Origin of the sequence: Streptomyces sp. P9-2, assembly GCF_051903975.1 — a bacterium.
Lineage (GTDB): Bacteria > Actinomycetota > Actinomycetes > Streptomycetales > Streptomycetaceae > Streptomyces > Streptomyces cellulosae.
In genome coordinates this window covers 742,879-966,277 of the sequence record NZ_CP192633.1, presented here as the reverse complement: position 1 = coordinate 966,277, position 223,399 = coordinate 742,879, and the positions used below count along the sequence as shown (strand labels likewise).

Below are 223,399 nucleotides of genomic sequence, written 5' to 3'. Positions count from 1 at the left end.
CGCGTGTCCGTCATCGTCCACCCCCACCGCCGGGCCGTTGTGAGGGAGAACGCCCGGAGACCCTGGCCCGGTTCCCGTCCTGCGACTTTGGATAGGCTCGGTCCCGTGAACCCAGCCAAGCCAGGAGAGACGCGGCGATCGCCTTGGATCGTAGGGGTCTCGGGCGCCTCCGGCACCCCCTACGCCGCGGCCGTGCTGCGCGCGCTGCTCGCGGCCGGGGAGAGCGTGGACCTCGTCGTCAGCCGGGCCTCGCGGCTCACCCTGCTGGACGAGACCAAGATCGCCTTCCGGGACGCCCATTGGCGCGACGACCTGCGCGCATGGCTGTCCCGGGGGGCGGACGGCAAGCCGGACACCTTCTCCGTCGACCTCGACGACGTGCGGTACTGGGCCGCCGGCGACCTCGCGGCCGGGCCGTCCTCGGGGTCGTACCCGAGCAAGGGCATGCTGATCGTGCCCGCCTCCACGGCGAGCGTCGCCGGGGTGGCGCTCGGGCTGTCCAAGGACCTGCTGCAGCGGGCGGCGAGCGTGACCCTGAAGGAGGGCCGCCGCCTGGTCGTGGCCGTACGGGAGACCCCGCTGAACGGCCAGACGCTGCGGCACCTGGTGACGCTGGACGACGCGGGCGCCACCGTACTGCCCGCCTCACCGGCCTTCTACGCGGGCGCGACGCACATCCAGGACCTGGTGGACTTCGTCGCCGGACGCGTACTCGACGCGGCGGGCGTCCCCCACACGCTGTACCGCCGCTGGGAGGGCGAACTCGGCGGAGGATCCCGCGCGGACGACTGACCCACCCGCCCCGGGGCCCGGCGCCCCGCCGGACCGGGGCGCACCTCACGGCACCACCTCTCGGCACCACCTCTCGGAAACTTCGTACCTCTTCAGTGGAAGGCATCGATTCGATGGACGCGGTGGACAGGCAGCTCATCCAGGCCCTGCGGGAGAACGGCCGGGCCTCCTACGCGGAGCTGGGGCGCCTCGTCGGTCTGTCGGGACCCAGCGTCACCGACCGCATCAACCGGCTGGAGGCGGCCGGTGTCATCACCGGCTACCGCGCCACGGTGGACGCCGCCTCGCTCGGCCTCGGCGTCACCGCCCTCATCGGCATCTCCCTGTCCGACGCCGCCGACCACGAGGACGTGGCACAGCGGCTGAAGGACCTCCAGGAGATCGAGGACTGCTGGTTCATCGCCGGCGACGACTCGTTCATGCTCAAGGTGCGCGCCACGGATGTGGACGGGCTGGAGAGGATCATCCGCCGGCTGTCCGGCACCAAGGGCGTGTCCCGTACCCGTACCACGATCGTGCTCTCCACCAAGTGGGAGAACCGCGTCGGTGAGCTGCCCGAAGAGGTCGGCTGACCGGGGCGTACGGTGGGACGGGTCTGTCTTCTGGGAAAGAGGTAACGGCATGGACGTCGGGCTCAAGCGCGAGCTGGAGGAGAAGGTCCGCTCCGGTGAGCGGCTGACCCGCGAGGACGGCATCGCGCTCTACGAGTCGGACGACCTGGCGTGGCTGGGCGGCCTCGCCCACGAGGTGCGGACGCGGAAGAACGGCGACGTCGTGCACTTCAACGTCAACCGCCACCTCAACATGACCAACGTGTGCACGGCCTCGTGCGCGTACTGCTCCTTCCAGCGCAAGCCGGGGGAGAAGGATGCGTACACGATGCGCATCGAGGAGGCGGTGAAGCTCGCCGAGGAGATGCGCTCGGAGAACCTCACCGAGCTGCACATCGTCAACGGCCTGCACCCGAACCTGCCGTGGCGCTACTACCCGCGGTCGCTGCGCGAGCTGAAGGCCGCGCTGCCGGAGGTGTCGCTGAAGGCGTTCACCGCCACGGAGATCCACCACTTCGAGACGATCTCGGGGCTGAGCGCGAGCGAGATCCTCGACGAACTCATCGACGCGGGGCTCGAGTCCCTCACGGGCGGCGGCGCGGAGATCTTCGACTGGGAGGTCCGGCAGCACATCGTGGACCACCGCACCCACTGGGAGGACTGGTCGCGAATCCACCGCCTGGCACACGAGAAGGGCCTCAAGACGCCCTGCACGATGCTCTACGGCCACATCGAGGAGCCGCGCCACCGGGTGGACCACGTCCTGCGGCTGCGTGAACTCCAGGACGAGACCGGCGGTTTCCAGGTCTTCATCCCGCTGCGGTACCAGCACGACTTCGTCGACCTGAAGGACGGCAAGGTCCGCAACCGGCTCCAGGCGCGCACGCAGATGGCGACGGGCGCGGAGGCGCTGAAGACGTTCGCGGTGTCGCGGCTGCTGTTCGACAACGTGCCGCACGTGAAGGTGTTCTGGGTGATGCACGGCGTGCAGACGGCGCAACTGGCGCTGCAGCACGGGGCGGACGACATGGACGGGTCGGTGGTCGAGTACAAGATCACGCACGACGCGGACAATTTCGGCACGCCGAACAAGCTGACGCGGGAGGATCTGCTGGATCTGATCCGCGACGCGGGGTTCCGGCCGGTGGAGAGGAATACGCGGTACGAGATCATCCGCGAGTACGACGGCCCCGACCCGGCGCGCCGGGAGTCCCCGCAGCCGATGCGGGTCTGACTCCCGTCGGGGGGCTCCTGGTCGTCGCCGCCCGCGGCAGGGTGGGCGGCCGGTCGCGCAGTTCCCCGCGCCCCTTCAGGGTCACCTGCGGCACGGTGGGGGCTTGTCGCGCAGTTCCCCGCGCCCCTGAAGGGCGGACGGTGAGGGCTTGTCACGCAGTGCCGCGCGCCCCCCTTGGAGGGGCGGTGGTAAACGCGCCCCGAAGGGGCGCGGGGAACGGCGCGAGCAACCCGCGACCATCCGCAGGGGATTTCAGGGGCGCGGGGAACGGCGCGAAGAACCGGCGACTGCCCGCACCCGGAATCCAGGGGCGCGGGGAACTGCGCGAGCAACCCGCGACCACCCGCAGGGCATTTCAGGGGCGCGGGGAACTGCGCGACCGGCCCACCACCCGGCCGCACCCGGAACGGTGCCGCGGGCGGCCGGAATTCGACTGCGCGCCCGTCAGGGTAAGGGCTACGCTCACCACATGCCCCTTACCTTCACCGCCGACCCCGACATCACCCCCACCCTCCGCGACGGCATCCTCGACCTCTGGACCGATGTCACCAACGCCGGCGGAGCCGTCGGCTTCGTCGCGCCCGTGACGCGGGAGGAGATCCGCCCCGCCCTGCTGCGGCAGTTCACGGACATGGCGGAGGGCAGGTCGCGCCTGGTCGTGGGGCACGACGAGGAGAACCGCGTCGCGGCCACCGCGTTCCTGACGCGGAACACCCACCCCCTGATGACCCACTGGATCTGGCTCTACATGTGCTGACCGGGCAGGTTGGTGACGCGGCTGGCTGGTGGGTGGCCGCCGATGCCGGTGTGGGGGCGGTGGTAGTTGTACCAGTGCAGCCAGTCGGTGAACGCTTCCCTGCGCTCGTGGTCTGAGGTGTAGGGCCGCTGGTAGGCCCATTCGTCGAGCAGGGTGCGGTGGAAGCGTTCGACCTTGCCGTTGGTCTGGGGCCGCCAAGGCCTGGTCCAGCGGGGGCTGATGCCCAGGTCGCGGCAGGTGTCACGCCAGGTGTTCTTGCTGTAGGCCCAGGCGTTGTCGGTCAGGACCCGCTCGATGCGGATGCCCAGCGATGCGAAGTAGGCCGTGGCCCGGACGAGGAAAGCTGCGCAGGTCGGGGCGGTCTCGTCGGGCAGGTCCTCGGTGTAGGCGATCCGGCTGTGGTCGTCGAGGGCGGTATGCAGGTAGGCCCAGCCGGCGCCGTTGGTCCGGCTGCGGTGGCCGTCGGCCCGGCCGAGGGTCTTGTGGCCGCCGCCGTCGGGGATCCTGCCGAGCTTCTTGACGTCGATGTGGACCAGTTCGCCGGGTCGGGCGCGTTCGTAGCGGCGGACGGGTTCGCCGGTGGCCCGGTCCAGGGCCCTCAGAGGCGGCTGGCCGTGCCGCTGGAGGATGCGGTGGGCGGTGGAGGCCGCGATGTGGCACCGGACGGCCAGCCGCAGCGGGCCGATGCGGTGTTCGCGCCGGAGCCGGAGGACTTCCATCTCGATCTCGGCCGGCGTCCTGCGGGGCTGGTGGTGGGGCCGGCTGGAGCGGTCGTTCATTCCGGCGACGCCGAGCTGCCGGTAGCGGGTGGCCCAGCGGGCGGCGGTGGTGTGGCTGACCTGGAAACGCTCGGCAGCCCGGCGCAGCGGCCAGCCGTCGTCGACGACACAGCGGGCCAGGCGAAGACGCCCGGTCTCGGTCAGCGGGGCATTACGGTGGGGCACGAGGGCCTCCTCGGATCGGTGCAGATGTCGCAATCCACACCGAACCCGGAGGCCCTCACCCGTTCAAGAACCCAGCACGCGTGTCACCAACGTCCCCGGACAACACATCTACACGGTGATGGTCCACCCCCGCCACCAGGGCAAGGGCCACGGCCGAGACCTCCTCGCCGAGGCCGGGCGCACCGCACGCACCATGGAGGGCGTCGAGGCCGTCCGCCTCGGCTGCCGCGGCGGTCTCGGCCTGGAACGCTTCTACGCGTCCTGCGGCTACAAGGAGGTCGGCCGCGTCCCGGACGCGATCCGCGTGGCGCCGGGCGACGACCGCGACGACGTGATCATGCACCTCACCCTCAGGTGAACCCGTACAGCCCCGTACGGCCCCGTACCCCGTTGAAAGATCGCCCGCCACTCGTGCTTCACTGGACGTCGTCCCGTAAGGGACCGTTTCTGACCGTACGCACGGAAGAGTGGATGAGATGCTCCGCTACACGCTGATGCGCCTCGGGATCTTCGCGGGCTGCCTCGTTGTCGTCTGGGCCCTCGTCTACTCCGGTCTCGCGCCGCGCGGTCTCGGCGACTCCAACGGCCTGTGGATCGTGCTGCTCGCGCTGCTGATCTCCGCGCCGATCAGCTTCGTCGTCCTCCGCAACGAACGCGACCGGGCCTCCGAGCGCATCGTGCGCCGGGTGGAGCGCGCCAAGGCCAACCTGGAGGCCAACCGCTCCCAGGAGGACGCGGCCGACGACACCGCCCGTGCGCAGGGCCAGGCCTCGGGTCAGGCGCAGACGTCGTAACGTCCGCCACTCCCGCCCACCGCACCCAGGCGCCCCGGACTCCTCCCGACCAGGGAAGACCGGGGCGCTTTGCGTTCTATGAGTGCGTCTGCCCTCCCGCCTTCCAAAGTAAGGCTTTGAGCTTCTCAAAGTTCAGGTGTTACGGTCTTCGGGTGAAGTCAGCAGCCGTGTTCCCCACGCCCCGGAGTGTTCCGCTCGTGGCGCGCCTGCACGTGGATCTCTGCCGGGTCACCGCCGCGAACTGTCAGGCCTGACACCGCGCCCCACCCCGAGCCCTTCCCGTCACATCCCTCACGCGTCCCCCCTCACCGGAGCATGTCCGTGTCCTCGAACACGCAGTTGAAGCGGTCTGTCCGCGTGCCCTTCTGGGCCCAGATACTCATCGGCCTCGCCCTCGGCGTCCTGCTCGGCTGGATCGCCCGCAGCCAGGACGTGTCCTGGCTGGTCACCACCCTGGAGAAGGTCGGCGGCACCTTCGTCGGCCTGCTGAAGCTGGCCGTCGCCCCGCTGGTCTTCTTCGCGATCCTCGTCTCCATCACCAACCTCAGGAAGGTCAACAACGCGGCCCGGCTGGCCTCGCGGACCCTCCTCTGGTTCATGATCACGTCGCTGATCGCGGTGGCGATCGGCCTCGCGATCGGCCTGATCACCAACCCGGGTGCCGGCACGGGCCTCAGCCCCGCCGACGGCAGCCTGCCGGAGAAGACCGGCTCCTGGATCGACTTCCTCACCGGCATCGTGCCGACCGACGTGATCACGCCGTTCACCGAGCTGAACGTGCTGCAGATCGTCTTCATGGCCGCCGTCGCCGGCATCGCCGCCCTCCAGCTCGGTGAGAAGGCCCAGCCGATCCTCACCCTCAGCGAATCCGTCCTGGAGCTGCTGCAGAAAGCCCTGTGGTGGGTCATCCGCCTGGCCCCGCTCGGCACCGCCGGCCTCATCGGCAACGCCATCGCCACCTACGGCTGGGACCTGATCGGCAAGTACGCCACGTTCACCGCCGACATCTACGTCGGCTGCCTGATCGTCCTCTTCGGCGTCTACCCGGCGCTGCTCGCGACCGTCGCCAAGGTCGGCCCGGTGCAGTTCTTCAAGGGCGCCTGGCCCGCGATCCAGCTGGCGTTCGTCTCCCGCTCCTCCGTCGGCACCATGCCGCTGACCCAGAAGGTCACCGAGCGCCTGGGCGTCCCCAAGGAGTACGCGAGCTTCGCCGTGCCGTTCGGCGCGACCACGAAGATGGACGGCTGCGCCGCGATCTACCCGGCCATCGCCGCGATCTTCGTCGCGCAGATCTTCGACGTCCCGCTCGGCGTCGGCGACTACCTGCTGATCGCGTTCGTGTCGGTGGTGGGCTCCGCCGCCACGGCCGGCCTCACCGGCGCGACGGTCATGCTGACCCTCACCCTCTCCACCCTCGGCCTGCCGATGGAGGGCGTGGGCCTGCTCCTCGCCGTCGACCCGATCCTGGACATGATCCGCACCGCGACGAACGTCGCCGGCCAGGTCCTGGTCCCGGTCATCGTCTCCGCCCGCGAGAACCTGCTGGACCGCGACAAGTACAACGCGGTCCACGCCTCCCCGGTCGACGAGACCCCCGAGGTGGAGGACGCCCGCCCGGTGGCCGCGACGGCGTGACGCCTTCGCGACCGCGCCCAGGGGCGCATCCCGGCAACGAGACACGGGTGACCGTTGCTGGGGTGCGCCCCTTATGCATGGGCGGCCTCGTGGTGTGTGATCACCGGACCACACGATTCCCCGCGACCCAGTGCGGGGAGGGCACCACAGGCGAAGGGGGACCCCGTGGCACGAACGCGGGCGCAGAGCCTACGCAACGTCGCACAGTCGGTCGCCGGGGGCGCGGATCCGCGGGCCGCGGCGCGGGACGAGCTGCTCCGGCGCACCGGAGCCGGCGGCGGGCAGCCGTCGGGCGACTCGGGCGAGGGCGAGCGGTTCGAGACGGGCGAGGGCATGGATCCGGCCGACTTCCCGGCCGCGCGGGAGCAGGACGGCAGTTCCGTCGACACCGTGATGCGGCAGAAGTCCGTGTCGCTGGACGAGGCCGGCGAGGCGCTGAGCCGCAGCGAGCAGCTGCGGGAGGGCGGCGAGACCGTGCACGCCATCTACCCGATGGTGATGCCCAGGGGCCGCTCGCTGTTGTCCATGCTGCCGGTGCTGTCGCTGCTGGTCATCGGGCTGGTCGGCACGTCGGTCGTGTCCGCGGCCGGGGGCTGGAGCGTGACCTCGCCGCTGTTCGGGCTGCACTACTGGCTGATCGCGGTGGCCGCGGTCGCGTTCGTGTGGTGGCGGCAGGGCCTGGTCATGGTGCCGGACGGCTGCCAGGCGATGATCACCCGGTTCGGCAAGCTGGAGAAGGTCGTGGGACCGGGGCGGGTCACCCTGCTGAGTCCCTGGAAGCGGGTGTCGTACATCGTCAACACGACCCGCGAGTACCCGTTCAACGCGCCGGTGCGGGAGGCCCCCACCAAGGGTGGGGTGAAGGCGTCCATCGACCTGTTCATCCAGTTCCGGATCAGCGACCCGGTGGAGTTCGTCTACACCCTCGGCGCGGTGCGCGGCTTCGAGGAGAAGCTGGGCAACGCGGTCAGCGAGACCATCCGCAGCCTGATCTACGAGCAGGAGGCGGCCGGCATCTACGACATGGTCGGCGAGGACAGCGGTCGGCTGCTCGAGCAGCTGAACCAGCAGTTCCGCCCCGCCGTGGAGCTGACCAACGCCAACATCACGCACGCCGAGCCCGCGGACCGCCGTTACCGGATGGACCTGGCCGCGCCCGAGATGGTGCGCATGGCGAAGGAGGCGTACACCCACGAGTACGCGCTCCAGCTGCGCAAGGAGCAGGACGAGGGCGACCTCAACCGCGAGCTCGCCTCCAGTCACGAGACGCTGTCCGCGATCCAGGCCGACATCGCCCAGTACCAGGCGCAGATGGACACCGCCGTGGAGCGCGAGACCAACCGTGCCGAGGCGTTGGCCCGCCAGCGCTACGTGCAGGCCGAGTCCGAGGCGAAGGCCAACGCGGCCCTGCTGGAGGCGCAGGCCCTGGACATCCGCGCGGTGACCGCCGCGGAGGCGCCGGAGATCCTGGAGTACCGCTACCAGCAGCAGGTGCTCGACACCCTGGAAGAGGTTGCCGACCATCTGCCGCGCCTGGTGCGCATCGGCGGCGGGGGCGACGCGGCGGCCGGGATCGACTTCCTGGAGCTGGCCCGCGAACTCGTGGGCGAGCGCGGCGCCGAGCTGTTCGACGACGCCGAGATGGCCGCCGTACGGGAGCGGCTGGCGGAGGTGTCCGCGCGGATCGCCTCCCGTCAGGAGGAGATCACCGAGCTGCTGGAGGCCGAGCGGCCGACCGTCGTGCCGCAGATGCCGGGCGAGCCCGCCGAGGGCGACACCAACGAGGCGCCCGCAGGCGCCGCAGCCGAGGAGGTCCAGGCGTGAGTTCTGTCCGCAGTCACCGTCGTTCGGTCATCTCCGAGGCCGTCGCGCCCTGGGGCGACATCGCCCGCCTGCTGCGCGGCGGCGAGGCCGGCACCCTGCTGCCGGTCATCATCCCCAAGCACCGCCGCCGCCTGTGGTGGATGCTCCCGCTGTGGGTCGGCGCGTACGCGCTGCTGACCGGCGTGATGCTGTCCCTGAAGGAGTCCGGTTCCGACGGGCTCGGCGGCATGGCCGCCGGCGCCCTCGCCACCCTGTCCTACACCTTCGGCATGCTGCTGCTGGTGATCGGCGGGCTGTGGTGGTGGCGCTCCTCGATCGTCGAGATCGAGCAGGGCACCCACGGCGTGCTCACCCGGTACGGGGCCGTCGTCCGCACCCTGGACGCGGGCCGGCACTACCTGTGGCACCCGTGGTCGCGGGTCGACTTCGTCGTCGACACGGCCACCGAGATCCCGTACTCGGCGCCCGTCATGGCCTGCCCCACGCAGGAGAACGTGCCGCTGCGCTCCATCGAGTTCTTCCTGAAGTTCCGCATCACCGACGCGGTGCTGTTCGTCCGCACCATCGGCGCCGGCAACTTCGACCTGGTGCTGTCCAGCGCCGTGCAGGACGCGATCCGGCAGCGGGCCCGCAAGGTGCGCACCGAGCGCGCCTACGACCTGCGCGGCTCGGACGTCGCCGACATGCAGGACCTGCTCAACCGCCAGCTGGACCGCTACGGCGTGCGCGTCACCGGCTGCAACATCCCGGACGTGCAGCTCCCGGCGCAGTACCAGCAGCACCTCGCCACCCGTGAGCAGGTCGCCAAGGAGCGCACCGCCTACGAGCAGGAGTGGGGCCTGATCCGCAAGCGCCGTATCGACAGCCTCGGCATGGACATCGAGCGGGCGAAGAAGATCCGCGACGCCCGGATCGTCGAGGTGCGGGCCGCGCTGAACCGGGCCCGTGAGGAGGTCGCCCAGCTGCTGGAGCGGCAGGAGACCGAGGCCCAGCGGGTGCGTTTCGAGATCGAGACGCGCGGCCGCAGCGGTCTGATCGCCGCGGAGAACGAGGCCCGCGCCCAGCAGGCCCTCGCCAAGGCGTACCGGGACAACCGGGCGGTGCTCCGGTACGAGCTGGCCCGCAGGCGGCTCGAGGTCGGCTCACGACTGGCGGAGAAGGCGCCGCGTCCTGTGGTGGTGCGCACCGACGGCGGCACCGACACCTCGGCGCTGTCCACGCTGTTCACCGCGCAGCTGCTGCCCCGGCTCACGTCGGGCGACCGGGTGCTGAACGCCGGTGCGCTGCTGTCGGCGGAGGACGGCGGCCACGACCAGCGGTAGCGGCTGACCGTACGCTGTGTCCCATGGGTGCCGTGAAGACGAAGCGGATGCCGCGTGCGGTCCGTGAACAGCAGATGCTGGACGCAGCCGTACGGACCTTCGGGAACCGGGGGTACATGGCCGCGTCGATGGACGAGATCGCCGAACTGGCGGGCGTGTCCAAGCCGTTGGTGTATCTGTACCTCAACTCCAAGGAGGACCTGTTCACCGCGTGCATCCGCCGTGAGGCCAGGGCGCTCACCGAGGCGGTACGCGCGGGGGCCCGGCCCGGACTGCCGGCGGACCGGCAGCTCTGGTCGGGCCTGACCGCGTTCTTCGAGCACACCGCCCGCCGTCCCGACGGCTGGGCGGTGCTGCACCTCCAGGCGCGCACCCACGGCGAGGTGTTCGCCGCCGAGGTGGCGGCGATGCGCACGGAGATCGTCGCGTTCGTGACGCAGCTCATCCTGGCCGCCGCGCGGGAGGCCCACCGCGACCCCGACCTGCGGGAGGCGGAGGTGTCCGGGCTGGCGGAGGCGCTGGTCGGGGCGGCCGAGTCGCTCGCCGACTGGGCCAATGCCACCCCGGGTGTCTCCGCCCGGCAGGCGGCGACCACGCTGATGAACTTCGCGTGGGCGGGGCTCGGCGACCTGATGGCGGGGCGGCACTGGACCCCGCCCGACGACGGCGCGGACGCCCCGGCGCCTCAGAGCGAGGTCACCTCGCCGGTGAGGTGAACCCGGCCGCGGCCCCCGCGCAGGGCGAACCGCCCGCCGTCCGCCGCGTACGTCACCGTCCCGGGCAGCAGCACCGGCGCCCGGAACTCCGCCTTGACCTCGGCCGCGTCCGGGACGCCGTGGGCGGCGAGGCAGCGGGCGACGGTCCACATGCCGTGCGCGATGGCGCGGGGGAAGCCGAAGAGGCGCGCGGTGAGCGGGTGCAGGTGGATCGGGTTGCGGTCGCCGGAGGCGGCGCCGTAGCGGCGGCCCAGGTCACCGGGGAGCCGCCACTCCTCGACGGCGGGCAGCTCGGGACCCTCCTCGGTCCGCGTCTGCTCCTTCGCACCCGTCGTCCTGTGCCGGGCCAGGTATGTGCTGCGCGACTCCCACACCAGCTCGTCGCCGGAGCGCAGTTCCGTGACCACGGCCGCCTCGGTGCCGCGCCGGTGCGGGGCCAGTCCGTCGACGTACACGGTGAGGTCGTAGAAGGCGGCGGACGGGGTGGCGCGGTGCCGGGTGACGCCGATCGACGTGTGCACGAGCCCGAGCAGCGGCAGCGGGAAGCCGCGGGCGCTCATCAGCCGCATCGCCAGGGGGAAGCCCAGCACGTGCGGATAGGTCACCGGCAGGGTGTCCGTGGCGGCGGGGAAGCCGCACACCTTGGCGTACGCGGCCAGCTTCGCCGGGTCGGGGCGCAGGCCCGGCAGCACCAGCCGGGTGCGGGGGTGCGCGGCGGACGGGTCCGGGCGGCGGAACGGCGAGAGGACCGCGCCGCGGGCGAGCAGCGGGGCGAGGGACGGGGAGCGGGTGAGGACGGCCTCGGCCCGCTCCGGCGGGGTGGTCGTCATGTCACGCCCCCAGCAGGCTCTGGCCGCAGACGCGCACGACCTGGCCGTTGACCGCGCCCGAGCCGGGGTGGGCGAACCAGGCGGTGGTCTCGGCCACGTCGACGGGCAGACCGCCCTGCGCGAGGGAGTTCATCCGGCGTCCGGCCTCCCGGATGAACAGGGGCACGGCGGCCGTCATCTTCGTCTCGATGAAGCCGGGCGCGACCGCGTTCACCGTCACACCGTGCTCGGCGAGCGCGCGGGGCGCGAGGGCGCGGACGAAGCCGGTGACACCGGCCTTGCTCGCGCCGTAGTTGGTCTGTCCTGCGTTCCCGGCGATGCCCGCGATGGAGGCGGTGGCGACGATCCGGCCGTCGCGGCGCAGCGCCCCGGCCTCCAGGAGCGCGTCCGTGGTGCGCAGCACGCTGCCGAGGTTGACGTCCAGCACCGAACTCCAGCGGTCCTTCGGCATGTTGACCAGGCGGCGGTCGCGGGTGATGCCCGCGTTGTGGACGAGGACGTCCAGGCCGCCGGGGAGGGCCTCGGCGATGCGGGTGCCCGCGTCGGCGGCGGTCATGTCGAGCAGCAGCACGCTCCCGCCGATCCGTTCGGCCACCCGGCGGGCGTCCTCCTCGGCCTGCGGCACGTCGAGCACGACCACCTCGGCGCCGTCCCGGGCCAGGGTCGCGGCGACGGCCTCGCCGATGCCCCGCGCGGCACCGGTGACCAGGGCGGTGCGGCCGGACAGGGGGCGGTCGGCGTCCTCGGGGGCGGGGCTCTCCTGGTCGCCGACGGTGATGACCTGGCCGCTGACGTAGGCGGACTTGGGGGAGAGCAGGAAGCGCAGGGTGGACTCGGCGGCGGAGGCGTCGGTGAGGCGGACCAGGTTGACGGTCCTGCCTCCGCCGGTCTCCTTGCCGAGGGAGCGGGTGAAGCCCTCCAGCGCCTGCTGCACGGCGGCCTGGTGGTGGTCGGCGGCGTCGAGCGGCGCGCCGAGCACGACGATCCGGCCGCTCTCGGCGACCGACCGGACGACGGGGTGCAGGGCGGCGTGCACCTCGTCGAGGTCCGCGACGGTGCGCACCCCCGTGGCGTCCAGGACGACCGCGGCGGGCTTTCCGGCGGCCTCGTCGGTGGGAAGCCCGGTGCGGGCGAGGACGGGGGCGAGGTCGAGGCGGGAGGCGCCCGCGGTGAGGTGGAGCAGCCCGCCGTCCAGCGCCGGACGCTCGGCCGACCAGCGGCGCAGCGGTGCGGGCCGGGGCAGCCCCAGGCGGCGCGTGAGGAAGCGGCCCGGCGCGGTGCCGGTGAAGCTCAGATAGCGGTCGGCCATCGGGGACTCCCAGGTGTGCGGGCGAGGGGCTCGCTCAGTGCTGACTCTGGAGTAAGGTTACCGGAGGTAAGCCTATGTCACGGTTGAGGAGCAGGTCGAGATGAGCACCCTGAAGCCGGCCACCGTGCGGCGCGTCGCGGTCATCGGCGGCAGCCGCGTCCCGTTCGCCCGCTCCGACGGGCCCTACGCCACCGCCTCCAACCAGGAGATGCTCACCGCCGCCCTGGACGGCCTCGTCGAGCGCTACGGCCTCGAACGGCCGGGCGCGGTGGACGAGTTCGTGGCCGGCGCGGTCCTCAAGCACAGCCGCGACTTCAACCTCGCCCGCGAGACCGTCCTCGGCTCCCGCCTCGACGCCCGCACTCCCGCCTACGACGTCCAGCAGGCCTGCGGCACCGGACTCCAGGCCGTGATCGCCGCCGCCAACAAGATCGCCCTCGGCCAGACCGAGGCCGCGGTCGCCGGCGGCTCCGACACCGCGAGCGACGCGCCCCTGGGCGTCAACGACGACCTGCGCAAGGTGCTGCTGGAGGCGCGCCGTGCCACGTCCCTCGGCGCCCGCCTCAAGGCGCTCGCCAAGGTGCGGCCCGGTCACCTCGTGCCCGACATCCCGCGCAACGCCGAGCCGCGCACCGGTCTGTCCATGGGCGAGCACGCCGCCGTCACCGCCCGCGCCTGGGGCATCACCCGCGAGGCCCAGGACGAACTCGCCGCGACCAGCCACCAGCGGCTCGCCGCCGCCTACGAACGCGGCTTCTTCCAGGACCTGGTGGTGCCCTTCCGCGGTCTGGCCCGCGACCAGAACCTGCGCCCCGGCTCCACGGTGGAGAAACTCGCCACGCTGAAGCCGGTGTTCGGCGTCGACGGACCCGAACCCACCATGACGGCGGGCAACTCGACCCCGCTCACCGACGGCGCCGCCGTCGTCCTGCTGGCGAGCGAGGAGTGGGCCGAGGAGCGCGGCCTTCAGCCGCTGGCGTACCTCACCGCGTACGAGACGGCCGCCGTCGACTTCGTGCACGGCGACGTCGCCGACGGCGAGGACGGCCTGCTGATGGCACCCGCCTACGCCGTCCCGCGCATGCTGGAGCGGGCGGGTCTCGGCCTGGACGACTTCGACCTGGTCGAGGTGCACGAGGCGTTCGCCTCGCAGGTGCTCGCCACCCTGGCCGCCTGGGAGAAGCGCGGCCTGCCGCCCGTCGACCGGGCCCGGCTGAACGTGGCCGGCTCCTCGCTCGCCACCGGCCACCCCTTCGCCGCCACCGGCGCCCGCATCGTGGCGACCCTCGCCAAGCTGCTCGCCGAACGGGACGCCCCCGGCCGCGGTCTGATCTCGATCTGCGCCGCCGGCGGACAGGGCGTCACGGCCGTCCTGGAACGGCCCTGAACAGCGCCGATCCCGCCCCGGACGGGGGCATACCTGAGTGACCCTCACGTAACCCCCGACACTGCACACGCTTGATCCCGCTCCACCTCCGAACCGGCACGAACCCCTCACGCCAGAGCCGTACGATCTCCGCACGACCGGTGGCGTCCCGAGCCGCGGACGCCTCCGGTGAGCGCCTCGGCGTGCGAGGCACGTACGTCGTGGCACCCCGCAGTTCGCCTGCACGCCCCAGGAGCCGCCCGTGTCCACCCCGCACCACGCCACCGCTCTCGACGCCGACGTCCACGGAGCGCCCGTCCTCGTGCCGCCGGCCACCCGCCGGCTGGACGGGGCCGTCCGCGAGGCGTCCGTACCGCCGTTCGCGCAGCCGGTGCGGCACGGATCCCTCGCCGACCTGCCGTTCGAGAACGCGGACGTCGCGCCCGGCGACGTCGTCCTCAGCCGCAGGACCGGGGACGGCTCCTGGCGGGACGTCACGGCGGAGCAGTTCGCCGCCGAGGTCCTGGCCGCCGCGAAGGGACTCGTCGCCGAGGGTCTGACACCGGGCGACCGCATCGCGATCATGGCCCGCACGGTCTACGAGTGGACCGTCCTGGACTTCGCCGCCTGGGCCGCCGGCCTGGTCACCGTCCCCGTCTACCCGACCTCGTCCGCCTACCAGGCCCGCTGGATCCTCCAGGACTCCGGCGCCGTCGCCCTGTTCACCGAGACCGCCGGCCAGGCCGCCGCGATCGGCCCTGAACTGCCGCACCTGCCCGACCTGCGGCACGTGTGGGTCATGGAGAAGGGGCACGTCGACGCCCTCACCGACGCCGGCGCGCACATACCCGACCACGAGATCGAGGTGCGCCGGGGCATGCTCGGCCCCGACACCCTCGCCACCCTCGTCCACACCTCCGGCACCACCGGCCGCCCCAAGGGCTGCGCCCTCACCCACGGCAACTTCTTCGCCGAGGTGGACAACGCCATCGAGCTGCTCTACCCGGTCTTCCGGGACCGTACGAACGACGAGGCGTCGGTCCTGCTCTTCCTCCCCATGTCCCACGTCTTCGGCCGTATGGTCGCCATCGCCTGCGTACGCGCCCGGGTGCGGCTCGGGCACGCGCCCAGCCTGGCCGCCGAGGACCTGCTGCCCGACCTGGCGAGCTTCCGGCCCACCTGCCTGCTCACCATCCCGTACATGCTGGAGAAGGTGTTCAACTCCGCCCGCGCCAAGGCCGAGTCGGGCGGCCGCCGGTCCACCTTCGACCGCGCGGCCACGGTGGCCCGCCGCTACGGCGAGGCCCTGGAGGCCCGGCAGACCGGCACCGGCAGCGGCCCCTCCCGCTCCCTGAAGACGGCCCGCGCCTTCTACGACCCGCTGGTCTACCGAAGAATCCGCAACGCCATGGGCGGCCGAGTCCGCTACGCCATCTGCGGCGGCTCCCCGCTGGGCCGCGACCTCGCCGCCTTCTACGCCGGGGCCGGCATCGAGATCTTCGAGGGCTACGGCCTCACCGAGACCACCGGCGCCTCCACCGTGACACCCCCGCTGAAGCCCCGCCTGGGCACCGTCGGCTGGCCCCTGCCCGGCACGAAGATCCGCATCGCGGCGGACGGCGAGGTCCTGGTCTCCGGCGAGCACGTGCTGCGCGGCTACTGGGACCCGCAGGCGGGCGGCGTCGTGCCCGCCACCCGTGACGGCTGGTTCGCCACCGGCGACATCGGCGAGCTGGACGACGAGGGCTATCTGACCATCACCGGCCGCAAGAAGGAACTGATCATCACCGCGGGCGGCAAGAGCGTCGCCCCGGCCCCGCTGGAGAACTGGCTCCGCTCCCACCCCCTGATCTCCCAGGTGATGGTCCTCGGTGACCACCGCCCCTACGTGACCGCCCTGATCACCCTCGACCTCGACGGCATCACCCACTGGCGCCGGATGAACGGCAAGCACCCCGTCCCCGCGAAGCTCCTCGTCGACGACGAGGAACTGCGGGCGATCCTGCAGCGCGCCGTCGACGAGGCCAACAAGATGCTGTCCCGCCCGGAGTCCATCCGGCGCTTCGCCGTCCTCCCCGTGGACTTCACCGAGGAGGCCGGCCATCTCACGCCGTCGATGAAGCTGCGCCGCGAGGCGATCCTGAAGGACTTCGCGGACGACGTGGAGGCGCTGTACACGAGGTGACCCGGCCGTCAGGCGGGGTCCGGGCCACCTGGGGCGCGGGCCATCAGGAACGCCTGCGGGGTGGGCTCGCCCTGCCGCGCGTCCGGCTCCCGCACGGTGCGCTGCACCAGGGCGAAACCCGCAGCCTCCAGCAGCTCCGTGACCCGCTCGGGCCGCATCCGCCGGAAGTCCAGGGTGACCGGGTGACCCCAGGGACGCACGTGCCGCCGGGGCTCGTCGCCCATCTGGAAGGCCAGCAGGAGCAGCCCTCCGGGCGCCAGCACCCGCCGGAACTCCGCGTACACGGCGGGCAGGTCCTCCGGCGGCATGTGGATCGTCGAGTACCAGGAGACGAGGCCGGCGAGGGAACCGTCGGCGTGGTCCAGGGCGAGCATCGAACCCTGCTCGAACCGCAGCTCCGGGTTCTCCCGGCGGGCGATCGCCAGCATCGACGCGGACAGGTCGACACCGTGCACGTCCAGACCGAGCGAGGCGAGATACCCGGTCACCCGGCCGGGACCACAGCCCACGTCGGCCACGAGCGCGCCTCTGCCGACCAGTTCGGCGAACCCGGCCAGCAGGGACCGGTCCAGCGGGGTCGCGGCGGGCAGGTCCCGGAACATCGCGGCGTAGTCCTCGGCGATCGCGTCGTAGAAGGCGCGGGTGGCGAGGACGTGCTCCGGCTGGTCGGCGTGCGCGGGTCGGCTCGTGGTCATGGGCAGGACGCTACCGGCGCCCACTGACAGCCCCTCAGGACGCGTGCTGCCTACTGCACTCCGGCGGCCCGCAGCACCGCAGTGGCCGCCGCCGCGCCCAGCACCACCACGACGAACGGCGCCCGGCGCCAGGCCAGCACCGCGCCCACGGCGACCCCGGCGGGCCGCGCCCATCCGGCGAACTCCCCGCCCTCGGTCAGCGCACCCGTGGCCAGCAGCGCCACCAGCAGCACCACGGCCCCGGCCGACAGCAGCACCCGCACCCGGTCAGGCAGCTCCACCCGCCCGTGCAGCGCGGGCCCCACCAGCCGGAAGGCGTACGTCCCCACCGCGAGCACGAGCACCATCAGGGCGGTGCCGTTCATGGCTGTGGCTCCTTGTCCCTCGCGGGCGTACGTCCGTGCAGCAGGAGGCCCGTGAGCGCGGCCGGCACGGTGACGCCCGCCGGTACGGCCGGGGTGAGGGCCAGCGCGAGTACGGCGCCGGCCAGGGCGGCGCGGCGGACACCGGCGTCCTCACGCAGGGCGGGCAGCACCAGGGCGACCAGGACGGCGGGGAAGGCCGCGTCCAGGCCGTAGCGGGCGGTGTCCCCCAGCGTGCTGCCGGCCAGCGCGCCCGCGGCCACGCACGCGTTCCACACGGTGAAGAGCCCGATGCCCGAGACCCAGAAGGCGGCGCGGCGCCGGGCCGGGTCCCGCTGGGCGAGGGTGAAGGCCACGGTCTCGTCGGTCACCAGATGCGCGCCGAGCAGGCGGGCTAGCCGGGTCCGCCCGATGTGCTCGGCGACCGCGAGGCTGAACGCGGCCGTACGGGTGTTGAGCAGCAGCCCCGTGGCGGCCGCCGCGACCGGACCGCCGCCCGCGAGGAGCACGCCGACCGCGCTGAACTGGGCGGAGCCCGCGTACACCACCAGCGACATCACCACCGGCACCCACACGGGCAGACCCCCGGCGACCGCGATCGCCCCGAACGACACGCCGACGACGCCCCCGGCGAGGCAGACGAGGGAGACGTCGCGGAGCAGTGCGGCGTCGACGGCCGACGGTGTTCGCTGTACCGAACGCATGTTTTCTACAATGAACAGACGCCCTCGCGTTCGTCAAGCCGAACGAAACGACTTCTGGAGCGAACGACATGACCGACGGCACGCCGTCCCGCCTGCCCCTCGACTGGATCGCCGCGTCCCTGCGCCGCGAGCGCACCCGCGCGGGTCTCTCCCTCTCCGAGCTGGCCAAACGCGCCGGGATCGCCAAGTCCACGCTGTCCCAGCTGGAGGCGGCCGGCGGCAATCCGGGCATGGAGACGCTGTGGGCGCTGGCGGTGGCGCTCGGGGTGCCGTTCAGCGCGCTGGTGGAGCCGCCGGCGCCGACGGTCCAGGTGATCAGGGCGGGGGAGGGGCCGACGGTGCGCTCGGAGCGGTCCAGCTATGTCGCCACCCTGCTGTCGGCGAGCCCGCCCGGCGCGCGGCGCGACATCTACACCGTGAATCTGGAGCCGGGGACGGTACGCGCCTCGGACCCGCACATTCCGGGGACGGTGGAGCACATCGTGGTGAGCGCGGGGCGGGTCACGGCGGGCCCCGAGGGCGAGGAGGCGGAACTCGGCGTCGGGGACTACATGGCGTATCGCGGGGATGTGCCGCACCGCTATGAGGCGCTGGAGCCCGGCACGAAATTCGTGCTGATCATGCAGCACGTCTGAGCACGTCCGAGAACGGAAGTGCGGGCGAGGCGCGCCGTTCGGCGGGAATTCACCGGAGATTCTCCGGGGTCTTCCGGTGAGCCGGCCCCGGGAGGTCCCGGAGAAAAAGGCAGGAGCCCCGTTCGCCTTGCGGCGTGGGGCTCCTTGGGTACTGCTAGTCGTTCCCGGATCGGAGGATCAGGGTCAGGCCGGGGTGACGTTCTCCGCCTGCGGGCCCTTCGGGCCCTGCGTGACGTCGAAGGTGACCTGCTGGTTCTCCTCGAGGGACCGGAAGCCGGTCGCGTTGATCGCGGAGTAGTGGACGAAGACGTCGGGGCCGCCGCCCTCCTGGGCGATGAATCCGAAGCCCTTTTCGGCGTTGAACCACTTCACGGTTCCGGTAGCCATAAGCCCTCCTTGGGCTCAAAGGGTTGCCCTGCTCCAGAACCAGCAAGTGTGAAGACAATTCCGCACAACTGCATCCGTCTGAGAACGACGAGAGCCCGCGGTCACATGCTCCGCAGGCTCTGTACTGCAAGGGAAACCAAACTGCAACTTGCGACGAGCCTAGCACGGGGAGGCCGGTTCGCAATAGAGGTCAAGATCACGTCACCCGAATGTTTGAACGCCCCGTTCGTCACGCGCGTGCGTTCGAACCGGAGGGGGTGACCGCTGTGCCGCCCGGCGCAAGGTCTAGCCTCACGATGTGGACAATCCTCGCACCCGGCCGCGCGTCGGCCACATCCAGTTCCTGAACTGCCTGCCCCTCTACTGGGGCCTCGCGAGAACGGGCACGCTCCTCGACTTCGAGCTGACGAAGGACACCCCCGAGAAGCTCAGCGAGCAATTGGTGCAGGGCGACCTCGACATCGGGCCCATCACCCTGGTCGAGTACCTCAAGCACGCGGACCAGCTCGTCGCCTTCCCCGACATCGCCGTCGGCTGCGACGGCCCGGTGATGTCCTGCGTGATCGTCTCCCAGGTCCCGCTGGACCGCCTGGACGGGGCGCGGGTCGCCCTCGGCTCGACCTCCCGCACCTCCGTACGGCTCGCCCAGCTCCTCCTCGCCGAGCGGTACGGGGTGCGGCCGGACTACTACAGGTGCCCGCCCGACCTGAGCCTGATGATGCAGGAGGCGGAGGCGGCCGTCCTGATCGGCGACGCGGCCCTGCGCGCGAACATGGTCGACGGCCCGCGCTTCGGCCTCGAGGTGCACGACCTGGGCGCCCTGTGGAAGCAGTGGACCGGCCTGCCGTTCGTCTTCGCCGTCTGGGCGGCCCGCAAGGAGTACGCGGAGCGCGAGCCCGTGCTCACCCGCAAGGTGCACGAGGCCTTCCTCGCCTCCCGCAACCTCTCCCTGGAGGAGGTCGACAAGGTGGCCGAGCAGGCGGCCCGCTGGGAGGCCTTCGACGAGAAGACCCTCGCCCAGTACTTCACCACCCTCGACTTCCGCTTCGGCGGCCCGCAGCTGGAGGCGGTCGCGGAGTTCGCCCGCAGGGTGGGGCCGACCACGGGGTTCCCGGCGGACGTGAAGGTCGAGCTGCTGCAGCCCTAGGAGCGCACGGGGGCGAGCCGGGCGCCGGGTGGCCGTGACGCCGTGACCCGGTGGTGGGCGCCCGCGTGGCCGGTCCGGGTCCCCCGCCCGGTCCGGCCACTACGCTGCTGGATGGCAACGGCGTACCGGTGCGACGGGGGAGGGGTGGCGCCATGCGGCCGCTCGACACGGACGAACCCACGGTCGTGGGACCGTACCGGCTGCTCGGCCGGCTCGGCTCGGGCGGCATGGGCCGGGTCTACCTGGGCCGCAGCGCGGGGGGGCCGGACGGTCGCGGTGAAGATCGTGCACCCCCACTTCGCGCTCGACGAGGAGTTCCGCGCCCGGTTCCGGCGCGAGGTGGACGCGGCCCGGCGGGTCGGCGGCGCCTGGACCGCGCCCGTGCTGGACGCCGACCCCGACGCGCGCGTCCCCTGGGTCGCCACCGCCTACGCGGCCGGCCCCTCCCTCACGGCCGCCGTCACCGAACTGGGCCCCCTGCCCGGACACACCGTGCGCGCGCTGGGCGCGGGGCTTGCCGAGGCGCTGGCGGCGGTGCACGGGCTCGGCCTGGTGCACCGGGACGTGAAGCCGTCCAACGTGCTCCTCACCCTCGACGGTCCCCTGCTGATCGACTTCGGCATAGCGCGGGCGACGGACGGGACGGCGTCCCTCACCTCGACCGGCGTCTCGATCGGCTCGCCCGGCTACATGTCCCCCGAGCAGATCCTCGGCAAGGGCGTGACCGGCGCGGCGGACGTCTTCTCCCTCGGCGCCGTCCTCGCGTACGCCGCGACCGGCGCGCCGCCCTTCCCTGGCGACTCCTCGGCGGCGCTGCTCTACCGGGTGGTGCACGAGCCGCCCGAGCTGGACGGGCTGACCGGCGAGCTGCGCGAGGTGACCGAAGCATGCCTCGACAAGGACCCCTCCGCCCGCCCGTCCCCGGCCGACATCACCCGCCGCCTCGCCGGCGAGGGCGGCGCGGCCCGCCTGGTGGCGGGGGGCTGGCTGCCGGGCGCCCTGGTGGAACAGGTGAGCCGTGCCGCGGTGAACCTGCTGAACCTGGAGACGACGGCGGGCGGGTCGGCTGCCGGGGCGGCGGGTGGTACGGCCTCGGGGCCGGTGGGGTTCAGCAGCCCGTCGATCGGCGAGCACACCGCCGGGGGCGGCCCGCGGGAGGCGTCGCCGCCGGGAAGGCCGTCGGCGGGCAGCGTGTCCGGCGAAGGGCCGTCGGCGGGTGCGCCCGTCCCGGCCGCCTGGAGGCCGGAGGGAGCGCCCTCGTCGTCCGGTCCCGTCGCGGGCGCGTTCGGGCCGCCGCCCGTCATGCCGCCGGACGGCGCGGGCACGCACGCCGGGGTGCCGGAGCCCCGCCACGCGCCGGAGCGGGGCCCCGCCGGGACCGGAACCCCGCATCCGCCGACCCAGCCGGGGGACCGGGGCGGGTCCGACCCGGGCCGGTTGTCCGTCTCCGTGTCGGCGTCCTCCACGCCCGGCGCCGGCGGGCGGGGCCGCCGGGTCAGCTGCACGGTGGCGTTGGCGGTGGCGGGCGCGCTGGCCGCGGTGACCGTCGGCTCGGCGTTCGTGTCCGACCTGCTGCCCGGCACCTCCGGGGGCGCGGACGCCGACCAGGGCCCGAGCGGCGCCCGGCCCTCACCGTCCGCCTCCGCGACCTCCGGCACCGTGCCCGCCGCCTACGTCGGCACGTGGGAGGGACAGGCCACCTCCCGCGAAAGCATCACCATCCCGCTCGGCACGTTCCGCGTCACCCTCGAGGAGGCGCGGGTCGGCGAGCAGGTCGGCACGCTGCGGCACACGGACATCTTCGGCGGCGTCTGCGACGACGTGCTGACCCTCGAGGAGGTCACCGCCCAGCGCATCGTCACGACGTCCGTGGGCGCGCCGGGCAACCGGGACGTCTGCAACCAGGCCCGCCACACCGTCCTCCTCACCCCGGTCGGCGACGACCTGGTCTACGAGTCGGACAGCAAGGACTCCGGACGGCCGAAGGCCCGGCTCTCGAAGATCGAGTAGCCGGGCCTGCGAAGGAAGCGGGGGCCGGGGTCAGCCCGGGACGACGACCGTCCGCAGCTCGCCGTCGCCGAGGTGCAGCATGCCCTTGCCCGGGGCGATCTGGCCGCCGACCATCCCCCGGGACAGCCGGACGCCGATGAGGTCCCCGCTGGAGGACTCCTGCGGGGAGAGCAGGATGCCCCGGCGGGCCTTCTTCGCGTCGACCTGCCAGCCGGAGAAGCCGCTGCACACGTCCTCCTCGTCACCGGCGATGACGAGGGCGAGGCCGCGCTCCGTGCCGCGCGACACCAGCTTCTTCAACTGGCTCTCCGCGTCGCAGTCCTCCAGGATCTCCCCGTCGTCGACCAGCACGGCGATCGGCTCATCGGGGGACGCCTCGTCGACCAGCTCCTCGAACTCGTCCTCGTCGATGTCGTCGCCGGTGAAGACCTTCAGCACGCCCTCCGTGCCGTCCAGTTGGCGCAGCGGCGACTGACGGGGGGCGGCGATCACCAGCCGTGTGCCCTGTGCGAGGAACGACTGGGCGAAGTTCATCAGCACCGTCGAGCGGCCCGACTTGGCCGGACCCGCGATCACGAACGCCGGTACGCCGTCGGCGAGATCGGGGCCGAAGCCGACGATCTCGTCGCCGCCGATGCCGGCCAGACCGAACAGCTTCGACCGCGAGACGTCCGGGTCGCGCATCTCCCACGCCTCGGGGAACGAGATCCGGCTCGGCAGGCTGTCCACCCGGAACGGCCGCCGCGCACGCGGCACTTCGGCGTCCCGGGCGGCCGCCGCCTCGCCGATCGCGGTGAGCGCGGCCGCCTGCCCCTGACCCGTGGTGTCCTCGGCGAGCAGCGCGAACTGCGTCTCCGTGCCGGACTCGTTGCGGAAGGCGCGTCCCGGCGGGATCTCCTCCGGCACCTTGCGGGTGGGGATGCCGAGGGAGGAGAAGTCGCTGCGGTCGGCGAGCCGCAGACCGTACTTGTCCTCCGTGAGGCTCGCGATACGGCCCACCAGCAGCGTCCGGTCGCCGGTCAGCACCAGGTGGATGCCGACGCTCGCGCCCTCCCGCATCATGGTCTGCAGCTCGTCGGTCAGCGAACCGTGGTCGATCTCGCCGAGCGTGGGCACCCAGCCCTCCCAGCGGTCCAGCAGCACCACGATGTGCGGCAGCCGCTCGTCCTCGGCGGACGCGGCCCGCTGCTCCCCGATGTCCGCGAAGCCGGCATCCGCCAACAGGTCCTGGCGGCGCGACAGTTCGCCCTTGAGCCGGTTGATCAGCCGGACCACCCGCTCGGTCTGGTTACGGCCGACGACCGCGCCGCAGTGCGGCAGCCGGGTCAGCGCGTTGAGCGCGCCGTTGCCGCAGTCGATGCCGTACAGATGCACGTCCGCCACGGAGTGGGTGCGGGCCAGGGAGCCCGCGATGGTGCGCAGCACCTGCGAGCGGCCGCTGCGCGGGGCGCCGCCGATCATCAGATGGCCGAACGAGGAGAAGTCGACGACGACCGGGCGGCGGGCCTGGTCGGCGGGCAGGTCCTCGACACCGAACGGCGCCGGCGGCAGCGTGCCCGGCGCGGGCGCGTACGACGGCACCTCGATGTCGTCCAGCAGCAGCGTCTCGTCCAGGGCGGGCAGCCACGGGCTGTGCTGGGCGGGGATGCCGAGCGCGGCGTTGGCGTCGCGCACCGCGTCCACCAGCACCTTCAGGTCGGTGATCTCCTCGTCCTCACGCGCCTCGGACTTCGGCTTGGTGAGCGCCGCGCGGCCCAGGTCCTCCCAGGTCAGCGGACCCACCCAGGGCGCGAGGGCGGCCGGGTCCGCGGCGCCGGGCCGCCGCCCGCCGACGCGTCCCGACTGGAACGGCACGAGTGAGGCGTGCCCCAGCCGGGCGTAGGCGCGGCCGGGGGTGCTCTTGGAGATGTGACCCGCCTCGGGCGAGTCGATGACGTCCGTCGACTCACCGGCGTCCGTCACACGCAGCGCGATACGGAGGTTGGTGTTGGCGCGGATCTCGGGGGAGACCACACCGCTCGGCCGCTGCGTGGCGAGCAGCAGGTGGATGCCGAGGGAACGGCCTCGCTGGGCGATGTTCACCAGACCGGTGACGAAGTCCGGCAGGTCGCGCACCATCGAGGCGAACTCGTCGATCACGATGAGCAGCCGCGGCACCGGCGGGTGCGAGGGGTCGCGGCGCACCAGGTCCTGGTAGTCCTCGATGTCCTTGGCGTCGGCGGCGGCCAGGATGTGCTCGCGCCGCTTCAGCTCCGCGCCCAGCGACTCCAGCGCGCGCTCCACGAGATGGGCGTCGAGGTCGGTCACCATGCCGACGGTGTGCGGGAGTTTGACGCAGTCCTTGAACGCGGAGCCGCCCTTGTAGTCGACGAGGACGAACGTCATGTTCTCGGGGGTGTTGGCGACGGCCAGCGCCGCGACGATCGTCTGCAGCAGCTCCGACTTGCCCGAACCGGTCGTACCGGCGATGAGGCCGTGCGGGCCGTCCTTGCGCATGTCGATGCCGAACGGCCCGTCGTACGACTCGCCGATGACCGCGAGCGTCGACTGCCCGCCCATCCGCCAGCGCGCCACGATCGCGTCGCTCGTCGGCGGCTCCAGCTGCAGTACGTCCAGGAGACGGCTGGAGCCGGGCAGCGCCGAGTCCTCGGTCTCCCCGCTGATGTCCCGCAGCGGCGACAGGGAACGGGCCAGCCGCAGACACCAGGCGGGCGACACGAAGTCCGGCCGTACGTCCTTGATGCGCTCGGCGCCGGCCTCCTCCACGCGCAGCCGCAGCTTGTCGGGCGCCTGCCGTCCGCCGCGGCCGGGCTCGGGGGTGTCGCTGTGCCACGCCTGGAAGGAGGGGAAGCCGCCGGCGACGGCCGGCTGGGCGGCCGCACGGTCGCCGTGCTGCCGCTCCTGCTCCTCGGCGTGCGGCTCCGCCACGACGAACGCCTGGCACTCGCCGGGCAGGAACCGCTCCTCGGCGTCCAGGCAGATCGCGTACATCGACACCGAGGGGCCCTCGCGGAGCAGCCGCACCACACCGGGCAGCGACCGCAGCCGCCGCGAACCATCCCACACGACCACGATGTCCGGGTCGCTGAACGTCGTGCCCTGCGAGCGGTTCTGCTCGGCGGCCTTCTTACGGGCGTCGAGGATCTGCGTCAGTTCGCCGATCCGGGCGCCGACCGTCTCCGCGTCGGTGCCTATGAGGGCGTTCACGTCCTGGCCGCCGGAGGGGCGGGCGTGCGGCAGCCAGCGCACCCAGTCCCAGGACTCCTGCGCGGAGTTCTCGCTCAGCACGTAGAACTGCACGTCCATCGGGCTGTGCAGCGCGGCGGTCTGCCCGACGGCCCACCGCCCCAGCGCGCGCGCCGAGTCGCCGGGACCGGCCACGCCGATGACGCCGAGCCCGCGCAGGTTCAGCGCGACCGGGGCGTCCTCGATCTTCCAGGTGACCTGACGCCGGTGGTCGTCCTGCTCCGGGTCGTCGAGGACCACCTCGGACGGCATCTGTCCGGTGCCGAACCGCAGCAGCAGATGGTCGCGGTCGGTACGGCGCCGCTCCCACAGCCGGGTGCGGGGCCCGGTGCCCATGGACAGCACGGTCGCCGGGTCGGGGATGGCGTGCCGCCGGTCGTCGCGCTCCTGGACCAGCGCGTCCTGGGCGTCCTTCTCGATCCGGGCCTTCTGCTCCTCGTACTCCTCGACCTGCTTCGCGTGCGACTTGCGGCCGTGCTTCTTGTCGTTGAAGTAGTTGGCGAAGAGGAGGATCGGGCTGAGCGCCGCCATGATCAGGTAGTACCAGCGCTGGAAGATCGCCACCATGACGACCGAACCGACCAGCGGCGTCAGCGCCATGATCCAGGGCAGCGGCCGGGCCTCGTAGTCGCGCGGTTTGGAGGGCAGCCGGAAGCTGGTCTGCCGCTCGGGCCGGCGGAGCCGGGGCGGCCGGTTGTAGTCGAGGCCGACGCCGTCGTCGGACCACTTGAGGGCGGCGTTGGGAGGGGAGTAGCGGGCGAGTTCGAGAAGGCTGTTGCCGACGGCGATCTGCCCGCCGAGAGGCCAGTCGAAGCGCCCGCCGCGCTTGGGCCCCTGACTGCTGCCGTCGTCCTTCTTCTTCTTTTTCTTCTTCTTCTTCTGCTTCTTTTTCTTCCTGGAGGAGCTGTCGGAGTCGTCCCCGCTGGTCTCGGCGCGGCGCTTGTCCTCGTCACGGCGCTTCTGGGCGTCGGCGACGGGCTCGCCGTCGAGGGTGACGGTGTCGTGCTCGCCGTGCACGACGACCTGGCAGGTGCCGTCGGTGGCGACGGAGAGGGTCAGCGCGCGGGCCTCGACCTCGGGGTCGTCGACGCGGACGTACGAGGCGTTGCCGCTGCCGATGTCGTAGCGCCCGACGCCGAGCCGGTGGACGAAGCCGGCGGCGGGTCCGCCGACGACGCGCAGTTCGACGAGGCCGGTGGGCTCGCCGGGCAGACAGCCGGAGGGGTCCTGGAGGGAGACGACGGCGCCGTCGCGCAGGGGGGAGCCGACGACGGTCGCGGAGGGGTCGACGGCGTACCCGTCGACGTACACCATCGGCGTGTTCCCGGCGGGCGTCCGCCCCTGGTGCCCGATGGGGATGACCTGGGCGCCGGCGTGCCCGACCTGCGCGGCCAGCTCACGCGCGACGTCCCCCACGGTCGACTCGGGATCGGCATCGAGTACGACATCGGCGGAGTCCCCGCCGTACGGATCGACGACGGTCAGAGTCAGGCGCACGCTTGTCCTCCCCAGGCCCTGCGGCCGCTTCCACCCCGCGGCGCACAGTCCCGCCGACGATATCGGCTGGACCCGCCAGGAAGGCAGTCGGGGAGCGGGCCCGGTGTTCCCGGCAGCAACGGCGTCCACGGCTTGTGACCGTTGCCTTCACAAGGTGGGGATGTGGCGGCGCAGTTCACCCCCGTAAGCTTCTGCCGCAAGAGCGGACGATCACACCGGCGGGCCCGAGAGGCCCCTGAGCCGCAGGGGCCGCGACGGCAGGCCGGCAGTTCCGCGAACAAGGGAGCCACGGGGGTTGGCCCTGCGGCGTTGCGAGAGGGAGCGGCTTCATGGCCAAAGACCTTGACATCACATATCAGGACATGCGGGAAGCTGCCAAGCATGTCGTGAAGGAGAAGGAAAAGCTTCAGGAGAAGCTGGACGGCCTCCGCAAGTACATCAACAACCTCGTCAACTCGGGCTACGTCACGAAGAGCTCCTCGAAGGCCTTCGACGAGAACTTCGACGACTTCACCAACGGCGCGAAGACCACGCTGGACGGCCTCGACGGCATGGGCGACTACCTCACCATGGCGGCCGACAAGTTCGAGCAGATCGACGACGAGCTGGCGAAGGCGGCGCGGAAGTAACTTCCGGCCGCCGGGTGCGGTTACACCGGCCGGTGGGGCGGGCGAGCTGGAGCTTCCCGTCCCACCGGTCGGTGGTGGCGCACCTATGGATGCGAGGCGGGGGCGGGCGGCTGTTGAGGCGTCGGGTCGGGTGGGCCGTCGGCATCGGCGGTTATGCGCTTGCCGCCATCGCCGGGATGTACGTCCTGGCGGACGACGTCGGCCTCGCGGTGCAGGTTCCCTTGTGGGTGGTGCACGGCGCCCTGTTGTTCCTGGGGATGAGGAAGTTCGGGGCACGTGAGTCGAGCTCGTACGCGGCCCTTCGCATCGTGGTTGTGTCGAGCAGGACCAATGGAGGGCGACGGGCCGGGCGGAGCGGTGGGTTGCCCGCGGCCTACAGAACATCAGCCGGAGGCTGCGGGATTTCCCCGATCCAGCACCATTCGCCGGCGTCGGCTTGGGCATCGAGTCGGCTCGCTGTGCCGCTGTGCCGTGCCCTTCGAGGCACAGGTTCTTCTCCTCACGCAGGTGCCCTGATGGGCGGCATACGGGGCGTCGACTTCTGCGAAGATCGCCATCCAAGGCGCCCTCCACATGGGGATCAGTCGGTGACGTTCACCCAGAGACTTCTCACGAAGTCATCCACTGTGTCCGTGAAGACCGCCATCTTTCCCGGGTCGTCCCAGACCATGTAGAAGCACAAGTCGGTGTTGATCTGCTCCAACCTCCAGCCGTACCGCACAGTAGCCATGAGCTGGCCCTCCGGCGTGGACCAGTATCTCGTCGACCGCAGTCCCTCCCCCAGCCGCTCGGTGGCGAATGGGTCCACCTCGACGGGACGGACGAGGCTCTCTGCATCTGCCTGAACCATCGAACGCAGGGTGGTTTGCCGGTCTCCCTCGCACTCGGCCATGAGAATGAAGGCCGGCACGGGCGTTTGGTCGGGCGTCGGGATGAACAGGAAGGCCTGGTCCGCAGGGGTGAGTTTCGACAGAACTTGCGCAAAGGCATCCAGTTGCTGGCGAACGGCCTTTATGCGTCGTCTCTTCGGCCTCTTCTCATGGGCGCTCAACAGGGCTGCCGCGCACAACTCCGCCCACTCCTCGCGCTCGCCGTCGCTGTTCCAGCGCATATGGGTGGGAAACCACTGCAAGGTCTCTGAGTCTGTTTCCACCAGTCTCATTCGTAACTCCATCGGAACGTCGTCATGACGGCATCGAAAAGCTCTACCAGAATGTCTGCAAGTTCACTGTCCGGGCGTCCATCGGCAATGGTACTGAACGACACCGTCAGCCACTTCGGAGTGGCGTGGTTGGGTATCTTCAAGATGTATTCAACTCGTCTTGAGCAGTGCTCCACTTCACGGCTTGGGTCCGGCTGGGCCACACCGTCGACCCGGAATCCCGTCGCGCCGTCGATGGTCACTTCCTCGCTTTGTGAGGCATTCGGACGCAAGGAGCTGAGTACCATCGCGGAATCCATGCCCACTGATGACGCGGTCAGCGGCTCGGAGATGATGAAAGAAGCAGGAAGAGTCATGCCGTCAACGCGTTCCACCGGCAGGTGCAGATCCAGCGCGCGCGCTTCGCGCGCCTGTCGTGCCACCTTCCTGAGGCGCTTGATCAGCTCAAGGCGCGCCTTGGTGAGGTCATCGCGTGGAATGTCGGCGGGCAGCTCCTGCACGGATCCGTCCACGATGCGTTTGATCGCCTCGTTGGTGCCGGCGCGCAGGGGAATCATGTCCCAGCCTGGGGGAGGGACAAGCGTGTAGCCGGTAGGAGTTCCAGCGCTGGTGTCTTCGAAGGACGACTCAGTGGTTCCCGACACGTCGAGTCCTTTCCCATATCGCGGAACAGGCCACGAGGATCGGTGTGACCAGTGCTCCGACAACGCCCACCCAATAGCTGGTGATGATGGCGGGAAGGACAAGAAGGAAGGAGATACCCATGGCATGCGTAAGGCCTGCTGGGCGTCGGCTCCCTCGCGAGTGGCGTAGAAACAGCACGAACAGGCACACGAGAGCGGCCGACACCACGCCGCGCTGAAGCCACACCCAGGCCAAGCCCAGCGATTCAGGAATCAGGAAGGCGCCGCCGACATAGATGATGATGTAGGCGAACGGAATGATGAGGCACAGGCGGGCGAGCGACACAACTCCTCCGCCCAATCGTTCCCACAGTGATTTGGTCTCACTTCTGCGTGACGTCACGTTATTCATTTCCCTTTGCTGCTGTCACCATGAAGATCCGACGGGGGCTTTCCAAGTGTTCTCTTTCCATTCGTTGTAGCCGTCGCTCGACCACTTGTCGGGGAGTACTCCGTCTGTCGCCTTGGATGCAGCGCTCCAGGCGTCGCTCTGCCCGAAGGTCTTGTCCACGGCGTCCGCCCCGGCACCAGCGTAGATGGCGGCCAGGGAAATGCCGTACCCCGCCCTGGCCTTCGCAGTGTTGCCAACGGCTGCTTCAGGGAAGGCAGCCTTGTTCTTGGCGAACTGAGAGTAGATGCCATGGAGCTCGTCGTCACCGAGGTGTGCCCACTTGGCTCCCGCGCTCGACTCGGTCGCCTCCTTGGCCACCCGTCCGGCATCGTCAGAGATCTTCTTGCGGGTGAAGGTCAACAGGTCCTTGTAGAACTTCTTCGCGCCCTCGTCGGCGGTGTTCGAGATGGCTCTTTGCAGCGAGTTCATCATCGATTTGTGAGCACGCAAACCCGCCTTGAGTCCGGCTTGCCGTCCGGTGACGGCACCCGCCTTGGTTGCAGCATTGGCGCCCTTGAGCATCGTGAGGCCGGCTCGGCCGGCACCCATGGTCAGCAAGCCGACCGAGTCCATGGCTACTTCCATCCAACTGGCCTCTCCGGCCGCGGCAAGGATCGCTCTCGCGCCTAGGATGATTCCGCCGAGTGCCAGGGCAAGGACATTCAAGCCCGGGATGAACAGTGCGATGACGCCGATGATCGTCGCGGCCCATCCCAAAGCGTCCAACACCACCTTGATGGTGTCGATGTTGTCATGGATCCAGCCTTTGAAGTTGTCCCACCAACTGTCCTCGATCGCGTCGTCAAGCTGGTCGCGAATCTTGTCGGCGTGATGGCGAGCTCGTTCGTCCCTGCGCTCCTTGATGCGTTCGAGCTGCACCCGATACGTGTGCAACGGGTCGCTCTGGGCGCCGCTGGGTGACGCTGTGGGAGCCGGGGCCGTGCCCTCGCCGGACTCGGCCTTGGCCTTCTCAGCCTCGAGGTGCTCCTGCTCCTTCTTGGCGTTGGCCAGAACCTTGTCGGCCTCACCTTGGAACTCTTCGAGGTCGTTCGCCCAGTTGGTGAGGTGGCCGTGGACCCTCTCGTAACGGCTCGCCACCTGGTCGAGTCGTTTCTCCAGGCCCTCAGCCTCTTCCTGCAGCCTTGATGCGTACTTTCCCTTGAGTTCGTTGTCGCGACCGATACCGCGCAGAAGTGTGGCCTGCTCGCGAAGCGTGCTGGCCACCGACTTCATGTGCTTGACCTCGCTGTGTATTTCTTGCGGGTCCCCCGGCACAGGGTCGGAGTCGGCGAGGGGATGCCAGTCGCGTGGGCGAGGTTTGGAGGATGGGGTCACTTCTTCTTCCTCGCCTTACGAAGCTCTTCGGCCAGCTTGGCGTCGGCTCCAGAGAAGCCGTCGATGGTGGCTTTCACCAACTCCCCGACGGTTTTCACGCTTTCGAGTAGCTTGCCGCGGTGATCATCCCAGTTGTCCACGAACTTGCCCATGGCATCGGATATCTCACTGTTGCCCCAATAAGGATGCATGTCATCCTTTCGGTTGTTGAGATCCTTGAGTTCTCTCTGGATCTCCTTCAGTCGGGATTCCGACTTCACCAACAGGTCAACGTTAACGATGAGGTCCGAGTCGCCAGCCATGATGTCCTTGATGTTCTCGAGTTGGGGTATCGCGAGCGCTCACGCCGTCGTCCGTGGTATTGGGGCGCTTCAGCGGTTGACTGCCTGGATTTCCTGGACGGTGACGGCCTGGTCGTTGCCGAAGGTGCCGTCCGGGAGGTCGTCTCCGGCACCGCCGGTGCCGATCCAGGAGATGTCCCAGGTGATCGTGGCCTGGAGGTTGTACGTCCCGTTGCCCGACGAGCGGAGGTACTTGATGCCGCACGGCGGGGTGCGGTTCGCCTTGCCCTTCGCGTAGGGCTCGCCGATCGAGCTGTCGTCGTTGATCACGCATTCGCCGGATGTCGGGTAGGTGACGGCGTCGTCGGTGCCTGGCTCGAGGGTCAGGGATACCGGCTTTGCCGTCGTTGTGGCTTGGAGGTTGAAGCCCGGCACGTTGAGGGCTGCCGTCGCCTGCACCTCGTCGAACACGGTCTTGTCGAGCCATGCCCAGGTTGGGAGGTTGACCTTGGTGGTCTGCTCCGGGGCGAGGGTCACCTCGGTGTCGGGCAGTTGCATGTGCTGGTAGGCCAGGGCCGCGAGGATCTCCGGGGTGATGGCTTCCTCGTACTGCGGAGGCGGGGCCTCGCCGTTGTCGACCCAGAAGGGGAGGTCGTTGCAGGAATTGCGCTTGAGGACATCGGGCTCGTTCGGGTTCTCGACGGCGGCCCAGAACATGCCCTCGCCGTCCTTGTCGACGTTGTAGTCCTTGTAGCCGGGGGTGTCGGTCCAGCCGTACTCGTTCTCGTAATGCCGCTTCAGCTCGCTCAGGGCCGCGCCGGCGTGACCGCCCATGCCGGGGGCGCTCATCTGCCTCTTGATGTCCTGGGACATCTTCTTCTTGAAGTCCTTGGCACCGAGGTAGGGGGCGTACCAGCAGGGCGGCGGGGTCCAGTTGACGTCGGTCGACGTCACATTGCCGGATCTGCCGGCAGGGGCGACCGAACCGGAGTACGTCACCCGCGCAGTGGCGTAGATGCCGGTGCTGTCACTGCCGCCGCTTTGCTCGGGCGCTGAGCCTCCATCGTTTTTGACCGGCTCGGCCGCGTGTGCCGAGTGAGTGAGGCAGGGGAGGGTGAGCAGGGCCAGGGTGAGGAGGCTTGCGCCAACGGCCCTGTGGCGCCTTCGGCTCACCGACACTGAGTGGCCTCCGCTTCGACGTAGACTTCCGACGCCTGCCACAGATCCTTACCTGTCGGATGCTTCACCATGATGATCTTGAAGTGGTCGAAGTCCTCGATGCTGGGTTCGGTCTTCAGGACCTTGCCCGTCTTGATCTCTTTGCCGAAGAACTTGCTCGAGTCCACGCAGAAGGCGACCTCCACCGATGTGCCCTTCGGGCCGAGTCGGGTGGTGGCCTGGTAGTGACGTCGCGTACCGGTTGCCGTCCAGCCGCCGTCGACACGGCTCTCGATCTGTGTCTTCGCGTAGTGAAGTCCACCGGCCGTGGAGTACGTCACCACTGCGGCGTCGTCGGCTGTGCCCTTGTCGACGCCGCGATAGATGGCGCGGATGAAGTTCGCGGCGTCGTCCATCGCTGCCGCCTCGTTCTTGTCCTCCGGCTTGTCCCAGTCGAAGACGAGGTTCATGTCCGCGGGCAGCGACAGGTCCACGCCGTCGGGCTTGTCCTCCTGGGGCGCGGCCGGTTCCGCCGACTTGCTCGGCTGCTCGGACTCCTGGCCTGCGCCGGCGATCTCGTCGCTGCCGGTGGAGCTTTCGTCCCCACCGCCGCAGGCCGTGAGCAGCAGGGCCGCCGCGGTGGCGAACGCGGCGGCGGTGGGCAAGGTGCGGCGCTTCACAGTGACTCCCCGTGAGACAGAAGTGCAGTTGAGATCAGAGACGGTATCGGTGTGGTTTCCGGTTTCGCCAGGGCGAAGAGAAGCGCCAAGGCCGCGATTAAGGCACACGACGTTGAATGGGAACTATCGGGCATGTATTCGAAACATGCAGGTCACCTCTGTCACGTCGCTTCTCGAGAACCACACTGTGTGCCATGCCACCCAAGCGCCCGCGCTCTGGCAGTTACTGACGTCACCCGCGCGGATGATCTCGGTGCGCTGCGTGCGGGACACGCCTTCGTGTGACGTTGTCGCGGTGGAGCGGACTGTTTCCCGCCGCAGTGACGGCGTCAGCGGCGCGTAGGTGTGGCTACTTGTTGGCATTGGAGCTCGCGTTGAGAGCCGCACGAGGTTCGTCTCCGGTTCGCCCATGAGCAATTGGCTCCCCTTGGGCCTCTTCACGGCCGCGCACAGGCGAACCTGTCGGTGTCCAGCTGACAAGGGCCCGTCAGTCGTCGAGCAGTGCGCGCAGTTGAGGTGAGAGATCCGGGATCTCCGCCCCCACCGACCGGGATTCCACGACGGCTCGGGCGTACGCCTCCGCCTCCGGCCGAAGACCCGCCTTCCGCCTTCCCTGGCGGTGGCCCGCGACCCAGACCACGACGGCGAGGGGTATGAGCGCCAGCGCGGTGAGACCGAAGGGCTCGCCCGAACTGACCGCCACCGCGAGGCCGATGCCGGCGGCGAACAGCAGCAGGCAGCCCACCTCGTCGTGCCAGCCGCCCTGGTCGGCGACGCGTTCGTACTCGGACACCGCGGCCGGTTTCGGTGGAGCTGTTGCTGCCGAGGGCGTGCGGGTGTCTTCGTCGGACCGTTCCGCCGGTGCGTACCTCGGGATAGGTGTGACGCCCTTGCCGCCGCCGTCCTCTCCGCGACCCTCCAGCCACGCCGGCACATAAGCCGGCTCGATGCCGTAGGCCCTGGCGAGGCCCAGCACCTCGCGGTAGCCCGCCAGTTCCTTGTGCATCAGGGCACGCTTCCAGCGGAGGCGGACCAGCGTCAGGCACGCCACCGCCACGACAAGCAGCGGGCCCGCGGGGGCGTAAGCGAGCAGCGGCTTGCCGGTCGTCGCGGGGACGACGTGGCCGACGAACGGCCAGATCACCCCCGCCGCCAGGGCGAGACCGCCGATCCATCCGGCGAGCCCCCGAGGTGCCTGGGCCACAGCACGCCGGTGCCGGGCGAGCAGGTCGCTCACCGCTGCGTCGTCGGTGAAGTCGACGCCGGTACGGGCCCCGACGGCACGCACCCGCTCCAGAAGGCGTGAGTCTGCCGCCAGCGCCTCACCGCCGAGCGGCGGTGTGACCGTTCGTGCTTCCGTCACTGTGGATCCCCCCGTGATGCTTGCCTGTCGCTTGCTGCGTGCTCGATTGTGTTCCTAGGTGCCGGGATCGGCGTGGCTTCCGTCGCATTGGGCCACCGGACGGTCACCGAGTCGAGGCACGATGATGGCACGCGTCTCCGGCACCTGCGAGAGATGGGCTCCGCCCGACGCGCGGGCGGAGCCGTGAACGGATCGCTGTCAGCGGTTGACTGCCTGGATTTCCTGGACGGTGACGGCCTGGTCGTTGCCGAAGGTGCCGTCCGGGAGGTCGTCTCCGGCACCGCCGGTGCCGGTCCAGGAGATGTCCCAGGTGATCGTGGCCTGGAGGTTGTACGTCCCGTTGCCCGACGAGCGGAGGTACTTGATGCCGCACGGCGGGGTGCGGTTCGCCTTGCCCTTCGCGTAGGGCTCGCCGATGAAGCTGTCGGCGTTGATCACGCATTCGCCGGATGCCGGGTAGGTGACGGCGTCGTCGGTGCCTGGCTCGAGGGTCAGGGACACCGGCTTTGCTGTCGTTGTGGCTTGGAGGTTGAAGCCCGGCACGTTGAGGGCTGCCGTCGCCTGCACCTCGTCGAACACGGCCTTGTCGAGCCATGCCCAGGTTGGGAGGTTGACCTTGGTGGTCTGCTCCGGGGCGAGGGTCACCTCGGTGTCGGGCAGTTGCATGTGCTGGTAGGCCAGGGCCGCGAGGATCTCCGGGGTGATGGCTTCCTCGTACTGGGGCGGCGGGGCCTCGCCGTTGTCGACCCAGAAGGGGAGGTCGTTGCAGGAACTGCGCTTCAACAGGTCTGGTTCGTTGGGATTCTCGACGGCGGCCCAGAACATGCCCTCGCCGTCCTTGTCGACGTTGTAGTCCTTGTAGCCGGGGGTGTCGGTCCAGCCGTACTCGTTCTCGTAATGCCGCTTCAGCTCGCTCAGGGCCGCGCCGGCGTGACCGCCCATGCCGGGGGCGCTCATCTGCCTCTCGATGTCCTGGGACATCTTCTTCTTGAAGTCCTTGGCACCGAGGTAGGGGGCGTACCAGCAGGGCGGCGGGGTCCAGTTGACGTCGGTCGACGTCACATTGCCCCTGCTTCCGTTCGTGGCGACGGAACCGGAGTATGTGATGCGGGCAGTGGCGTAGATGCCCTTGTCGTTGCTTCCACCGGACTGCTCGGAGGCCCCTTTGTCGGAGCCCACCGGTTTTGCGGCGTATGCGACGTCGGTGAGTGCGATGGCGCTGAGCATGAGAGCGAGTGCCGCGGCACCGGTCAGCGAGCGACAATGTCTCATCACTGGCACTTTGCCGCCTTCGTCTCGACGAAGACCTTCGATGCCTGCCACAGGGTGTCCGACGTGGGGAACTTGACCATGATGATCTTGTAGTAGTCGAAATCCTCAATGCTGGGTTCTGTCGTCAATACCTTTCCGGTCTTCACCTCCTTACCGAAGAACTTGCCGGCGTCGGCGCAGAAGGCAACCTCCACTGACGTGCCGCTATCGGCCGATCGCGTGGTCGCGTTGTAATGGCGGAGGGTGCCGGTGGCGGTCCAACCGCCGTCGATCCAGGCGTTGACCTGAGTCTTTGCGTAATGCAATCCCTCGCCGGTGGAATAGGTCGCGATGGCCGCTTCGTTGGCGGTGCGCTTGTCGACGCCGCGATAGATGGCGCGGAAGAAGTTGGCGGCGTCGTCCATCGCCGCCGCCTCGTTCTTGTCCTCCGGCTTGTCCCAGTCGAAGACGAGGTTCATGTCCGCGGGCAGCGACAGGTCCACGCCGTCGGGCTTGTCCTCCTGGGGCGCGGCCGGTTCCGCCGACTTGCTCGGCTGCTCGGACTCCTGGCCTGCGCCGGCGATCTCGTCGCTGCCGGTGGAGCTTTCGTCCCCACCGCCGCAGGCCGTGAGCAGCAGGGCCGCCGCGGTGGCGAACGCGGCGGCGGTGGGCAAGGTGCGGCGCTTCACAGTGACTCCCCGTGAGACAGAAGTGCAGTTGAGATGAGAGACGGTATCGGTGTGGTTTTCGGTTTCGCCAGTGCGATGAGGGCCATGGCCTTATGTCTCGCCGGTCAGGCCGGTTCGTCGGGAAGGGCTTCGAGGGGATCGGTGAAGGAGACGGTCTGCAGCAGCGCCGACATCAGGCGGTAGACCGAGGCCCAGTGCTCCATGGATGCCGTGTGGAGCGTGAACACGGCCGTGTACGAGCCCGTGGGGAACGGGACGTGCGCCTGGATCTGGCCGGTGAGGAGCTTCGCTTCCTCGCCGGTCGCCGTCACGTCCGGGTTGAGCCGGTACTCGCGCACGCTGATGCACGACACCGCCGGTCCGCAGGGCAGGTCGAGCCAGATCGCGTCGTTGTAGGGGTCGGCGGAGAGCGTGGCGAGGATTCCTTGGGCCACGACGTCCGTGTCCTCGCCGGAGTGGTCGGTCTGCATGACGCCGACGGTGAAGGCGCACTGGACGACGCCTTCCCCAGGCTCGTGCCTTACGGGCTCGTCCGTCAGGGTTTCTTCGGCATCGTCCGCCGCGGAGAACAGTCCCATGGCGGCGTAGGAGAGGCCAGCGTCACCCATCATCTCGGCGATGGCCTCGTAATAGGGAGCGGCGGGCTCCCAGATGTTCGCGTCACCGCGTGAGTAGAGCTCGCGTACGAAAATGCGGGCGCGTTCCGTGCGTTCCTCCGGGGTCGCGGCGATCGGGAGGGCGAAGAAGCCCTCGGGGGCGACGAACCACAGAGGGGGGAGGGCGTCGGGGGACGCGTTGAGGGGCGGTGCGGTGGGCATGGTGCGGGAGCCGTTCGGTGGGGGTCGGTCAGGTGAGGAAGTCCTGCGGATGGTGCTCCGTCGGCGTCAGTTCTCTGCCGTTGGCGTCCATCGTGGTGTTCAGGCCCAAATGACCGAAGGTGGCGACTGTCGTGCTCGGGGCCACGACCTCAATCCGGAAACATCCGCACGGGTTGCGCTTCACGAGCGGCGTCTGAGCGTCCGCTGCCTGTGCGGCGGCGAAGGTCTCAGCTGTCTTGCGCTGCGCTGGTGTGAGTTCTTCCAGGGGGATGAAGTCGAGCGGCTCGATCAGATAGCGGGTCAGTCTCTCCCGGCCGGCGCTGGTCGGGCTGCTCAGTCGGCACCATGAACCATCACTGAAGATGATCCTGGTGTCTTTTCCGCGCTTGAAGTTGCGTAGTTCGACCGTCTGAAGACCGGTGCGAGGGATCTCCCAAAGAAAATCGTCGTAGATGAAGTCTTCGGCGCCCTTGACGTAGTCGAATCCCACGATCACCAGCCGTCGGTCGGTGATCACCGCATGTGTGCGATAGCGCTGGGCGGGGGAGCGGTCCGGATCGAGCTGCCACGGGAGGGTACGAGCGATGGTGCCTGGTGCTGCCCACATGACGGGAAAGTCGTGCACTTCGTCCGCCGGGTTGTCCGGGACGTCTGTGCCGGCATTCGAGGTCGACGTCCCGGCGATGTTCCCACCGTGCATGGACAGGAACGCACCGATCGCCAAACCGATGCCCACCACCGCTCCCTTGACCAGGGTCCGGGCCGTCGAGGTGCCTGCGGAACGGGCCGTGTAAGTGGGACCCTCGGGCCAGCCTTCCAAATCGTTCTGGATGTCGGCACGGTGAGTGTCGCGGAACCAGCGCATTCCACTGACAGGTGCGGCGGCGCCCGTGGCGAATGTGATGGGGGTCCGGGCAAGGAGAGTCTCGCCCGTGTCGGGTTGCCAGAGTTCCATAGGTGGGCCTTCCTCGGATTTCCGGTGCGGTGGAGAACAGGGGGCGTGCTTCGTGGTGTGCCAGCCTGCCGAGTTCTTGCCCGGAGTCAGTCGTCTGTCAGGTGGCCATAGATCTTGGGAGCCACCTTGAGGCCGGCGTCGAGCGCTATCCCACCCGCTCCGAACGGGTTCAGGCCGGCTCCGAAGATGTTGGCTCCCTTTGTGCCGATCAGCTGCCCACTGTGATACCCCGCGTAGGCCAGGCCGCCGAGGCGGGATTTCACGCCGCTGGCGGCGTGCGCGACCTCGTACACGTCGTCCGACCGTCCGCCGATCTTGATCAAACCTGCCTTGCCCAGCCCGCCCATGATGTCGTCGGACTGTTTGCCGAAAGCGAGCAGAACTCGGGTACTGCCGAGTTTCGTCGTCTGGAAGCCTTTGCCGAGCCGACTCGCCGTGGTCAAGGCATCTGCCTTGCCCACCACCTTGATCCCCTTCCCGAACAACCCGATGCCCGGCAGCAGCCCCACAGCGTCCAGTCCCACCTGCAGCCAGCTCACGTCCGCCCCCGCCGCCTTGGCGACCCCGTGTGCCGCCAGGGACAGGCCGGAGCCGATGAGGGCGGCCGCTCCGAAGATGGCCGCGAGGGGCGGGAAGGGGAGGGTGACGATCGCGAGCATGCCGAGTACGGCCGTGACGTCACTGAGCACGTCACCGATCACCTTGATCAGGTCGGCGTGCTCCTTGAGCCAGTCACCGGTCGCGTCCCACGCGTCGGCGATGCTCTGGCCGAGCTTGTCCCAGAACCCGGGCTCGTTGGGCGCGATGTCGGCGGCCTTGTCCAGCTCCTTGCCGATGCGCGCGGCGGCCTGCTTGTAGCGCTCCTCCAGGCCGTGGACCTTCTGGATGACCTCGTCGACGTCGCTCGCCGCCGTGGCGAGGTCGTCGCTGCCCTTGCCCTGTGCCTTCTTCTCCGCCGTGTCCTTGGCGTCGAGGGCCTTTCCGGCGGCCTTGTCCAGCCGGGCCGCCTCGTCCTGGAAGTCGGCGAGCTCGTCGGCCCAGCGGTGGAGGGCGCGGGATGCCTTGCCGAAGGACTCGTAACTCTTCCTGACGAGGGGGGTGACGTCGTGGCCCACGTACTCGGTGAAGGCGAGCGCTGTCTTGCCCTTCCAGGCCCCGCACTCGATCCGTTCGAGCTGGCGCACCGCGGTGCCCAGTTCGCTCGCCAGCGAGCCGAGACGTTTGGCGAGCTCCCGTGTGTCCTCCACGCTCCCCGGCGTCGGGTTGCGCCCGATGTTCGGGTAGGGGGCCTGCGGGCCGGTCACGTCACTTGCCCTTCTTCTTCACCTTGAGGGACTGCGCGAGCTCCAGGTCCAGGTCGCCGAACGTCTTTCCGATCGTATTGATCATCTTGACGGCGCCGTGCGTGTGTTTGCCGAGTTGCTTGATGCCGTAGCCCCACTCGTCGGCGAAGTCCTGTACGTCCTCGACGAGTTTGCTCTCGCCGACGGCGGAGGCGTCCGTGCCGCGGAGACTGCGGCGGGCGTCCTCCATGCGGTCGCTGATGGACGAAAAGGTCTTCTTCAGGCTGTGGAAGACGGTGTCGTCGAGGGTCAGGTCGCTCATGATGTGGGGCCTTACGTGGGGGAACAGTCGTACGTGGGGGTCAGCGGTTGACCGACTGGATCTCCTGAACGGTGACCGCCTGGTCGTTGCCGAAGGTCCCGTCGGGGAGGTCGCCTCCCGCACCGCCGGTGCCGGTCCAGGAGATGTCCCAGGTGATCGTGGCCCGCAACGTGAACGTGCCGTCGCCGGAGGAGCGCAGGTACTTCAGCCCGCAGGGCGGAGTCCGGTCGGCCTTGCCGCGGGTGTACGGCTCCCCGATCGACCCGTCGGCGTTGATCACGCACTCGCCCGAGGCGGGGTACGTCTCGGCGTCCGGCGTGCCGGGCTCCAGCCTCAGGGAGACGGGCCTGGCCGTGGTGGTCGCCTGGATGTTCAGCCCGCCCACGGCGATCGAGGCGGTCACCGACGTCTCCTTGAACCTGGCCCTGTCCAGCCAGGCCCAGGTCGGCAGGTTCACCTTCGTCGCGGCCTCCGGCCTGAGGGTCACCTCGGCCGCCGGCAGACGGACACGGTTGTAGGCGAGCTCGGCGAGTACCTCGGGAGTGACCGCGTTCTCGACCGGGACGGGGTCGCCGTTCTCCACCCAGAACGGCAGCTTGTCGCAGGCCTGCGCCTTGGGCTCCATCCAGCGGTCCTCGTCACGGACGGCGACCCAGAAGGAGCCCTCGTCCTTCTTGCCGAGGTTGTAGTTCTTGTACGTGCCGTCCTTGTAGTCGTCGCGGAACATGCCGACCGACTGCTTGGCGTAGCTGTGCTGGCCGGGGGTGTTGACCGTCTCCTCGTACCTGGACTCGACGTAGTCGCGGAACTGCTCCGCCGAGCGGGGTTCGTACCAGCAGGCGGGAGGGGTCCAGTCACCCACGGGCCGCAGGGCGCCGTCGCCGTCGCCGCCGCCTCGGGAGCCGGAGGTGGAGCCGCTGTAGACCACCTTCGACACGAGGCTGGCGCCTTCGCGGCTGCCGCTCGTCTCCGTCTTCTGACCGTTCGATGCCCCCGGAGTGCCCCACGCGAACGCCGTTCCGGGCAGAAGGGCGAGTACCCCGGCAACCGACGCCGTGGTGAGTCGGCGGTGCCGTTCCCTCACTGCACGCACTTCTTGTTCCCCCGCTCCGACTCGAGCTTGGTGGTCTGCCAGACCCCCTCGTCGTTCTTCTCCAGACGCGTGCTGTACAGCACGTAGGAGTCGTCGGTCGCGGGGGTCTTGTCCACCTTGTTCGTCTTGCGGTCCTTGTTGTACGCCTCGCTCTCATCGGCACAGTACGAGACGCCTGCGGACTCCTTGTCGAACACGCTGATCTCGGGCGCGAAGTAGCGCACGGACCCGGAGTAGGTGAGCCCGGCGTCCACGATCCCCTTGACCCAGTCCTGACTGCCCGCGAGGGCGGTGCCGGACTGGTAGAAGCTGAGCGCCGGGGACTCGGGGTCGCCCTTCGTGACGGCGTACGTCACCGCCGTCTGCGCCCGGCCGGCGTCCGCCAGGGCCGCGTCCTTCGTGGCATCGCCGGTCTTCCAGCCTTCGAACCGCTCCTCCACGTCCCCGGGCAGGGTCATGTCCGGACGCTCGGCCGACGCCTCGGGCGCGCTGGAGGAGGGCGACGCCGTGCTCTTCCCGGTGTCCGTCCCCGCGATCTCGTCCCCGGCCTTCGACCCGCCCTCTTCACCACCACACCCCATCAGCAACAGAGCCGATGTCGCGGCGAACGCTAGAGCGATGGGCAATGAGCGGCGCTTCACAGTGACTCCCCGTGAGACAGAAGTGCAGTCAGGCCAATGACGGTATCCATGTAGCCTCCGGTTTCGCCACGTAGGTCCATCGGGTGACCCCGCCCCCGTGTACACCCCGTCACCGAACCGGGCGAATCCGCCCATCCACCCCCGGCGTTCGTGGTCGAGTCGTGAGAAGTTCATGCGTGACGCGTGAGGAGTGGGGTGTCGTAGGTGATCCTTCCCGCATCGGCCGCCCGGGGTGCACGGTGTCTGGCCGTGAATGACCCCCTCCGACAGGGTCGTTCAACCATGAAGTTGCTGGTGAGCACGCCTCCGGCCCCCGAGGTGAGCGGGGTCACTTCCGTCTTGAGGGCCGTATGCCCGGCTGATACGGTGCCATGGCTTGACACTCACGTACGCGTTGGTTATCCGCCCCGATCAGGGCGGGTACGTCCGACGCGTCCCGCATGTCCGCGCGCGAGCGGACGCGGGTGAAGTGTCCGGGATTTCAGGGAACTTGGCAGACATCATCTTGGGTGTACGGGGAGCGGCTGCGTGAAGATCCAGGAGCGTACGGGGGCGGGCGCGGGTCGTTCCGCGGCTCCGGCTCAACCGTCGGTCGGTGACCGGCTTCCCACTCCGCCCCGCGAGCGCAAGCCCGCCCTCGCCGCGCTCGCCGTGCTGCTGATCCTGGTGGGCGCCCTCGGCGCCACCATGCTCGTGCTGCAGGCCGGCGACCGCATCGAGGTCGTCAAGATCACCCAGGAGATCCCCGCCGGGCAGGCCGTCAACGACAGCAACACCACCTCGGTGATGGTCGCCGAGGACCCGGGCATCCACTACGTCCAGTGGTCCCAGCTCGCCGCCCTGAAGAAGCTGAAGGCCGTCACCACCATCCCCGCCGGCGTGGTCGCCGTCGGGGAGATGTTCGGCGAGGAGGCCAAGGTGCCCGAGGGCAAGGCCCTCGTCGGTGTGTCCCTGAAGGAGGGGCAGTACCCGGCCGGCCTCAAGAACGGTGCCACCGTGGCCGCCTACCGCGTCGGCGGGACCTCCCGCTCCGGGTCCGGTGACGACGCCGACGGCGGTTCGGGCGGCTCGGCCGGCGGTGACTCCGTCATCGTCGACAAGGCCGTCGTCAACTACGTCCAGGACGAAAAGGACGACGACGTCGTCGGCAGCACCAACCTGCCCGTGACGCTCCTCGTCGACGAAGCGCAGGCCACGGTGCTCACCCAGGCCGCCTCCAACGGCGAGGTGGCGCTCGTCCTCGTCCCTGGCAACTAGAAGGCGGCACCCGACCCATGGCCCTCATCGCCCTCGCCGCCGACAAGGGTTCCCCCGGCGTCACCACCGCGGCCGTCGCCCTCGCGGCGGTCTGGCCGCGCCGCGTGCTGCTCGCCGAGACCGACCCGGCGGGCGGTGACCTCGTGTACCGCAGCGCCGCCGCGCACGGCGGCCCGCTCAACCCCAACACCGGCATGCTGTCCATCGCCGCCACCGCGCGGCGCGGTCTCGTGCCCGACCAACTCTGGGACCACGTCCAGCCGTTGAGCGGCGGACTGGAAGTGCTCGTCGGTCTCGGCATCGCCGAGCAGGCCGCCGGTCTGGCCGGGCTGTGGCCCACCCTCGGGCATGCCTTCGCCTCCCTCGCCGACTCGCCCAACGCGCCCGCCGACGTCATCGCCGACTGCGGCCGCATCAGCGGCGACACCCCGGCCGTCGAGCTGTTCCCGCATGCCTCCCTCGTGCTGCTGATCTCCCGCACCGAGCCCGAGGCGCTGGCCCGCGTCCGGGACCGGGCGGCCGCGCTGGCGGGCAAGCTGCACGGCGGGTCGCGCGGCGCCGCCACCCTGAACAGCCCCGTCATCGGCGTCGTCCTCGTCGCCGACCCGGGCAACGCGGCCAAGCTGGCGGGCCAGGTCAACGACATGCTCGTGCACGCCCAGACCGGCGCCCGCGTGGTCGGCACCCTCGCCGACGACCCGGCCGGCGCCGAGATGCTCGCCGGGCGCCGCCGCGGCCGGCTGGACAAGTCGCTGCTGATCCGCTCGGCCCGCAAGGTCACCGCCGACGTGTACCAGCAGTACGGCGCCGCGTGGGTCGCTCAGGCCCAGGCCGCCCAGCAGGCCCACGCCGCCGCGCCGCCGCAGGGTCACGGAGCCGGGCGATGACCGCTGTCGACCACTCGTTGGTCAAGCGGTTCCGCCAGGAGGCCGGTGACCGGATCGCGGAGCAGCGCCGCCTCGACCAGGTCAACGGCGTCACGCCGATGTCCACCGAGGACGAGCGGCAGTACGCCCGCGCCGTCATAGCCCAGATACTCGAGGAGTACGCCCGCTCCGAGATCAACGCGGGCCGTACGCCGCTGGACGCGGAGACCGAGGAGCAGTACGCGGCCGCCGTGCACGCGGCCCTGTTCGGGGTGGGCCGGCTCCAGCCGCTGCTCGACGATCCCGAGGTCGAGAACATCGACATCAACGGCTGCGACCAGGTGTTCGTCGGCTACTCCGACGGGCGCGAGGAGCGCGGCGAGCCGGTCGCGGAGACCGACGAGGAGCTCATCGAGCTGATCCAGGTGCTGGGCGCCTACTCCGGTCTGTCGTCCCGGCCCTTCGACTCCGCCAACCCGCAGCTCGACCTGCGGCTGCCGGACGGTTCGCGTCTGTCGGCCGTCATGGACGTGGCCCGCAGGCCCGCGCTGTCCATCCGCCGGGCCCGCATGGGCAAGGTGTTCATCTCCGACCTCGTCGGCAACGGCACCCTCACCCCCGAGCTGGGGCACTTCCTGGCCTGCGCGGTCCGCGCCCGCAAGAACATCATGATCGCGGGCGCCACCAACGCCGGTAAGACGACCCTGCTGCGCGCCCTCGCCAACGAGATCCCGCCGCACGAGCGCCTCATCACCGTCGAGCGCGCGCTGGAGCTCGGTCTCGACACCTTCCCCGATCTGCACCCCAACGTGGTGGCGTTCGAGGAGCGGCTGCCCAACTCCGAGGGCCAGGGCGCCATTTCGATGGCGGAGCTGGTGCGCCGGTCGCTGCGTATGAACCCCTCCCGGGTCATCGTCGGCGAGGTGCTCGGCGACGAGATCGTCACCATGCTGAACGCGATGTCGCAGGGCAACGACGGCTCGCTGTCCACGATCCACGCCAACAGCTCCAGCGAGGTGTTCAACCGCATCTCCACCTACGCCCTCCAGGCCACCGAGCGGCTGCCGATCGAGGCGAGCCAGATGCTCATCGCCGGCGCGGTGAACTTCGTCGTCTTCATCCAGCGGCGCAACGGCTTCCAGAGCGGCGGACGCCTCCAGCGCATGGTGACCTCCGTGCGCGAGGTCAACGGCGTGGACGGGCGGGTGCTGTCCAGCGAGGTGTTCGCCGAGACGTCCGACGGCCGGGTGATCCCGCACGCCCCCATAGCCTGCCTGGAGGACTTGATGGCCCACGGCTACCGGCCCAGCGGAACGTGGGGGTGAGCCGATGACCACCGATCCGACGACCACCGGTGCCATGGCCGCCGATCCACTGATGACCTCGGTACCGCCCACCACCGACCTCGCCGCCCTCGGCTCCGTCGGCACGATGGGCGGACTGTTCTCCACCACCGTGCTGTACGCGCTCGCCTGCGGTGTCGCCGTCGGCGGCGGTCTCGCCCTGTTCCTCGTCGCCGTACGCGGACTGCCCGCGAAGCCCGACCACGAGAAGCAGAAGGCGAGCGAGCGGGCAGGCGAGCTGATCCGGTTCGCGGGGCGGCGTGGTTCGCTCGCGGCGCTCGTCGGGCTCGCCGTGCTGCTGATGACGCGCTGGGTCGTCGCCGGCGTTGCCTCCGCCGTCCTCGTGTTCTTCTGGGACCGCCTCTTCGGCGGCGCCTCCGAGGAGCGGGCCGCGATGCGCCGCGTGGAGGCCCTCGCCTCGTGGACGGAGTCGCTGCGCGACACCATCGCCGGCGCGGTCGGTCTGGAGCAGGCCATCCCGGCGTCCGCGCGGGCCGCCGCGCCCGTGCTGCGTCCGCACCTCGACGCGCTCGTCGACCGGCTGCGCGCCCGCACCCCGCTGCCCGAGGCGCTCCAGCAGCTCGCCGACGAGATCGACGACGCCTCCGCCGACATCATCGTCGCCGCACTCATCCTCAACGCCCGTCTGCGCGGCCCCGGTCTGCGGCAGGTGCTCGGCGCGCTCGCCAAGTCGGCGCGCGAGGAGGTCGACATGCGGCAGCGCGTCATGGCGCAGCGCGCGTCCACGCGCCGCTCGGTGCAGATCGTGGTCGCCGTGTCGATCGCGTTCGTGCTCGGCCTGTCCATCTTCAACCGCGACTTCGTCGAGCCGTACGGCACGGCCGTCGGCCAGGTGGTCCTCGCCTGCGTGTGCGGGCTGTTCGCGCTGGGCTTCTGGTGGCTGCGCAAGCTGTCCACCATCGAGACGCCCGAACGCTTCCTGGTGCGCGACGACTCCTCGGTGCGTCTGGTGCGTCCCCGCACCCCGGGCGCCGGGCCCGCGCAGGCGTCGCCGTTCCAGCCGGAAGAGGGGGTACGCCGGTGAACGACGGACTGACGATGCCGGTGGTCGTCGGCGCGGTCGTCGGACTGGGCGTCTACGTCCTGGTCCGCGCGCTGATGCCCACCAAGCGCAGCGCCCTCTCCCAGGTCGCCCGGATCGACGCGATGCGCGCCCGCGGCACGGCGTACGAGTCGGCGCGGCCCACGGACCAGGGATCGTCCGGCCGCTTCGCCTCCCTGCGCGCCCAAGTGGGCGACAAGGTCGCCGAGTTCTACCGGCAGCAGGGCTGGGAGCAGCGGTCCCTGCGCGCCGACCTGGCCGTCCTGGAGCGCAGCTGGGAGAAGTTCCTGGCGACGAAGGTGCTGTTGGCGGTCGCGGGTCTGTTCTTCGGGCCGTTCCTGTTCGCCATCGTCTGGCAGCTCGGCTTCGGCAGCAGCCCGGTCATCCCGGTGTGGCTGGCGCTGCTGTGCGCGGTGCTGTTCTTCGTGCTGCCCGACCTGGAGGTGCGCCGGGACGCCGCCGAGAAGCGGCGCGATCTGCGCCGGGTGATCGGCGCGTACCTGGACCTGGTGTCGATGAGCCTGGCCGGCGGCCGGGGTCTGCCCGAGGCGCTGATGGCGGCGGCCGAGGTGTCCGACGGCTGGGCCACGCAGCGGATCCGCAACGCGCTCGCCGACGCCCGGATCACCGGTGTCAGCCAGTGGCAGGCGCTCGGCCAGCTCGGGGAGGAGCTGGGGGTGGAGGAGCTGAAGGACCTGTCCGCCTCGCTGGCCCTCGTCGCGGACGACGGCGCGAAGGTACGGGAGTCCCTCGCCTCGCGCGCCGAGACCATGCGCCACCGCGAACTCGCCGAGATCGAGGGCAGCGCGGGCGAGAAGTCCCAGTCGATGCTCGTGGCGCAGCTGCTGCTGTGCGCGGGGTTCCTGGTGTTCCTGATCTTCCCGGCGGCGATGCGGGTGTTCCAGGTGTGAGATACCGGACCGGTGAGCCGCGAACCGCGGACCGCGCGCCGTACGTCAGAACTTCCGTGAACCGAATTCGAGAGGACAACGCGTCATGAACGGACGTACCTTCCAGACCGGCATCCCCGCCGTCGACTTCCTGGTCACCTTCATGCGGGCCCGTGTCGAGCGGGCGCGCTCCGGCGAACTGGACCGTGGCGCCTCCGCGGTCGAGTGGGTCATCATCTCGGCCGTCGTCGTGGCGATCGTCGGCGTCGTGGCCGCGATCATCAACGCCGCGCTCAGCGAGGGCGCCAACAAGGTCGGCGACTGCATCAAGGGCGCGGACGCGGGCAAGACCTGCTGACCGCACGTACCTTCTCGACGTCGACGTCAACGGGGATGCCGGTGCGCGTACGCAGCTGGGTACGCCGACGGGTGGAGGCCGCCTCCGCCCGCGGCGATTCCGGCATGACCGCGATCGAGTTCGTCTTCCTCACGCCCGTCCTGTTCTTCATGATCTTCGCGACGGTGCAGTTCGCGCTGTACTTCTTCGCCGATCATGTCGCCCAGGCGGCGGCGCAGGCGGGCGCGCGCAAGGCGCGGGCCACGGCGGACGCCGAGCCGGGCGGCTGGCGGGGCGAGGCGCGGGACGTGGTGGACAGCTACATCCGGCAGCTGGGCCCGCAGCTGGTCATCGCTCCGGACGTGAAGATGCTCCAGCCGGAGCAGAACACGGTCGGCGTGGAGATCACCGCGCGTATCCCGACGGTGTTCCCGGGCCTGGACCTGACGGTGCACGCGCAGTCGATGGGGCCGGTGGAGCGGTTCGTGGAGGAGGGGGAGAACTGATGGGCCGTTCTCTTCCGCGTTTGCTGCGGCAGGACGCGGGCGACCGTGGTCTGTCCACCGTCGAGGTCGTGATCCTCGCGCCGGTGATGATCCTGTTCATCCTCGTCCTGGTGGCCTTCGGGCAACTGGTCGACGGGCGGGGCGCGTTGGACGGCGCGGCGCGGGACGCGGCCCGCGCGGGCTCGATCCAGAAGGACCACGCGACGGCGATGGCCGAGGCGCGCGCGGCGGCGGAGGCCAACCTCGAGGACGTCTGCTCGGGCCCGGTGACCGTCGTCCAGACCAGCCAGGGCTTCGAGCCCGACACCCTGTTCAGCGTCCAGGTGAGCTGCGAGGTGCGGGGCCTCGCGATGCTGGGCCTGGACATCCCGACGACGCTCACCGCGAGCTTCAGCTCGCCGCTCGACCCGTTCAGGAGGACGGCGTGAGGGGACGGGCATCAGCGGCCGGCACGCGCGCACGCGTCCGGACGTGGGCGGCGGACCGTGCCGCCCGGCTGGACGACCGCGGCTCGGGCGCCGGCGCGGTCATCATCTTCGCGCTGGTCTTCCTGTCCCTGGCGGCCTTCGTCATCGACGGCGGCATGTCGATCTCCAAGCGGGAGCGCGCGGCGGACATCGCGGAACAGGCGGCCCGCTTCGCCGCCCAGGACATCGACCGCGAGGCCCTCTACGACAACGAGGGCGGACCCGCCCCCATCAACTTCCAGAACTGCGACGCCCGCGTGAAGGCCTTCGCCCGTGAGATGGACATGTCCGGCGCGGACATCGCCGCGACCCACTGCGTGACGGCGACGGTCGACGCGGTCGAGGTCGAGGTCCAGCTCACGTACTCGCCCGTGTTCACGGGGATGTTCTACGGCGGTGACGTGGTGGTGCGGGGGCAGGCGGTCGCGGAGAACGAGGTCGGCTGAGGCCGTGCCGGACGACGAGCGCGCTCTCCGGCCTGCCGCGGGGCGCGGTCCCGGGCTCGAACGGTGTCACGGCTCACGGCTGTCCGTGGAGGACGGCGCGCTCGTGCTGCGCGCCAGTGGCCGTACCCGCCGGGTGCCGGTCGGGGACGGCGGTGTCGCCCGCGCGGTGTTCGTCGACGCGGCGGTCGCCGACGCCGGACGCGACGAACCCGGCCGTCCGGGCGCCTGGGGCGAGGTGCGGCTTCAGGACCGGGACGGCAGGCAGGTCGCCCGCATCCCCCTCGGCGACTGGCTGCCGGAGGCGCCCGCGCTGCCGGAGTGTGCCGTGCAGGGGGAGCAACTGCTCGAGCGTACGGGCGTGGCCGGGCTGCTGAAGGCCGCGGGCGTGCCGTTGCACGTCGCGCGGGACCGGAACGACCCTCGAGCGGGTTCCGGTAAGGGAGGCGTCTCCCTCGGCCCTGGCCCGGCCTTCCCGCTCTGGTACTGGTGCGTGCGGGGCGTCGCAGGGACGCTGTGGTTCTCCGCCTTCACGGTGGTCGTCTTCTCCGGCAGAGTGCCCGGGTGGCTCGTCCTGCTGCTCGCCCTGACCGCCCTGTGCGGGCCGGTGGCGCGGCTGGCGTTGCGCGCGTGGACCCGGCTGCGGGCGGGGCGTCGGCGGGTGACGGTCCTGGGGCGCGTCACGCCGAGTCCGGCGCCCGGGAGCGGGGCGACGGTGCGGTTCCTGCGGGAGACCGAACTGCGCGTGCAGGACCGGGACCTGGTGCTGCGGGATCTGGGAGGCCAGGAGTACTGGTTCCCCCGCTCGGGTCCGCACGCGGTGACGCGGCTGGTGAAGGTGGTCGACGGGATGGGACGGCCGGTCGGGGCGGAGCTGCGGGGGCCCGGCGAGCAGGTGCGGGCGGTGTTCCCGTGGGAGCGGTGGTTCGGCGGGGCGGACGGCTGGTCGAGGCTGAGTGCCGCCTCCGGGCTTGCGGTGTCCGAACGCCGGCTCAGCGGCAGGAGGACATGGCCCAAGGGCCCGGTGCTGGGTACGGGGCTGCTGCCCGGCACGAGCCGGGACGCCCGCCGGACGGCACGCTTCCCCGGCACGGCGGCGGGGGTGTCGTCCACCGCCGTCATGGCGTTCGGGTCCCTGTTCTCGGTGATGCAGGGTGTACGGATCGCCGACACGGCGCCGGGCGTCGCGGCCGTGGCGACGGCGGCAGGGGCACTGGGCCTGGCTCTTCAGGCAGTGCCGTACGTCGTGCACGAAATGCGTGGCCGGCTGGTGCTGGACCGTCCGGCCCGATCGTGACCATGAAGAATCCAGGAAATCGGCACAGGGTTCACGGGTACTTCTCGACGCGATCACGAGGGGCGGCCGATAGCTTCGGCGTGACGTCGGCCAGGTGAATTACCACTGTCCGTCCGTGAAGACCCTGCGACGTTTTCCTGGTGTTCCGGTCACACCTGTGACGTGCGGGGCGTGCGGGGGTGGCCGCAGTTCGGACGCCGCTGGTCGGATGTATCTCCGCGTGATTTGATCAGTGCGTGCTGTTAGTTCGTCGTGGACCGGCGATTTCGACGGTCCGACTTCCGTGACGGAAATCGACGGACATTCCGCGACGCATTGTCCGATACGAAGGGAACGCGCCCTCATGAACCTCGCCCCCCAGGTGGAAACCGCCGAAATATCCGACGCCGACCTGGACCTCGTGTCCGGCGGTCAGGCGGGCGGCGGCGCCGCCCTCGGCCTCGGTGCCCACGCGGAGGCGGGCGCCGTCGGCGTGCACGTCGAGGGCGGGAACCTCGCCCTCACCGCCGGTGTGTGCGCCTCGGTGTCCGCGCAGGGCATCGCGGCGGACGGCCACCTGCACGCGTCGCTGTACTGAGCCCGTGACGCGGGTCCGGGGCCGGGGAGTTCACTCCTTGGCCCCGTTCCCCTTTTTCGGGCGCTTGTCCTCGACCCGCATCTTCTCGTTGACCTGTTTGGTGAGTTCGTTCTCGAGCTTGTTGAATTCACGGACCACCGCGTCGGACATGTCGGCGAGCGCGTCGAGCTGCTGCGTGATGTCCTCGCGGCCGTCCTCCCAGTTCGACTCGAAGTCGGAGAGGGCGTCGTTGACGGAGCCGTCGCCGATGTCGTCCTTGTGCGAGTCGAAAAGCTTCTTCGTGTGATTCATCCGCTTCTTGAGGGACCGCAGGCGGCGCCCGTAGTCCTCCAGATCGGACAAAGGAAGCGCGAGATCGCTCTTTCCCTCACCCACGTGAATCCCCCCTCGGTAGCCGGCGGCCGAGCCTCACCTTCAGCAGGGTACGTCGCTCGAGGGTCGGCGGGCTGCGAGCCCGCTGAACATGCAGAGAAAGTTACAGTTGATCTTTCCAATCGCAGAGATTGTTACGTCAAGGATGTAAGAAAGTCTGCGAGATTGGGTAATCTTCCCTGCATGGACCGAGCTGAGCAGCTGGCCGTCTTGTCGGGCGTCGCTGCCGATCAATGGGGCCTGGTGACGACAGCGCAGGCCAAGAACCTGGGCTTGGGCGGCGTGCAGCTGAAGAGGTTGGTTGAGGCCGGCCTGCTGGAGAACGTCGGCAGGGGCGTCTACGCCCTGTCGGCGGCGGGCATGCCCCGGCATCTGGAGATTAAAGTGGCATGGCTGCGTTTGCAGGCCGGGATTCCGGCCTGGGAGCGTCGCCCGGGCGACCGGGACTCGGGTGTCGTCTCCCACGCCTCTGCCTGCCAGCTCCACGGTCTTGGGGACATTCCTGCTCCGGACGTGGAGATCAGCGTCCCCCGTCGCCGGACGACCACGGATCCCTTCGTGCGGCTGCGAACGGCTCGTCTCGACGCCACAGACATCACCGTCGTCGACGGACTGCCGGTGACCACCGTCTTGCGCACGATTGTCGACCTGCTGCGGGTCAAGGCCGACGGTGGACACGTCGGCGGCGTGATCGCCGATGCGGAGCGCCGCGATCTCGTGGACGTGGGCGTACTCGCCGACGCCGTTCAGCCGCACGCTCGCAAGTACGGTCTTTCCGCAGCGGCCACAGGACAGCAGCTTCTTGACCATCTGGTTGGTCAGGCCGGACGAACGCTGCACTCCCAAGAGGTGGCCCGCGCCGGCGCGGAGGGTGTGGCCGCAGGCAAGAAACTCGCCGCTCTCGAGGATCCGGCGGCCCTTGCCCGCCTCTTCGAGGCCGGAACCCTGGGCGTCGTACTGACGCAGTATGCCGATGCCCTGCAGCCCCTGCGTGACGCCATGAGGGGCGAGGCGTACGCCTCTGTGTTCCAGGAGATCGCCGCTCAACAGGCCGGAATCAGGACGGCGCTGACCAGCACCATGGCCCACCTTGTGCCTGTGTTGCAGGCAGTTCCGAAGGTGACACCGTCACCCACGGCAGGCCGGTTCGACGCATCCGGACTGCGGGACGCATTGCAGCAGGCCTTGGCCCACGACGGGGTCGCGCCCGCATGGAAAGCGGCTTCCCTGGCGCCTCGGCCGCAGCGCATGCTGTGGAAGGCCACGGTGCCCAGTGTCATGACCAATCACTCCGTGGACGCGCCGGGTCCCACACGCAGGCGATCACCTGATCATGTGACAGCCGCTGACGAAGACAGCATGGATACCGAAAAAGGGTCAACGGATGCGGGGGAAGGCCCGCCTTCGGGCTAGGGTCGGTGGTTCAGGGGATCGGGTGGGGGAGCAGACGTCACGTGGCCAAGAGGTACGCGAATCCGTCAGCATTCAGGGCCGCGTTGACGCAGGCCGCGAGGAACATGTCGAAGAAGACAGGCATGAGCGTTCCGGACCTCATGAAGATCTTCTGGTTCAACCGTCTGGCAGCCCGCGTTTTCACCACCGATCCGGACGGCTGGCTCATCAAGGGGGGTCAGGCTTTGCTCGTTCGATACCGTGGACGAGCCCGGCTCAGCCAGGACATCGACCTCCAGTGCACCCATCCGGAACGTAGCGCCGCTGAAGCCAGGGACCTCGTCGTCAAGGCGGCTGCCCTCGATCTGGGGGACTACCTCCGTTATGTGCCGGGGAAGTTCGAGGAGCACAGCGATGAAGGCCGTGGTGGCGCGCAGCACTTCGAGGTTTTCCTGGGTGCGGGGCTGGTCTCCACCATCAAGGTCGATCTCGTCGTCGGCCGTGAGCTGATCGGTGTGCCTGAAGTCCGCACGCTGCGGTCCGCAGTCGACCTCGAATGGCCCGTCGACTGGCCCGACGTGCGGCTCTATCCGGTCATCGACCACATCGCCGACAAAGTGTGCGCCATGTACGAGAGACATGGCCAAAACGGCGAGCATGGGTCCAACCGCTACCGTGACCTCGCCGACCTCCTCCTGATCAGTCAGAGGGAGGCTGTGGACGGACCGGCCGTCTGTCGGGCTCTTCAGCAGGAAGCAGCCCGTCGGAGCAGCCTCGGCCTGCGGATCGTGCTTCCCGGCGCTTTCGAGGTCCCTGGCCCCGACTGGCACGACGGCTACCCTCGGCAAGCCGCCCTGGTGCACGGCCTTCAGGGCTGCAGCAGCTTCAGTGAAGCGGTTCCGGCAGCCGAGGCGTTCCTGAGCCCCATACTCGGCGACGCGGCACGTGGCACGTGGACCCCGCATCAGCAGGCGTGGGCTTGAGCTGTCCGCATCGACCGTGAGCTCCGTCGGTCGCGCACCGGGTCAGCGGTTGATCGACTGGATCTCCTGGACGGTCATGTCCTGGGTCGTCTCGAGCGTGCCGTCGGGCAGGTCGCCCCGGGCGCCGCCCGTACCCTCCCAGGAGATCTCCCAGGTGATCGACGCGGTCAGGCGGTACGGTTCTCCGCCCGAGGCGCGCAGGTAACGGATCCCGCACGGCGGGGTCTTCTCCGCGCTGCCGCGGGTGTACGGCGTGCCGATGGAGCCGTCCGCGTTGATCTCGCAGTCGCCGGAGGCGGGATAGGTCTCCGCGTCCTTCGTGCCCGGGTCGAGGTGCAGCGCGACGGGCTTGGCGGTGGTCTCGGCCCACAGGCCGGTGTCGGGAAGCTCCGCGCGGACGGTGACGTCCTTGAAGGTGGCCTTGTCGAGCCACACCCAGGTGGGGAGGTTCACGGTGGAGCGGGCGGCGGGCTTGAGCTCGATCTCGGTCTCCGGGACCTCGACCTCCTGGTAGGCGTACTCGGCGAGCATCTTCGGCGTCGGGGCGTGCGGGTCGTTCGGGACCCGGCCGGCGTCGACCCAGAACATGATGCGGCCGCAGTCCCAGGAGTCACGGTCGCCCGGGTCCGGTGCGACGCCACGCCAGAAGTGTCCGTCCTTGGCGAGGTTGTAGTTCTTGTAGCCCTCGGCGACGCTGTTGGTCGGCGACTCCAGGTCGAAATTCTCCGCGGGCTTGCCGTCCCGGTAGTGGTCCGTCCACAAATCCTTGCCGAACCACGACTCGTGGATGCCGACGTCGCCGCCGCCGTCCGTGTCCACGAAGTGCTTGAGCTGCTGGGGAGTGAAGGCCGGTTCGTACCAGCACGCCGGGGGCTCCCAGTCGGGGTCGATCGCGCTGAGGCTGCCGGCCTTGTGCCCGGCGGGCTTGCCGCTCGGGTACGAGAGGCGGATGCTCGACGCCGCCGCCGACAGGGTTCCCTTGCCGTCGGTGCCGCCCTTGCTGTCGTTCTTGGTCCCGCCCCCGCCGAACGCCTGCGCGTGCGAAGCGGTGAGAACGACCGTGAGGGCCGACACGACGACGGCGGATGAGAGCCGGAGGGCGCGTGTCACGAGCAACCACCCCGCTCGGACGTGGTCGAGACGGTCTGCCACACCCCTTGCGCGTTCTTGGTCATGGTGACCGTGTACGCGACGTTCGGTTCGGTGCCCGGCGGGTTACCGGTCTCCTTGCCGGTCTTGCGGTGCTTGGTCCGGGCTCCGCTCTCGTCCGTGCAGTAGCGGAGCTGCGCCTTGGTGTTCTCGGCGAAGAGCTCGGCCTCCGGGTCGTAGACCGGAAGTTCGCCCACCACGGTGAGGTTCTTGTCCGTGTAGGAGCGGATCCACTCCTGATCCTGGGAGAGGCCGGCCTTCGTGTCGTAGAAGGCGAGAGCCTCGCTGTCGAGGTCGTTCTCGATGATGGCGGCGTAGCCCGCGCGGAGCTGCTCCCTGCCGTCGTCGAGGACGGCCTGCTTCTCCGGGTCGTCACTCTTCCAGTCCGCGAAGGTGAGCTTGAAGCTGCTCGGGATCGTGATCTCCGGGCGTTCCACCCCGGCCGGGGTGGAGGCCGCCGCCGAAGTCGACGGGCTCGAGGAGCCGGCGTCCGCCCCCTCGATGTCGTCCGAGGAGTCGTCGCCCCCACAACCCGTCAGCAGCAAGGCCGTCGTCGCGGTGAGTGCGGCAGCGGTAATGGTGAAGGCGCGGCGTGCCACGGACGATTCCCCCTGATGTCGGCTGTGTGTAGCTGTCACCGAAGCTATCAAGGGCGTTTGTGAGGCACCGGGGGGTTGTGTGGGGAACGTGCGGAGTGTGCCGTCACTGTGGCGAACGGCACGGACCGGGCAAGCTCAGGCACCGCACTCCGTCGCCTTCCCCTCCACCGTGATCTGCTGCGCCCGCCAGACCTGCGTGTCCGTGGCCGGCGCCATGAGGATGCTGAACTTCTGGAAGCTCGCCGGGGCCTTCCCGGTGCGGTGGACCTTGCCGGTGCGTATGTCCTTGCCGTAGACCTCGGACCGGTCCTCGCGGAAGGTGACCAGCACCGCGCCCGAGCCCGACGCGGGCGTCCTCGCGTCGTCGTAGCGGTCCGTGCCCGTGAAGGTCCAGCCGCCGTCGACGTACTCCTTGATCTGGGATCGCGCGTAACGGGCCGCCGGCACCCGAGTAGAACCGGTCAGCCGGGAGGCCGAGGTCGGGGCGGTCGGCCTCGGGGGCCGCGGATGACGGGGCCTGCGGGTCGAGGTGTCCCTCGCCGGGCCGTCCTCGCCACCACCACATCCCGTGCCCCCGCCGGCAACACGAACACAAGGGCGGCAAAGGCGGGGCGCGATACGAGGGTCGAGGTTATCGAGGGGTTCCAGGGGCCGTGCGCCGTGCGGGAGCGGAGTCGGGCGGTACCCCTTCGACTGCGGCCATTCGAGTCAATAAGATCCCCGTAGTCCCGATGCCCCCTTCCTCCCACACCCCAGGACACCCGCCATGCCGCGACGCCGCAGTCCCAGCCCGTCCAGCTCGACGGCTCCGAGGAACCGCACGCCGCAGCCGGTGCGGGTGCGGCAGCGGACGTTCGGGGACTTCGTGAAGGCGTTCCTCGCGTTCGTCGCGCTCGCGGTGCTCCTCGTCGGGGTGCCGGCGGCGCTGGCGATGACGGCGGGCTGGCCGTTCCCGGAGACGTTCGAGCCGATGGAGTGGCTCAAGCAGGACATCTCCGTCTCGACGTTCCTCGGCATCCTCACGTTCGTCGTGTGGCTCGCCTGGGCGCAGTTCACCGCCTGCGTGCTGGTGGAGATGAAGGCCGCGCTGTCGGGCGTCGGCGTGCCCGGGCGGGTGCCCGGCGCCGGGCCGAGCCAGCTGCTCGCCCGGCAGCTCGTCGCCGCGCTGCTGCTCGTCGGCGCGACCGCCGCCAGCTTCACGCCCTCCCTCGCGCAGCTCGGCCAGACCTACGACGACAACCAGCGGCCCACCGTGGCCGCCGCCCAGCAGACGCCGGGCCTCTTCGCCCAGCAGCAGGAGCAGGCGGCCTCCACCGCCGCCGCGGTCGCCGAGCAGGCCTCGCACACCGAGGCGACCCCCGCCGCCGCCACGAAGCAGGGCGACACGAAGTTCTACCGGATCCAGCCGCCGGAGGGGCGTCACCACGACTCCCTGTGGGAGATCGCCGAGCGCCACCTCGGCGACGGCCGCCGCTACAAGGAGATCTTCGAGCTCAACAAGGACCGTGTGCAGCCGGACGGTTCGCGGCTGTCCGAGGCCAGTCTGATCCGGCCCGGCTGGATCATGGAGATGCCCGGCGACGCCCGCGGCGGCGACCTCGTCGAGATGCCGGACGACGCCCCGAAGGTGTCGCCCGAGGTGCAGCAGCAGATCAGCGACTACGCCAGGACCGGCGACGGCGACCAGGCACAAGGCAGCGACCAGGCACAAGGCAGCGGCGGCGCCGCCCACGTCGACCTGCCCCAGCAGCGCCCCGCCCCATCCCCCGAGACCGGCCACGCCGACCTCCGGCGCCCCGCGCCCGACCAGGTCGCCACGCCCGCCCAGGACCCCTCGTCCTTCGGGCTCCCCGAGGCCCTGCTGACCGCACCCCTCCTCGCCGCCGGCCTGCTCGGCGCCCTCGGCCACCGCCGCCGCCAGGCACTCTGGCAGTCGGCGTTCGCCGGCATCGGCGGCCGGCGCGGCATGGAGCCGCCCACGCCCGCCGGCGACGCCCTCGACGTGCAGGACGCGCTGCTGGTCGGGGCCGACCCCGAGGGCGTACGGCTGCTGGACCGGTCGCTGCGCGGGCTGGCCGCGTCGCTGGCCGCCGAGTCCCGCCCGCTGCCCACGGTCTACGCGGCCTGGATGAGCAACGGCGACCTGCACCTCCAGCTCGCCCAGCCGTCCGGCAAGCCGCCGTCCCCGTGGCAGCTCGGGCAGGACCAGACGTTCTGGATGCTGGCCCGCGCCGACGCCGAGTCGTACGAGGACGTCGACACGGCCGCGCCCTACCCGGGCCTGGTCAGCCTCGGCACGATGGACGACTCGCGGCTGCTGCTCAACCTGGAGTCGGTGCCCGGCATCGTGTCGCTGAGCGGCCGTGAGGAGGACCGGGCGGCCGTGTTCGCGTCGGTCGCCGCCGAACTGGCCACCAACGGCTGGTCGGACCGCATGACCATCACCCTCGTCGGGTTCGGCGAGGACCTCACCGCCCTCGCGCCCAGCCGGCTGCGCCACCTCGACGGCATCGAGGCGCTGATCGAGACGATGGAGGCGGAGACCCGGCAGCGGCGCGGCGCGCTCGGCGCGGCCGGCCACGACTCCGTGCTGACCGGCCGCACCGGCCCGGCGCAGCACACCCGTTGGGCCCCGCACCTGGTGCTGCTGGCCGCCGAGCCGTCCCCCGAGGACGCGACGACGCTCGCCGAACTCGCCGCGGACGCGAGCCGTCTCGGCATCGGCTATCTCGTCGGCACCGGCAGCGGCGATCTGCCGGGCGCCGCCTGGGAGATGGAGATCACCGGCGAGGGCCGGCTGCTCGCCCCGCTGCTCGGCCTGGAACTCGACGCGCAGCTCCTGCCCGCCGCCCAACGGCGCGCGGTCGTCGAGCTGTTCACCGACGCCGACCCGGAGCGCAGCCCCGACGGTCCCGGCACCACCCCGCCGTTCCTCGTCGACATCAGCGAGCAGGGCCGGCCCGCGGTGTACGCGCGGTTGGTCGGGCCGTACGAGATCATCGGCCTGGAGACGCCGGACGGGGAGCGGAGCGCGCTGCTGCACGAGGCGCTGGCGCTGCTGCTCCTGCACCGCGAGGGCGTGCACCCGCGGGTGCTGTCCTCCGCGCTGTGGCCGCGCGGCGTCACCGACGACGTGCGCCAGGCGCTCCTGGACCGGCTGCGGGACTGGCTGGGCACCGACCCCGACGGCACCCCGCGGCTGCGCACCGACGACGCCGGCCGGCTCACGCTCGCCAAGTCCGTCGTGTCCGACCTGGACGTGCTGCGTTCGCTGTACCACGAGGCGACGCAGGGCAAGGGCGTCGACAGCCGGGCGGTGCGCGGGCGGCTGCTCACCGACGCGCTGGTGCTGGTGCGCGGCCCGTTGCTCGCCGACCGGCCCGAGGGCCGCTACCGCTGGCTCACCCACGAGATCGTCGACGCGCAGCTCCCGCTGCTCGTCGCGGACACCGGGCTGGCGCTCGCCGAGTTCCACATGGAGAAGAACCGCGCGGAGAAGGCCATCGAGGCGCTGAACGCCGCGCTGCGCACCGCGCCCGCCGACGAGCGGCTGTGGAACGAACTGCTGCGCGCCACCCACGCCCTGGACGACCCGCAGCGGCTCACCGCCCTCGCGTCCGACCTGGTGACCCGCAGCGGTGCGCGCGGGCTGCCGCCGCGGACCGAGGCGCTGCTCGACGAACTGCTGCCGACGTGGCGCGACGCGGTCGCGGCGGCCGGCTGAGCGGCCGTACGGGATGACCGACGGGCTCGGGTACGCGCTGGTCGCCGTCGCCGCGCTGTGGGGCGCGACGGCCGGCGCGCTGCTGCCCCGCGCCGCCCACCGGTTCGCCGTCCCGGCGGGGGAGGAGTGGCGTACGGCGTGTCCGCAGGGGCACCCGCTCACCGGCTGGCTGGGCCCGGCCCGCTGCCGGGCGTGCGGAGGGACCCCGTACGGCACGGGCGCCGCCGTTCCCGTGACGGTCACCGCGCTGGTGTGCGCGCTCCTCGCCGCCGCCACCGGGACCCGCCCCGAGCTGGCGGTGTGGCTGCTGCTGGCGCCCGTGGGCGTGCTGCTCGCCACGGTCGACTTCCGGGTGCAGCGGCTGCCCGACCCGCTCACCCTGCCGTTCGCCGCGTCGGCCCTGGTGCTGCTGGGGCTGACCGCGCTGGTCCCCGAGCACGCGGGGGAGTGGACCACCGCCCTGCTGGGCGCGCCGGCGCTCGGCGCGGGCTACTTCGTGCTGTTCCTGGTCAACCCGGCCGGGATGGGTTTCGGCGACGTGAAGCTGGCGCTCGGCGCGGGCGCGGTCCTCGGCTGGTACGGCTGGCCGACCGTGCTGCTGGGCACGCTGGCCGGGTTCCTGTGCGGGGCGCTGTACGGGGGCGCGCTCGTCGTCGCCCGGAAGGCGGGCCGCAAGACGTCGATCCCGTTCGGCCCGTTCCTGATCGGCGGGGCCTTCGCGGGGCTGCTGATCGGCGCGTACACGGCCTGACGTCGGCGCGCGGAACCGGCTGACGTACGCTGATTCCGTCCGTCCACACCCCTGCGAAAGGGACACCGGTGACCGAGAAGGCCGACCTTCAGCCCGTCCTCGACCGTGCCGCCGCGGGTGGGCGGATCACCCCCGAAGAGGCCCTGGTCCTCTACCGCGACGCCCCGCTGCACGCGCTGGGCGCCGCCGCCGACGCGGCCCGCCGCCTCCGGTACGCGGGCACCGAGCACATCGCCACGTACATCATCGAGCGGAACATCAACTACACGAACGTGTGTGTCACGGCGTGCAGGTTCTGCGCCTTCTACGCGGCCCCCAAGGACACGGGGAAGGGCTGGACCCGCGACCTCGACGACATCCTGCGCCGCTGCGCGGAGACGGTCGAGCTGGGCGGCACGCAGATCATGTTCCAGGGCGGTCACCACCCGGACTACGGCGTCGAGTACTACGAGAAGCACTTCGCGGCCATCAAGAAGGAGTTCCCGCAGCTCGTCATCCACAGCCTGGGGGCGAGCGAGGTCGAGCACATGGCGCGGATCTCGAAGGTGAGCGTGGAGGAGGCGATCACCCGGATCCACGCGGCCGGGCTCGACTCCTTCGCCGGCGCCGGCGCCGAACTGCTCCCGGAGCGCCCCCGCAAGGCGATCGCCCCGCTGAAGGAGTCCGGCGAGCGCTGGCTGGAGATCATGGAGATCGCCCACAACCTGGGCGTGGAGTCCACCTCCACCATGCTGATGGGCACCGGCGAGACCAACGCCGAGCGGATCGAGCACCTGCGGATGATCCGCGACGTGCAGGACCGCACGGGCGGCTTCCGCGCGTTCATCCCGTACACGTACCAGCCGGAGAACAACCACCTGAAGGGTCGCACCCAGGCCACGATCTTCGAGTACCTGCGGATGATCGCCATCGCCCGCCTGTTCCTCGACAACGTCGCCCACATCCAGGGCTCGTGGCTGACCACCGGCAAGGAGGTCGGCCAGCTCTCCCTGCACTACGGCGCGGACGACCTCGGCTCGATCATGCTCGAGGAGAACGTCGTCTCCTCCGCCGGCGCCAAGCACCGCTCCAACCGGCTGGAGATCATCGACCTGATCCGCAAGGCGGGCCGCGTCCCGGCGCAGCGCTCCACCACGTACGAGCACCTGGTGGTGCACGACGATCCGGCGAACGACCCGGTCGACGACCGCGTGGTCTCGCACATCTCGTCCACCGCCATCGAGGGGGGCACGGCCCACCCGGAGCTGAAGCTCCTGCCCGCCAACTGACCGGCCTGTGCTGACCCTTCACGCCGCCGAGGCGTCGCCGGAGGCCGCCGTCCTGGTCGACGGCGCGCGGATCGCGGCCGTCGGCCCGTACGAGGAGCTGGCCGCCGCGCACCCGGACGCCCGGGTGCGCCGGTGGCCCGGCATCCTGACACCCGGACTGCTCAACCCGTACGGTCCGGAACTGCTGGAGCAGGCCTACCACCCCGACCCGCGCGAGGCCGACCGGCTCGGCACCGAGCCGCTGTTCGGGCTGCGGGCGCGGGCCCTCCTCGCCTCGTCGCCCACCGCACGGGGCGCCAGCGCGCGCCGCGGGGTCCAGCGGCTGCTGGCGCACGGGACGGTCGCCGTGGGCGGTGAGATCCGTGGCCGTGAGGCCCTGGACGCCGTCCGCAGGGCCGGGCTCGTGTTCGGGGGCCGTCCGCCCGGGCTGCCCGGACCGCCGTCGCTCTCCCCGGCGCCGCTGGTCCTGCTGCCCGCCCTCACCGCCGGGGGCCCCGCCCGTTTCGCGGTGTTCGACGTGCCCGACCGCGCCGCCCTGGTCCGTCAGGGCGCGTCCACCTGCGTGGCCACCGTGGTCGGCGGCCGCCTGGTGCACCGCCGCCGCTGACCGCACGGCCGGAGGTCCTCACCCCGCGAGCGTCTTCCCGAACTCGCCGGTCTCCTGCTCCACCCCGCTGCAGTCGCTCAGCGGGTCGTCCGCCGCGTCCTCGGCACAGGGCCGGTCCCGGAACGCCGACCAGACCGACACCCACGCGACGCCCTTGGCCTCGGCGAAGGCCCGCACCTGTGCCGCGTCCTCGAGCGTGAACGTCTCGTTCTCCACGTCGTTGACGCCGAGCATCGGGGTGAGCGCCATGCCCTGCCAGGCGGCGGCCTCGGACTGCCCGAAGACGTCCCGCAGCTGGGCGTGCGCCGACCGGGCGGCGGCGAGGGCGTAGTCGCCCATGTCGCCGTCGTAGGACTCGGCGTAGTTCATCGTCATCAGGTTGACGGTGGCGACCTCGACGCCGTGGTCGTTCGCCGACTCCAGCAGGGCCACGCCCTCCTCGTCCAGCCCGGACGGCATGACGGGGAGGGTGAACGTCACCTCCAGGCCGTCGCGTTCCTCCTGGAGCAGGGCGATCGCCTCCGAACGCCGGTCCACGGAGGCGGAGTCGGCGAGTTCGTCGCCCTCGATGTCGAAGTCGGCACGGGTGGCCCCGGCCGCGTCCAGCGCCGCACCGTACGCCTCGGCCAGGTCCTCGGCCGTGTCGCAGACGGCCGCCAGTTCGTCGCCGTGGGCGCCGCCGAAGGAGACCCGCACGTCGGCGCCGGTCCGGGTGAGCGCCGCGATCCGGGACGTCACGCGCGTGTCGCCGACGTTTTGGACACCGTCCCAGGCCGGGGCGCAGTCGCCGCCGGAGGAGATGACGAACGCCAGGTTGTACGCCGTGGGGGAGCCCGCCGTGTCGGTGCCGGAGGCGGTGGAGGCGTTGACGTAGGGCGCGTACGCGACGGGCGCGGAGGATCCCGGGTTCGGTTCCGCCGCGTCGTCCCCGGCGGAGCAGCCCACGCCGGCCAGGGCCAGGGCGGCGAGGAGGGCGAACCCGCCGCCGGAGGACAGCGGACCGCGTATCGGGTTCGTTCCGTTCCGGGGACGGCGTCGGAGAGGGGTGATCATGGCACAGGATTCTGTGTGCTTTCCGAGGATGTGCACCCGGATTTCTCGGATTCCCGGCGGACGGACGGGTTCGTGTGGTCCCGGGCGGAACTCACAGGGTACGCAGAACCGGGCGCCGGCCGGCGAAGGCCGTACCGCCCGGGACGAGCCGACGCCTCCGCCGGCCGGGCGGGCTGCAAGAATGACTCCGTGACCCGCGCATCCCTGGACAAGCAGCCGCATGAAGTCGCCTCGATGTTCGACGACGTCGCGGAACGGTACGACCTGACCAACGACGTGCTGTCCCTCGGACAGGACCGGCGCTGGCGCAAGGAGGTCGCGAAGGCGGTCGACGCGCGGCCCGCGCAGAAGATCCTGGACCTGGCGGCCGGCACCGGCACCTCCTCCCTGCCGTTCGCCCGCACCGGCGCCTACGTCGTGCCCTGCGACTTCTCCCAGGGCATGCTCCGGGTCGGCAAGCGGACCCACACCTGGCTGCCGTACACGGCCGGCGACGCGACCAGGCTGCCGTTCAAGGACGACGTGTTCGACGCCGTCACCATCTCCTTCGGCCTGCGGAACGTGCAGGACACCGACGCGGCCCTGCGCGAGATGCACCGGGTGACCCGGCCCGGCGGACGCATCGTCATCTGCGAGTTCTCGCACCCGACGTGGACGCCGTTCCGCACGGTCTACACCGAGTACCTGATGCGCGCTCTGCCGCCGGTCGCCCGCGCGGTGTCGTCCAACCCGGACGCGTACGTCTACCTCGCCGAGTCCATCCGCGCCTGGCCCGACCAGCCCGCGCTGGCCGAGCGGCTGAAGGGCGCCGGCTGGTCCAAGGTCGCCTGGCGCAACCTCACCGGCGGCGTGGTGGCCCTGCACCGGGGCTTCAAGGAGAGCTGAGCAGCCGACACGCTTCAGGGGGAGCCGAGCACCACCAGGGGCGCCACCGCGCCTCCGCCGCCGCGCGGCTCCTCCAGTTCGCGGCGCAGCCCGCCCGGCGGCGGCAGCGGGCCGCGCGGCTCGCGCACCCCTCCGCCGCCCTCGCCCTCGCCGAAGTCCAGCCACACGTGCACCACGGAGTGGCGGGGCACGGGCGTGCCGGGCTGCGGGTACTGGCGGACCACGTAGTCCACGACGGCGTGCGGGAAGTCCGGGCGGCCGGGCGCGTCGACGACCAGGCCCCGCGCGCGGGCGGACTCGCGCGCGTCGACGGCCATCAGCCCGACCAGGCGCGGCACGCGCACGGCGCCGGTCCCGTATCCCTCGGGTGTCAAACGCATGGACGTCACCCCCAGCGGTACCGGAAGGGTAGGCCGGGGGCCCGTCCGACGGAAGCACTGCGTGATGATCCGTGACATATCACTACGCAGAGTAGCCGTCAACAGGGTGCGTCAGAGGTCGAGGCGGTAGCAGTGGCCCTCCTCGCCCGAGGCCGGGATGGTGAACGTCTCCGCGAGCCGCATCCCCAGCCGCTGGGTCACCGCTGTTGAGCGGGTGTTGCGGGCCTTCACCAGCGCCACCACGCCCGTCAGGCCCGCCGCCCGCACCCGGTCCAGCGTCTGCAGGGCCGCCGCCGTGACGTACCCCTTGCCCCAGTGCTCGCGGGCGAGCCGCCAGCCGATCTCGATCTCGCCCGTGGGACCCCACTCGCGCTCCCAGGGCTGGGCGCCGGTGAAGCCGATGACCTGCCCGTCCTCGTCGAGCACGGACCACAGGCAGAAGCCCAGCTCGGCGTCGTGCCGGCGCTGGCGGGCGGTGAGTTCCTCGTAGACCGACAGCTCCGCGGGCCGGCCGCCGTGGAACTCCATCACGTCGGGGTGGGCGAAGATGCGGTGCCAGGTGACGGCGTCCTCGTCGGTGGGAACCCGCAGCCGTACAGCGGGGAGTGCTCGGTTCACGGGGCAGCCCTTCAGCCGGGTGATCACGTCCGCTGAATAGACTGCCTGTGTCCAGTGCCGGTCGGCACGAAGATTTCGAACTCTGGGGAGATCCCGCCGTGACCGAGCCCCTCTCCGACAACACCGCAGATGTGATCGTCGTGGGCGCGGGGCCAGCCGGCTCCACCACCGCCTACCACCTGGCCCGGTCCGGCCTCGACGTGCTCCTGCTGGAGAAGACCGAGTTCCCGCGCGAGAAGGTGTGCGGCGACGGCCTCACCCCGCGCGCCGTGAAGCAGTTGGTGGCGATGGGGATCGACATCTCCGAGGAGGCCGGCTGGCTGCGCAACAAGGGCCTGCGCATCATCGGCGGCGGCGTCCGCCTCCAGCTGGACTGGCCGGATCTCGCCTCCTTCCCCGACTACGGACTCGTCCGCAAGCGCGACGACTTCGACGAGCAGCTCGCCCGGCAGGCGCAGAAGGCGGGCGCCCGGCTGTACGAGCGGTGCAACGTGGGCGCGCCGATCGTCGACGACCGCACCGGCCGCATCACCGGTGTGAAGGCCAAGCTCGGCGAGGACAAGCGGGAGGTCACCTTCCACGCCCCGCTGGTGGTGGCCGCCGACGGCAACTCCACCCGGCTGTCCCTCGCGATGGGCCTGCACCGGCGCGAGGACCGCCCGATGGGCGTCGCCGTGCGCACGTACTTCACCTCGCCCCGCCACGACGACGACTACCTGGAGTCCTGGCTGGAGCTGTGGGACCGGCGCGGCCCGCAGGACCGGCTGCTGCCCGGCTACGGCTGGATCTTCGGCATGGGCGACGGCACGTCCAACGTCGGCCTCGGCGTGCTCAACACCTCCGACTCCTTCAAGGAGCTGGACTGGCGCGAGGTCCTCAAGGCCTGGTGCGCGTCCATGCCGGAGGACTGGGGTTACACCCCGGACAACATGACGGGGCCGATCCGCGGCGCCGCGCTCCCCATGGCCTTCAACCGCCAGCCGCACTACACGCGCGGTCTGCTGCTCGTCGGCGACGCGGGCGGTCTGGTGAACCCGTTCAACGGCGAGGGCATCGCCTACGCCATGGAGTCCGGGCAGCTCGCCGCCGACGTGATCGTCCAGGCGCACGCCCGGTCCACGCCGGCCCAGCGGGAGATCGCCCTCCAGCGCTACCCGCGCGTCCTGAAGGACACCTACGGCGGCTACTACACGCTGGGCCGCGCCTTCGTGAAGCTCATCGGCAATCCGAAGGTCATGCAGATCGCCGCCCAGCGCGGCCTGACGCACCCGATGCTGATGAGGTTCACGCTGAAACTCCTCGCCAACCTGACCGACCCCACGGGCGGCGACGCGATGGACCGCATCATCAACGGCCTGAGCAAGGTGGCCCCGAAAGCGTGAACGGCCGGACGCGTGACCGGAGTCGGCGGGCATGTCCGGCATCTCCGGGCGCGCTGCCCGATCGTGATCGTCGCGTGACGCGGCCGTGAACAACTGATCGACTCCGGGCGGTGTCGAACGGGACGTGACCCAGCCGGGCACGTCCCGTTCGACGAAAGAGCCTTTTCATGACACAGCAGGCGAGACGGCTGCGCGCGCGGCTCGCGGCGCTGGGAGCGGTGGGCGCCACGGCGCTGGCCGCCGCCGGGGTCCAGGGCGCGGCCCACGCGGCCGAGGCACCCCTCCCGGTGGTGATCACGGGTGAGGACCGGGTGGACCTGTCCCTCCACTCGGACAACGGCGACCCCACCGAGCCGCAGGTCGACCTCCGGCTCGACGTCCCGGGCGAGGAGTTCGAGGGCGACGGCGAGGTCCCGACGGTGCACCGCGGCGACTACACGATCCGCATCGACGCCAGCGGGCTGAAGGGCGTCGCGGAGGCCGACCTGCCCTGTGACGCCGACGGGCTGGTCGCGGTCTGCACGGGCTACGAGCTGTACGCGGGCACGACGTTCAACCGCGTCGGCGGCATCCGTCTCGACCTCTCCGACGACAGCGAGGCCGGCGACACCGGGAAGATCGTCGTCACCGGCGAGGGCGAGGGCCTGGAGTTCACGCCGCTCACCGTGGACGTGCGCGTGGGCGGGCCGGAGCTGCTGAACCGTGAACTGTCCGCGCCGGAGGGCGTCATGCCCGGCGACGACTTCGAGCTGCCGCTCGGCGTGATGAACGTCGGCGGGCTGCCGGCCCAGGGCACGGTGCTGCGGCTGCTCGGCTCGCGCGGACTGTCCTTCCCCGACACGTACGGCAACTGCTCGTCGTCCGACATCAACACCGGCGACCTGCTGCGGCAGCGCACCGAAGTGCTCTGCACCTTCCCGGACACCCTCGGGGCGGGAACGGCGTACGCGCTGTCCCGGCAGGTGCTGGTGCGGACCGCGGACTTCGCGCTGAACGACATCTTCTCCTACTCGTTCGACCCTCTGGAGCCGGGCGAGGAGAAGACGCTGCACCAGGGCCGCCGGCAGGGCGGCGGACCCGACCTGACGTTGGAGCGAGTGGCGGACGCCGACCCCGCGCAGTACACCAAGTACGCCGAGCTGGACCTGCCGAGGACCAACACCTACGACCTGGAGCTGACCGGCGCCTCGGCGTCCGGAGCGGCCGGGGAGAAGGTCGACGTGGAGATCGGCTTCCGCAACAACGGGCCGGCCTGGATCGGCGCCCTGCGGTCCGGCGGCGAGCCGTTCTCCTTCACGGTCACCCCGCCGACGGGGGCGACGTTCACCAAGGCGCCGGAGAAGTGCATGCCCGCCGGCGTCAACGGGAGCGACCCCGCCTACCTCTGCTTCGCTCCCACTCCGATGCTGGAGGACGCCCGGTTCACCTTCCCGTTCGAACTGCGCGTCGACCGGGTCGTGGAGGGCGCCAAGGGCCGGGTCGCGCTGCCCGACTGGAACAACCCCTACGAATCCGACGAATCCAACGACGTCGCGTGGATCGTCCTGAACGCCCCCGGCGAGCCGGGTGACGACGGCACGGGCGGCTCCGGCGGCGGCCCCTCGGACGACCCGTCGGCCCCCGCCTCCGGTGACGGCGACGGCTCCGGTGACGACGCCGCCGACGTCGGCACCGGCTCCGCGTCCGGCGGCGGTCCGGGCGACGACGCCGACGGTGGTCTGGCGCTCACCGGCGCCCAGGGCGTGGGCCTGCTCGGCGGCGCCGCGGTGCTCGCGCTGGGGCTCGGCGCGGCCGTCGTGCTGTACCAGCGCCGTCGCGCCGGCCGTGACGGAGAGGCCGCCGCCTGACGCGCGCGTCGCTGTGAAGCCCCTGTGGGGGCCGGAGCCCGCCCGGCGGACCTCCGGCCCCCGTCGTGGTTCCGGGGCCGCGTGAGGGCCTGTCGCGGGGCGCGGCGGGCGACGCGGAGGCTCCCGGCACGCCGTCAACGCACGCGAGGCGGGGTGCAATTCGGACAATACGGCGATCTTGACCCGCTGTGCGGGCCGGAAACGGCGGAGGGCCGCCGCCTCGGTGAGGCAGCGGCCCTTCGGTCCGTGAAGCGTGGGTCAGAGCACGCGGACGGCGCCCGACGCCGGGTAGCCGGAGAGGTCCTGGATGACGACGCCCTTCTCGGGGTTGGCGGCGTCCAGGTACTGGCCGTCACCGATGTAGACGCCCACGTGGTACGCGGACCCCTTGCCGCCCCAGTACAGGATGTCGCCGGCCTGGATCTGCGACAGCGGGATGTCGGTGCCCACCATCGACTGGTCCTGGGAGACGCGCGGGAGGTCCACACCGACCTGCTTGAACGCGGCCTGCACCAGGCTGGAGCAGTCCCAGGCGTTGGGCCCGGTGGCGCCCATGACGTAGGCGTCGCCCACCTGAGCCTGGAGGAAGGCGAGGACGGTCGCGACGCTGCCGCTGGACGGCGCGGAGACGGAGGCGGAGGCGGTCGTGGTGAGCGAGGGGCGCTCGGCGTCGCGCGCCGCGCGCTCGGCGGCCGCCTGACGGGCTTCCTCGGCCGCCTTCTTCCTCGCCTCGGCCTTCTTCTTGGCCTCCGCCAGGTCCGCCTTGGCCTGCTTCGCGGCCTCGGCGGCCGCCGCGTCACGCTCGGCCCGCAGCTGGTAGTTCGCGGCCGCCTGCTGCGTGGCGTCCGCGGACTGGGCGACCTGGGCGGCCAGGTCGGCCGTCAGGGTGGGCAGTTCGAGGGTCTGCGTCACCGGCTCGGCCGCGTTGGCCGCGCTGGACGCCCCGGCCACTGCCAGGGTGCTGAGGACGCCACCGGCAACTCCGGCCCGCACCGCGATCGTGGACGTCGCGGTGCGGCGGGGCTTCCGGTGGCTGCGTATGTGAGCGGTGTGGGACATGGGAACAACCGGTACCAGGGGCTGCTTCATATCTTCAAGAAACGTGGGCTGCGCCACAGTTGTTCAATCGGGCCCGCAAATTCCCCCCAAGTCCCCGTCCATTGACGCCACAACGGACATTGCGGGCGGCCGTGACCGGGCCGTGATCACGGACTTTCATCGTTACGCCCGAATTGCTCCGCGCTTACCACCGCTTTAGGTGGTTGGCCAAGCCCCGTTCCTGAGGGGCCCTCAGAAGTGTGACGGACGTCACGGAACGACGGGGGCCGTCACGGCGTCCGTCGCGACCCCGGACTTCGTGAACGCGTGCACACGTCCACATCGCGCCGCGCGACCCCCCTCATGTGTGAACGCGGCCTCTATCAAGACGATGCGTCCAGCGCCAATTTGCATGCAGAGGAATTGTCTTGATATGGAGACGCCTCCCTCGCGACCCCTCTGAGCTGCGCCGACCGGTCAAGATGTCACGTTTGGTGATCGCGTGGATGCTTGACGTGTGAAGATCACCGCTCATCCGACTTCATGATCGTTCGTCAGGTGGTGGAGATCACAAAGCTTGTGTAATACCCCGTGTCGCAGATCACAGACCCACAGGCATAAGATGCGGAGCGGTTGGGCTTGTGACCTGCTTCACATGTTCTCGATCTTCGCCGGGGCGGGCGTGGTTCGAGGGGCGTGCGGGGCGCGTGAGTCCAACGCAAACCGCCAGCAGTCAGTGCCGACTGAGAGGAGCGAGGAGCGGTGAACGCGTATGCGCCCATCCTCGTACTGGGAGCCCTCGGGGCAGGCTTTGCGATCTTCTCCGTGGTCATGGCCACGCTGATCGGTCCGAAGCGGTACAACCGGGCGAAGCTCGAGGCCTACGAGTGCGGCATCGAGCCGACCCCCACGCCGGCCGGCGGCGGGCGCTTCCCCATCAAGTACTACCTGACGGCGATGCTCTTCATCATCTTCGATATCGAGATCGTCTTCCTCTACCCCTGGGCCGTCACCTTCGACGCCCTGGGGATTTTCGGGCTCGTGGAGATGCTGCTCTTCGTGCTCACCGTCTTCGTCGCGTACGCGTACGTATGGCGGCGCGGCGGCCTGGAATGGGACTGAGGGGCCACAAGTCATGGGACTCGAAGAAAAGCTGCCGAGCGGCTTCCTGCTGACCACCGTCGAGCAGGCCGCGGGCTGGGTGCGCAAGTCGTCCGTCTTCCCCGCCACGTTCGGACTCGCCTGCTGTGCCATCGAGATGATGACCACGGGCGCGGGCCGTTACGACCTGGCGCGCTTCGGTATGGAGGTCTTCCGCGGCTCGCCGCGGCAGGCGGACCTCATGATCGTCGCCGGGCGGGTCAGTCAGAAGATGGCGCCGGTGCTCCGGCAGGTCTACGACCAGATGCCGAACCCCAAGTGGGTGATCTCCATGGGGGTCTGCGCCTCCTCGGGCGGCATGTTCAACAACTACGCGATCGTCCAGGGCGTCGACCACGTCGTCCCGGTCGACATCTATCTCCCCGGCTGTCCGCCCCGCCCCGAGATGCTGATGGACGCGATTCTCAAGCTCCACCAGAAGATCCAGAGCTCCAAGCTCGGCGTGAACGCCGAGGAGGCGGCCCGCGAGGCGGAGGAGGCGGCGCTCAAGGCCCTGCCCACGATCGAGATGAAGGGGCTGCTGCGATGAGCGACGCGAACAACACCGCGGGTGACGGCGTGAACCCCGAGAAGGAACTCTCCGCCGAGAACCTCCCCGGCCAGCGCGGTCAGGGCGGTGAGGAGATCCGCGTCCAGCGCGGCATGTTCGGCGCCGACAACGGCGGCGACACCTCCGGTTACGGCGGCCTGGTCCGCTCGGTCCGGCTCCCGGGACCGGCGGCCCGCCCCTACGGCGGCTGGTTCGACGAGGTCGCCGACGAACTGGAGGGCGCGCTGGAGGAGCAGGACCTCCTCCCGGAGAACGCCATCGAGAAGACGGTCGTCGACCGCGACGAGATCACCTTCCACATCGAGCGCGAGCACCTCGTGCGGGTGGCGAAGACCCTGCGCGACGACCCCGCGCTGCGGTTCGAACTGTGCACCGGCGTCAGCGGGGTGCACTACCCGAACGACAAGGGGCGTGAGCTGCACGCCGTCTACCACCTGCGCTCGATCACCCACAACCGGGTGATCCGCCTGGAGGTCAGCGCCCCCGACAGCGACCCGCACATCCCGTCGCTGTTCTCCGTCTACCCGACGAACGACTGGCACGAGCGCGAGACGTACGACTTCTTCGGCATCGTCTTCGACGGTCATCCGGCCCTGACGCGGATCATGATGCCGGACGACTGGCAGGGCCATCCGCAGCGCAAGGACTATCCCCTCGGCGGCATCCCCGTCGAGTACAAGGGCGCCCAGATTCCCGCTCCGGACCAGCGGAGGTCGTACTCGTGAGCACGCACGCAACCCCTCGCGAGACCACCGAGGGCACCGTCTACACCGTCACCGGCGGCGACTGGGACGAGGTCGTCGAGACCGCGGCCCGCACCGACGACGAGCGCATCGTCGTCAACATGGGCCCGCAGCACCCGTCCACCCACGGAGTGCTCCGGCTGATCCTGGAGATCGACGGCGAGACCGTCACCGAGGCCCGCTGCGGCATCGGCTACCTCCACACCGGCATCGAGAAGAACCTCGAGTACCGGACGTGGACCCAGGGCACCACGTTCGTGACGCGCATGGACTACCTGACGCCGTTCTTCAACGAGACGGCGTACTGCCTCGCGGTCGAGAAGCTGCTCGGCATCGAGGACCAGGTCCCGGACCGCGCCTCGGTCATCCGGGTGCTCCTGATGGAGCTGAACCGGCTCTCCTCCCACCTGGTGTGCATCGCCACCGGCGGCATGGAGCTCGGCGCCACCACGATCATGATCTACGGATTCCGTGACCGTGAGCTGATCCTCGACATCTACGAGCTGATCACCGGCCTGCGGATGAACCACGCGTACATCCGCCCCGGCGGACTCGCCCAGGACCTGCCGCCCGGCGCGGTCGACCAGATCCGCGAGTTCGTCAAGAAGATGCGGAAGAACCTCCCGGAGTACGACAAGCTCGCCACCGGGAACCCGATCTTCAAGGCACGTATGCAGGACGTCGGTTACCTCGACCTGGCCGGCTGCATGGCCCTCGGCGCCACCGGACCGATCCTGCGCTCCACCGGCCTCCCGCACGACCTGCGCAAGGCGCAGCCGTACTGCGGCTACGAGACGTACGACTTCGACGTCCCGACCGCCGACACCTGCGACTCCTACGGCCGGTTCCTGATCCGGCTCGAGGAGATGCGCCAGTCGCTGCGGATCGTCGAGCAGTGCCTGGACCGGCTGGAGCCCGGCCCGGTCATGGTCGCCGACAAGAAGATCGCCTGGCCCGCCCAGCTCGCCCTGGGCCCCGACGGACTGGGCAACTCCCTCGACCACATCAAGCAGATCATGGGCACCTCCATGGAGGCCCTGATCCACCACTTCAAGCTGGTCACCGAGGGCTTCCGCGTCCCGCCGGGCCAGGCCTACGCGGCCGTCGAGTCGCCCAAGGGCGAACTCGGGGTGCACGTCGTCTCCGACGGCGGCACCCGCCCCTACCGGGTCCACTTCCGCGACCCGTCCTTCACCAACCTTCAGGCCATGGCGGCGATGTGCGAGGGCGGCCAGGTCGCCGACGTCATCGTCGCCGTCGCGTCCATCGACCCCGTGATGGGAGGCGTCGACCGGTGACCACCTCTTCTTCCGAGCGGGGCGTCAGCCTGGGCATGCCGGAACTGCCCGCGCCGGCCTACCCGGACGACGTCCGGGCCCGGCTGGAGACCGACGCGCGCGAGATCGTCGCCCGCTACCCGGACTCCCGTTCCGCCCTCCTGCCGATGCTGCACCTGGTGCAGTCGGAGGAGGGGCACGTCACGCGCACCGGCATGCGGTTCTGCGCGGACATGCTCGGCCTGACCACGGCCGAGGTGACCGCGGTCGCCACCTTCTACACCATGTACCGGCGCCGCCCGAGCGGCGACTACCAGGTCGGGGTGTGCACCAACACCCTGTGCGCGGTGATGGGCGGCGACGCGATCTTCGAAGAGCTCCAGGAGCACCTGGGCGTCGGCAACGGCGAGACCACCGCCGACGGCAAGGTCACCCTGGAGCACATCGAGTGCAACGCGGCCTGCGACTACGCGCCCGTGGTGATGGTGAACTGGGAGTTCTTCGACAACCAGACGCCCGAGAGCGCCAAGCGCATGGTCGACGACCTGCGCGCGGGCCGTCCGGTCGCGCCCACCCGCGGCGCGCCGCTGTGCACGTTCAAGGAGACCGCCCGCATCCTGGCCGGCTTCCCCGACGAGCGTGAGGGCGCCGTCGAGGCCACCGGCAGCGCGGGCCCCGCCTCCCTGATCGGCCTGAAGCTGGCCAAGGGCGAGGCCGCCCCCGCGCGCGTGGTGCACCCGCGCGGCGAGGCGCCGCAGGACGCCCCGCCCCACGAGCCGTCGCCCACCGAGCACCTCAGCTCGCACGACGCGCCGCAGGACACGTCGGCCTCCGACCCGGCCCACCCGTCGGGACCCGTTGCCGAGGAGGGGGAGTGATGACCTTGGCACCCGAACTGAAGGACACCAGCCCGGAGAAGCTGCTCGCGCCGGTGCTGTCGGCCTTCTGGGACGAGGACAAGTCCTGGACGCTCGACGTGTACAAGCGGCACGACGGGTACGAGGGGCTCCGCAAGGCGCTCGCCATGTCGCCGGACGACGTCATCGCGTACGTCAAGGACTCCGGACTGCGCGGACGCGGCGGCGCCGGCTTCCCGACGGGCATGAAGTGGCAGTTCATCCCGCAGGGCGACGGCAAGCCGCACTACCTCGTCGTCAACGCCGACGAGTCGGAGCCGGGGACCTGCAAGGACATCCCGCTGCTCTTCGCCAACCCGCACAGCCTGATCGAGGGCATCGTCATCGCCTGCTACGCCATCAGGTCGTCGCACGCGTTCATCTACCTGCGCGGCGAGGTCGTCCCCGTGCTGCGCAGGCTGCACGCGGCCGTGCGCGAGGCGTACGAGGCGGGGCTGCTCGGCACGAACATCCTCGGCAGCGGACTCGACCTCGAACTCACCGTGCACGCGGGCGCGGGCGCGTACATCTGCGGTGAGGAGACCGCGCTGCTCGACTCCCTCGAGGGGCGCCGCGGCCAGCCCAGGCTGCGTCCTCCCTTCCCCGCCGTCGCGGGCCTCTACGCCTGCCCCACGGTGGTGAACAACGTCGAGTCCATCGCCTCGGTTCCCGCCATCATGAACCGCGGCAAGGAGTGGTTCCGCTCGATGGGCAGCGAGAAGTCCCCGGGCTTCACGCTCTACTCCCTCAGCGGCCATGTCGCGAGCCCCGGCCAGTACGAGGCGCCGCTCGGCATCACCCTGCGCCAGCTGCTCGACATGAGCGGCGGCATGCGGCCCGGCCACCGGCTGAAGTTCTGGACGCCGGGCGGCTCCTCCACGCCGATGTTCACCGACGAGCACCTCGACGTCCCCCTCGACTACGAAGGGGTCGGCGCCGCGGGCTCCATGCTCGGCACCAAGGCGCTGCAGTGCTTCGACGAGACCACCTGCGTGGTCCGCGCCGTCACCCGCTGGACCGAGTTCTACGCCCACGAGTCCTGCGGCAAGTGCACCCCCTGCCGCGAGGGCACGTACTGGCTCGTCCAGCTGCTGCGCGACATCGAGGCCGGCAAGGGCCGGATGTCCGACCTCGACAAGCTGAACGACATCGCGGACAACATCAACGGCAAGTCCTTCTGTGCCCTCGGAGACGGCGCCGCCTCGCCGATCTTCTCGTCGCTCAAGTACTTCCGCGAGGAGTACGAGCAGCACATCACGGACCGTCGCTGCCCCTTCGACCCGGCCGCGTCGACGGCCTGGGCCGACCGTACGGAGGTGCACGCATGACTGTGACCACCAACGCTCCCTCCGGAGGGGGAGAGGCGGCGGTCCCGCCCGAGGACCTCGTGACGCTGACGATCGACGGCGCCGAGATCAGCGTGCCCAAGGGCACCCTGGTCATCCGGGCCGCCGAGCAGCTCGGCATCGAGATCCCCCGGTTCTGCGACCACCCGCTGCTCGCGCCGGCCGGCGCCTGCCGCCAGTGCATCGTGGAGGTCGAGGGCCAGCGCAAGCCCATGGCGTCCTGCACCATCACCTGCACCGACGGAATGGTGGTGAAGACGCAGCTCTCCTCGCCGGTCGCGGAGAAGGCCCAGAAGGGCGTGATGGAGCTGCTGCTCATCAACCACCCGCTGGACTGCCCCGTCTGCGACAAGGGCGGCGAGTGCCCGCTGCAGAACCAGGCGATGTCGCACGGCAGCGCCGAGTCCCGCTTCGAGGGCAAGAAGCGCACCTACGAGAAGCCCGTCGCGATCTCCACGCAGGTGCTGCTGGACCGCGAGCGGTGCGTGCTGTGCGCCCGCTGCACCCGGTTCTCCAACCAGATCGCCGGCGACCCGATGATCGAGCTGATCGAGCGGGGCGCGCTCCAGCAGGTCGGCACCGGCGAGGGCGACCCGTTCGAGTCGTACTTCTCCGGCAACACCATCCAGATCTGCCCGGTCGGCGCGCTCACCTCGGCCGCCTACCGGTTCCGCTCCCGCCCGTTCGACCTGATCTCCTCGCCGTCGGTGTGCGAGCACTGCTCGGGCGGCTGCGCCACCCGCACCGACCACCGGCGCGGCAAGGTCATGCGCAAGCTGGCCGCGGAGGACCCCGAGGTCAACGAGGAGTGGATCTGCGACAAGGGCCGCTTCGCGTTCCGGTACGCACAGCAGCGGGACCGGCTCGACACCCCGCTGGTGCGCAACGCGGAGGGTGAGCTGGAGCCGGCGTCCTGGCCGGACGCGCTGCAGATCGCGGCACAGGGCCTGCTCGCCTCCCGGGGCCGCACCGGTGTGCTCACCGGCGGCCGGCTCACTGTCGAGGACGCCTACGCGTACAGCAAGTTCGCGCGGGTCGCCCTCGCCACCAACGACATCGACTTCCGCGCGCGCGTGCACAGCACGGAGGAGTCCGACTTCCTCGCCGCGCGCGTCGCGGGACGCGGTGTCGACCTGGACGGCACCGGCGTCACCTACCGGGCACTGGAGAAGGCCCCGGCGGTGCTGCTGGTCGGCTTCGAGTCCGAGGAGGAGGCGCCCGGCGTCTTCCTGCGGCTGCGCAAGGCCTGGCGCGCCCACGGCCAGCGCACTTTCGCGCTGGCCACGCACGCCACCCGCGGACTGACCAAGGCCGGCGGCACGCTGCTGCCGGCGGCGCCCGGCACCGAGACCGAGTGGCTGGACGCGCTGGCCGGCGGGGTCGGCCTGGAAGACGACGGGGCCGCGGCCGCCGAGGCGCTGCGCACCGAGGGCGCGGTGGTCGTCGTCGGCGAGCGGCTGGCCGCCGTACGCGGCGGGCTCACCGCCGCCGTGCGGTTCGCCACCGCGACCGGCTCCCGGCTGGTGTGGATCCCGCGCCGGGCCGGGGAGCGGGGCGCGATCGAGGCGGGCGCGCTGCCGTCACTGCTGCCGGGCGGCCGCCCGGCGACCGACCCGCGCGCCCGGGAGGAGGTGGCCGCCCTCTGGGGCGTCGCCGAACTCCCGCACCGCTACGGCCGGGACACCGCGCAGATCGTCGAGGCGGCCGCCCGCGGCGAGCTGCAGGCGCTGCTGGTGGCGGGCGTGGAGGTCGCCGACCTGCCCGACCCGGCCCGCGCCCGGGCGGCGCTCGCCGAGGCCGGGTTCGTCGTCTCCCTGGAGCTGCGGCCCGGCGAGGTCACCGAGCTCGCCGACGTGGTCCTGCCGGTCGCGGCGGTCGCCGAGAAGGCCGGCACCTTCCTCAACTGGGAAGGCAGGGTGCGGCTCTTCGAGGCGGCGCTCAAGCCGGACCAGATGACCCGGAGGGTCGCGCCGACCGACGCGCGCGTGCTGCAGATGCTCGCCGACGCCATGGACGTGCACCTGGGCCTGCCGGACCTGCGCACGATCCGCTCGGAGATCGACCGGCTCGGCCTGTGGGACGGGCCGCGCGCCGCCGACCCAGAGGAAACCGCGGGCGCCCTGCCCCGGCCCGCCGCCGGCGAGGCGGTCCTCGCCGGGCACCGGCTGCTGCTCGACCTGGGCCTGCTCCAGCAGGGCGACGAGGCGCTGGCCGGCACCCGGCACGCCGCGCTCGCCCGGCTCTCGGCCGCCACGGCCGCAGAGGTCGGCGTCAAGGACGGCGACACGCTCGCGGTGACCGGCCCCGCCGGGACGCTCGAACTGCCGCTGTCCGTCACCGAGATGCCCGACCGGGTGGTCTGGCTCCCGCTGAACTCCACGGACGGCGGGGTGGCCTCCGGCACCGGGGCGCTCCCCGGCTCCCTCGTCCGCATCGGCCCGGCGACCCTCGCCGGCGAGGCTCCCCAGGAGGTGGAGGCATGAGCCCGTACCTCGCCGCTGAAGACCTCTCGATGTTCGGCCGCGACCCCTGGTGGCTGATCCTCGTCAAGGCGGTGTTCTGCTTCGCCTTCCTGATGGTGACCGTGCTCATCTGCATCGTCATGGAGCGCAAGGTCGTCGCCTGGATGCAGCTGCGCATCGGCCCCAACCGGCACGGCCCCTGGGGCATGCTCCAGTCGCTCGCCGACGGCGTGAAGCTGATGCTCAAGGAGGACGTCGTCGTCAAGCGCGCGGACAAGGTCGTCTACGTCCTCGCGCCGATCGTCGCCGCCATCCCGGCGTTCATGGCGTTCGCCGTGATCCCCTTCGGACCGGCCGGCAACGAGATCTCCATCTTCGGCCAGCGCACCACGATGCAGCTCACCGACCTGCCGATCGCGATGCTCTACATCCTCGCGGTCGCCTCGGTCGGCATCTACGGCATCGTCCTGGCGGGCTGGAGCTCCGGCTCCACCTACCCCCTGCTGGGCGGCCTGCGCTCCTGCGCCCAGATGATCTCGTACGAGATCGCCATGGGCGCCGCGTTCGCCTCGGTGTTCCTCTACTCCGGGTCGATGTCCACGTCGACGATCGTCGAGGCGCAGACCGACCGCTGGTACGTGCTGCTGCTGCCGGTGTCGTTCCTCATCTACATCGTGACGATGGTCGGCGAGACCAACCGCGCCCCGTTCGACATGCCGGAGTCCGAGGGCGACCTGGTGGGCGGCTTCAACACCGAGTACTCGTCGATCAAGTTCGCGATGTTCATGCTCGCCGAGTACATCAACATGGTGACCGTCTCGGCGGTCGCGGTGACCCTCTTCCTGGGCGGCTGGCGGGCCCCGTGGCCGATCAGCACCTTCTGGGAGGGCGCCAACCACGGCTGGTGGCCGATGCTCTGGTTCACCGGCAAGATGCTCACCCTGCTGTTCGGCTTCGTCTGGCTGCGCGGCACGCTCCCGCGTGTCCGCTACGACCAGCTGATGAAGCTCGGCTGGAAGGTCCTCATCCCGGTGTCCCTGGTGTGGCTGATGGCGGTCGCCACGGTCCGGGCGCTGCGCAACGAGAACTACGAGTTCGCCGACATCGCGCTCTACATCGCCGGCGGCGTCCTCGTCCTGCTCCTCCTCTCCTTCGTCGCCGACATGTTCCGCGGCCGGGGCGAGGAGGGCGGACAGCCCGCGGAGCAGCCTCCGTTCGACCCGATGGCGGGCGGGTTCCCCGTGCCGCCGCTGCCCGGGCAGGAGCTGCCCCCGGTGCCGCGGCGCCGCCCGCGCCACGAGCGGGAGCTCGTTGTCAGTGGCGGACCCGATACTCACAGTGACGAATCCCAGGGCGGTTCCACCGACGGAAAGGAGGGGTCCGATGGCTGAGGAACCGAAGGACACCAAGCCCGGTTTCCTGAACCCGGTGGCCGGCTTCGGCGTGACCTTCACGGCCATGTTCAAGAAGCGGCTCACCGAGCAGTACCCGGAGCAGCAGAAGACCACGGCCCCGCGCTTCCACGGACGGCACCAGCTCAACCGCCATCCGGACGGCCTGGAGAAGTGCGTCGGCTGCGAGCTGTGCGCCTGGGCCTGTCCCGCCGACGCGATCTACGTGGAGGGCGCGGACAACACGGACGAGGAGCGCTACTCGCCCGGCGAGCGGTACGGCCGCGTCTACCAGATCAACTACGCCCGCTGCATCCTGTGCGGGCTGTGCATCGAGGCGTGCCCGACGCGCGCGCTGACTATGACCAACGAGTTCGAACTGGCCGACTCCAGCCGGGCGAACCTCATCTACACCAAGGAGCAGCTGCTCGCCGGCCTGGAGGAGGGCATGGTCGAGGCCCCGCACGCCATGTACCCGGGCACGGACGAACAGGACTACTACCGCGGTCTGGTGACCGAGGCGGCGCCCGGCACGGAGCGTCAGGCCGCCCACTCCAAGGGCGAGGTGGTCCAGGAGGCCGAGTCCACCTTCGGTCCGGAGGAGCCGGCCTCGGAGAAGGTGATCGGGCGATGACCGAGCAGCTCGCCGCGTATTCGACCTCCACCGGCGAGGCCGTGCAGTTCTGGATCCTCGGCACCGTCGCCGTGATCGGCGCCCTGTGCACCGTCTTCATGCGGCGGGCCGTGCACAGCGCGCTCTGCCTCGCCGGCACCATGATCATCCTGGCCGTGTTCTACCTGGCCAACGGCGCCTACTTCCTGGGCGTCGTGCAGATCGTCGTCTACACCGGCGCGATCATGATGCTGTTCCTGTTCGTGGTGATGCTCGTCGGCGTCACGGCCGCGGACTCCCTGAAGGAGACCATCAAGGGCCAGCGCTGGCTGGCCCTGCTGTGCGGCCTGGGCTTCGGCATCCTGCTGGTCGGCGGCATCGGCAACGCCTCGCTGAGCGAGTTCAGCGGCGTCGGCGAGGCCAACGCCGGGGGGAACGTCCAGGGCCTCGCCTCCCTGATGTTCACCCGCTACGTCTTCGCCTTCGAGATCACCGGCGCGCTGCTCATCACGGCGGCCGTCGGCGCGATGGTGCTCACCCACCGGGAGCGCACCGAGCGGGCGAAGACCCAGCGCGAACTGGCCGAGCAGCGCGTCCGCGAGGGCAGGTACCTGCCGCCGCTGCCCGCCCCCGGCGTCTACGCCCGGCACAACGCGGTCGACATCGCGGGCCTGCTGCCCGACGGCACCCCGTCGGACCTCACCGTCAGCAAGACGCTGCGGGACCGCGGCCAGGTCCGTGACGTGTCGCGGGAGGCGCTCAACGACCTGCGGGCGCTGGAGCAGCGCGCGGAGGAGCGTCTGGAGCGCCGCGCGATCGAGCCGCCGGTCTTCAAGCGGTCCGAGGAGGCGTCGAAGTGAGTCCCGTCAACTACCTGTACCTGGCGGCGCTGCTGTTCACCATCGGCGCCACCGGTGTGCTGATCCGGCGCAACGCGATCGTGGTGTTCATGTGCGTCGAGCTGATGCTCAACGCCTGCAACCTCGCGTTCGTCGCCTTCTCCCGTATGCACGGCAACCTCGACGGCCAGATCATCGCGTTCTTCACGATGGTCGTCGCCGCCGCGGAGGTCGTGGTGGGGCTGGCGATCATCGTGTCCCTGTTCCGTTCCCGCCACTCGGCCTCGGTCGACGACGCCAGCCTGATGAAGCTGTGAGGGGCTGCTGAATCGTGGAGAACCTGATTGCGCTGCTGGTGGCGGCGCCTCTGCTCGGAGCGGTGGTCCTGCTGTGCGGCGGCCGCCGGCTGGACGCCGTCGGCCACTGGATCGGCACGGCCCTGGCCGCCGTGTCCTTCGCCCTCGGCCTGGTGCTCTTCACCGACCTGCTGGGCAAGGGCGCCGAGGACCGCACGGTCGTGCAGCACCTGTTCAGCTGGATCCCGGTGGAGGGTTTCCAGGCGGACGTAGCCTTCCGGCTCGACCAGCTGTCGATGACGTTCGTGCTGCTGATCACCGGCGTCGGCTCGCTGATCCACCTCTACTCCGTGGGGTACATGGAGCACGACGAGCGGCGCCGCCGCTTCTTCGGCTACCTGAACCTCTTCCTCGCGGCGATGCTGATCCTGGTCCTCGCCGACAACTACCTGCTGCTGTACGTCGGCTGGGAGGGCGTCGGTCTCGCCTCCTACCTGCTGATCGGCTTCTGGCAGCACAAGCCCAGCGCGGCCACGGCCGCGAAGAAGGCCTTCCTGGTCAACCGCGTCGGTGACATGGGCCTGTCCATCGCGATCATGCTGATGTTCCTGTGGTTCGGCACCTTCGCCTTCGGGCCGGTGCTCGGCGGCCACGGGGAGGCCGCTCTCGCCGGCGAGGCGGGCGAGGGCAAGCTGACCGCGATCGCCCTGATGCTGCTGCTCGCCGCGTGCGGCAAGTCCGCCCAGGTGCCGCTGCAGTCCTGGCTCGGGGACGCGATGGAGGGCCCGACCCCGGTCTCGGCCCTCATCCACGCCGCGACCATGGTGACCGCCGGCGTCTACCTGATCGTCCGCTCGGCGGCCGTCTTCAACGGCGCCCCGGACGCGCAGCTGGTGGTGACCGTCGTCGGCGCGGTCACGCTGCTGTTCGGTGCGATCGTCGGTTGCGCCAAGGACGACATCAAGAAGGCGCTGGCCGGCTCGACCATGTCGCAGATCGGCTACATGGTGCTGGCCGCGGGCCTCGGCCCGATCGGCTACGTCTTCGCGATCATGCACCTGGTGACACACGGCTTCTTCAAGGCCGGGCTCTTCCTCGGCGCCGGATCGGTCATGCACGGCATGAACGACGAGGTCGACATGCGCCGCTACGGCGGCCTCAGGAAGTACATGCCGGTCACGTTCGTCACGTTCGGCCTCGGCTACCTCGCGATCATCGGCTTCCCGGGCCTGTCCGGCTTCTTCTCCAAGGACAAGATCATCGAGGCGGCGTTCGCCAAGGGCGGCACCGAGGGCTGGATCCTCGGCGCCTGCGCCCTGCTGGGCGCGGCCATCACGGCGTACTACATGACGCGCGTGATGCTGATGACGTTCTTCGGCGAGGAGCGCTGGCGCGACGCGCCGACGCCGTCCCCGGCCTCCCCGGACGTGGAGCCGGCCGCGCAGACCGCCGGCGCCTACGAGCCGCCGCACCCGCACGAGTCGCCGAAGGTCATGACGGTCCCGATGATCGTGCTGGCCGTCGGATCGGTGTTCGGCGGCGCGTTCTTCAGCATCGGCGACCGCTTCATCCACTGGCTGGAGCCGGTCACCGGGCACGCCCACGGACACCCGCCGGTCGGCGCGCTGACGGTGACGCTGTCCACGGTCGCGGTGATGGTCATCGGCGTGGCGGTCGCCTGGGCGCAGTACGGACGGCGCCCGGTGCCGGCCGTCGCCCCGCGCGGCTCGCTGCTCACCCGGGCCGCCCGCCGCGACCTGTACCAGGACGACTTCAACCACGTGGTCCTGGTCCGCGGCGGCGAACACCTCACCCGCTCGCTGGTGTACGTCGACCACACCCTGGTCGACGGGGTCGTCAACGGCACGGCCGCCTCCGTGGGCGGTCTGTCCGGGCGGATGCGCAGGCTGCAGAACGGCTTCGCGCGGTCCTACGCGGTCTCGATGTTCGGCGGCGCGGCGGTCCTCGTCGCCGCGACCCTGCTGATGAGGGCGGTCTGATACCGATGTCCTTTCCTCTCCTGACAGCGACGGCGGCGCTCCCGGCCATCGGGGCGATCGCCACGGCCGCCGTACCGGCCGCGAGGCGCACGGCGGCCAAGTGGCTGGCCCTGCTGTTCTCGTTGGCCACACTCGCCCTGGCGATCACCGTCCTGGTCCGCTTCGACCCGGACGGCGACCGCTACCAGCTCACCGAGTCCCACTCCTGGATCGCCGACTTCGGCGTCCGCTACGAACTGGGCGTGGACGGCATCGCGGTGGCGCTGATCGCGCTGACCGCGCTGCTGATCCCGTTCATCGTGCTGGCCGGCTGGCACGACGCCGACCCGCTGGAGACGGGCAGCAAGAGGTGGCGGCCGACACAGGGCTTCTTCGCCCTGATCCTGGCCGTCGAGGCGATGGTGATCATCTCCTTCGAGGCCACCGACGTCTTCCTCTTCTACATCTTCTTCGAGGCCATGCTCATCCCGATGTACTTCCTCATCGGAGGCTTCGGGGACCGAGCCCACAAGGACGGCGAGGAGAAGGCGGCGACCCAGCGGTCGTACGCGGCGGTGAAGTTCCTCCTCTACAACCTGGCCGGCGGTCTGATCATGCTGGCCGCGGTGATCGGGCTCTACGTGGTCGCGGGGAACTTCTCCCTCACCGAGATCGCCCAGGCCCGCGCCAACGGCGAGCTGGAGATGGCGACCAGCACCGAACGCTGGCTGTTCCTCGGCTTCTTCTTCGCCTTCGCGGTGAAGGCGCCGCTGTGGCCGCTGCACACCTGGCTGCCCAACGCCATGCAGGAGTCCACCGCCCCGGTCGCCGTGCTCATCACCGCGGTGGTCGACAAGGTGGGCACCTTCGCGATGCTCCGCTTCTGCCTCCAGCTCTTCCCGGAGGCCAGCAAGTGGGCGACACCCGTGATCATGGTGCTCGCGGTGATCAGCATCATCTACGGCGCGCTGCTCGCCGTCGGCCAGCGCGACATCAAGCGGCTGATCGCCTACGCCTCGATCTCGCACTTCGGCTTCATCGTGATGGGCATCTTCGCGATGACCAGCCAGGGCCAGTCCGGGGCGACGCTCTACATGGTCAACCACGGCATCTCGACCGCCGTGCTGATGCTGATCGCCGGCTTCCTGATCTCCCGGCGCGGCTCGCGGCTCATCGCCGACTTCGGCGGTGTGCAGAAGGTGGCCCCGGTGCTCGCCGGGACCTTCCTGATCGGTGGCCTCGCCACCCTCTCGCTGCCCGGCCTCGCGCCCTTCGTCAGTGAGTTCCTGGTCCTGGTCGGCACGTTCACCCGCTACCCGGTGATCGGCATCGTCGCCACCTTCGGCATCGTGCTCGCCGCGCTCTACACCCTCGTCCTCTACCAGCGGACGATGACCGGCCCGGTGAAGCCCGAGGTCGCCGAGATGCCCGACCTCAGGGTGCGGGAGATCGCGGTGGTGGCGCCCCTGGTCGTGCTGCTGGTGTTCCTGGGCGTCTACCCGAAGCCCGTCACGGACATCGTGAACCCGGCGGTGAAGCAGACCTTGTCCGACGTACAGAAGAAGGACCCCCAGCCCGAGGTGGAGGCGGCCAAGTGAGCGCAACAGCAGCCGTCCACAGCCTGTGGACAACCGCGGCCGATCCGATCGTCAAGATCGACGCACCCAAGATCGAGTACGGGCAGCTCGCGCCCACGCTGATCGTCGTCGGCGCCGCGCTCGTCGGGGTCCTGGTCGAGGCCTTCGTGCCGCGCAAGTCCCGTTACTACGCACAGATGTTCGTGTCGGTGGTCGCCCTGGTCGCCGCGTTCGCCGCGGTCGTGGCGCTCGCCGCCGACGGGTACGCCACCACCAAGGCGGGCATCGCCGCCATGGGCGCGATCGCCGTCGACGGACCGGCGCTCTTCCTCCAGGGCACGATCCTGCTGACGGCGCTGGTGGGCCTGTTCACCTTCGCCGAGCGCCGGCTCGACCCGGAGGCGCACGGCAACCGCGTCGACTCCTTCGCCGCGCAGGCCGCCGCCGTCCCCGGCAGCGACAGCGAGAAGCGCGCCGTCAAGGCCGGCTTCACCACCACCGAGGTGTTCCCGCTGCTGCTCTTCGCGGTCGCGGGCATGCTGGTCTTCCCGGCGGCCAACGACCTGCTGACGCTGTTCGTGGCCCTGGAGGTCCTCTCCCTCCCGCTGTACCTGCTGTGCGCGCTGGCCCGGCGCAAGCGGCTGATGTCGCAGGAGGCGGCCGTCAAATACTTCCTGCTCGGCGCGTTCGCCTCCGCGTTCACGCTGTTCGGCATCGCCCTGCTGTACGGCTACGCGGGCTCCATGTCGTACGCGACGATCGCCCAGGTCGTCGACGGCACCGTGCCGGAGATCACCCCGGCGCTCGCCGACACCATGGGCAACGACGCGCTGCTGCTGATCGGCGCCGCACTGCTGGTAATGGGCCTGCTGTTCAAGGTCGGCGCGGTGCCGTTCCACATGTGGACGCCCGACGTCTACCAGGGCGCGCCCACCCCGGTCACCGGCTTCATGGCGGCGGCCACCAAGGTCGCGGCCTTCGGCGCCCTGCTGCGCCTGCTGTACGTGGTGCTGCCGGGCCTGCGCTGGGACTGGCGGCCGGTCATGTGGGGCGTCGCCATCGTCACCATGCTGGCCGGCGCGATCGTGGCGATCACCCAGACCGACATCAAGCGCCTGCTGGCGTACTCCTCGATCGCGCACGCGGGCTTCATCCTCGCGGGTGTCATCGCGGCCACGCCCTCGGGCATCTCGTCGGTGCTGTTCTACCTGGCGGCCTACTCCTTCGTGACGATCGGCGCCTTCGCCGTGGTCACGCTGGTGCGGGACGCGGGCGGCGAGGCGACCCACCTGTCCCGCTGGGCGGGCCTGGGCCGGCGCTCCCCGCTGGTCGCGGCGGTGTTCGCGGTGTTCCTGCTGGCCTTCGCGGGCATCCCGCTGACCTCGGGCTTCGCGGGGAAGTTCGCCGTGTTCAAGGCGGCGGCGGAGGGCGGCGCGGTCCCGCTGGTCGTGGTCGGTGTGATCTCGTCGGCGGTCGCGGCGTTCTTCTACATCCGCGTCATCGTGCTGATGTTCTTCAGCGAGCCGCGCCCGGAGGGCCCGACCGTCGCGGTGCCGTCGCCGCTGACGATGACGGCCATCGCGGTCGGCGTCGCGGTCACGGTGGTGCTCGGTGTGGCGCCGCAGTACTTCCTGGACCTGGCCGGGGACGCGGGGGTGTTCGTGCGCTGACGCGCCCCGCCGTACGCACGGAGCGGCCCGGTACCCCGACACGGGGGTGCCGGGCCGCGGTCGTTCCTGGTCGCGGCGGGGCCGTGGATCGAACAGCGCCGGAGCGTTCCGGGCGGGCCTGTGGACAACTCCGGGGCTGTCGGTCCGGACGCCTATGGTGGACGCAGTGGCCGAGGTACGGCCGCGGGGGACGGGACGATGCACGGGACGGACGGTGTCGCCGGGATGGCAGTGACGGACAGTGAGGCGCTGGCTGCGCTGCACCGGGTCTTCGGCTACGAGAGCTTCCGCGGCGAGCAGGAAGCGGTCGTCGACCATGTGATCGCCGGCGGCGACGCGGTCGTGCTCATGCCGACCGGCGGCGGCAAGTCGCTCTGCTACCAGATCCCGGCCCTGGTCCGGCCCGGCACGGGCGTGGTCGTCTCCCCGCTGATCGCGCTGATGCAGGACCAGGTCGACGCGCTGCGGGCGCTCGGCGTGCGGGCCGGTTTCATGAACTCGACGCAGGACTTCGACGAGCGGCGGACGGTCGAGGCGGAGTTCCTCGCCGGTGAGCTCGACCTGCTCTATCTGGCGCCGGAGCGGCTGCGCCTGGACAGCAGCCTGGACCTCCTCTCACGCGGCAAGATCTCCGTCTTCGCCATCGACGAGGCGCACTGCGTCTCCCAGTGGGGACACGACTTCCGGCCCGACTACCTCACGCTGTCCGTGCTGGGCGAGCGGTGGCCGGACGTGCCCCGCATCGCCCTCACCGCGACCGCCACGGACGCCACGCACCGGGAGATCACCGAGCGGCTGGGCATGCCGGACGCCCGGCACTTCGTGGCCAGCTTCGACCGGCCCAACATCCAGTACCGGATCGTGCCCAAGGCCGACCCGCGCAAGCAGCTCCTCGCCTTCCTGCGCGAGGAGCACGCCGGGGACGCGGGCATCGTGTACTGCCTCTCGCGCAACTCGGTGGAGAGGACCGCCGAGTTCCTGTCGAAGAACGGCATCGAGGCCGTGCCGTACCACGCAGGGCTGGACGCGGGGACGCGGCACGCGCACCAGGCGCGGTTCCTGCGCGAGGAGGGCCTGGTCGTGGTGGCGACCATCGCCTTCGGCATGGGCATCGACAAGCCGGACGTCCGCTTCGTCGCCCACCTCGACCTGCCCAAGTCGGTCGAGGGGTACTACCAGGAGACGGGCCGCGCGGGCCGCGACGGCCTGCCGTCCACGGCGTGGATGGCCTACGGGCTGAACGACGTCATCCAGCAGCGCAAGCTGATCCAGTCCGGCGAGGGCGACGAGGCGTTCCGGCGGCGGGCCAACCAGCATCTGGACGCCATGCTCGCCCTGTGCGAGACGGTGCGCTGCCGCCGGGGCCAGCTCCTCGCCTACTTCGGCCAGGAGCCGTCCGGGGAGAACTGCGGCAACTGCGACACCTGCCTCGCCCCGCCGGAGACCTGGGACGGCACGGTGGCGGCGCAGAAGGTGCTGTCCACGGTGGTGCGGCTGCAGCGGGAGCGCGGCCAGAAGTTCGGCGCGGTGCAGATCGTGGACATCCTGCTGGGCCGCCGCACCGCGAAGGTGATCCAGTTCGACCACGACCAGCTCTCCGTGTTCGGCATCGGCGAGGAGCTGAGCGAGGCTCAGTGGCGTGGCGTGATCCGCCAGTTGCTCGCCCAGGGTCTGCTCGCGGTCGAGGGCGACTACGGCACGCTGGTGCTCACCGAGGCCAGCGGCTCGGTGCTGCGGCGCGAGCGGGAGGTGCCGCTGCGCAAGGAGCCCGAGAAGCCGGTGACGTCCCGCGCGGGCGGCGGGTCGGGCCGCGACCGCAAGGCGAAGGCGGCGGCGGCCGAGCTGCCCGAGGCGCTCCAGCCGGCGTTCGAGGCGCTGCGCGCCTGGCGGGCGGAGACGGCCAAGGAGCAGGGCGTCCCGGCGTACGTGATCTTCCACGATGCCACGCTGCGCGAGATCGTCACGGTGTGGCCCACCTCGGTGGAGCAGCTCGGCGGGATCAGCGGCGTGGGCGAGAAGAAGCGGGCGACGTACGGGGAGGGGGTCGTGGAGGTGCTGGCGGGGCTGTCGGCGCCGGGCGCGGCCGCTCCCGACGCGGCGGCCGAGGTCCCGGCGCCCCGCGCGGCTTCGGGCCCCGCTGCGGAGGCCCCGGACGCGTACGACTGGCCGGACGAGGAGCCCGACTGGACCTGAGGCCCGGCCCGGACTTCCGCTGCCCCGCCCTCACTAGGGCAGCGCCGTCAGCCCCGGCGCGAACGTGATCAGCAGCGGGAGCAGCGGCACCAGTGACGCCGCCGCCGTCGTCAGGGCGCGGTGACGGCGGCCGAGCCGGGGTGGCGGCTCCAGGAGCCGGTCGACGCGCTCGCCGAGCAGCCGGTGGCTGGAGGAGCAGGACAGCACGCCCCGGTGCTGGTTCAGCTCGATCAGCGCCAGCGCGGTGGTCAGGTGCCCGCAGCGCCGGGAGGCCGTGTCGTCGGCGGACAGCTCCACCAGCCGGTGGGTCTGCTCGCAGAAGTGGGCGAACAGCGGGACGCGCGGGAAGCCCGCCGCCAGCGCCGCCGACAGATGCAGCAGCCAGTCGTGGCGGGCCCGGGCATGACCGCGCTCGTGGGTGAGGACCGCGTCGAGCTGATGGTCCGTGAGCCGCTGCAGCGCGCCGGTCGTGACGATGAGCTGGGGCGGGCTGCCCGGCATCCACCAGGCGTCGGGGTACTCCTCCTCCAGCACCAGCAGCGGCCCCCGCCCCTCGGGAAGCCCCGCCGGGAGGTCGGGCGCGCGGTCCAGCAGCTCCGCGCGGGCACGGGCGCGACGGCGGCGGGCCTCGACCAGTTCACGGGCGAGCATCGCCGTGGTCCAGGCGGCGCCGCAGGCCAGCAGCACGGTGAGGACGGTCGTCCAGGGCGAGGCGTGCGACAGGTCGTAGGCGGCGGTCACGGCGGGCGGCGCCGGTGCGAACAATTGGGCGCGCACGGTGCCGAAGACGGCGGCGGCGCCCAGCGCCAGGGCGGTCAGACAGCACAGCAGCACGGTGGCGACCAGGCACTGCCACACCCACAGGGCGACGACCGGTTCCCGTTCCGGCCACGACGCCCGGGTCAGCAGACGGGGGACGGGCACGGCGGCGGTCAGGGCGACCACGCTCAGCAGGAGCAGGCAGTACGTCATGCCACGGGCTCCGGATCCTGTCGGAAGAAGCGGCTCGGGGGGGGGGCGTGCGGTGGTGCGGTGCGCGGCGCGGAAGAAGAAACGCACCGCCCGACGCCAAGTATGACGGCGAAGGGCGGTGCGAGTCAGCGTGGTTGTGCGCCGCGGTAGGGCCGGAGGGGTCAGGACGCGGGGACCACCCGTCCCGTCACCTCGCCGAGGCCCACCCGCACCCCGTCCGGTCCCGGCGCCCAGGCGGACAGCGTCACCACGTCGCCGTCCTCCAGGAACGTCCGCTTGCCGTCGGGGAGTTCGAGCGGGTCGCGGCCGTTCCAGGTCAGCTCCAGCAGGGAGCCGCGCTCCCGCTCGGCGGGGCCGCTGACCGTGCCGGAGCCGTAGAGGTCGCCGGTGCGCAGGGAGGCGCCGTTCACCGTCATGTGGGCGAGCTGCTGGGCGGCCGTCCAGTACATGGTGGAGAAGGGGCACTCGGAGACGGTGTGGCCGTTGATGGTCACGGTGATGCGCAGGTCGTAGCCGCCGGGCTCCTCGCCGGAGTCGTCCAGGTACGGCAGCAGGTCGTGGGTGCGCCCGGGCGGGGCGACGCGGGCCTCGTCCAGGGCGTCCAGCGGGGTGACCCACGCCGACACCGAGGTGGCGAAGGACTTCCCCAGGAACGGGCCGAGGGGCACGTACTCCCAGGCCTGGATGTCGCGGGCGGACCAGTCGTTGAGCAGGAACAGGCCGAAGACGTGGTCGCGGTAGGCGCTCAGCGGCACGGGCCGGCCCTGCTCGGACGGGACGCCGACGACGAAGCCGACCTCGGCCTCGATGTCCAGCCGCACGGAGGGGCCGAAGACCGGGGCGGGGTCGGCGGGCGCCTTGCGCTGCCCGGAGGGGCGCACCACGTCGGTGCCGGACACCACGACGGTGCCGGAACGGCCGTGGTAACCGATCGGCAGGTGCTTCCAGTTGGGGGTGAGGGAGTCCTCGGCGTCGGGGCGGAAGATCTGCCCGACGTTCCGCGCGTGGTTCTCCGAGGCGTAGAAGTCGACGTAGTCCGCGACCTCGAACGGGAGATGGAGCGTCACCTCGGACAGCGGGTGGAAGAAGGGCTCGACCGTCTCCCGGTGCGCCGGGACCGTCACCCAGGCGGTGAGCGCGCGGCGCACGTCCGACCAGGCCGTGCGGCCCGCCGCCAGCAGCGGGTTGAGGGTGGGGCAGGCGAGCAGGGAGGCGTAGGGGGAGCCCAGGGCGTGTGCCGCCGCGCCGGCGTCGAGGACGTGGTCGCCCAGCCGGACGCCCACGGTGCGCTCCGCCGAACCGGGGAGCGAGAAGACGCCGTACGGCAGGTTGTGCGGGCCGAAGGGGTCGCCCTCGGGGACATCGAAGGGGGGCATCGGGTGCTGCCTCGCTTTCGTGTGCGCGGGTGGGCCACGTGTCCGTGGCCGAGCCACACGTTACGGGGTCGCGTCCCGGCGGTCTCCTGTTACAGGGGACGACTTCCCGAGGCCGGGTCCGGTGGAGCGCTCGGTGTTCCGGTCACACGGGGAAACAGCTCTCATCCGGTCGCGATCCGGCGGCAGAGGACAGCAAAACGCACCCAATGCGAGGGCATACGGGCGTGGTGAATCGGACGGTCCTCTTGTCCGTATTCTCTGATCATGGCCGCACCCACCGATTGTTCTCTCATCGCCACCGACCTGGACGGGACGCTGCTGCGCGGTGACGACACCCTTTCCGACCGCTCCCTCGCCGCCCTCGCCCGGGCCGGACGGGCCGGTGCCCGGCACCTCGTGGTGACGGGCCGGCCGGCCCCCAGAGTGCGGCCGCTTCTCGACGACCTCGGCTGCACGGGGCTCGCGGTGTGCGGACAGGGGGCGCAGGTCTACGACGCCGCCGCGGGGCGGATGCTGTGGTCGGTCCGGCTGGACCGGGAGCTGGCGGAGACCGCGCTCGGCAAGATCGAGGCCGAGGTGGGGGAGGTGTACGCCGCGGTCGACCAGGACGGGGTCGACGGGCTGACGCTGATCGAGCAGGGCTACCGGATGCCGCACCCGACGCTGCCGTCGGTGCGGGTGGAGCGGCGCGACGACCTGTGGGCGAAGCCGATCAGCAAGGTGCTGCTGCGCCACCCGGCGCTGTCGGACGACGCGCTGGCGGCGGCGGCCCGCTCCGTGGTCGGCTCGCTGGCCACGGTCACCATGTCGGGGCCGGGCACGGTGGAGCTCCAGCCGTGCGGGGTCACCAAGGCGACGGGGCTGGCGCTGGCCGCCGAGCACCTGGGGCTGCGCCCCGAGGACACGATCGCCTTCGGGGACATGCCGAACGACGTCCCCATGTTCCGGTGGGCGGGCCACGGCGTCGCCATGGCCAACGCGCATCCGGAGCTGAAGGCGGTGGCCGACGAGGTCACCCTGTCGAACGAGGACGACGGCGTGGCCGTCGTCCTCGAGCGACTGTTCGGGCAGGTGGCCGGTGTCGGCCGTCAGAGGTCGGCTCAGTACGCGCCGAAGACGTTGTCGATCGAGCCGTAGCGGTCGGCGGCGTAGTTGCAGGCCGCGGCGATGTTGGCGACCGGGTCGAACGGGTCGAAGGCGGTGCCGGGCACGTGGTACGCCTGGAAGGTCGGGTCGATGACCTGCAGCAGGCCCTTCGACGGGGTGCCCTTCGCGGCGTTGGAGTCCCACAGGTTGATGGCGGCCGGGTTGCCGGACGACTCCCGCATGATGTTGCGGTGGATGGAGTCGTAGGAGCCGGGGATGCCGTTCTGCGCCATGATGTCCATCGCCTCGCGGATCCAGCCGTCGAGGTTGTCCGGGTACGCGGTCGTGGAGGCGGCGGTCGTGGCCTGGGCCGAGGGGGCCGCGGAGGCGCTGGTGGCCCCGAACAGCGGCAGCGCGACCACGGCGACGCCGGTGCCGGCGACGGCAAGGGTGCGGACGAGGCGACGGGGCGAAGCGAAAGCGGGCATGTCTGGGTCCTCTCCTACGCCTGCGAGGTGAGCTGTCGGGTTCGGGCGGGAGAGTGCCCGGCCGTGCCCCTGCGGGCATGGCTTCACCCCGAGCCGTCCCGGCGTGGTGTCCGGTACGGCGGCTTACCTGGGTCCCCCGCTCCTGCCGTGCGTGAGTTGGTCGTCGGGTGTGATGCGGGTGGCGGCAGGACTAGGCGTCCACCCGGCAGGCCCGGAACGTATGCGAGAGCAGATGTCGGGAACAAGTGCGACGATCACGCAACACCCCGTTTGATCTTGAGATGGGTGTTTTTGAACGTTTGATCCTTTGCGGTCGCCAAGCGTCAACTCCGTTGCGTGGAGCGGAAGGACGGGGGTGTGCGAGGGTGTCCCGGTGATCGCCCGGCGCGTGACTCACTTCACGGAACGGCGACCCCGAGCGCATTTGTGGCCAAGGGGAATTCGCTCACCAATAACGGCAAATCGGACCCAGGGGTGGGGCAGGATGGTTCAGGGGTCACTGTGTCCGGGAAGCTGAGGTATGTCCGTTGTTATCAGCCGAACAAAAACACTCCGCTTCTGATCCCGTATCGCCCTGCTTGTGACCCCGGGCCCTGGCGGTGATCGAAACCTGACCGGATACGCTGACTCGAGTGGTGGCAGCGACCTATCGACAAACCGTGTAACCGCCAGCAGACACCAGCAGACAGGAGACCCCTCGTGACCGTCGTCGGGCCGTTCGGGCTGAGCGTGCGGGACCAGGCTCTGGAAGCCGATGTCCAGGCCGGATTGACGGCTGTCGAGGAAGGGCTGCTCGAAGCCACCAAGAGCGAGGTGCCGTTCATCACGGAGGCCGCGCAGCACCTGGTGCGGGCCGGCGGCAAGCGGTTCCGCCCGCTGCTCGTCATGCTGGCCGCCCGGTTCGGCGACCCCTACGCGCCCGGCGTCGTGCCGTCGGCCGTCGTGGTGGAGCTCACCCACCTGGCCACGCTGTACCACGACGACGTGATGGACGAGGCCGAGGTGCGCCGCGGGGTCGCGAGCGCGAACGCCCGCTGGGGCAACTCGGTCGCCGTGCTCACCGGCGACTTCCTCTTCGCCCGCGCCTCCCACATCCTGGCCGACCTCGGCCCGGAGGCCGTGCGGGTGCAGGCCGAGGCGTTCGAGCGGCTGGTCACCGGCCAGATCCTGGAGACCGCGGGCCCTCAGGACGGCCGCGACCCGGTCGACCACTACCTGGACGTGCTCGGCGGCAAGACCGGCTCCCTCGTCGCCGTCTCCTGCCGCTTCGGCGCGATGATGTCCGGCGCCGACGAGACCGTCGTCGACGTCCTCACCCAGTACGGCGAGCGGCTCGGCGTCGCCTTCCAGCTCGCCGACGACGTCCTCGACATCGCCTCCGACTCCCACGAGTCCGGCAAGACCCCCGGCACCGACCTGCGCGAGGGCATCGCCACCCTCCCCGTGCTGCGCCTGCGCGAGCGGGCGGCCCGGCTAGGCCTCGCCGAGGACCTCGCCCTGTGCGAGCTGCTCGACTCCGACCTCACCGACGACACCCGGCACGCCGAGGCGCTGCGCCTGCTGCGCGCCCACCCGGCGCTCGGCCAGGCCCGCCGGGACACCGTGCGCTACGCCGAGGAGGCGCGCTCCGCGCTCGCCCCGCTGCCCGACGGCCCCGCCAAGTCGGCGCTGGTCGAGCTGTGCGACGCGGTGGTGCACCGGGCCGGCTGACCGGCTCCGGCCGGCCGTTCCGGTCGTCCTCCCCGACTGCCGCCCGGCCGTCGACCGACTGCCGCCCGGCCGTCGACCGGCTGCCGCCCGGCCGTCGACCGGCTGCCGCCCGGCCGTCCCCCGGCTGCCGCCCGGCCGTCCCCGTACGCCTCCGGTACCCGGGTGACCCCTACGGGGCGGGTGAGGGGCCGTGGTCCCGTGTCATACCGCAGCAGTACGCGCAGTTGAGCCCGCGGTCTGACGATTCCGTCCCCCCGATCTGGTCAGATGGACCACGACGGACAACACCACTTCTCACCGGTTCGGGTGAGAATGGCGGCCCGGGCCGAACGGGTGCGAGAACACGGACGGAAGCCGCCGCCGACCACGGAGGGCACACATGGCACCGAACGAGACCGACGACAGGACGACCGCGGGGGAGGCCGTGGAGCCGCGCGCCGGGCGCCGCAAGGCCGCGCGGTACGTGGTCCCCGTCACCGTGATGGGCGTGGCGGCCGCGACGATCGGACTCGTCCCGGCGCTCGCCGACTCCGGCGACCCCGACCTGCCCGACATCACCGCCGCGCAGCTCGTCGAGAAGATCGCGCAGTCGGACGTGGAGCGGCTGTCCGGCACCGTGAAGATCACCACCGACCTGGGGCTGCCGAACCTCGGCGGGCTGGAGAGCGGCCTGCTGTCCGGCGCGGCGGGCGGCGAGGACGGCGAGGGCGGCTCCTCCGCCGACCCGTCCGGCCGGCTCACCGAGCTGGCGTCCGGCACGCACACCCTGCGCGTCGCCGCCGACGGCCCGGACCGCCAGAAGCTGTCCCTGCTGGAGAACGCCGCCGAGTACAGCCTCATCCACAACGGCAAGGACGTCTGGGGCTACGACAGCGCGTCCAACGAGGTCTACCACGCCACCGTCGACGAGGCGGACGCCGAGGAGCGGACCGAGCAGCAGCCCCCGGCCACCCCGAAGGGCTGGGCGGAGCAGGCCCTGAAGGCGGTCGACGACACCACGTCCGTGAAGGTCGACGGCACCGCCCAGGTGGCAGGACGCGACGCCTACCGGCTGGTGGTCGAGCCCAGGCAGTCCGGCTCCACGGTCGGCGCCGTCAGCATCGCCGTGGACAGCGAGACGGGCATGCCGCTGAAGTTCACGCTCACTCCGTCGAGCGGCGGTTCGGCCGTCGTGGACGTCGGCTTCACCAAGGTGAGCTTCGACCGTCCGGACGCCTCCACGTTCGAGTTCACCCCGCCCAAGGGCGCCAAGGTGACCGAGGACACCGAACAGGACCGCGGCCACGGCGACTTCGGCAAGGCGCCGGAGCGCGGCCCGAAGTCCGAGGAGGACCTCGCCAAGGGCCTCGACGGGCTGCGGATGCTCGGCGAGGGCTGGAACACCGTCGCCACGTTCGACACCGGCGCCGGCGCGGGACTGCCCACCGAGGAGGAGGTCGGCGGCGACCTGGGCGGCTTCCTCGGCTCGCTCGGCGACCAGGTCGAGGGCGACTTCGGCAAGGGCACGGTGTTCAGCACCCGCCTGGTCAACGCCCTCGTCACGGAGGACGGCAAGGTCTACGTGGGTACGGTCACCAGGGACGCGCTGGTGAAGGCGGCCGAGGCGGGGAAGTAGGTCCCCGAGTCCGCCGACGCCGTGAGGGGAACGGGGGAGCCGATGGACGGGACGTCCGCCACGGAGCAGACGCGCGGGACGTCCGCCACGGAGCAGGCACGCGACGGGCGGTCCGAGGGTGACGCGGTGGTCGTCACCCGGGGGCTGACCAAGCGTTACCGCGGCGGACAGCTCGCCGTGGACGACCTGCACCTGACCGTCCCGGCGGGCAGCGTCTTCGGCTTCCTCGGCCCCAACGGCTCCGGCAAGACGACCACCATCCGCATGCTGATGGGCCTGATCGAGCCGACCTCCGGGACGGCGCACGTGCTGGGGCGCCCCATGCCCCGCTCCGCGCGCGCCGTCCTGCCGCACGTCGGCGCCCTCATCGAGGGCCCCGCCCTCTACGGCTTCCTCTCCGGCCGCGACAACCTCCTCCGCTACGACGCCGCCGACCCCACTGCGGACCCCCGCACCCGCGCGGCCCGTGTCGCCGCCGCCCTGGACCGGGTGGGCCTCACGGCCGCGTCCGGCAAGAAGGCGCGGGCGTACTCCCTCGGCATGAAGCAGCGCCTCGGTCTCGCCGCCGCCCTGCTGCGGCCCCGCCGGCTGCTGGTGCTGGACGAGCCGACCAACGGCCTCGACCCGCAGGGCATGCGGGAGATCCGCGGGCTCGTCCGCGAACTCGCCACCGACGGCACGACCGTCTTCCTCTCCTCCCACCTGCTCGACGAGATCGAGCAGGTCTGCACGCACGTCGCGGTGATGGCACGCGGCCGGCTGATCACGCAGGGGCAGGTCGCCGAGCTGGCCGCGGGCGCCCGGGGCCGCCTGGTGGTCACCACCCCCGACCCGGCGGACGCGGCCCGGGTGCTGAAGGAGCAGGGGCTCGCCGACGTCGTCGCGGACGGCGACCGGGTGAGCGCCGAGCCGCCCGAACGGGACCTCGCCGAGGTGAACGCCGCGCTGGTCACGGCGGGCGTGCGGGTACGCGGCTTCGGGGTCGAACGGGCGTCGCTGGAGGACGCGTTCGTGGCGCTGACGGGGGAGGGGTTCGATGTCGCGGGCTGAGACGGTGAGCGCGCCGGTCGCCGAAGCATCCGTACGGGCGCGTCCGCTGTGGACCCTCGGCCTCTTCCGGGACGAGCTGCGCACCACCTTCCGCCGCTGGCGCACCCTCGCCCTGCTGGGCGTGCTGGCCGCCGTGCCGGTGCTGGTCGGGATCGCCGTACGGATCGAGACCGGCGACGGCTCGTCCGGGGGCGGCGGCGGAGGACCCGCGTTCGTCTCGCAGATCACCAACAACGGCCTGTTCCTGGTCTTCACCGCGCTCGCCGCGACCCTGCCGTTCTTCCTGCCCATGGCGGTCGGCGTGGTCGCGGGCGACGCCGTGGCCGGAGAGGCGGGCGCCGGCACCCTGCGCTACCTGCTGGTCGCCCCCGCGGGCCGCACCCGCCTGCTGCTCACCAAGTACGCGACGGTCATGGTGTTCTGCCTGGCCGCCACCCTGGTGGTCGCCGTCTCGGCGCTGGCCGTCGGCGCGCTGCTGTTCCCGCTGGGCGACCTGACCACCATCTCGGGCACGAGCATCACCTTCGCCGAGGGCCTGGTCCGCGCCCTGCTGATCGCCCTGGTCGTCGCGGCGTCCCTGCTCGGGGTGGCGGCGCTGGGCCTGTTCATCTCCACCCTGACCAACAGCGGCATCGCGGCGATGGCCACCACGGTCGGCCTGCTCATCACGGTCCAGATCCTCGACCAGATCCCGCAACTGCACGCCGTGCACCCGTACCTGTTCTCCCACCACTGGCTGTCGTTCGCGGACCTGATGAGGGAACCGGTCCACTGGGACGACCTGACGAAGAACCTGGGGCTCCAGGCCCTGTACGCGGCGGTCTTCGGCTCGGCGGCGTGGGCGCGGTTCACGACGAAGGACGTCACGGCGTAGACACCCAGGCGCGCGGGGAACTGCGCGACCAGCCCCCACCGAGCGGTGGGTGAAGGCACTGCCGCCTCACGAAGCCGGCCGGAGGGCGGTGACCGCGCCGCGCCGTTCCGCCTCCTGCGCCACTGCGAGCAGCAACCCCTCACGATCGTGGCCGGCGACGAACTGAACCCCCGCCGGGCACCCGTCGGCCCCGACACCTGCCGGAACGCTGAACGCCGGGTGACCACTGAGGTTGAACGCCCAGGTCAGCGAGGTGGAGTAGACGTCACCGGGCCCCTCGTGGCCATGAGGCGACGTGGGAGCCGTCGGGGTGATCAGCAGATCGGCGCAGCCGAAAAGCGTATGCAGCCGGGCCTCGTTGACGGCCCGAACGCGACGCGCGTCCCCGGAATCCGCACCCGGGGTGCGCAGGGCGAGCCAGGCAGGACCGGGGTCGAGGAGAGACAACGCGACCGGTGGCCGCACAAGCCGCACCACCCCCGCCGCGACCAGCCGCTCGACCGCCTCCCGCGCGAGAGCGACAGGCTCCGGGCCGGGGGAGGCGAACCCCAGATCGGGCGACCAGACCGCGGTGAGCGGGAAGCAAGGCACGGACGGATCCCGCCCGGAAACGACCCGCCACCACAGACCCGCGTCAGCGCCCGTACGCGCAAGAATCCCCGGCGCCACCAGCCCCGTAGGGTCGCCCGACGGAAACCGCCCGCCCGTGGCCTTCAACCCGAGCACCCCGCACCACGCCGCCGGTATCCGCACCGAGCCCGCCCCGTCCGCGCCCGTCGCCAGCGGCACCAGCCCGGCCGCCACCGCCACCGCCGCCCCGGCCGAGGACCCGCCCGGCGTACGGTCCGCCCGCCACGGGTTGACCGTACGGCCGCGCGCCCCCAGCCCCCACGTCTGCCAGGGCGTCCCCGGGCCCGGCACCGACGTGGCGCCCACGGCCACCGCACCGGCCGCGAGCAGCGGTTCCGCCGCGCGCAGTCCGCGCCGCCCCTTGACCGCGACCGGCACCCCGGCCAGCGGCGGGCGCTCCCCGGCGGCGACCCGCGCGTCCACCTCGGCCGCCCGCCGCAGCGCCTCCTCCTCCCACACGTCGAGGAACGCGCACAGCACCGGATCGGCGCGTTCGATCCGCGTCAGCGCCTCCCCGGCCACGTCCACGGCCCGGCGCGCGCCCGCGCACACGGCGTCCGCGATCTCCAGCGCGCCGTCCTCGCTCATCGCAGGGCACCGGTGAGACGGGCCAGCGGCTCCGTCTCGCGCGGCGGCCGGCCGCCCAGGTCGCCGAGGCGCCAGTCGGGCACCCACGGCACCCGGTACACGTCGATCAGTTGCTCGATCAGCCGCACCCGTTGCGCGAGGGGGCGCGGAAGCCGGCCGGGCGCATCCGCGACGAGGACGACGGCGTCCAGGTCGAGCCCGTGCGGCGCCTCACCGCGCCGGAACAGGCCGACGGCCGGCAGCACCGCGTCCAGCCCGGCCGCGTGGGTGCGGGCGGCCAGCAGCACCGAACGCGGGGCGTCGGGGCCGGGCCAGGACCGCCCGCAGTCGTGGCCACCGTAGACCGCGGCGAGCGTGGAGACGCCCGCGCCGCCGTGCAGACCGACCCAGGAGAAACGCCGGGCCGTCGCCCGGGCGGGCGCAGGCCCCGGAGAGTCCGCCTCCGGTGCCGACACCGGTCCCCGAAGCCAGATCTCCGGTCCCTGTCCCGTGCCTGTTCGCATGTCCCTCTCCTGCTCGGCGGGTCGATCGTCCATGCTCCGCGCCCGGTACGGAACCGGGGCCGACAGCCCTTGGGACGAGCCTGTGACAACGCGGTGACGTGCACAGCGCGCGCGAGCGGACACACTCGACGGTAGGTGTACGACCCGAATGAGGGAACGATGTCTCGACTCAGCCGCGAGAAGAAGCGGGAACAGCAGCAGGCCGCGGACGCGGCGAACCGTGCGGCGGTGCCGGTCGACGTCCGCGTTCCGTCCGACGGGTCGGACGAGCCGGGCGCCTACGTCGACGGCGTGCGGGTGATCGCGGGCCCGGGCGAGGAGATCCAGCAGGCCGTGCTGAACCGCCTGCACCGCATCGCCCTCGCCACCGGCCACGCCGTGCACGCGACCGTGCGCGACGAGCGCATCGGGTACGTCGTCCCGCTCCGGGTCGCCCCGGACGGCTCCAGCGCGTTCGCGGCACAGCCGGTGCAGTTGCGAGGCGAGCGGGACAGGGAAGAGGCGTCCTCCGAGACGCCGTCCTCCGGGACAGCCCCGGCTCCGGAGGCACCGCGGGGCCCGGCACCGTCGCCGGAGGGGGCGCATACGGCGCTCCCGTCCCCGCCCTTCGCACCGGGCAACGACCGCCCGACCCACCTGCTCCGCCCGGTACCGGAGTCGGAGGCACCGGAAGATCTCTGGCCGGCACCGGCACCGGCATCGGCGTCCGACGCCCGGCAGCTTGAGACCCCGGCGGCTCCGGGCGCCGTTCCGCCGTTCGACGCCCGGCAGCCTGGGACCCCGGCGGCTCCTGGCGCCGTTTCGGCGTCCGGCACCTCCGGGTCCGGCACCTCCGGGTCCGGCACCTCCGGGTCCGGCACCTCCGGGTCCGGCACCTCCGGGTCCGACACCTCCGTGTCCGGAAGCCCCGCCCCCGGGTCCGCGGCCCCCTACGACTCCCCGCCCACCTTCCGTCTCCGCAGGGTCACCCCGCCGCCCGGCACGGTCGCACCGTCCACGGGCGTCTTCGGCCCGCCCCCGGACATGGCGGCGCGCCCGCACCCCGCCGAGCCCGTAGCGACGACCGATCCCGCCCCCGCCCCCGCCCGCACCCCCGACCGCGACCTCGAGGCCGCGCTCGCCGTCGACCCGGACCCCCGCCCCACCCCGCCGCGCGGTTTCGACGCCGTCGCGGAGGCCGTGCTGGGCGACGAGCCCGCCGCACCCGAGGGCAGCCCCCTCGCCGACCCGATGGAGCGGATCAACGAGGCCGTGCGCTCGGGCCGCATCGACACGGCCGCGCGCCTCGCCGACGAGACGCTGGAGCACGCCGTGCAGACCCTCGGGGCCGAGCACCCGGAGGTGCTGCGCCTACGGGAGCTGACCGCGTACATCGCCTACCTGGCCGGCGAGCCGGTGCGCGCCTTCCGGCTCTCCCTTGACCTCGCCGTCGCCTGCCGCCGCGCGGGCGACGAGGAGGCCGCCTACGGCAACGTCCGCAGCGCCGCCACCGCGTGGCGCGGAGTACGCGACCCCCTGCTCGGCCTGGAACTGGGAGGCGACCTGATCGCGCTGTGGACCGAGCTGGCCTCCGAGGGCGGCCCCGCCGCCGACGAGGAGGAGGAGCTGGACTCCGCCCGCGCCCGCATGGCCCGCCTCACGACCCGCGCCCGCGACCTCGGGTGATGCCCGCAGGGGTCTAGTGAAGGCAGAACTCGTTCCCCTCCGGATCCGCCATCACGACCCAGCTCCCGGAGGGCTCCTCCACCCGCCGCAGCACCCGGGCGCCGAGCCCTTCCAGCCGGGCCAATTCCTCGTCACGGCGGTCGGCGCCGGGGTGCAGGTCGAGGTGGAGCCGGTTCTTGACCGTCTTCTCCTCCGGCACCCGCTGGAACAGCAGCCGCCGGCCGCGCCCGGTGCCGCTCTCCTCCTCGTAGGGGTCGTCGGGGTGCCGCACGGCGGCCAGGTCGCGCCAGGCGCGGCGGCCGTGCGACATCACCGTGAGCGACTCGGGGACGGCCCCGGCGGCGAGGAGCTTCTCGATGAGCGGGCTGTTGTCCTCGACCACGTAGTGCAGGGCGGCGGCCCAGAAGTCCGCCTGGGCGTGCGGGTCGGCCGTGTCGACGACGACCTTCCAGTGCACCGGCGTGGCCGGCGTAGGTGTCTGCGTCATGCGCCCGTTATAGGGGACGGCACCGACAACGCCGTCCCGCCGCGCGCTACGGCTTGGTCGCCGGCGCCTTCGCCGCTTCCGCCTCTGCCTCCGCCTCACTCACCGCCTCGCTCACCGGCGCGGCGACCGGCGCGGCGACCGGCACGGCGCCTCCGGCGCCCGGCGTGACGGCGGTGTCGCCCGCACCGGTGCGGCGGCCGGACAGCGCGCGGGCGGCACGGCGGGCGGTGCGCAGCGCGTCCCAGGTGAGCAGGGTGAGCGCCAGCCACACCAGGGCGAACCCGGCCCAGCGCTCGGGCGGCATGGCCTCCTTGAAGTAGAGGATGCCGAGCAGGAACTGGAAGACCGGCGCCAGGTACTGCAGCAGCCCCAGCGTGGACAGCGGCACGCGGATCGCCGCGGCGCCGAAGCAGACGAGGGGGAGCGCGGTGACGATGCCGGTCGCGGCGAGCAGCAGCGCGTGCCCCGCGCCCTCGGCGCCGAAGGTCGACTCGCCCTGGGCGCCCAGCCACACGAGGTAGCCGAGGGCGGGCAGGAACTGGATCGCGGTCTCGGCGGCCAGCGACTCGATGCCGCCGAGGTTGACCTTCTTCTTCACCAGACCGTAGATCGCGAAGGAGAAGGCGAGACACAGGGAGATCCACGGCGGCCGGCCGTAGCCGACGGTGAGGACGACGACCGCGAGGGCGCCGACGCCGACGGCGGCCCACTGGGCGGGCCGCAGGCGTTCCTTCAGCAGCAGGACGCCGATGGCTATGGTGACCAGCGGGTTGATGAAGTAGCCGAGGGACGCCTCGACGACGTGGCCGGAGTTGACCGACCAGATGTAGACGCCCCAGTTGACGGTGATGACCGCGGCGGCCACCGTGATCAGGGCCAGCTTGCGCGGCTGCCGCACCAGCTCGCCGATCCACGCCCAGCGGCGGACCACGGCCAGCGCGGCCACGACGAAGACCAGCGACCACACCATCCGGTGGGCCAGGATCTCCACGGCGCCCGCGGGCTTGAGCAGGGGCCAGAACAGGGGGACGAGTCCCCACATCCCGTACGCCGCGAAGCCGTTCAGCAGTCCTGTGCGCCGCTCTGCGGCCGGCTTCCCGGTCACGGGCCCTCCAACGTGTTCCGACGCGTCCCCTGGTCAGCCGTGGGACCGCCGACGCGCGCGCGGAACCCACCCGGACGAAGGTAACGCCGCACACCCCCACGTGTCATGTCCGTACCGGTATACGGTCATGACGGGTGGGGGTGCGGACGGTCCGGGCCCGCCCTGGGTCAGTCCTTCAGCGCGGCGGCGATCGCCTCCGCGAGCGGGGTCGTCGGGCGGCCGATCAGCCGGGACAGGTCACCGCTGTCGACCACCAGCTCGCCCTTCGCGATCGCCGCGTCCACACCGGCGAACGTGGCCGCCACCGGCTCGGGCAGCCCCGCGCCGGTGAGGATGCCGGTGAGAGCCTCGGTCGTGACCGGGTTGTAGACGATCTCCCGGCCGGTCTGCCGGCTCAGCTCGGCCGCGTACTCGGCGAAGCTCCACGCCTCGTCGCCGCCCAGCTCGTACGTCGTGTTCTCGTGCCCCTCGCCGGTCAGCACCGCGACGGCGGCGGCCGCGTAGTCGGCCCGGGAGGCGGAGGAGACCCGGCCCTCGCCCGCGGCGGCGACCACCGCGTCGTGCTCCAGCACCGGGGCCAGGTTCTCGGTGTAGTTCTCGTGGTACCAGCCGTTGCGCAGCAGCACGTACGGCACGCCCGAGTCGAGCAGCGCCCGCTCGGTGCCGCGGTGGTCGTCGGCGAGCGCGGCGGCCAGCGAGCCGGGCGCGCTGGTGTAGGCGAGCAGGGCGACGCCGGCCGCCTTGGCCGCGTCGATCACGACGGAGTGCTGCCGCACCCGGCCCCTGTCGAACTCGTTGCCCGAGATCAGCAGCACCTTGTCACCGGCCGCGAACAGGCCGTCGAAGGTCTCCGGCGCGTTGTAGTCGGCGGCCGCGACCCGCACACCGCGCTCCGCGAGGTCGGCCACCTTCTCCGGGCTGCGCACGACCGCGGTGACCTGCCCGGCCGGGACCTTCTCCAGCAGCTGCTCCACCACATGACGGCCGAGCTTCCCGCTGGCTCCGGTGACGACGATGCTCATGATGCGACCACTCCTCGGGATGTGTGGGTAGGCACTAACTGTACGACGGGCGCTAACTTCTGGAAAGTGTACTGCCGGGGGAGCGGAAACGCTTCGGCGTGCTCTACGATCACGCTCGCGCGTGTCGCCGCCGCGGGGTTCCCGACCTCCGCCTGCGAGCCGTCGCATCGCAATCGGGGGGTGCGAGGAGCGGACACGCATCACCGGGAGGGACCCGTCCATGAGGAAACGTTTCAAGCGGGGTGTCGCGGCGCTCGTCGGCCTCACGCTGGCCGGCACCGGCCTCACCGTCGCGACCGCCGCCCCGGCGGCGGCGAGCTCGTACGACTGCCCGTCCGGCTACTTCTGCGGGTGGTCGGGCGAGAGCGCCGACGGCACGATGTGGAAGACGAGCAAGAGCCTCGGCGACCTGGGCAGCTGGGACGACAAGATCCGCTCGTACGTCAACCGTACGAGCCTGATCGCCTGCCTGTACGACGACATGAACTACGACTCGTGGGGTGGCTACTTCCCTCAGGACCCGAACACGCCCGGCGAGTACAGCAGCTCCCCGACAGCGACGATCAGCTCCATCAAGTTCGTCCGCACCGAGCGTGAGTGCGACCGGCCCGCCTACCCGGGCTGGTACTCCGAGCCGTCCCCCACGGCCGCCGGCTTCGGCGACATGAACGGCGACCGCCGGGCCGACGTCATCACCCGTGACATGGCCGGACGCCTCTGGTTCACGCCGGGCGACGACACCGGCCGGCTCATCGGCTCGGGCGGCTGGAACGCCATGAACACCCTCACCCGGCACGGCGACTTCACCGGCGACGGCCGCGAGGACCTCATCGCCCGGGAGAAGGCCACCGGCAGGCTGTGGCTCTACCCCGGCACCGGCACCGGCTCCCTCGGCGGGCGCAAGCTGCTCGGCGCGAGCGGCTGGAACTCGATGAACCACATCACCGCCTACGGCGACCTGACCGGCGACGGCCGCTCCGACCTGATCGCCGTCCAGAAGTCCACGGGCGCCCTGTGGCTGTACCCGGGCGCCTCCGGTTCCAAGCTGGGCGCGCGGAAGCAGATCGGCTCGGGCGGCTGGAACGGCATGAACGCCCTGGCCGGCATGGGCGACGTGACCGGCGACGGCCGCCCCGACCTGTACGCCCGCGAAAAGGCCACCGGCAAGCTGTGGCTGTACCCGGGCACCTCCACCGTCCGGCTCGGCGCCCGCAAGCTCGTCGGCAGCGGCGGCTGGAACACGATGGAGCACCTGATCCCGGTCGGTGACTTCAGTGGCGACGGGCGTCCCGACCTGGCCACCGTGACCAACGAGAAGTACAGGATCGATGGCGTCGCGGGCCAGCTGGGCCAGCTGATCACCTATCGCGGCCGGGCCGGCGGAACTCTGTACGGACCCCAGCGGACCGACAGCGAGTGGTGGGGCCTCAGCGACTTCTGCTGACCCGGCTTGACGGGACAGGGCCCCGGCAACCGTTGTGGATGCCGGGGCCCTCTCGCGTCTCTCGCGTCTCGGTGCTCAGCCGACGACGGTCCAGGTGTCGCCGCCGGCGAGGAGTGCGGCGAGGTCGCCCTTGCCGTGCTGGTCGACGGCGGTGTCGAGCTGGTCGGCCATGAGGGTGTCGTAGACGGGCCGGTCGACGGAGCGGAACACGCCGATGGGGGTGTGGTGCAGGGTGTCGGGGTCGGCGAGCCGGGACAGGGCGAACGCGGTCGTCGGGGACGGGTTGTGGGCGTCGTGGACGAGGATGTCCGCCTCGTTGCCGGGTGTGACGGCGACGGCCTTCAGGTCACCGGTGGCCGGGTCGCGGACCACGCCCTTGGAGGCGTCGGAGCCGAAGCGGATCGGCTGCCCGTGCTCCAGCCGGATCACCGCCTCCTCGGCCTGCTGACGGTCCTTGAGGACCTCGAAGGCGCCGTCGTTGAAGATGTTGCAGTTCTGGTAGATCTCCACCAGCGCCGTGCCCGGGTGGCCGGCGGCCTGGCGCAGCACCTCGGTGAGGTGTTTGCGGTCGGAGTCGACGGTGCGGGCGACGAAGGACGCCTCGGCGCCGATGGCCAGCGAGACGGGGTTGAAGGGCGCGTCGAGCGAGCCCATCGGGGTCGACTTGGTGATCTTGCCGACCTCGGAGGTGGGGGAGTACTGGCCTTTGGTGAGGCCGTAGATGCGGTTGTTGAACAGCAGGATCTTGAGGTTGACGTTGCGGCGCAGGGCGTGGATGAGGTGGTTGCCGCCGATGGACAGCGCGTCGCCGTCGCCGGTGACGACCCACACGCTCAGGTCGCGGCGGGAGGTGGCGAGGCCGGTGGCGATGGCGGGGGCGCGGCCGTGGATGGAGTGCATCCCGTAGGTGTTCATGTAGTACGGGAAGCGGGAGGAGCAGCCGATGCCGGAGACGAACACGATGTTCTCCCGGGCCAGGCCCAGTTCCGGCATGAAGCCCTGCACGGCGGCCAGCACGGCGTAGTCACCGCAGCCCGGGCACCAGCGCACCTCCTGATCGGACTTGAAGTCCTTCATCGTCTGCCTGCCCTCGGCCTTCGGCACGAGCTGGAGCAGCGTCTCGGCGTCAGTCATCGATGGCCTCCTTCAGCGCCGCGGCGAGCTGCTCCGCCTTGAACGGCATGCCGTTGACCTGGTTGTACGAGCGGGCGTCGACCAGGTACTTCGCCCTGATGAGCGTGGCGAGCTGCCCGAGGTTCATCTCGGGAATCACCACCTTGTCGTATCCGCGCAGGACCTCGCCGAGGTTCTTCGGGAAGGGGTTGAGGTGGCGCAGGTGGGCCTGCGCGACCGGCTGCCCGGCCTTCCGCAGGCGCCGTACCGCCGCGGTGATCGGCCCGTACGTCGAGCCCCAGCCGAGCACGAGCAGGCGGGCGGTGCCGTCCGGGTCGTCCACGTCGAGGTCGGGCACGGTGATGCCGTCGACCTTGGCCTGGCGGGTACGGACCATGAAGTCGTGGTTGGCCGGGTCGTAGGAGATGTTCCCGGTGCCGTCCTGCTTCTCGATCCCCCCGATCCGGTGCTCCAATCCCGGCGTCCCCGGGACCGCCCAGGGGCGGGCCAGGGTGTGCGGGTCGCGCTTGTAGGGCCAGAACACCTCCGCGCCGTCGGCGGTGGTGTGGTTGGGGCCCTGCGCGAACTGCACCGTCAGATCCGGCAGCTCCTCCAGCTCCGGGATCCGCCACGGCTCGCTGCCGTTGGCCAGATACCCGTCCGAGAGCAGGAACACCGGGGTGCGGTAGGCCAGCGCGATCCGCGCCGCCTCCAGCGCCGCGTCGAAACAGTCCGCCGGCGTGCGCGGGGCGACGACCGGCACCGGCGCCTCACCGTTACGGCCGTACATCGCCTGCAGCAGATCCGCCTGCTCCGTCTTCGTCGGCAGCCCGGTCGACGGGCCGCCACGCTGGATGTCCACCACCAGCAGCGGCAGCTCCAACGACACCGCAAGCCCGATCGTCTCCGACTTCAGCGCCACACCCGGACCGGAGGTGGTGGTCACCGCCAGCGACCCGCCGAACGCCGCCCCCAGCGCCGCCCCGATCCCGGCGATCTCGTCCTCCGCCTGGAACGTGCGCACACCGAAGTTCTTGTGCCGGCTCAGCTCGTGCAGGATGTCCGAGGCCGGAGTGATCGGATACGAGCCCAGGAACAGCGGCAGGTCCGCCTGACGCGAGGCCGCGATCAGCCCGTACGACAGGGCCAGATTCCCGGAGATGTTGCGGTAGACGCCCGGCGGGAACGCCGCCGCCGCCGGCGCCACCTCGTAGGAGACCGCGAAATCCTCCGTCGTCTCCCCGAAGTTCCAGCCCGCCCGGAACGCCGCGATGTTCGCCGCCGCGATGTCCGGCTTCTTCGCGAACTTCGACCGCAGGAACTTCTCCGTCCCCTCCGTCGGCCGGTGATACATCCACGACAGCAGACCCAACGCGAACATGTTCTTGCTGCGCTCGGCCTCCTTCCGGGTGAGGTCGAACTCCTTCAGCGCCTCCACCGTCAGCGTGGTCAGCGGCACCGGGTGCAGGTGGTAGCCGTCCAGCGAGCCGTCCTCCAGCGGGCTGGCGTCGTAGCCGACCTTCTGCATCGCCCGCTTGGTGAACTCGTCGGTGTTGACGATGATCTCCGCCCCGCGCGGCAGGTCGCCGATGTTCGCCTTCAGCGCGGCCGGGTTCATCGCCACCAGCACGTTCGGCGCGTCACCGGGCGTGAGGATGTCATGGTCGGCGAAGTGCAGCTGGAACGACGACACACCCGGCAGGGTGCCGGCGGGGGCGCGGATCTCGGCGGGGAAGTTCGGCAGCGTGGAGAGGTCGTTGCCGAAGGACGCGGTCTCCGAGGTGAAACGGTCACCGGTGAGCTGCATCCCGTCACCCGAGTCCCCCGCGAACCTGATGATCACTCGGTCGAGCCGGCGGACGCCCTTCGTTCCCGCCGCTGTGCGCTGCTCTCCTACGACTGTTCCGTCGGCCTGCTCCGCTGGGCTGCTGACCTGGCTGGTCACTGAACTGGACCTCCTCGAGGCGGCTGTCCGGGACGGCCTTCCCGCAGGCCTTCCCCGCATAAACCCTACGACCGAGAGGGGTGCTTACCCTGAAGGATTCGAGTGAACGATCCAGATGGTGGACATGGAGCCGAGACGCCCGCCCCCGGACCCTCAGGAGTTCCCGCCGTCCCCTCAGGACTTCAAGTACGTCAGCACCGCCAGGACCCGCCGGTGGTCGCCGTCGCTCGGGGACAGCCCCAGCTTCAGGAAGATGTTGCTGACGTGCTTCTCCACCGCGCCGTCGCTCACCACCAGCTGCCGCGCGATCGCCGAGTTCGTCCGCCCCTCCGCCATCAGCCCCAGCACCTCGCGCTCGCGCGGGGTGAGCCCCGCCAGGACGTCCTGCTTACGGCTGCGGCCCAGCAGCTGCGCCACCACCTCCGGGTCCAGTGCCGTGCCGCCCTGGGCCACCCGGACCACCGCGTCCACGAACTCGCGCACCTCGGCCACCCGGTCCTTCAGCAGATAGCCGACGCCCCGGCTGGACCCGGCGAGCAGCTCGGTGGCGTACCGCTCCTCCACGTACTGCGACAGCACCAGCACCCCGACACCCGGATGGCTCTTGCGCAGCTGCACCGCGGCCCGTACGCCCTCGTCGGTGTGCGTCGGCGGCATCCGCACGTCGGCGACCACCACGTCCGGCAGCTGGTCCTGCCGCGCCAGGTCGTCCACCGTCCTGATCAACGCGTCCCCGTCGCCGACCCCGGCCACCACCTCGTGCCCCCGGTCGGTGAGCAGCCGGGTCAGGCCCTCCCGCAGCAGCACCGAATCCTCGGCGATGACCACCCGCACCTTGTCCTCCACGTCCTCGTCCCCCCAAAGCACTGCTCCGGGCCCGCCCTTGTGGCGGGCCCGGCCGTCGGGTCCAGCATTTCAGCATCCGGGGGAGGACGGGCCGGGGCGACGCGATCGGGGGGGGTGTCGTCATCGCGCGCGCCGGCCGCCCCGGGTCTGCCCGGGTCCGCCCCGGGTCTGCCCGGGTCTGCCCGGGTCCGCCCCGGGTCTGCCCGGGTCCGCCCCGGGTCCGCCCGGGTCCGCCCCGGGTCCGCCCTCCGGGCGTTCGGCGGGCGATCCGCCGGCTGCAGCCCGTGGTCCCGCCCGGACCCGCCCCCGGCCCGCCCTGGCCCGGTCCGGCGGATCACGCCGCGGCTCCGGGCCGCGGGGCCCGGCACCGGCGCGCGTCACCGGGCGGGTGCGCACCCCTCGGGGGCCCGCACCCGCCCGTACGTCCGTCCGCCGCACCGCTCCTCACCCCGCGGTCATCGCGCCCGCTCCGCACGCCACGGCAGCTCCGCCGTCACCCTCGTCGGACCGCCCTCCGGCGAGTCCACCACGAGGATCCCGTCCACCGCGTCCAGCCGCTCCGCCAGACCCGCCAGCCCGGAACCGCGCGACAGGTCCGCGCCGCCCACGCCGTTGTCCACCACCTGGAGCATCAGCCGGTCCTCCGACCGCCACACCTCCACGGCCGCCCAGGTCGCACGGCTGTGCTTACTGACGTTCTGCAGCAGCTCCGAGACCGTGAAGTAGGCGATGCCCTCGATCGCCGGCGCCGGCCGCTCCGACAGGTCCACCTCCACCTGCACCGGCACCGTGCACCGCGAGGCGACCGACGAGAGCGCCGCGTCCAGACCGCGGTCGGTGAGGACCGCCGGGTGGATGCCCCTGGCCAGGTCCCGCAGTTCCTGCAGGGCCGTCTTCACCTCGCCGTGCGCCTCGTCCACCATCCGCGCCGCGGCCCGCGGGTCCTCCCGCAGCTTCTCCTTCGCCAGGCCCAGGTCCATCGCCAGGTTCACCAGCCGTGCCTGCGCCCCGTCGTGCAGGTCCCGCTCGATGCGCCGCAGGTCCGCCGCCGCCGTGTCCACCACGACCCCGCGGTCCGACTCCAGCTCCACGACCCGGGTCGCCAGCCGCGACGGGCCCAGCAGCCCGTGCACCATCCCCCGGTCCACCGTCGTCAGCGCCCGCACGAGCCACGGCGTGGCCAGCGTGAACAGCAGACCCACGCCCGCCGTCACCGCGATCTCGAACGGGTTGTCCAGGTAGATCGCGTGCTGCTCGTCGCCGTACAGCTGTATGCCGTCCTGGCCCGCGTACATCGGGAGCACCCAGAACCACAGCGGGTATGTCACCAGCGTCCAGCCCACCGACCAGAAGGTGACGGTCACCGCGAAGGACAGCACCGCCCACGGCAGCTGCAGCACCGAGTACAGCAGCGCCCGCCATGAGGCGCCGCTCTTCAGCACGGCCCCGATCCATCCCATGAACCCCTGCCGCTTCAGCCGCAGCGGCTCCGGCTCGCCCACGTCGAGGCCGAGCAGCCCGCGCGCCCGCGCCCGCTCCACCGCCCCGATGCCCCGGCACCCGGCGAGCGCCGCCGCCAGCACCGGCACCCCGAGGAACGTCACCAGCAGACCCGCGCCCAGCGACACCATGGTGACCGCGTAGGTGAACAGCAGGATGCTCATCGGCAGGCTCAGCAGCACATAGGCCAGCTCCCGCCAGGCGCGCCCCTCGACCGGCGCCCGCAGCGCCGCAGGCATCCGGTGCCGCCGTCCCCCCACGCCTTGCGCGTGTCCGGGCCCGGTGGGGAGCCCGTAGCCCTGTCCGTACTCCGTGGCCATCGGCGTCGTCCTTCTCCTCGTCCGGCGGCTGTGCTGTCGTACCACCAGAGTGCTGCGCCGCAGGTCGGCGGGGAATGAAGGCCGTCGCAGTCTTCGGAGGGGGGTTTTCCCTACCTGCGGCCGCGGGCGGACGCCCCCTTCCCCGGCGCCTTACCGGCCGGCGTGCCGGAGCGGTCCCGCCACGGCAGCTCCGCCGTCACCGTCGTCGGACCGCCCTCGGGGGAGTCCACGACGAACAGCCCGTCCACCGCGCCCAGCCGCTCGGCCAGCCCCTTCATGCCCGTACCGCCGTCGAGGCTCGCCCCGCCCACGCCGTCGTCCCGCACCTGGAGGAACAGCCGGTTCTCCGACCGCCACGCCTCCACCGACGCCGACCGGGCCCGGCTGTGCTTGCTGACGTTCTGCAGCAGCTCCGAGACCGTGAAGTAGGCGATGCCCTCGATCGCGGGCGCCGGCCGTTCCTCCAGGTCGACGGTGACCGCCACCGGCACCGTGCAGCGCGCGGCGACCGACGACAGGGCCGCGTCCAGGCCCCGGTCGGTGAGGACCGCCGGGTGGATGCCGCGCGCCAGGTCCCGCAGCTCCTGCAGCGCCAGCTTCACCTCGCCGTGCGCCTCCTCGACCATCGACGCCGCCGCGTCCGGGTCCTCCAGCAGCTTCTCCTTGGCCAGGCCCAGCCCCATCGCCAGGTTCACCAGCCGGGCCTGCGCCCCGTCGTGCAGGTCCCGCTCGATGCGGCGCAGGTCCGCGGCCGCCGTGTCCACCACGACACCGCGGTCCGACTCCAGCTCCGCGATGCGCTTCTCCAGCTCGTCCGACGGCGAGAGCAGGCCCCGCACCATCGCCCGGTCCACGTCCGCCATCACCCGCACCACGAACGCCAGCACCGGCCACAGCACGAACAGCCCGGTCAGCGAGACGGTGAAGGTGACGACGCCCCACGGCATCCGTATCAGCGTGTACAGGCACGTCCGCCAGCCCACCGGGTCCTTGACCGCCTGCCACAGCCCCGGCCAGAACCCGCCGGACCTCCGCCACGGCAGCGGGCTCGGCTCGTCCACCCGCACCCCGAGCATCGCCCTCGCGCGCGCCCGCTCGAACCGGCCGAACTGCCGCGCCCCCGCCAGGCCGAGCGCGAGCAGCGGCAGACCGATCACCGTGACGGTCAGGCCCACACCGACGGACAGCGCGGTCACCGTGTAGACGAAGCCGACGAGCGACACCGGGAGGTTCGTCAGGAGATGCGCGATCTCCTTCCAGGTGTGCGCGTCGTAGGCGAAGCGGGCCGGCGGCGGGCGGTCGCCCGGTCCGGCCGGCTGCGGGATCGGTTCGGTCATGGGCCTAGCCTGCCGGGCGCCGGGGGGCCCGCGCCATGAGGCGGACCGCCAACCTGAACTGAGGAAAACCCCACCCCCGGGTGCCAAGCCCCGACGGGCCTGCTTACCGTGCCTTTATCAGGGCCTAGACTCCCGTGCGTACGGATCGTCGGACCGTGGCGTTCGGCGTTCACCGGCACGGATCAAGGGCAGGGCACAGGCAGGAGCCTGGTCGCCGATCTGAGGAGTGAGGGGCGGACGTGCGGGAAACGACCGTCGTCGCGGCGGACTACTTCCAGTCCTACTCGGTGGTCGGACTGCTCGCCGTCGTCGGCCTGCTGTTCGTCGCCGTCGCCTTCGGCGCGGGCCGCCTGCTGCGGCCGGTGGTGCCCACGCCGGAGAAACTGCTGACGTACGAGTGCGGCGTCGACCCCGTCGGCGAGGGCTGGGCCCACACCCAGGTCCGTTACTACGTCTACGCCTTCCTCTACGTGATCTTCGCCGTCGACTCGATCTTCCTCTTCCCCTGGGCGACCGTCTTCGCCGCCGACGGCTACGGCGCGACCACCCTCGTGGAGATGTTCGTCTTCCTCGGCTTCCTCGCCGTGGGCCTGCTCTACGCATACAAGAAGGGCGTCCTGACATGGACGTGACCCCGGAGCCCGTACCGCTGCCCGAGCCGAAGCGGCTGGGCGCCCTCGCGCGCCTGGCCCCCGAGCCGATGAAGGTGGTCCTCAACTGGGGCCGCCGCTACTCGCTCTGGGTCTTCAACTTCGGCCTCGCCTGCTGCGCCATCGAGTTCATCGCCGCGTCGATGGCTCGGCACGACTTCATCCGCCTGGGCGTGATCCCCTTCGCGCCGGGCCCGCGCCAGGCCGACCTGATGGTCGTCTCCGGCACGGTCACCGACAAGATGGCGCCCGCGGTCAAGCGCTTGTACGAACAGATGCCCGAGCCGAAGTACGTCATCTCCTTCGGCGCGTGCAGCAACTGCGGCGGCCCCTACTGGGACTCCTACTCCGTCACCAAGGGCGTCGACCAGATCATCCCCGTCGACGTCTACGTCCCCGGCTGCCCGCCCCGGCCCGAGGCGCTCCTCCAGGGCATCCTCAAGCTCCAGGAGAAGATCGCCCGGGAGTCCCTGGGCGAGCGCTACGGCACCGGCTCCGCCGGGAGTCCCTCGGCCGGGCGTCCCTCGGCGGCGGCGCTGCAGAGTGGGCTGGTGCAGCCGCCCGCGCCCAAGGACGGAACCAACGGAACCAAGGGTGAGGTCCGGCCGTCCGCGCCGGAGGACGGCACGAAGGGTGAGGGGGAGATCCGATGACCGCCGTCGGCTGGCTCCCCGCGGACGTCGAGGACCTGTTCGGCGCGCAGGCCACGGCGGAGGAGGCGTACGACGTCCTCACCGTCGACGTGCCGTCCGACGCCTGGATCCCCGCCCTCGAAGCCGCCCGCGACCGCCTCGGCTGCACCTTCTTCGACTGGCTGAGCGCGGTCGACGAACCCGGCACCGGCTTCCGCGTGACCGCCCACGTCGCCGCCCTCGCCCCGGTACGGCGGCTGCTGCTGCGCACCACCGTGCCGCACGAGGTGCCCGTCCTGCCGTCCGCCGTGGACGTCTACGCGGGCGCGGCCTGGCACGAGCGCGAGACCCACGAGATGTTCGGCGTCGACTTCACCGGACACCCCGGACTCGACCACCTGCTGCTGCCCGACACCTTCGAGGGCCACCCGCTGCGCAAGGACTTCGTCCTCGCGGCCCGGGTTGCCAAGGCGTGGCCCGGCGCCAAGGAGCCGGGCGAGTCGGAGCACGGCGGACCCAAGCGGCGCCAGATGCTGCCGCCGGGCGTGCCCGACCCGAACGAGTGGGGCCCGCTCAAGGGCCAGCTCCCGCCCGCCCCGGCCCGCCCCGCCCGCCGCACGGCCACCGCGTCGGCCCGCACCCCGGGCGAACGCCCGCCCCGCCGCACCCGCTCCGTCTCCGAGGGCTCGGCGAGCCAGGTTGCTGGGGCGGACGTGGGTGCGGCCGAGCCGCCGGTCACCCCGCGCAGGGCGCGGTCGGTGTCGGAGGGGTCGGCCAGTCAGCGGGGTGCCGGTGAGGGCGCTGCGCCTCGTCGGGCGCGGTCGGCGTCCGAGGGCTCCGCGAGCCAGCGGCCGGACGCCCCCGCGCGCCGGGCCCGCAGCGCGAGCGAGGGCTCGGCGTCGCAGCGAGAGGGCGGCCCGGGCACGGGCGGCCCCCGCCGGGCGCGGTCCGCGTCCGAGGGATCGGCGTCGCAGCGTGGGGCGCAGGACCAGGCGCCGGCCGCCGACGACACGGCAGCGGCGCCCGCCGGGGAACCCCGCGACCGCAAGCCGCCCGTTGCTCCCCGTAGCCCGGACGCTCCGTGGCACCACGCCCGGCCGGCGTTCGAGGAGCGGGAGCGGGAGTCGGAGTCCGCGCCTCGCCCCGAACCGAGCGCCGAGGCGCGTCCCGAGCCGCACCCCGAACCGCGTCCGGAGCCGAGCACCGAGCCTGAGCCCGAACCGAGCGCCGAGGCGCGTCCGGAGCCGAGCACCGGGCCGGAGACTGCCCCGCGACCTGAGCCCGAACCGGAGTCGGCCTCCGAGCCGGGGTCGGCCTCCGAGCCGGGGTCGGCCTCCGAGCCGGACGAGGGCCCGCGCCCCGACACGACCACCCCCGACGACCCCTCAGGAGGCACGCGGTGACCGACGTTCTCGACGTCGCTCTGCGACTCCTCGTCGTGTTCGTCGTCTTCCTGACCTTCCCCCTGCTCGTGGGCCAGACCGAGCACAAGGTGATGGCGCACATGCAGGGCCGCCTCGGCCCCATGTACGCGGGCGGCTTCCACGGCTGGGCCCAGCTCATCGCCGACGGTGTGAAGTTCGCGCAGAAGGAGGACGTCGTCCCGGCCGGTGCGGACCGCCGTATCTTCCAGCTCGCCCCGGCCGTGGCGCTGCTGCCGTACCTCCTCGTGCTGCTCGCGATCCCGATCGGGCCGGGTGAGGGCGCGGTCGGCCAGGTGCTGGACGCGGGCGTGTTCTTCGTCCTGGCCGTGATGGGCGTCGGCGTCCTCGGTTCGCTCATGGCCGGCTGGGCGTCCGCCAACAAGTTCTCCCTCCTCGGCGGCCTGCGCACCGCCGCCCAGCTCCTCGCGTACGAACTGCCGATGCTGCTCACCGCCGCCTCCGTGGCGATGGCCGCCGGGACCGTCTCCCTCGTCGGCATCCTCGACGCGTTCGAGTGGTGGTGGCTGCCGTGGCAGATCACCGGCGCGCTGGTCTTCTTCATCGCGGGCCTCGCCGAACTCCAGCGACCTCCCTTCGACATGCCGGTCGCCGACTCGGAGATCATCTTCGGCGCGTACACCGAGTACACCGGCCTGCGCTTCGCCCTGTTCCTCCTCGCCGAGTACGCCGGGATCGTCGTGCTGTGCGGCCTGACCACCGTCCTGTTCCTCGGCGGGTGGCACGGCCCCTGGGGCGCCGACGGGCTCGGCTGGGTGTGGACCCTGCTGAAGACCGCCGTCCTCGCCTTCGTCGTCATCTGGCTGCGCGTCAGCTATCCGCGCCTGCGCGAGGACCAGCTGCAGAAGTTCGCCTGGACCCTCCTCGTCCCTCTTGCCCTCGCCCAGATCGCCCTCACCGGCGTCGTCAAGGTGGTGTTCCTGTAATGGCCCCGATCCCCGGCTCCGGCCTGGCCAAGGGCCTGGCCGTCACGCTGCGGACGATGACGCGGAAGTCCGTCACCGCCCAGTACCCGGACACGCAGCCCGAGCTGCCGCCCCGCAGCCGCGGGGTGATCGGCCTGTTCGAGGAGAACTGCACGGTCTGCATGCTGTGCGCCCGCGAGTGTCCCGACTGGTGCATCTACATCGACTCGCACAAGGAGACCGTCCCGCCCGCCGCCCCCGGCGGCCGCGAGCGCAGCCGCAACGTCCTCGACCGGTTCGCCATCGACTTCTCCCTGTGCATGTACTGCGGTATCTGCATCGAGGTCTGTCCTTTCGACGCGCTGTTCTGGTCCCCGGAGTTCGAGTACGCGGAGACCGACATCCGTGACCTCACCCACGAGCGGGACAAGCTCCGCGAGTGGATGTGGACCGTCCCGGCCCCGCCCGCCCTCGACCCGGGCGCGGAGGAACCCAAGGAAGTCGCCGCCGCCCGCAAGACCGCCGACAAACTGGCGGCCGCCCAGGACGGCGAACCGGGTCAGGAGGGCCGCGCATGAGCACCGCAGCGACCGCCGGCGCGCTCGCGGCCGGCACCGCGCACCGGGCGGCCGAGTCGCCCGGTTTCCTCTCCCCGACCGGCGTGGAGATCACCTTCCTCCTGGTCGGCCTGGTCACCCTCGGGGCCGCCGTCGTCACCGTCACCACCCGGCAACTGGTGCACGCCGCCCTGTGGCTGGTGGTGGCCCTCGGCGGGCTCGCCGTCGAATACCTGCTGCTCACCGCCGAGTTCATCGCCTGGGTGCAGGTCCTCATCTACGTGGGCTCCGTCGTCGTCCTCCTCCTGTTCGGGCTGATGCTCACCCGCGCCCCCATCGGCCGCTCCCCGGACGCCGACTCCGGCAACCGCTGGGTCGCGTTCACCGTCGCCGTCGCCGCGGCGGCCGCCCTGGTCTGGGTGGTCGTCGACGCCTTCCGCACCACCTGGATCGACCTGGACGGCGCCCCTTCCGGCACCACCGAGGTGACCGGCGCCGGCCTCTTCCAGCACTGGGTCCTCCCCTTCGAGGCCCTCTCCGTCCTCCTCCTCGCCGCGCTCGTCGGCGCGATCGTCCTGTCCCGCAAGGCCAACGGCGACTCCGCGCCCGGCGCGAAGGACGCGGCCGGGTCCGGCCCGGCGGCCGGCGCGACCCGCGCCCGGCGCGACCAGGAAGGGGCCCGCTGATGCACCTCGCCTATCCCGCCGTCCTCGCCGCCCTCCTCTTCTGCACCGGCCTCTACGGCGTCCTCGCCCGCCGCAACGCGATCCTGGTGCTGATGTCGGTCGAGCTGATGCTCAACGCCGTCAACCTCAACCTCGTCGCCTTCGACGCCTGGCTCAGCCGGGCCGCCGAGGACACCCTCCACTCCGGCCAGGCCCTGGCGCTGTTCACCATCGCCATCGCGGCCGCCGAGATCGGCATCGGCCTCGCGATCGTCCTCGCCGTGTACCGCAACCGCGGCACCTCGGACATCGACCGGCTCCGCGACACCGCCGAGGGACACGACCCCGACGACCCCGACAGCGACGCCTCCGGCCGTGCCATCCCCGCCCCGGCCGCCGGCGAGAAGGCCGAGGCCACCGCGTGACCACGACCACCCTCGCCGTCCTCGTCCCCCTTCTTCCGTTCCTCGGCGCGCTCGCCGGACTGCTGCTGGGCCGCACCGCGCCCGGCTTCGCCCGCCCGCTCGCCGTCCTGCCGACGCTCGCCTCCCTCGCGCTCGCCGCCACCGTCGCCGCGCGCCAGGGCGGCGGCGCCCCGGTCGACGCCGCGACCGAACTCACCCCCACCGGCTCGGTCCCCATCGAACTCGCCCTGCACATCGACGGCTTCGCCGCCCTCACCGCCCTGGTCGTCGCCACCGTGGCGACCTGCGTGCAGATCTACTCCACCGGCTATCTGCGCGACGACCCGCGCTACCCGTCGTACGCCGCTCTCGTCTCGCTGTTCACCTCCGCGATGCTCCTGGTCGTCTACACCGGCGACCTGATGGTGCTGCTGGTCGGCTGGGAAGTGATGGGCATCTGCTCCTACTTCCTCGTCGGCCACTACTGGGAGACCCCCGAGGCGCGCGCCGCCTCCCTGAAGGCCTTCCTGGTCACCAAGCTCGGCGACGTCCCCTTCCTCATCGGTCTGTTCGCGCTCGCCGCCGACGCCGGGTCCTTCCGCCTCACCCGGATCCTCGGCGCCGTCGCGCACGGCGGCATCGACCACCCGACGCTGATCTCCCTGCTGCTCCTCGCGGGCGTGGCCGGCAAGTCGGCGCAGTTCCCGCTGCACACCTGGCTGCCGGACGCGATGGCGGGCCCCACCCCCGTCTCCGCGCTGATCCACGCCGCGACGATGGTCGCCGCCGGCGTCTACTTCGTCGCCCGTCTCCTTCCGCTCTTCGAGGCCTCGCAGGCCGCCATGACCGTCCTCGCCGTCATGGCCGCCGTGACGATGACCGGCTCGGCGCTGGCCGCCCTCGCCCAGGACGACATCAAACGCGTCCTCGCCTACTCGACGATCGGCCAGCTCGGCTACATGACCGGCGCCCTCGCCGTCGCCGACCGGGGTGCCGCCGTCTTCCACCTCCTGTCCCACGGCGCCTTCAAGGCGCTGCTGTTCCTCGCCGCCGGCGTGATCATCCACGCCGCAGGCACCAACTCCCTCGCCGCCATGTCCCGCATGAGCCGTCTGCGCGACCGCGTCCCCGACGCCTACTGGACGATGACCGTGGCGCTGCTCGCGCTCGCCGCGATCCCGCCGTTCAGCGGTTTCTTCTCCAAGGAGGCCGTCCTCGGCGTCGCCGAACACGTCGTCACCGGCCACACCGAGCACGCCCCCGCCGCCGCGGGCTGGATCGTCCTCCTCGCCGGACTGATCACCGCCCTCCTCACCGCCGCGTACGCGACACGGCTGTGGCTGCTCGCCTTCCGCGGCAGCGGCCCCGAGGCGCCCGACCACGGCCGGGAGCCGCTCACCATGACCACCGTGCTGTGGGTGCTCGCCGTGCCGTCGCTGGCGTTCGGCGGCTTCGCCTTCCGGGTCCTGCCCGACTGGTTCGACGGGCACGACCTCACCCCGACCCTCACCACCTCCGTGCTCGGCACGGGCGTGGCCCTGGTCGGCGGCATCGTCACCTACGCCACCTGGCGGCACACCACCGCGCACGCCGCCCGCGTCCCCCTCGGCGCCGTCGCCGCCCACCCGGAGGCAGACGCCGGACAGGTCGAGGCGGAGGCCATCGCCAGCCATGAACCGGCCTACGGGGACGTCGCGTACGCGGCCGACCCGTCGGACCCCGGGCGGCTGCTGCTCGGCCGGCTGCACCGGCACGCCGCCGTCGGCTTCCACCTGGACGCCGTGTACTCGGCGCTCTTCGTCCGCCCGGTGAGGGCCGGCGCGAGCCTCGTGCGGTTCCTCGACCGGGAGGTGGTCGACACCTACGTACGCGGCGCGGGCGCCCTGCCCCGCTGGCTCGGCGCCGCCGTACGACGCGCCCAGACCGGCAATCTGCAGACCTATGTGAGCGCGCTGCTCGCCGGCACCGTCGTCCTCGCGGTCGCCGCCGTCCTCGTCGCCACGGGAGCGTGAGCAGGCGTGATCGATATCAACGAGTCCGTGATGCAGTTCCTTCTGGCATTGACCGTCGTCGGCCCGCTCCTCGGCGCGGCCGCCGCTCTGCTGCCCGCCCCGCCCGGGCTGAAGGGGACGTCGCCCGAGCAGGCCGTGCTCCGCCACGGCGTCACCGTCACCGGCGTGATCCTCATCGCCGCGATCGTCCTGGCGCTCGGCTTCGACCACGACCACCCGTCGACGATGCAGGCCACGACCGACATCAGCTGGATCCCCGCACTCGACGTGCGGATCCACCTCGGCATCGACGGCATCTCGCTCCCCCTTCTGGTCCTGACCGCCCTGCTGACCTTCCTCAGCGCCCTCTACTCGTACTTCAAGCCGCCCGCGGGACCGTCCCCGAAGGCCTTCGTCGCCCTGCTGCTCGTCCTCGAGTCCGGCACGCTGGCGACCTTCGCCGTCCTCGACCTCGTCCTGTTCTTCCTCGCCTTCGAGACCGTCCTGATCCCCATGTACTTCCTCATCGCCCGGTGGGGCGGCGAGGGCCGGGCCGAGGGCGCCTGGAAGTTCATCCTGTACACGCTCCTCGGCTCGGTGGTCATGCTGCTCGGCCTGCTCCTGATCGGAATCAAGGCGGGCACGTTCGACATGGTGGCACTCGCCACTGACAACGGCCGGTCACTCTCCGTGTCCGTGCAGGTCATCGCCGTTCTGGCGATCGGGATCGGGCTCGCCGTGAAGACGCCGATGTGGCCGCTGCACAGCTGGCTGCCCGACGCCCACACCGCCGCCCCGACGGTCGGCTCGGTCCTGCTCGCCGGCGTCCTGCTGAAGATGGGCACGTACGGCTTCGTCCGCATCCTGCTCCCGGCCGCGCCCGACGGCTTCCGCACCTTCGCGCCGTACCTCGCCGCGTTCGCCGTCGTCGGCATCGTCTACGGGTCCCTGGCCTGCCTCGCCCTGGCCAGGAAGGGATCGAAGGGCGACCTCAAGCGCCTGATCGCCTACTCCTCCGTCGGCCACATGGGCTTCGTGCTGCTCGGCATCGCGACCATGACCCCGACCGGCGTCAACGGCGCCCTGTTCGCCAACATCGCCCACGGCCTCATCACCGGCCTGCTGTTCTTCCTGGTCGGAGGCCTGAAGGAACGCACCGGCAGCACCGACCTCGACGCCCTCGCCCAGGAGACCGGGGCCGCCCTCTACGGCAGGGCGCCCCGCCTCGGCGGCCTGCTGGCCTTCGCCGCCGTCGCCTCCCTCGGCCTGCCCGGCCTCGCCGGGTTCTGGGGCGAGATGCTGGCGCTGTTCGGCGCCTTCGACCCCGCCGAGGGGCTGAACCGTCCGGCCTTCCTCACCTTCATGTCGATCGGCGCGTTCGGCACCCTGCTCACCGCCGCCTACCTGCTGATCGTGGTCCGCCGCGTCTGCATGGGGGGCGCGCCGAAGGACACGCCGGCCTACACCGACGTGCGCTCCTACGAGTTCGCGGCCTGGACCCCGCTCGTCGTCCTCACCGTCGTCGCCGGCCTGTGGCCCAAGGCTCTCCTCGGGCTGACCGACCCGGCCGTGCAGCAGCTCCTCGCAGGAGGCACCCGATGAGCTCCCTCGTCCAGTCCGTCGACTGGCTGGCCGTCGCACCGCCCACCGTCGCGGCGGTCGCCGGACTCGTCGTACTGGTCGCCGACCTGTTCCTCGCGGAGTCCAGGAAGCCGCTGCTCGGCTGGATCTCCGTGGCCGGACTCGCGGCCGCCGCGCTCATGCTGCTGCCGCTCCTCGACGCCGGCCGCTCCACCTTCTGCCTGGTCGGCGACACCGAGGTGTGCAGCTACACCGCGGACCGCTTCACCCTCGTCATCCAGTTCCTGGTGCTCGGCGGCGCCCTGCTGTCCGCCCTGCTGTCGGTGACCGCGCTGAAGGACTCCGGCAAGCGGCTCCCCGAGGGCGAGTACTGGTTCCTGTTCCTGTCCTCCGCCGCCGGCGCGGCCCTGCTGCCCGCCTCCCGGGACCTCGCGACCCTCGTCGTCGCCCTGGAGGTCGCCTCGCTGCCCGCGTTCGCCCTGGTCGGCCTGCGCCACGGCGACCGGCGGTCCTCCGAGGCGGCCCTGAAGTTCTTCCTGTCCTCGGTCACCGCCACCGCGGTCAGCCTGCTCGGCATCAGCTTCGTCTACGCCGCCACCGGCACCCTCCACCTCACCCGGGTCGCCGAACGCATCCAGGACGTCGACGGGCAGCTCGCCACCCTCGCCCAGACCGGCGTCGTCCTCACCCTCGTCGGCTTCGCCTTCAAGACGGCCGCCGTCCCCTTCCACTTCTGGGTCCCCGACACCTACGTCGGCGCCCCCCTGCCGATCGCCGCCTACCTGTCCGTCATCGGCAAGGCGGTCGGCTTCTCCGGCCTCATCCTCGTCACCGTCCTCGCCCTCCCCTCGTACGCCGACGCCTGGGCCCCCGCCCTGGCCGTGCTGGCCGCGCTCACCATGACCGTCGGCAATGTCGGCGCCCTGCGCCAGCAGTCCACGCGCGCGTACAGCGCCGTACGCCTGCTCGCCTGGTCGTCCGTGGGACAGGCCGGCTACCTGCTCGTACCGATCGCCGCCGCCGGGTACTCCGACGACCCCGAGAAGTCGATCGGCTCCACCCTCGCCTACGCCCTCATGTACGGCGCCGTGAACCTGGGCGCCTTCGCGGTCGCCGCCCTCGTCGGCCGCGCGCACCGGCTCAACCGGGTCGCCGACTACCGCGGCCTGTACGCCGCGAGCCCGCTCACCGCGCTGCTCATGGGCTTCTTCCTGCTGTGCCTCGCCGGCCTCCCACCGGGCGTCATCGGCCTCTTCGCCAAGGTCACCGTGTTCGCGGCGGCCGTCGACGCGGGGCTGGGCTGGCTGGCCGTCGTCATGGCCGTCAACGTCGTCATCGCGCTGGTGTACTACCTGCGCTGGACGGCGCTGCTGTTCCGCGCGCCGGAGACGGCCCCCGAGGGCGAGGCAGTGGCTCACCGCCTCCCCGCCCCGCTCACCGCGGCACTCGCCCTGACCGGCGTCCTCGGCATCGCCCTGTCCGGCGCCCCGCAACTGGTGCTGCGCTTCACGGAGACCGGGCTCTTCTAGGCGTCCCGCGCTCCACGCGCGCGTAGCCGCCCGTCCTGCCTCGCGGGACCGTTCACCCGGACGGTTGACACGCGCCACCACGCGCACAAGGGAACTAGTGCCCTTCGCCTGGCGTTGACCGGTACGGGAGGGTCCACTGGACGTGACACCACGGCATCAGTGGGCAGCGCAGGTCAGACGGAAGATCAGCAAGCAAGGGTTCCCCTGCCGCACGACTTGGAGGGCGTACCGTGCACCGCCGGCACAACGGGATCAGGACCGCGGTCCTCCTCGGGGGACTGTCCGCGCTCATCATCGTCATCGGCAGCTTCTTCGGCCGCATGGGGCTCGTCATCGCCGTCGTCGTCGCCCTGGGCACCAACGCCTACGCGTACTGGAACAGCGACAAGCTGGCCCTGCGCGCGATGCGGGCGCGCCCGGTGAGCGAGTTCGAGGCCCCCGGGCTGTACCGAATGGTCCGTGAACTGTCCACGCAGGCCCGCCAGCCCATGCCCCGCCTCTACATCTCGCCGACGGAGGCCCCCAACGCCTTCGCCACCGGCCGCAATCCGCGCAACGCGGCGGTGTGCTGCACGGAAGGCATCCTGCGCCTCCTCGACGAGCGGGAGCTGCGCGGCGTCATCGGCCACGAGCTCAGCCATGTCTACAACCGCGACATCCTGATCTCCTCGGTCGCAGGCGCCCTCGCCTCCGTGATCATGTTCCTGGTCAACTTCGCCTGGCTGATCCCGATCGGCCGCTCGGACGACGACGACGGCCCGGGCCTGCTCGGCATGCTGCTGATCCTGATCCTGGGCCCGCTGGCCGCGTCCCTCATCCAGCTGGCCATCAGCCGCTCCCGCGAGTACGAGGCGGACGCCTCGGGCGCTCAGCTCACCGGCGACCCTCTGGCCCTGGCGAGCGCCCTGCGCAAGCTGGAACTGGGCACCAAGCAGCTCCCGCTGCCCCCTGAGCCGCGGATCGAGACGGCCAGCCACATGATGATCGCGAACCCCTTCCGCCCGGGGCAGGGCCTCACGAAGATGTTCTCCACCCACCCGCCGATGCCGGAACGCATCGCCCGGCTCGAGAAGATGGCAGGCCACCTGTGAAGACCATCCTGAATCTCATCTGGCTCGTCTTCAGCGGCTTCTGGCTGTTCCTCGGCTACATGGTGGCCGGCCTGCTGCTGTGCGTCACGATCATCGGCATACCCTTCGGCGTGGCCGCCTTCCGCATCGGCGTCTACGCCCTGTGGCCGTTCGGGTACACGACGGTCGAGCGCCGCGACGCCGGCGCCCCGTCGTTCATCGTCAACGTGCTGTGGCTGATCCTCGCGGGCTGGTGGCTGGCCCTCGGCCATATCGTCACGGGCTTCCTCCTGTGCGTCACGATCATCGGCATCCCGCTCGGCGTCGCCAACTTCAAGCTGATCCCGGTCTCGCTGTTCCCGCTGGGCCGCGAGATCGTCCGCACGGACCGGGCGTTCACGGACCGCTGGTGAGGTGAGGAAGCCCCTGCCGGTGGCTGGGCTGGACCTGCCGGGGCGGGCCTTGGGCCGAAGGGCGGGGGAGTTGTCCACAACCGCCGGGTTGTCCACAGCCCCGCACACGTCCCGCGATCGCCGCGCATCATGAATGCACGGACGGGTCACCGCCCGCCCGGATCCGGATCATCACCCTGTTCACGCCCCCACGCCTTCCGCACCCCGTACGCCACCACACCCGCACAGAGCACCGCCGCGCCCGCGGCCACCGAGGTCCAGGGCAGGGAGAACGCCAGCGCCAGGCACCCGGCGAACCCCACCGCCGGCGCCACCCGGGCCGCGACATCCCGACGCAGTGTCCAGGCCGAGGCGTTCGCCACGGCGTAGTACGTCAGCACACCGAAGGAGGAGAACCCGACAGCGCCCCGCACGTCGACGGTGGCGGCCAGGACGGCGACGACACCGCCCACGGCCAGCGTCGCCCGGTGCGGTACGTGGAACCGCGGATGGACGGCGGCCAGTCGGCCCGGGAGGTGCCGGTCCCGGGCCATGGCAAGCGTCGTCCGCGACACCCCGAGCAGCAGGGCGAGCAGCGACCCCAGCGCGGCGACCGCCGCACCCACCCGCACCACCGGTGCGAGCCCGGGCACCCCGGCCGCCCGCACCGCGTCGGCCAGCGGCGCGACGGACGCACCCAACGACTCCGCACCCAGCACGGAAAGGACAGCGACGGCGACACCCGCGTACGCGGCGAGCGCGATGCCCAGCGCCACCCGGACGGCCCGCGGGATCGTGCGCGCAGGATCCCGTACCTCCTCTCCGAGGGTCGCGATCCGCGCGTACCCGGCGAACGCGAAGAACAGCAGACCGGCAGCCTGGAGCACCCCGCCGGCCCCGCCCGACGCGCCCTCGTCCAGCCGGCCCGGGTCGGCGTCACCGGACGTCAGGCACACGACCACCACGGAAGCGAGGACCGCCAGGACCACACCCACGATCGCCCGCGTCACCCACGCAGACTTCTGCACCCCGCCGTAGTCGACCGCCGTGACCAGCACCACGGCGCCGACCGCCACGGCGTGCGCCTGCCCCGGCCAGACGTACGCGCCGACGGTGAGCGCCATCGCCGCGCAGGACGCCGTCTTGCCGACGACGAAGGCCCACCCGGCGAGGTAGCCCCAGAACTCCCCGAGCCGCTCGCGGCCGTACACGTACGTGCCGCCCGAGGCCGGGTACAGGGCGGCCAGGCGGGCCGACGAACCGGCGTTGCAGTAGGCGACGACGGCGGCGACGGCCAGCCCGAGGAGCAGCGCCGAACCGGCGGCCCGCGCGGCGGGCGCGAGCGCGGCGAAGATGCCCGCGCCGAGCATCGCGCCCAGGCCGACGACGACGGCGTCGCCCGTACCGAGGGTGCGGCGCAGTCCGGAAGTGCCGGGACCGGCGGGGGCGTTCGTCATGGGCCGCACCCTACTGATCAACGGCAACCGGAAGGTGTACTCGTGACGTCCTTCATGGTGCAAAGGCCGGCGTGAAAGGGCAGGTACTCGGCATGACGATCATCAGCTGGATCATTCTGGGCCTGCTGGCCGGAGCCATCGCGAAGTTCCTGCTGCCCGGCCGCGACCCGGGCGGCCTCGTCGGCACGACCCTGATCGGCGTCGCCGGCGCCTTCATCGGCGGCTGGATCTCGTCCCGCTGGCTGGACCACCCGATCAGCAAGGACTTCTACGACGGCACCACGTGGGTGGCCGCGATCGGTGGTTCGCTGGTCCTGCTGATCGCGTACCGCATCCTGTTCGGCCACTCGCGCGACTGACGCACAAAGGGTGGGCGCCCAGCCGGCACCCACCCTTCCCCGTCCATCCGTCCGGCGCGACCGCCGTCCCTACCGGTAGTTCACGAACTGCAGGGCGAAGTCGAAGTCCTTGCCCTTGAGCAGCGCGATGACGGCCTGGAGGTCGTCGCGGCTCTTGGAGCTGACGCGCAGCTCGTCGCCCTGCACCTGGGCCTTCACGCCCTTGGGGCCCTCGTCGCGGATGATCTTCGCGACCTTCTTCGCGTTGTCCTGGGAGATGCCCTCCTGGATCGTCGCGAAGATCTTGTACTCCTTGCCCGAGAGCTGCGGCTCACCCGCGTCCAGGGCCTTCAGGGAGATGCCCCGCTTGATCAGCTTGGACTGGAAGACGTCGAGGACTGCCTTCACCCGGTCCTCGGAGTTCGCCTCCATGAGGATCTTCTCCCCGGACCACGAGATCGAGGCGCCCACGCCCTTGAAGTCGTAGCGCTGCGAGATCTCCTTGGCGGTCTGGTTGAGGGCGTTGTCGACCTCCTGCCGCTCGACCTTCGAGACGATGTCGAAACTGGAGTCGGCCATGTCCTGTGGCTCCTTGATTCGGGGTGCGTATCGGGCTGCGCACCGGTGCGTACCGGCGTACTCGAGGCGGCCACCGAGCCCGGCATCGGCCCCGGACCGCATCCGGACCAGCCTAGTCACCCCCCGGCCCCGGGGTGGCGATCAATCGGGTGGCGGAGCACCCCGGTCCATCGGGTATTGTTTACGTCGTTGCCAGCGAGCACCGCCGGAAGGCGAGGTTCAGTGAAGCAACCCCGGCGGTGTGCCCGAGCGGCCAAAGGGAGCAGACTGTAAATCTGCCGGCTTCGCCTTCCCAGGTTCGAATCCTGGCGCCGCCACACGGGAACGACAGGGCCCGTGACCTGCTTACGCAGCAGGTCACGGGCCCTTCGTCATGTGGTGGTGAGCCGTCTTGGTCACCACGGAGCCTCGGGATGCCCCCGAATACCCCCGAGGCCGCCTGACGCTCCGGCACCCGGCTGCCACGCACGGGCACACTGGACCCATGTCGCCCCGCCGTCGCCCCTGTCCCGAGTGTCGTCGTGAGATCGCCGTCGTCGCCGGGCGGTACGCGCGGCACGATCCGCCCGGTGCCCGTGGCAGCGGGGAGCTGACCTCCTGCCCGGGGTCCCGGCGGCTCGCCCAACCGGGTCCCGAGCAGCCGTCGTTGGACGGTTACGTCGTACCGCCGTTCCCCGGGCAGATGCCCCTCTTCTGAACACCCCGGGTCCCCGAACAGGCCCAGGTGTGCCCGCTCAGTTGCCCGCGACCGACCTCACCGCCACCGACACGGGCACGGAGCCGCTGATCAGTTCCAGGGTCAGGCCCGCCGTCGCGGGCGTGTCCACCAGTTCCGCCAGGACCGCCGCCACGTCGTCGCGGGGGATGGAGCCGCGGCCCGTACGGGCCTCCAGGCGGACCAGGCCCGTGCCCGGCTCGTCCGTCAGCTGACCCGGCCGCAGAATCGTCCAGTCCAGGGCGTCCAGGCTCCGCACATACGCGTCCGCCTCGCCCTTGGCGCGCAGGTACACGTCGAAGACCTCGTCGCCCTGGTGCTCCGGGTCCGCGCCCATCGACGACACGATCACGAACCGGCGTACGCCCGCCCGTACGGCCGCGTCCGCGAACAGGATCGCCGCCGCCTTGTCCACCGTCTCCTTACGGTCCACGCCGCTGCCCGGACCCGCACCCGCGGCGAACACCGCCGCGTCCGCGCCCTCCAGGGCCCGCGCGACCTCCTCCACGGACGCCGACTCCAGGTCGAGGACGATCGGCTCCGCACCCAGCTCCCGCAGGTCGTCCGCCTGTTCGGGTTTGCGGATGATGCCCGCCGCCTCGTCCCCGCGCGCGACGAGCAACCGCTCCAGCCGCAGCGCGATCTGACCATGACCACCAGCGATGACAATGCGCATGCCTTCGACCGTACGTCGTACCCGGCCGGTCCGCCGCGCGACCCACCCGGCCTCCGGGAACCGCCTACGCCGGCCCCCGCCCCTGCCGCGGCAGCCCAGGGACCGTGCCAGACGCCGCCGAGTCGCAGTACTCCCGCACCGCGCTCGTGCGGGCCACCACCCGCCCCCCGTGCACCACGATCCGGCTGTACGCCAACGACAGCGCCGCCGGCAGGCCGTCGCCCCGGACCGCCAGCAGGTCGGCGGGGAAACCCGCCTCCACCCGCACCTCCGGCAGCCCCATCGCCGCCCGCGCCCGCGCGCTCACCGCCGCGTACGCGTCCTCCGGGGACAGTCCCTGACAGGAGGCCAACAGGTACGCCGCCTCCAGCGGGTCGCCCCGGCCCACCGGGTTCGACACGTCCCGCAACGAGCCGCTGCCCGCCGCCACCCGTACGCCCGCCGTGCGGAGCAGTCGTACCGGCGCCGTGTCCCGGCCCTCCGCCGCGCCGCAGCCGCCCTGGGGCAGGCACACCACCGTCACCCCGGCCGCCGCGATCCGCTCCGCCGTACGGGCCGCGACGTCCGCCGGGAGGGCGGACAGGCCCCCGCACGGGCCGAGCGTCACCCCAGGGCGCAGGCCGCCCGCCATCGCCGCGAGGCGGGCAAGGCGGGCCGGGTCGGACGCGTCGGTGTGCAGATCGACCGGCAGTCCGTGCTCGGAGGCCGTCTCCAGCACCGCTTCCACATAGCCCGTGGGGTCGGGGTCGAGGTCCGGGCAGCCGCCCACCACGGACGCGCCCATCTTCACCGCGTCCCGCAGCATCGCGAGCCCGTCCGCCCCGGCCACCCCGGTCAGCACCCGGGGCATCGCCACCGTGGTCAGTTCGGCCAGCCCGCGCAGCGAGCGCGCCGCGCGCAGCACGGCCCGCAACGCGCCGAGCCCCGCCATGTCCCCCACGCGCACGTGCGCGCGCAGGGCCGTCGCCCCGTGCCCCAGCTGGAGCAGCGCCGCCTCCGTCGCCCGGCGCTGCACGTCCTGGGGGTCCTGGGAGACGGGGCCGGGACCGTCGGCGGAGAGGGCGGTGTCCGCGTGGGCGTGCGGTTCGGCCGGCGCCGGCAGCAGCAGGTAGCCGGTGAGGTCGAGCCGCGGCACGCACGCGCGCGTGGCGTCCGCCGTGAGGATGCCCGCCGTGCCGACGGCCTCGATGCGCCCGCCGCCGAGCCGTACGTCCACGGTCCGCCCGTCGGTGAGACGGGCGCCGCACAGGAGGAGCGGGGGAGGGTCGGCAGGGCCGGAACCGGAGGGCGAGGACCACGGCTGGGAGGGTGGCTGCGGCCGGTTGTCGGGCATCGCGCTCCTGGGGCTCGGGCTGCGCACGAGGACGCACGTCACGCTGAGACAAGATCACGCAGAGTGAGTCGAGCGTAGGACGGCCCTCCGTCCAGCGCCGGGAGGAGCGCAATAGTCGTACCGGTGTGGCCCGTCCGCCCGGCAGGGGGGACAGGGACCGGAAACGGATTTGGGCGAACGGCGGCGGACCGTGTAATGTCTTCATCGCTCGCCCCAATAGCTCAGTCGGCAGAGCGTCTCCATGGTAAGGAGAAGGTCAACGGTTCGATTCCGTTTTGGGGCTCTGGTGTGAGAGGTTCCCGCCGTGAGGCGGGGCCCGATCGCATCAAAGCGGTGTAGCTCAGTCGGTAGAGCAAGCGGCTCATAATCGCTGTGTCACCGGTTCAAGTCCGGTCACCGCTACTGTCAGTAGCCGATTGCGGGGTCGGTCCTTCGATCGGCTACTCTTCTTGCGTTAATCAAGTCCATCCGTTCGTCAAGGAGCACTCACGTGGCTGCCACCGACGTCCGCCCGAAGATCACGCTGGCCTGCGTGGAGTGCAAGGAGCGGAACTACATCACCAAGAAGAACCGGCGTAACAACCCGGATCGCCTGGAGATGAAGAAGCACTGCCCGCGTTGCAATGCGCACACCGCGCACCGCGAGACGCGATAAAACAGGCTCGTACACGAGGCCGTCCCCCCACTCGGGGGGCGGCCTCGTGTCGTTTCCCCACCGACACCACACATCGTGAGACACGTCGGTCCTGGACCGACACAGGAGGTGCCACGCGCATGGCGCTCGACCAGTCCTTCGTGGGGCGGACCTACCCGCCCACCGAGCCCTACGAGGTGGGCCGGGAGAAGATCCGCGAGTTCGCCGAGGCCGTGGGGGACGCCAACCCGGCGTACACGGACGCGGAGGCGGCCCAGGCGCTCGGCCACCCCGATGTGATCGCCCCGCCGACCTTTGTGTTCGCCATCACGTTCAAGGCAGCCGGCCAGGTCGTCGCCGACCCGCAGCTCGGCCTGGACTACAGCCGGGTGGTGCACGGCGACCAGAAGTTCGCCTACAACCGGCCCGTGCGCGCCGGCGACCGGCTGACCGTCACCTCCACCATCGAGACCGTCCGGACGATGGCGGGCAACGACATACTGGACATCCGCGGCGAGGTGCACGACCAGAACGGCGAGCACGTCGTGACCGCCTGGACCAAGCTGGTGGCCCGCGCGGCCGAGGAGGCGTGAACCACACCATGACGGCGAAGATCTCCTACGCCGACGTCGAGGTCGGCACCGAGCTGCCCGCGCGGACGTTCCCCGTGACGCGCGCCACCCTCGTCCAGTACGCGGGAGCCTCCGGCGACTTCAACCCCATCCACTGGAACGAGCGGTTCGCCAAGGAGGTCGGGCTGCCCGACGTCATCGCGCACGGCATGTTCACCATGGCCGAGGCGATCCGCGTCGTGACCGACTGGGTGGGCGACCCCGGAGCGGTCGTCGAGTACGGCGTCCGCTTCACCCGCCCGGTCGTCGTGCCCGACGACGACAAGGGCGCCGTCATCGAGGTCAGCGGCAAGGTCGCCGCCAAGCTCGACGACAACACCGTTCGCGTCGACCTCACCGCGACCAGCGCCGGACAGAAGGTCCTCGGCGCCTCGCGCGCGGTCGTACGGCTGGCCTGAGCTGGGCCCGACCCGGAGCAGCGGCGGCGGGGGAGCGGGGGCGGCGGCGCCGTCTCGTAGTCTTGAGCCCGTGCAGGAACTCCACGACGCCCCCCTCGCCCCGCTGACCACCTTCCGGCTGGGCGGCCCCGCCACCCGGCTGGTCACCGCGACCACCGACGACGAGGTGATCGCCGCCGTCCGCGAGGCCGACGCCGCGGGCACCCCGCTGCTGGTCATCGGCGGCGGCTCCAACCTGGTCATCGGCGACAAGGGCTTCGACGGCACGGCGCTCGTCGTCGCCACCAAGGGCGTCACCCTCGACGGCACGCGCCTGGAGCTGGCCGCCGGCGAGGTGTGGACCGACGCCGTCGCCGCCGGCGTCGATGCCGGACTCGCCGGCATCGAGTGCCTGGCCGGCATCCCCGGCTCCGCGGGCGCCACCCCCATCCAGAACGTCGGCGCGTACGGCCAGGAGGTCGCCTCGACGATCACCGAGGTCGTCGCCTACGACCGGCGCTCCGGCGAGACCGTCACCCTCTCCAACGAGGAGTGCGCCTTCTCCTACCGGCACAGCCGCTTCAAGGCCGACCCCGAGCGCTATGTCGTCCTGCGCGTCCGCTTCCGGCTGGAGGACGCCGGCGGGATGTCCGGGCCGGTCAGGTACGCCGAGACCGCCCGCGTGCTCGGCGTCGCGCCCGGCGAGCGGGTGCCGCTGGGCACCGCCCGGGACACGGTGCTGAAACTCCGCGCAGGCAAGGGCATGGTGCTGGACCCGGAGGACCACGACACCTGGTCGGCCGGCTCCTTCTTCACCAACCCGATTCTCGACGACGAGACGTTCGCCGCATTCCGTACGCGTGTGCGGGAGCGGTTGGGGGACGGCGTGGAGCCGCCTGCCTACCCCGCCGGGGAAGGGCTCACCAAGACCTCCGCGGCCTGGCTGATCGACAAGGCGGGCTTCACCAAGGGGTACGGCAGCGGGCCCGCCCGCATCTCCACCAAGCACACCCTCGCGCTCACCAACCGCGGCGAGGCCACCACGGAGGACCTGCTGACGCTGGCCCGCGAGGTCGTGACGGGCGTCCGCGAGGCGTTCGGGATCACCCTGGTGAACGAGCCGGTCATGGTGGGCGTCAGCCTCTAGCCGCGAACTCCGTTGCCGAGGGGCTCACCCGGCCGTGACCATGGGCCGGTGAGGCTCCCCGCATGCAGCTGAGACTGCTCCAGTACCGGCCCCGCACAGGGCCGCACGAACACCGTGTCGTCCAGCCGCACCGGCCGCTGCGCCACACGTCGCTGTTCGCCCCCGCGCCCATCGGCCTGCTCCTCGGCGACCACGACGGGCTGAACCGCCTCGCCGGCCTGTTCTCCTTCGCCGCGTACTCCCGCCACACCGTCGTCCATGTGCCGCTGCGCGACACGGTGCCGCCCGACGAGGGCCAGGGGGAGCGTGTGGACCTCGTCCTCGCCCACCACTCCTACGGACTGCGCCCGAGCCGGTGGCCGCGGCTGCGCCGCGCGCTGGGACAGGGCACGCCCCTGACCGTGCGGACCGACGAGGCGCGTACCGCGCGTGACGCGTCCGCCTGGCGCGAGCGCGCCGCGCTGCCCGGCTGCCGTGACGAACTGCGGCACACCCTGCACGCCCGCACCTTCTTCCTCTTCGGCAGCCGGGACGTCTTCGCCGAGGCGGCCATGTCCTTCGCCTGCGCGGCCGGCTGGGGGCCACGTCAGAAGGGCGTCACGCAGGGGCGGCTCGCGATGGTGTCGAACCTTCCGGGCCTCGTCCAGCAGCCGGGCGGAGGACACCCGCACGAGGTCCTGATCTGCTTCAAGCCGTATCCGCCCCTCACCCACTTCACCCCACCGGGGCGGTCAGCCAGGCGTCGACATCCGACAGCAGCTTCTCCTTGACGTCCCCCGGCGCCGCCGAACCCCGGACGGACTGCCGGGCCAGCTCGGCGAGCTCCGCGTCGGTGAAGTCGTGGTACTTCCGTGCGATCTCGTACTGCGCCGCCAGCCGGGAGCCGAACAGCAGGGGGTCGTCCGCGCCCAGCGCCATCGGCACGCCTGCCTCGAACAGCGTGCGCAGCGGCACGTCCTCCAGCTTGTCGTAGACGCCGAGGGCGACGTTCGACGCCGGGCACACCTCGCAGGTGACGCCACGGTCCGCGAGCCGCTTCATCAGCCGCGGGTCGTCCGCCGCCCGCACGCCGTGGCCGATGCGGTGCGCCTCCAGGTCGTCCAGGCAGTCCCGCACCGACGAGGGGCCCGCCAGCTCGCCGCCGTGCGGGGCCGACAGCAGGCCGCCGCCGCGCGCGATGGCGAACGCCCGGTCGAAGTCGCGGGCCATGCCGCGCCGCTCGTCGTTGGAGAGGCCGAAGCCGACGATCCCACGGTCGGCGTAGCGCACGGCGAGACGGGCCAGCGTGCGGGCGTCCAGGGGGTGCTTCATCCGGTTGGCGGCCACCAGCACCCGCATCCCGAGCCCGGTGTCGCGGGACGCCGAGTCCACCGCGTCCAGGATGACCTCCAGCGCCGGGATCAGCCCGCCCAGCCGGGGCGCGTACGAGGTGGGGTCGACCTGGATCTCCAGCCAGCCGGAGCCGTCCCGGATGTCCTCCTCGGCCGCCTCCCGCACCAGGCGCTGGATGTCCTCGGGCGATCTGATGCACGAGCGTGCCGCGTCGTACAGGCGCTGGAAGCGGAACCAGCCGCGTTCGTCCGTGGCGCGCAGCCGCGGCGGCTCCCCGCCGGTCAGGGCGTCGGTCAGCGCCTCGGGCAGGCGCACCCCGTACTTGTCGGCCAGCTCCAGCAGGGTGCTGGGCCGCATCGACCCGGTGAAGTGCAGATGCAGATGGGCCTTCGGCAGCTCAGAGACATCACGTACACGCTCCATTCGCCGATCCTGCCGTACGTCACCGCCGTCCCGGTAGCGCTTTCCCCGGACGTGGTCTTGCTCGCACAGACGAACGGGGGCGCCCAGGACAGTCCTGGGCGCCCCCGGGGCGATGCGGAAGGACGTCAGTCCCGCGCCTCCGCCAGCAGCTTCTGGATGCGGCTCACGCCCTCGACGAGGTCCTCGTCGCCCAGCGCGTAGGACAGCCGCAGGTAGCCCGGCGTGCCGAACGCCTCACCGGGGACCACCGCGACCTCGGCCTCCTCCAGGATCAGCGCGGCCAGCTCGACCGTGTTCTGCGGGCGCTTGCCGCGGATCTCCTTGCCGACCAGCTCCTTCACCGACGGGTACGCGTAGAACGCGCCCTCCGGCTCCGGGCAGACCACACCGTCGATCTCGTTGAGCATCCGCACGATGGTCTTGCGCCGGCGGTCGAACGCCTCGCGCATCGTCGCGACCGCGTCCAGGTCGCCGGAGACGGCGGCGAGGGCGGCGGCCTGCGCGACGTTGGACACGTTCGACGTGGCGTGCGACTGGAGGTTGGTCGCGGCCTTCACGACGTCCTTCGGGCCGATGACCCACCCGACGCGCCAGCCGGTCATGGCGTACGTCTTGGCGACGCCGTTGACGACGACGCACTTGTCGGCCAGCTCCGGCACGACCACGGGCAGGGAGTGGAACTCGGCGTCCCCGTAGACGAGGTGCTCGTAGATCTCGTCCGTGAGGACCCACAGGCCCTTCTCGGCGGCCCAGCGGCCGATCTCCTCGATCTGCTCGCGGGTGTAGACGGCGCCGGTCGGGTTGGAGGGCGAGACGAACAGGAGAACCTTGGTGTTCTCCGTGCGGGCCGCCTCCAGCTGCTCCACGCTCACCCGGTATCCGGTGGTCTCGTCGGCGACGACCTCCACCGGGACGCCGCCCGCCAGCCGGATCGACTCGGGGTACGTCGTCCAGTACGGCGCCGGGACGATGACCTCGTCGCCCGGGTCGAGGATCGCGGCGAAGGCCTCGTAGATGGCCTGCTTGCCGCCGTTGGTGACCAGGATCTGCGCCGGGTCGACCTCGTAGCCGGAGTCGCGCAGCGTCTTGGCGGCGATGGCCTGCTTCAGCTCGGGCAGGCCGCCGGCCGGGGTGTACCGGTGGTACTTCGGGTTCTTGCAGGCCTCGATCGCGGCCTCGACGATGTAGTCCGGCGTCGGGAAGTCGGGCTCACCGGCGCCGAAGCCGATCACCGGTCGCCCGGCGGCCTTGAGGGCCTTGGCCTTGGCGTCCACGGCGAGGGTGGCGGACTCGGAGATCGCGCCGACTCGGGCGGAGACCCGGCGCTCGGTGGGAGGGGTTGCAGCGCTCATGAGGCCCATCGTTCCAGACACGAAACACACTCGGCACAGCGGTTTCACGGACTGAACAACACCGGGCAAAGGGTGGAACACCAGTCCGCATCGCGCGTCCGCGGGCGGTGTGGCCAGGACGATCACCGGCCGTTGCGTGGCCGGTGCGTCCCCTCCCAGGCACTTTCTGTTCGACGCCCGGCCCAGGAACACGTACACTCTCACCTCGTTGGCCTTCAGCGGTCCGCGCTCAGCCGGTGCACACCAAGCATCCGGCCGGATGCGGTACGTTGGGGGACGCACAAAGGGTCGTAGCTCAATTGGTAGAGCACTGGTCTCCAAAACCAGCGGTTGGGGGTTCAAGTCCCTCCGGCCCTGCTACACACACCTTCGCCAGGATGTGTGCGCATGTACGTACAGCAATGCACCGCCGTGCGGCTCAGACCGGGCGCGGCACGGCCACGACCCGGAATCAGGTGAGGACGAGTGACGGACGCCGTGGGCTCCATCGACATGCCTGATGCCCAGGAGCAGAAGCCCCGCAAGGGCGGCAAGCGTGCCAAGAAGGGCCCCCTGAAGCGTCTCGCGCTCTTCTACCGCCAGATCATCGCGGAACTCCGCAAGGTCGTCTGGCCGACGCGCAACCAGCTGACGTCGTACACGACCGCGGTCATCGTCTTCGTGGTCCTGATGATCGGCCTGATCACCCTGATCGACTATGGCCTCAGCAACGCCGCCAAGTACGTCTTCGGCTGATCCCCGAGCGAAGAGCGCCGAGGTACCCGGCGCTCCTTTCGCATGTTCCACCCCTATGTATCCAGGAAGAAGCAGCCACCGTGTCTGACCCGAACGTGAACGACGCCGTCGAGCCTTACGGCGAAGGGGCCGAGTCCGCCGAGGACGCGCTCGCCGCCGTCGAGGGCGCGGACGTCGAGGACACCGAGGCCTCCGAGGCCGAGGCTGCCGACACCACCGCCGCCGAGGCCGCGGACGACGAGTCCGCCGAGGCCTCCGAGAAAGAGGCCGAGGCCGAGCCGGAGGACGACCGCGACCCGGTCGAGAAGCTCCGCGAGGAACTGCGGTCCCTGCCCGGCGAGTGGTACGTCATCCACACCTACGCGGGCTACGAGAACCGCGTGAAGACCAACCTCGAGCAGCGCGCCGTCTCGCTCAACGTCGAGGACTACATCTTCCAGGCCGAGGTGCCGCAGGAAGAGGTCGTCCAGATCAAGAACGGCGACCGCAAGACGATCAAGCAGAACAAGCTCCCGGGCTACGTCCTGGTCCGCATGGACCTGACGAACGAGTCCTGGGGCGTCGTCCGCAACACCCCGGGTGTCACCGGCTTCGTGGGCAACGCCTACGACCCGTACCCGCTGACGCTGGACGAGATCGTCAAGATGCTCGCCCCGGAGGCCGAGGAGAAGGCCGCCCGCGAGGCCGCCGAGGCCGAGGGCAAGCCGGCTCCGCAGCGCAAGGTCGAGGTCCAGGTGCTGGACTTCGAGGTCGGCGACTCGGTCACCGTCACCGACGGCCCGTTCGCCACGCTGCAGGCGACCATCAACGAGATCAACCCCGACTCCAAGAAGGTCAAGGGCCTGGTGGAGATCTTCGGCCGCGAGACGCCGGTCGAGCTCTCCTTCGACCAGATCCAGAAGAACTAGCCTTCTGGACCGGCTGATTCACAGCTTCCGCGCAGGTCAGGCGAACGCTCGCGCGTTTGTCTGACCTGCTCGGTTTTTGGCCGCGCATCCATACCCGTTATCGTTGTGCGGTATGCCTGCGTCCTGGAGCTTTCCGGGACCCGGGCAGGACCCGAATTCGAAAGGACCCGGAGAGCCATGCCTCCCAAGAAGAAGAAGGTCACGGGGCTCATCAAGCTCCAGATCCAGGCCGGTGCCGCGAACCCGGCCCCGCCGGTCGGCCCCGCGCTGGGTCAGCACGGCGTGAACATCATGGAGTTCTGCAAGGCCTACAACGCCGCGACCGAGTCGCAGCGCGGTTGGGTCATCCCGGTGGAGATCACGGTCTACGAGGACCGTTCCTTCACCTTCATCACGAAGACCCCGCCGGCCGCGAAGATGATCCTCAAGGCCGCGGGCGTGGAGAAGGGCTCCGGCGAGCCGCACAAGACCAAGGTCGCGAAGATCACCCGCGAGCAGGTCCGTGAGATCGCCACCACCAAGATGCCCGACCTCAACGCCAACGACCTGGACGCCGCCGAGAAGATCATCGCCGGCACCGCCCGTTCCATGGGCGTCACGGTCGAGGGCTGACCTCCACCCCCCGTAAGCCAACGCAGTAGTGGCAGGGCCTGCTCGGCCCGGACCACGACTCCTCGAACGCACAGGAGCTTTCAGTGAGCAAGCGCAGCAAGTCTCTCCGCGCTGCGGACGCCAAGATCGACCGGGAGAAGCTGTACGCCCCGCTCGAGGCCGTCCGTCTCGCCAAGGAGACGTCCACGACCAAGTTCGACGGCACCGTCGAGGTCGCCTTCCGTCTGGGTGTCGACCCGCGCAAGGCCGACCAGATGGTCCGTGGCACCGTGAACCTCCCGCACGGCACCGGCAAGACCGCCCGGGTCCTGGTCTTCGCGACCGGTGACCGTGCCGAGGCCGCGCGTGCCGCGGGCGCCGACATCGTCGGCGCCGACGAGCTGATCGACGAGGTGTCGAAGGGCCGTCTGGACTTCGACGCCGTCGTCGCCACCCCGGACCTCATGGGCAAGGTCGGCCGCCTCGGCCGCGTGCTCGGTCCCCGTGGTCTGATGCCGAACCCGAAGACCGGCACCGTGACCCCGGACGTCGCCAAGGCTGTCAACGACATCAAGGGCGGCAAGATCGAGTTCCGTGTCGACAAGCACGCGAACCTGCACTTCATCATCGGCAAGACGTCGTTCGACGACACCAAGCTGGTGGAGAACTACGGCGCGGCCCTGGAGGAGATCCTCCGTCTGAAGCCGTCCGCCGCCAAGGGCCGCTACATCAAGAAGGCCGCCCTCAGCACCACGATGGGCCCGGGCATCCCGCTCGACCCGAACCGCACCCGCAACCTCCTCGTCGAGGAGGACCCGGCCGCCGTCTGAGCCGGGTGAGCCGGCCGTCGGCCGGACTCGCGCACGCGTAGAAAGAACCCGTCCCCACGCCCGCCTCGGGCGCGGGGACGGGTTTTTTCCTGCGCCTGTGTCGGTGGCGTCGGTTACGGTTCACAGGAATCACACAAGGAGCGAGAGACAGCAGGGGTGGGGAACTGATGGCCATGGCCGCATGGAAGCGCGTGGGTGTCTGTCTGACGGCCGCGGCGGTCGTCGTGGGCCTGGCGGGGTGCCAGGACGGCGACGACGGGGGCAGCAAGGGCAGCAAGAAGGCCGGCGCCTCCACGGAGGCGCAGACGCGGGACGAGGCGGCCGAGGTGCTCCAGGCCGCGTTCAAGAAGACCTCGGAGGCGAAGTCCTCCAAGATCCGGATGACCATCCGGACGTCCGGGACCGCCGCGGAGACCGGCTCCATGGAGATGTCCGGGGTCCAGGGGTGGGACCCGGCGGTCATGGACGTCACCATGAAGGGCTCCGGATTCGCCGCCGGCGGCGCCGGAGGGCCCGAGCAGACGCGCGTGATCATGCTCGACGGCGTCATGTACGTGGACCTGGGCGCCGAGCAGGCCGCCGGGATGGACGGCAAGCGCTGGATGAAGATGGACTTCAAGGCCGTCGCCGACGCGTCCGGCGACCCGGAGGTCCAGAAGCAGGTGACCGGCGGCCTGGAGAACATGAACCAGGACCCGGCGCAGCAGCTCGCCCTGCTGCTGGGCTCGCCGAGCCTGAAGCACGTGGGCCCCGAGAAGGTCGACGGCGTGGAGGCGCAGCACTACAAGGGCACGCTCAGCTTCAAGGAGATGGTCGACGCCAACACGTCCTTCGACCTGCTCTCGAAGAAGGAGCGGGACGAGCTCGTCGCCATGGCCGAGAAGTCGGGGATGAAGGGCTACGACACCGAGATCTGGGTCAACGAGGACGACCTCCCGGTGAAGATGGTCGTCGGCATGACCATGGCCCAGGGCACGATGACGATGACCTCGCACTTCTCGGACTACGGCGCCAAGGCCGACGTCCAGGCCCCGCCGGCCGGGGAGACCGTCGACTTCATGGAGATGCTGAAGGAGCTGGAGTCGCTGGGCGCGGGTTCGGCGGCCTGACAGGTCCCGGCGAGGTTCTCCGGCACGCACCACGCGCGCGCCGGAGAGCCCCCGATCGGCCGATTTGCCTGACGGCGACGCGGTCACGTACTCTTCCGAGGAAGCCAAAGACCGCTGGTCGTTGCCGTGCGCTCGTAAGAGGGTGCGGTGGCCGAAGGATCCGCTGAACTGCGGACGACCCGCGCAGGTGACATTGGAAGAGTTCCCGGAAGGCCGCCGTCGCGAGGCGCGGAGATCCGGTTGAGCTTCGCCCCGTGCGCCTGCGCCCGGGGCGTTTCGTTTTCCCCAGTCCTCCTTCGGGTCCGCGCGGTCCGAATCACCCGGAAGGAGGCCGAGGCTCTATGGCGAGGCCCGACAAGGCTGCCGCGGTTGCCGAGCTGACGGACAAGTTCCGCAGCTCCAACGCCGCCGTGCTGACCGAGTACCGCGGTCTCACCGTGGCGCAGCTCAAGACGCTGCGTCGTTCGCTCGGTGAGAACGCCCAGTACGCCGTGGTGAAGAACACGCTGACCAAGATTGCGGCCAACGAGGCCGGGATCACGCTGGACGACCAGCTCTTCGCTGGCCCGACGGCGGTCGCCTTCGTCACCGGTGACCCGGTGGAGTCGGCGAAGGGTCTTCGTGACTTCGCCAAGGACAACCCGAATCTCGTCATCAAGGGCGGTGTCCTTGACGGCAAGGCGATGTCCGCCGACGAGATCAAGAAGCTCGCGGACCTCGAGTCCCGCGAGGTGCTGCTCTCCAAGCTGGCCGGTGCCTTCAAGGCGAAGCAGTCCCAGGCTGCCTCCGTCTTCCAGGCGCTGCCGTCGAAGCTCGTCCGCACCGTGGACGCGCTCCGTGCCAAGCAGGACGAGCAGGGCGGTGCCGAGTAATTCGGCTCGCTTTCCGGCCCTCACCGCATGAGGTGAGGACCGATGCGGGCCCGAGTAACGCCCGCCTCACCCAGTACACCCGGCACCTGCCGATTTAGTGGAAGGACCGCCATCATGGCGAAGCTCACCCAGGACGAGCTGCTGGCCCAGTTCGAGGAGATGACCCTCATCGAGCTCTCCGAGTTCGTGAAGGCCTTCGAGGAGAAGTTCGACGTCACCGCCGCCGCGGCCGCCCCGGTCGTCGTCGCCGGTGGTGCCGGTGCCGGCGCCGCCGCCGAGCAGGCCGAGGAGAAGGACGAGTTCGACGTCGTCCTCACCGGCGCCGGCGACAAGAAGATCCAGGTCATCAAGGTCGTGCGCGAGCTGACCTCCCTGGGTCTGAAGGAGGCCAAGGACCTCGTCGACGGCACCCCGAAGCCGGTCCTCGAGAAGGTCAACAAGGAAGCCGCCGACAAGGCCAAGGAGGCCCTCGAGGGCGCCGGCGCCTCCGTCGAGGTCAAGTAAGACCTTCCGGGTCCGCAAGGGTCCGTCACGCGCCCCTGAGGGCGTGTAACGCTCAAGCGCCGAGGAGCGATCATCCATCCGGGTGGTCGCTCTTCGGCGTTCCGGGGGGTCGGCGGCGACTGCCTTGCACCCGGGACGGCGGGGGGTATGGTGATCTTCGTTGTGCCTCCGAGGGGCCGCGGAGATGAGCCGGACGGCTGCGGTTCGGGCAAGGGGGGCCCTTGACGAACCGCACGCAGCGCGCAATTCTCAGGACGCGTCGTCACAAGGATCCGAATCCGAGGCATGGATCGACGGCAAAGAGGGCAGTATCACCGTGCGTTGAGGGCAGCGCCTTGCCGCAGGAGTTGATGACAACGAGGGCCTCCAACCGGTCTCGTACACCGCACTGGACATCAGTGTGCCAAGTGGCTACACTGACCCTTTGCGCTGCCTGTTAGCTGTCCCCTGCCCGTCACCAGGGGCATGCCCTCACTCGAGCATGGACGACCGGATCACTTCCGACCTGGAATGTCCGTCTCTGCGCCCAGTGGGGGGCCGGTACGCGCGTAGTGAGTCCGAGCCCTCGGAAGGACCCCCTCTTGGCCGCCTCGCGCAACGCCTCGACCGCGAATACGAACAACGGCGCCAGCACCGCCCCGCTGCGCATCTCCTTTGCAAAGATCAAGGAGCCCCTCGAGGTTCCGAACCTTCTCGCGCTGCAGACCGAGAGCTTTGACTGGCTGCTCGGCAACGACGCGTGGAAGGCTCGCGTCGAGGAGGCTCTCGAGAACGGGCACGACGTCCCCACCAAGTCCGGTCTGGAGGAGATCTTCGAAGAGATCTCCCCGATCGAGGACTTCTCCGGGTCGATGTCGCTGACCTTCCGCGACCACCGCTTCGAGCCGCCGAAGAACTCCATCGACGAGTGCAAGGAGCGCGACTTCACGTACGCCGCCCCGCTCTTCGTCACGGCCGAGTTCACCAACAACGAGACCGGCGAGATCAAGTCCCAGACCGTCTTCATGGGCGACTTCCCGCTCATGACGAACAAGGGCACCTTCGTCATCAACGGCACCGAGCGTGTCGTGGTGTCCCAGCTGGTGCGCTCGCCCGGCGTCTACTTCGACTCCTCCATCGACAAGACGTCCGACAAGGACATCTTCTCCGCCAAGATCATCCCCTCCCGGGGCGCCTGGCTGGAGATGGAGATCGACAAGCGCGACATGGTCGGTGTGCGCATCGACCGCAAGCGCAAGCAGTCCGTCACCGTCCTCCTGAAGGCGCTCGGCTGGACCACCGAGCAGATCCTCGAGGAGTTCGGCGAGTACGAGTCCATGCGCGCCACCCTGGAGAAGGACCACACCCAGGGCCAGGACGACGCGCTGCTCGACATCTACCGCAAGCTGCGTCCGGGCGAGCCCCCCACGCGTGAGGCCGCGCAGACGCTGCTCGAGAACCTCTACTTCAACCCCAAGCGCTACGACCTGGCCAAGGTCGGCCGCTACAAGGTGAACAAGAAGCTCGGCGGCGACCAGCCGCTCGACGCCGGCGTGCTCACCACCGACGACATCATCGCCACGATCAAGTACCTGGTGAAGCTGCACGCCGGTGAGACCGAGACGGTCGGCGAGTCGGGCCGGACGATCATCGTCGAGACCGACGACATCGACCACTTCGGCAACCGCCGCATCCGCAACGTCGGCGAGCTGATCCAGAACCAGGTCCGTACGGGTCTCGCCCGTATGGAGCGCGTCGTGCGCGAGCGCATGACCACCCAGGACGTCGAGGCGATCACGCCGCAGACCCTGATCAACATCCGGCCGGTCGTCGCCTCCATCAAGGAGTTCTTCGGCACCAGCCAGCTGTCCCAGTTCATGGACCAGAACAACCCGCTGTCGGGGCTGACGCACAAGCGTCGTCTGAACGCCCTCGGCCCGGGTGGTCTCTCCCGTGAGCGGGCCGGCTTCGAGGTCCGTGACGTGCACCCCTCGCACTACGGCCGCATGTGCCCGATCGAGACGCCCGAAGGCCCGAACATCGGTCTGATCGGTTCGCTCGCCTCCTACGGGCGGATCAACCCGTTCGGCTTCATCGAGACGCCGTACCGCAAGGTCGTCGACGGCCAGGTCACCGACGAGGTGGACTACCTGACCGCCGACGAGGAGGACCGCTTCGTCATCGCGCAGGCCAACGCGCCGCTCAACGACGAGATGCGTTTCGTCGAGAACCGCATCCTGGTCCGCCGCCGCGGCGGCGAGGTCGACTACGTCCCCGGCGACGAGGTCGACTACATGGACGTCTCGCCGCGCCAGATGGTGTCGGTCGCGACCGCCATGATCCCGTTCCTCGAGCACGACGACGCCAACCGTGCCCTCATGGGCGCGAACATGATGCGCCAGGCCGTGCCGCTGATTAAGTCCGAGGCCCCGCTCGTCGGCACCGGCATGGAGTACCGCTCCGCCGTCGACGCCGGTGACGTGGTCAAGGCGGAGAAGGCGGGTGTGGTCCAGGAGGTCTCCGCGGACTACATCACCACGGCCAACGACGACGGCACGTACATCACGTACCGCCTGGCCAAGTTCTCCCGCTCCAACCAGGGCACCTCGGTCAACCAGAAGGTCATCGTCTCCGAGGGCGACCGCGTCATCGAGGGCCAGGTCCTCGCCGACGGTCCGGCCACCCAGAACGGCGAGATGGCGCTGGGCAAGAACCTGCTCGTGGCGTTCATGCCGTGGGAGGGTCACAATTACGAGGACGCGATCATCCTGTCGCAGCGCCTCGTGCAGGACGACGTCCTCTCCTCGATCCACATCGAGGAGCACGAGGTCGACGCCCGTGACACCAAGCTCGGCCCCGAGGAGATCACCCGGGACATCCCGAACGTCTCCGAGGAGGTCCTCGCCGACCTCGACGAGCGGGGCATCATCCGCATCGGCGCCGAGGTCATCGCCGGTGACATCCTCGTCGGCAAGGTGACCCCGAAGGGTGAGACCGAGCTGACCCCGGAGGAGCGCCTGCTGCGCGCGATCTTCGGTGAGAAGGCCCGTGAGGTCCGTGACACCTCGCTGAAGGTGCCGCACGGCGAGACCGGCAAGGTCATCGGCGTCCGCGTCTTCGACCGCGAGGAGGGCGACGAGCTTCCCCCCGGTGTCAACCAGCTGGTGCGCGTCTACGTCGCGCAGAAGCGCAAGATCACCGACGGTGACAAGCTCGCCGGCCGTCACGGCAACAAGGGCGTCATCTCCAAGATCCTGCCCATCGAGGACATGCCGTTCCTCGAGGACGGGACCCCGGTCGACATCATCCTCAACCCGCTGGGTGTGCCGTCCCGAATGAACCCGGGACAGGTGCTGGAGATCCACCTCGGCTGGCTCGCCAGCCAGGGCTGGGACGTCTCCGGCCTCGCCGACGAGTGGGCGCAGCGCCTGCAGGCGATCGGCGCGGACCGCGTGGAGCCCCGTACCAACGTGGCCACCCCGGTCTTCGACGGCGCCCGCGAGGACGAGCTCGCCGGTCTGCTGGAGCACACCGTCCCGAACCGCGACGGCGACCGCATGGTCCTGCCGTCCGGCAAGGCGCGGCTGTTCGACGGCCGCTCGGGTGAGCCGTTCCCGGACCCGATCTCGGTCGGCTACATGTACATCCTGAAGCTGCACCACCTGGTCGACGACAAGCTGCACGCCCGCTCGACCGGTCCGTACTCCATGATCACCCAGCAGCCGCTGGGCGGTAAGGCTCAGTTCGGTGGCCAGCGGTTCGGCGAGATGGAGGTGTGGGCACTCGAGGCGTACGGCGCCGCCTACGCGCTCCAGGAGCTGCTGACCATCAAGTCCGACGACGTCACCGGCCGCGTGAAGGTCTACGAGGCCATCGTCAAGGGCGAGAACATCCCCGAGCCCGGCATCCCCGAGTCCTTCAAGGTGCTCATCAAGGAGATGCAGTCCCTGTGCCTGAACGTGGAGGTGCTGTCCTCGGACGGCATGTCCATCGAGATGCGCGACACCGACGAGGACGTCTTCCGCGCTGCGGAGGAGCTCGGCATCGACCTGTCCCGGCGCGAGCCGAGCAGCGTCGAAGAGGTCTGACGGGAGTGGGGCGGCCCGGTGAACCCCTGGCCGCCCGCCCCAGGACCCCCGTATCAGACCCCAAGACTTACGACCCTGAGAGGGATTGACGCATAGTGCTCGACGTCAACTTCTTCGACGAGCTCCGGATCGGCCTGGCCACCGCTGACGACATCCGTCAGTGGAGCCACGGCGAGGTCAAGAAGCCCGAGACGATCAACTACCGCACGCTCAAGCCGGAAAAGGACGGGCTCTTCTGCGAGAAGATCTTCGGCCCCACCCGGGACTGGGAGTGCTACTGCGGCAAGTACAAGCGTGTTCGCTTCAAGGGCATCATCTGCGAGCGCTGCGGCGTCGAGGTCACCCGTGCCAAGGTGCGCCGTGAGCGGATGGGCCACATCGAGCTCGCCGCGCCCGTCACGCACATCTGGTACTTCAAGGGTGTCCCGAGCCGGCTGGGCTACCTGCTCGACCTGGCCCCGAAGGACCTCGAGAAGGTCATCTACTTCGCCGCGTACATGATCACGTACGTGGACGAGGAGCGCCGTACCCGCGACCTGCCGTCGCTGGAGGCCCACGTCTCCGTCGAGCGTCAGCAGATCGAGAACCGCCGGGACGCCGACCTGGAGGCCCGCGCCAAGAAGCTCGAGACCGACCTGGCCGAGCTCGAGGCCGAGGGCGCCAAGGCCGACGTGCGCCGCAAGGTGCGCGAGGGCGCCGAGCGTGAGATGAAGCAGCTGCGTGACCGTGCGCAGCGCGAGATCGACCGCCTCGACGAGGTGTGGAACCGGTTCAAGAACCTCAAGGTCCAGGACCTCGAGGGCGACGAGCTGCTCTACCGCGAGCTGCGTGACCGCTTCGGTACGTACTTCGACGGCTCGATGGGCGCCGCGGCGCTGCAGAAGCGCCTGGAGTCCTTCGACCTCGAGGAGGAGGCCGAGAAGCTTCGCGAGATCATCCGCACCGGCAAGGGCCAGAAGAAGACCCGCGCCCTGAAGCGGCTGAAGGTCGTGTCCGCGTTCCTGCAGACCTCCAACAGCCCCAAGGGCATGGTCCTGGACTGCGTCCCGGTCATCCCGCCGGACCTGCGTCCGATGGTGCAGCTGGACGGTGGCCGTTTCGCGACCTCCGACCTGAACGACCTGTACCGCCGTGTCATCAACCGCAACAACCGCCTGAAGCGGCTTCTCGACCTCGGCGCGCCCGAGATCATCGTGAACAACGAGAAGCGCATGCTCCAGGAGGCCGTGGACGCGCTGTTCGACAACGGCCGGCGTGGCCGTCCGGTCACCGGCCCGGGCAACCGTCCGCTGAAGTCGCTGTCCGACATGCTCAAGGGCAAGCAGGGCCGCTTCCGTCAGAACCTGCTCGGCAAGCGTGTGGACTACTCCGCGCGTTCCGTGATCGTCGTCGGCCCGCAGCTGAAGCTGCACCAGTGCGGTCTGCCCAAGGCCATGGCGCTGGAGCTCTTCAAGCCGTTCGTGATGAAGCGCCTGGTCGACCTGAACCACGCGCAGAACATCAAGTCGGCCAAGCGCATGGTCGAGCGCGGCCGCACGGTCGTGTACGACGTGCTGGAAGAGGTCATCGCGGAGCACCCGGTTCTGCTGAACCGTGCGCCCACGCTGCACCGCCTCGGCATCCAGGCCTTCGAGCCGCAGCTGGTCGAGGGCAAGGCCATCCAGATCCACCCGCTCGTCTGCACCGCGTTCAACGCGGACTTCGACGGTGACCAGATGGCCGTCCACCTGCCGCTCTCCGCGGAGGCGCAGGCCGAGGCCCGCATCCTGATGCTGTCCTCGAACAACATCCTCAAGCCGGCCGACGGCCGTCCGGTGACGATGCCGACCCAGGACATGGTCCTCGGTCTGTTCTTCCTCACCACCGACGGCGAGATGCGCGACCTCAAGGGCGAGGGCCGTTCCTTCGCCTCGGTCGCGGAGGCGATCATGGCCTTCGACGCGGGCGAGCTGTCGCTCCAGTCGAAGATCGACGTGCGCTTCCCGGTCGGCACCATCCCGCCGCGCGGCTGGACCCCGCCGGTGAACGAGGACGGCGAGACCGAGGGTGGCTCGGAGTGGCAGCAGGGGGACCCGTTCCGCCTGACCACCACCCTGGGCCGGGCGCTCTTCAACGAGCTGCTGCCCGAGGACTACCCGTTCGTCGACTACGAGGTCGGCAAGAAGCAGCTCTCCGAGATCGTCAACGACCTCGCCGAGCGCTACCCGAAGGTCATCGTGGCGGCGACGCTCGACAACCTGAAGGCGGCCGGCTTCTACTGGGCGACCCGTTCCGGCGTCACCGTGGCCATCTCCGACGTCGTCGTCCCCGAGGCGAAGAAGGAGATCGTCAAGGGCTACGAGGCGCAGGACGAGAAGGTCCAGAAGCAGTACGAGCGCGGTCTGATCACCAAGGACGAGCGCACGCAGGAGCTCATCGCGATCTGGACCAAGGCGACCAACGAGGTCGCCGAGGCGATGAACGACAACTTCCCGAAGACCAACCCGATCTTCATGATGGTGAACTCGGGTGCACGAGGCAATATGATGCAGATGCGTCAGATCGCCGGTATGCGTGGTCTGGTGTCGAACGCGAAGAACGAGACGATCCCGCGTCCGATCAAGGCGTCGTTCCGTGAGGGCCTGTCCGTGCTGGAGTACTTCATCTCCACGCACGGTGCCCGTAAGGGTCTGGCGGACACCGCTCTGCGTACCGCCGACTCGGGTTACCTCACCCGTCGTCTGGTCGACGTCTCCCAGGACGTCATCATCCGCGAGGAGGACTGCGGCACCGACCGCGGTCTGCGCCTCAAGATCGCGAACCGTGACGCGGACGGCGTGCTGCGCAAGGCGGACGACGTCGAGACGTCCGTGTACGCGCGCTGCCTCGCCGAGGACATCGTGGTCGACGGCCAGGTGCTGGCCCCGGCCGGCACCGACCTGGGCGACGTCCTCATCGAGGAGCTCGTCTCCCGCGGCGTCGAGGAGGTCAAGACCCGCTCGGTCCTGACCTGCGAGTCCGCCGTCGGCACCTGCGCGATGTGCTACGGCCGTTCGCTGGCCACCGGCAAGCTGGTCGACATCGGTGAGGCGGTCGGCATCATCGCCGCCCAGTCCATCGGTGAGCCCGGCACCCAGCTGACGATGCGTACCTTCCACACCGGTGGTGTGGCCGGTGACGACATCACCCAGGGTCTGCCGCGTGTCGTCGAGCTCTTCGAGGCCCGTACCCCGAAGGGTGTCGCCCCGATCTCCGAGGCCTCCGGCCGCGTGCGGATCGAGGAGACGGAGAAGACGAAGAAGATCGTCGTCACCCCGGACGACGGCAGTGACGAGACGGCGTACCCGATCTCGAAGCGCGCCAAGGTCCTGGTCTCCGAGGGCGACCACGTCGAGGTGGGCCAGCAGCTCACCGTGGGTGCCACCAACCCGCACGACGTGCTGCGCATCCTGGGTCAGCGTGCCGTCCAGGTCCACCTGGTCGGCGAGGTCCAGAAGGTCTACAACTCGCAGGGCGTGTCGATCCACGACAAGCACATCGAGATCATCATCCGGCAGATGCTGCGCCGTGTGACGATCATCGAGTCCGGCGACGCCGAGCTGCTGCCCGGCGAGCTGGTCGAGCGGTCGAAGTTCGAGACCGAGAACCGTCGTGTGGTCCAGGAGGGCGGTCACCCGGCCTCCGGCCGGCCGCAGCTCATGGGTATCACCAAGGCCTCGCTGGCCACGGAGTCCTGGCTGTCGGCGGCGTCCTTCCAGGAGACGACGCGAGTCCTCACGGACGCGGCGATCAACGCCAAGTCCGACTCGCTCATCGGCCTCAAGGAGAACGTCATCATCGGTAAGCTCATCCCGGCCGGTACGGGTCTGTCCCGCTACCGCAACATCCGGGTCGAGCCGACCGAGGAGGCCAAGGCCGCGATGTACTCGGCCGTCGGCTACGACGACATCGACTACTCGCCGTTCGGCACGGGCTCCGGCCAGGCCGTTCCGCTGGAGGACTACGACTACGGTCCGTACAACCAGTAAGCGGGTCGTCTGAACCGAAGGGCGGTCACTCCGTACGGGGTGGCCGCCCTTCGGCGTGTGCGCGCATGGAACCGCACGCCCGTGCGCTGCGTTCCAGTGGGTGAAGCGCACATACTGGGACTGTCCGTCCCGGCCCTGGGGAGGCAGCCGTGTCGTATCCGACTCCGTGGCAAGGTCCTCCGCTGCCGGGCTCCGGCGCCCCGTCGATGCTGGCCTCCCACGCGGACCGCGAGCGCGCGGTGGACGTGCTGCGCGCCGGGTACGGGGAGGGCCGCCTGGACCACCCTGAGTTCGAGAAGCGGGTGGCGCGCGCCTACTCGGCGCGCACGGTGGGGGAGCTGTCCCTCCTGGTGGCCGACCTGCCGCAGGGCCCGATGCCGCAGCCGATGACGCCCCACGGCCCGGTCCCGCCGGTCTTCCTGCCACGCCCTCAGGCCCGCACGAACGGCAAGGCGCTGGCGTCCATGGTGTGCGGGGTGCTGTGCGTCGCCACGGCGGGCGTCACGGGGCTTCCCGCGGTGATCCTGGGGCACATGGCCCAGTCCGAGATACGCCGCACCGGCGAGGCGGGCGACGGCATGGCCCTGACGGGCCTGGTCCTGGGCTGGCTGTCGGTGGCGGGCTGGCTGGTCTTCCTGGGGCTGTTCGGTTTGCTGGCGGTGGTGGCGACGTCGGGATGACACCCTCAAGCGGAGCGGGGAACTGCGCGGTCGACCCACACGGACCGTACGCCGCACGGCGGGCCACCACGCGCCCTTGGAAAGGGTGTTGAGCGCCCTGGAAGAACCCCAAGAAGTCGGGCGTGTCGCGTCCCACTCCATTTGTTTTGACCGGAGTCCATGAGCTAGGTACGCTCAGACCTTGTGCCTGGGGTGTGCCCTGGCCTTCGTGCGTGCCATCACACCGCACCGGGGGCTGTGAAACGGCCACCGCAATTCAGCGCTTCCTTCTGCCTTGCGGTGGGAGTCCGCCGGATTCGACACACCCGACCGCGTGGGTCGGAGATGTTCCAGGTTAGCTGTACCCATCGGCACACAGAAACCGGAGAAGTAGTGCCTACGATCCAGCAGCTGGTCCGAAAGGGCCGGCAGGACAAGGTCGAGAAGAACAAGACGCCCGCACTCGAGGGTTCCCCTCAGCGCCGTGGCGTCTGCACGCGTGTGTTCACGACCACCCCGAAGAAGCCGAACTCGGCCCTGCGTAAGGTCGCGCGTGTGCGTCTGACCAGCGGGATCGAGGTCACCGCCTACATTCCGGGTGAGGGACACAACCTGCAGGAGCACTCGATCGTGCTCGTGCGCGGCGGCCGTGTGAAGGACCTGCCGGGTGTTCGCTACAAGATCATCCGCGGTTCCCTCGACACCCAGGGTGTCAAGAACCGCAAGCAGGCTCGCAGCCGTTACGGCGCCAAGAAGGAGAAGTAAGAATGCCTCGTAAGGGCCCCGCCCCGAAGCGCCCGGTCATCATCGACCCGGTTTACGGCTCCCCCCTGGTGACCTCCCTGATCAACAAGGTGCTGCTGAACGGCAAGCGCTCCACCGCCGAGCGCATCGTCTACGGCGCCATGGAGGGCCTGCGCGAGAAGACCGGCAACGACCCGGTCATCACGCTGAAGCGCGCTCTCGAGAACATCAAGCCGACCCTCGAGGTCAAGTCCCGCCGTGTCGGTGGTGCCACCTACCAGGTCCCGGTCGAGGTCAAGCCCGGCCGTGCCAACACGCTGGCGCTGCGCTGGCTGGTCGGTTACTCCCGCGCCCGTCGCGAGAAGACCATGACCGAGCGTCTGCTCAACGAGCTCCTCGACGCCAGCAACGGCCTCGGTGCCGCTGTGAAGAAGCGTGAGGACACGCACAAGATGGCCGAGTCCAACAAGGCCTTCGCGCACTACCGCTGGTAGTCGCAGACCCCATCGAGACCGAGAGAAGACTGAAGCCTTATGGCTACCACTTCGCTTGACCTGGCCAGGGTCCGCAACATCGGGATCATGGCCCACATCGACGCGGGCAAGACGACGACCACCGAGCGGATCCTGTTCTACACCGGCGTTTCCTACAAGATCGGTGAGGTCCACGACGGCGCTGCCACCATGGACTGGATGGAGCAGGAGCAGGAGCGTGGCATCACGATCACCTCTGCTGCCACCACCTGCCACTGGCCGCTGGAAGACGTCGACCACACCATCAACATCATCGACACCCCGGGCCACGTCGACTTCACCGTCGAGGTGGAGCGTTCCCTGCGCGTGCTCGACGGTGCCGTGACGGTGTTCGACGGCGTCGCCGGCGTCGAGCCCCAGTCCGAGACCGTGTGGCGTCAGGCGGACCGCTACGGCGTTCCGCGCATCTGCTTCGTCAACAAGCTCGACCGCACCGGTGCCGAGTTCCACCGCTGCGTCGACATGATCTCCGACCGTCTGGGTGCGCAGCCGCTGGTCATGCAGCTGCCCATCGGCGCGGAGGCCGACTTCAAGGGCGTCGTGGACCTGGTCCGCATGAAGGCGCTCGTGTGGTCCGCCGAGGCCGCCAAGGGCGAGATGTACGACACCGTCGACATCCCGGACACCCACACCGAGGCTGCCGAGGAGTGGCGCGGCAAGCTGCTCGAGGCCGTCGCGGAGAACGACGAAGAGCTGATGGAGCTGTACCTCGAGGGCACCGAGCCCACCGAGGAGCAGCTGTACGCGGCGATCCGTCGTATCACCATCGCCTCCGGCAAGGGTGAGGGCACCACCGTCACCCCCGTGTTCTGCGGCACCGCGTTCAAGAACAAGGGCGTTCAGCCCCTCCTCGACGCCGTCGTGCGCTACCTGCCCTCCCCCCTGGACGTCGAGGCCATCGAGGGCCACGACCCCAAGGACGCGGAGAAGGTCGTCGTCCGCAAGCCGTCGGACGAGGAGCCCCTCGCCGCGCTCGCGTTCAAGATCATGAGCGACCCGCACCTCGGCAAGCTCACCTTCGTCCGCGTGTACTCCGGCCGTCTGGAGTCCGGCACCCAGGTGCTGAACTCCGTGAAGGGCAAGAAGGAGCGCATCGGCAAGATCTACCGCATGCACGCGAACAAGCGTGAGGAGATCGAGTCGGTGGGCGCCGGCGACATCGTCGCCGTCATGGGCCTGAAGCAGACCACCACCGGTGAGACGCTGTCCGACGACAAGAGCCCGGTCATCCTGGAGTCCATGGACTTCCCGGCCCCGGTCATCCAGGTCGCCATCGAGCCCAAGTCGAAGGGGGACCAGGAGAAGCTCGGCGTCGCGATCCAGCGGCTCGCCGAGGAGGACCCGTCCTTCCAGGTCCACTCGGACGAGGAGACCGGCCAGACCATCATCGGTGGTATGGGCGAGCTGCACCTCGAGGTGCTGGTCGACCGTATGCGCCGTGAGTTCAAGGTCGAGGCCAACGTCGGCAAGCCTCAGGTCGCGTACCGTGAGACCATCCGCAAGTCGGTCGAGAAGGTCGAGTACACCCACAAGAAGCAGACGGGTGGTACCGGCCAGTTCGCTCGCGTGATCATCGCGATCGAGCCGATCGAGAGCGGCGACGCCTCGTACGAGTTCGTCAACAAGGTGACCGGTGGCCGTGTGCCGAAGGAGTACATCCCTTCGGTGGACGCCGGTGCGCAGGAGGCCATGCAGTTCGGCATCCTCGCCGGCTACGAGATGACCGGCGTCCGCGTGACGCTCCTCGACGGCGCGTACCACGAGGTCGACTCGTCCGAGCTCGCGTTCAAGATCGCCGGCTCGCAGGCCTTCAAGGAGGCCGCGCGCAAGGCGTCCCCCGTGCTCCTCGAGCCGATGATGGCCGTCGAGGTCACCACGCCCGAGGACTACATGGGTGACGTCATCGGCGACATCAACTCCCGCCGTGGCCAGATCCAGGCCATGGAGGAGCGGGCCGGTGCCCGCGTCGTGAAGGGTCTCGTGCCCCTCTCGGAGATGTTCGGCTACGTCGGCGACCTGCGCAGCAAGACGTCCGGCCGTGCCAGCTACTCCATGCAGTTCGACTCCTACGCCGAGGTTCCGCGGAACGTCGCCGAGGAGATCATCGCGAAGGCCAAGGGCGAGTAAGGGGCTCCGTTTAACGGACTCCGTAACAACGCTTTAGGCTTGACCCCGGAGCCTGCAAGTGGTCATTCCACCGTCACCCGGTGGAATGACCCGGGCCCGGGTTTCCCAGCAAAGATCACCTGGCGCCGATGAAGTAAGGCGTACAGAACCACTCCACAGGAGGACCCCAGTGGCGAAGGCGAAGTTCGAGCGGACTAAGCCGCACGTCAACATCGGCACCATCGGTCACATCGACCACGGTAAGACGACCCTCACGGCCGCCATTACCAAGGTGCTGCACGACGCGTACCCGGACCTGAACGAGGCCTCGGCCTTCGACCAGATCGACAAGGCTCCCGAAGAGCGCCAGCGCGGTATCACCATCTCCATCGCGCACGTCGAGTACCAGACGGAGACGCGTCACTACGCCCACGTCGACTGCCCCGGTCACGCGGACTACATCAAGAACATGATCACGGGTGCGGCGCAGATGGACGGCGCCATCCTCGTGGTCGCCGCCACGGACGGCCCGATGCCGCAGACCAAGGAGCACGTGCTCCTGGCCCGCCAGGTCGGCGTTCCCTACATCGTCGTCGCCCTGAACAAGGCCGACATGGTCGACGACGAGGAGATCCTGGAGCTCGTCGAGCTCGAGGTGCGTGAGCTCCTCTCCGAGTACGAGTTCCCGGGCGACGACGTTCCCGTCGTCAAGGTCTCCGCCCTGAAGGCCCTCGAGGGCGACAAGGAGTGGGGCAACTCCGTCCTCGAGCTCATGAACGCCGTCGACACCGCGATTCCGGAGCCGGAGCGCGACGTCGACAAGCCGTTCCTCATGCCGATCGAGGACGTCTTCACGATCACCGGTCGCGGTACGGTCGTCACCGGCCGTATCGAGCGTGGTGTCCTGAAGGTCAACGAGACCGTCGAGATCATCGGCATCAAGCCGGAGAAGACCACCACCACGGTCACCGGCATCGAGATGTTCCGCAAGCTGCTCGACGAGGGCCAGGCCGGTGAGAACGTCGGTCTGCTGCTCCGCGGCATCAAGCGCGAGGACGTCGAGCGCGGCCAGGTCATCATCAAGCCCGGTTCGGTCACGCCGCACACCGAGTTCGAGGCCCAGGCCTACATCCTGTCGAAGGACGAGGGTGGCCGTCACACCCCGTTCTTCAACAACTACCGCCCGCAGTTCTACTTCCGTACGACGGACGTGACCGGCGTCGTGACCCTCCCCGAGGGCACCGAGATGGTCATGCCGGGTGACAACACCGAGATGAAGGTGGAGCTCATCCAGCCCGTCGCCATGGAGGAGGGCCTGAAGTTCGCCATCCGTGAGGGTGGCCGGACCGTGGGCGCCGGCCAGGTCACCAAGATCGTCAAGTGACGTTCTGACCTGGTAGCTCCTGCTGCGAGCACCTGAAGGGGCCCGCACGACTTCGGTCGTGCGGGCCCTTTCGCTTGTCGCGGGAGCTCTGAGCGTCAACGCGAGGCCGGTCAGTTCGCGCGGTCGCGTGAACGCCGCCTCATATCCGCTCGGCGTATGCCAACGCGTCCGTAGCTTCGCCCCATGGTCAGCTCGTCCCATGGCCCTGCACCGGATCTTCCAGCAGGACCCGGGGCTCTTCGCCCGCGCGGCCGGACACCTCGGCGTCGCCTTCCCGCCACCCGTCTCCACCACCGCGCTCTCCGCGGACCTCACGGAAACGCAGCCCCGACGAGAACACCGCAACCGCCTTCATCGAACTGCCGTCGACGTCGCGGTGAGGGCCCTTCTGAACTACAGGCCGTCGGGATCACCGCAGTCGACAATGCGCTCCCGGTCCTCCTCGGAGACCTCGGCACCCCGGTGTCTCAGCAAGAGCAGCAGGTCCTTCGCCCGGCCCTCAGCCCGGCCCTCAGCCCGAAGCTCTGAGGTCTTCGCGTCGGACGGGGAGTCCGGGGCGGACCCCGGCTCCCAGGTCTCCAGGGCGGGTCTCTAGGCCGGGTTTCCTGGCGGCGGGAACCGGTGCCGCCGCCAGTCACCGTGTTGTTCGGCTGGTACGGGCCCGACACCACGGCTCCGTGAAGAGGCGGGGCTGTGTCTCGTCGGTCGTCAGTTCTGGCGGCGGAGGCCGTCGACCAGGACTGCGGCGAGGCGGCGGGCGTCGTAGTCCGGGTCGTTCTCCGCGCCGATGCAGAGGTTGCCCACGCCGCGCATGAGGGTGAGGGCGGGGACGTCCTCGCGGATCTCGCCGGCTGCCGTCGCGGCGTCGAGCAGTTGCGTGCAGACGGGGACGAGGCGGTCGAGGAAGTACGCGTGCAGGCCCTCGAAGCCCGACTGGTCGGAGCGGAGGACGGCGGCGAGGCCGTGCTTGGTGACCAGGAAGTCGACGAACAGGTCGATCCACTGCCGCAGGGCGTCGTGCGGGGTCGGGGCGGACTCCAGGAGGGCCGGGCCGGCCTCGGCGCAGGCCTCCACCTGGTGCCGGTAGACGGCGATGATCAGGTCCGCGCGGGTGGGGAAGTGCCGGTAGAGGGTGCCCAGGCCGACGCCGGCCCGGGAGGCGATGTCGCGCACCGGGGCCTCCACGCCGGACGTCACGAAGACCGCGGCGGCCGCCTCCAGCAGCGTCTCCTTGTTACGCCGGGCGTCCTTGCGCCGTGACGCGGTGTCGCCCGTGTCGCCGTCCTTCTGGTTCACCGTGCCTTTTCCTCCGTCTTCCGCATGCCTCCGCATGGTCTCACGCACGCCCAAGGAGGCTCCCGCACGGCCGAGTTTTCCTCCACCGCTAGCAAAACGGAACGTTGTTCCGTATCGTTGAGGGCGTAGCGGAACACTGTTCCGCTTCTCTCTGCCCCTGAGGAGACCAAGGCATGCAGTACCGCACTCTCGGCCGCACCGGCGTCCAGGTCAGCACGCTCGCGCTGGGCGCGATGAACTTCGGCGCCATCGGGCGCACCACGCAGGAGGAGGCCACCGCCATCGTCGACGCGGCCCTGGAGGCCGGCGTCAACGTCATCGACACCGCGGACTGGTACGGCGAGGGCGAGTCGGAGGAGATCGTCGGCAAGGCCGTCGCCGGCCGCCGCGACGACATCGTGCTGGCCACCAAGGCGACCATGCCGATGGGCGAGCGCAACCGGCAGGGCGGCTCGCGCCGCTGGATCTGCACCGCCCTCGACGACAGTCTGCGCCGCCTCGGCGTCGACCACGTCGACCTCTACCAGATGCACCGGTGGGACCCGACGGCCAGCGACGAGGAGACCCTGTCGGCGCTCACCGACCTCCAGCGCGCGGGCAAGATCCGCTACTTCGGCTCCTCGACGTTCCCCGCGTACCGCATCGTGCAGGCGCAGTGGGCCGCCCGCGAGCACCGGCTGAGCCGCTACGTGACCGAGCAGCCCAGCTACTCGATGCTGCAGCGCGGGATCGAGGCCCATGTCCTGCCGGTGACGGAGGAGTACGGCATGGGCGTGCTGGTGTGGTCCCCGCTGGCCTCGGGGTGGCTGTCGGGCGCGGTGCGCAAGGGCCGGGACGTCACCACCCATCGCTCGGGGGTCCTGCCGGAGCGCTTCGACCCCTCGCTGCCGCACAACCAGGCCCGGTACGACGCGGTGGAGCGGCTGATCGAGGTGGCCGACGAGGCCGGGCTCACCCTGATCCAGCTGGCGCTCGGCTTCGTCAACGCGCACCCCGCGGTGACGGCCGCGCTGATCGGCCCGCGCACGGTGGAGCACCTCCGGTCGCAGCTCGCCGCCGCGGACACCGTGCTGTCGGCCGACGTCCTCGACGCGATCGACGAGATCGTCGCCCCGGGCACCGACCTGGCCCCCGGCGAGAAGTTCGACGCCCCGCCCGCGCTGCTCGACGCCTCGCTGCGCCGCCGCCGCTGACCATCGCCACCCGAGCTCCGGGCCGTGCGGCCACCCCATGCCGGTCCGGGGCCCGCCGACGGGGTGAGGGCGGCGCGAAAAGACCGTGCGTGCACGGGTATTGACGCGCCGCTCGGCAGGGCCGTACCGTCCGCCCATCCCTAATGTTTCGGCATTGCCTTCGAAACATTCGAGAACGACGACGGGAATGAGAGCCCCCGCATGAGACCCCTTCGTTTCGCCACCGTGGCCCTCGCCACCGCAGCACTGGCCCTGCCGCTCCTGGGCGGTTCGGCGTCCGCCGCCTCCTCGGCCGGGCCCAAGGCCCCGCAGCACTCCCACGCCTCGCCCGACCGGCTGCGGGCGGCCGCGCCCGAAGGTTTCGCGATCGGCACCGCCGTGGCAGGCGGCGGCCACCACCTGGAGCAGGACTACCCGGACCCCTTCACGTACGACAAGGAGTACCGGAAGGTCCTGGGGCGGGAGTTCAGCTCGGTCTCGCCCGAGAACCAGATGAAGTGGGACCACATCCACCCCGAGCGCGACCGCTACGACTTCGGGCAGGCGGACGCGATCGTGGAGTTCGCCCGCAAGAACCGCCAAGTGGTGCGCGGACACACGCTGTTGTGGCACAGCCAGAACCCGGCGTGGCTGGAGGACGGCGACTTCACCAAGGAGGAGCTGCGCGGCATCCTGCGCGAGCACATCACCACGGTGGTCGGCCGGTACAAGGGCAAGATCCAGCAGTGGGACGTGGCGAACGAGATCTTCGACGACCAGGGCAACCTGCGCACGCAGGACAACATCTGGATCCGTGAGCTCGGCCCGGGCATCGTCGCGGACGCGTTCCGCTGGGCGCACAAGGCGGACCCGAAGGCGAAGCTGTTCTTCAACGACTACAACGTCGAGAGCGTCAACGCGAAGAGCGACGCGTACTACGCGCTGGTGAAGGACCTGCGCGCTCAGCGGGTGCCGGTGCACGGCTTCTCCGTCCAGGGCCACCTGAGCACGCGCTACGGCTTCCCCGGCGACCTCGCCGACAACCTGCGCCGCTTCGACGCGCTGGGCCTGGAGACGGCGGTCACCGAGCTGGACGTCCGCATGGACGTGCCGGAGGGGTCCCGGCCGACCCCGGCCCAGGAGAAGCAGCAGGCGGAGTACTACCAGCGGATGCTGCAGGCGTGCCTGGAGGTCGACGGCTGCAACTCGTTCACCATCTGGGGCTTCACCGACAAGTACTCGTGGGTCCCGGTGTTCTTCCAGGGCGAGGGATTCGCGACGGTCATGACGGAGGACTTCGGCCGCAAGCCGGCGTACTACGCGCTGCGCGACACCCTGAAGGACGCCCGCGAGGACGACTGCGGGAAGGGCGGCCCGAAGGGGCCGAAGCACCGTAAGCACTGAACAGTCCGAAACCCCGCCCCGGCCCGGTCGCCCGTCACCGGTCCGGGGCGGCGGTGTTCCCTAGGCGCCCGAGGACTCGGTGCACACCTGTGTGCGGCAGTCGCGGCAGTGTGTTTCCGTTTCCGGGGCTCGGAAGGCGCGGTCGCAGGATTCGCAGGTGCGGAGTTTGTCGCGGACGGGGGGTGGGGTGGACCGGGTGCGGTACGGGGGTGGGGGTGGGAGCTGGGTGACGAGGCGGTGGGCGAGGAGGGCCGCGGGGCGGCGGAGCGCGTCGGCCGGGAGGTCGGAGGTGAGGGCGTGCCGTACGGCGGTGGGGGTGACCTCGCGTTCCAGCCAGGCGATGACGCCCGGGGCGAGGTGTGCGGTGTCCGTGGCGGAGAGCAGCAGGCGCGGGTCGTGGCGGCGGAGCGTGCTGAGCAGGTCGGTGGCCTGCTGGTGAAGGGCGGTGGCGGCGGCCTGGGTGGGCTGCGGGACCGCCGGGAGGGCCTTCCGGGGGCGCGGCTGGGGCCGGTGTGCGGAGGCGGGCCGGGGCTGCGGCGGCGCGGGGCAGTCGGTGTCGGCGGGCTGACGGCGGTGGCCGGGCTGGTTGCAGGAGATGGTGCGGGTGATGATCCGGCCGGTGGCGGTGCGGATCCGCTCGCGGCGGAGGTAGCCGTGCGCCTCCAACTCCCGCAGCGCGGCGGCGATACGGGTGGCGCCCTCCTTGAAGCGGGCGGTGAGCGACTTGATGTCGGTCGGGGTGCCGGTGGGGAGGGACTGGATGTGGCAGCCGAGGCCGATCGCCAGCAGGGAGAGTTCCTTGTGCTGGGTCAGGTGGTTGCCGATCACCGTGAAGCGGGCGGTGTGGTGGGTGTTCTCGTGGATGACACCGGCGGTGTGGTGACGCGGACGGGTGGGATTGCCGCCGGCGGCTGACTGGGCGCGCGAGGGCGCGCTAGTGTTTTGGGTATCCATCGGGAAGGTTGGTTTCCTAGGTGGTCAGGCCCTCGCACTGGGATGGCAGTCCCGGCGGGGGCCGAAGTCTTTTTCGGGTTGTGTTGCGCTGAGCGTAGAGGTGCTGAGGGCTCGAAAAACCAGCTGAGCAGTGAATGTTCACTCGCCCGAGTGATCACGCCCTGCGGGCGGGAGGGGTGGGGCTTGGTGGGGTGCTTTCCCCCAAGTTCTTGCATGGGGGACCGCTGGGGGCACCGGAGCATCACGTTTCGCGTGTCGGTCGGTTTCGACTGCGACAGGCAGTGCACCGTGATGCGGAGTTCGCCCTTCGGTTCCATCCCCGAAGATCGGTTGTCTGTCGTGATCGTCCACGACTTGTCCAGTGCTGTCCAAGCTGTCCGGCTCGTTGGCAGAGGGAGGCGCCGGAGTGTGGGGGCGCTGCGGACGACACGGAGGGGTGGTGCGGGATGGCGGTGGACGGTGAGGTCGTGCGGGCCGTGGGGGAGGCGGACGAACCCGGGTGGGAGGTCGATCCGGACGACGAGTGGGGTGTCGCCGTCATCACCACCGTGGGACGGCAGTTGAGGCTGCGGCGCGAGGCTGTGGGAATGCGGGTGTGCGACTTCGCCCGTGCCGTGGGCTATGGGGAGGACCTCGTCTACAAGGTCGAGGCGGGCAAGCGGATTCCCCGGCGGGAGTATCTGGAGCGGGCCGACGAGGTGTTGGGGGCGGGCGGACTGCTCGCGGCGGCTTGGGAGGACGTCAAGCGGGTGCGGTATCCGCGCCGCGTACGGGAGTTGGCCAAGCTGGAGGCGCAGGCCGTCGAGATCGGCGTGTACGAGAGCATCAGCGTCAACGGCCTGTTGCAGACCCCGGAACACGCGCGGGCGTTGTTCGAGGCGTGGCAGCCCGCCTACTCGGAGGAGGACCTGGAGCGGGTGCTGGCGGCTCGCATGGCACGGCAGTCCGTCTTCGACCGTTCACCCGCGCCCGCGCTCAGCTTTGTCCTGGAAGAGGCGGCCCTGCGCCGCCGGGTCGGCGACACAATGGTGTGCCGCCGACAACTCGAACGCCTGCTGGAGGTGGGCCGGTTGCGCAACGTCACCCTCCAGGTCATGCCGACGAGCAGCGGGGCCCACCCCGGGCTGAGCGGGCGGATCGAGATCCTGAAGTTCGCCGACGGCACGGCGATGGGCCGGTCCGACGGCGCGTACAACGGCCGCCCCACCTCCGACCCGAAACAGCTCCGCATCCTCGAACTGCGGTATGGGACCATCCGGGCCCAGGCGCTCCCGCCCGCGGAGACGCTCACCTTCATCGAGCACGTGCTGGGAGAGACATGATGCGCAAGGCCTCCGCCGGAGACATCTCCGAACCGAAGTGGTTCAAGAGCAGCTACAGCAGCGGCCCCGACGGCGATTCCTGCGTCGAGGTCGCCATAGCCCCCCGCACCGTCCAGGTACGCGACTCCAAGACCCCCGCCGGCCCCCGCCTCGCCCTCACGCCGGCCGCGTGGACCCGCTTCCTCACGTACGCCGCCGACCGCTGACGCGACCTGCATCACGTCCACACTCCGTACGCGACGTCCAGATAGCGGACATTCCGGGGGGCCCTCTTGGTATCCGAGAAACACAGGAGTAACACTGGAAGGGTCGGGCGACCTGTCGTATACGGAACTGGCGTACGAACGGTGCGGCCGACGTCCCGCGCGCGGCAACGGCGCCGAGCGCTCCCCTCCGGTTGCCCGTGCATGGCGTCACGGTGTCCATGTGCCCGCGACCGGGTGCCCGCCGTGCCCAGAAAGGGACCCCGTGACCCCCGTGTCCTCACGCCCCGACCCCAAGATGTCGCTCGACCAGATCCGCGCCGAGATCGAGCGCCGCAACCCGGCCGAGCCGGAGTTCCACCAGGCCGCGCGTGAGGTGCTGGAGACGCTCGCACCCGTACTGGCCGCCCGGCCGGAGTACGCCGACCCGGGTCTCGTGGAGCGGCTGATCGAGCCCGAGCGGCAGATTATCTTCCGGGTGCCGTGGACGGACGACAACGGCCGCGTCCACGTCAACCGTGGCTTCCGTATCGAGTTCAACAGCGCCCTCGGCCCGTACAAGGGCGGCCTGCGCTTCCACCCCTCGGTGAACCTCGGGATCATCAAGTTCCTCGGCTTCGAGCAGATCTTCAAGAACGCGCTCACCGGGCTCGGCATCGGCGGCGGCAAGGGCGGCAGCGACTTCGACCCGCAGGGCCGCAGCGACGCCGAGGTCATGCGCTTCTGCCAGTCGTTCATGACGGAGCTGTACCGGCACATCGGCGAGTACACGGACATCCCCGCCGGTGACATCGGCGTCGGCGCCCGCGAGATCGGCTACCTCTTCGGCCAGTACCGGCGCATCACCAACCGCTGGGAGGGCGGCGTCCTCACCGGCAAGGCGGCCGGCTGGGGCGGCTCGCTGATCCGCCCGGAGGCGACCGGCTACGGCAACGTGCTGTTCGCCGAGGCCATGCTGCGCGCCCGCGGCGAGGAGCTGGCGGGGCAGACGGCCGTCGTCTCCGGCTCCGGCAACGTCGCGATCTACACGATCCAGAAGCTCACCGCCCTCGGCGCCACCCCCGTGACCTGCTCCGACTCCGGCGGCTACGTCGTCGACGAGAAGGGCATCGACCTGGACCTGCTGCGCCAGATCAAGGAGGTCGAGCGGGGCCGGGTGAGCACGTACGCCGAGCGCCGCGGCGCCTCCGCGCGGTACGTGCCCGGCGGTCGCGTCTGGGAGGTCCCCGCGGACGTCGCCCTGCCGTCGGCCACGCAGAACGAGCTGAACGCCGACGACGCCGCCACGCTGATCCGTAACGGCGTGAAGGCGGTCTCCGAGGGCGCGAACATGCCCACCACCCCCGACGCCGTCGACCTGCTCCAGCAGGCCGGCGTCGCCTTCGGCCCCGGCAAGGCGGCCAACGCGGGCGGTGTCGCGGTCAGCGCGCTGGAGATGACGCAGAACGCGTCCCGCACGTCCTGGAAGGCCGACCACGTCGAGGCCGAGCTGGCCCGCATCATGACCGACATCCACACCACCTGCGCGGAGACCGCCGAGCGGTACGGGGTCCCGGGTGACTACGTCGCCGGCGCGAACATCGCCGGGTTCGAGCGGGTCGCGGACGCGATGCTGGCGCAGGGCATCATCTGATTCATCTGAGGCGTACGTCGTACGGGGCCGGGGGCATCGCGCCCTCGGCCCCCTCCGCGTTCAGGGCGTGGGGATGCCCGCCGGGCGGGCCGGGCGGCCGAAGCGGGCGGGGACGCCCGGCGAGTACAGCACGCTGACCGGCCCGGCCGTCGGCGCGGGCAGCCCCGCCGCCGCGACCAGGTCCTCCTCGCACTGCAGCAACTCCGCCCGGTACAGCGGCCAGCGCGGATGAGCGTTCGGCAGGTACATCGGCCGCCCGAAGAACACGCCGTGCATGCCCCAGCGGGCGGTGAGGAAGTGCTCCAGCTCCGTCGGCTCCTCGACCGCCTCGCCCCGCCGCACGGTGAGCCGCGTCCCCGCGCCGCGCGGGCCCGGCCAGCGGCGGGACGCGGTGTACGTGGCGGTGCGCTCGTCGTCGTGCCGTACGCGCATCCGGGACCAGACGTACGGCATCCCGAAGCCGAGGCGGCCGACCAGCACCGGGATCAGCCGGGAGGCGTCCAGGGACAGGAACACCACCCCGCGCCGGCCGTGCTCGTCCACGGAGTACAGGCGGACGTTGGTCTCCGGGAAGTTCCCCAGGTACGGCACACCCGGCAGCCGCAGCCAGCCCACCCGGTGCATCCGGAACGCGACGAGACCGACGTACGTCACGCCGTCGAGCGTGTCGGGCACGGCGCCCGGCGGCAGCAGCCCCGCCACGTCGGCCGGGTCCACCGCCCAGTGCACGAACGTCAGGTCCAGCCAGGACTGCGTGAGCAGCGGACGCGCGATCGCGTCCGGCGGGTCGGGCGTCACGGGCTGCGGGGTGGACGGCACGGTGCCAGTATCGCGGAGTGCGCGTACCCCATATGGCCCTGGTCGGGTCCCGGGGCGCTCGGCGACGCTGGACGCATGGAGAAGCTCTCGCTCGACGCCCTCGTCCGCACCCACCTGGAGCAGGCCGCCACCGCCTCCAGCGGCCGCAGCGCGACCACCGTCCACGGCGGCCACGAGCACACCCTGCGCCAGACCCTGCTCGCGCTGACCGCCGGCACGGAACTCGCCGAGCACGACAGCCCGGGGGAGGCCACCCTCCTCGTCCTACGCGGCCGCGTCCGCCTGACCAGTGGCGACGTCGGCTGGGAGGGCCGCACCGGCGACCTCCTCGCCATCCCGGCCGCCCGGCACGGGCTGGAGGCGCTGGAGGACGCGGCGGTGCTGCTGACGGTGGCGAAGAAGGGCTGACGGTGACCGGAGACGGCAGGCCGGTCGAGGAGTTCACGGCAGAACTGCTCGCCCGGGAGGTCTTCGGCCCGCTCGGCGGGGTGGTGGAGATCGGAGCGGTGAACGCCACGGGCACGTGGCGCCTGGCCGACGTATCACTGGGCGACTTCCTGGACGGGCGCGGGGCCGAGGTGGACGTGCTGCTGGCGGGCGTCCGTCGGCCTGCGCCTTCGACAGCACGACGATGAGCATCGCCTGGGACCTGGGCTGGCTCCGCCCCCACGACGTGACCGCCGCCTCGCTGCTCCTCTGGTCGGGCGGGCTGACGGGCGTCCCGGCGGAGCTGGAGTCGCCGGCGGTGGTCCGGCACATGTGCACGTCCTGACGACGACCTTCGGCGACTGACGGGCCCGCGTCCGACGCGATGACGGCGCGATGGCACGATGTCGGCACGTCATCGACCGAAGGGGGACGCCGGCGACATGGCCCGTTACATGGAAGCGCTGACCGTCGAGCGGGGCGGTTTCCGGATCAAGGTGCCGGAGAGCTGGTGGGAGTTCGACGTACGGCCGGAGTCGCGGGACGACTCGATCCACCACATGGTGACCGAACGTCTGCGCGCCCACCCCGAACTGGCCCCGCACCGCGACACGTACATCTCCTTCCTGCGCAAGGCGGCGGCGGATGCCTGGAAGTCGGGCGCGCTGTACTGCGGTTGCATGGCGGAGACCTTCGGGGGCGACACCCCGATCACCGGCTCGGTCACGGTGTCCCTGGTCGGCGGCCGCACCAGCAAGGGCGACCCGCTCCCCACCGATCCGGAGGCAGTCACCGCCCAGCTCGCGGTCAAGGAGGCGAAGCGGGAGGGCGACTCCTGGCGCAAGGTGACCACCGTCGACATCCCGGGCGTCGGCCCGGCGGCCCGGACGTACGGCATCGAGGACGTCCCGGTACCGGACGACGAGCTCGGCCGCACGATCCGTGCCGTGCTGATGCAGACGTTCATCCCGGTGCCGGGGCAGGAGGGCAAGGTCGCCCTGGTCGCGGGCAGCAGCCAGGTCCTGGACCTCGCGGAGTCCTTCTTCGACATCTTCGACGCGATCACGTCGACGTTCCGGTTCGCGGACTGAGCGGGAGTGACGCGGTCGTGGGACTGGGCGACGGGGGAGGGCCTGCTGGGTCTCGACGACCTGGGGGAGTGGGACGCGGCGTTCGAGCGGGGTGAGCGGAACCTGGGCACGGCGGCGATCGGCCTCGCCTTCAACTGCCCCTTGGAGGACGCCTCCCCGCGCATCGTCCGCGCGACGCAGCTTCCGGACACCGACCAGCGGGGCTTCGCCTTCACGGCGGTGGGCACGGCGGCGCGGCTGAACGGGGCACTGACGCCAGAGCTGTACGAGGTGCTGCGGGCGGCGGGCCCGGGCCGCAGGAGCATCGCGGTGAACGCGGTCGGCGACACGATGACCTTCGTGCCCTTCCGGGATCTACCGCCGTGGTTGAAGCGGTGGAAGGCCGTGTCGGCGGTGCTGAACAAACTGGAGGCCTGGCGCCTGAGGATTGCCTACGCGGCGGAGGACGCCTGGCAGGCCCTGCGCGGCCGGCGTTCATGAACCAGCTGAACTGGGGAACCAGCTGAACCGGCTGTGACGCGACGGCCCGGCCTTCCCGTCGAACTGCTGTGCCCGGTAAGTTCGCGTGTGCATACGGGTGTTGGCGATGTGCGCGTGACGGGGGTTGCGGGATGGTGGGGCACCGGCCGAGTGACTGGCATGTTCTCGACCTGGACAAGCGGGCACGAGGGTGCTCCGAGCCGGCCGCACGCGCTACCACTACGACAAGCAGGGCCGAATGGTGCGGCGGCAGCGCGCCCGCCTTTCCCGCAAGCCCGAGACGTGGACGTACACATGGGACGCGGAGGACCGACTGGTTTCCGTCCGTACGCCCGACGGTGTTCTCTGGCGCTACGAATACGACCCCATGGGCCGCCGCATCGCCAAGCAACGGCTGGGTGCGGACGACGCCACTGTGGTGGAGCAGACCGACTTCACCTGGGACGGCACCACTCTCATCGAACAGGTGACGTCTGGCTCCGCGTACCCACACTGCGTCGCGGTGACGTGGGACTACGACGGGGAGCGTCCCCTCACTCAGACGGAACGCCTCATCACCGCGTCCCAAGAGGAGATCGACACTCGCTTCTTCGCCATCGTCACCGACCTGGCGGGTACGCCCACCGAGTTGGTCGCCGAGGACGGCAGCCTGGCCTGGCAGGCGAGAAGCACTTTGTGGGGGGTCACCGCTTGGACGCGCCGGAGCAGCGCGTACACGCCACTGCGGTTCCCCGGTCAGTACTACGACCACGAGAGCGGCCTGCACTACAACTTCCACCGCTATTACGACCCCGAGACGGCCCGTTACCTCACCCCCGACCCGCTCGGCCTGAGCCCGTCGCCCAACCCCTACCTCTACTTCCTCGACCCGCTGCTTTCGGCGGACCCGCTCGGCCTCTACGAGATCGGCAAGCCGGACGCCGCGAGCCAGGCCGGCAATCTGCCGATGATCGCAGACAAGATCGCCGCTCACGGTGACATCAAGAAGCGCGGCATCCCGGGTGTCGACGACCTGGACGTGGCGGAGCATCTGGAAGACCTGATGACCGGTTCGCCGGGTATACGTATGCGCAGCACACCGTCCGGCATCCCCCGCTTCGCGTGGTGGGACGACGCCACCGGGACGATGCTGATCCGTGAAGGCGACAACGGCACCTTTATGCAGCCCGATGGTGGCTACGAGTACTTCCTGAAACAGTTGAAGGAGTGAGCGGTTTGACAGGCGCAGCCGAACCCGGTCCGACCCGACGGGGCCGCGAGCGACGGGCGCATGACGTGTTCTGGGCCGCCCCGTGCAGCAGGTCCGTGTGGGACGTTTTGTCGCCGTCCGTTCTGGAAGCGATCGCCCGGTGCGACGCGGAACGGCTGCAGGTGGAGAGGTCGCGAGTCGCGCCGCACATAAGGGAGAAGATGACGGTGCCCGTGTACTCGGTGGCGGACCGGTTCGCATCCTGGGAGCGTCTGATCCGCCGACTGGAGCCCGGCTGGGACGGCGACGACTTCTACCCCATCAGCGCTTATGACAACGACCTCGATTCCAGGGACGCGCTGGACCAGGTGATGCGTGCGTTGCCCGAGGAGGCCAACGAGGGCCCACTGGGGCAACTGCTTGCCCGGCTCGACACACGCTTCAGAGCCGCCACCGTCCCGGACCCGGAGCGTTCGCTCCGCCCGTGGGTACGCCCGACGATGGAGAGGCCGGAAGAGGAACTCGGCGAGTGGTGGAAGCGCAAGCCGGTCCGCGTCCCCTGGCCTGAATGACCGCCAAAACCGCACGTGCACGGTGGGTGGAGGGGGCGAGCGGTGCCCTGAAGGCCGGTCTTGTACGCCGTGTCGGCAGCGCTGAGCGGCATCGCCGGCCACCGGGGCGGGACGAGGGCCGTGGTTCGGTCGGTTCTTCGCCGGAGCGATGGTGACCGCCGCCGACCCGGCAGGGCAGGTCGCGGAGGCGCTGGACACCGCTCTGCTGCCGGCGAACCGGAGCAGGCCCGGGGAAGAACAACGACGTTCCGGCTGTCCTGCACTTCCGGGTGCCCAAGAGTGAGCTGGACAAGCTGAACAGTAAAATCTTCGACGGTCCGAGTGATGAACTTTCCGACTTCATCCGGCGGCACCGTCTGGACCGTACCGGTGCCGACATGCACAGCTACGAGATGGTCGAAGGGCCCATGCTCCGGAACGTGGGGCCCTTCAAGAAGGGGGCGGACGGCGTTTTCAACGGACACCAGATAGCGATCTATTCCGATCATGCTGCCCAACTGTTCGACAATTCCCTACTGCGGAGTCTGGGTCCATGACGAGGACGGAAGAGTTCCTCACGGAACTCGACGAAGGAATGCTTCAGTATTTTCGGGAGATCGCCGACGAATTGGTCGGTCGATTCGGTATGTCCCGGGCCGAGGCGGTTGCGCGTATCAACGCGGCATACGAAGGGGCGGACATCGAGCCGTATCCGGACCTCATGTGCCATGAAGAGCCGGACTGCTGGGCGTACGGCCTCTACTTCCTGCCAAAGGACGGGAGAAGCCCGCACAGCGGGTCCGTCGGGGGCCTCGAGGAGTGGGAAACGCGGCCGGCCCCGCCGAGGGACTCACACGTCTGGACGCTCGCCGAGTGAACGCGCCGGGGCCGGAGTCCTCGGTCCGGACAGTGTCTGCTCCGGTCGGCGGCATCGCGGAGGCCGGCGTCCTTCACGATGCCCGGGTCCGGGCGCTGGTGTTTGACGCCGGTCACCACGGGGGTACTCTCTTCCGCCCGATTGGCCAGCGCGCCGCCCTCTGTGGCAGACTGTCCGAGTTGCTCGGTCGAGTGTTGATGCTGCGCGCCTCCCGCCGGGAGGACCGGAAGCGAGTCCCACAGTACTCGTCGTCCCTGATCAGGGGCGGACGTACGGGAATCTTCCGGGAAGTGCGGTGCGGCGCCGGCCAGGCGCCCGGTGGGCCTTTCGCCCCCGGTCCGCGGTTCTGGTAGGGCCGTGTCAATCCCGCGGGGATGTCCGAACAAGGGACATCTGTGTCAGCGGGAGTGCGACACGCCCGACCGCGTGGGTCGGAGGTGAGGGGAAGCCGCTCCGGGTTCCAGAGCGTAATGAGAGACAGGACTACGAAGTAGCCATGGCGGGACAGAAGATCCGCATCCGGCTCAAGGCCTACGACCACGAGGTCATCGACTCTTCGGCGAAGAAGATCGTCGAGACGGTGACGCGCACTGGTGCGTCGGTCGCGGGCCCGGTGCCGCTGCCCACTGAGAAGAACGTGTACTGCGTCATCAAGTCGCCGCACAAGTACAAGGACTCGCGCGAGCACTTCGAGATGCGCACGCACAAGCGCCTGATCGACATCCTCGACCCGACCCCCAAGACCGTTGACTCTCTGATGCGACTCGACCTCCCGGCCGGTGTCGACATCGAGATCAAGCTCTGAGGCCGGTGATCTGAAGAGATGGCAAAGCAGATCAAGGGCATCCTGGGCGAGAAGCTCGGCATGACGCAGGTGTGGGACGCGAACAACCGCGTCGTCCCGGTCACCGTCGTCAAGGCCGGCCCCAATGTCGTCACCCAGGTCCGCACGAACGACGTCGACGGCTACGAGTCCGTCCAGATCGCCTTCGGCGAGATCGACCCGCGCAAGGTGAACAAGCCCCTCAAGGGTCACTTCGCCAAGGCCGACGTCACCCCCCGTCGTCACCTCGTCGAGATCCGCACGTCGGACGCCTCCGAGTACACGCTGGGCCAGGAGATCACCGCTGAGGTGTTCGAGGCCGGCGTGAAGGTCGACGTGACCGGCAAGAGCAAGGGCAAGGGCTTCGCCGGTGTCATGAAGCGCCACAACTTCCGTGGCCTCGGCGCCGGACACGGCACCCAGCGCAAGCACCGCTCGCCCGGTTCCATCGGTGGCTGCGCCACGCCGGGTCGTGTGTTCAAGGGCCTCCGCATGGCGGGTCGCATGGGCAACGAGCGGGTCACCACCCAGAACCTGACCGTCCACGCCGTTGACGCGGAGAAGGGTCTGCTGCTCATCAAGGGCGCGGTTCCCGGTCCGAACGGCGGCCTCGTCCTGGTCCGCACCGCGGCCAAGGGGGCCTGAGGTAACCGATGAGCACTGTTGACATCCTTTCGCCGGCGGGCGACAAGGCCGGTACCGTCGAGCTCCCCGCGGAGATCTTCGACGTCGAGAAGGTCAGCGTTCCGCTGATCCACCAGGTCGTCGTCGCACAGCTGGCCGCTGCCCGCCAGGGCACGCACAAGACGAAGACCCGTGGCGAGGTCCGTGGTGGCGGCAAGAAGCCGTACCGCCAGAAGGGCACCGGCCGCGCCCGTCAGGGCTCGACCCGCGCGCCGCAGTTCGCCGGTGGTGGCGTCGTGCACGGTCCCGTGCCGCGCGACTACTCGCAGCGCACGCCCAAGAAGATGAAGGCTGCCGCCCTGCGTCACGCCCTCACCGACCGGGCGCGCCACAACCGCATCCACGTCGTCACCGGCGTGGTCGAGGGTGAGACCCCGTCCACCAAGGCCGCCAAGTCGCTGTTCGGCAAGATCTCGGAGCGCAAGAACCTGCTCCTGGTCGTCGACCGCGCCGACGAGGCCGCGTGGCTGTCCGCCCGCAACCTGCCCCAGGTCCACATCCTGGAGCCGGGCCAGCTGAACACGTACGACGTTCTCGTCTCGGACGACGTGGTCTTCACCAAGGCCGCTTTCGAGTCCTTCGTCGCCGGCCCGAACAAGGCCAACGACAACGAAGGGAGCGAGGTCTGATGGCTGCCCGTCACCCCTCGATCGCCTCGAAGGCCGCCAAGGCGGCCAAGGCTGCGCGCGTCGCCAAGGCGCGTCGTCACGCCTCCGAGGGCAAGAACACCGTCGTCACCCCGGCGAGCAAGGCGTACACGGACCCCCGTGACGTCCTGCTGAAGCCGGTCGTGTCCGAGAAGAGCTACGCGCTCATCGACGAGAACAAGTACACGTTCCTCGTCGACCCGCGTGCCAACAAGACCCAGATCAAGGAGGCCGTCCAGGCGGTCTTCGAGGTCAAGGTCACCGGGGTCAACACGATCAACCGCGCCGGCAAGCGCAAGCGCACCCGCACCGGCTTCGGCCAGCGTGCCGCCACCAAGCGCGCGATCGTGACCCTCGCCGAGGGCGACCGTATCGACATCTTCGGCGGTCCGACCGCGTAAGCGGTCAGGATCGTTCGATATCGGACGAGGACTGAGAAATGGGTATCCGCAAGTACAAGCCGACGACTCCGGGCCGTCGTGGCTCCAGCGTCGCCGACTTCGTCGAGGTCACGCGGTCCACGCCGGAGAAGTCGCTGGTCCGTCCCCTGCACAGCAAGGGCGGCCGTAACAATTCCGGTCGTGTGACCGTCCGCCACCAGGGCGGTGGCCACAAGCGCGCCTACCGAGTGATCGACTTCCGTCGTCACGACAAGGACGGCGTGCCGGCGAAGGTCGCGCACATCGAGTACGACCCCAACCGCACCGCGCGCATCGCGCTGCTTCACTACGCGGACGGCGAGAAGCGCTACATCCTCGCGCCGCGTGGCCTGAACCAGGGCGACCGCATCGAGAACGGTCCCGGGGCCGACATCAAGCCGGGCAACAACCTTGCCCTGCGCAACATCCCCGTGGGTACGACGCTGCACGCCATCGAGCTGCGTCCCGGCGGCGGCGCCAAGTTCGCCCGCTCCGCCGGCGCCTCGGTGCAGCTGCTCGCGAAGGAGGGCACCATGGCCCACCTCCGCATGCCCTCCGGCGAGATCCGCCTGGTCGACCAGCGCTGCCGCGCCACGGTCGGCGAGGTCGGCAACGCCGAGCAGAGCAACATCAACTGGGGCAAGGCGGGCCGCAAGCGGTGGCTGGGCGTCCGCCCGACCGTCCGCGGTGTCGTCATGAACCCGGTGGACCACCCGCACGGTGGTGGTGAGGGCCGAACCTCCGGTGGCCGTCACCCCGTGTCCCCCTGGGGCAAGAAGGAAGGCCGTACTCGTTCGCCCAAGAAGGCGTCGAACAAGTACATCGTCCGCCGCCGCAAGACGAACAAGAAGCGCTAAGGACGGGTTGAGATGCCTCGTAGCTTGAAGAAGGGACCCTTCGTCGACGACCACCTGATCAAGAAGGTGGACGCGCAGAACGAAGCCGGTACCAAGAACGTCATCAAGACCTGGTCCCGTCGCTCCATGATCGTCCCGGCGATGCTCGGCCACACGATCGCGGTGCACAACGGCAAGACCCACATCCCGGTGTTCGTCACCGAGTCGATGGTCGGTCACAAGCTCGGTGAGTTCTCGCCGACGCGGACCTTCCGGGGTCACGTCAAGGAAGACCGGAAGTCGAAGCGCCGCTAGGGCGCGGATCGCAACAGACACGTAAGTAACTGGAAGGACAACCATGGAAGCCAGGGCCCAGGCGCGGTACATCCGCGTCACGCCCATGAAGGCCCGCCGCGTGGTGGACCTCATCCGTGGCATGGACGCCACGGAGGCCCAGGCCGTCCTGCGATTCGCTCCGCAGGCAGCCTCGGTTCCGGTGGGCAAGGTGCTGGACAGCGCCATTGCCAACGCCGCGCACAACTACGACCACACCGACGTCGACAGCCTCTTCATTTCCGAGGCCTACGTCGACGAGGGCCCGACCCTGAAGCGGTTCCGTCCGCGCGCCCAGGGCCGCGCCTACCGGATCCGCAAGCGGACCAGCCACATCACCGTGGTCGTCAGCAGCAAGGAAGGAACCCGGTAATGGGCCAGAAGGTAAACCCGCACGGGTTCCGGCTCGGTGTCACGACCGACTTCAAGTCGCGTTGGTACGCCGACAAGCTGTACAAGGACTACGTCAAGGAAGACGTCGCCATCCGTCGGATGATGACGTCCGGCATGGAGCGCGCCGGCATCTCCAAGGTCGAGATCGAGCGCACCCGTGACCGTGTGCGTGTGGACATCCACACCGCGCGTCCGGGCATCGTGATCGGCCGCCGTGGCGCCGAGGCCGACCGCATCCGCGGTGACCTCGAGAAGCTCACCGGCAAGCAGGTCCAGCTGAACATCCTCGAGGTCAAGAACCCCGAGACGGACGCTCAGCTGGTCGCGCAGGCCGTCGCCGAGCAGCTCTCCTCCCGCGTCTCCTTCCGCCGCGCCATGCGCAAGAGCATGCAGTCGGCGATGAAGGCGGGCGCCAAGGGCATCAAGATCCAGTGCGGTGGCCGCCTCGGCGGCGCCGAGATGTCCCGCTCGGAGTTCTACCGCGAGGGCCGTGTGCCCCTGCACACGCTCCGCGCGAACGTGGACTACGGCTTCTTCGAGGCCAAGACGACCTTCGGCCGCATCGGCGTGAAGGTCTGGATCTACAAGGGCGACGTCAAGAACATCGCCGAGGTCCGCGCCGAGAACGCCGCTGCCCGCGCCGGCAACCGCCCGGCCCGTGGTGGTGCAGACCGCCCGGCCCGTGGTGGCCGCGGTGGCGAGCGTGGCGGTCGCGGTCGCAAGCCGCAGCAGGCTCCCGCTGCCGAGGCCCCCAAGGCCGAGGCTCCGGCGGCCGCTCCGGCTGAGAGCACCGGAACGGAGGCCTGACCACCATGCTGATCCCCCGTAGGGTCAAGCACCGCAAGCAGCACCACCCGAAGCGCAACGGCATGTCGAAGGGTGGCACGCAGGTTGCGTTCGGCGAGTACGGCATCCAGGCGCTCACCCCGGCGTACGTGACGAACCGCCAGATCGAAGCGGCTCGTATCGCCATGACCCGCCACATCAAGCGTGGCGGCAAGGTCTGGATCAACATCTACCCGGACCGCCCCCTCACCAAGAAGCCGGCCGAGACCCGCATGGGTTCCGGTAAGGGTTCCCCGGAGTGGTGGGTGGCCAACGTCAAGCCCGGACGCGTCATGTTCGAGCTGTCGTACCCCAACGAGAAGATCGCGCGCGAGGCCCTGACCCGTGCGGCTCACAAGCTGCCGATGAAGTGCAAGATCGTCAAGCGCGAGGCAGGTGAAGCGTGATGTCGGCCGGTACCAAGGCGTCAGAGCTGCGCGAGCTGGGCAACGAGGAGCTTCTGGCGAAGCTCCGCGAGGCCAAGGAAGAGCTGTTCAACCTCCGCTTCCAGGCGGCCACGGGTCAGCTCGAGAACCACGGTCGGCTCAAGGCCGTCCGCAAGGACATCGCGCGGATCTACACCCTGATGCGTGAGCGCGAGCTGGGCATCGAGACGGTGGAGAGCGCATGAGCGAGAACAACGTGACTGAAGAGACGAAGGCCGCCCGCGGTTTCCGCAAGACCCGTGAGGGTCTGGTCGTCAGCGACAAGATGGACAAGACCGTCGTCGTCGCTGTCGAGGACCGCGTGAAGCACGCGCTGTACGGCAAGGTCATCCGCCGTACGAACAAGCTCAAGGCGCACGACGAGCAGAACGCCGCGGGTGTCGGCGACCGCGTCCTCCTCATGGAGACCCGGCCGCTGTCCGCGACGAAGCGCTGGCGCGTCGTCGAGATCCTCGAGAAGGCCAAGTAATTCCTGCGGGGCAAACCCCGCAGGACAGTTCCGCCAGGCTCCGGGAGCCGCTCCGCTGAGCGGCTCCCGGGGAACCGGCAGACATTCAGGAGATAGACGTGATCCAGCAGGAGTCGCGACTGCGTGTCGCCGACAACACGGGTGCGAAGGAGATCCTCTGCATCCGTGTGCTCGGTGGCTCCGGTCGCCGCTACGCGGGTATCGGTGACGTCATCGTCGCCACCGTCAAGGACGCGATCCCCGGTGGCAACGTGAAGAAGGGTGACGTCGTCAAGGCGGTCATCGTTCGCACCGTCAAGGAGCGCCGCCGTCCGGACGGCTCGTACATCCGCTTCGACGAGAACGCCGCCGTCATTCTCAAGAACGACGGCGACCCTCGTGGCACCCGTATCTTCGGCCCCGTGGGCCGTGAGCTGCGCGAGAAGAAGTTCATGAAGATCATCTCCCTCGCGCCGGAGGTGCTGTGAGCATGAAGATCAAGAAGGGCGACCTGGTCCAGGTCATCACCGGCAAGGACAAGGGCAAGCAGGGCAAGGTCATTGCCGCTTTCCCGCGCGAGCAGCGTGTCCTGGTCGAGGGTGTCAACCGGGTCAAGAAGCACACCAAGGCCGGTCCGACGGCTCGCGGTTCCCAGGCCGGCGGCATCGTCACCACCGAGGCCCCGATCCACGTCTCCAACGTCCAGCTGGTCGTGGAGAAGGACGGCAAGAAGGTCGTGACCCGCGTCGGCTACCGCTTCGACGAAGAGGGCAACAAGATCCGCGTTGCCAAGCGGACGGGTGAGGACATCTGATGACGACCACCACCACTCCGCGTCTCAAGACGAAGTACCGCGAGGAGATCGCGGGCAAGCTGCGTGAGGAGTTCTCGTACGAGAACGTCATGCAGGTTCCCGGCCTCGTCAAGATCGTGGTCAACATGGGTGTGGGCGACGCCGCCCGCGACTCGAAGCTGATCGAGGGCGCCATCCGCGACCTCACCACGATCACCGGTCAGAAGCCGGCCGTCACCAAGGCCCGCAAGTCCATCGCGCAGTTCAAGCTGCGTGAGGGTCAGCCGATCGGTGCCCACGTCACGCTCCGTGGCGACCGCATGTGGGAGTTCCTGGACCGCACCCTGTCGCTCGCGCTGCCGCGCATCCGCGACTTCCGCGGCCTGTCCCCCAAGCAGTTCGACGGCCGTGGCAACTACACCTTCGGTCTCACGGAGCAGGTCATGTTCCACGAGATCGACCAGGACAAGATCGACCGCGTCCGGGGTATGGACATCACCGTGGTGACCACGGCGACCAACGACGAAGAGGGCCGTGCCCTTCTCCGTCACCTCGGCTTCCCGTTCAAGGAGGCGTGAGCGAGATGGCGAAGAAGGCTCTCATCGCGAAGGCTGCTCGCAAGCCCAAGTTCGGTGTGCGTGGCTACACCCGCTGCCAGCGCTGCGGCCGTCCCCACTCCGTGTACCGCAAGTTCGGCCTGTGCCGCGTGTGCCTTCGTGAGATGGCTCACCGTGGCGAGCTGCCGGGCGTGACCAAGAGCTCCTGGTAATCCGGTAGTTCCGGACTCCCAGGGCTCTCGGTAAGCAATGGGAACGGCAGGAGCCCCGCTCCGCATGGCTTAGGCTTGTGGGGTTGGGCACCTGCCGTGCCCGTACGACTTACTACGCCGTAGGTCCACCGCGCCGCACCCGTCCCGTCTCGGATCGGGGAGAGGGATGGCGCACCAGGAAACCCCGGCGAGAGAGGCCGAAGGCCAATTCATGACCATGACTGATCCGATCGCAGACATGCTTACGCGTCTGCGGAACGCGAACTCGGCATACCACGACACCGTGTCGATGCCGCACTCGAAGATCAAGTCGCACATCGCGGAGATCCTCCAGCAGGAGGGCTTCATCACGGGCTGGAAGGTCGAGGACGCCGAGGTCGGCAAGAACCTCGTCCTGGAGCTGAAGTTCGGCCCCAACCGTGAGCGCTCCATCGCGGGCATCAAGCGGATCTCCAAGCCCGGTCTCCGGGTGTACGCGAAGTCCACCAACCTGCCGAAGGTGCTCGGCGGCCTCGGCGTGGCGATCATCTCCACGTCGCACGGGCTCCTCACCGACAAGCAGGCCGGCAAGAAGGGCGTGGGTGGGGAAGTCCTCGCCTACGTCTGGTAGCAGAAGGGAACGGAGGAAACAGCTATGTCGCGCATCGGCAAGCTCCCCATCGCGGTTCCCGCCGGCGTGGACGTCACCATCGACGGCCGCACGGTCGCGGTCAAGGGCCCCAAGGGCACGCTGACCCACACCGTCGTGGCGCCGATCGAGATCGCCAAGGGTGAGGACGGCGTCCTGAACGTCACCCGCCCCAACGACGAGCGTCAGAACAAGGCCCTGCACGGCCTGTCCCGCACGCTGGTGGCGAACATGATCACCGGCGTGACCCAGGGTTACGTGAAGAAGCTCGAGATCAGCGGTGTCGGTTACCGCGTTGTCGCCAAGGGTTCGAACCTGGAGTTCTCCCTCGGCTACAGCCACCCGATCACGGTCGAGGCCCCCGAGGGCATCACCTTCAAGGTGGAGTCCCCGACCCGGTTCTCGGTCGAGGGCATCGACAAGCAGAAGGTCGGCGAGGTTGCGGCCAACATCCGCAAGCTGCGCAAGCCCGACCCGTACAAGGCCAAGGGCGTCAAGTACGAGGGCGAAGTCATCCGCCGCAAGGTCGGAAAGGCGGGTAAGTAAGCCATGGCATACGGGCAGAAGATCCTCAAGGGCGACGCGTACAAGCGTGCTGCTATCAAGCGCCGTCACATCCGGATCCGCAAGAAGGTCGCCGGCACCGCCGAGCGTCCTCGCCTGGTCGTGACCCGTTCCAACCGCCACATCGTGGCGCAGGTGATCGACGACCTGAAGGGTCACACCCTGGCGTCGGCGTCCACCCTGGACGCGTCGGTCCGCGGCGGCGAGGGCGACAAGTCCGCGCAGGCCAAGCAGGTCGGCGCCCTGGTCGCCGAGCGTGCCAAGGCCGCCGGTGTCGAGGCCGTCGTGTTCGACCGTGGTGGCAACCAGTACGCCGGGCGCATCGCCGCCCTGGCGGACGCCGCCCGCGAAGCCGGGCTCAAGTTCTGAGCCGCTTGTAGCTAGCGGAAAGAGAGAGGTAATCCAATGGCTGGACCCCAGCGCCGCGGTGGCGGCGCCGGTGGCGGCGAGCGGCGGGACCGGAAGGGCCGTGACGGCGGCGCTGCTGCCGCCGAGAAGACCGCGTACGTCGAGCGCGTCGTCGCGATCAACCGTGTCGCCAAGGTTGTGAAGGGTGGTCGTCGCTTCAGCTTCACCGCGCTGGTCGTGGTGGGCGACGGTGACGGCACCGTGGGTGTCGGATACGGCAAGGCCAAGGAGGTGCCGGCCGCCATCGCCAAGGGCGTTGAGGAGGCCAAGAAGCACTTCTTCAAGGTCCCCCGCATCCAGGGCACCATCCCGCACCCCATCCAGGGTGAGAAGGCTGCCGGCGTCGTGCTGCTCAAGCCCGCGTCCCCCGGTACCGGTGTGATCGCCGGTGGTCCGGTGCGCGCCGTGCTCGAGTGCGCCGGTATCCACGACGTGCTGTCGAAGTCGCTCGGCTCCGACAACGCCATCAACATCGTGCACGCGACCGTGGAGGCCCTGAAGGGCCTGCAGCGTCCCGAGGAGATCGCGGCCCGCCGTGGTCTGCCGCTCGAGGACGTCGCTCCCGCGGCTCTGCTGCGCGCTCGTGCCGGGGCAGGTGTGTGATCATGGCGCAGCTCAAGATCACGCAGGTGAAGTCCTACATCGGCAGCAAGCAGAACCACCGTGACACCCTGCGCACCCTTGGTCTCAAGGGCATCAACACGCAGGTCGTCAAGGAGGATCGTCCCGAGTTCCGCGGCATGGTGCACACCGTCCGCCACCTCGTGACGGTCGAGGAGGTCGACTGATCATGGCGGAGAACAACCCGCTCAAGATCCACAACCTCCGTCCGGCCCCGGGCGCCAAGACCGCCAAGACCCGTGTGGGTCGTGGTGAGGCGTCGAAGGGTAAGACGGCCGGTCGTGGTACGAAGGGCACCAAGGCCCGTTACCAGGTTCCGGAGCGCTTCGAGGGTGGCCAGATGCCCCTCCACATGCGTCTCCCGAAGCTCAAGGGCTTCAAGAACCCGTTCAAGACCGAGTACCAGGTCGTGAACCTGGACAAGCTCGCCTCCCTCTACCCCGAGGGCGGAGAGGTCACGGTCGAGGACCTGGTCGCCAAGGGCGCCGTGCGCAAGAACAGCCTCGTCAAGGTCCTGGGCCAGGGCGAGATCTCCGTGGCGCTGCAGGTGACGGTCGACGCCGTCTCCGGCTCCGCCAAGGAGAAGATCACCGCCGCCGGCGGTACGGTCACCGAGCTCGTCTGACCCCGTCAGGTGTCTCGATGACGTAGAGCGATCCCGACCGGGGATACCCCACAAATGGGGTATCCCCGGTTGGTCGTTCCTAGGGCGGTGGTGTCGCCGGTAAGGTGGCCTGCGCTGCCCATTCACCCCGGGGGCCCTACGCGGGGCACTCAGGGCGGCAGTTGACCGTTAAGAATTCGTCCTCAGTCGGAATCTCAGACCATCACCCTTGACGCAGTTGCGCGGGGGGTCGCAGGAGGCACCGTGCTCACCGCGTTCGCCCGGGCGTTCAAGACGCCCGACCTGCGCAAGAAGCTGCTCTTCACGCTCGGCATCATCGTGGTGTACCGCGTCGGTACGCACATCCCCATCCCGGGTGTCGACTACCGGAACGTCCAGACCTGTATCGACGCCGCCCAGGCGAACCAGGGCCTGTTCGGTCTGGTGAACATGTTCAGCGGCGGCGCGCTGCTCCAGATCACGGTCTTCGCGCTCGGGATCATGCCGTACATCACGGCGAGCATCATTCTGCAGCTGCTGACCGTGGTGATCCCGCGCCTGGAAGCCCTGAAGAAGGAGGGGCAGGCCGGCACGGCGAAGATCACGCAGTACACCCGTTACCTGACGGTCGCGCTCGCCATCCTCCAGGGCACCGGCCTGGTGGCCACCGCCCGCAGCGGCGCCCTCTTCCAGGGCTGCCCGGTCGCGAGCCAGATCGTCCCCGACCAGTCGATCTTCGTGACCATCACCATGGTCATCACCATGACCGCCGGCACGGCCGTGGTCATGTGGCTCGGTGAGCTGATCACCGACCGCGGCATCGGCAACGGCATGTCGATCCTGATGTTCATCTCGATCGCCGCGACCTTCCCCTCCGCCCTCTGGGCCATCAAGGAGCAGGGCAGCCTGGCGGACGGCTGGATCGAGTTCGGCACCGTCATCGCCGTCGGCCTGGTCATGGTCGGCCTGGTCGTCTTCGTCGAACAGGCCCAGCGCCGGATCCCCGTGCAGTACGCGAAGCGCATGATCGGCCGCCGGTCCTACGGCGGCACGTCGACCTACATCCCGCTGAAGGTCAACCAGGCCGGTGTGATCCCGGTCATCTTCGCCTCGTCGCTGCTGTACATCCCGGCGCTGATCGCGCAGTTCTCCAGCGGCACCTCGGGCTGGAAGACCTGGATCGAGGCCCACCTCGTCCGCGGTGACCACCCGATCTACGTGACGCTGTACTTCTTGCTCATCGTCTTCTTCGCGTTCTTCTACGTGGCCATCTCGTTCAACCCCGAGGAAGTCGCGGACAACATGAAGAAGTATGGTGGCTTCATCCCGGGCATCCGGGCTGGCCGACCGACCGCTGAGTACCTGAGCTACGTACTCAACCGGATCACCTGGCCGGGTTCGCTGTACTTGGGTCTGATCGCTCTCGTACCGACGATGGCGTTGGTTGGTTTCGGGGCAAACCAGAACTTCCCGTTCGGCGGGACGAGCATCCTGATCATCGTGGGTGTCGGTCTCGAGACGGTGAAGCAGATCGAGAGCCAGCTCCAGCAGCGCAATTACGAAGGGTTCCTCCGCTGATGCGAATCGTCCTCGTCGGGCCGCCGGGTGCTGGGAAGGGCACACAGGCCACCCGCCTTGCCGAGAAACTGCGCATCCCGCACATCTCCACGGGCGACCTGTTCCGCGCCAACATCAGCCGGCAGACCGAGCTGGGAAAGCTCGCGAAGTCCTACATGGACGCCGGTAACCTCGTCCCCGACGAGGTCACCATCGCCATGGCCAAGGACCGCATGTCGCAGCCGGACGCCGAGAACGGCTTCCTGCTCGACGGCTTCCCGCGCAACGTGTCGCAGGCCGAGGCGCTGGACGAGCTGCTGAAGGCCGAGGGCATCAAGCTGGACGCGGTGCTGGACCTCGAGGCCCCCGAGGACGAGGTCGTGAAGCGGATCGCCGGGCGGCGCGTCTGCCGCAAGGACTCCGCGCACGTCTTCCACGTCACCTACAGCCCGCCCAAGCAGGACGGCGTCTGCGACTACTGCGGCGGCGAGCTGTACCAGCGCGACGACGACTCCGAGGAGACCGTCCGCACGCGCCTGGAGGTCTACCACACGCAGACCGAGCCGATCATCGACTACTACCGGGCCCAGGGCCTGGTGGTGACCATCTCCGCGATGGGTCCCGTCGACGAGGTCACCAGCCGGGCGCTGGAGGCGCTGAAGAGCGGCCAGTAGTCCGTCCCGCCGCATGCACAGCCGCGGTTCCCCCCGAGGGGCCGCGGCTGTGGCGTGGGCGGGGTCCGTGCCGCCGCCCGCGCGGCATCCGGGCGGACCGCGCCCGTATCGTTGGAAGCGTTCGTACTCGACCACTGGTCCAGAAAGGCCGTCGTCCCCATGGTGCAGATCAAGAGCCCTGAGCAGATCGCCAAGATGCGCGAGGCGGGGCTGGTCGTCGCCGCCATCCACGCGGCCACCCGCGAGGCCGCGGTGCCCGGGGCGTCCACCAAGGACCTGGACCAGGTCGCCCGCAAGGTGCTCGCCGAGCACAACGCCAAGCCGAACTTCCTCGGCTACGGCGGCTTCCCCGCCACCATCTGCACCTCGGTGAACGAGGTCGTGGTCCACGGCATCCCGTCCGACGACGTGATCCTCAAGGACGGCGACATCATCTCCGTCGACTGCGGCGCCATCGTCGACGGCTGGCACGGCGACGCCGCCTACACCGCCTTCGTCGGCTCCGGTCACTCCCCGGAGCTGGTCGAGCTCTCCCGGGTCACCGAGGAGTCGATGTGGGCCGGCATCGCGGCCATGAAGCAGGGCAGCCGGCTGGTCGACATCTCCCGCGCGATCGAGACGTACATCCGCCGCCAGCCGAAGCCCGGCGGCGGCAAGTACGGGATCATCGAGGACTACGGCGGCCACGGCATCGGCACCGAGATGCACATGGACCCGCACCTGCTGAACTACGTCGACCGCAAGCGCGGCAAGGGCCCGAAGCTGGTGCCCGGCTTCTGCCTGGCGATCGAGCCGATGGTCTCCCTCGGCACCCCGCGTACCGAGGTCCTCTCCGACGACTGGACGGTCGTCACGACCGACGGCACCTGGTCCTCCCACTGGGAGCACTCGGTCGCCCTCACCGAGCAGGGCCCCCTGGTCCTGACCGCCCCCGACGGCGGCAAGGCGAAGCTCGCGGAGATGGGTGTCACGGCGGCGCCGGACCCGTTGGGTTAGGGATCTCCCCGGAAGGGCAGGATCTCTCGATTCGTGTTTCCGGGTGCGCTGACGTAGACTGACTCGTCGGCTCTGGTGCACCCGCATGTCCGCATGTGGTCACGGTGTACCAATGAGTCGATCAAGGTAGTCGATTCGAAGGGCGAAGCGTGGCCAAGAAGCAAGGTGCCATCGAGATCGAGGGCACTGTCGTCGAGTCTCTGCCGAACGCCATGTTCAGGGTCGAGCTCCAGAACGGCCACCAGGTCCTGGCACACATCAGCGGCAAGATGCGCATGCACTACATCCGCATCCTCCCTGACGACCGGGTCGTGGTGGAGCTGTCTCCGTACGACCTCACGCGTGGCCGGATCGTCTACCGGTACAAGTAGATCTTGCCCGCTCCCCGGCCCGCCGGGGTGATGGCACTGACCCGGAGAACCTCACACCCATGAAGGTCAAGCCGAGCGTCAAGAAGATCTGCGACAAGTGCAGGGTGATCCGCCGTCACGGTCGGGTCATGGTCATCTGCGACAACCCGCGCCACAAGCAGCGCCAGGGCTGACCGCAGCACTGAACCACCCTCTGCGCCTCCCGCAGACTTCGCGCGACGCGAGCAACACACGTTCATACGCAGGACCCGAGCCGCACGGCTCGACACCCCCGGCTCGGAGGCCGGGGACCCGGCCCGTACCTGGTACGGCGGGCGGGGAGCCGGTTCTGTGGAAGACCTCCGACAACCAACTGGAGCCATTGAATGGCACGCGTTTCCGGTGTTGACATCCCGCGCGAAAAGCGCGTGGAGATCGCCCTCACCTACGTGTTCGGCATCGGCCGGACCCTTTCGCAGCAGACGCTGGCCGCGACCGGCGTCGACCCGAACACCCGCGTCCGCGACCTGACCGAAGAGCAGCTGGTCGCGATCCGCGAGTACGTGGACAACAACATCAAGACCGAGGGTGACCTCCGTCGCGAGATCCAGGCCGACATCCGCCGCAAGGTCGAGATCGGCACCTACCAGGGTCTGCGTCACCGTCGCGGTCTGCCCGTCCGCGGTCAGCGCACCAGCACCAACGCGCGTACCCGCAAGGGCCCGCGTCGCGCCATCGCCGGCAAGAAGAAGCCGGGCAAGAAGTAGTCCTCAGCGGACTTCGCCGTCCAGCGGTCTTCGCTGTAGGACCGACCACCTCCCGTAGGAGTACAGATGCCCCCCAAGGGTCGTCAGGGCGCTGCCAAGAAGGTGCGCCGCAAGGAAAAGAAGAACGTCGCTCACGGCCACGCGCACATCAAGAGCACGTTCAACAACACGATCGTCTCGATCACGGACCCGTCCGGCAACGTGATCTCCTGGGCGTCCGCCGGCCATGTCGGCTTCAAGGGCTCCCGGAAGTCCACGCCGTTCGCCGCGCAGATGGCCGCCGAGTCGGCCGCCCGCCGCGCCCAGGAGCACGGCATGCGCAAGGTCGACGTGTTCGTCAAGGGCCCGGGTTCCGGTCGTGAGACCGCCATCCGCTCCCTGCAGGCCACGGGCCTCGAGGTCGGCTCCATCCAGGACGTCACCCCGACCCCGCACAACGGCTGCCGCCCGCCGAAGCGCCGCCGCGTCTGAGGCACCGGCCGCGCTGGACGGCCCCCTGCCGGGGGTGCGGGGGTCGCTCCCCGCAGTGTCGCAGCACGGCTGCCGCCCGCCGAAGCGCCGCCGCGTCTGAGGCACCGGCCGCGCTGGACGGCCCCCTGCCGGGGGTGCGGGGGTCGCTCCCCGCAGTGTCGCAGCACGGCTGCCGCCCGCCGAAGCGCCGCCGCGTCTGAGGCACCGGCTTCCCGTGGTTCCGGGCGGTACGGCTCGCAAGGGCCGTATCGCCCGTACCCTTGCAGTACCCGCACTCTTCACCGGGTGCGGTTTCCGTCGGACGTCAAATAGCGGGCGTCCACGAAAGAAGGATCTGATCCACTCATGCTGATCGCTCAGCGTCCCTCGTTGACCGAAGAGGTCGTCGACGAATTCCGCTCCCGGTTCGTGATCGAGCCGCTGGAGCCGGGCTTCGGCTACACCCTCGGCAACTCCCTCCGCCGCACCCTCCTGTCGTCGATCCCCGGTGCCGCTGTCACCAGCATCCGCATCGACGGCGTCCTGCACGAGTTCACCACCGTGCCGGGCGTCAAGGAGGACGTCACCGACCTGATCCTCAACATCAAGCAGCTGGTCGTCTCCTCGGAGCACGACGAGCCGGTCGTGATGTACCTGCGCAAGCAGGGCCCGGGTCTGGTCACCGCCGCCGACATCGCGCCTCCGGCCGGTGTCGAGGTGCACAACCCGGACCTCGTCCTCGCCACGCTCAACGGCAAGGGCAAGCTGGAGATGGAGCTGACCGTCGAGCGCGGTCGCGGCTACGTCTCCGCCGTGCAGAACAAGCAGGTCGGCCAGGAGATCGGCCGGATCCCGGTCGACTCGATCTACAGCCCCGTGCTGAAGGTCACCTACAAGGTCGAGGCGACCCGAGTCGAGCAGCGCACCGACTTCGACAAGCTGATCGTCGACGTCGAGACCAAGCAGGCCATGCGGCCGCGTGACGCCATGGCGTCGGCCGGCAAGACCCTGGTCGAGCTGTTCGGGCTCGCCCGCGAGCTGAACATCGACGCCGAGGGCATCGACATGGGTCCGTCCCCGACGGACGCCGCCCTCGCCGCCGACCTGGCGCTGCCGATCGAGGAGCTGGAGCTCACGGTCCGGTCGTACAACTGCCTCAAGCGTGAGGGCATCCACTCCGTGGGTGAGCTCGTCGCGCGGTCCGAGGCGGACCTGCTCGACATCCGTAACTTCGGTGCGAAGTCCATCGACGAGGTCAAGGCCAAGCTCGCCGGCATGGGCCTCGCGCTCAAGGACTCGCCTCCCGGGTTCGACCCGACCGCCGCCGCGGACGCCTTCGGCGCCGACGACGACGCGGACGCCGGGTTCGTGGAGACCGAGCAGTACTGAGCTCGGGACCTGCGGTCCGTTACTGACTGCCGGCCGGTTCCGGCTGGTCGCGCAGTTCCCCGCGCCCCTTCGGGGGCGCGGGTCCTCCGGGACGTCTGTGAAGACGGCCCGGATCTCCGACAGGCGACCGCCTGCTCGGATACTGACTCCGGTACCTGATACGGCCGGGGCAGACACACAGGAGAGTCACTATGCCGAGGCCCACCAAGGGTGCCCGTCTGGGCGGCAGCGCCGCGCACGAGAAGCTTCTCCTCGCGAACCTCGCGAAGGCGCTTTTCGAGCACGGCCGCATCACCACCACCGAGGCGAAGGCGCGCAAGCTGCGTCCCTACGCCGAGCGTCTGGTCACCAAGGCGAAGAAGGGCGACCTTCACAACCGCCGTCAGGTGCTCCAGGTGATCACGGACAAGAGCGTCGTCCACACGCTCTTCACCGAGATCGGCCCGCGGTACGAGAACCGTCCCGGTGGCTACACCCGCATCACCAAGATCGGTAACCGCCGTGGCGACAACGCGCCCATGGCCGTCATCGAGCTGGTCGAGGCGCTGACGGTGCAGCAGGCCGCGGTCGGCGAGGCCGAGGCCGCGACCAAGCGGTCCGCCAAGGACGCCGAGGCGGAGGCCGTGGAGACCAAGGTCGACACGGCCAAGGGCGACGACGAGGCCGCGGCCGAGGAGTCGAAGGACGCGTAAGCGTTCCGGCGGGGACTGGGTGGTCGCTCGGCTGCGGCTTTCGTCGTGGCTGGTCGCGCCCACGCGGCGGAGCCGCGAATCGAGCACAGCCCCGCGCCCCTGAGGGGCATTGTTGCGGGCCCGCTTCTTTCAGGAGCGGGCCCGCTTCGTTTTGGGAGAGGGAGTCGTTCGGTGAGTGGTGTGGTGCGGGTCCGGCTGGACCTTTCCTATGACGGGACCGAGTTCTCCGGGTGGGCCAAGCAGGCCGGGGGCCGGCGGACCGTGCAGGGGGAGATCGAGGACGCCCTGCGGACCGTGACGCGGTCCGCGACGACGTACGAGCTGACCGTGGCGGGGCGGACCGACGCCGGTGTGCACGCGCGGGGTCAGGTCGCGCACGTGGACCTGCCGCGCGAGGTGTGGGCCGAGCACCGGCCGAAGCTGCTGAAGCGGCTCGCCGGGCGGCTGCCGAAGGACGTGCGGGTGTGGGCGCTCAGGGAGGCGCCGGCGGGCTTCGACGCCCGGTTCTCGGCGATCTGGCGGCGCTACGCCTACCGCGTCACCGACAACCCCGGCGGCGTCGACCCGCTGCTGCGCAACCACGTGCTGTGGCACGACTGGCCGCTCGACGTGGACGCCATGAACGAGGCCGCCCGCGGACTGCTCGGCGAGCACGACTTCGCCGCCTACTGCAAGCGGCGCGAGGGCGCGACGACCATCCGCACGCTCCAGGAGCTGAGCCTCGTACGCGGCGACGACGGGATCATCACCGCCACCGTCCGCGCCGACGCCTTCTGCCACAACATGGTGCGCTCGCTGATCGGCGCGCTGCTGTTCGTCGGCGACGGGCACCGCACCCCGGACTGGCCCGCGAAGGTCCTGGCGGCGGGCGTACGGGACTCGGCGGTCCATGTCGTACGCCCGCACGGCCTGACCCTGGAGGAGGTCGGCTACCCGGCCGACGAGCTCCTCGCGGCCCGCAGCGTCGAGGCGCGCAACAAGCGGACGCTGCCGTCGGCCGGCTGCTGCTGACGCGCCCCGGGCGGCGGGGTCAGCCGGCCGCCGCCGCGGACGCCTGGGCCTCGCCCCTGCGGCGGATCTGACGGTACGTGAACTCCTGGAGGTCGTCGCCGGTCCTGAAGACGGCCTTGTCCTCCTCCGTCACGTCCTTGCCGCTGGTGAAGCCGGACAGTGTGAAGTAGGCGTAGCGGCCGTAGGCGTTGGTGGTGGAGCGGCAGACCGCGCCGACGCAGAAGTCCTTCACCCCGCCGCCGGACAGCGACTTGACGATGCTCTTCGCGTCCGCCTGCTGCTTGGCCTTCGTCGCCTGCGCCTCGGTCGCGAAGACCGCCACGCCGACCGTCACCGCCACGCCGTCCCGGCTGTAGGTGACGCGGATCAGCCGCGTGCACCTGTTGTCCGTGAGGACCTTCGGGAGCGTGGCCTTGGCCGCGGACGCGCAGTTCTTGGTGTCCGCCGTCGGGCCCTTCTTGTAGACCGTGTCGCCCATGGTCAGCTGCGTGCCCGGGAACAGGATGTCGGGGCTCAGCGGCGCCTTGTCCTTCTGGGCGCTGGCGACGAAGTCCTTCGGGTCCAGCGGGGGCGGCGCGCTCGTCGGCTCGAACGACGGGACCGTGCCCGTGGCGCTCGGGAGGTCGGAGACGCCGGGCAGCTGGGACTCGGTGCCCGGGCCGGCCTGGTTCGAGCTCCCCGCCGACACGACGGCGACCGCCACCGCGGTCCCTATCGCCACGGCGGCGAGTGCGCCGCCGCCTATGAACAGCAGCCGGCGCCGCTTGGCGCGCGCCTCGGACGCGTCGGCGAGCGCCGCCCAGTCGGGTGACCCGTCGGCGCTGCCGCCGTTCCACGGCTGCTGCGAATTCGGTTTCCAGGGATCCCACTGCTGGGAGGACCCCCCCTGCCCAAAGCTCATGGGGCGCATCTTAGACGGGGCAAGGGGTGTGCTGGTCCGCCTCAACGGGCCCGTGAGGCCCTAGCGTTGCGCCCATGGCGACGGGCAAAAGCGACATCTCCGGGTGGTTGGTGCGCCCCGCGGGCATCGGCTGGTGGGCCGGACTCGTGGCGGTCCTGGCCGCGCTGACGACCCATACGGTGCTGGTGACCTCGGACGGAGGCATGGACAACGGCATCGTCGTGGACGCGGCGCGCACCTGGCTGGACGGCGGATCGCCGTACGACGACGCGCACTTCCTCTATTTCCCGAGCGCGGTCGTCGCGGCCGCCCCGCAGGCGCTGCTGCCGCGGTCCGTGCTGGACGTGCTGGTGCCGGTGCTGGTGGTCCTCGCGCTCACGGCGGGCTGGGTGTGCGCGCTGCTGCTGCACCGGGTGCCGCTGCGCAGCAGGCTCGCCGTGCTCGGGCTGTTCGGGCTGGCGGTGGGTTTCGCGCCGTTCGCGCAGCTGGTGCGGCTGGGCAACTGGACGGTGACGGCGGTGCTGGCGCTGCCGCTGTGCCTGCTGCTGGCGAGCCGGGGGCGGTGGGTCGCGGCGGGCGCGGTGATCGGGGTGGCGGTGGCGCTGAAGCCGCTGCTCGCGCCGATGGCGCTGCTGTTCCTCTTCGCCCGCCGCTGGGGCGCGCTCGCGCTGGTGGTGCTGGTGCCGGCGGTGTCGTCGGTGGTGGCCGCCTTCTTCCTGCCCGACCCCACCGGCTTCCTCACCCAGACGCTCCCCTTCCTCTTCACCGCCGACGACGCCTTCCTCCGGCTCTACGAGGCGGGCCCGGCTGCAGTGCTGCCCCGGCTCGGCGTGCCGCAGGCCCTGGCCCAGGCGCTGGCGGTGGCCGCCGCCGCGGTCGGGGTGGCCTGCGCGTACCGGCGATGGCGGGGGCCGGGGCCCGAGGCGCTGCGGCTGGCGGAGACGTCCGCCGGGCTGATGCTGTCCGCGTTCCTGGTGTCGCGGCCCTCCTACAACCACTACCTGCTCGTCGTGCTGCCCCTGCTGCTCGCCGGGATGCCGTACGCGGGGTCGGTGACCCGGCGGCCGTGGTTCTGGCTGGCGCTGGTGCCACAGCTCCCGGGGGTGACCTGGCCGTGGCTGGAGTCGGGGAAGCGGCGGGCGTTCCGGGACTTCGTCACGCTGTGTGTGCTGGCGGGTGCGGTGGCGTACCACGCGGTCCGGGGTGCGCGGAATGTGCGGGGTGCTGAGGGTGCCGAGGGCGCTTCGGACGAGGAAGGGACTGGTCGGGGGGAGGGCGGGTGGCGTGCGGCCACGGGAGGCGCCGTACGGCCGTAAAATGGGGCGCGCCCACGGGCGGCGGGCTCGTTTTGACCCGTCCGGCCGAGCACGGGTATTCTGCGTCTCTGTTGTGTGTAGTGGCTTACTCATTCTCACGTGAGGGGCCCTTACACCGGTCCACCGGGCCGATGACCAGCGACCAGCACGCGGTTTGCGTCACCGCTGTGCGGTCAGGGCTGTCGTGATCGTCTTCGGTGACCTTGTCAGGACCATTCACTGAAGAAGCGAAGGCTACGAACCGTGCGTACGTACAGCCCCAAGCCCGGCGATGTGACGCGCCAGTGGCACGTCATCGACGCTCAGGACGTCGTCCTGGGCCGTCTGGCCTCCACTGCCGCCTCCATCCTGCGTGGCAAGCACAAGCCGATCTACGCGCCCCACGTCGACACCGGTGACTTCGTCATCATCATCAACGCCGACAAGGTGCACCTCTCCGGCAACAAGCGGACCCAGAAGATGGCGTACCGCCACTCGGGCTACCCGGGTGGTCTGCGCTCCGTCCGCTACGACGAGCTGCTTGCCAAGAACCCCGAGAAGGCCATCGAGAAGGCCGTCAAGGGCATGCTCCCCAAGAACACCCTGGGCCGTCAGATGCTCTCGAAGCTGAAGGTCTACTCGGGCGACCAGCACCCGCACGCCGCTCAGCAGCCGGTGCCGTTCGAGATCACCCAGGTCGCGCAGTAAGTCCGGCCACCCCCTAAGACCGAAGAGAATCTGAGGAGAATCGTGGCCGAGACCACTGCCGAGCAGCCGCTCGAAGAGCTTGACATCGACAGCTACACCACCGAGTCCGAGGCGCCCGTCGAGGGCGAGTACACCTCGGAGTCCATGGCGTCCCGCTTCGGTGAGCCCCAGCCGGCCGCCGGCCTGGGCCGTCGCAAGAACGCCATCGCCCGCGTCCGGATCGTCCCGGGCACCGGCAAGTGGAAGATCAACGGTCGCACCCTCGAGGACTACTTCCCGAACAAGGTGCACCAGCAGGAAGTGAACGAGCCCTTCAAGGTGCTCGAGCTCGAGGGCCGCTACGACGTCATCGCCCGCATCGCGGGTGGCGGTGTCTCCGGTCAGGCCGGTGCGCTCCGACTCGGTGTCGCCCGTGCGCTGAACGAGGCGGACGTCGACAACAACCGCGGTCCGCTGAAGAAGGCCGGCTTCCTGCGCCGCGACGACCGTGCGGTCGAGCGGAAGAAGGCCGGTCTGAAGAAGGCCCGCAAGGCTCCGCAGTACAGCAAGCGCTAATCGCAGGGCGCTCGCGCGTACTCCGAACGCCCCGGCGGCACGCCATCGTGCTGCCGGGGCGTTCGTTTATTCACTGGCGTGGGCGTATAACGGCACAAGGCGCTCAAACGCTAATGTGATCGGATGGTCGGGCGGTGGCGCCGTGGTGCACGCCCGGCGACGTCACGGTGCGCGTCCCCGCGGCTCGGGAGCCGCGGGCGGTCCGTGACCGTCGAACATCAGAAGCATCGACGAACAGCAGAAGCTCAGCTTTGTCAGTGGCACAGCCGTCGGCCGTACGGGCCGGTCCATCGCCTCGGCGGGACCTTGGTGGCGGGGCCCTGGAGGGCTGCCGATACTGACGCATCCTCAGGAGGACAAGTGGGACGACTCTTCGGCACGGACGGCGTGCGCGGTGTCGCCAACGCGGATCTGACGGCGGAGATGGCGCTCGGCCTGTCCGTCGCCGCCGCGCACGTACTGGCCGAGGCGGGCACGTTCGAAGGGCACCGGCCCACCGCCGTCGTCGGGCGTGACCCGCGCGCGTCCGGGGAGTTCCTGGAGGCCGCCGTGGTCGCCGGGCTCGCCAGCGCGGGCGTGGACGTCCTGCGGGTCGGCGTGCTGCCGACGCCGGCGGTCGCCCACCTCACCGGTGCGCTGGGCGCCGACCTCGGCGTGATGCTCTCCGCCAGCCACAACGCCATGCCCGACAACGGCATCAAGTTCTTCGCCCGCGGCGGGCACAAGCTCGCCGACGAGCTGGAGGACCGGATCGAGGCGATCTACGAGGAGCACCGCACCGGTGAGCCGTGGGACCGGCCCACCGGGGCCGGGGTCGGGCGCGTGCGGGACTACGAGGAGGGCTTCGACACGTATGTCGCCCACCTCGTGGGCGTTCTGCCGAACCGGCTCGACGGCCTGAAGATCGTGCTGGACGAGGCGCACGGGGCGGCGTCGCAGGTGTCGCCGGAGGCGTTCCGTCGGGCCGGCGCCGAGGTTGTGACCATTGGTGCTGAGCCTGATGGGCTGAACATCAATGACGGGTGCGGGTCGACTCACCTTGCGCAGCTGAAGGCCGCTGTTGTCGAGCACGGGGCCGCGCTGGGTATCGCGCATGACGGGGACGCCGACCGGTGTCTCGCCGTCGACCACACCGGGGCGGAGGTCGACGGGGACCAGATCCTGGCGGTGCTGGCGCTGGCCATGCGGGAGCGGGGGGCGCTGCGGTCCGACACGGTGGTCGCCACTGTGATGTCGAACCTCGGGTTCAAGCTCGCCATGGAGCGGGAGGGGATCCGGCTCGTCCAGACGGCGGTGGGGGACCGGTACGTGCTGGAGGAGATGAAGCAGCACGGGTTCGCCTTGGGCGGCGAGCAGTCGGGGCACGTGATCATCCTGGACCACGCGACGACGGGGGACGGGACGCTGACGGGGCTGCTGCTGGCGGCTCGGGTGGCCGAGAGTGGGCGGTCGCTGCGGGAGCTGGCGTCTGTGATGGAGCGGCTGCCGCAGGTGCTGATCAACGTGCCTGATGTGGACAAGTCCCGGGTGAAGACGTCGGCGGAGCTGGCGACGGCGGTGTCGGAGGCGGAGCGGGAGCTGGGCGGGACGGGGCGTGTGCTGCTTCGTCCGTCGGGTACGGAGCCGCTGGTCCGCGTCATGGTGGAAGCGGCCGACATCGACCAGGCGCGGTCGGTGGCTGGGCGGCTCGCGGATGCGGTGAAGTCCGCGCTGGGCTGAGGCCGTGTGCCTGCTGCGCGGGATTCTGCCCGGTCAGGGTTGAGGTAGCGCCCACGGTGGGGTGGTGGTGCGGGGCCGCCGTGGGCGGCTCGACCACCGCCGGGCAGTCTCAGGCGGCCGCGCGCCTTCGCAGGCGTGCGTGCTGCTTCCGCCACAGCTGCTTCTGTGTCAGCAGCGTCAGTGTTCCCGCCAGCGTGATCCCGAGCAGGTTGAGCAGCAGCTGCTCGGTGGAACCCCAGGTCTGGACGGTGTCCCCGTAGCTCAGGGCCACCGCCGCGTTCGCCGCGGCCGGCACCGTCGTCACCGAGATGGCGACTCCTACCAGGGCTCCGGACTTCGCGGACGTGAGCGACAGCGTGCCGGCCGCCCCGGCCAGCACCGCCACCACGAAGGAGAACCAGTCGGGGGCGTACACGAAGCCGGTCTGCGGCCGTTCCGCCTCCAACTGCTCCTTGGTGAACAGCCCCACCGCGTCCATGCACAGGCTGAACCCCACCGTCAGCACCATCGCCACCGCGAAGCCCACCAGCAGGGCGATCAGCGAACGCATCGCGAGGCGCGGCCGACGCTGCACCGTCGCCGTGGAGATGCCGGCCAGCGGGCCGAACTCCGGGCCCACCGCCATCGCCCCCACGATCAGGACCGCGTTGTCCAGCACCACACCGCACGCCGCGATCATGGTCGCCAGCGTGAGGAACGAGAGGTAGGTCACCGAGAGGGTCGACTCCTCGTGGGTCGCCTCCGTGAGGTGCTCCCACAGCACCGCGTCCGCGCCCTCCCCGGGCGCCTCCTTCTCGGCCCGGTCCGCGCGCTCCGACAGCGACAGGTCGACGTTCTCCACGGAGATGGACCCGGTCGTGTCCAGCCCCAGCCGCTGCAAGCCGCTGAGCAGGTCGTCGGCGGCCTCCCGGGCCACGTCGCACAGCACGACGTCCCCGGCGGGGTCGCGGGCGGCACCTGCCAGCACACACAGATGCGTGGTCCCTCTCGTCCCCTCGATGAGGCGGACCGCTTCCTCGGTCTGCCCGGCGGGTGTGATCAGACGCAGATGCAGCATGGCGGCAGGGTAGCCGCCGGTGACGGGCGGGCCGGGGGGTTCACAGTTTGCGGAGGCTCAGGCGCTGGACCGTGTGGTCGGGGCCCTTCCGGAGGACCAGGGTCGCCCGGCCCCGCGTAGGGGCGATGTTCTCGACGAGGTTCGGCTTGTTGATGGTCCGCCACATCGTGCGGGCGTAGTCCAACGCCTCCTCTTCGGACACCTGCGTGTACTTCCGGAAGTACGACGACGGATCCTGGAACGCCGTCTGCCGCAGCTTCCGGAACCGGTTCAGGTACCACTGCTCGATGTCCTCGGCACGAGCATCCACGTACACACTGAAGTCGAAGTAGTCGGCGAGGCCCACCCGCGTCCGCCCGTCCTTGCCCGGAAGCGCCGGCTGCAGGACGTTGAGGCCCTCCACGATCAGGATGTCCGGCCGCCGCACCGTGAGCTTCTCGCCCGGGACGATGTCGTAGATCAGATGGGAGTAGACGGGGGCGGTCACTTCGGACTTGCCGGCCTTGATGTCCGCCACGAAGCGCGTCAGCGCCCGGCGGTCGTAGGACTCGGGAAAACCTTTCCGCGACATCAGCCCGCGTGACTGGAGCTCTTCGGTGGGGAGCAGGAAGCCGTCCGTCGTGACCAGCTCCACGCGGGGATGCTCGGGCCAGCGGGAGAGCAGGGCCTGCAGGAGGCGCGCCACCGTCGACTTGCCTACGGCCACGGAGCCCGCGACCCCTATGACGAAGGGCGTGCCCGACTGGGAGCCCTTCTCGCCGAGGAAGGTGTTGAGGGCGCCGCGCAGCCCGTCGGTGGCGCGGACGTAGAGGTTGAGCAGCCGGGACAGCGGGAGGTAGATGTCCCGCACCTCGTCGAGGTCGATGACGTCGCCGAGGCCGCGCAGCTGTTCCACCTCCTCCGCCGTCAGCGGCAACGGCGTCTTGTCGCGCAGCGCGCTCCACTCGGAACGGGTGAGGTCGACGTAGGGAGTCGCCTCCGGCCGCTGCCGGTGGGCGCTCCGGGGCATCGAGGAGACCGGAGAGATCACAGTCCATTGTTAACGGAGTTTGAACGCGGCGACAGGTGGGCTGTGTCACGCCGGGATTCCGTGGGGGCCCCGATGATCAACTGTGAAGCGCCTGTGTCTACAGTGCGCGCACGTGATGCGGATCATCCCTCCGCACCTTCGAGAAAGAGTTTCCGCGTGAGAACCAGTTCCGTCCGTCGTACCGCGCTCGCCGCCTCCGCCGCCGCGCTGGCCCTGCTCGTCAGCGCCTGCGGCGGCTCCGGCGACGACCAGGACAAGGCCGACGAAGGCAAGGGCAAGGCCGCGCCCAGCACCTCCGCCGCCGCGCCGGCGAAGACGCTCACCGCCGCCGAGCTGGAGAAGGCCGCCCTCGCGCAGTCGGACGTCAAGGGCGGCAAGGTCGCCACCAAGCTTCCCGCGACCGACGACATCGCCGCGGATCAGGTGACGACGGAGGACGCCGCCTGCCTGCCGCTCGCGCACGCCCAGGCCGGTGTGGCGCAGGGGGAGCCTGCCGCGACCGTGAAGCGGTCCTTCACGGGTGACCCGGTGAAGCCGGGCGCGGACACCAAGCCCGAGGACGCCCTCCTGGCCGCGCTGGACACGGAGAAGGTGCTGATCAACCTCGCCTCGTACGAGGGTGACGGCGCCGCGCAGGCCGTGAAGGGTGTCGTCGCGGCCGCCGAGAAGTGCGCGGGCGGGTTCAAGGCCACCCTCGTCGGTGAGCCGTTGGACGTGGAGAAGGTCGCCACCGGAGACGCGCCCGAGGGCGGCGACGAGGGCGCCGCCGTCACGCTGACCGTCGCCGCGGAGGAGGGCGTCAAGGCGCCCGCCAAGATCGTCCTGGTGCGCAAGGGCTCGACCGTGGTCACCTTCAGCGCCGTGAACCTGGCGTCCATGGCCACCGGCAAGGACTTCGAGGTCCCGGCCGACGTCGTCGCCGCCCAGATCGCCAAGCTCGGCTGACCCGGAATCTCACCCACCGACGCCTCGTGCACCGGTGGGAATTTCCGAATTCGGGCACGCGGAGGCCGTTTTCGACGGCTGACGGACCGTAGGCTGCCGGGCATGTGCGGAATCGTGGGTTACGTGGGGCCGCAGTCGGCGCTTGACGTCGTGACGGCCGGACTGAAGCGACTGGAGTACCGGGGCTACGACTCGGCGGGCGTCGCCGTGCAGGCCGACGGCGGACTGGCCACGGCGAAGAGGGCCGGAAAGCTGGTCAACCTGGAGAAGGAGCTGGGCGAACGGCCCCTGCCGGCCGGGACGACCGCGATCGGGCACACCCGGTGGGCCACCCACGGCGCGCCCACCGACGCCAACGCCCACCCGCACCTGGACAACGCGGGCCGGGTCGCCGTCGTCCACAACGGCATCATCGAGAACTTCGCCGCGCTGCGCGAGGAGTTGACCGAGCGCGGGCACGCACTGACCTCCGAGACCGACACCGAGGTCGTCGCCCATCTGCTCGCCGAGGAGTACTCCGCCTGCGCCGACCTCGCGGAAGCGATGCGGCTGGTGTGCCGGCGGCTGGAGGGCGCGTTCACGCTGGTGGCCGTGCACGCCGATGAGCCCGATGTGGTGGTGGGCGCACGCCGTAACTCGCCGCTGGTGGTGGGTGTCGGTGCGGGTGAGTCCTTTCTCGCTTCGGATGTCGCCGCGTTCATCGCGCACACCCGTGAGGCCATCGAACTGGGGCAGGACCAGGTCGTCGAGCTGCGCCGGGACGCGGTGACGGTGACCGACTTCGACGGGGCTCCGGCCGACGTCCGCGAGTACCACGTCGACTGGGACGCCTCCGCCGCCGAGAAGGGCGGCTACGACTACTTCATGCTCAAGGAGATCGCCGAGCAGCCGAAGGCCGTCGCCGACACGCTCCTGGGCCGTGTCGACGGGTCGGGTTCGCTGACGCTGGACGAGGTGCGCATCCCGGCGAACGTGCTGCGCGAGGTCGACAAGGTCGTCATCGTCGCCTGCGGCACCGCCTTCCACGCCGGGCTCATCGCCAAGTACGCCATCGAGCACTGGACGCGCGTGCCGTGCGAGGTGGAGCTGGCCAGCGAGTTCCGCTACCGCGACCCGATCCTGGACCAGCAGACGCTCGTGGTCGCCATCTCCCAGTCCGGCGAGACCATGGACACGCTGATGGCGCTGCGGCACGCGCGGGAGCAGGGCGCCAAGGTGCTCGCCATCTGCAACACCAACGGGTCGACCATCCCGCGGGAGTCGGACGCCGTGCTGTACACGCACGCGGGGCCGGAGGTCGCGGTCGCGTCGACGAAGGCGTTCCTGACGCAGTTGGTCGCGTGTTATCTCGTTGCGCTGTATCTGGGGCAGGTGCGCGGGACCAAGTACGCCGACGAGATCCGGGCGGTGGTACGTGATCTCGGCTCCATTTCTGGGGCGGTCGAACGGGTCCTGGAGACCATGGAGCCTGTGCGGGAGCTCGCCCGGTCGTTGGCGGAGAAGAACACGGTTCTCTTCCTGGGGCGGCACGTCGGTTATCCGGTGGCGCTGGAGGGCGCGCTGAAGCTGAAGGAGCTCGCCTACATGCACGCGGAGGGCTTCGCGGCGGGGGAGCTGAAGCACGGGCCCATCGCGTTGATCGAGGACGACCTGCCCGTTGTGGTCGTCGTGCCTTCGCCGCGTGGGCGGTCCGTGTTGCACGACAAGATCGTGTCCAACATCCAGGAGATCCGCGCGCGCGGCGCCCGGACCATCGTGGTCGCGGAGGAGGGGGACGACGCGGTCGTCCCGTACGCCGACCATCTGATCCGTGTCCCGGTCACACCGACGCTGCTCCAGCCGCTGGTCGCGACCGTGCCGCTGCAGGTGTTCGCCTGCGAGCTGGCCACCGCCCGCGGCAACGAGGTGGACCAGCCGCGCAACCTCGCCAAGTCCGTGACCGTGGAGTGAGGCCACGTCGATCTAGGCTGCCCGCATGAGCATCATCGGAGTCGGCATCGACGTCGCCGAGATCGAGCGGTTCGCCGCGTCCCTGGAACGGACGCCCGGACTGGCGCAGCGGCTCTTCGTGGAGAGCGAGCTGCTGCTGCCCAGCGGGGAACGGCGCGGCATCGCCTCCCTGGCGGCGCGGTTCGCCGCCAAGGAAGCACTCGCCAAGGCGCTCGGGGCGCCCGCCGGGCTGTACTGGACCGACGCCGAGGTGTGGTGCGAGGACAGCGGGCAGCCGCGGCTCCGGGTCAAGGGAACCGTCGCCGCGCGTGCCGCTGAGCTGGGCGTCCGCTCCTGGCACGTCTCGCTCAGCCACGACGCCGGAGTGGCCTCCGCGGTCGTGGTCGCGGAGGGGTGACCCACGTCTCCGCCGAAATTCTTTAGGCCAAGTGCGTGTAACCCGGAAGTGGGGGTACAGGCAGGGAGCCGGTATCGGAGCGGGGGCACCAATGAGGGAGGGCTTTACTGTGACGTCGACAATGGCACGGACGGACCAGGCGCAGAGCGAGACCGAGCTGCCGGAGGTCGCGAATCCCGGCCAGGTCGCGCCGCAGGACGCGCGTGAACTGTCCCGGCAGTTCTTCCGGCGGCTGACGGAGCTGGAGGAAGGTACTCACGAGTACCAGTACGCGCGCAACACGCTGATCGAGATGAACATGTCCCTGGTCCGCTACGCGGCCGGCCGGTTCCGCAGCCGCGGCCCGGAGGAGATGGAGGACATCGTCCAGGTCGGCATGATCGGTCTGATCAAGGCCATCGACCGGTTCGAGCTCTCCCGCGAGGTCGAGTTCACCTCCTTCGCGATCCCCTACATCGTCGGCGAGATCAAGCGTTTCTTCCGTGACACCTCGTGGTCCGTGCACGTGCCGCGCCGGCTCCAGGAGGCCCGGGTGCAGCTCGCCCGCGCCACCGAGGAACTGCGCAGCCGCCTCGGCCGTACGCCCACGACCGCCGAGCTGGCCACGCTCATGAGCCTCACCGAGGCCGAGGTCAACGAGGCCCGGCTCGCCGCCAACGGCTACAACTCCGCCTCCCTCGACGCCGCCATCGGCAGCGAGCCGGACGGCGAGTCCGTCCTCGCCGACTTCATCGGCACCGAGGACGCGGCGCTGGGCCTGGTCGAGGACTTCCACGCCCTCGCGCCGATGATCGCCGAGCTCGACGAGCGTGAGCGGAAGATCGTCCACTGGCGGTTCGTGGAGGAGCTGACCCAGGCTGAGATCGGTGAGCGGCTGGGGTGCTCGCAGATGCACGTGTCGCGACTGCTGTCGCGGACTCTCAAGCGGCTGCGGGCGGGGATGCTCTGCACCAACTGAGGTGCGGGCCGGTTGTGCTCTGACAGCGCGCCAAGCGCGTTGAGCGGGGTGCGGTGCCTTCGGGTGCCGCACCCCGCTTTTTCTTGCGGGTCGCCTAGCAGATCGACTGCGAGCTGTTCACCAGGCGGTTGTTGCGGAAGGTGATGTTCTCGCCGCACGGGCTCTCGCGGATCGACGAGTTCGCCACCGTCAGGTTCTGGACCGTGATGTCCCTGTTGTTCGGGAACTCCGAGCGGGCCGCCAGGCGGATCTCGCCGCCGCCCGTGACCGTGCCGCTCTGCGCCGCGAGGTTCACGTTGTAGCAGTTCTCGATCAGGATCGCGTTGTTGCCGGTGTTCGAGAGCGTGATCCTGTCGATCGTCGCCCCGCCGCTCTCCGACACGCAGAACACGCCCCGTCCGCCGCCGCGCGCGATCACCTCGCCGACGCGGATGTTCGTCGCGTAACTGCTGCCGATCCGGCCGTTGCGGTTGGCCATGCGGAACGCCGCGTAGCCGGTGCCCGTGCCGGCGTTCTCCGCGTCCACCTTCGTCACCGTCGCGTTGACGGTCTGGTTGAGCAGGAGACCGGACTCACCCACGTTCCGGGCGGTGACCGTGCCGACGGTCAGGCCGTCCACGCCGTACGTCTCCACCGCGTGGCTCGACGCGCCGGACACGTACACGTCGTCGATACGGACGTTGCGCGTCCACTGGCTGGTGTCGCCGCGGTTGTCGATACGGACGCCGAGGCCGCGGGTCAGGCGCATGTCGATCTGGCCCAGGACCACGTTCTGCACGTTGCGCAGGAAGATGCCGTAGAGCGGGGCGCCGGTGACGTTGAGGTGCTGCACCTCGATGTCGTGGGTGCCGCGTGAGTAGACCGGCGCCTGGTCGCCCGAGCCGGAACCGGTGACGTCGATCGTGCCGCAGACGTCCAGGACCGTGTAGCTCGGCAGCGAGATGCGGGAGCCGGCCGAGATGGAGCCGGAGCCGCGGACCACGACGCGTTCCTTGCCGGTGCGGTTCGCCGTGAGGGCGCCGATCGCCGCCTGGACGGCGGCGCGCATGTCCGTGCCCGTGTACACCGTGCCGCTGCCCCGGCGGGCGGTCCAGGTGGAGCCGCTCTGGACGGCTTCGGCGTGGTAGGTGCCGTCGCCGCAGGCCGCTGCGCGGGCGTGGGCGGGGGTGGCGGGGGTGGAGACGGTGGCCAGCGCCGTGAGGAGGGCGGTGGCTGCTGCTGAGGCGAGTAAAGCGGCTCTGCGTCGCATGGGGGGTCCTTGGAGTTGTCGGTTGGGGGTGTCGGTTGTCGAACCGGTTCGAGTGAATCGATTCATCGGGTGGGGGGCGGGAGTGTGGCAACGGTGGCGGGTGGAGTCAAGGGGGCGGTGAGGGGACGGGCGAGGGAGGGGCCGGTGGACGGGCGAGGGAGGGGCGAGGGGGTGGGGCTTGCGGGAAACTCGGAGGTATGCGGACTGCTTACAGCGTGGAGACGGTCAGGGCGGCGGAGCGGGAACTGATGGCGCGGTTGCCGGAGGGGGCGCTGATGCAGCGTGCCGCCGCCGGGCTGGCTGTGGTGTGCGCCGATGTGCTGGAGCGGGTGTACGGCAGCCGGGTGGTGCTGCTGGTGGGGAGCGGGGACAACGGGGGCGACGCCTTGTACGCCGGGGCGCGGCTGGCTCGGCGGGGGGCCGGGGTGCGGGCCGTTCTGCTGGCGCCGGGGCGGGCTCATGCGGGTGGGCTGGCCGCGTTGCGGCGGGCCGGGGGTTCCGTGGTGGAGGCGGGGGACGAGGGGGCGGTCGCGCTTGTCGAGCGCGCTGATCTCGTGGTGGACGGGATCGTGGGGATCGGGGGGAAGGGCGGGCTGCGGGAGGCGGCTGTGCCGTTGGCGGAGGCGGCTCGGCGGGGGCGGGGGGCCGTTGTCGCCGTTGATCTGCCGAGTGGGGTCGACGCGGATACGGGGGAGGTGCGGGGGGCCGCTGTTCGGGCGGATGTGACGGTGACGTTCGGGGCGTACAAGCCGGGGCTGCTGATCGATCCTGGGCGTGAGTACGCGGGGGTGGTGCGGTTCGTCGACATCGGGTTGTCGATGCGGGGTTCGGGTTCTGGGGCCGGGGAGGCGGCTGCGGAGGCGTTGCAGCACGTGGACGTGGCGCGGTTGCTGCCGGTGCCGGGGGCGGAGAGTGACAAGTACCGGCGGGGGGTGGTCGGGGTTGCGGCCGGGTCCGCCCGGTATCCGGGGGCCGCTGTGCTGGCGGTGGGGGGTGCCTTGCGGGGCGGGGCCGGGGCCGTGCGGTACGTGGGGCCGGCGGGCGGGGCGGTTCTGGCTCGGTATCCCGAGACGCTGGTGTCCGAGCGGGGGCCTTCGCGGGCGGGGCGGGTGCAGGCGTGGGTCGTCGGGCCGGGGGCCGGGGACGACGCGGCGACGGTGGGGGAGGTGCTGGCCGCTGATGTGCCTGTGCTGATCGACGCGGACGGGTTGCGGTTGGCGGAGGTCGGGGATGTGCGGGGGCGGGGTGCGAGGGGCGTGCCTACGTTGATGACTCCGCATGCGGGGGAGGCGGCGGCGTTGCTGGGGGTCGAGCGGGAGGAAGTGGAGTCGGGGCGGCTCGCGGCTGCGCGGGAGCTGGCGGCGCGGTATGGGGCGGCTGTGCTGCTGAAGGGGTCGACGACGGTGGTGGCTGAGGCGGGGGGCGGGGGTGCGGTGCGGGTGAACCCGACGGGGACGCCGTGGCTGGCGACGGCGGGGAGCGGGGATGTGCTGTCGGGGCTCGGGGGGTCGCTGTTGGCGGCGGGGTTGTCGGCGCTGGATGCGGGGAGTGTGGGGGCGTATCTGCACGGGCTGGCGGGGCGGTTCGCGGCGGAGGGGGCGCCGGTGAGTGCGGAGGATGTGGCCGGGCGGATTCCGGAGGCTTGGCGGAGTGTGGTGAGGGGGTGAGGTCGGGTGCCTGCGGAAACCCGCACGGAGTGCAAAGGGTCCGCACCCCCGGTGCCAAGGCCCCGCGCGCCCCCTCTGAGACACTGTCCGGGATGAACGAGACAGCTGACCCGCACGGCGCGCAGCTCCGCGCCCGCGCTGTGATCGACCTCGCCGCCGTGCGGGCCAACGTGCGCACCCTGCGCGAGCGTGCCCCCCACGCCGCCCTGATGGCCGTGGTCAAGGCCGACGGATACGGGCACGGCGCAGCCGAATGCGCCCGCGCGGCCGTGCAGGCCGGCGCGACCTGGCTGGGCGCCGCCACCCCGCAGGAGGCGCTCGCTCTGAGGGCGCCGGAGTCGGGCGTGCCGGACGACGTCCGGGTCATGTGCTGGCTGTGGACCCCCGGAGGGCCCTGGCGGGAGGCCGTCGAGGCGGACATCGAGGTCTCCGTGAGCGGCTTCTGGGCGCTGGACGAGGTCGTCGCGGCGGCACGGGCGGCCGACAAGCCCGCGCGCGTGCAGCTCAAGGCGGACACCGGCCTCGGGCGCGGCGGGTGCCAGCCCGGCGACTGGCCCGAGCTGGTCGCGGGCGCGCTGCGCGCGGAGGCCGAGGGGCTGCTGAAGGTCACCGGACTCTGGTCGCACTTCGCCTGCGCCGACGAGCCCGGCCACCCGTCCATCGCCGCCCAGCTCCTCACCTTCCGCGAGATGGTCGCGTACGCCGAGTCGCAGGGCGTCGAGCCCGAGGTGCGGCACATCGCCAACTCGCCCGCGACGCTGACGTTGCCCGACAGCCACTTCGACCTGGTGCGGCCCGGTATCGCGATGTACGGCGTCTCGCCCAGCCCCGAGATCGGCACGCCGATGGAGCTGGGGCTGCGGCCCGCGATGACCCTCACGGCGTCGCTGGCGCTGGTGAAGAACGTCCCGGGCGGGCACGGCGTCAGCTATGGGCACCATTACGTGACCGCCGGGGCCACGACCTTGGGGCTCGTGCCTCTTGGGTACGCCGACGGGATTCCGCGCCATGCCTCCGGTGGCGGGCCTGTGCTGGTGGAGGGGAAGTGGCGGACCGTTGCCGGGAGGGTTGCCATGGATCAGTTCGTGGTGGACCTGGGCGGTGACGAGCCCGGGCCCGGTGCCGAGGCCGTGCTGTTCGGGCCCGGCGATCGTGGTGAGCCCACCGCCGAGGACTGGGCGCAGGCGTCCGGGACCATCGCGTACGAGATCGTGACCCGGATCGGCAGCCGTGTCCCGCGTGTTTATGTGAACGGGGAACAGAGCGGGTAAGCGCCCTGCGTGGGGTCCGGGGAAGAGGAGCGGTACGTGAGCGAGAGCAGTGCGCCTGGATGGCGTCGGGCGACCGGTGTCGCGGGCCTCGCGATAGGCGTGCTGGCCACCGGCGCCGCCGCCGGCGTGGCCATGGAGCGGATGACCGTCGGCCGGGGCATGCGCCGCAAGGCCCGGCTGGTGCTCGACTCGGCGGGGCCGTACGGCTCCCTGCGGGGGACGCCCGGCAAGGCGTACGCCGACGACGGGACCGAGCTGTACTACGAGGTCGACGAGGTCGAGGCGCAGGCGGAGAACGGTAAGCGGCGGCGGTTGTTCGGGCGGCGGACGCCCGCGCCCGTGACCGTGGTGTTCAGTCACGGGTACTGCCTGAACCAGGACTCCTGGCATTTCCAGCGGGCCGCCCTGCGGGGGGTCGTGCGGACCGTGCACTGGGACCAGCGCAGTCATGGGCGTTCCGCCCGAGGGGCCGCCCAGGTGGAGCGTGGGGAGCCCGTCAGTATCGAGCAGCTCGGGAGGGATCTGAAGGCCGTCATCGATGCCGCCGCTCCCGAAGGGCCGCTTGTGCTTGTCGGGCATTCCATGGGTGGGATGACGGTCATGGCGCTCGCCGATCAGTTCCCGGAGATCATTCGGGAGCGGTGTGTCGGGGTCGCCCTGGTGGGGACGTCTTCGGGGCGGCTGGGGGAGGTCAACTTCGGGCTGCCGGTCGCCGGCGTCAACGCCGTGCGGCGCGTGCTGCCCGGGGTGCTGAAAGCGCTGGGGCAGCGGGCCGAGCTGGTGGAGAAGGGGCGGCGGGCCACCGCCGATCTGTTCGCCGGGGTCATCAAGCGGTATTCGTTCGCCTCGAGGGACGTCGATCCCGCCGTCGCGCGGTTCGCCGAGCGGATGATCGAGTCGACGCCGATCGATGTCGTTGCCGAGTACTACCCGGCTTTTGACGGGCATGACAAGGCTGAGGCGCTGGCGCACTTCGGTGAGCTGCCTGTGCTGGTGCTGGCGGGCGTGGGGGATCTCGTCACGCCCAGTGAGCACAGTGAGGCCATCGCCGATCTGCTGCCCGGGGCCGAGCTGGTGCTGGTGCCCGACGCCGGGCACCTGGTGATGCTGGAGCACCCCGAGCAGGTGACCGACCGCCTCGCCGACCTGCTCGTCCGCGCGGGCGCGGTGCCCGCAGGGGCTACCGTGGGTGGCTATGGAAGCAGCAGCACCCCACAGCCTCGCTGAACTGACCGTCACCTCCCCCGAGCAGATGCGCGACCTCGGCCGGCGTCTCGCCAAGCTGCTGCGCGCGGGCGACCTCGTACTGCTCTCCGGTGAGCTGGGAGCCGGCAAGACGACCCTGACGCGCGGGCTCGGCGAAGGGCTCGCAGTGCGGGGCGCGGTGACCTCGCCGACGTTCGTCATCGCCCGCGTGCACCCCTCGCTGGGGGACGGTCCGCCGCTGGTGCACGTCGACGCCTACCGGCTGGCGGGAGGCCTCGACGAGATGGAGGACCTGGACCTCGACGTCTCGCTCCCCGAGTCGGTGGTCGTCGTCGAGTGGGGCGAGGGCAAGGTCGAGGAGCTGGCCGAGGACCGCATGCACGTCGACATCCACCGGGCCGTCGGTGACACCACCGACGAGGTGCGGCACGTCACCGTGCGCGGAATGGGCGCGCGCTGGGCCGGGGCCGAACTGGGGTCGCTGTCCGCCTGAACGTTTCCGACAAGGTGTCGGCAAGGTGTTGCGTACGCGGTGTGCCGCGTGGTCACATGGTATCCAGCTCGCGGTTAGGTAAACCTAACCGCGTCCCGCCCCCGACGTACAGGAGGCGCCATGCCGGCCGTCCCGAGCAGGCGTGAGTCCACGCCGCGACCGGTGCCCATGAGTGACCTGCTCGCCGCGTGCGCCGCGGCCGCCGCCGTCTCCACCCCGCCGCGCGCACCCGAGCCGCCGCGGCAGGAGAAGGCGGTGGAGGGGCGGCGGAAGGCCGCGTAGCCCTACGGGGCCACGACGACCGTGCGGCCGATCGTTGCGAACTTCCACATCGCCGCGCCGTCCGCCCGTGTCTCCCGGATGCCGCCCGTGCGTTCCGTGGGGTCGAGGACGGGCGCCGAGCCGTCGACCGCCGCGCTGAAGCCGATCACCGTGCCGTCCACGCTGGCGAAGCGCACCACGTGTTCCACCGGGACGCCGTCCGAGCCGGTGACCTTCCCCGAGCGGGACGTCACCCGGTAGGTGCCCGGGGCCGGGTCGACCGTGCTGGGGCTGACGCCGAAGGTGCGGCGCACCTTGTCGCCCTTGTCCACCAGCCACACCCGGTCGCGGCCCAGCGAGTACACGACCCGCTGTCCCACGCCCGTGTGCGGCGGGAGGGTTGCCGCGTGGTCGCTGCGGGGCGCCTTCGGCGCGGGGGCCGGGGAGCCGGACGCCTGGCGGCGCAGGTCCGGAGGGACCGTCTCCGCCGCGCGGTGGCCGAGGTAGCCGACCGTCGCGAGGGCCGCCGCGGTCAGTCCCGCCACGATCGCCGCACTGGTCCCCGCCATCACCGTCACCCCTGTCCCGCTTTGTCCCGCCGTGTACGGATGTGACGCGACCGTAGCAGTCCGTGACCGTCCGGCCCGTGCGGCCGTGGCCGGGGCGCGGGAGCCGTAGGCTGTTTGCGTGCTCTTGCTCGCTCTGGATACCGCCACCCCCGCCGTCACCGTCGCGCTGCACGACGGCGACGACGTCATCGCCTCGTCGAGCCAGGTGGACGCCCGGCGCCACGGTGAACTGCTGCTCCCGGCCGTCGACCGGGTGCTCGCCGAGGCCGGTCTGCGGCTCGACGCCGTCACCGGGATCGTGGCCGGCATCGGCCCCGGCCCCTACACCGGCCTGCGCGTCGGCCTGATGACCGCCGACACCTTCGGGCTCGCGCTCGGCGTGCCCGTCCACGGTGTGTGCACGCTGGACGGCCTGGCCTACGCGGCCGACCTGGACGGCCCCTTCGTCGTGGCGACCGACGCCCGCCGCAAGGAGGTCTACTGGGCGCGGTACGCCGACTCGCGCACCCGCCTCACCGAGCCGGCCGTCGACCGGCCCGCCGACATCGCCGACCAGGTCGCGGGGCTGCCCGCCGTCGGCGCGGGCGCGCTGCTCTACCCGGACACCTTCCCGCAGGCGCGCGAGCCGGAGCACGTGAGCGCCGCCGCCCTCGCCCGGCTGGCCGTGGAGAGGCTGAAGGCGGGCGAGGAACTGCCCGCACCCCGGCCGCTGTACCTGCGGCGGCCCGATGCCCAGGTCCCCAAGAACTACAAGGTGGTCACCCCCAAGTGACGGGAACCGAGACGGTCGTCCTGCGTGAGATGCGCTGGTGGGACATCGACCCCGTGCTGGAGCTGGAGCGCGACCTCTTCCCCGAGGACGCGTGGTCGCGCGGCATGTTCTGGTCCGAGCTGGCCCACTCCCGCGGGCCCGGGGCGACCCGGCGCTACGTCGTCGCCGAGGAAGACGGCCAGATCGTCGGCTACGCCGGCCTCACCACCTCCGGCGCGGAGGGCGACGACGGCGCCGCCCCGGCGGCCGACGTCCAGACCATCGCGGTCTCCCGCGACCACTGGGGCACCGGACTCGGGTCGCGGCTGCTGACCGAGCTGCTGCGCGCGGCCACGGCGTTCGAGTGCGCCGAGGTCATGCTGGAGTGCCGCGTCGACAACGTCCGCGCCCAGAAGCTCTACGAGCGCTTCGGCTTCGAGGTCATCGGAGTCAGGCGCGGCTACTACCAGCCGGGCAACGTGGACGCGCTGGTCATGCGCTTGACCGACCCGTCCTCCTCCGTGACCCCGGGCCACCCCGTGAACGGCGTACAAGGAACCGAGATCCATGGCTGACGAACCCCTGGTACTGGGGATCGAGACCTCCTGCGACGAGACCGGCGTCGGCATCGTCCGCGGCACCACCCTGCTCGCGGACGCCGTCGCCTCCAGCGTCGACGAGCACGCCCGCTTCGGCGGCGTCGTCCCCGAGGTGGCGAGCCGCGCCCACCTGGAGGCGATGGTCCCCACCATCGAACGGGCGCTGAAGGAGGCGGGGGTGAGCGCGCGCGACCTCGACGGCGTCGCCGTCACCGCGGGGCCCGGCCTCGCGGGCGCTCTGCTGGTCGGCGTCTCGGCGGCGAAGGCGTACGCCTACGCCCTCGGCAAGCCGCTCTACGGCGTCAACCACCTCGCGTCGCACATCTGCGTCGACCAGCTGGAGCACGGGCCGCTGCCCGAGCCGACGATGGCGCTGCTGGTCTCCGGCGGCCACTCCTCGCTGCTGCTGTCCGCCGACATCACCTCCGACGTGCGCCCGCTCGGCGCGACCATCGACGACGCGGCGGGCGAGGCCTTCGACAAGATCGCCCGGGTGCTGAACCTCGGCTTCCCCGGCGGCCCCGTCATCGACCGGTACGCCCGCGAGGGCGACCCCGACGCGATCGCCTTCCCGCGCGGCCTGACCGGGCCCCGCGACCCGGCGTACGACTTCTCCTTCTCCGGGCTGAAGACGGCCGTCGCGCGCTGGATCGAGGCCAAGCGGGCGGCGGGCGAGGAGGTGCCGGTGCGGGACGTGTCGGCGTCCTTCCAGGAGGCCGTCGTGGACGTGCTCACCCGCAAGGCAGTGAGGGCCTGCAAGGACGAGGGCGTCGACCATCTGATGATCGGCGGCGGCGTGGCGGCCAACTCCCGGCTGCGCGCCCTCGCCCAGGAGCGCTGCGAGGCCGCCGGCATCCGGCTGCGGGTGCCGCGCCCCAAGCTGTGCACGGACAACGGCGCGATGGTGGCCGCCCTCGGCGCGGAGATGGTCGCCCGCAACCGCGCGGCCTCCGACTGGGACCTCTCCGCGGACTCGTCGCTTCCGGTCACCGACCCGCACGTGCCGGGCGCCGCCCACACGCACGACCACGTCCACGAGACCGCCCGGGAGAACCTCTACACATGACCGTCGCGCTGATGTGGGAGGCCCGCGCGGTGCCGGGCCGCGGCCCCGACCTGCTGGCCTGGGCCGAGGAGCGGGCCCGCGTCCTGCCCCGCCGCCCGGTCCGCCGGGAGGTCTTCCGCGCGCCGCAGGACCGCGTCCTCGTCATCACCTGGTGGAACGCCCCCTTCGACGCAGACCTCCCCGAGCTCCCGGAGCCGGAGAGCACGCTGGTCACGCGGGCGGTGCACCGGTGGCGGTTCGAGTCGCTGGGGAGTGTCTGAGGGGGCGAGGGGGCGTCGTGTCGCGGGCGCGTGGCACCCGTGTGACACGAATGTTTCGTCATACGTTTCGAATGTTCCGGGCGGTCGAAGGTCTTCGCCCGCGCGGCTCACGGAGATACGATCGCCGCCATGACTTCCCCGCAGCCCGCTGACACCCGGACCCACGGGCGCAGCACGCAGACCGCGACGCTCGCCGAGATCGCCCGCGAGGCGGGTGTGTCCGCGCCGACTGTTTCGAAGGTGCTCAACGGCCGCGCCGACGTCGCCCCCGGCACCCGGTCCCGGGTCGAGGAGCTGCTGCGCACCCACGGCTACCGGCGCCGCCGCGCCGAGGCCAGCCGCTCGCCCCTGATCGACCTGGTCTTCCACGAACTGGAGAGCGCCTGGGCGATGGAGGTCATCCGGGGCGTGGAGAACGTCGCCCGGGACGCGGGACTGAGCGTCGTGCTGTCCGAGAGCGCGGGGCGGCTCACGCCCGGCCGCACCTGGGCCGACCAGGTCGCCGCCCGCCGCCCGCACGGCGTGATCCTCGTGCTGTCCGGCCTCGACGAGTCCGGGCGCGCGCTGCTGACCAGCCGTTCCATCCCCTTCGTGGTGATGGACCCGGCCGGCGACCCGGGCACCGACGTGCCCTCCATCGGCGCGACCAACTGGCAGGGCGGGCTCGCCGCGACCCGGCATCTGATCGAGCTGGGGCACACCCGGATCGGCGCGATCAGCGGACCCTCACGGATGATGTGCAGCCGCGCCCGCGTCGACGGCTACCGGGCCGCCCTGGAGACCGCCGGGCTGCCGGTGGACCCGTCCCTGATCGTGTCCGGCGACTTCCACCACGACGCCGGCTACCGGCAGGGGCTCGCCCTGCTGCGCCGCGAGGACCGGCCCACCGCCGTGTTCGCCGGCAACGACCTCCAGGCGCTCGGGCTGTACGAGGCCGCGCGCGAGCTGGGGCTGCGGATCCCGGAGGACCTGAGCGTGGTCGGCTTCGACGACCTGCCGGTGGCCCGCTGGGTCGGCCCGCCGCTGACGACCGTACGGCAGCCGCTGACGGAGATGGCGGAGGCGGCGGCCAAGCTGGTGCTCGACCTGGGCAAGGGGGAGGACTCGGCCGCGGCGACACGCGTGGAGCTGGCGACCAGCCTGGTGGTGCGGAGCAGTACGGCGGCGCCGGCGGGGCGGTGAGCCGTCCGGCGGCGGTCGGTCGCGACCCCGGGGACGCGGTGGGTCGCGGCGACGGGAGTCCGGCTGGTCGCGCATCTGAGAATTTCGCGAGAAAGACGTCCGGGGGACGTCGTCCGTCATGATTCGGACGTAAGTTCCCGTCTGTGACGGGACATCAGGGGACAAGCGGGGACAGCGGCACGGGGGACGCCGGGAGCGCGGACATACCGCCCGGCCGGCGAAGGAGACGGACGCTGAAGGCCGTCGGGGGTGTGCTGGCCGGCCTGCTGGTGTTCGGCGCGGGCGCGGCGGCCTGGGCGTATCTGCGGCTGGACGGGAACATCCGCGGTGTGGACATCGACCAGGCCCTGGGCGACGACCGCCCCGCACGGGCCTCGGCCACGCCGGCCCCGTCGACGTACGGGGACGCCTCGCCGCTGCCGGCCGGGGCGCTGAACGTGCTGGTGCTCGGCTCCGACTCGCGCACCGGCGCGGAGAACCGGGAGCTGGGCGGCGGGCCGGAGGGCGGTGCCCGGTCCGACACCGCGATGGTGGTCCACCTCGACGCCGGGCGGACCTCCGCGACCGTGGTCAGCATCCCCCGCGACACCCTCGTCGACCGGCCGTCCTGCCCCCTGGAGGACGGGGACGCGGCCTCGGCGGCGTCCGGGGTCATGTTCAACACGGCGTACGAGGTGGGCGGTCCGGTGTGCGCGGTGAAGACCGTCGAGGCCCTCACCGGTGTGCGCATGGACCACTACGTCGAGATCGACTTCGCCGGGTTCGCCCGCCTGGTCGACGCGCTCGGCGGGGTCACTGTCACCACCCGCGAGGACATCGACGACGACCGCAGCCACCTCGCGCTCGACGCCGGCACCCACCACCTGGACGGCGAACAGGCGCTCGCGCTCGCCCGCACCCGGTACGACGTCGGCGACGGCAGCGACCTGAACCGGATCACGCTCCAGCAGGACCTGGTGAAGGCGCTGGTCCGGCAGATCGGCGAGCGGGACCTGCTGACGAACCCGGCCGCGCTGTTCGGGGTCGCCGACGCCGTCACCGAAAGCCTCACCACCGACACCGGTCTGGACTCCCTCGGCGAACTGGCGTCCTTCGCGGGCAGCCTGGACGGATTGACCGCCGACCGGATCACCACCGTGACCATGCCGGTGCTGCCGGCCCCCTCCGACCCCAACCGGGTGGTGCCGGACGAGCCGGAGGCGGGGAAGCTGTGGGCCTCGCTGAAGTGAGGCGAGAATTTTTTCTTCCGGGTGTCGATTTCCGTCCGCGCCGTTCGACGCAGGGGTGAGAGGCCGGGAAGGACCCGGCCCGCACACCACGAGGAGCCGACATGCCGCGCTATCTCTCCCTCATCCGGATCGACGAGAACAACGCCCCCGAGGGCGGACCCAGCCCCGAGCTGATGCAGCGGATGGGCGAGCTGATCGAGGAGATGACCAAGAACGGCGTCCTGCTGGACACGGCCGGACTGACCCCGACCGCCCAGGGATCCAGGGTCCACTACGAGGGCGGACAGCTGTCCGTGACGGACGGGCCGTTCACCGAGACCAAGGAGGTCATCGGCGGGTACGCCCTCCTGCAGGCCAAGGACAAGGCCGAGGCGATCGAGTGGACCAAGCGGTTCCTGAAGGTGCACGAGCCGCACTGGACGGTGACCTGCGAGGTCCGGGAGATCGAGGAGGGCTGACCGGGCCGGCCCCGCGGGCCGCACTTGGCCTGGCCGCCGTACGGGTGTCTGATGGTGGGCTGTGACACCACAGCCCACCGCCGGACCTGACGGGGCCGTCGAGACGGTCTTCCGTATGGAGTTCCCGCGGGTGGTCGCCGCGGTGGCCCGGGTCGTCCGGGACGTCGGCATCGCGGAGGAACTCGCGCAGGACGCCCTGGTCGCGGCCCTGGAGCAGTGGCCGCGGGACGGGGTGCCCGACAACCCGGGCGCCTGGCTCACCGCCACCGCCCGGCACCGCGCCGTCGACCTGGTGCGCCGCCGGGAGACGTACGCCCGCAAGCTCGCCGAGATCGGCCGGGACGCCGACCTGGTGACGGCCCCGCCCGAGCCGCCCGCCGACCCGGACGACATCGACGACGACCTGCTGCGGCTCGTCTTCACCGCCTGCCATCCCGCCCTGTCCGCCGAGGCGCGCACCGCCCTCACCCTGCGGCTGCTCGGCGGGCTGACCACGGCCGAGATCGCCCGCGCCTTCCTCGTGCCCGAGGCGACCGTGGCGCAGCGGATCGTCCGCGCCAAGCGCACGCTGGCCAGGAGGAACGTCGCCTTCGAGGTGCCGTACGGGCCCGACCGCGAGGCCCGCCTCGGCTCGGTCCTCGACGTCATCTACCTGATCTTCAACGAGGGCTACGCGGCCACCGCCGGCGACGACTGGCTGCGGCCCGCGCTGTGCGAGGACGCGCTGCGGCTGGCCCGTGTGCTGTCGGGGCTGATGCCGAAGGAGCCCGAGGTGCACGGGCTGACGGCCCTGCTGGAGTTCCAGGCGTCCCGGACCGCCGCCCGCACCGGCCCCGACGGCGAGCCGGTGCTGCTCGCCGACCAGAACCGCGCCCGCTGGAACCGCCTGCTCATCACCCGCGGCGCCACCGCCCTCGCCCGCGCCGACGCGGTCGCCTCCGGCCCCCCGGGCCCGTACGTCCTCCAGGCGGCCATCGCCGCGTGCCACGCCCGCGCGTACCGCTACGAGGAGACGGACTGGCACCGCATCGCCGCCCTCTACGCCCTGCTCGCCGCCCGCACCCCGTCCCCGGTGATCGAACTCAACCGCGCGGTCGCCGTCTCCATGGCGGAGGGCCCGGAAGCGGCCCTGCCCCTGGTGGACGCGTTGTCGACGGAACCGGCGCTGCGTGAGTACCACTTGCTGCCGAGTGTCCGGGGCGACCTGCTGGCCCGGCTGGGGCGTCGGGAAGAGGCGCGGGAGGAGTTCCTGAGGGCGGCGGAGCTGGCGGGGAACGCACGGGAGCGGGAGATGTTGCGGGGGCGGGCGGAGGGGGTGGGGGGGTGAGGGGGCGCGGCCCGGCTTTTTGGGGGAGGGGCTGATCAGCGCACCGGATGCCCCAGCAGCATCGTCGGAGCACCAGCCACCCGGGTCAGGAAGACCGTGACCGATGCCGTGCCGTGCGGCTTCGGGAGGGCCTTGCGGCGGAGTTCCTCCGGTTCTACCGCCGAACCCCGCTTCTTGACCGTCAGGACGCCCACCTCGCGCTCCCGGAGGAGGGCCTTCAGCTTCTTGACGTTGAAGGGGAGCCGGTCCGTGATCTCGTAGGCCGTGGCGTACGGGGTCGGGGTCAGGGTGTCCGCGGTGATGTAGGCGATGGTCGGGTCGATCAGGCCGCCGGCGAAGGGTTCGGCGGCCTCGGCCACCAGGTGGGAGCGGATGACGGAGCCGTCGGGCTCGTACAGGTAGCGGCCGACGGGGCGGACCTCGGGGTCGGGGAGGCCGCGGGAGACCAGGGTGCGCGGGCCCGGGAGCAGGGTCGCGCGGACCGTGCCGGGCGCGGTGCCGAACCACAGGACCGCCTCCTTCACGTCCCCGCCGTCGGAGATCCACTCCGCCTCGGCCTCGGCCGGAATCGCCTCGTGCGGGACGCCGGGGGCGATCTTCAGCGCGGCGGCCACGGGCGCCTTCAGCGCCGCCTCCACCGCCCACGACAGGGGAGGCGAGTACGCCTCCGGGTCGAAGATCCGGCCGCGCTTCGACGAGCGCCGGGCCGGGTCCACGAACACCGCGTCGTAGCCGGACGTGTCGACCTCCGTCACGTCCGCCTCCCGCACCTCGATCAGGCCGGAGAGGCCCAGCGCCTCCGCGTTGGCGCGGGCGGCCGCGGCCGTCTGCGGGTCCCGGTCGACGGCCAGGACCCGGATTCCGGCCCGCGCCAGCGCGATCGCGTCACCGCCGATCCCGCAGCACAGGTCGGCGACCGACCGTACGCCCGCCTCCCGCAGCCGCTCCGCCCGGTACGCGGCGACGCTGCGGCGGGTCGACTGCTCCACACCGTTCGGCGTGAAGAACATCCGCGCCGCGTCCTCCGCCCCGAACTTCGCCACCGCCCGCTGCCGCAGCCGCGCCTGGCCGAGCGCCGCCGAGACCAGTTCGGCGGGGTGGTCGCGGCGCAGCCGGGTCGCGACGGCGAGTTCCTGTGCGGGGTCGGTGTCGCGCACCTCGTCGAGGAGGGCGCGGCCTTCGGGGGTGAGGAGCGGGGCGAGGTCGTTCACCGGGTCATTGTGGGCCAGTCGGAGGACCGTGCGCCTCCGGCCGCGGTGTCGGCCCTGACGCGGGCCGGGCGGCTGCGAGGATCCGGCTCCATGCGAGTAGTAGGACAAAACGATAAGAAGCGGATGCGGCGGCCGAGGGTGCGGACCGGTCTCGCCGCCCTCGCGCTCGCCGTCCTCGCCTCGGGCTGCGGCGCGGACGGCGACACGGTCGAACCGGCCGGCGGCCAGCCCCTCCAGGCGCCCCCGGCGCGCGCCCTCGACTCCTACGCCGACAAACTGCGCGCCGCACAGGCCGCACGCGCCGCCGCGGCCGAACGCTGGGGCCTGAAGAAGGTCCCGCTGGCCGCCCCGCCGCCCCCGGAGAAGAAGCCGCACATCACCACCCGCGACGGTTTCGAGGTCGACGGTCACGAACGCCTCGACCTGCCACCCGTCTTCACCACCGTCCCGGTGAAGGAGAAGGTCGTCTTCCTCACCATCGACGACGGCGCCGAGAAGGACCCCGAGTTCCTGCGGATGATGACCGAACTGCAGGTGCCGTACAGCGCCTTCCTCAGCGACTACCTCGTCGAGGAGGACTACGGCTACTTCAAGGACATGCAGAAACGCGGGGTGGCCCTGCACAACCACACGCTCCACCACCCGTACCTGCCGGGCCTCTCGCGCGCCGAGCAGAAGCGCGAGATCTGCGGCATGCAGGACGTCATCCAGAAGCGCTACGGCACCCGCCCGGTCCTCTTCCGGCCGCCCTACGGAAACTACGACAAGTCGACCCTGCGCGCCGCCAGGAGCTGCGGCATCACCCACGTCCCGCTGTGGAACGAGGAGGTCTTCGCCGACCACTGGGAGTACCGCGAGTGGGACCGGAAGATCCACCCCGGCGACATCGTGCTGTCCCACTTCCGGGGCCGCGAGGACTGGGACGGCACGATGCGGGACATGATCCGCCGCTTCCTCGACAAGGTGACGGCCGAGGGGTACGCCGTGGCCAGGCTGGAGGACTACCTGTGAGGCGCCGGCGCGGGACCCCGGGGCCCCTTCCGGCGGCCCTCGCCCTGCTGCTCGCCGCGACCGCCGGATGCGCGGCCCCGTCCGGCGCGGGACACCTCTCCTCCCGCGCCGGCGGCCCGGTCACCGCCGTCGCCCCGGCGCCGCTCCCGCCGGTCGTCGACCACGTCACCACCGACGACCCGGTCGTCTTCCTCACCTACGACGACGGCGCCGAACGCGACCCCCGCTTCATCGACCTGGTGCGCGAGCGCAGGCTGCCGGTCAGCATGTTCCTCACCGACAGCGTGGTCGGCCCCGGCTACGGCCACTTCGCCCGCCTGCGCGCGGTCGGCGCCAACCTCCAGAACCACACCCTCGACCACCCGGCCCTGCCCGGCCTGCCCCTCGCCGCCCAGCGCGCCCAGATCTGCGGCCAGCAACGCAAACTCGCCGCCCGCTTCGGCGTCCGCCCCCGCCTCTTCCGCCCGCCCTACGGCCGCCACGACACCGCGACCCTCCGCGCCGCCGCCGAGTGCGGCATCGCCGCGGTGGTCCTCTGGCGCGTCACCCTGGAGCCCGACGGCCACCTCACGTACGCCCACGGCCCCCACCACCTGCGCCCCGGCGACATCATCTCCGTGCCGTCGGGCGAGGCCCCGCCTTTGTCCCTGGCGGAACGGACGTCCAGGCTCCTCGCGGAACTGGAGGAGCGGGACTTGAGGGTGGGCAGGCTGGAGGAGTACCTCCCTGGCCGTACACGCCCGGCCGTGGCCACTCCCAGCCCGTTCCCGGCCACTCCCAGCCCGGCCGCGGCCACTCCCAGCCCGTTCCCGGCCACTCCCAGCCCGGCCGCGGCCACTCCCAGCTCGGGCGTGGCCACTCCCAGCCCGGGCGAGGCCATTCCGGGCCCGTCCGGCGCTTGAGGACGAGGCCGTCAGGCCGACAGCGGGGGTTCGGGGCGCAGCGCCCCGGGCGTTCACACCAACACCGCCCACCGGACGACCGCGCCCGAAAAACACTCCCACCCCCCGACGCGCCGCACGGCAATTGGCACTCCGCTTGACCGAGTGCTAATCGCGGTCATAGTCTCGGGTCTGGCACTCCCCCCTGGAGAGTGCCAAAAAAGCGACGGGCAGGTCCGGCACCCGCGACGACGGATCGACCTGGTCGCCACCTCAGACAGTTAACCCCGTGAGATCTCCGAAGGGGGAGGTCGGATCGTGACGACCGCCAGCTCCAAGGTTGCCATCAAGCCGCTCGAGGACCGCATCGTGGTCCAGCCGCTCGACGCCGAGCAGACCACGGCTTCGGGCCTGGTCATTCCGGACACCGCGAAGGAGAAGCCCCAGGAGGGCGTCGTCCTGGCCATCGGTCCGGGCCGCTTCGAGGACGGCAAGCGCGTCGAGCTCGACGTGAAGGTCGGCGACGTCGTTCTGTACAGCAAGTACGGCGGCACCGAGGTCAAGTACAACGGCGAGGAGTACCTCGTCCTCTCGGCCCGCGACGTCCTCGCGATCGTCGAGAAGTAAATCGTCGAGAAGTAGTCGAGACGTAAGGGGACCCCGGGGCCTGCCCCCGGAGAACTCGACCTCGTAGCAAGTACTTCTGCTCGAACACTGCGCCCCTGGCCCCAGCATCCGACAAGGAGCCGGGCGGCCCAGGGGCGCAGTGATTTCATCTAGATTTCCGAGAGGGCTCCCGCTGCCATGGCGAAGATCCTGAAGTTCGACGAGGACGCCCGTCGCGCCCTCGAGCGCGGCGTCAACAAGCTTGCCGACACGGTCAAGGTGACGATCGGCCCCAAGGGCCGCAACGTCGTCATCGACAAGAAGTTCGGCGCCCCCACCATCACCAACGACGGTGTCACGATCGCCCGCGAGGTGGAGATCGAGGACCCGTACGAGAACCTCGGCGCGCAGCTGGTGAAGGAGGTGGCGACCAAGACCAACGACATCGCGGGTGACGGCACCACCACCGCCACCGTGCTGGCCCAGGCGCTGGTCCGCGAGGGCCTGAAGAACGTCGCCGCCGGCGCCTCCCCGGCCGCCCTGAAGAAGGGCATCGACGCCGCGGTCGCCGCCGTGTCCGAGGACCTCCTCGCCACCGCGCGTCCGATCGACGAGAAGTCCGACATCGCCGCCGTCGCCGCGCTGTCCGCCCAGGACCAGCAGGTCGGCGAGCTCATCGCCGAGGCGATGGACAAGGTCGGCAAGGACGGTGTCATCACCGTCGAGGAGTCCAACACCTTCGGTCTGGAGCTGGACTTCACCGAGGGCATGGCCTTCGACAAGGGCTACCTGTCGCCGTACTTCGTGACGGACCAGGAGCGCATGGAGGCCGTCCTCGACGAGCCGCAGATCCTCATCACGCAGGGCAAGATCTCCGCCATCGCGGACCTGCTGCCGCTGCTGGAGAAGATCATCCAGGCCAACGCCTCCAAGCCGCTGCTGATCATCGCCGAGGACGTCGAGGGCGAGGCCCTGTCGACCCTGGTGGTCAACAAGATCCGCGGCACCTTCAACGCCGTCGCCGTCAAGGCGCCCGGCTTCGGTGACCGCCGCAAGGCGATGCTGCAGGACATGGCGGTCCTCACCGGCGCCACGGTCGTCTCCGAGGAGGTCGGCCTCAAGCTCGACCAGGTCGGCCTGGACGTGCTCGGCTCCGCCCGCCGCGTCACCGTCACCAAGGACGACACCACGATCGTCGACGGCGCCGGCAAGAAGGAGGACGTGGAGGGCCGCGTCGCGCAGATCAAGGCCGAGATCGAGGCCACGGACTCCGACTGGGACCGCGAGAAGCTCCAGGAGCGCCTCGCGAAGCTGGCCGGCGGCGTGTGCGTGATCAAGGTCGGCGCCGCCACCGAGGTGGAGCTGAAGGAGAAGAAGCACCGTCTGGAGGACGCCATCTCCGCGACCCGCGCCGCGGTCGAGGAGGGCATCGTCTCCGGTGGTGGCTCCGCGCTGGTCCACGCCGTCAAGGTCCTCGAGGGCAACCTCGGCAAGACCGGCGACGAGGCCACCGGTGTCTCCGTGGTCCGCAAGGCCGCCGTCGAGCCGCTGCGCTGGATCGCCGAGAACGCCGGCCTCGAGGGCTACGTCATCACCTCGAAGGTCGCCGAGCTCGAGAAGGGCCAGGGCTTCAACGCCGCCACCGGCGAGTACGGCGACCTGATCAAGGCCGGCGTCATCGACCCGGTCAAGGTCACCCGCTCCGCCCTGGAGAACGCCGCCTCCATCGCCTCCCTCCTGCTGACGACCGAGACCCTGGTCGTCGAGAAGAAGGAAGAGGAAGAGCCGGCCGCCGCCGGCCACGGCCACGGGCACGCCCACTGACGACCTGAGGTCGCCAGAGCCTGAACGAAGGCCCGGCGCCCCGTCCACGAGGACGGAGGCGCCGGGCCTTCGCCGTACCTCACCAGGACCACGGAACCGCACCCCGACGGTCCGCAGTCTCAGCAGACGACGGCCGAAGCGGGAGGGGACGGCGATGGACCAGGTGCTGTACGGGGAACGCTCCCGCAATCCGCTCGCGCGGACCGTGCACCTCAGCGAGGCCGGACTGCGCAGGGGCGGCCGGACGACCCCGCTGGAGGAGCTGAACCTCGCCGCCATGGCGGAAGCGTTCCTGCGGGGCGCCTGGCTGGGCGGCGGAGGCGTCGAACGTCCATTGGCGTCCCTTCCGCAAGGTGCCGGCCCGGTCCCGGTCACCCGGGCCACGGGCTCCTGCGTCCCGCTGAAGGTGCGTCAGGCGTCCGCCTTCGCCCACGCGCTGGGCGAGCTAGCGGTACGCCGCTGCGGCGGCCCGGAGCAGGTCGCCGCCCTCGCCACGCGGGCACAGCAGGAGGGCGTCCCGCTGTGGATCGCCCGCCGCTACGCGCACGGCCCCGCCGGTCCGATAGCCGTCGCCGTGGACCGCCGCCAGGCCCGCGTCGACGCCTGGGGCCCGCACGCCCCCGCCGTACGCCTGCGCGCGCCGTACGGATTCCTCGGCCACGGCGACGGAGGCACCGGCCTGGTGCTGACCGTCGGGGACGCCGCGGCCCGTCTGGTCCTGCGCAAGAAGTTCCGCAAGTCGAGGAGCACGGTGGAGATCGGGCTCCCCGACCGGCAGTGGACGCTGCGCCGCGCGGACCCGGAGGCATCCCGGCTGTTCCGCGGCGACACCCCGGTCGCCCTGCTGATCCGCCCGCCGCGAAGGGCCGAACCGGCCCCCGGCACCCTGCTGCTGCCACTGGCCGAGGTCCGCCACGAGAGCCCCGACCCGCTGGACGCGGTCATGGCCCACGCGGTCGCGGTCTCCTTCGGCCTCGGCGACGCCACAGGCCTGGCCCGCTTCCGCCCGGCCCGCCACCACCGCGACACCGACGACGGCTGGGACCAGCCCTGGTTCAGCAACCTCGGCCGAGGCCGCGACGACAACGAACCCGGCGGCAACGACGGCTGGGGCAGCGACGGAGGCGACGCCGGAGACGGGGGCGGCGGCTGGGACGGCGGGGACGGCGGTGGGGGAGACGGGGGCGGGGGCGGTGACTAGCCGGGACACCGCCGGCACCGGATCCGTGCGGCTGGGGCATCATGTCCGGACCGGCGGTCGAGGAGTGGAGGGCGAGAGGTGTCGTTCCTGAGGTTCGCCAGTGACGAGGTCCTGTGGATGGCCGGCACGCTGGAGACCAGCGGCGGCCAGATGAAGTCGGCGTCCAAGGAGCTGAAGCACGCCGACGCCCGCCAGATCGGCCACAGCGGTCTGGAGTCGGCCTGCGACGACTTCGCCGAATCCTGGGACTACGGCTTCGGCGAACTGGCGAAGCTGACCAAGGGCGTGTCGAAGTTCGCGCGGAAGGCGTCCGACGAGTTCCTCGGACTCGACGGGAAGCTGTCGCAGGAGCTGCGCAAGAAGCGTGCCGAGGGCGGCACATGAGCCCTCGTCAGCCCGCGCCCTGACCTGGCTCGTCCGGCCCGTCGAAGCTGAAGGTGCGCCCGATGCGGGCCAGCCGCGCACTGTAGGAGTCGAGCAGGAACACCGACGGCGTCGAGATCGTCACGTACACGCAGTAGTCGCGCGGGGCGGGAACGACCAGCTGCAGCGTCGCCATGGGGAGCTGCGGGCGTACGTCCTCCCCGGCGGCGAGGTCGCCGAGGCCGGCCTCGGCGATCAGGCGGGACGGCAGGGTGACCATTCGCAGCGACGTCGACATCACCCCCGGGCCGCAGGGCAGCTTGGCCGCCAGCACCATGTCCTGGCGGCCCTGCACCCCCTTGCCCAGGGGGAAGTCCAGCTCACGCAGGTCGCTCTCCCCGGAGAAGAACCGCCGCTCCTTGGCCCGGTAGATGCCCTCGGCGGTCAGCAGCCGGTCGCGGTGTCCGCTCGGCCGGACGGTCACCGCCAGCAGCCCCATCGACAGGCGCTCCTCGCCCCCGACGTCCTCGGTGCCCAGGCACAGCGCGGTCATGTCGACCGTCTCCTCCCCGCCCCGGGACAGCCCCGGAAGGGCGGCGCGCAGCTGCTGCGCGACCGCGGCCAGGTGCGTCTCGTCGGCGTCGGGGACCAGCCGGACCAGCGACTCGTACCAGCCGTCGACGGCGCCGGGGTCGGGAAGCCGCACGAACTCGTCGGGAACCGTGCAGCGGAACGCGTAGGGCACCTGCCGGCCGTCCGCCGCCTCGACGGGGCTCCGCGTCATGCGGCGGTCCCGAGGTCCGACTGGCCCAGATGCCTGCTGAAGCTGTCGCCGGCCGAGGTGAGCGTGCCGGCCGGGTCGAACCGGGTGCCCAGGGGGCCCGGCGCCAGGGTGGCGGGCTCGTCGTCCGGCGGCTCGTAGGCGGCGAAGCCGGCGATCGGGCCGACGACGGGGATGTCCGGGACGTTCCAGTCGCCGTCCGTCCAGCGGCTGTCGTTGGCGTTGGAGCCGGCGGCGAGGCCGACCCCGGTGACGGTGCCGGTGAAGTCCAGTGCCGTCCCGGTGGCGACGTGCACCCAGCCGCGGCCCGCCATGGCGAGACCGCGCATCGAGTTGGCCATGCCGCTGGGGATCTTCGCGATGTTGCCCCAGCCGCCGGACCCGATCTTGCCGAGTGTCGCCATGAAGCCCTCGGCCGCCCGCAGCGACCTGCCGGACTGCACCAGCAGCCGTCCTCCCTGAGCGAGCTTGGCCCCGGCCAGGCCCACCCCGCCCGCGACCACGCCGAGCGCGTCCCAGGCGAGGGTCTCCCAGGTGACGCCCTCGGCCCCGCCGGCCATGGCGGCGCCGTGCGCGGCCAGCGCGCCCAGGCCGACGAGGAAGCCGATGAGGCCGAGCGCGCCCACACCGGTGCCGAGCAGCATCGCGACCAGGCACACCACGCCGATGACCATGGCGATGTCGGCGAGGAGGTCGCCGACGAGCTTCCAGAAGTTGGGGTCGGTGATCGTGTCCCACGCGTCGGAGAGGAACTCGGTGAGACCGTCGACGAGGTCGTCGAACCAGCCGGGCTCGGGCGGGGCGTCGTCCGCCGCGTCCTTCAGGGCGCGGGCCGTGGTGTCCGCCGCGGTGACGTACTCGGAGTGCAGGGTGCGGGCGCGGCTCCGCACGGCCTCCAGCTCACCGTCGGCCGTCTCGTACGCGCGTCGCTTGTCCTTCGCGGACTTGTCGTGCTTCTCCTTCTCCTCGTCCGACATCCCGGAGGTGTCGTCCGGCAGGCCGTCCAGGGCGCCCTTGGCGGCGCTCACCTTCTTCGCCGCGGCGACGGCCTCCTCCTCCAGGGCGCGGGCCCGCGTCTGGAACCGGTCGAGGCTGGTCTCCCAGGCGGCCAGCGCCCGGTGGGCGGAGCCGAGGGAGTCGAGCGCGCGCTTCAGGTAGGGCGGGATCTTGTCGACGGACTTGACGAAGGTGTCGGCGGCCTTGCCGTCCCAGATCCCGTCGGACGAGCCGATCCGGCCCAGCTGGGTCTGCGCGGTACCGCTCTCCCGGTTGACCCGGCCGATCGCCTTGACCATCAGCCGGACCGTTTCCAGGTCCCCCGGTGCCGGGTCGAAACCGAGAGTGGGGTACTTGGAAGAACCCACTGGGACGTCCCCCTTGAGCTGTGCCGTCGTGCGCCGGACCGGTCCCGAGCTGGGGAACCGGTCCGATCAGGTGATAGGAAGCTATCCGTGTGGCGCACGGACGCGCCACCGCCGACGTCACATCGTCACGTGTTCACGACATAGCGGCGCGGCACGACGGCCCGGGACCGACCAGGAGGCGAGATGCTGCTGCAGGCGCAGCTCAAGGCGCTGCTGCGGGAGGGCGCGCGCGGCGCCGAGCGGTACGACGTCCGTCACACCCAGCGGTCGTGGCGGCAGTTCGCTGCGTTCGCGTACGTCGTCGAGCAGTACGGCTACCGGTACGACGGGCTGTCGCCGCTCTCGCCCAAGGGCAGCCCGAACCCGTACTTCGCGTTCCGGAGGATGCCGGACGCGGCGGAGCGGGCGGCGCGCACCGCCGCGCTCCACCCGGACGCCCCGAACGGCGGCCCGCTGCCGGGCATGCGTCCCGGCGGGCGCCGCCTGGAACCGCTGCCGGAGGCGCGACGCGAGGTGGACCTCCTCCATGCCCGCATCATGGTCGACCACAGCCGCACGCACCGGCGGCGCGGGCTGATCCTGCTGCTGGTCCTGCCGCTGGTCATGCTGATCCCGCTGTCCCAGACCGGCTTCTCCGGGGGCGCGCTGCTGGTGTGCGCGGGTGTCTGGCTGTTCTTCGCCGTGCTGTGGGGGCTGGGCCTGCTGATCGCCCGGCGCCGGCGCCGCAGGTACGGCCGCGTCCTCGAGGAGGCGGGCATCGTCTGGCCGCCGGCGTGAACCGGGCCGGCCCTCAGCCCGCCCAGACCTCCGCGTCGTCGGCCGGGACGGTGGTGGCGAGGCCCAGCTCTTCGCGGGCGGGGACCGTCTTGTTCGGGTCGATGAGGGTGAACGCCTGGTCGTAGGCGAGGTAGAAGGCGTCGGCGTCGGGGGCGTTCGCGGCCTTCTCCCACTGCTCGGCCGCCTTGGTGAGCGTCGCCCGGAGCTTGCCGGCCTCGGTGCCGTCGATGCCGGCGAGTCCCTCGACGTGCGTGTCGAGTGCGGCCGCGACGGCACTGGCCTGCGCCTTGTAGTCCTTCAGGGCGGCCTCGACGTCGTCCGACACGGGCTGGTGGGCCCACATCGCCTCGTAGACGGCGTTCGACCCCTTCAGGAACGTGAGCTGGTCGGGCTCGAAGGACTTCGCGGTGTTCAGCGAGCCCTTGAAGGTGCCCTTCTCCACGGTGTACGTGCAGCTCACGGCGCGGTCGCCGGTCGCCCAGCTCTCCCGGGTCGGGGTGTAGTGCGACAGGCCGACGCCCTTGGGGAGCGCCCAGGTGTCCGGGGCGTACGTCTGCGCCTCGACGGCGCAGCGCCCGTCGGCGATCTCGACGACCTTCTCGTCCCCGGGGTACTCGGAACCGCCGTCGAGCGCGAACTCGCCCACGACCTCCCCCTGGTGCGCCTCGTCGCACGGCACGACCTCGGCGAGATACGCCTCGCCCTCGACCTTGCCGCCGTTCGGGTTGTAGCAGTCCCCCACGTCGAGCGAGAACACCGACCGCTGCCGGGCGGCCTTCTTCGCCCCGTCCTTGGCGTCGTCGACGACCTCGGACGCCTCGGAACAGCCGACGGCCGCGAGCGCGAGCAGCGCGGTGACGGCGGCCAGGCCGCGCAGCGAACGGTACGGGGCACGGGTCATCATTGCTTCCCCCCTCTTTTCTGTGAGCTGTGACCTGTGAGCAGGGGAGAAGGTTGCAAGGTGCGTACGGGTGCGTGCCGTTGGCGGACCTAGGATGCGTGCATGCCGAACCCGAGACGGAGGAAGCACCGCACCTGGTTCATCGCGTGGGCGGTGCTGTGCGCGGCGGGTCTCGTCGCCACCGAGGCACTGACCGACTCCCCGCCGGCCGACGACAAGCCGGCCGACGTCAGTCCGGAATGCGCCGACCTCATCACGGAGATCGAGGCACGCATCGCGGACCAGAGCGACGAGAACGCGAGCGACACCGCGCTGGTCTGGACCCGCAGTTCGTCCGGCCCGGACGACGACTGCCTCGACGAACTGCGCGAACACCTCGACGCCGACTGAGCTGCGCCGGCGCCTCCTTCAGGCAATGGCCCCTACGAAGCGCACCGGCTCAGCCAGAACCGCGCGCGCCCCCTCGGAGTCGCCCTACACCGCGCAATGGCCACCGCGAACGGGTTTCTTGTCGGCCCCGTGGACCGACTCCAGCGCCCGCCGCACCAGCACCCACGCCTCGGTCCCCGGCTCGGCCTCCCGCCACGTGACCAGCAGCCGCTCGAACATCCCCAGCAGGAAGTGCCCGGACCCGCACGCGGGGTCGATGCAGCGCAGCCCTCGCACGACCTCCTCCCCACCGGGACCGTCCGCGAAGACCTCCCCGTCCCACCCGGAGGGCCGGTGCTTCCACGCCGGCGTCAGGCCGAACTCCTCCACCGCCGGTTCCAGCGTCAGGTCGAGGATGAACTCCTCCACGAACACCGGCGTCTGGAGCAGTGCGTACGTCTTCCACGCGTGCTCCGACAGGTCCTGGTAGAGATCGCCGAGGAAACGGGTGTTCAGCTCACCGTCGGTGAAGTCGTGCACGACCTCGCCGTCCGCCCCGCGCCGCCGCCAGAACGCGAGCAGCGCCGTGGCCGCCTCGTACGACGGAAGGACCTCGAACAACGGGTTGTGCGCCGGATCGAACAGCCCCGCCACCGTCCGGTGGGACTTCCCCAGCGCCTCGAAGGACGCCAGCAGCCAGTCACGGTCGTTCAGCGAGGGGTTCCGCCGGAAGAAGTCGTCGTGCCGGTCCTGCGCCTCCGCCAGGCGGTCACCGGGGCCGGACAGCCACGCGTCGGGGATCAGCCCGTTGTCCTCGCTGAACCGCACGAAGACACACGCCAGCACCCACGCGGCCGCGATCTGCACGACCCGCTCGTCCCGCCATGTCTTACATGGCGGCCGTACGCTCCGCCGCGACGGCCTTGTCGTACTCCGCCCGCAGCGCGTCCCGGAACTCCGGCTCGGCCTCGGTCCGCTCCCGCAGATCGTCCTCCAGGAGCCGTGCCTGCGCCTGGAGGTCCTTCAGCAGCCGCGCGCCGTCCAGCGGGCCCCCGCCCCCTGCGTCCCCTTAGCCGTCACCGTCACAGCCGTACCTCACCATCCCGCTAGCCGGCCCCGCGATCACCGCGGACGCACTCATTTCCCGGCGAACCCCCCAAGGCCCGCCGCCCGATCCCTGCCAGCCCGAACACACCGGCTTCAGGCAGATCCGTGCACATCGAACTATTCGCGGAGTGCGATCCGGCATTCACGCTGCTCACGAGGTTGATCGCGCAAGGCGGAGGATCGGGAACCGTCGAACGGGGCGAGGTCGGCCCTCGTCAACCTCGCGTGACCACCGCTGCTCCGAAAGGGGACAGCGGGCTCTGGCGCCGCAGGAACGATGCATCCGCGCCCCCGCAGTGGGGACGGTCGCCGCGGCGTCACCCGCCGGCTGTGGCGTGCGTGTCGGCCAGGAGTGTCGATATGTACCTTCTGACCGACACTGTCACCAATCACGGGAGTCGGCGACTCCCCGAGAGGACGCCATGTTCAAGAAGACGCTGGGGATCGTCACGGCGGCCGTGGCCATGACGGCGCTGCTGCCCATGGGGACGGCCCAGGCCGCCAGCTGCAAGGGGTCCGGATGCACCGGCAAGAACCCGCAGACGTCGGGCTGCGGCGCCGACGCCTACACGCTCAAGGGCAGCAAGGTCACGCCGGCCGGCGGCGGCCCGGAGGCCGAGCTGCGGGTCTCACCGTCCTGCAGCGCGGCCTGGGCCCGCATCCAGAAGGCCAACAGCAACTGGCGCTTCAAGCTCGAGATCAAAAACCGCGACCCGTACACGGAGCACGCCTCGCCCAACCACCAGGCGTACACCGCCATGGTGTGGAACAGCCACGCCTACCGGGCCTGTGTCGAGCAGTACGACGGCGTCGGCGGTTCCTGGACCTGTACGAAGTGGTTCTGACGGCGGAGCCGGTCATGGGCGGCGCCGAGGCCCTCGCACCGCACTGACCTGACGGGCCGGGACGCGCCTCCCGGCCCGCCACGACCCGCCGCGCGAGGCCGGACGCGACGGCCCCCGGGAACATCCGGAGGACGGACGCGCGGCACCCGGCCGGAGGCCGGAAGGCGGCACGCGGAAGGCCGTCAGTCCTCGTCGGGGACGGCTTCGGCG

General features: G+C 70.7%; 227 protein-coding genes, 4 tRNA genes, 5 pseudogenes and 1 riboswitch (2 of these 237 running past the window's edge). Of the genes and pseudogenes, 170 read left to right on the top strand and 66 right to left on the bottom strand.

The window, feature by feature from the left end; all coding sequences use genetic code 11:
- Positions 1-14 carry the 5' end (the start) of a rhomboid family intramembrane serine protease gene (locus ACQY0Z_RS04525; RefSeq protein WP_254585654.1) on the bottom strand. 667 nt of this gene lie to the left of the window's left edge, so 14 of the gene's 681 nt are visible here — the first part of the coding sequence; it begins with the start codon at positions 12-14; its stop codon lies beyond the left edge, outside the window.
- A 91-nt stretch (positions 15-105) separates the two neighbouring features.
- Here ACQY0Z_RS04525 and ACQY0Z_RS04520 point away from each other — a divergent pair, with 91 nt between their 5' ends.
- The 4 genes and pseudogenes from ACQY0Z_RS04520 to ACQY0Z_RS04505 form a co-directional block, all read left to right on the top strand.
- The gene (locus ACQY0Z_RS04520; RefSeq protein WP_078504653.1) at positions 106-792 is read left to right on the top strand and encodes a UbiX family flavin prenyltransferase; all 687 of its coding nucleotides are present in this window, start codon (positions 106-108) and stop codon (positions 790-792) included.
- A 113-nt stretch (positions 793-905) separates the two neighbouring features.
- Entirely contained in the window at positions 906-1,364 is a 459-nt protein-coding gene (locus ACQY0Z_RS04515) for an Lrp/AsnC family transcriptional regulator (RefSeq protein ID WP_254585671.1), read from the top strand.
- 49 nt (positions 1,365-1,413) lie between these two features.
- A complete protein-coding gene (gene mqnE, locus ACQY0Z_RS04510) occupies positions 1,414-2,577 on the top strand; it encodes an aminofutalosine synthase MqnE (RefSeq protein ID WP_254585652.1) in 1,164 nt (387 codons plus the stop codon).
- 469 nt (positions 2,578-3,046) lie between these two features.
- Positions 3,047-3,325 (top strand): annotated as a pseudogene (locus ACQY0Z_RS04505) (GNAT family N-acetyltransferase); the annotation flags it as partial.
- On the opposite strand, the gene ACQY0Z_RS04500 reads toward ACQY0Z_RS04505, so the two are convergent.
- The gene (locus ACQY0Z_RS04500; RefSeq protein ID WP_439811865.1) at positions 3,322-4,278 is read right to left on the bottom strand and encodes an IS481 family transposase; all 957 of its coding nucleotides are present in this window, start codon (positions 4,276-4,278) and stop codon (positions 3,322-3,324) included. The pseudogene ACQY0Z_RS04505 and the gene ACQY0Z_RS04500 overlap by 4 nt on opposite strands.
- 106 nt (positions 4,279-4,384) lie before the next feature.
- On the opposite strand from ACQY0Z_RS04500, the pseudogene ACQY0Z_RS04495 reads away from it, so the two are divergent.
- The 7 genes and pseudogenes from ACQY0Z_RS04495 to ACQY0Z_RS04465 form a co-directional block, all read left to right on the top strand.
- Positions 4,385-4,636: pseudogene (locus tag ACQY0Z_RS04495) on the top strand (GNAT family N-acetyltransferase); the annotation flags it as partial.
- 118 nt (positions 4,637-4,754) lie between these two features.
- Positions 4,755-5,072 (top strand): DUF4229 domain-containing protein, encoded by a 318-nt coding sequence (locus ACQY0Z_RS04490; RefSeq protein WP_189903331.1) that lies wholly within the window; start codon positions 4,755-4,757, stop codon positions 5,070-5,072.
- Positions 5,073-5,224: 152 nt separating this feature from the next.
- On the top strand, positions 5,225-5,326 hold the full coding sequence (locus ACQY0Z_RS04485; RefSeq protein ID WP_337662763.1) for a putative leader peptide: 102 nt from the start codon (positions 5,225-5,227) through the stop codon (positions 5,324-5,326).
- A gap of 61 nt (positions 5,327-5,387) precedes the next feature.
- Positions 5,388-6,707 carry a dicarboxylate/amino acid:cation symporter gene (locus tag ACQY0Z_RS04480; RefSeq protein WP_254585651.1) on the top strand — a complete coding sequence of 440 codons (1,320 nt, stop codon included), beginning with the start codon at positions 5,388-5,390 and terminating at the stop codon, positions 6,705-6,707.
- 165 nt (positions 6,708-6,872) lie between these two features.
- Positions 6,873-8,531: an SPFH domain-containing protein gene (locus ACQY0Z_RS04475; RefSeq protein ID WP_439811864.1), complete on the top strand. Its 1,659-nt coding sequence runs from the start codon at positions 6,873-6,875 to the stop codon at positions 8,529-8,531.
- On the top strand, positions 8,528-9,853 hold the full coding sequence (locus tag ACQY0Z_RS04470; protein WP_439811863.1) for an SPFH domain-containing protein: 1,326 nt from the start codon (positions 8,528-8,530) through the stop codon (positions 9,851-9,853). The genes ACQY0Z_RS04475 and ACQY0Z_RS04470 overlap by 4 nt, the downstream gene beginning before the upstream one ends.
- A gap of 23 nt (positions 9,854-9,876) precedes the next feature.
- Positions 9,877-10,569, top strand: coding sequence for a TetR/AcrR family transcriptional regulator (locus ACQY0Z_RS04465; RefSeq protein ID WP_019524426.1), 693 nt, complete (start codon positions 9,877-9,879; stop codon positions 10,567-10,569).
- Here ACQY0Z_RS04465 and ACQY0Z_RS04460 read toward each other — a convergent pair.
- Together ACQY0Z_RS04460 and ACQY0Z_RS04455 are read right to left on the bottom strand one after the other, a co-directional pair.
- Entirely contained in the window at positions 10,539-11,399 is an 861-nt protein-coding gene (locus ACQY0Z_RS04460) for a MaoC/PaaZ C-terminal domain-containing protein (protein ID WP_439811862.1), read from the bottom strand. The two genes, ACQY0Z_RS04465 and ACQY0Z_RS04460, sit on opposite strands and share 31 nt — an antisense overlap.
- 1 nt (position 11,400) lies before the next feature.
- On the bottom strand, positions 11,401-12,708 hold the full coding sequence (locus tag ACQY0Z_RS04455) for a 3-oxoacyl-ACP reductase (protein WP_439811861.1): 1,308 nt from the start codon (positions 12,706-12,708) through the stop codon (positions 11,401-11,403).
- A gap of 100 nt (positions 12,709-12,808) precedes the next feature.
- Between ACQY0Z_RS04455 and ACQY0Z_RS04450 the strand changes: the two genes are divergently transcribed.
- Positions 12,809-14,095 (top strand): acetyl-CoA C-acetyltransferase, encoded by a 1,287-nt coding sequence (locus ACQY0Z_RS04450; RefSeq protein ID WP_381724440.1) that lies wholly within the window; start codon positions 12,809-12,811, stop codon positions 14,093-14,095.
- A 241-nt stretch (positions 14,096-14,336) separates the two neighbouring features.
- On the top strand, positions 14,337-16,259 hold the full coding sequence (locus ACQY0Z_RS04445; RefSeq protein ID WP_254585646.1) for an AMP-dependent synthetase/ligase: 1,923 nt from the start codon (positions 14,337-14,339) through the stop codon (positions 16,257-16,259).
- A gap of 8 nt (positions 16,260-16,267) precedes the next feature.
- On the opposite strand, the gene ACQY0Z_RS04440 is transcribed toward ACQY0Z_RS04445, so the two are convergent.
- Genes ACQY0Z_RS04440 through ACQY0Z_RS04430 form a run of 3 tightly spaced genes read right to left on the bottom strand, consistent with a single transcriptional unit; the run spans position 16,268 to position 18,020 of the window.
- Positions 16,268-16,954: a methyltransferase domain-containing protein gene (locus ACQY0Z_RS04440; RefSeq protein ID WP_189903194.1), complete on the bottom strand. Its 687-nt coding sequence runs from the start codon at positions 16,952-16,954 to the stop codon at positions 16,268-16,270.
- Between the two features lie 50 nt (positions 16,955-17,004).
- On the bottom strand, positions 17,005-17,319 hold the full coding sequence (locus tag ACQY0Z_RS04435; protein ID WP_189903196.1) for an AzlD domain-containing protein: 315 nt from the start codon (positions 17,317-17,319) through the stop codon (positions 17,005-17,007).
- A complete protein-coding gene (locus ACQY0Z_RS04430; protein WP_254585645.1) occupies positions 17,316-18,020 on the bottom strand; it encodes an AzlC family ABC transporter permease in 705 nt (234 codons plus the stop codon). Before ACQY0Z_RS04430 ends, ACQY0Z_RS04435 begins: the two co-directional genes overlap by 4 nt.
- 68 nt (positions 18,021-18,088) lie before the next feature.
- On the opposite strand from ACQY0Z_RS04430, the gene ACQY0Z_RS04425 reads away from it, so the two are divergent.
- On the top strand, positions 18,089-18,655 hold the full coding sequence (locus ACQY0Z_RS04425; protein WP_439811860.1) for a helix-turn-helix domain-containing protein: 567 nt from the start codon (positions 18,089-18,091) through the stop codon (positions 18,653-18,655).
- A 183-nt stretch (positions 18,656-18,838) separates the two neighbouring features.
- On the opposite strand, the gene ACQY0Z_RS04420 is transcribed toward ACQY0Z_RS04425, so the two are convergent.
- Entirely contained in the window at positions 18,839-19,042 is a 204-nt protein-coding gene (locus tag ACQY0Z_RS04420; protein WP_006133199.1) for a cold-shock protein, read from the bottom strand.
- Positions 19,043-19,340: 298 nt separating this feature from the next.
- Here ACQY0Z_RS04420 and ACQY0Z_RS04415 point away from each other — a divergent pair, with 298 nt between their 5' ends.
- Positions 19,341-20,189 (top strand): menaquinone biosynthetic enzyme MqnA/MqnD family protein, encoded by an 849-nt coding sequence (locus ACQY0Z_RS04415; protein WP_381724447.1) that lies wholly within the window; start codon positions 19,341-19,343, stop codon positions 20,187-20,189.
- Between the two features lie 152 nt (positions 20,190-20,341).
- Positions 20,342-22,199: pseudogene (locus ACQY0Z_RS04410) on the top strand (protein kinase domain-containing protein).
- A gap of 30 nt (positions 22,200-22,229) precedes the next feature.
- Here ACQY0Z_RS04410 and ACQY0Z_RS04405 read toward each other — a convergent pair.
- Entirely contained in the window at positions 22,230-26,942 is a 4,713-nt protein-coding gene (locus ACQY0Z_RS04405) for an FtsK/SpoIIIE domain-containing protein (protein WP_439811859.1), read from the bottom strand.
- A gap of 329 nt (positions 26,943-27,271) precedes the next feature.
- On the opposite strand from ACQY0Z_RS04405, the gene ACQY0Z_RS04400 reads away from it, so the two are divergent.
- Positions 27,272-27,571 (top strand): WXG100 family type VII secretion target, encoded by a 300-nt coding sequence (locus ACQY0Z_RS04400; RefSeq protein WP_078492978.1) that lies wholly within the window; start codon positions 27,272-27,274, stop codon positions 27,569-27,571.
- A 580-nt stretch (positions 27,572-28,151) separates the two neighbouring features.
- On the opposite strand, the gene ACQY0Z_RS04395 is transcribed toward ACQY0Z_RS04400, so the two are convergent.
- From ACQY0Z_RS04395 to ACQY0Z_RS04320, 16 genes are all read right to left on the bottom strand, one after another.
- Entirely contained in the window at positions 28,152-28,733 is a 582-nt protein-coding gene (locus ACQY0Z_RS04395) for a hypothetical protein (protein WP_189903207.1), read from the bottom strand.
- Positions 28,730-29,377 carry a hypothetical protein gene (locus ACQY0Z_RS04390; protein WP_189903208.1) on the bottom strand — a complete coding sequence of 216 codons (648 nt, stop codon included), beginning with the start codon at positions 29,375-29,377 and terminating at the stop codon, positions 28,730-28,732. The genes ACQY0Z_RS04395 and ACQY0Z_RS04390 overlap by 4 nt, the downstream gene beginning before the upstream one ends.
- Positions 29,361-29,702: a hypothetical protein gene (locus ACQY0Z_RS04385; RefSeq protein WP_189903210.1), complete on the bottom strand. Its 342-nt coding sequence runs from the start codon at positions 29,700-29,702 to the stop codon at positions 29,361-29,363. Before ACQY0Z_RS04385 ends, ACQY0Z_RS04390 begins: the two co-directional genes overlap by 17 nt.
- Positions 29,703-29,783: 81 nt before the next feature.
- A complete protein-coding gene (locus ACQY0Z_RS04380) occupies positions 29,784-31,040 on the bottom strand; it encodes a hypothetical protein (RefSeq protein WP_189903212.1) in 1,257 nt (418 codons plus the stop codon).
- Positions 31,041-31,138: 98 nt separating this feature from the next.
- Positions 31,139-31,444, bottom strand: coding sequence for a hypothetical protein (locus ACQY0Z_RS04375; protein ID WP_189903214.1), 306 nt, complete (start codon positions 31,442-31,444; stop codon positions 31,139-31,141).
- Positions 31,445-31,513: 69 nt separating this feature from the next.
- On the bottom strand, positions 31,514-32,551 hold the full coding sequence (locus tag ACQY0Z_RS04370) for a hypothetical protein (RefSeq protein ID WP_439813346.1): 1,038 nt from the start codon (positions 32,549-32,551) through the stop codon (positions 31,514-31,516).
- Positions 32,552-32,592: 41 nt separating this feature from the next.
- Positions 32,593-33,261, bottom strand: coding sequence for a hypothetical protein (locus ACQY0Z_RS04365; protein WP_439811858.1), 669 nt, complete (start codon positions 33,259-33,261; stop codon positions 32,593-32,595).
- 487 nt (positions 33,262-33,748) lie between these two features.
- Positions 33,749-34,624 carry a hypothetical protein gene (locus ACQY0Z_RS04360; RefSeq protein WP_439811857.1) on the bottom strand — a complete coding sequence of 292 codons (876 nt, stop codon included), beginning with the start codon at positions 34,622-34,624 and terminating at the stop codon, positions 33,749-33,751.
- 198 nt (positions 34,625-34,822) lie between these two features.
- Positions 34,823-35,851 carry a hypothetical protein gene (locus ACQY0Z_RS04355; protein WP_439811856.1) on the bottom strand — a complete coding sequence of 343 codons (1,029 nt, stop codon included), beginning with the start codon at positions 35,849-35,851 and terminating at the stop codon, positions 34,823-34,825.
- 44 nt (positions 35,852-35,895) lie between these two features.
- Positions 35,896-36,564, bottom strand: coding sequence for a hypothetical protein (locus ACQY0Z_RS04350; protein ID WP_254585637.1), 669 nt, complete (start codon positions 36,562-36,564; stop codon positions 35,896-35,898).
- Positions 36,565-36,668: 104 nt separating this feature from the next.
- Complete coding sequence (locus ACQY0Z_RS04345; RefSeq protein ID WP_381729871.1) at positions 36,669-37,382, bottom strand: hypothetical protein; 714 nt, start codon at positions 37,380-37,382, stop codon at positions 36,669-36,671.
- Between the two features lie 28 nt (positions 37,383-37,410).
- Complete coding sequence (locus ACQY0Z_RS04340) at positions 37,411-38,337, bottom strand: hypothetical protein (RefSeq protein WP_439811855.1); 927 nt, start codon at positions 38,335-38,337, stop codon at positions 37,411-37,413.
- Positions 38,338-38,423: 86 nt separating this feature from the next.
- Complete coding sequence (locus tag ACQY0Z_RS04335; RefSeq protein WP_381729869.1) at positions 38,424-39,641, bottom strand: enoyl-CoA hydratase/isomerase family protein; 1,218 nt, start codon at positions 39,639-39,641, stop codon at positions 38,424-38,426.
- A gap of 1 nt (position 39,642) precedes the next feature.
- Complete coding sequence (locus tag ACQY0Z_RS04330) at positions 39,643-39,942, bottom strand: hypothetical protein (RefSeq protein WP_381729868.1); 300 nt, start codon at positions 39,940-39,942, stop codon at positions 39,643-39,645.
- 40 nt (positions 39,943-39,982) lie between these two features.
- On the bottom strand, positions 39,983-41,035 hold the full coding sequence (locus tag ACQY0Z_RS04325; RefSeq protein WP_439811854.1) for a hypothetical protein: 1,053 nt from the start codon (positions 41,033-41,035) through the stop codon (positions 39,983-39,985).
- Positions 41,023-41,661: a hypothetical protein gene (locus ACQY0Z_RS04320; RefSeq protein WP_439811853.1), complete on the bottom strand. Its 639-nt coding sequence runs from the start codon at positions 41,659-41,661 to the stop codon at positions 41,023-41,025. The genes ACQY0Z_RS04325 and ACQY0Z_RS04320 overlap by 13 nt, the downstream gene beginning before the upstream one ends.
- A gap of 543 nt (positions 41,662-42,204) precedes the next feature.
- Here ACQY0Z_RS04320 and ACQY0Z_RS04315 point away from each other — a divergent pair.
- The 11 genes from ACQY0Z_RS04315 (at position 42,205) to ACQY0Z_RS04265 (ending at position 50,722) form a co-directional block, all read left to right on the top strand.
- The gene (locus tag ACQY0Z_RS04315; RefSeq protein ID WP_254585582.1) at positions 42,205-42,933 is read left to right on the top strand and encodes a hypothetical protein; all 729 of its coding nucleotides are present in this window, start codon (positions 42,205-42,207) and stop codon (positions 42,931-42,933) included.
- A gap of 17 nt (positions 42,934-42,950) precedes the next feature.
- On the top strand, positions 42,951-43,820 hold the full coding sequence (locus ACQY0Z_RS04310) for a hypothetical protein (RefSeq protein ID WP_254585583.1): 870 nt from the start codon (positions 42,951-42,953) through the stop codon (positions 43,818-43,820).
- Positions 43,817-45,124 carry a CpaF family protein gene (locus ACQY0Z_RS04305; RefSeq protein WP_189903235.1) on the top strand — a complete coding sequence of 436 codons (1,308 nt, stop codon included), beginning with the start codon at positions 43,817-43,819 and terminating at the stop codon, positions 45,122-45,124. Before ACQY0Z_RS04310 ends, ACQY0Z_RS04305 begins: the two co-directional genes overlap by 4 nt.
- A 106-nt stretch (positions 45,125-45,230) precedes the next feature.
- On the top strand, positions 45,231-46,187 hold the full coding sequence (locus tag ACQY0Z_RS04300) for a type II secretion system F family protein (RefSeq protein WP_037778529.1): 957 nt from the start codon (positions 45,231-45,233) through the stop codon (positions 46,185-46,187).
- A 14-nt stretch (positions 46,188-46,201) separates the two neighbouring features.
- A complete protein-coding gene (locus ACQY0Z_RS04295; protein ID WP_189903342.1) occupies positions 46,202-47,116 on the top strand; it encodes a type II secretion system F family protein in 915 nt (304 codons plus the stop codon).
- A gap of 85 nt (positions 47,117-47,201) precedes the next feature.
- Positions 47,202-47,453: a hypothetical protein gene (locus ACQY0Z_RS04290; protein WP_189903237.1), complete on the top strand. Its 252-nt coding sequence runs from the start codon at positions 47,202-47,204 to the stop codon at positions 47,451-47,453.
- A 35-nt stretch (positions 47,454-47,488) separates the two neighbouring features.
- Positions 47,489-47,938 (top strand): TadE family protein, encoded by a 450-nt coding sequence (locus ACQY0Z_RS04285; RefSeq protein ID WP_189903239.1) that lies wholly within the window; start codon positions 47,489-47,491, stop codon positions 47,936-47,938.
- A complete protein-coding gene (locus ACQY0Z_RS04280; protein ID WP_189903241.1) occupies positions 47,938-48,366 on the top strand; it encodes a TadE/TadG family type IV pilus assembly protein in 429 nt (142 codons plus the stop codon). Before ACQY0Z_RS04285 ends, ACQY0Z_RS04280 begins: the two co-directional genes overlap by 1 nt.
- Positions 48,363-48,851 (top strand): pilus assembly protein TadG-related protein, encoded by a 489-nt coding sequence (locus ACQY0Z_RS04275; RefSeq protein ID WP_439811852.1) that lies wholly within the window; start codon positions 48,363-48,365, stop codon positions 48,849-48,851. The genes ACQY0Z_RS04280 and ACQY0Z_RS04275 overlap by 4 nt, the downstream gene beginning before the upstream one ends.
- 103 nt (positions 48,852-48,954) lie before the next feature.
- Positions 48,955-50,145, top strand: a complete 1,191-nt coding sequence (locus ACQY0Z_RS04270; RefSeq protein WP_254585584.1) for a hypothetical protein — start codon at positions 48,955-48,957, stop codon at positions 50,143-50,145.
- A gap of 343 nt (positions 50,146-50,488) precedes the next feature.
- Entirely contained in the window at positions 50,489-50,722 is a 234-nt protein-coding gene (locus ACQY0Z_RS04265; RefSeq protein ID WP_189903247.1) for a hypothetical protein, read from the top strand.
- Between the two features lie 30 nt (positions 50,723-50,752).
- Here ACQY0Z_RS04265 and ACQY0Z_RS04260 read toward each other — a convergent pair whose 3' ends face one another.
- The gene (locus ACQY0Z_RS04260) at positions 50,753-51,097 is read right to left on the bottom strand and encodes a hypothetical protein (RefSeq protein ID WP_189903249.1); all 345 of its coding nucleotides are present in this window, start codon (positions 51,095-51,097) and stop codon (positions 50,753-50,755) included.
- A gap of 180 nt (positions 51,098-51,277) precedes the next feature.
- Here ACQY0Z_RS04260 and ACQY0Z_RS04255 point away from each other — a divergent pair, with 180 nt between their 5' ends.
- Together ACQY0Z_RS04255 and ACQY0Z_RS04250 are read left to right on the top strand one after the other, a co-directional pair.
- Complete coding sequence (locus tag ACQY0Z_RS04255) at positions 51,278-52,507, top strand: type IV toxin-antitoxin system AbiEi family antitoxin domain-containing protein (protein WP_254585585.1); 1,230 nt, start codon at positions 51,278-51,280, stop codon at positions 52,505-52,507.
- Between the two features lie 122 nt (positions 52,508-52,629).
- Positions 52,630-53,469, top strand: coding sequence for a nucleotidyl transferase AbiEii/AbiGii toxin family protein (locus tag ACQY0Z_RS04250; protein ID WP_439811851.1), 840 nt, complete (start codon positions 52,630-52,632; stop codon positions 53,467-53,469).
- 42 nt (positions 53,470-53,511) lie between these two features.
- On the opposite strand, the gene ACQY0Z_RS04245 is transcribed toward ACQY0Z_RS04250, so the two are convergent.
- The 3 genes from ACQY0Z_RS04245 to ACQY0Z_RS04235 form a co-directional block, all read right to left on the bottom strand.
- Positions 53,512-54,579 carry a hypothetical protein gene (locus ACQY0Z_RS04245; protein ID WP_439811850.1) on the bottom strand — a complete coding sequence of 356 codons (1,068 nt, stop codon included), beginning with the start codon at positions 54,577-54,579 and terminating at the stop codon, positions 53,512-53,514.
- Positions 54,576-55,217 carry a hypothetical protein gene (locus tag ACQY0Z_RS04240; RefSeq protein ID WP_347225288.1) on the bottom strand — a complete coding sequence of 214 codons (642 nt, stop codon included), beginning with the start codon at positions 55,215-55,217 and terminating at the stop codon, positions 54,576-54,578. The genes ACQY0Z_RS04245 and ACQY0Z_RS04240 overlap by 4 nt, the downstream gene beginning before the upstream one ends.
- Positions 55,218-55,352: 135 nt before the next feature.
- Positions 55,353-55,664, bottom strand: coding sequence for a hypothetical protein (locus tag ACQY0Z_RS04235; protein WP_381724487.1), 312 nt, complete (start codon positions 55,662-55,664; stop codon positions 55,353-55,355).
- Between the two features lie 319 nt (positions 55,665-55,983).
- Here ACQY0Z_RS04235 and ACQY0Z_RS04230 point away from each other — a divergent pair, with 319 nt between their 5' ends.
- From ACQY0Z_RS04230 to ACQY0Z_RS04215, 4 genes are all read left to right on the top strand, one after another.
- Entirely contained in the window at positions 55,984-58,941 is a 2,958-nt protein-coding gene (locus ACQY0Z_RS04230) for a BTAD domain-containing putative transcriptional regulator (protein ID WP_439811849.1), read from the top strand.
- 13 nt (positions 58,942-58,954) lie between these two features.
- A complete protein-coding gene (locus ACQY0Z_RS04225) occupies positions 58,955-59,692 on the top strand; it encodes a prepilin peptidase (protein ID WP_254585591.1) in 738 nt (245 codons plus the stop codon).
- A 68-nt stretch (positions 59,693-59,760) separates the two neighbouring features.
- Complete coding sequence (mqnC, locus tag ACQY0Z_RS04220) at positions 59,761-60,960, top strand: cyclic dehypoxanthinyl futalosine synthase (RefSeq protein WP_028960038.1); 1,200 nt, start codon at positions 59,761-59,763, stop codon at positions 60,958-60,960.
- Between the two features lie 7 nt (positions 60,961-60,967).
- Positions 60,968-61,567: an imidazolonepropionase-like domain-containing protein gene (locus ACQY0Z_RS04215; RefSeq protein ID WP_189903261.1), complete on the top strand. Its 600-nt coding sequence runs from the start codon at positions 60,968-60,970 to the stop codon at positions 61,565-61,567.
- Between the two features lie 18 nt (positions 61,568-61,585).
- On the opposite strand, the gene ACQY0Z_RS04210 is transcribed toward ACQY0Z_RS04215, so the two are convergent.
- On the bottom strand, positions 61,586-62,620 hold the full coding sequence (locus tag ACQY0Z_RS04210) for a chitinase (RefSeq protein ID WP_439811848.1): 1,035 nt from the start codon (positions 62,618-62,620) through the stop codon (positions 61,586-61,588).
- A gap of 189 nt (positions 62,621-62,809) precedes the next feature.
- On the opposite strand from ACQY0Z_RS04210, the gene ACQY0Z_RS04205 reads away from it, so the two are divergent.
- Positions 62,810-63,505, top strand: a complete 696-nt coding sequence (locus ACQY0Z_RS04205) for a demethylmenaquinone methyltransferase (protein ID WP_189903263.1) — start codon at positions 62,810-62,812, stop codon at positions 63,503-63,505.
- Positions 63,506-63,519: 14 nt separating this feature from the next.
- Here the strand turns inward: ACQY0Z_RS04205 and ACQY0Z_RS04200 are convergent, their stop codons facing one another.
- Entirely contained in the window at positions 63,520-63,885 is a 366-nt protein-coding gene (locus ACQY0Z_RS04200) for a PASTA domain-containing protein (RefSeq protein WP_439811847.1), read from the bottom strand.
- 111 nt (positions 63,886-63,996) lie between these two features.
- A complete protein-coding gene (locus ACQY0Z_RS04195; RefSeq protein ID WP_189903267.1) occupies positions 63,997-64,503 on the bottom strand; it encodes a GNAT family N-acetyltransferase in 507 nt (168 codons plus the stop codon).
- A 98-nt stretch (positions 64,504-64,601) separates the two neighbouring features.
- Between ACQY0Z_RS04195 and ACQY0Z_RS04190 the strand changes: the two genes are divergently transcribed.
- On the top strand, positions 64,602-65,885 hold the full coding sequence (locus ACQY0Z_RS04190; RefSeq protein ID WP_189903269.1) for a geranylgeranyl reductase family protein: 1,284 nt from the start codon (positions 64,602-64,604) through the stop codon (positions 65,883-65,885).
- Between the two features lie 167 nt (positions 65,886-66,052).
- Entirely contained in the window at positions 66,053-67,732 is a 1,680-nt protein-coding gene (locus ACQY0Z_RS04185; protein ID WP_439811846.1) for a hypothetical protein, read from the top strand.
- 258 nt (positions 67,733-67,990) lie between these two features.
- Here the strand turns inward: ACQY0Z_RS04185 and ACQY0Z_RS04180 are convergent, their stop codons facing one another.
- The gene (locus ACQY0Z_RS04180; RefSeq protein ID WP_189903273.1) at positions 67,991-68,821 is read right to left on the bottom strand and encodes an NlpC/P60 family protein; all 831 of its coding nucleotides are present in this window, start codon (positions 68,819-68,821) and stop codon (positions 67,991-67,993) included.
- Between the two features lie 711 nt (positions 68,822-69,532).
- On the opposite strand from ACQY0Z_RS04180, the gene ACQY0Z_RS04175 reads away from it, so the two are divergent.
- The 15 genes from ACQY0Z_RS04175 to recQ all read left to right on the top strand — a co-directional run bounded on the left by ACQY0Z_RS04175 (position 69,533) and on the right by recQ (position 87,763).
- Positions 69,533-69,892, top strand: a complete 360-nt coding sequence (locus ACQY0Z_RS04175; protein ID WP_003974383.1) for an NADH-quinone oxidoreductase subunit A — start codon at positions 69,533-69,535, stop codon at positions 69,890-69,892.
- Between the two features lie 13 nt (positions 69,893-69,905).
- Positions 69,906-70,460 carry a NuoB/complex I 20 kDa subunit family protein gene (locus ACQY0Z_RS04170; protein ID WP_006133126.1) on the top strand — a complete coding sequence of 185 codons (555 nt, stop codon included), beginning with the start codon at positions 69,906-69,908 and terminating at the stop codon, positions 70,458-70,460.
- A complete protein-coding gene (locus tag ACQY0Z_RS04165; protein WP_189903275.1) occupies positions 70,457-71,206 on the top strand; it encodes an NADH-quinone oxidoreductase subunit C in 750 nt (249 codons plus the stop codon). The genes ACQY0Z_RS04170 and ACQY0Z_RS04165 overlap by 4 nt, the downstream gene beginning before the upstream one ends.
- The gene (locus ACQY0Z_RS04160) at positions 71,203-72,522 is read left to right on the top strand and encodes an NADH-quinone oxidoreductase subunit D (RefSeq protein ID WP_189903277.1); all 1,320 of its coding nucleotides are present in this window, start codon (positions 71,203-71,205) and stop codon (positions 72,520-72,522) included. The genes ACQY0Z_RS04165 and ACQY0Z_RS04160 overlap by 4 nt, the downstream gene beginning before the upstream one ends.
- A complete protein-coding gene (nuoE, locus tag ACQY0Z_RS04155) occupies positions 72,519-73,379 on the top strand; it encodes an NADH-quinone oxidoreductase subunit NuoE (RefSeq protein WP_189903279.1) in 861 nt (286 codons plus the stop codon). The genes ACQY0Z_RS04160 and nuoE overlap by 4 nt, the downstream gene beginning before the upstream one ends.
- Complete coding sequence (gene nuoF, locus ACQY0Z_RS04150; RefSeq protein WP_031021952.1) at positions 73,379-74,725, top strand: NADH-quinone oxidoreductase subunit NuoF; 1,347 nt, start codon at positions 73,379-73,381, stop codon at positions 74,723-74,725. Before nuoE ends, nuoF begins: the two co-directional genes overlap by 1 nt.
- Positions 74,722-77,226 carry an NADH-quinone oxidoreductase subunit G gene (locus ACQY0Z_RS04145; RefSeq protein WP_254585597.1) on the top strand — a complete coding sequence of 835 codons (2,505 nt, stop codon included), beginning with the start codon at positions 74,722-74,724 and terminating at the stop codon, positions 77,224-77,226. Before nuoF ends, ACQY0Z_RS04145 begins: the two co-directional genes overlap by 4 nt.
- Positions 77,223-78,596 (top strand): NADH-quinone oxidoreductase subunit NuoH, encoded by a 1,374-nt coding sequence (gene nuoH, locus ACQY0Z_RS04140; protein WP_189903285.1) that lies wholly within the window; start codon positions 77,223-77,225, stop codon positions 78,594-78,596. The genes ACQY0Z_RS04145 and nuoH overlap by 4 nt, the downstream gene beginning before the upstream one ends.
- Positions 78,589-79,230 carry an NADH-quinone oxidoreductase subunit NuoI gene (gene nuoI / locus ACQY0Z_RS04135; protein ID WP_189903286.1) on the top strand — a complete coding sequence of 214 codons (642 nt, stop codon included), beginning with the start codon at positions 78,589-78,591 and terminating at the stop codon, positions 79,228-79,230. The genes nuoH and nuoI overlap by 8 nt, the downstream gene beginning before the upstream one ends.
- Positions 79,227-80,069 (top strand): NADH-quinone oxidoreductase subunit J, encoded by an 843-nt coding sequence (locus tag ACQY0Z_RS04130; RefSeq protein WP_189903288.1) that lies wholly within the window; start codon positions 79,227-79,229, stop codon positions 80,067-80,069. Before nuoI ends, ACQY0Z_RS04130 begins: the two co-directional genes overlap by 4 nt.
- Positions 80,066-80,365 (top strand): NADH-quinone oxidoreductase subunit NuoK, encoded by a 300-nt coding sequence (nuoK, locus tag ACQY0Z_RS04125; RefSeq protein WP_029381056.1) that lies wholly within the window; start codon positions 80,066-80,068, stop codon positions 80,363-80,365. The genes ACQY0Z_RS04130 and nuoK (ACQY0Z_RS04125) overlap by 4 nt, the downstream gene beginning before the upstream one ends.
- Positions 80,366-80,379: 14 nt before the next feature.
- Positions 80,380-82,344, top strand: a complete 1,965-nt coding sequence (gene nuoL, locus ACQY0Z_RS04120; RefSeq protein ID WP_189903290.1) for an NADH-quinone oxidoreductase subunit L — start codon at positions 80,380-80,382, stop codon at positions 82,342-82,344.
- Between the two features lie 5 nt (positions 82,345-82,349).
- Entirely contained in the window at positions 82,350-83,921 is a 1,572-nt protein-coding gene (locus ACQY0Z_RS04115) for an NADH-quinone oxidoreductase subunit M (protein WP_189903292.1), read from the top strand.
- Positions 83,918-85,570 carry an NADH-quinone oxidoreductase subunit NuoN gene (nuoN, locus tag ACQY0Z_RS04110; protein ID WP_254585599.1) on the top strand — a complete coding sequence of 551 codons (1,653 nt, stop codon included), beginning with the start codon at positions 83,918-83,920 and terminating at the stop codon, positions 85,568-85,570. The genes ACQY0Z_RS04115 and nuoN overlap by 4 nt, the downstream gene beginning before the upstream one ends.
- A gap of 198 nt (positions 85,571-85,768) precedes the next feature.
- Positions 85,769-87,763: a DNA helicase RecQ gene (gene recQ / locus ACQY0Z_RS04105; protein ID WP_439811845.1), complete on the top strand. Its 1,995-nt coding sequence runs from the start codon at positions 85,769-85,771 to the stop codon at positions 87,761-87,763.
- Positions 87,764-87,796: 33 nt separating this feature from the next.
- On the opposite strand, the gene ACQY0Z_RS04100 is transcribed toward recQ, so the two are convergent.
- A complete protein-coding gene (locus ACQY0Z_RS04100; RefSeq protein ID WP_189903297.1) occupies positions 87,797-88,735 on the bottom strand; it encodes a M56 family metallopeptidase in 939 nt (312 codons plus the stop codon).
- A gap of 161 nt (positions 88,736-88,896) precedes the next feature.
- Positions 88,897-90,111 carry a fumarylacetoacetase gene (gene fahA / locus ACQY0Z_RS04095; RefSeq protein WP_439811844.1) on the bottom strand — a complete coding sequence of 405 codons (1,215 nt, stop codon included), beginning with the start codon at positions 90,109-90,111 and terminating at the stop codon, positions 88,897-88,899.
- Between the two features lie 264 nt (positions 90,112-90,375).
- Between fahA and ACQY0Z_RS04090 the strand changes: the two genes are divergently transcribed.
- The gene (locus ACQY0Z_RS04090) at positions 90,376-91,248 is read left to right on the top strand and encodes an HAD family hydrolase (RefSeq protein ID WP_189903301.1); all 873 of its coding nucleotides are present in this window, start codon (positions 90,376-90,378) and stop codon (positions 91,246-91,248) included.
- Here the strand turns inward: ACQY0Z_RS04090 and ACQY0Z_RS04085 are convergent.
- On the bottom strand, positions 91,212-91,685 hold the full coding sequence (locus tag ACQY0Z_RS04085; protein ID WP_189903303.1) for a transglycosylase SLT domain-containing protein: 474 nt from the start codon (positions 91,683-91,685) through the stop codon (positions 91,212-91,214). The two genes, ACQY0Z_RS04090 and ACQY0Z_RS04085, sit on opposite strands and share 37 nt — an antisense overlap.
- A gap of 2 nt (positions 91,686-91,687) precedes the next feature.
- A riboswitch (cyclic di-AMP (ydaO/yuaA leader) is annotated at positions 91,688-91,858 on the bottom strand.
- Between the two features lie 526 nt (positions 91,859-92,384).
- On the opposite strand from ACQY0Z_RS04085, the gene ACQY0Z_RS04080 reads away from it, so the two are divergent.
- The 4 genes from ACQY0Z_RS04080 (at position 92,385) to ACQY0Z_RS04065 (ending at position 96,934) form a co-directional block, all read left to right on the top strand.
- Complete coding sequence (locus tag ACQY0Z_RS04080; protein ID WP_189903305.1) at positions 92,385-93,395, top strand: polyprenyl synthetase family protein; 1,011 nt, start codon at positions 92,385-92,387, stop codon at positions 93,393-93,395.
- Positions 93,396-93,774: 379 nt separating this feature from the next.
- Positions 93,775-95,010: a LolA family protein gene (locus ACQY0Z_RS04075; protein ID WP_189903308.1), complete on the top strand. Its 1,236-nt coding sequence runs from the start codon at positions 93,775-93,777 to the stop codon at positions 95,008-95,010.
- Between the two features lie 42 nt (positions 95,011-95,052).
- On the top strand, positions 95,053-96,060 hold the full coding sequence (locus ACQY0Z_RS04070) for an ABC transporter ATP-binding protein (RefSeq protein WP_254585602.1): 1,008 nt from the start codon (positions 95,053-95,055) through the stop codon (positions 96,058-96,060).
- Entirely contained in the window at positions 96,047-96,934 is an 888-nt protein-coding gene (locus tag ACQY0Z_RS04065) for an ABC transporter permease (protein ID WP_189903310.1), read from the top strand. The genes ACQY0Z_RS04070 and ACQY0Z_RS04065 overlap by 14 nt, the downstream gene beginning before the upstream one ends.
- A 66-nt stretch (positions 96,935-97,000) precedes the next feature.
- Here ACQY0Z_RS04065 and ACQY0Z_RS04060 read toward each other — a convergent pair whose 3' ends face one another.
- Positions 97,001-98,152, bottom strand: a complete 1,152-nt coding sequence (locus tag ACQY0Z_RS04060) for an amidase family protein (RefSeq protein ID WP_439811843.1) — start codon at positions 98,150-98,152, stop codon at positions 97,001-97,003.
- A complete protein-coding gene (locus ACQY0Z_RS04055; protein WP_189903314.1) occupies positions 98,149-98,655 on the bottom strand; it encodes a DUF6668 family protein in 507 nt (168 codons plus the stop codon). Before ACQY0Z_RS04055 ends, ACQY0Z_RS04060 begins: the two co-directional genes overlap by 4 nt.
- A gap of 159 nt (positions 98,656-98,814) precedes the next feature.
- On the opposite strand from ACQY0Z_RS04055, the gene ACQY0Z_RS04050 reads away from it, so the two are divergent.
- Positions 98,815-100,320: a tetratricopeptide repeat protein gene (locus ACQY0Z_RS04050; protein WP_439811842.1), complete on the top strand. Its 1,506-nt coding sequence runs from the start codon at positions 98,815-98,817 to the stop codon at positions 100,318-100,320.
- Positions 100,321-100,333: 13 nt separating this feature from the next.
- Here ACQY0Z_RS04050 and ACQY0Z_RS04045 read toward each other — a convergent pair whose 3' ends face one another.
- The 3 genes from ACQY0Z_RS04045 to ACQY0Z_RS04035 all read right to left on the bottom strand — a co-directional run bounded on the left by ACQY0Z_RS04045 (position 100,334) and on the right by ACQY0Z_RS04035 (position 102,934).
- On the bottom strand, positions 100,334-100,807 hold the full coding sequence (locus ACQY0Z_RS04045) for a VOC family protein (RefSeq protein WP_189903318.1): 474 nt from the start codon (positions 100,805-100,807) through the stop codon (positions 100,334-100,336).
- Positions 100,808-100,853: 46 nt separating this feature from the next.
- A complete protein-coding gene (rarD, locus tag ACQY0Z_RS04040; protein WP_439811841.1) occupies positions 100,854-101,912 on the bottom strand; it encodes an EamA family transporter RarD in 1,059 nt (352 codons plus the stop codon).
- 167 nt (positions 101,913-102,079) lie between these two features.
- Positions 102,080-102,934, bottom strand: coding sequence for an SDR family oxidoreductase (locus ACQY0Z_RS04035; RefSeq protein ID WP_439811840.1), 855 nt, complete (start codon positions 102,932-102,934; stop codon positions 102,080-102,082).
- Positions 102,935-103,154: 220 nt separating this feature from the next.
- On the opposite strand from ACQY0Z_RS04035, the gene ACQY0Z_RS04030 reads away from it, so the two are divergent.
- Positions 103,155-104,378 carry an FG-GAP-like repeat-containing protein gene (locus ACQY0Z_RS04030; protein ID WP_439811839.1) on the top strand — a complete coding sequence of 408 codons (1,224 nt, stop codon included), beginning with the start codon at positions 103,155-103,157 and terminating at the stop codon, positions 104,376-104,378.
- 75 nt (positions 104,379-104,453) lie between these two features.
- Here ACQY0Z_RS04030 and ACQY0Z_RS04025 read toward each other — a convergent pair whose 3' ends face one another.
- From ACQY0Z_RS04025 to ACQY0Z_RS04005, 5 genes are all read right to left on the bottom strand, one after another.
- On the bottom strand, positions 104,454-105,512 hold the full coding sequence (locus ACQY0Z_RS04025) for a 2-oxoacid:ferredoxin oxidoreductase subunit beta (protein ID WP_439811838.1): 1,059 nt from the start codon (positions 105,510-105,512) through the stop codon (positions 104,454-104,456).
- Positions 105,505-107,436, bottom strand: a complete 1,932-nt coding sequence (locus ACQY0Z_RS04020; protein WP_439811837.1) for a 2-oxoacid:acceptor oxidoreductase subunit alpha — start codon at positions 107,434-107,436, stop codon at positions 105,505-105,507. Before ACQY0Z_RS04020 ends, ACQY0Z_RS04025 begins: the two co-directional genes overlap by 8 nt.
- Before the next feature lie 174 nt (positions 107,437-107,610).
- Positions 107,611-108,270, bottom strand: coding sequence for a LuxR C-terminal-related transcriptional regulator (locus tag ACQY0Z_RS04015; protein ID WP_276607560.1), 660 nt, complete (start codon positions 108,268-108,270; stop codon positions 107,611-107,613).
- A 467-nt stretch (positions 108,271-108,737) separates the two neighbouring features.
- Entirely contained in the window at positions 108,738-110,102 is a 1,365-nt protein-coding gene (locus ACQY0Z_RS04010) for a sensor histidine kinase (protein WP_189898947.1), read from the bottom strand.
- Between the two features lie 110 nt (positions 110,103-110,212).
- Complete coding sequence (locus tag ACQY0Z_RS04005; protein WP_439811836.1) at positions 110,213-111,439, bottom strand: sensor histidine kinase; 1,227 nt, start codon at positions 111,437-111,439, stop codon at positions 110,213-110,215.
- A gap of 239 nt (positions 111,440-111,678) precedes the next feature.
- Here ACQY0Z_RS04005 and ACQY0Z_RS04000 point away from each other — a divergent pair, with 239 nt between their 5' ends.
- The 12 genes from ACQY0Z_RS04000 (at position 111,679) to ACQY0Z_RS03945 (ending at position 123,278) form a co-directional block, all read left to right on the top strand.
- Positions 111,679-112,071 (top strand): NADH-quinone oxidoreductase subunit A, encoded by a 393-nt coding sequence (locus ACQY0Z_RS04000; RefSeq protein ID WP_030823404.1) that lies wholly within the window; start codon positions 111,679-111,681, stop codon positions 112,069-112,071.
- Positions 112,062-112,742 (top strand): NADH-quinone oxidoreductase subunit B, encoded by a 681-nt coding sequence (locus ACQY0Z_RS03995; protein WP_439811835.1) that lies wholly within the window; start codon positions 112,062-112,064, stop codon positions 112,740-112,742. Before ACQY0Z_RS04000 ends, ACQY0Z_RS03995 begins: the two co-directional genes overlap by 10 nt.
- Positions 112,739-114,124 carry an NADH-quinone oxidoreductase subunit C gene (locus tag ACQY0Z_RS03990; protein WP_439811834.1) on the top strand — a complete coding sequence of 462 codons (1,386 nt, stop codon included), beginning with the start codon at positions 112,739-112,741 and terminating at the stop codon, positions 114,122-114,124. Before ACQY0Z_RS03995 ends, ACQY0Z_RS03990 begins: the two co-directional genes overlap by 4 nt.
- Positions 114,121-115,089 carry a complex I subunit 1/NuoH family protein gene (locus ACQY0Z_RS03985; RefSeq protein WP_028960056.1) on the top strand — a complete coding sequence of 323 codons (969 nt, stop codon included), beginning with the start codon at positions 114,121-114,123 and terminating at the stop codon, positions 115,087-115,089. Before ACQY0Z_RS03990 ends, ACQY0Z_RS03985 begins: the two co-directional genes overlap by 4 nt.
- On the top strand, positions 115,089-115,646 hold the full coding sequence (locus ACQY0Z_RS03980) for a NuoI/complex I 23 kDa subunit family protein (RefSeq protein WP_137209036.1): 558 nt from the start codon (positions 115,089-115,091) through the stop codon (positions 115,644-115,646). The genes ACQY0Z_RS03985 and ACQY0Z_RS03980 overlap by 1 nt, the downstream gene beginning before the upstream one ends.
- The gene (locus ACQY0Z_RS03975) at positions 115,643-116,311 is read left to right on the top strand and encodes an NADH-quinone oxidoreductase subunit J family protein (protein ID WP_189898938.1); all 669 of its coding nucleotides are present in this window, start codon (positions 115,643-115,645) and stop codon (positions 116,309-116,311) included. Before ACQY0Z_RS03980 ends, ACQY0Z_RS03975 begins: the two co-directional genes overlap by 4 nt.
- Entirely contained in the window at positions 116,311-116,715 is a 405-nt protein-coding gene (gene nuoK, locus ACQY0Z_RS03970) for an NADH-quinone oxidoreductase subunit NuoK (protein ID WP_189898936.1), read from the top strand. The genes ACQY0Z_RS03975 and nuoK (ACQY0Z_RS03970) overlap by 1 nt, the downstream gene beginning before the upstream one ends.
- Entirely contained in the window at positions 116,712-118,706 is a 1,995-nt protein-coding gene (locus ACQY0Z_RS03965; protein ID WP_347224817.1) for an NADH-quinone oxidoreductase subunit 5 family protein, read from the top strand. Before nuoK (ACQY0Z_RS03970) ends, ACQY0Z_RS03965 begins: the two co-directional genes overlap by 4 nt.
- 6 nt (positions 118,707-118,712) lie before the next feature.
- Positions 118,713-120,287, top strand: coding sequence for a complex I subunit 4 family protein (locus ACQY0Z_RS03960; protein WP_439811833.1), 1,575 nt, complete (start codon positions 118,713-118,715; stop codon positions 120,285-120,287).
- Entirely contained in the window at positions 120,284-121,795 is a 1,512-nt protein-coding gene (locus tag ACQY0Z_RS03955; protein ID WP_189898931.1) for an NADH-quinone oxidoreductase subunit N, read from the top strand. Before ACQY0Z_RS03960 ends, ACQY0Z_RS03955 begins: the two co-directional genes overlap by 4 nt.
- 230 nt (positions 121,796-122,025) lie before the next feature.
- Positions 122,026-122,886: a zinc metalloprotease HtpX gene (gene htpX, locus ACQY0Z_RS03950; protein ID WP_189898929.1), complete on the top strand. Its 861-nt coding sequence runs from the start codon at positions 122,026-122,028 to the stop codon at positions 122,884-122,886.
- The gene (locus ACQY0Z_RS03945; protein WP_189898927.1) at positions 122,883-123,278 is read left to right on the top strand and encodes a YccF domain-containing protein; all 396 of its coding nucleotides are present in this window, start codon (positions 122,883-122,885) and stop codon (positions 123,276-123,278) included. The genes htpX and ACQY0Z_RS03945 overlap by 4 nt, the downstream gene beginning before the upstream one ends.
- Before the next feature lie 146 nt (positions 123,279-123,424).
- On the opposite strand, the gene ACQY0Z_RS03940 is transcribed toward ACQY0Z_RS03945, so the two are convergent.
- A complete protein-coding gene (locus tag ACQY0Z_RS03940) occupies positions 123,425-124,714 on the bottom strand; it encodes an APC family permease (protein ID WP_189898925.1) in 1,290 nt (429 codons plus the stop codon).
- A 92-nt stretch (positions 124,715-124,806) separates the two neighbouring features.
- Between ACQY0Z_RS03940 and ACQY0Z_RS03935 the strand changes: the two genes are divergently transcribed.
- Entirely contained in the window at positions 124,807-125,073 is a 267-nt protein-coding gene (locus ACQY0Z_RS03935; RefSeq protein ID WP_026243884.1) for a GlsB/YeaQ/YmgE family stress response membrane protein, read from the top strand.
- A gap of 69 nt (positions 125,074-125,142) precedes the next feature.
- Here ACQY0Z_RS03935 and ACQY0Z_RS03930 read toward each other — a convergent pair whose 3' ends face one another.
- The gene (locus ACQY0Z_RS03930; RefSeq protein WP_019525250.1) at positions 125,143-125,631 is read right to left on the bottom strand and encodes a YajQ family cyclic di-GMP-binding protein; all 489 of its coding nucleotides are present in this window, start codon (positions 125,629-125,631) and stop codon (positions 125,143-125,145) included.
- Between the two features lie 235 nt (positions 125,632-125,866).
- On the opposite strand from ACQY0Z_RS03930, the gene ACQY0Z_RS03925 reads away from it, so the two are divergent.
- Both ACQY0Z_RS03925 and ACQY0Z_RS03920 read left to right on the top strand, forming a co-directional pair.
- Positions 125,867-125,948: transfer RNA gene (locus ACQY0Z_RS03925), tRNA-Tyr, on the top strand.
- Between the two features lie 167 nt (positions 125,949-126,115).
- Positions 126,116-126,328 (top strand): hypothetical protein, encoded by a 213-nt coding sequence (locus ACQY0Z_RS03920; RefSeq protein WP_086703910.1) that lies wholly within the window; start codon positions 126,116-126,118, stop codon positions 126,326-126,328.
- 37 nt (positions 126,329-126,365) lie between these two features.
- On the opposite strand, the gene ACQY0Z_RS03915 is transcribed toward ACQY0Z_RS03920, so the two are convergent.
- Together ACQY0Z_RS03915 and ACQY0Z_RS03910 are read right to left on the bottom strand one after the other, a co-directional pair.
- The gene (locus ACQY0Z_RS03915) at positions 126,366-127,022 is read right to left on the bottom strand and encodes an NAD(P)H-binding protein (protein WP_189898924.1); all 657 of its coding nucleotides are present in this window, start codon (positions 127,020-127,022) and stop codon (positions 126,366-126,368) included.
- Positions 127,023-127,086: 64 nt separating this feature from the next.
- The gene (locus tag ACQY0Z_RS03910; protein WP_439811832.1) at positions 127,087-128,355 is read right to left on the bottom strand and encodes an amidohydrolase family protein; all 1,269 of its coding nucleotides are present in this window, start codon (positions 128,353-128,355) and stop codon (positions 127,087-127,089) included.
- Between the two features lie 210 nt (positions 128,356-128,565).
- Here ACQY0Z_RS03910 and ACQY0Z_RS03905 point away from each other — a divergent pair.
- The 7 genes from ACQY0Z_RS03905 to ACQY0Z_RS03875 all read left to right on the top strand — a co-directional run bounded on the left by ACQY0Z_RS03905 (position 128,566) and on the right by ACQY0Z_RS03875 (position 131,915).
- Positions 128,566-128,638, top strand: a tRNA-Thr gene (locus tag ACQY0Z_RS03905).
- 46 nt (positions 128,639-128,684) lie between these two features.
- Positions 128,685-128,757: transfer RNA gene (locus tag ACQY0Z_RS03900), tRNA-Met, on the top strand.
- Between the two features lie 88 nt (positions 128,758-128,845).
- Positions 128,846-129,010, top strand: a complete 165-nt coding sequence (gene rpmG / locus ACQY0Z_RS03895; RefSeq protein WP_003948671.1) for a 50S ribosomal protein L33 — start codon at positions 128,846-128,848, stop codon at positions 129,008-129,010.
- Positions 129,011-129,129: 119 nt separating this feature from the next.
- Positions 129,130-129,582, top strand: a complete 453-nt coding sequence (locus ACQY0Z_RS03890) for a MaoC family dehydratase N-terminal domain-containing protein (RefSeq protein ID WP_189898920.1) — start codon at positions 129,130-129,132, stop codon at positions 129,580-129,582.
- Positions 129,583-129,590: 8 nt separating this feature from the next.
- Positions 129,591-130,019 carry a MaoC family dehydratase gene (locus ACQY0Z_RS03885; RefSeq protein ID WP_189898983.1) on the top strand — a complete coding sequence of 143 codons (429 nt, stop codon included), beginning with the start codon at positions 129,591-129,593 and terminating at the stop codon, positions 130,017-130,019.
- 70 nt (positions 130,020-130,089) lie between these two features.
- A complete protein-coding gene (locus ACQY0Z_RS03880; RefSeq protein ID WP_439811831.1) occupies positions 130,090-131,145 on the top strand; it encodes a UDP-N-acetylmuramate dehydrogenase in 1,056 nt (351 codons plus the stop codon).
- 62 nt (positions 131,146-131,207) lie between these two features.
- Entirely contained in the window at positions 131,208-131,915 is a 708-nt protein-coding gene (locus ACQY0Z_RS03875) for a hypothetical protein (RefSeq protein WP_347224812.1), read from the top strand.
- Here ACQY0Z_RS03875 and ACQY0Z_RS03870 read toward each other — a convergent pair.
- Both ACQY0Z_RS03870 and ACQY0Z_RS03865 read right to left on the bottom strand, forming a co-directional pair.
- Positions 131,860-132,900, bottom strand: a complete 1,041-nt coding sequence (locus ACQY0Z_RS03870; protein ID WP_189898915.1) for an adenosine deaminase — start codon at positions 132,898-132,900, stop codon at positions 131,860-131,862. The two genes, ACQY0Z_RS03875 and ACQY0Z_RS03870, sit on opposite strands and share 56 nt — an antisense overlap.
- Before the next feature lie 125 nt (positions 132,901-133,025).
- Positions 133,026-134,252 (bottom strand): pyridoxal phosphate-dependent aminotransferase, encoded by a 1,227-nt coding sequence (locus tag ACQY0Z_RS03865; RefSeq protein ID WP_254585858.1) that lies wholly within the window; start codon positions 134,250-134,252, stop codon positions 133,026-133,028.
- Positions 134,253-134,536: 284 nt separating this feature from the next.
- On the opposite strand from ACQY0Z_RS03865, the gene ACQY0Z_RS03860 reads away from it, so the two are divergent.
- The 15 genes from ACQY0Z_RS03860 (at position 134,537) to tuf (ending at position 153,301) form a co-directional block, all read left to right on the top strand.
- A tRNA-Trp gene (locus ACQY0Z_RS03860) sits at positions 134,537-134,609 on the top strand.
- Positions 134,610-134,717: 108 nt separating this feature from the next.
- Positions 134,718-134,987 carry a preprotein translocase subunit SecE gene (secE, locus tag ACQY0Z_RS03855; protein ID WP_189898911.1) on the top strand — a complete coding sequence of 90 codons (270 nt, stop codon included), beginning with the start codon at positions 134,718-134,720 and terminating at the stop codon, positions 134,985-134,987.
- Between the two features lie 80 nt (positions 134,988-135,067).
- Positions 135,068-135,895, top strand: a complete 828-nt coding sequence (nusG, locus tag ACQY0Z_RS03850; protein WP_439811830.1) for a transcription termination/antitermination protein NusG — start codon at positions 135,068-135,070, stop codon at positions 135,893-135,895.
- 177 nt (positions 135,896-136,072) lie between these two features.
- The gene (rplK, locus tag ACQY0Z_RS03845; protein WP_019525223.1) at positions 136,073-136,507 is read left to right on the top strand and encodes a 50S ribosomal protein L11; all 435 of its coding nucleotides are present in this window, start codon (positions 136,073-136,075) and stop codon (positions 136,505-136,507) included.
- An 83-nt stretch (positions 136,508-136,590) separates the two neighbouring features.
- Positions 136,591-137,316 (top strand): 50S ribosomal protein L1, encoded by a 726-nt coding sequence (gene rplA, locus ACQY0Z_RS03840; protein ID WP_019525222.1) that lies wholly within the window; start codon positions 136,591-136,593, stop codon positions 137,314-137,316.
- A gap of 167 nt (positions 137,317-137,483) precedes the next feature.
- On the top strand, positions 137,484-138,425 hold the full coding sequence (locus tag ACQY0Z_RS03835) for a hypothetical protein (RefSeq protein WP_381724710.1): 942 nt from the start codon (positions 137,484-137,486) through the stop codon (positions 138,423-138,425).
- 341 nt (positions 138,426-138,766) lie between these two features.
- Positions 138,767-139,297 (top strand): 50S ribosomal protein L10, encoded by a 531-nt coding sequence (gene rplJ / locus ACQY0Z_RS03830; protein ID WP_019525220.1) that lies wholly within the window; start codon positions 138,767-138,769, stop codon positions 139,295-139,297.
- A gap of 114 nt (positions 139,298-139,411) precedes the next feature.
- Positions 139,412-139,801: a 50S ribosomal protein L7/L12 gene (gene rplL / locus ACQY0Z_RS03825; RefSeq protein ID WP_019525219.1), complete on the top strand. Its 390-nt coding sequence runs from the start codon at positions 139,412-139,414 to the stop codon at positions 139,799-139,801.
- A gap of 581 nt (positions 139,802-140,382) precedes the next feature.
- Positions 140,383-143,868, top strand: coding sequence for a DNA-directed RNA polymerase subunit beta (gene rpoB / locus ACQY0Z_RS03820; protein ID WP_189898907.1), 3,486 nt, complete (start codon positions 140,383-140,385; stop codon positions 143,866-143,868).
- Positions 143,869-143,963: 95 nt separating this feature from the next.
- The gene (locus ACQY0Z_RS03815) at positions 143,964-147,875 is read left to right on the top strand and encodes a DNA-directed RNA polymerase subunit beta' (RefSeq protein WP_189898905.1); all 3,912 of its coding nucleotides are present in this window, start codon (positions 143,964-143,966) and stop codon (positions 147,873-147,875) included.
- Between the two features lie 149 nt (positions 147,876-148,024).
- Positions 148,025-148,555 carry a DUF1707 and DUF4190 domain-containing protein gene (locus ACQY0Z_RS03810; RefSeq protein ID WP_189898903.1) on the top strand — a complete coding sequence of 177 codons (531 nt, stop codon included), beginning with the start codon at positions 148,025-148,027 and terminating at the stop codon, positions 148,553-148,555.
- Between the two features lie 372 nt (positions 148,556-148,927).
- The gene (gene rpsL / locus ACQY0Z_RS03805; RefSeq protein ID WP_003948652.1) at positions 148,928-149,299 is read left to right on the top strand and encodes a 30S ribosomal protein S12; all 372 of its coding nucleotides are present in this window, start codon (positions 148,928-148,930) and stop codon (positions 149,297-149,299) included.
- 2 nt (positions 149,300-149,301) lie between these two features.
- Complete coding sequence (gene rpsG / locus ACQY0Z_RS03800; RefSeq protein WP_003998848.1) at positions 149,302-149,772, top strand: 30S ribosomal protein S7; 471 nt, start codon at positions 149,302-149,304, stop codon at positions 149,770-149,772.
- A gap of 39 nt (positions 149,773-149,811) precedes the next feature.
- Positions 149,812-151,938 (top strand): elongation factor G, encoded by a 2,127-nt coding sequence (gene fusA / locus ACQY0Z_RS03795; RefSeq protein WP_254585861.1) that lies wholly within the window; start codon positions 149,812-149,814, stop codon positions 151,936-151,938.
- A gap of 169 nt (positions 151,939-152,107) precedes the next feature.
- On the top strand, positions 152,108-153,301 hold the full coding sequence (gene tuf, locus ACQY0Z_RS03790; protein ID WP_137209053.1) for an elongation factor Tu: 1,194 nt from the start codon (positions 152,108-152,110) through the stop codon (positions 153,299-153,301).
- A gap of 708 nt (positions 153,302-154,009) precedes the next feature.
- On the opposite strand, the gene ACQY0Z_RS03785 is transcribed toward tuf, so the two are convergent.
- On the bottom strand, positions 154,010-154,597 hold the full coding sequence (locus ACQY0Z_RS03785) for a TetR/AcrR family transcriptional regulator (RefSeq protein ID WP_254585862.1): 588 nt from the start codon (positions 154,595-154,597) through the stop codon (positions 154,010-154,012).
- Positions 154,598-154,770: 173 nt separating this feature from the next.
- Here ACQY0Z_RS03785 and ACQY0Z_RS03780 point away from each other — a divergent pair, with 173 nt between their 5' ends.
- Together ACQY0Z_RS03780 and ACQY0Z_RS03775 are read left to right on the top strand one after the other, a co-directional pair.
- Entirely contained in the window at positions 154,771-155,790 is a 1,020-nt protein-coding gene (locus ACQY0Z_RS03780; RefSeq protein WP_189898897.1) for an aldo/keto reductase, read from the top strand.
- Positions 155,791-155,991: 201 nt separating this feature from the next.
- Entirely contained in the window at positions 155,992-157,173 is a 1,182-nt protein-coding gene (locus ACQY0Z_RS03775) for an endo-1,4-beta-xylanase (protein ID WP_189898895.1), read from the top strand.
- Between the two features lie 60 nt (positions 157,174-157,233).
- On the opposite strand, the gene ACQY0Z_RS03770 is transcribed toward ACQY0Z_RS03775, so the two are convergent.
- Positions 157,234-158,127, bottom strand: a complete 894-nt coding sequence (locus ACQY0Z_RS03770) for a helix-turn-helix domain-containing protein (protein WP_439811829.1) — start codon at positions 158,125-158,127, stop codon at positions 157,234-157,236.
- Between the two features lie 446 nt (positions 158,128-158,573).
- Between ACQY0Z_RS03770 and ACQY0Z_RS03765 the strand changes: the two genes are divergently transcribed.
- The 3 genes from ACQY0Z_RS03765 (at position 158,574) to gdhA (ending at position 161,285) form a co-directional block, all read left to right on the top strand.
- Entirely contained in the window at positions 158,574-159,449 is an 876-nt protein-coding gene (locus ACQY0Z_RS03765; protein WP_189898891.1) for a helix-turn-helix domain-containing protein, read from the top strand.
- Positions 159,446-159,655 carry a DUF397 domain-containing protein gene (locus tag ACQY0Z_RS03760; RefSeq protein WP_381724697.1) on the top strand — a complete coding sequence of 70 codons (210 nt, stop codon included), beginning with the start codon at positions 159,446-159,448 and terminating at the stop codon, positions 159,653-159,655. Before ACQY0Z_RS03765 ends, ACQY0Z_RS03760 begins: the two co-directional genes overlap by 4 nt.
- A 295-nt stretch (positions 159,656-159,950) precedes the next feature.
- Positions 159,951-161,285, top strand: a complete 1,335-nt coding sequence (gene gdhA, locus ACQY0Z_RS03755; protein WP_439813345.1) for an NADP-specific glutamate dehydrogenase — start codon at positions 159,951-159,953, stop codon at positions 161,283-161,285.
- Between the two features lie 60 nt (positions 161,286-161,345).
- On the opposite strand, the gene ACQY0Z_RS03750 is transcribed toward gdhA, so the two are convergent.
- The gene (locus ACQY0Z_RS03750) at positions 161,346-162,104 is read right to left on the bottom strand and encodes a YqjF family protein (RefSeq protein WP_439811828.1); all 759 of its coding nucleotides are present in this window, start codon (positions 162,102-162,104) and stop codon (positions 161,346-161,348) included.
- A gap of 75 nt (positions 162,105-162,179) precedes the next feature.
- Between ACQY0Z_RS03750 and ACQY0Z_RS03745 the strand changes: the two genes are divergently transcribed.
- From ACQY0Z_RS03745 to truA, 40 genes and pseudogenes are all read left to right on the top strand, one after another.
- On the top strand, positions 162,180-162,512 hold the full coding sequence (locus ACQY0Z_RS03745) for a cupin domain-containing protein (RefSeq protein ID WP_254586411.1): 333 nt from the start codon (positions 162,180-162,182) through the stop codon (positions 162,510-162,512).
- 2 nt (positions 162,513-162,514) lie between these two features.
- Positions 162,515-162,739 (top strand): hypothetical protein, encoded by a 225-nt coding sequence (locus tag ACQY0Z_RS03740; protein ID WP_381730560.1) that lies wholly within the window; start codon positions 162,515-162,517, stop codon positions 162,737-162,739.
- Positions 162,736-162,876 (top strand): hypothetical protein, encoded by a 141-nt coding sequence (locus tag ACQY0Z_RS03735; RefSeq protein ID WP_381730561.1) that lies wholly within the window; start codon positions 162,736-162,738, stop codon positions 162,874-162,876. The genes ACQY0Z_RS03740 and ACQY0Z_RS03735 overlap by 4 nt, the downstream gene beginning before the upstream one ends.
- 97 nt (positions 162,877-162,973) lie before the next feature.
- Positions 162,974-163,621 (top strand): hypothetical protein, encoded by a 648-nt coding sequence (locus tag ACQY0Z_RS03730; protein WP_254586409.1) that lies wholly within the window; start codon positions 162,974-162,976, stop codon positions 163,619-163,621.
- 6 nt (positions 163,622-163,627) lie between these two features.
- Entirely contained in the window at positions 163,628-164,101 is a 474-nt protein-coding gene (locus ACQY0Z_RS03725) for a hypothetical protein (RefSeq protein WP_019525198.1), read from the top strand.
- A 181-nt stretch (positions 164,102-164,282) separates the two neighbouring features.
- Positions 164,283-165,311: pseudogene (locus tag ACQY0Z_RS03720) on the top strand (RHS repeat domain-containing protein); the annotation flags it as partial.
- Positions 165,312-165,511: 200 nt separating this feature from the next.
- Positions 165,512-165,862 carry a hypothetical protein gene (locus ACQY0Z_RS03715; RefSeq protein ID WP_189898879.1) on the top strand — a complete coding sequence of 117 codons (351 nt, stop codon included), beginning with the start codon at positions 165,512-165,514 and terminating at the stop codon, positions 165,860-165,862.
- 269 nt (positions 165,863-166,131) lie between these two features.
- On the top strand, positions 166,132-166,398 hold the full coding sequence (locus ACQY0Z_RS03710; protein WP_189898877.1) for a hypothetical protein: 267 nt from the start codon (positions 166,132-166,134) through the stop codon (positions 166,396-166,398).
- The gene (locus tag ACQY0Z_RS03705) at positions 166,395-166,718 is read left to right on the top strand and encodes a hypothetical protein (RefSeq protein ID WP_189898875.1); all 324 of its coding nucleotides are present in this window, start codon (positions 166,395-166,397) and stop codon (positions 166,716-166,718) included. The genes ACQY0Z_RS03710 and ACQY0Z_RS03705 overlap by 4 nt, the downstream gene beginning before the upstream one ends.
- Positions 166,719-167,214: 496 nt before the next feature.
- A complete protein-coding gene (gene rpsJ / locus ACQY0Z_RS03700; RefSeq protein WP_003948644.1) occupies positions 167,215-167,523 on the top strand; it encodes a 30S ribosomal protein S10 in 309 nt (102 codons plus the stop codon).
- Between the two features lie 18 nt (positions 167,524-167,541).
- Entirely contained in the window at positions 167,542-168,186 is a 645-nt protein-coding gene (rplC, locus tag ACQY0Z_RS03695) for a 50S ribosomal protein L3 (protein WP_019526946.1), read from the top strand.
- An 8-nt stretch (positions 168,187-168,194) separates the two neighbouring features.
- Positions 168,195-168,854, top strand: a complete 660-nt coding sequence (gene rplD, locus ACQY0Z_RS03690) for a 50S ribosomal protein L4 (RefSeq protein ID WP_019526947.1) — start codon at positions 168,195-168,197, stop codon at positions 168,852-168,854.
- Positions 168,854-169,273 carry a 50S ribosomal protein L23 gene (gene rplW, locus ACQY0Z_RS03685; RefSeq protein ID WP_189898873.1) on the top strand — a complete coding sequence of 140 codons (420 nt, stop codon included), beginning with the start codon at positions 168,854-168,856 and terminating at the stop codon, positions 169,271-169,273. The genes rplD and rplW overlap by 1 nt, the downstream gene beginning before the upstream one ends.
- Before the next feature lie 38 nt (positions 169,274-169,311).
- Entirely contained in the window at positions 169,312-170,148 is an 837-nt protein-coding gene (gene rplB, locus ACQY0Z_RS03680; RefSeq protein WP_189898872.1) for a 50S ribosomal protein L2, read from the top strand.
- A 12-nt stretch (positions 170,149-170,160) separates the two neighbouring features.
- On the top strand, positions 170,161-170,442 hold the full coding sequence (rpsS, locus tag ACQY0Z_RS03675) for a 30S ribosomal protein S19 (protein WP_004984529.1): 282 nt from the start codon (positions 170,161-170,163) through the stop codon (positions 170,440-170,442).
- A 43-nt stretch (positions 170,443-170,485) separates the two neighbouring features.
- Entirely contained in the window at positions 170,486-170,833 is a 348-nt protein-coding gene (rplV, locus tag ACQY0Z_RS03670) for a 50S ribosomal protein L22 (RefSeq protein ID WP_006130776.1), read from the top strand.
- A complete protein-coding gene (rpsC, locus tag ACQY0Z_RS03665) occupies positions 170,833-171,660 on the top strand; it encodes a 30S ribosomal protein S3 (protein ID WP_004927271.1) in 828 nt (275 codons plus the stop codon). The genes rplV and rpsC overlap by 1 nt, the downstream gene beginning before the upstream one ends.
- Before the next feature lie 5 nt (positions 171,661-171,665).
- Complete coding sequence (gene rplP, locus ACQY0Z_RS03660) at positions 171,666-172,085, top strand: 50S ribosomal protein L16 (RefSeq protein ID WP_004984526.1); 420 nt, start codon at positions 171,666-171,668, stop codon at positions 172,083-172,085.
- Positions 172,085-172,309: a 50S ribosomal protein L29 gene (gene rpmC, locus ACQY0Z_RS03655; RefSeq protein WP_003974259.1), complete on the top strand. Its 225-nt coding sequence runs from the start codon at positions 172,085-172,087 to the stop codon at positions 172,307-172,309. Before rplP ends, rpmC begins: the two co-directional genes overlap by 1 nt.
- Positions 172,306-172,593, top strand: coding sequence for a 30S ribosomal protein S17 (gene rpsQ / locus ACQY0Z_RS03650; protein ID WP_019526950.1), 288 nt, complete (start codon positions 172,306-172,308; stop codon positions 172,591-172,593). Before rpmC ends, rpsQ begins: the two co-directional genes overlap by 4 nt.
- A 98-nt stretch (positions 172,594-172,691) precedes the next feature.
- Positions 172,692-173,060, top strand: coding sequence for a 50S ribosomal protein L14 (rplN, locus tag ACQY0Z_RS03645; protein ID WP_003998823.1), 369 nt, complete (start codon positions 172,692-172,694; stop codon positions 173,058-173,060).
- Positions 173,061-173,062: 2 nt separating this feature from the next.
- Positions 173,063-173,386, top strand: a complete 324-nt coding sequence (gene rplX, locus ACQY0Z_RS03640; RefSeq protein WP_026244146.1) for a 50S ribosomal protein L24 — start codon at positions 173,063-173,065, stop codon at positions 173,384-173,386.
- A complete protein-coding gene (gene rplE, locus ACQY0Z_RS03635) occupies positions 173,386-173,943 on the top strand; it encodes a 50S ribosomal protein L5 (RefSeq protein ID WP_019526952.1) in 558 nt (185 codons plus the stop codon). The genes rplX and rplE overlap by 1 nt, the downstream gene beginning before the upstream one ends.
- 5 nt (positions 173,944-173,948) lie before the next feature.
- The gene (locus ACQY0Z_RS03630) at positions 173,949-174,134 is read left to right on the top strand and encodes a type Z 30S ribosomal protein S14 (protein WP_003948630.1); all 186 of its coding nucleotides are present in this window, start codon (positions 173,949-173,951) and stop codon (positions 174,132-174,134) included.
- 211 nt (positions 174,135-174,345) lie between these two features.
- Positions 174,346-174,744 (top strand): 30S ribosomal protein S8, encoded by a 399-nt coding sequence (gene rpsH / locus ACQY0Z_RS03625; RefSeq protein ID WP_006130772.1) that lies wholly within the window; start codon positions 174,346-174,348, stop codon positions 174,742-174,744.
- Positions 174,745-174,768: 24 nt separating this feature from the next.
- On the top strand, positions 174,769-175,308 hold the full coding sequence (gene rplF, locus ACQY0Z_RS03620; protein WP_019526954.1) for a 50S ribosomal protein L6: 540 nt from the start codon (positions 174,769-174,771) through the stop codon (positions 175,306-175,308).
- 3 nt (positions 175,309-175,311) lie between these two features.
- Positions 175,312-175,695 carry a 50S ribosomal protein L18 gene (gene rplR / locus ACQY0Z_RS03615; RefSeq protein WP_004927235.1) on the top strand — a complete coding sequence of 128 codons (384 nt, stop codon included), beginning with the start codon at positions 175,312-175,314 and terminating at the stop codon, positions 175,693-175,695.
- Positions 175,696-175,731: 36 nt separating this feature from the next.
- Positions 175,732-176,337 carry a 30S ribosomal protein S5 gene (gene rpsE, locus ACQY0Z_RS03610; RefSeq protein WP_004984517.1) on the top strand — a complete coding sequence of 202 codons (606 nt, stop codon included), beginning with the start codon at positions 175,732-175,734 and terminating at the stop codon, positions 176,335-176,337.
- Positions 176,338-176,339: 2 nt separating this feature from the next.
- Positions 176,340-176,522, top strand: a complete 183-nt coding sequence (gene rpmD, locus ACQY0Z_RS03605) for a 50S ribosomal protein L30 (RefSeq protein ID WP_026244147.1) — start codon at positions 176,340-176,342, stop codon at positions 176,520-176,522.
- A 2-nt stretch (positions 176,523-176,524) separates the two neighbouring features.
- Positions 176,525-176,980 carry a 50S ribosomal protein L15 gene (gene rplO / locus ACQY0Z_RS03600; protein ID WP_006130771.1) on the top strand — a complete coding sequence of 152 codons (456 nt, stop codon included), beginning with the start codon at positions 176,525-176,527 and terminating at the stop codon, positions 176,978-176,980.
- A 243-nt stretch (positions 176,981-177,223) separates the two neighbouring features.
- On the top strand, positions 177,224-178,537 hold the full coding sequence (gene secY, locus ACQY0Z_RS03595; protein WP_006130770.1) for a preprotein translocase subunit SecY: 1,314 nt from the start codon (positions 177,224-177,226) through the stop codon (positions 178,535-178,537).
- The gene (locus ACQY0Z_RS03590; protein WP_189898869.1) at positions 178,537-179,190 is read left to right on the top strand and encodes an adenylate kinase; all 654 of its coding nucleotides are present in this window, start codon (positions 178,537-178,539) and stop codon (positions 179,188-179,190) included. The genes secY and ACQY0Z_RS03590 overlap by 1 nt, the downstream gene beginning before the upstream one ends.
- 159 nt (positions 179,191-179,349) lie before the next feature.
- The gene (map, locus tag ACQY0Z_RS03585; RefSeq protein ID WP_189898868.1) at positions 179,350-180,186 is read left to right on the top strand and encodes a type I methionyl aminopeptidase; all 837 of its coding nucleotides are present in this window, start codon (positions 179,350-179,352) and stop codon (positions 180,184-180,186) included.
- A 149-nt stretch (positions 180,187-180,335) separates the two neighbouring features.
- Complete coding sequence (gene infA / locus ACQY0Z_RS03580; protein ID WP_004927214.1) at positions 180,336-180,557, top strand: translation initiation factor IF-1; 222 nt, start codon at positions 180,336-180,338, stop codon at positions 180,555-180,557.
- A gap of 59 nt (positions 180,558-180,616) precedes the next feature.
- Entirely contained in the window at positions 180,617-180,730 is a 114-nt protein-coding gene (gene rpmJ / locus ACQY0Z_RS03575) for a 50S ribosomal protein L36 (protein ID WP_003974245.1), read from the top strand.
- Between the two features lie 192 nt (positions 180,731-180,922).
- Positions 180,923-181,303, top strand: a complete 381-nt coding sequence (rpsM, locus tag ACQY0Z_RS03570; RefSeq protein ID WP_006130767.1) for a 30S ribosomal protein S13 — start codon at positions 180,923-180,925, stop codon at positions 181,301-181,303.
- A 66-nt stretch (positions 181,304-181,369) separates the two neighbouring features.
- Entirely contained in the window at positions 181,370-181,774 is a 405-nt protein-coding gene (rpsK, locus tag ACQY0Z_RS03565) for a 30S ribosomal protein S11 (protein ID WP_003956432.1), read from the top strand.
- Between the two features lie 345 nt (positions 181,775-182,119).
- Positions 182,120-183,142, top strand: a complete 1,023-nt coding sequence (locus tag ACQY0Z_RS03560) for a DNA-directed RNA polymerase subunit alpha (protein ID WP_003966937.1) — start codon at positions 182,120-182,122, stop codon at positions 183,140-183,142.
- A gap of 191 nt (positions 183,143-183,333) precedes the next feature.
- Positions 183,334-183,834: a 50S ribosomal protein L17 gene (rplQ, locus tag ACQY0Z_RS03555; protein WP_189898864.1), complete on the top strand. Its 501-nt coding sequence runs from the start codon at positions 183,334-183,336 to the stop codon at positions 183,832-183,834.
- A 171-nt stretch (positions 183,835-184,005) separates the two neighbouring features.
- Positions 184,006-184,845, top strand: coding sequence for a tRNA pseudouridine(38-40) synthase TruA (gene truA / locus ACQY0Z_RS03550; RefSeq protein WP_381730568.1), 840 nt, complete (start codon positions 184,006-184,008; stop codon positions 184,843-184,845).
- 19 nt (positions 184,846-184,864) lie between these two features.
- Here truA and ACQY0Z_RS03545 read toward each other — a convergent pair whose 3' ends face one another.
- Entirely contained in the window at positions 184,865-185,746 is an 882-nt protein-coding gene (locus ACQY0Z_RS03545) for a hypothetical protein (protein ID WP_439811827.1), read from the bottom strand.
- A gap of 74 nt (positions 185,747-185,820) precedes the next feature.
- Here ACQY0Z_RS03545 and ACQY0Z_RS03540 point away from each other — a divergent pair, with 74 nt between their 5' ends.
- The 4 genes from ACQY0Z_RS03540 to glmM all read left to right on the top strand — a co-directional run bounded on the left by ACQY0Z_RS03540 (position 185,821) and on the right by glmM (position 190,023).
- The gene (locus tag ACQY0Z_RS03540) at positions 185,821-187,062 is read left to right on the top strand and encodes a glycosyltransferase family 87 protein (protein ID WP_254586403.1); all 1,242 of its coding nucleotides are present in this window, start codon (positions 185,821-185,823) and stop codon (positions 187,060-187,062) included.
- A 243-nt stretch (positions 187,063-187,305) separates the two neighbouring features.
- Entirely contained in the window at positions 187,306-187,749 is a 444-nt protein-coding gene (rplM, locus tag ACQY0Z_RS03535) for a 50S ribosomal protein L13 (RefSeq protein ID WP_019526965.1), read from the top strand.
- Positions 187,750-187,791: 42 nt separating this feature from the next.
- Positions 187,792-188,304 carry a 30S ribosomal protein S9 gene (rpsI, locus tag ACQY0Z_RS03530; RefSeq protein WP_006130761.1) on the top strand — a complete coding sequence of 171 codons (513 nt, stop codon included), beginning with the start codon at positions 187,792-187,794 and terminating at the stop codon, positions 188,302-188,304.
- Positions 188,305-188,664: 360 nt separating this feature from the next.
- Positions 188,665-190,023: a phosphoglucosamine mutase gene (gene glmM, locus ACQY0Z_RS03525; RefSeq protein WP_439811826.1), complete on the top strand. Its 1,359-nt coding sequence runs from the start codon at positions 188,665-188,667 to the stop codon at positions 190,021-190,023.
- A gap of 109 nt (positions 190,024-190,132) precedes the next feature.
- On the opposite strand, the gene ACQY0Z_RS03520 is transcribed toward glmM, so the two are convergent.
- The gene (locus tag ACQY0Z_RS03520) at positions 190,133-191,080 is read right to left on the bottom strand and encodes a DUF389 domain-containing protein (protein ID WP_254586401.1); all 948 of its coding nucleotides are present in this window, start codon (positions 191,078-191,080) and stop codon (positions 190,133-190,135) included.
- Positions 191,081-191,120: 40 nt separating this feature from the next.
- Positions 191,121-192,089 carry a type I pantothenate kinase gene (gene coaA, locus ACQY0Z_RS03515; protein WP_189898854.1) on the bottom strand — a complete coding sequence of 323 codons (969 nt, stop codon included), beginning with the start codon at positions 192,087-192,089 and terminating at the stop codon, positions 191,121-191,123.
- A 177-nt stretch (positions 192,090-192,266) separates the two neighbouring features.
- Between coaA and ACQY0Z_RS03510 the strand changes: the two genes are divergently transcribed.
- From ACQY0Z_RS03510 to ACQY0Z_RS03495, 4 genes are all read left to right on the top strand, one after another.
- The gene (locus ACQY0Z_RS03510) at positions 192,267-193,055 is read left to right on the top strand and encodes a hypothetical protein (RefSeq protein ID WP_347224799.1); all 789 of its coding nucleotides are present in this window, start codon (positions 192,267-192,269) and stop codon (positions 193,053-193,055) included.
- A 102-nt stretch (positions 193,056-193,157) separates the two neighbouring features.
- Positions 193,158-195,005 carry a glutamine--fructose-6-phosphate transaminase (isomerizing) gene (glmS, locus tag ACQY0Z_RS03505; protein WP_189898850.1) on the top strand — a complete coding sequence of 616 codons (1,848 nt, stop codon included), beginning with the start codon at positions 193,158-193,160 and terminating at the stop codon, positions 195,003-195,005.
- 25 nt (positions 195,006-195,030) lie between these two features.
- On the top strand, positions 195,031-195,402 hold the full coding sequence (locus tag ACQY0Z_RS03500; RefSeq protein ID WP_019527765.1) for a holo-ACP synthase: 372 nt from the start codon (positions 195,031-195,033) through the stop codon (positions 195,400-195,402).
- Between the two features lie 121 nt (positions 195,403-195,523).
- Positions 195,524-196,360 carry an RNA polymerase sigma factor SigF gene (locus ACQY0Z_RS03495; RefSeq protein ID WP_189898848.1) on the top strand — a complete coding sequence of 279 codons (837 nt, stop codon included), beginning with the start codon at positions 195,524-195,526 and terminating at the stop codon, positions 196,358-196,360.
- A 94-nt stretch (positions 196,361-196,454) separates the two neighbouring features.
- Here the strand turns inward: ACQY0Z_RS03495 and ACQY0Z_RS03490 are convergent, their stop codons facing one another.
- Complete coding sequence (locus tag ACQY0Z_RS03490; RefSeq protein ID WP_189898846.1) at positions 196,455-197,609, bottom strand: hypothetical protein; 1,155 nt, start codon at positions 197,607-197,609, stop codon at positions 196,455-196,457.
- 197 nt (positions 197,610-197,806) lie between these two features.
- Between ACQY0Z_RS03490 and ACQY0Z_RS03485 the strand changes: the two genes are divergently transcribed.
- The 4 genes from ACQY0Z_RS03485 (at position 197,807) to tsaE (ending at position 202,246) form a co-directional block, all read left to right on the top strand.
- A complete protein-coding gene (locus tag ACQY0Z_RS03485) occupies positions 197,807-199,276 on the top strand; it encodes an NAD(P)H-hydrate dehydratase (RefSeq protein WP_347224797.1) in 1,470 nt (489 codons plus the stop codon).
- A 92-nt stretch (positions 199,277-199,368) separates the two neighbouring features.
- Positions 199,369-200,547 carry an alanine racemase gene (alr, locus tag ACQY0Z_RS03480; protein WP_439811825.1) on the top strand — a complete coding sequence of 393 codons (1,179 nt, stop codon included), beginning with the start codon at positions 199,369-199,371 and terminating at the stop codon, positions 200,545-200,547.
- 36 nt (positions 200,548-200,583) lie between these two features.
- Positions 200,584-201,774, top strand: coding sequence for an alpha/beta fold hydrolase (locus ACQY0Z_RS03475; protein WP_254587792.1), 1,191 nt, complete (start codon positions 200,584-200,586; stop codon positions 201,772-201,774).
- On the top strand, positions 201,743-202,246 hold the full coding sequence (gene tsaE, locus ACQY0Z_RS03470; RefSeq protein WP_254587793.1) for a tRNA (adenosine(37)-N6)-threonylcarbamoyltransferase complex ATPase subunit type 1 TsaE: 504 nt from the start codon (positions 201,743-201,745) through the stop codon (positions 202,244-202,246). Before ACQY0Z_RS03475 ends, tsaE begins: the two co-directional genes overlap by 32 nt.
- 284 nt (positions 202,247-202,530) lie before the next feature.
- Here the strand turns inward: tsaE and ACQY0Z_RS03465 are convergent, their stop codons facing one another.
- Positions 202,531-203,076: a hypothetical protein gene (locus tag ACQY0Z_RS03465; RefSeq protein WP_381724668.1), complete on the bottom strand. Its 546-nt coding sequence runs from the start codon at positions 203,074-203,076 to the stop codon at positions 202,531-202,533.
- A gap of 118 nt (positions 203,077-203,194) precedes the next feature.
- Between ACQY0Z_RS03465 and tsaB the strand changes: the two genes are divergently transcribed.
- From tsaB to ACQY0Z_RS03425, 8 genes are all read left to right on the top strand, one after another.
- Entirely contained in the window at positions 203,195-203,848 is a 654-nt protein-coding gene (gene tsaB, locus ACQY0Z_RS03460; protein ID WP_189898835.1) for a tRNA (adenosine(37)-N6)-threonylcarbamoyltransferase complex dimerization subunit type 1 TsaB, read from the top strand.
- Positions 203,845-204,402, top strand: coding sequence for a ribosomal protein S18-alanine N-acetyltransferase (gene rimI / locus ACQY0Z_RS03455; RefSeq protein WP_439811824.1), 558 nt, complete (start codon positions 203,845-203,847; stop codon positions 204,400-204,402). Before tsaB ends, rimI begins: the two co-directional genes overlap by 4 nt.
- Positions 204,395-205,492 (top strand): tRNA (adenosine(37)-N6)-threonylcarbamoyltransferase complex transferase subunit TsaD, encoded by a 1,098-nt coding sequence (tsaD, locus tag ACQY0Z_RS03450; RefSeq protein WP_254587795.1) that lies wholly within the window; start codon positions 204,395-204,397, stop codon positions 205,490-205,492. Before rimI ends, tsaD begins: the two co-directional genes overlap by 8 nt.
- Positions 205,489-205,752, top strand: coding sequence for a hypothetical protein (locus ACQY0Z_RS03445; protein WP_439811823.1), 264 nt, complete (start codon positions 205,489-205,491; stop codon positions 205,750-205,752). The genes tsaD and ACQY0Z_RS03445 overlap by 4 nt, the downstream gene beginning before the upstream one ends.
- Positions 205,753-205,881: 129 nt before the next feature.
- Positions 205,882-206,934 (top strand): LacI family DNA-binding transcriptional regulator, encoded by a 1,053-nt coding sequence (locus tag ACQY0Z_RS03440; protein WP_189898829.1) that lies wholly within the window; start codon positions 205,882-205,884, stop codon positions 206,932-206,934.
- 203 nt (positions 206,935-207,137) lie between these two features.
- Complete coding sequence (locus tag ACQY0Z_RS03435; protein ID WP_254587802.1) at positions 207,138-208,163, top strand: LCP family protein; 1,026 nt, start codon at positions 207,138-207,140, stop codon at positions 208,161-208,163.
- 101 nt (positions 208,164-208,264) lie between these two features.
- Complete coding sequence (locus ACQY0Z_RS03430) at positions 208,265-208,621, top strand: YciI family protein (protein ID WP_019527939.1); 357 nt, start codon at positions 208,265-208,267, stop codon at positions 208,619-208,621.
- Positions 208,622-208,736: 115 nt separating this feature from the next.
- The gene (locus ACQY0Z_RS03425; RefSeq protein WP_439811822.1) at positions 208,737-209,948 is read left to right on the top strand and encodes an RNA polymerase sigma factor; all 1,212 of its coding nucleotides are present in this window, start codon (positions 208,737-208,739) and stop codon (positions 209,946-209,948) included.
- A gap of 35 nt (positions 209,949-209,983) precedes the next feature.
- On the opposite strand, the gene ACQY0Z_RS03420 is transcribed toward ACQY0Z_RS03425, so the two are convergent.
- Positions 209,984-211,159: a THUMP-like domain-containing protein gene (locus ACQY0Z_RS03420; RefSeq protein ID WP_439811821.1), complete on the bottom strand. Its 1,176-nt coding sequence runs from the start codon at positions 211,157-211,159 to the stop codon at positions 209,984-209,986.
- 123 nt (positions 211,160-211,282) lie between these two features.
- Between ACQY0Z_RS03420 and ACQY0Z_RS03415 the strand changes: the two genes are divergently transcribed.
- The 6 genes and pseudogenes from ACQY0Z_RS03415 to ACQY0Z_RS03390 all read left to right on the top strand — a co-directional run bounded on the left by ACQY0Z_RS03415 (position 211,283) and on the right by ACQY0Z_RS03390 (position 217,066).
- On the top strand, positions 211,283-212,170 hold the full coding sequence (locus ACQY0Z_RS03415) for a polysaccharide deacetylase family protein (RefSeq protein ID WP_381724656.1): 888 nt from the start codon (positions 211,283-211,285) through the stop codon (positions 212,168-212,170).
- Positions 212,167-212,895, top strand: a pseudogene (locus tag ACQY0Z_RS03410) (polysaccharide deacetylase family protein); the annotation flags it as partial. The gene ACQY0Z_RS03415 and the pseudogene ACQY0Z_RS03410, both read left to right, overlap by 4 nt.
- Positions 212,896-213,369: 474 nt before the next feature.
- Positions 213,370-213,678 (top strand): co-chaperone GroES, encoded by a 309-nt coding sequence (gene groES / locus ACQY0Z_RS03405; RefSeq protein ID WP_006130737.1) that lies wholly within the window; start codon positions 213,370-213,372, stop codon positions 213,676-213,678.
- Between the two features lie 177 nt (positions 213,679-213,855).
- Complete coding sequence (gene groL, locus ACQY0Z_RS03400) at positions 213,856-215,481, top strand: chaperonin GroEL (protein WP_019527934.1); 1,626 nt, start codon at positions 213,856-213,858, stop codon at positions 215,479-215,481.
- A 154-nt stretch (positions 215,482-215,635) separates the two neighbouring features.
- Positions 215,636-216,682, top strand: coding sequence for a hypothetical protein (locus ACQY0Z_RS03395; protein WP_439811820.1), 1,047 nt, complete (start codon positions 215,636-215,638; stop codon positions 216,680-216,682).
- A 78-nt stretch (positions 216,683-216,760) separates the two neighbouring features.
- Positions 216,761-217,066: a hypothetical protein gene (locus ACQY0Z_RS03390; protein WP_136238198.1), complete on the top strand. Its 306-nt coding sequence runs from the start codon at positions 216,761-216,763 to the stop codon at positions 217,064-217,066.
- A 7-nt stretch (positions 217,067-217,073) separates the two neighbouring features.
- Here the strand turns inward: ACQY0Z_RS03390 and ACQY0Z_RS03385 are convergent, their stop codons facing one another.
- Entirely contained in the window at positions 217,074-217,829 is a 756-nt protein-coding gene (locus ACQY0Z_RS03385; protein ID WP_439811819.1) for a hypothetical protein, read from the bottom strand.
- Positions 217,826-219,190: a putative T7SS-secreted protein gene (locus ACQY0Z_RS03380; protein ID WP_439811818.1), complete on the bottom strand. Its 1,365-nt coding sequence runs from the start codon at positions 219,188-219,190 to the stop codon at positions 217,826-217,828. Before ACQY0Z_RS03380 ends, ACQY0Z_RS03385 begins: the two co-directional genes overlap by 4 nt.
- A gap of 183 nt (positions 219,191-219,373) precedes the next feature.
- Here ACQY0Z_RS03380 and ACQY0Z_RS03375 point away from each other — a divergent pair, with 183 nt between their 5' ends.
- Positions 219,374-219,967 carry a hypothetical protein gene (locus ACQY0Z_RS03375; protein ID WP_019527929.1) on the top strand — a complete coding sequence of 198 codons (594 nt, stop codon included), beginning with the start codon at positions 219,374-219,376 and terminating at the stop codon, positions 219,965-219,967.
- A gap of 13 nt (positions 219,968-219,980) precedes the next feature.
- Here ACQY0Z_RS03375 and ACQY0Z_RS03370 read toward each other — a convergent pair whose 3' ends face one another.
- Positions 219,981-220,871, bottom strand: coding sequence for a septum formation family protein (locus ACQY0Z_RS03370; protein ID WP_266474903.1), 891 nt, complete (start codon positions 220,869-220,871; stop codon positions 219,981-219,983).
- A gap of 99 nt (positions 220,872-220,970) precedes the next feature.
- On the opposite strand from ACQY0Z_RS03370, the gene ACQY0Z_RS03365 reads away from it, so the two are divergent.
- Entirely contained in the window at positions 220,971-221,258 is a 288-nt protein-coding gene (locus ACQY0Z_RS03365; RefSeq protein WP_439811817.1) for a hypothetical protein, read from the top strand.
- An 84-nt stretch (positions 221,259-221,342) separates the two neighbouring features.
- Here the strand turns inward: ACQY0Z_RS03365 and ACQY0Z_RS03360 are convergent, their stop codons facing one another.
- On the bottom strand, positions 221,343-222,104 hold the full coding sequence (locus ACQY0Z_RS03360; protein WP_439811816.1) for a hypothetical protein: 762 nt from the start codon (positions 222,102-222,104) through the stop codon (positions 221,343-221,345).
- 662 nt (positions 222,105-222,766) lie between these two features.
- Here ACQY0Z_RS03360 and ACQY0Z_RS03355 point away from each other — a divergent pair.
- Entirely contained in the window at positions 222,767-223,189 is a 423-nt protein-coding gene (locus ACQY0Z_RS03355; RefSeq protein WP_439811815.1) for a DUF2690 domain-containing protein, read from the top strand.
- Between the two features lie 182 nt (positions 223,190-223,371).
- Here the strand turns inward: ACQY0Z_RS03355 and ACQY0Z_RS03350 are convergent, their stop codons facing one another.
- Positions 223,372-223,399 carry the 3' end of an NB-ARC domain-containing protein gene (locus tag ACQY0Z_RS03350; protein WP_439811814.1) on the bottom strand. It continues 2,678 nt past the right edge of the window, so only the last 28 of its 2,706 coding nucleotides appear in the window; its start codon lies beyond the right edge, outside the window; its stop codon occupies positions 223,372-223,374.

Bases quoted from the DNA above. Each gene is read 5' to 3' on its own strand.
- ACQY0Z_RS03955 (WP_189898931.1), top strand. From the start codon at position 120,284: ATGAGCTCCCTCGTCCAGTCCGTCGACTGGCTGGCCGTCGCACCGCCC.
- ACQY0Z_RS04280 (WP_189903241.1), top strand. From the start codon at position 47,938: ATGGGCCGTTCTCTTCCGCGTTTGCTGCGGCAGGACGCGGGCGACCGT.
- rpsK (WP_003956432.1), top strand. From the start codon at position 181,370: ATGCCCCCCAAGGGTCGTCAGGGCGCTGCCAAGAAGGTGCGCCGCAAG.
- ACQY0Z_RS04250 (WP_439811851.1), top strand. From the start codon at position 52,630: ATGAGCGTTCCGGACCTCATGAAGATCTTCTGGTTCAACCGTCTGGCA.
- rplF (WP_019526954.1), top strand. From the start codon at position 174,769: ATGTCGCGCATCGGCAAGCTCCCCATCGCGGTTCCCGCCGGCGTGGAC.
- ACQY0Z_RS03590 (WP_189898869.1), top strand. From the start codon at position 178,537: ATGCGAATCGTCCTCGTCGGGCCGCCGGGTGCTGGGAAGGGCACACAG.
- ACQY0Z_RS03500 (WP_019527765.1), top strand. From the start codon at position 195,031: ATGAGCATCATCGGAGTCGGCATCGACGTCGCCGAGATCGAGCGGTTC.
- ACQY0Z_RS04180 (WP_189903273.1), bottom strand. From the start codon at position 68,821: ATGAAGCAGCCCCTGGTACCGGTTGTTCCCATGTCCCACACCGCTCAC.
- rpsH (WP_006130772.1), top strand. From the start codon at position 174,346: ATGACCATGACTGATCCGATCGCAGACATGCTTACGCGTCTGCGGAAC.
- ACQY0Z_RS04100 (WP_189903297.1), bottom strand. From the start codon at position 88,735: ATGACGTACTGCCTGCTCCTGCTGAGCGTGGTCGCCCTGACCGCCGCC.
- ACQY0Z_RS04285 (WP_189903239.1), top strand. From the start codon at position 47,489: ATGCCGGTGCGCGTACGCAGCTGGGTACGCCGACGGGTGGAGGCCGCC.
- ACQY0Z_RS03995 (WP_439811835.1), top strand. From the start codon at position 112,062: ATGGACGTGACCCCGGAGCCCGTACCGCTGCCCGAGCCGAAGCGGCTG.
- ACQY0Z_RS03395 (WP_439811820.1), top strand. From the start codon at position 215,636: ATGGACCAGGTGCTGTACGGGGAACGCTCCCGCAATCCGCTCGCGCGG.
- ACQY0Z_RS03490 (WP_189898846.1), bottom strand. From the start codon at position 197,609: ATGCGACGCAGAGCCGCTTTACTCGCCTCAGCAGCAGCCACCGCCCTC.
- ACQY0Z_RS04310 (WP_254585583.1), top strand. From the start codon at position 42,951: ATGGCCCTCATCGCCCTCGCCGCCGACAAGGGTTCCCCCGGCGTCACC.
- ACQY0Z_RS03780 (WP_189898897.1), top strand. From the start codon at position 154,771: ATGCAGTACCGCACTCTCGGCCGCACCGGCGTCCAGGTCAGCACGCTC.
- ACQY0Z_RS04085 (WP_189903303.1), bottom strand. From the start codon at position 91,685: ATGCCCGCTTTCGCTTCGCCCCGTCGCCTCGTCCGCACCCTTGCCGTC.
- ACQY0Z_RS04490 (WP_189903331.1), top strand. From the start codon at position 4,755: ATGCTCCGCTACACGCTGATGCGCCTCGGGATCTTCGCGGGCTGCCTC.
- rplK (WP_019525223.1), top strand. From the start codon at position 136,073: ATGCCTCCCAAGAAGAAGAAGGTCACGGGGCTCATCAAGCTCCAGATC.
- ACQY0Z_RS03485 (WP_347224797.1), top strand. From the start codon at position 197,807: ATGCGGACTGCTTACAGCGTGGAGACGGTCAGGGCGGCGGAGCGGGAA.
- ACQY0Z_RS03425 (WP_439811822.1), top strand. From the start codon at position 208,737: ATGGAGTTCCCGCGGGTGGTCGCCGCGGTGGCCCGGGTCGTCCGGGAC.
- ACQY0Z_RS04400 (WP_078492978.1), top strand. From the start codon at position 27,272: ATGGCCAAAGACCTTGACATCACATATCAGGACATGCGGGAAGCTGCC.
- ACQY0Z_RS04025 (WP_439811838.1), bottom strand. From the start codon at position 105,512: ATGACTGACGCCGAGACGCTGCTCCAGCTCGTGCCGAAGGCCGAGGGC.
- mqnE (WP_254585652.1), top strand. From the start codon at position 1,414: ATGGACGTCGGGCTCAAGCGCGAGCTGGAGGAGAAGGTCCGCTCCGGT.
- rpsG (WP_003998848.1), top strand. From the start codon at position 149,302: ATGCCTCGTAAGGGCCCCGCCCCGAAGCGCCCGGTCATCATCGACCCG.
- ACQY0Z_RS04075 (WP_189903308.1), top strand. From the start codon at position 93,775: ATGGCACCGAACGAGACCGACGACAGGACGACCGCGGGGGAGGCCGTG.
- ACQY0Z_RS04030 (WP_439811839.1), top strand. From the start codon at position 103,155: ATGAGGAAACGTTTCAAGCGGGGTGTCGCGGCGCTCGTCGGCCTCACG.
- ACQY0Z_RS03865 (WP_254585858.1), bottom strand. From the start codon at position 134,252: ATGAGCGCTGCAACCCCTCCCACCGAGCGCCGGGTCTCCGCCCGAGTC.
- ACQY0Z_RS04010 (WP_189898947.1), bottom strand. From the start codon at position 110,102: ATGGCCACGGAGTACGGACAGGGCTACGGGCTCCCCACCGGGCCCGGA.
- ACQY0Z_RS04230 (WP_439811849.1), top strand. From the start codon at position 55,984: ATGCCGCGACGCCGCAGTCCCAGCCCGTCCAGCTCGACGGCTCCGAGG.
- rpsJ (WP_003948644.1), top strand. From the start codon at position 167,215: ATGGCGGGACAGAAGATCCGCATCCGGCTCAAGGCCTACGACCACGAG.
- ACQY0Z_RS03715 (WP_189898879.1), top strand. From the start codon at position 165,512: ATGACGGTGCCCGTGTACTCGGTGGCGGACCGGTTCGCATCCTGGGAG.
- ACQY0Z_RS03355 (WP_439811815.1), top strand. From the start codon at position 222,767: ATGTTCAAGAAGACGCTGGGGATCGTCACGGCGGCCGTGGCCATGACG.
- fahA (WP_439811844.1), bottom strand. From the start codon at position 90,111: ATGCCCCCCTTCGATGTCCCCGAGGGCGACCCCTTCGGCCCGCACAAC.
- ACQY0Z_RS04430 (WP_254585645.1), bottom strand. From the start codon at position 18,020: ATGCGTTCGGTACAGCGAACACCGTCGGCCGTCGACGCCGCACTGCTC.
- rpsC (WP_004927271.1), top strand. From the start codon at position 170,833: ATGGGCCAGAAGGTAAACCCGCACGGGTTCCGGCTCGGTGTCACGACC.
- ACQY0Z_RS04255 (WP_254585585.1), top strand. From the start codon at position 51,278: ATGGACCGAGCTGAGCAGCTGGCCGTCTTGTCGGGCGTCGCTGCCGAT.
- rplO (WP_006130771.1), top strand. From the start codon at position 176,525: ATGGCGGAGAACAACCCGCTCAAGATCCACAACCTCCGTCCGGCCCCG.
- ACQY0Z_RS03915 (WP_189898924.1), bottom strand. From the start codon at position 127,022: ATGCGCATTGTCATCGCTGGTGGTCATGGTCAGATCGCGCTGCGGCTG.
- ACQY0Z_RS03370 (WP_266474903.1), bottom strand. From the start codon at position 220,871: ATGATGACCCGTGCCCCGTACCGTTCGCTGCGCGGCCTGGCCGCCGTC.
- ACQY0Z_RS03745 (WP_254586411.1), top strand. From the start codon at position 162,180: ATGGAGAAGCTCTCGCTCGACGCCCTCGTCCGCACCCACCTGGAGCAG.
- ACQY0Z_RS04420 (WP_006133199.1), bottom strand. From the start codon at position 19,042: ATGGCTACCGGAACCGTGAAGTGGTTCAACGCCGAAAAGGGCTTCGGA.
- tsaE (WP_254587793.1), top strand. From the start codon at position 201,743: ATGGAAGCAGCAGCACCCCACAGCCTCGCTGAACTGACCGTCACCTCC.
- ACQY0Z_RS04450 (WP_381724440.1), top strand. From the start codon at position 12,809: ATGAGCACCCTGAAGCCGGCCACCGTGCGGCGCGTCGCGGTCATCGGC.
- ACQY0Z_RS03375 (WP_019527929.1), top strand. From the start codon at position 219,374: ATGCTGCTGCAGGCGCAGCTCAAGGCGCTGCTGCGGGAGGGCGCGCGC.
- rpmD (WP_026244147.1), top strand. From the start codon at position 176,340: ATGGCGCAGCTCAAGATCACGCAGGTGAAGTCCTACATCGGCAGCAAG.
- rpsE (WP_004984517.1), top strand. From the start codon at position 175,732: ATGGCTGGACCCCAGCGCCGCGGTGGCGGCGCCGGTGGCGGCGAGCGG.
- ACQY0Z_RS03885 (WP_189898983.1), top strand. From the start codon at position 129,591: ATGACGGCGAAGATCTCCTACGCCGACGTCGAGGTCGGCACCGAGCTG.
- rpmC (WP_003974259.1), top strand. From the start codon at position 172,085: ATGTCGGCCGGTACCAAGGCGTCAGAGCTGCGCGAGCTGGGCAACGAG.
- ACQY0Z_RS04130 (WP_189903288.1), top strand. From the start codon at position 79,227: ATGACCGAGCAGCTCGCCGCGTATTCGACCTCCACCGGCGAGGCCGTG.
- ACQY0Z_RS04305 (WP_189903235.1), top strand. From the start codon at position 43,817: ATGACCGCTGTCGACCACTCGTTGGTCAAGCGGTTCCGCCAGGAGGCC.
- ACQY0Z_RS03430 (WP_019527939.1), top strand. From the start codon at position 208,265: ATGCCGCGCTATCTCTCCCTCATCCGGATCGACGAGAACAACGCCCCC.
- rplW (WP_189898873.1), top strand. From the start codon at position 168,854: ATGGCTGCCCGTCACCCCTCGATCGCCTCGAAGGCCGCCAAGGCGGCC.
- ACQY0Z_RS04065 (WP_189903310.1), top strand. From the start codon at position 96,047: ATGTCGCGGGCTGAGACGGTGAGCGCGCCGGTCGCCGAAGCATCCGTA.
- ACQY0Z_RS04165 (WP_189903275.1), top strand. From the start codon at position 70,457: ATGAGCGACGCGAACAACACCGCGGGTGACGGCGTGAACCCCGAGAAG.
- ACQY0Z_RS04265 (WP_189903247.1), top strand. From the start codon at position 50,489: ATGAACCTCGCCCCCCAGGTGGAAACCGCCGAAATATCCGACGCCGAC.
- ACQY0Z_RS03870 (WP_189898915.1), bottom strand. From the start codon at position 132,900: ATGGAGCGTGTACGTGATGTCTCTGAGCTGCCGAAGGCCCATCTGCAT.
- ACQY0Z_RS04380 (WP_189903212.1), bottom strand. From the start codon at position 31,040: ATGAAGTCGGTGGCCAGCACGCTTCGCGAGCAGGCCACACTTCTGCGC.
- rplQ (WP_189898864.1), top strand. From the start codon at position 183,334: ATGCCGAGGCCCACCAAGGGTGCCCGTCTGGGCGGCAGCGCCGCGCAC.
- ACQY0Z_RS04070 (WP_254585602.1), top strand. From the start codon at position 95,053: ATGGACGGGACGTCCGCCACGGAGCAGACGCGCGGGACGTCCGCCACG.
- ACQY0Z_RS04295 (WP_189903342.1), top strand. From the start codon at position 46,202: ATGCCGGTGGTCGTCGGCGCGGTCGTCGGACTGGGCGTCTACGTCCTG.
- ACQY0Z_RS03835 (WP_381724710.1), top strand. From the start codon at position 137,484: ATGGCCATGGCCGCATGGAAGCGCGTGGGTGTCTGTCTGACGGCCGCG.
- ACQY0Z_RS03875 (WP_347224812.1), top strand. From the start codon at position 131,208: ATGCAGCTGAGACTGCTCCAGTACCGGCCCCGCACAGGGCCGCACGAA.
- ACQY0Z_RS04515 (WP_254585671.1), top strand. From the start codon at position 906: ATGGACGCGGTGGACAGGCAGCTCATCCAGGCCCTGCGGGAGAACGGC.
- ACQY0Z_RS04300 (WP_037778529.1), top strand. From the start codon at position 45,231: ATGGGCGGACTGTTCTCCACCACCGTGCTGTACGCGCTCGCCTGCGGT.
- rpmJ (WP_003974245.1), top strand. From the start codon at position 180,617: ATGAAGGTCAAGCCGAGCGTCAAGAAGATCTGCGACAAGTGCAGGGTG.
- nuoI (WP_189903286.1), top strand. From the start codon at position 78,589: ATGGCTGAGGAACCGAAGGACACCAAGCCCGGTTTCCTGAACCCGGTG.
- ACQY0Z_RS04055 (WP_189903314.1), bottom strand. From the start codon at position 98,655: ATGCGAACAGGCACGGGACAGGGACCGGAGATCTGGCTTCGGGGACCG.
- ACQY0Z_RS03940 (WP_189898925.1), bottom strand. From the start codon at position 124,714: ATGACGAACGCCCCCGCCGGTCCCGGCACTTCCGGACTGCGCCGCACC.
- nuoF (WP_031021952.1), top strand. From the start codon at position 73,379: ATGACCTTGGCACCCGAACTGAAGGACACCAGCCCGGAGAAGCTGCTC.
- ACQY0Z_RS04460 (WP_439811862.1), bottom strand. From the start codon at position 11,399: ATGACGACCACCCCGCCGGAGCGGGCCGAGGCCGTCCTCACCCGCTCC.
- ACQY0Z_RS03910 (WP_439811832.1), bottom strand. From the start codon at position 128,355: ATGCCCGACAACCGGCCGCAGCCACCCTCCCAGCCGTGGTCCTCGCCC.
- ACQY0Z_RS03935 (WP_026243884.1), top strand. From the start codon at position 124,807: ATGACGATCATCAGCTGGATCATTCTGGGCCTGCTGGCCGGAGCCATC.
- ACQY0Z_RS04090 (WP_189903301.1), top strand. From the start codon at position 90,376: ATGGCCGCACCCACCGATTGTTCTCTCATCGCCACCGACCTGGACGGG.
- ACQY0Z_RS03495 (WP_189898848.1), top strand. From the start codon at position 195,524: ATGGCACGGACGGACCAGGCGCAGAGCGAGACCGAGCTGCCGGAGGTC.
- ACQY0Z_RS03770 (WP_439811829.1), bottom strand. From the start codon at position 158,127: ATGGATACCCAAAACACTAGCGCGCCCTCGCGCGCCCAGTCAGCCGCC.
- recQ (WP_439811845.1), top strand. From the start codon at position 85,769: ATGCACGGGACGGACGGTGTCGCCGGGATGGCAGTGACGGACAGTGAG.
- rplX (WP_026244146.1), top strand. From the start codon at position 173,063: ATGAAGATCAAGAAGGGCGACCTGGTCCAGGTCATCACCGGCAAGGAC.
- ACQY0Z_RS04045 (WP_189903318.1), bottom strand. From the start codon at position 100,807: ATGACGCAGACACCTACGCCGGCCACGCCGGTGCACTGGAAGGTCGTC.
- ACQY0Z_RS03445 (WP_439811823.1), top strand. From the start codon at position 205,489: ATGACCGTCGCGCTGATGTGGGAGGCCCGCGCGGTGCCGGGCCGCGGC.
- ACQY0Z_RS03920 (WP_086703910.1), top strand. From the start codon at position 126,116: ATGTCGCCCCGCCGTCGCCCCTGTCCCGAGTGTCGTCGTGAGATCGCC.
- rplR (WP_004927235.1), top strand. From the start codon at position 175,312: ATGGCATACGGGCAGAAGATCCTCAAGGGCGACGCGTACAAGCGTGCT.
- rplC (WP_019526946.1), top strand. From the start codon at position 167,542: ATGGCAAAGCAGATCAAGGGCATCCTGGGCGAGAAGCTCGGCATGACG.
- fusA (WP_254585861.1), top strand. From the start codon at position 149,812: ATGGCTACCACTTCGCTTGACCTGGCCAGGGTCCGCAACATCGGGATC.
- nuoH (WP_189903285.1), top strand. From the start codon at position 77,223: ATGAGCCCGTACCTCGCCGCTGAAGACCTCTCGATGTTCGGCCGCGAC.
- ACQY0Z_RS04050 (WP_439811842.1), top strand. From the start codon at position 98,815: ATGTCTCGACTCAGCCGCGAGAAGAAGCGGGAACAGCAGCAGGCCGCG.
- ACQY0Z_RS03705 (WP_189898875.1), top strand. From the start codon at position 166,395: ATGACGAGGACGGAAGAGTTCCTCACGGAACTCGACGAAGGAATGCTT.
- ACQY0Z_RS04170 (WP_006133126.1), top strand. From the start codon at position 69,906: ATGGGACTCGAAGAAAAGCTGCCGAGCGGCTTCCTGCTGACCACCGTC.
- ACQY0Z_RS03930 (WP_019525250.1), bottom strand. From the start codon at position 125,631: ATGGCCGACTCCAGTTTCGACATCGTCTCGAAGGTCGAGCGGCAGGAG.
- ACQY0Z_RS04465 (WP_019524426.1), top strand. From the start codon at position 9,877: ATGGGTGCCGTGAAGACGAAGCGGATGCCGCGTGCGGTCCGTGAACAG.
- rplV (WP_006130776.1), top strand. From the start codon at position 170,486: ATGGAAGCCAGGGCCCAGGCGCGGTACATCCGCGTCACGCCCATGAAG.
- ACQY0Z_RS04115 (WP_189903292.1), top strand. From the start codon at position 82,350: ATGTCCTTTCCTCTCCTGACAGCGACGGCGGCGCTCCCGGCCATCGGG.
- ACQY0Z_RS04290 (WP_189903237.1), top strand. From the start codon at position 47,202: ATGAACGGACGTACCTTCCAGACCGGCATCCCCGCCGTCGACTTCCTG.
- glmS (WP_189898850.1), top strand. From the start codon at position 193,158: ATGTGCGGAATCGTGGGTTACGTGGGGCCGCAGTCGGCGCTTGACGTC.
- ACQY0Z_RS04425 (WP_439811860.1), top strand. From the start codon at position 18,089: ATGACCGACGGCACGCCGTCCCGCCTGCCCCTCGACTGGATCGCCGCG.
- map (WP_189898868.1), top strand. From the start codon at position 179,350: ATGGTGCAGATCAAGAGCCCTGAGCAGATCGCCAAGATGCGCGAGGCG.
- ACQY0Z_RS03365 (WP_439811817.1), top strand. From the start codon at position 220,971: ATGCCGAACCCGAGACGGAGGAAGCACCGCACCTGGTTCATCGCGTGG.
- ACQY0Z_RS03980 (WP_137209036.1), top strand. From the start codon at position 115,089: ATGGCCCCGATCCCCGGCTCCGGCCTGGCCAAGGGCCTGGCCGTCACG.
- rplD (WP_019526947.1), top strand. From the start codon at position 168,195: ATGAGCACTGTTGACATCCTTTCGCCGGCGGGCGACAAGGCCGGTACC.
- ACQY0Z_RS04035 (WP_439811840.1), bottom strand. From the start codon at position 102,934: ATGAGCATCGTCGTCACCGGAGCCAGCGGGAAGCTCGGCCGTCATGTG.
- ACQY0Z_RS03765 (WP_189898891.1), top strand. From the start codon at position 158,574: ATGGCGGTGGACGGTGAGGTCGTGCGGGCCGTGGGGGAGGCGGACGAA.
- ACQY0Z_RS04340 (WP_439811855.1), bottom strand. From the start codon at position 38,337: ATGGAACTCTGGCAACCCGACACGGGCGAGACTCTCCTTGCCCGGACC.
- rplE (WP_019526952.1), top strand. From the start codon at position 173,386: ATGACGACCACCACCACTCCGCGTCTCAAGACGAAGTACCGCGAGGAG.
- ACQY0Z_RS04480 (WP_254585651.1), top strand. From the start codon at position 5,388: ATGTCCGTGTCCTCGAACACGCAGTTGAAGCGGTCTGTCCGCGTGCCC.
- rplL (WP_019525219.1), top strand. From the start codon at position 139,412: ATGGCGAAGCTCACCCAGGACGAGCTGCTGGCCCAGTTCGAGGAGATG.
- rpsQ (WP_019526950.1), top strand. From the start codon at position 172,306: ATGAGCGAGAACAACGTGACTGAAGAGACGAAGGCCGCCCGCGGTTTC.
- ACQY0Z_RS04440 (WP_189903194.1), bottom strand. From the start codon at position 16,954: ATGACCACGAGCCGACCCGCGCACGCCGACCAGCCGGAGCACGTCCTC.
- ACQY0Z_RS03760 (WP_381724697.1), top strand. From the start codon at position 159,446: ATGATGCGCAAGGCCTCCGCCGGAGACATCTCCGAACCGAAGTGGTTC.
- rplJ (WP_019525220.1), top strand. From the start codon at position 138,767: ATGGCGAGGCCCGACAAGGCTGCCGCGGTTGCCGAGCTGACGGACAAG.
- ACQY0Z_RS03465 (WP_381724668.1), bottom strand. From the start codon at position 203,076: ATGGCGGGGACCAGTGCGGCGATCGTGGCGGGACTGACCGCGGCGGCC.
- tsaD (WP_254587795.1), top strand. From the start codon at position 204,395: ATGGCTGACGAACCCCTGGTACTGGGGATCGAGACCTCCTGCGACGAG.
- ACQY0Z_RS03730 (WP_254586409.1), top strand. From the start codon at position 162,974: ATGGCCCGTTACATGGAAGCGCTGACCGTCGAGCGGGGCGGTTTCCGG.
- rpsM (WP_006130767.1), top strand. From the start codon at position 180,923: ATGGCACGCGTTTCCGGTGTTGACATCCCGCGCGAAAAGCGCGTGGAG.
- ACQY0Z_RS03990 (WP_439811834.1), top strand. From the start codon at position 112,739: ATGACCGCCGTCGGCTGGCTCCCCGCGGACGTCGAGGACCTGTTCGGC.
- ACQY0Z_RS03890 (WP_189898920.1), top strand. From the start codon at position 129,130: ATGGCGCTCGACCAGTCCTTCGTGGGGCGGACCTACCCGCCCACCGAG.
- ACQY0Z_RS04225 (WP_254585591.1), top strand. From the start codon at position 58,955: ATGACCGACGGGCTCGGGTACGCGCTGGTCGCCGTCGCCGCGCTGTGG.
- ACQY0Z_RS04200 (WP_439811847.1), bottom strand. From the start codon at position 63,885: ATGCGTTTGACACCCGAGGGATACGGGACCGGCGCCGTGCGCGTGCCG.
- ACQY0Z_RS04375 (WP_189903214.1), bottom strand. From the start codon at position 31,444: ATGGCTGGCGACTCGGACCTCATCGTTAACGTTGACCTGTTGGTGAAG.
- ACQY0Z_RS03385 (WP_439811819.1), bottom strand. From the start codon at position 217,829: ATGACGCGGAGCCCCGTCGAGGCGGCGGACGGCCGGCAGGTGCCCTAC.
- ACQY0Z_RS03545 (WP_439811827.1), bottom strand. From the start codon at position 185,746: ATGAGCTTTGGGCAGGGGGGGTCCTCCCAGCAGTGGGATCCCTGGAAA.
- ACQY0Z_RS03415 (WP_381724656.1), top strand. From the start codon at position 211,283: ATGCGGCGGCCGAGGGTGCGGACCGGTCTCGCCGCCCTCGCGCTCGCC.
- ACQY0Z_RS03975 (WP_189898938.1), top strand. From the start codon at position 115,643: ATGAGCACCGCAGCGACCGCCGGCGCGCTCGCGGCCGGCACCGCGCAC.
- ACQY0Z_RS03560 (WP_003966937.1), top strand. From the start codon at position 182,120: ATGCTGATCGCTCAGCGTCCCTCGTTGACCGAAGAGGTCGTCGACGAA.
- groL (WP_019527934.1), top strand. From the start codon at position 213,856: ATGGCGAAGATCCTGAAGTTCGACGAGGACGCCCGTCGCGCCCTCGAG.
- rplB (WP_189898872.1), top strand. From the start codon at position 169,312: ATGGGTATCCGCAAGTACAAGCCGACGACTCCGGGCCGTCGTGGCTCC.
- ACQY0Z_RS04345 (WP_381729871.1), bottom strand. From the start codon at position 37,382: ATGCCCACCGCACCGCCCCTCAACGCGTCCCCCGACGCCCTCCCCCCT.
- ACQY0Z_RS03735 (WP_381730561.1), top strand. From the start codon at position 162,736: ATGAGCATCGCCTGGGACCTGGGCTGGCTCCGCCCCCACGACGTGACC.
- ACQY0Z_RS04210 (WP_439811848.1), bottom strand. From the start codon at position 62,620: ATGATCACCCCTCTCCGACGCCGTCCCCGGAACGGAACGAACCCGATA.
- ACQY0Z_RS03520 (WP_254586401.1), bottom strand. From the start codon at position 191,080: ATGCTGCATCTGCGTCTGATCACACCCGCCGGGCAGACCGAGGAAGCG.
- ACQY0Z_RS04145 (WP_254585597.1), top strand. From the start codon at position 74,722: ATGACTGTGACCACCAACGCTCCCTCCGGAGGGGGAGAGGCGGCGGTC.
- ACQY0Z_RS03440 (WP_189898829.1), top strand. From the start codon at position 205,882: ATGACTTCCCCGCAGCCCGCTGACACCCGGACCCACGGGCGCAGCACG.
- ACQY0Z_RS04395 (WP_189903207.1), bottom strand. From the start codon at position 28,733: ATGAGACTGGTGGAAACAGACTCAGAGACCTTGCAGTGGTTTCCCACC.
- rpsS (WP_004984529.1), top strand. From the start codon at position 170,161: ATGCCTCGTAGCTTGAAGAAGGGACCCTTCGTCGACGACCACCTGATC.
- alr (WP_439811825.1), top strand. From the start codon at position 199,369: ATGAACGAGACAGCTGACCCGCACGGCGCGCAGCTCCGCGCCCGCGCT.
- gdhA (WP_439813345.1), top strand. From the start codon at position 159,951: ATGTCGCTCGACCAGATCCGCGCCGAGATCGAGCGCCGCAACCCGGCC.
- ACQY0Z_RS03630 (WP_003948630.1), top strand. From the start codon at position 173,949: ATGGCGAAGAAGGCTCTCATCGCGAAGGCTGCTCGCAAGCCCAAGTTC.
- ACQY0Z_RS03540 (WP_254586403.1), top strand. From the start codon at position 185,821: ATGGCGACGGGCAAAAGCGACATCTCCGGGTGGTTGGTGCGCCCCGCG.
- nuoK (WP_189898936.1), top strand. From the start codon at position 116,311: ATGCACCTCGCCTATCCCGCCGTCCTCGCCGCCCTCCTCTTCTGCACC.
- rplP (WP_004984526.1), top strand. From the start codon at position 171,666: ATGCTGATCCCCCGTAGGGTCAAGCACCGCAAGCAGCACCACCCGAAG.
- ACQY0Z_RS04185 (WP_439811846.1), top strand. From the start codon at position 66,053: ATGACACAGCAGGCGAGACGGCTGCGCGCGCGGCTCGCGGCGCTGGGA.
- ACQY0Z_RS03775 (WP_189898895.1), top strand. From the start codon at position 155,992: ATGAGACCCCTTCGTTTCGCCACCGTGGCCCTCGCCACCGCAGCACTG.
- ACQY0Z_RS04435 (WP_189903196.1), bottom strand. From the start codon at position 17,319: ATGAACGGCACCGCCCTGATGGTGCTCGTGCTCGCGGTGGGGACGTAC.
- ACQY0Z_RS04330 (WP_381729868.1), bottom strand. From the start codon at position 39,942: ATGAGCGACCTGACCCTCGACGACACCGTCTTCCACAGCCTGAAGAAG.
- ACQY0Z_RS04355 (WP_439811856.1), bottom strand. From the start codon at position 35,851: ATGCTCAGCGCCATCGCACTCACCGACGTCGCATACGCCGCAAAACCG.
- coaA (WP_189898854.1), bottom strand. From the start codon at position 192,089: ATGCCCCGGAGCGCCCACCGGCAGCGGCCGGAGGCGACTCCCTACGTC.
- ACQY0Z_RS04455 (WP_439811861.1), bottom strand. From the start codon at position 12,708: ATGGCCGACCGCTATCTGAGCTTCACCGGCACCGCGCCGGGCCGCTTC.
- ACQY0Z_RS04060 (WP_439811843.1), bottom strand. From the start codon at position 98,152: ATGAGCGAGGACGGCGCGCTGGAGATCGCGGACGCCGTGTGCGCGGGC.
- ACQY0Z_RS04005 (WP_439811836.1), bottom strand. From the start codon at position 111,439: ATGACCGAACCGATCCCGCAGCCGGCCGGACCGGGCGACCGCCCGCCG.